Annotated in this window: 193 protein-coding genes (2 of these 193 running past the window's edge); 90 read left to right on the forward strand and 103 right to left on the reverse strand. The window is 34.2% G+C overall.

Annotated elements, in window-relative coordinates:
* Positions 1–262 carry the 5' portion of a GNAT family N-acetyltransferase gene (locus tag EYY60_RS20990; protein WP_132991230.1) on the reverse strand. It extends 230 nt beyond the left edge of the window, so the window shows 262 of its 492 coding nt (coding positions 1–262); its start codon is at positions 260–262; its stop codon lies beyond the left edge, outside the window.
* A 371-nt stretch (positions 263–633) separates the two neighbouring features.
* On the opposite strand from EYY60_RS20990, the gene EYY60_RS20995 reads away from it, so the two are divergent.
* A complete protein-coding gene (locus EYY60_RS20995) occupies positions 634–981 on the forward strand; it encodes a winged helix-turn-helix transcriptional regulator (protein WP_132991231.1) in 348 nt (115 codons plus the stop codon).
* Between the two features lie 4 nt (positions 982–985).
* Here the strand turns inward: EYY60_RS20995 and EYY60_RS21000 are convergent, their stop codons facing one another.
* On the reverse strand, positions 986–1,579 hold the full coding sequence (locus EYY60_RS21000) for a Crp/Fnr family transcriptional regulator (protein ID WP_132991232.1): 594 nt from the start codon (positions 1,577–1,579) through the stop codon (positions 986–988).
* Positions 1,580–1,783: 204 nt separating this feature from the next.
* Between EYY60_RS21000 and EYY60_RS21005 the strand changes: the two genes are divergently transcribed.
* From EYY60_RS21005 to EYY60_RS21045, 9 genes are all read left to right on the forward strand, one after another.
* A complete protein-coding gene (locus EYY60_RS21005; RefSeq protein WP_132991233.1) occupies positions 1,784–2,209 on the forward strand; it encodes a GlcG/HbpS family heme-binding protein in 426 nt (141 codons plus the stop codon).
* 82 nt (positions 2,210–2,291) lie between these two features.
* Entirely contained in the window at positions 2,292–3,287 is a 996-nt protein-coding gene (mgrA, locus tag EYY60_RS21010) for an L-glyceraldehyde 3-phosphate reductase (RefSeq protein ID WP_132991234.1), read from the forward strand.
* A 24-nt stretch (positions 3,288–3,311) separates the two neighbouring features.
* On the forward strand, positions 3,312–4,775 hold the full coding sequence (locus EYY60_RS21015) for a glycoside hydrolase family 30 protein (protein WP_132991235.1): 1,464 nt from the start codon (positions 3,312–3,314) through the stop codon (positions 4,773–4,775).
* 214 nt (positions 4,776–4,989) lie between these two features.
* The gene (locus tag EYY60_RS21020) at positions 4,990–5,625 is read left to right on the forward strand and encodes a carbohydrate-binding protein (protein ID WP_132991236.1); all 636 of its coding nucleotides are present in this window, start codon (positions 4,990–4,992) and stop codon (positions 5,623–5,625) included.
* 168 nt (positions 5,626–5,793) lie between these two features.
* Positions 5,794–6,384 (forward strand): TetR/AcrR family transcriptional regulator, encoded by a 591-nt coding sequence (locus tag EYY60_RS21025; RefSeq protein ID WP_132991237.1) that lies wholly within the window; start codon positions 5,794–5,796, stop codon positions 6,382–6,384.
* A gap of 185 nt (positions 6,385–6,569) precedes the next feature.
* Positions 6,570–7,013 (forward strand): PaaI family thioesterase, encoded by a 444-nt coding sequence (locus EYY60_RS21030; RefSeq protein ID WP_162847916.1) that lies wholly within the window; start codon positions 6,570–6,572, stop codon positions 7,011–7,013.
* Between the two features lie 55 nt (positions 7,014–7,068).
* Positions 7,069–8,619, forward strand: a complete 1,551-nt coding sequence (locus EYY60_RS21035; protein WP_132991238.1) for a DHA2 family efflux MFS transporter permease subunit — start codon at positions 7,069–7,071, stop codon at positions 8,617–8,619.
* A 68-nt stretch (positions 8,620–8,687) separates the two neighbouring features.
* Positions 8,688–9,275: a TetR/AcrR family transcriptional regulator gene (locus tag EYY60_RS21040; RefSeq protein WP_132991239.1), complete on the forward strand. Its 588-nt coding sequence runs from the start codon at positions 8,688–8,690 to the stop codon at positions 9,273–9,275.
* Between the two features lie 125 nt (positions 9,276–9,400).
* Positions 9,401–10,213 (forward strand): SDR family NAD(P)-dependent oxidoreductase, encoded by an 813-nt coding sequence (locus EYY60_RS21045; protein ID WP_132991240.1) that lies wholly within the window; start codon positions 9,401–9,403, stop codon positions 10,211–10,213.
* Positions 10,214–10,313: 100 nt separating this feature from the next.
* Here EYY60_RS21045 and EYY60_RS21050 read toward each other — a convergent pair whose 3' ends face one another.
* From EYY60_RS21050 to EYY60_RS21060, 3 genes are all read right to left on the reverse strand, one after another.
* Positions 10,314–10,958 carry a GNAT family protein gene (locus EYY60_RS21050; protein WP_132991241.1) on the reverse strand — a complete coding sequence of 215 codons (645 nt, stop codon included), beginning with the start codon at positions 10,956–10,958 and terminating at the stop codon, positions 10,314–10,316.
* A gap of 414 nt (positions 10,959–11,372) precedes the next feature.
* A complete protein-coding gene (locus EYY60_RS21055; protein ID WP_132991242.1) occupies positions 11,373–11,759 on the reverse strand; it encodes a DoxX family protein in 387 nt (128 codons plus the stop codon).
* Between the two features lie 214 nt (positions 11,760–11,973).
* Positions 11,974–12,987, reverse strand: a complete 1,014-nt coding sequence (locus EYY60_RS21060; protein ID WP_132991243.1) for a zinc-binding alcohol dehydrogenase family protein — start codon at positions 12,985–12,987, stop codon at positions 11,974–11,976.
* An 867-nt stretch (positions 12,988–13,854) separates the two neighbouring features.
* On the opposite strand from EYY60_RS21060, the gene EYY60_RS21070 reads away from it, so the two are divergent.
* From EYY60_RS21070 to EYY60_RS21095, 6 genes are all read left to right on the forward strand, one after another.
* On the forward strand, positions 13,855–14,427 hold the full coding sequence (locus EYY60_RS21070) for a GNAT family N-acetyltransferase (RefSeq protein ID WP_132991245.1): 573 nt from the start codon (positions 13,855–13,857) through the stop codon (positions 14,425–14,427).
* Positions 14,428–14,511: 84 nt separating this feature from the next.
* The gene (locus EYY60_RS21075; RefSeq protein WP_132991246.1) at positions 14,512–14,964 is read left to right on the forward strand and encodes a carboxymuconolactone decarboxylase family protein; all 453 of its coding nucleotides are present in this window, start codon (positions 14,512–14,514) and stop codon (positions 14,962–14,964) included.
* Positions 14,965–15,059: 95 nt separating this feature from the next.
* A complete protein-coding gene (locus EYY60_RS21080) occupies positions 15,060–15,398 on the forward strand; it encodes a YciI family protein (protein WP_132991247.1) in 339 nt (112 codons plus the stop codon).
* A gap of 124 nt (positions 15,399–15,522) precedes the next feature.
* Positions 15,523–16,776: an RNA polymerase sigma factor gene (locus EYY60_RS21085; protein ID WP_132991248.1), complete on the forward strand. Its 1,254-nt coding sequence runs from the start codon at positions 15,523–15,525 to the stop codon at positions 16,774–16,776.
* A 9-nt stretch (positions 16,777–16,785) separates the two neighbouring features.
* Entirely contained in the window at positions 16,786–17,658 is an 873-nt protein-coding gene (locus EYY60_RS21090; protein ID WP_132991249.1) for a helix-turn-helix domain-containing protein, read from the forward strand.
* Between the two features lie 79 nt (positions 17,659–17,737).
* Positions 17,738–18,787, forward strand: a complete 1,050-nt coding sequence (locus EYY60_RS21095; protein ID WP_208749499.1) for an alpha/beta hydrolase — start codon at positions 17,738–17,740, stop codon at positions 18,785–18,787.
* A gap of 226 nt (positions 18,788–19,013) precedes the next feature.
* On the opposite strand, the gene EYY60_RS21100 is transcribed toward EYY60_RS21095, so the two are convergent.
* Complete coding sequence (locus tag EYY60_RS21100) at positions 19,014–19,892, reverse strand: NAD(P)H-binding protein (RefSeq protein ID WP_132991250.1); 879 nt, start codon at positions 19,890–19,892, stop codon at positions 19,014–19,016.
* An 82-nt stretch (positions 19,893–19,974) separates the two neighbouring features.
* Between EYY60_RS21100 and EYY60_RS21105 the strand changes: the two genes are divergently transcribed.
* Positions 19,975–20,337, forward strand: coding sequence for a winged helix-turn-helix transcriptional regulator (locus EYY60_RS21105; RefSeq protein ID WP_132991251.1), 363 nt, complete (start codon positions 19,975–19,977; stop codon positions 20,335–20,337).
* 85 nt (positions 20,338–20,422) lie between these two features.
* Here EYY60_RS21105 and EYY60_RS21110 read toward each other — a convergent pair whose 3' ends face one another.
* The gene (locus EYY60_RS21110) at positions 20,423–20,896 is read right to left on the reverse strand and encodes a GNAT family N-acetyltransferase (RefSeq protein WP_162847917.1); all 474 of its coding nucleotides are present in this window, start codon (positions 20,894–20,896) and stop codon (positions 20,423–20,425) included.
* Positions 20,897–20,941: 45 nt separating this feature from the next.
* Entirely contained in the window at positions 20,942–22,408 is a 1,467-nt protein-coding gene (pdxR, locus tag EYY60_RS21115) for a MocR-like pyridoxine biosynthesis transcription factor PdxR (RefSeq protein ID WP_132991253.1), read from the reverse strand.
* A gap of 78 nt (positions 22,409–22,486) precedes the next feature.
* Between pdxR and EYY60_RS21120 the strand changes: the two genes are divergently transcribed.
* On the forward strand, positions 22,487–22,915 hold the full coding sequence (locus tag EYY60_RS21120) for a DoxX family membrane protein (RefSeq protein WP_132991254.1): 429 nt from the start codon (positions 22,487–22,489) through the stop codon (positions 22,913–22,915).
* A gap of 258 nt (positions 22,916–23,173) precedes the next feature.
* Here EYY60_RS21120 and EYY60_RS21125 read toward each other — a convergent pair whose 3' ends face one another.
* The 7 genes from EYY60_RS21125 to EYY60_RS21155 form a co-directional block, all read right to left on the reverse strand.
* Complete coding sequence (locus EYY60_RS21125) at positions 23,174–24,802, reverse strand: GH35 family beta-galactosidase (RefSeq protein ID WP_132991255.1); 1,629 nt, start codon at positions 24,800–24,802, stop codon at positions 23,174–23,176.
* A gap of 89 nt (positions 24,803–24,891) precedes the next feature.
* Positions 24,892–27,093 (reverse strand): endo-1,4-beta-xylanase, encoded by a 2,202-nt coding sequence (locus EYY60_RS21130; RefSeq protein ID WP_132991256.1) that lies wholly within the window; start codon positions 27,091–27,093, stop codon positions 24,892–24,894.
* Between the two features lie 13 nt (positions 27,094–27,106).
* Positions 27,107–28,471, reverse strand: coding sequence for a glycan-binding surface protein (locus tag EYY60_RS21135; protein WP_132991257.1), 1,365 nt, complete (start codon positions 28,469–28,471; stop codon positions 27,107–27,109).
* A gap of 36 nt (positions 28,472–28,507) precedes the next feature.
* Positions 28,508–30,139 (reverse strand): RagB/SusD family nutrient uptake outer membrane protein, encoded by a 1,632-nt coding sequence (locus EYY60_RS21140; RefSeq protein WP_132991258.1) that lies wholly within the window; start codon positions 30,137–30,139, stop codon positions 28,508–28,510.
* 13 nt (positions 30,140–30,152) lie between these two features.
* On the reverse strand, positions 30,153–33,320 hold the full coding sequence (locus tag EYY60_RS21145; RefSeq protein WP_132991259.1) for a SusC/RagA family TonB-linked outer membrane protein: 3,168 nt from the start codon (positions 33,318–33,320) through the stop codon (positions 30,153–30,155).
* A gap of 507 nt (positions 33,321–33,827) precedes the next feature.
* A complete protein-coding gene (locus tag EYY60_RS21150; RefSeq protein WP_132991260.1) occupies positions 33,828–34,859 on the reverse strand; it encodes a LacI family DNA-binding transcriptional regulator in 1,032 nt (343 codons plus the stop codon).
* A gap of 123 nt (positions 34,860–34,982) precedes the next feature.
* Positions 34,983–36,584, reverse strand: coding sequence for a Na+/H+ antiporter (locus EYY60_RS21155; protein ID WP_132991261.1), 1,602 nt, complete (start codon positions 36,582–36,584; stop codon positions 34,983–34,985).
* A gap of 332 nt (positions 36,585–36,916) precedes the next feature.
* Here EYY60_RS21155 and EYY60_RS21160 point away from each other — a divergent pair, with 332 nt between their 5' ends.
* From EYY60_RS21160 to EYY60_RS21175, 4 genes are all read left to right on the forward strand, one after another.
* A complete protein-coding gene (locus EYY60_RS21160; protein ID WP_132991262.1) occupies positions 36,917–38,395 on the forward strand; it encodes an ankyrin repeat domain-containing protein in 1,479 nt (492 codons plus the stop codon).
* Positions 38,396–38,519: 124 nt separating this feature from the next.
* The gene (locus EYY60_RS21165) at positions 38,520–39,002 is read left to right on the forward strand and encodes a DUF2271 domain-containing protein (RefSeq protein ID WP_132991263.1); all 483 of its coding nucleotides are present in this window, start codon (positions 38,520–38,522) and stop codon (positions 39,000–39,002) included.
* 50 nt (positions 39,003–39,052) lie between these two features.
* Positions 39,053–41,236 carry a PepSY domain-containing protein gene (locus EYY60_RS21170; protein ID WP_132991264.1) on the forward strand — a complete coding sequence of 728 codons (2,184 nt, stop codon included), beginning with the start codon at positions 39,053–39,055 and terminating at the stop codon, positions 41,234–41,236.
* Positions 41,237–41,249: 13 nt separating this feature from the next.
* Positions 41,250–42,260 (forward strand): FAD:protein FMN transferase, encoded by a 1,011-nt coding sequence (locus tag EYY60_RS21175; protein WP_132991265.1) that lies wholly within the window; start codon positions 41,250–41,252, stop codon positions 42,258–42,260.
* A gap of 45 nt (positions 42,261–42,305) precedes the next feature.
* Here EYY60_RS21175 and EYY60_RS21180 read toward each other — a convergent pair whose 3' ends face one another.
* A complete protein-coding gene (locus EYY60_RS21180) occupies positions 42,306–42,944 on the reverse strand; it encodes a Pr6Pr family membrane protein (protein ID WP_132991266.1) in 639 nt (212 codons plus the stop codon).
* Between the two features lie 185 nt (positions 42,945–43,129).
* Here EYY60_RS21180 and EYY60_RS21185 point away from each other — a divergent pair, with 185 nt between their 5' ends.
* Entirely contained in the window at positions 43,130–45,466 is a 2,337-nt protein-coding gene (locus tag EYY60_RS21185) for a mechanosensitive ion channel family protein (protein WP_132991267.1), read from the forward strand.
* Positions 45,467–45,544: 78 nt separating this feature from the next.
* Here EYY60_RS21185 and EYY60_RS21190 read toward each other — a convergent pair whose 3' ends face one another.
* The 4 genes from EYY60_RS21190 to EYY60_RS21205 all read right to left on the reverse strand — a co-directional run bounded on the left by EYY60_RS21190 (position 45,545) and on the right by EYY60_RS21205 (position 51,986).
* The gene (locus EYY60_RS21190; RefSeq protein WP_132991268.1) at positions 45,545–46,045 is read right to left on the reverse strand and encodes a hypothetical protein; all 501 of its coding nucleotides are present in this window, start codon (positions 46,043–46,045) and stop codon (positions 45,545–45,547) included.
* A gap of 181 nt (positions 46,046–46,226) precedes the next feature.
* Positions 46,227–47,633, reverse strand: coding sequence for an efflux transporter outer membrane subunit (locus EYY60_RS21195; RefSeq protein WP_132991269.1), 1,407 nt, complete (start codon positions 47,631–47,633; stop codon positions 46,227–46,229).
* Between the two features lie 17 nt (positions 47,634–47,650).
* Positions 47,651–50,818 carry an efflux RND transporter permease subunit gene (locus EYY60_RS21200; RefSeq protein ID WP_132991270.1) on the reverse strand — a complete coding sequence of 1,056 codons (3,168 nt, stop codon included), beginning with the start codon at positions 50,816–50,818 and terminating at the stop codon, positions 47,651–47,653.
* A gap of 7 nt (positions 50,819–50,825) precedes the next feature.
* Complete coding sequence (locus tag EYY60_RS21205; protein ID WP_132991271.1) at positions 50,826–51,986, reverse strand: efflux RND transporter periplasmic adaptor subunit; 1,161 nt, start codon at positions 51,984–51,986, stop codon at positions 50,826–50,828.
* 268 nt (positions 51,987–52,254) lie between these two features.
* Here EYY60_RS21205 and EYY60_RS21210 point away from each other — a divergent pair, with 268 nt between their 5' ends.
* Genes EYY60_RS21210 through EYY60_RS21220 form a run of 3 tightly spaced genes read left to right on the forward strand, consistent with a single transcriptional unit; the run spans position 52,255 to position 54,340 of the window.
* Complete coding sequence (locus tag EYY60_RS21210) at positions 52,255–53,298, forward strand: sensor histidine kinase (protein WP_132991272.1); 1,044 nt, start codon at positions 52,255–52,257, stop codon at positions 53,296–53,298.
* The gene (locus EYY60_RS21215) at positions 53,298–54,029 is read left to right on the forward strand and encodes a LytR/AlgR family response regulator transcription factor (RefSeq protein ID WP_132991273.1); all 732 of its coding nucleotides are present in this window, start codon (positions 53,298–53,300) and stop codon (positions 54,027–54,029) included. Before EYY60_RS21210 ends, EYY60_RS21215 begins: the two co-directional genes overlap by 1 nt.
* A gap of 17 nt (positions 54,030–54,046) precedes the next feature.
* Positions 54,047–54,340 (forward strand): DUF3861 domain-containing protein, encoded by a 294-nt coding sequence (locus EYY60_RS21220; protein ID WP_132991274.1) that lies wholly within the window; start codon positions 54,047–54,049, stop codon positions 54,338–54,340.
* An 84-nt stretch (positions 54,341–54,424) separates the two neighbouring features.
* On the opposite strand, the gene EYY60_RS21225 is transcribed toward EYY60_RS21220, so the two are convergent.
* From EYY60_RS21225 to EYY60_RS21240, 4 genes are all read right to left on the reverse strand, one after another.
* Positions 54,425–55,108: a hypothetical protein gene (locus tag EYY60_RS21225; protein WP_132991275.1), complete on the reverse strand. Its 684-nt coding sequence runs from the start codon at positions 55,106–55,108 to the stop codon at positions 54,425–54,427.
* 201 nt (positions 55,109–55,309) lie between these two features.
* Complete coding sequence (locus EYY60_RS21230; protein WP_132991276.1) at positions 55,310–55,921, reverse strand: thioredoxin family protein; 612 nt, start codon at positions 55,919–55,921, stop codon at positions 55,310–55,312.
* A gap of 3 nt (positions 55,922–55,924) precedes the next feature.
* Positions 55,925–56,401: a TlpA family protein disulfide reductase gene (locus EYY60_RS21235; protein ID WP_132991277.1), complete on the reverse strand. Its 477-nt coding sequence runs from the start codon at positions 56,399–56,401 to the stop codon at positions 55,925–55,927.
* Between the two features lie 168 nt (positions 56,402–56,569).
* The gene (locus EYY60_RS21240) at positions 56,570–56,887 is read right to left on the reverse strand and encodes a winged helix-turn-helix transcriptional regulator (protein WP_132991278.1); all 318 of its coding nucleotides are present in this window, start codon (positions 56,885–56,887) and stop codon (positions 56,570–56,572) included.
* Between the two features lie 168 nt (positions 56,888–57,055).
* Between EYY60_RS21240 and EYY60_RS21245 the strand changes: the two genes are divergently transcribed.
* From EYY60_RS21245 to EYY60_RS21260, 4 genes are all read left to right on the forward strand, one after another.
* Positions 57,056–57,970 carry a DsbA family protein gene (locus EYY60_RS21245; protein ID WP_132991279.1) on the forward strand — a complete coding sequence of 305 codons (915 nt, stop codon included), beginning with the start codon at positions 57,056–57,058 and terminating at the stop codon, positions 57,968–57,970.
* A 171-nt stretch (positions 57,971–58,141) separates the two neighbouring features.
* Positions 58,142–58,978 carry a sulfite exporter TauE/SafE family protein gene (locus tag EYY60_RS21250; RefSeq protein ID WP_132991280.1) on the forward strand — a complete coding sequence of 279 codons (837 nt, stop codon included), beginning with the start codon at positions 58,142–58,144 and terminating at the stop codon, positions 58,976–58,978.
* On the forward strand, positions 58,965–59,372 hold the full coding sequence (locus EYY60_RS21255; protein WP_132991281.1) for a DUF1634 domain-containing protein: 408 nt from the start codon (positions 58,965–58,967) through the stop codon (positions 59,370–59,372). The genes EYY60_RS21250 and EYY60_RS21255 overlap by 14 nt, the downstream gene beginning before the upstream one ends.
* A gap of 158 nt (positions 59,373–59,530) precedes the next feature.
* Entirely contained in the window at positions 59,531–60,553 is a 1,023-nt protein-coding gene (locus EYY60_RS21260; RefSeq protein WP_132991282.1) for an LLM class flavin-dependent oxidoreductase, read from the forward strand.
* Between the two features lie 664 nt (positions 60,554–61,217).
* Here the strand turns inward: EYY60_RS21260 and EYY60_RS21265 are convergent.
* The 9 genes from EYY60_RS21265 to EYY60_RS21305 form a co-directional block, all read right to left on the reverse strand.
* On the reverse strand, positions 61,218–63,659 hold the full coding sequence (locus EYY60_RS21265; RefSeq protein ID WP_132991283.1) for a TonB-dependent receptor: 2,442 nt from the start codon (positions 63,657–63,659) through the stop codon (positions 61,218–61,220).
* Between the two features lie 224 nt (positions 63,660–63,883).
* Entirely contained in the window at positions 63,884–64,861 is a 978-nt protein-coding gene (locus EYY60_RS21270; RefSeq protein WP_132991284.1) for a glycoside hydrolase family 43 protein, read from the reverse strand.
* Between the two features lie 129 nt (positions 64,862–64,990).
* A complete protein-coding gene (locus tag EYY60_RS21275) occupies positions 64,991–66,169 on the reverse strand; it encodes an aldose epimerase family protein (RefSeq protein ID WP_132991285.1) in 1,179 nt (392 codons plus the stop codon).
* A 33-nt stretch (positions 66,170–66,202) separates the two neighbouring features.
* Positions 66,203–67,225, reverse strand: a complete 1,023-nt coding sequence (locus EYY60_RS21280; RefSeq protein ID WP_132991286.1) for a glycoside hydrolase family 43 protein — start codon at positions 67,223–67,225, stop codon at positions 66,203–66,205.
* Between the two features lie 332 nt (positions 67,226–67,557).
* Entirely contained in the window at positions 67,558–69,369 is a 1,812-nt protein-coding gene (locus EYY60_RS21285) for a glycoside hydrolase family 2 protein (RefSeq protein WP_132991287.1), read from the reverse strand.
* A 202-nt stretch (positions 69,370–69,571) separates the two neighbouring features.
* On the reverse strand, positions 69,572–70,606 hold the full coding sequence (locus EYY60_RS21290; RefSeq protein ID WP_132991288.1) for a glycoside hydrolase family 43 protein: 1,035 nt from the start codon (positions 70,604–70,606) through the stop codon (positions 69,572–69,574).
* Between the two features lie 281 nt (positions 70,607–70,887).
* Positions 70,888–72,063, reverse strand: coding sequence for a glycoside hydrolase 5 family protein (locus tag EYY60_RS21295; protein WP_132991289.1), 1,176 nt, complete (start codon positions 72,061–72,063; stop codon positions 70,888–70,890).
* Between the two features lie 85 nt (positions 72,064–72,148).
* A complete protein-coding gene (locus tag EYY60_RS21300) occupies positions 72,149–73,672 on the reverse strand; it encodes a RagB/SusD family nutrient uptake outer membrane protein (RefSeq protein ID WP_132991290.1) in 1,524 nt (507 codons plus the stop codon).
* Between the two features lie 18 nt (positions 73,673–73,690).
* Positions 73,691–76,696 (reverse strand): SusC/RagA family TonB-linked outer membrane protein, encoded by a 3,006-nt coding sequence (locus EYY60_RS21305; RefSeq protein ID WP_132991291.1) that lies wholly within the window; start codon positions 76,694–76,696, stop codon positions 73,691–73,693.
* A gap of 389 nt (positions 76,697–77,085) precedes the next feature.
* Between EYY60_RS21305 and EYY60_RS21310 the strand changes: the two genes are divergently transcribed.
* From EYY60_RS21310 to EYY60_RS21320, 3 genes are all read left to right on the forward strand, one after another.
* On the forward strand, positions 77,086–81,015 hold the full coding sequence (locus tag EYY60_RS21310) for a hybrid sensor histidine kinase/response regulator transcription factor (RefSeq protein ID WP_132991292.1): 3,930 nt from the start codon (positions 77,086–77,088) through the stop codon (positions 81,013–81,015).
* Between the two features lie 302 nt (positions 81,016–81,317).
* A complete protein-coding gene (locus EYY60_RS21315; protein ID WP_132991293.1) occupies positions 81,318–82,238 on the forward strand; it encodes a bifunctional helix-turn-helix transcriptional regulator/GNAT family N-acetyltransferase in 921 nt (306 codons plus the stop codon).
* A gap of 84 nt (positions 82,239–82,322) precedes the next feature.
* Positions 82,323–83,603, forward strand: a complete 1,281-nt coding sequence (locus EYY60_RS21320; protein ID WP_132991294.1) for an acetyl-CoA C-acetyltransferase — start codon at positions 82,323–82,325, stop codon at positions 83,601–83,603.
* Positions 83,604–83,689: 86 nt separating this feature from the next.
* Here EYY60_RS21320 and EYY60_RS21325 read toward each other — a convergent pair whose 3' ends face one another.
* Positions 83,690–84,301, reverse strand: a complete 612-nt coding sequence (locus tag EYY60_RS21325; RefSeq protein ID WP_132991295.1) for an FMN-dependent NADH-azoreductase — start codon at positions 84,299–84,301, stop codon at positions 83,690–83,692.
* Between the two features lie 118 nt (positions 84,302–84,419).
* Here EYY60_RS21325 and EYY60_RS21330 point away from each other — a divergent pair, with 118 nt between their 5' ends.
* The 5 genes from EYY60_RS21330 to EYY60_RS21350 all read left to right on the forward strand — a co-directional run bounded on the left by EYY60_RS21330 (position 84,420) and on the right by EYY60_RS21350 (position 90,605).
* On the forward strand, positions 84,420–84,794 hold the full coding sequence (locus tag EYY60_RS21330; RefSeq protein WP_132991296.1) for a winged helix-turn-helix transcriptional regulator: 375 nt from the start codon (positions 84,420–84,422) through the stop codon (positions 84,792–84,794).
* Between the two features lie 125 nt (positions 84,795–84,919).
* Positions 84,920–86,020, forward strand: coding sequence for a hypothetical protein (locus EYY60_RS21335; RefSeq protein WP_132991297.1), 1,101 nt, complete (start codon positions 84,920–84,922; stop codon positions 86,018–86,020).
* 232 nt (positions 86,021–86,252) lie between these two features.
* The gene (locus EYY60_RS21340; RefSeq protein WP_132991298.1) at positions 86,253–88,163 is read left to right on the forward strand and encodes a fumarate reductase/succinate dehydrogenase flavoprotein subunit; all 1,911 of its coding nucleotides are present in this window, start codon (positions 86,253–86,255) and stop codon (positions 88,161–88,163) included.
* A 69-nt stretch (positions 88,164–88,232) separates the two neighbouring features.
* Entirely contained in the window at positions 88,233–88,979 is a 747-nt protein-coding gene (locus EYY60_RS21345) for a succinate dehydrogenase/fumarate reductase iron-sulfur subunit (RefSeq protein WP_132991299.1), read from the forward strand.
* 162 nt (positions 88,980–89,141) lie between these two features.
* Positions 89,142–90,605 carry a sulfatase family protein gene (locus tag EYY60_RS21350; RefSeq protein ID WP_132991300.1) on the forward strand — a complete coding sequence of 488 codons (1,464 nt, stop codon included), beginning with the start codon at positions 89,142–89,144 and terminating at the stop codon, positions 90,603–90,605.
* 237 nt (positions 90,606–90,842) lie between these two features.
* Here the strand turns inward: EYY60_RS21350 and EYY60_RS21355 are convergent, their stop codons facing one another.
* A complete protein-coding gene (locus EYY60_RS21355) occupies positions 90,843–91,592 on the reverse strand; it encodes a 4-hydroxy-tetrahydrodipicolinate reductase (RefSeq protein ID WP_132991301.1) in 750 nt (249 codons plus the stop codon).
* 403 nt (positions 91,593–91,995) lie between these two features.
* On the opposite strand from EYY60_RS21355, the gene EYY60_RS21360 reads away from it, so the two are divergent.
* Together EYY60_RS21360 and EYY60_RS21365 are read left to right on the forward strand one after the other, a co-directional pair.
* Positions 91,996–92,430, forward strand: coding sequence for a DUF1810 domain-containing protein (locus EYY60_RS21360; RefSeq protein ID WP_132991302.1), 435 nt, complete (start codon positions 91,996–91,998; stop codon positions 92,428–92,430).
* Positions 92,431–92,591: 161 nt separating this feature from the next.
* Complete coding sequence (locus tag EYY60_RS21365) at positions 92,592–92,990, forward strand: tautomerase family protein (RefSeq protein WP_132991303.1); 399 nt, start codon at positions 92,592–92,594, stop codon at positions 92,988–92,990.
* 65 nt (positions 92,991–93,055) lie between these two features.
* Here the strand turns inward: EYY60_RS21365 and EYY60_RS21370 are convergent, their stop codons facing one another.
* The 5 genes from EYY60_RS21370 to EYY60_RS21390 form a co-directional block, all read right to left on the reverse strand.
* Positions 93,056–95,056, reverse strand: a complete 2,001-nt coding sequence (locus EYY60_RS21370; RefSeq protein WP_208749500.1) for a heavy metal translocating P-type ATPase — start codon at positions 95,054–95,056, stop codon at positions 93,056–93,058.
* Positions 95,057–95,470: 414 nt separating this feature from the next.
* Positions 95,471–96,742 (reverse strand): efflux RND transporter periplasmic adaptor subunit, encoded by a 1,272-nt coding sequence (locus tag EYY60_RS21375; RefSeq protein ID WP_132991305.1) that lies wholly within the window; start codon positions 96,740–96,742, stop codon positions 95,471–95,473.
* A 2-nt stretch (positions 96,743–96,744) separates the two neighbouring features.
* A complete protein-coding gene (locus EYY60_RS21380) occupies positions 96,745–98,028 on the reverse strand; it encodes a TolC family protein (protein ID WP_132991306.1) in 1,284 nt (427 codons plus the stop codon).
* A gap of 136 nt (positions 98,029–98,164) precedes the next feature.
* Positions 98,165–101,296, reverse strand: coding sequence for an efflux RND transporter permease subunit (locus EYY60_RS21385; RefSeq protein WP_132991307.1), 3,132 nt, complete (start codon positions 101,294–101,296; stop codon positions 98,165–98,167).
* A gap of 108 nt (positions 101,297–101,404) precedes the next feature.
* Positions 101,405–101,728, reverse strand: a complete 324-nt coding sequence (locus tag EYY60_RS21390; protein ID WP_235832377.1) for a DUF6660 family protein — start codon at positions 101,726–101,728, stop codon at positions 101,405–101,407.
* 304 nt (positions 101,729–102,032) lie between these two features.
* On the opposite strand from EYY60_RS21390, the gene EYY60_RS21395 reads away from it, so the two are divergent.
* Together EYY60_RS21395 and EYY60_RS21400 are read left to right on the forward strand one after the other, a co-directional pair.
* Positions 102,033–103,154, forward strand: a complete 1,122-nt coding sequence (locus EYY60_RS21395; protein WP_132991308.1) for a hypothetical protein — start codon at positions 102,033–102,035, stop codon at positions 103,152–103,154.
* A 12-nt stretch (positions 103,155–103,166) separates the two neighbouring features.
* Positions 103,167–103,943 carry a porin family protein gene (locus EYY60_RS21400; RefSeq protein ID WP_132991309.1) on the forward strand — a complete coding sequence of 259 codons (777 nt, stop codon included), beginning with the start codon at positions 103,167–103,169 and terminating at the stop codon, positions 103,941–103,943.
* A gap of 328 nt (positions 103,944–104,271) precedes the next feature.
* Here EYY60_RS21400 and EYY60_RS21405 read toward each other — a convergent pair whose 3' ends face one another.
* Genes EYY60_RS21405 through EYY60_RS21425 form a run of 5 tightly spaced genes read right to left on the reverse strand, consistent with a single transcriptional unit; the run spans position 104,272 to position 110,859 of the window.
* The gene (locus EYY60_RS21405; protein ID WP_132991310.1) at positions 104,272–104,859 is read right to left on the reverse strand and encodes a chemotaxis protein CheB; all 588 of its coding nucleotides are present in this window, start codon (positions 104,857–104,859) and stop codon (positions 104,272–104,274) included.
* Entirely contained in the window at positions 104,841–105,650 is an 810-nt protein-coding gene (locus tag EYY60_RS21410; RefSeq protein WP_132991311.1) for a CheR family methyltransferase, read from the reverse strand. The genes EYY60_RS21405 and EYY60_RS21410 overlap by 19 nt, the downstream gene beginning before the upstream one ends.
* 8 nt (positions 105,651–105,658) lie before the next feature.
* The gene (locus EYY60_RS21415) at positions 105,659–106,024 is read right to left on the reverse strand and encodes a response regulator (protein WP_132991312.1); all 366 of its coding nucleotides are present in this window, start codon (positions 106,022–106,024) and stop codon (positions 105,659–105,661) included.
* A gap of 34 nt (positions 106,025–106,058) precedes the next feature.
* Positions 106,059–109,628, reverse strand: a complete 3,570-nt coding sequence (locus tag EYY60_RS21420; protein ID WP_132991313.1) for a response regulator — start codon at positions 109,626–109,628, stop codon at positions 106,059–106,061.
* 16 nt (positions 109,629–109,644) lie between these two features.
* Entirely contained in the window at positions 109,645–110,859 is a 1,215-nt protein-coding gene (locus EYY60_RS21425; protein ID WP_132991314.1) for a hybrid sensor histidine kinase/response regulator, read from the reverse strand.
* A gap of 278 nt (positions 110,860–111,137) precedes the next feature.
* Between EYY60_RS21425 and EYY60_RS21430 the strand changes: the two genes are divergently transcribed.
* Positions 111,138–111,983 carry an SDR family oxidoreductase gene (locus EYY60_RS21430; protein WP_132991315.1) on the forward strand — a complete coding sequence of 282 codons (846 nt, stop codon included), beginning with the start codon at positions 111,138–111,140 and terminating at the stop codon, positions 111,981–111,983.
* Between the two features lie 128 nt (positions 111,984–112,111).
* The gene (locus tag EYY60_RS21435) at positions 112,112–112,372 is read left to right on the forward strand and encodes a SemiSWEET family sugar transporter (RefSeq protein ID WP_132991316.1); all 261 of its coding nucleotides are present in this window, start codon (positions 112,112–112,114) and stop codon (positions 112,370–112,372) included.
* A gap of 131 nt (positions 112,373–112,503) precedes the next feature.
* Here the strand turns inward: EYY60_RS21435 and EYY60_RS21440 are convergent, their stop codons facing one another.
* The 3 genes from EYY60_RS21440 to EYY60_RS21450 form a co-directional block, all read right to left on the reverse strand.
* Positions 112,504–113,298 (reverse strand): hypothetical protein, encoded by a 795-nt coding sequence (locus EYY60_RS21440; RefSeq protein WP_132991317.1) that lies wholly within the window; start codon positions 113,296–113,298, stop codon positions 112,504–112,506.
* A 594-nt stretch (positions 113,299–113,892) separates the two neighbouring features.
* A complete protein-coding gene (locus EYY60_RS21445; protein ID WP_132991318.1) occupies positions 113,893–114,231 on the reverse strand; it encodes a hypothetical protein in 339 nt (112 codons plus the stop codon).
* 221 nt (positions 114,232–114,452) lie between these two features.
* Positions 114,453–114,884 (reverse strand): response regulator, encoded by a 432-nt coding sequence (locus tag EYY60_RS21450; RefSeq protein WP_132991319.1) that lies wholly within the window; start codon positions 114,882–114,884, stop codon positions 114,453–114,455.
* A 201-nt stretch (positions 114,885–115,085) separates the two neighbouring features.
* Here EYY60_RS21450 and EYY60_RS21455 point away from each other — a divergent pair, with 201 nt between their 5' ends.
* Entirely contained in the window at positions 115,086–115,586 is a 501-nt protein-coding gene (locus EYY60_RS21455) for a pyridoxamine 5'-phosphate oxidase family protein (RefSeq protein ID WP_132991320.1), read from the forward strand.
* Positions 115,587–115,746: 160 nt separating this feature from the next.
* Entirely contained in the window at positions 115,747–116,262 is a 516-nt protein-coding gene (locus tag EYY60_RS22345; RefSeq protein ID WP_162847918.1) for a hypothetical protein, read from the forward strand.
* Positions 116,263–116,363: 101 nt separating this feature from the next.
* Here the strand turns inward: EYY60_RS22345 and EYY60_RS21460 are convergent, their stop codons facing one another.
* The 7 genes from EYY60_RS21460 to EYY60_RS21490 all read right to left on the reverse strand — a co-directional run bounded on the left by EYY60_RS21460 (position 116,364) and on the right by EYY60_RS21490 (position 120,485).
* On the reverse strand, positions 116,364–117,011 hold the full coding sequence (locus tag EYY60_RS21460) for a DUF5661 family protein (RefSeq protein ID WP_132991321.1): 648 nt from the start codon (positions 117,009–117,011) through the stop codon (positions 116,364–116,366).
* Positions 117,012–117,099: 88 nt separating this feature from the next.
* On the reverse strand, positions 117,100–117,261 hold the full coding sequence (locus EYY60_RS21465) for a DUF1328 domain-containing protein (protein ID WP_073481941.1): 162 nt from the start codon (positions 117,259–117,261) through the stop codon (positions 117,100–117,102).
* A 108-nt stretch (positions 117,262–117,369) separates the two neighbouring features.
* Positions 117,370–118,455 carry a DNA topoisomerase IB gene (locus EYY60_RS21470; protein ID WP_132991322.1) on the reverse strand — a complete coding sequence of 362 codons (1,086 nt, stop codon included), beginning with the start codon at positions 118,453–118,455 and terminating at the stop codon, positions 117,370–117,372.
* Positions 118,456–118,465: 10 nt separating this feature from the next.
* The gene (locus tag EYY60_RS21475; RefSeq protein ID WP_132991323.1) at positions 118,466–118,705 is read right to left on the reverse strand and encodes a DUF7218 family protein; all 240 of its coding nucleotides are present in this window, start codon (positions 118,703–118,705) and stop codon (positions 118,466–118,468) included.
* Positions 118,706–118,910: 205 nt separating this feature from the next.
* On the reverse strand, positions 118,911–119,306 hold the full coding sequence (locus EYY60_RS21480; RefSeq protein ID WP_132991324.1) for a hypothetical protein: 396 nt from the start codon (positions 119,304–119,306) through the stop codon (positions 118,911–118,913).
* Positions 119,307–119,331: 25 nt separating this feature from the next.
* Complete coding sequence (locus tag EYY60_RS21485; RefSeq protein ID WP_132991325.1) at positions 119,332–120,204, reverse strand: XAC2610-related protein; 873 nt, start codon at positions 120,202–120,204, stop codon at positions 119,332–119,334.
* Between the two features lie 17 nt (positions 120,205–120,221).
* Entirely contained in the window at positions 120,222–120,485 is a 264-nt protein-coding gene (locus tag EYY60_RS21490; RefSeq protein WP_132991326.1) for a phage holin family protein, read from the reverse strand.
* Positions 120,486–120,649: 164 nt separating this feature from the next.
* Here EYY60_RS21490 and EYY60_RS21495 point away from each other — a divergent pair, with 164 nt between their 5' ends.
* Positions 120,650–121,237, forward strand: a complete 588-nt coding sequence (locus EYY60_RS21495; RefSeq protein ID WP_132991327.1) for a DUF4142 domain-containing protein — start codon at positions 120,650–120,652, stop codon at positions 121,235–121,237.
* A 278-nt stretch (positions 121,238–121,515) separates the two neighbouring features.
* On the opposite strand, the gene EYY60_RS21500 is transcribed toward EYY60_RS21495, so the two are convergent.
* From EYY60_RS21500 to galA, 5 genes are all read right to left on the reverse strand, one after another.
* Positions 121,516–122,499, reverse strand: coding sequence for an aldo/keto reductase (locus EYY60_RS21500; RefSeq protein WP_132991328.1), 984 nt, complete (start codon positions 122,497–122,499; stop codon positions 121,516–121,518).
* 211 nt (positions 122,500–122,710) lie between these two features.
* Positions 122,711–123,763 (reverse strand): NAD(P)-dependent alcohol dehydrogenase, encoded by a 1,053-nt coding sequence (locus tag EYY60_RS21505; protein ID WP_132991329.1) that lies wholly within the window; start codon positions 123,761–123,763, stop codon positions 122,711–122,713.
* Between the two features lie 230 nt (positions 123,764–123,993).
* Entirely contained in the window at positions 123,994–124,401 is a 408-nt protein-coding gene (locus tag EYY60_RS21510; RefSeq protein WP_132991330.1) for a cupin domain-containing protein, read from the reverse strand.
* A 304-nt stretch (positions 124,402–124,705) separates the two neighbouring features.
* Complete coding sequence (locus EYY60_RS21515; protein WP_132991331.1) at positions 124,706–125,578, reverse strand: helix-turn-helix domain-containing protein; 873 nt, start codon at positions 125,576–125,578, stop codon at positions 124,706–124,708.
* A 202-nt stretch (positions 125,579–125,780) separates the two neighbouring features.
* The gene (gene galA / locus EYY60_RS21520) at positions 125,781–128,597 is read right to left on the reverse strand and encodes a beta-galactosidase GalA (protein ID WP_132991332.1); all 2,817 of its coding nucleotides are present in this window, start codon (positions 128,595–128,597) and stop codon (positions 125,781–125,783) included.
* A 212-nt stretch (positions 128,598–128,809) separates the two neighbouring features.
* On the opposite strand from galA, the gene EYY60_RS21525 reads away from it, so the two are divergent.
* Positions 128,810–129,193, forward strand: coding sequence for a hypothetical protein (locus EYY60_RS21525; RefSeq protein ID WP_132991333.1), 384 nt, complete (start codon positions 128,810–128,812; stop codon positions 129,191–129,193).
* Positions 129,194–129,419: 226 nt separating this feature from the next.
* Here the strand turns inward: EYY60_RS21525 and EYY60_RS21530 are convergent, their stop codons facing one another.
* Together EYY60_RS21530 and EYY60_RS21535 are read right to left on the reverse strand one after the other, a co-directional pair.
* Positions 129,420–129,911, reverse strand: a complete 492-nt coding sequence (locus tag EYY60_RS21530; RefSeq protein WP_132991334.1) for a TlpA family protein disulfide reductase — start codon at positions 129,909–129,911, stop codon at positions 129,420–129,422.
* 115 nt (positions 129,912–130,026) lie between these two features.
* On the reverse strand, positions 130,027–130,710 hold the full coding sequence (locus EYY60_RS21535; RefSeq protein WP_235832378.1) for a S24 family peptidase: 684 nt from the start codon (positions 130,708–130,710) through the stop codon (positions 130,027–130,029).
* Positions 130,711–131,019: 309 nt separating this feature from the next.
* Here EYY60_RS21535 and EYY60_RS22350 point away from each other — a divergent pair, with 309 nt between their 5' ends.
* The 25 genes from EYY60_RS22350 to EYY60_RS21655 all read left to right on the forward strand — a co-directional run bounded on the left by EYY60_RS22350 (position 131,020) and on the right by EYY60_RS21655 (position 166,897).
* On the forward strand, positions 131,020–131,157 hold the full coding sequence (locus tag EYY60_RS22350) for a hypothetical protein (protein WP_162847919.1): 138 nt from the start codon (positions 131,020–131,022) through the stop codon (positions 131,155–131,157).
* A complete protein-coding gene (locus EYY60_RS21540; RefSeq protein WP_132991335.1) occupies positions 131,150–131,428 on the forward strand; it encodes a hypothetical protein in 279 nt (92 codons plus the stop codon). The genes EYY60_RS22350 and EYY60_RS21540 overlap by 8 nt, the downstream gene beginning before the upstream one ends.
* Before the next feature lie 10 nt (positions 131,429–131,438).
* A complete protein-coding gene (locus EYY60_RS21545) occupies positions 131,439–132,152 on the forward strand; it encodes a DUF3164 family protein (RefSeq protein ID WP_132991336.1) in 714 nt (237 codons plus the stop codon).
* 119 nt (positions 132,153–132,271) lie between these two features.
* The gene (locus EYY60_RS21550; protein WP_132991337.1) at positions 132,272–132,472 is read left to right on the forward strand and encodes a hypothetical protein; all 201 of its coding nucleotides are present in this window, start codon (positions 132,272–132,274) and stop codon (positions 132,470–132,472) included.
* Between the two features lie 407 nt (positions 132,473–132,879).
* Positions 132,880–133,125 (forward strand): hypothetical protein, encoded by a 246-nt coding sequence (locus EYY60_RS21555; protein WP_035644718.1) that lies wholly within the window; start codon positions 132,880–132,882, stop codon positions 133,123–133,125.
* 319 nt (positions 133,126–133,444) lie between these two features.
* The gene (locus EYY60_RS21560) at positions 133,445–133,732 is read left to right on the forward strand and encodes a methyl-accepting chemotaxis protein (protein WP_132991338.1); all 288 of its coding nucleotides are present in this window, start codon (positions 133,445–133,447) and stop codon (positions 133,730–133,732) included.
* Entirely contained in the window at positions 133,729–134,181 is a 453-nt protein-coding gene (locus EYY60_RS21565) for a CHAP domain-containing protein (RefSeq protein WP_035644722.1), read from the forward strand. Before EYY60_RS21560 ends, EYY60_RS21565 begins: the two co-directional genes overlap by 4 nt.
* 28 nt (positions 134,182–134,209) lie before the next feature.
* Positions 134,210–134,710, forward strand: coding sequence for a hypothetical protein (locus tag EYY60_RS21570; protein ID WP_132991339.1), 501 nt, complete (start codon positions 134,210–134,212; stop codon positions 134,708–134,710).
* Between the two features lie 220 nt (positions 134,711–134,930).
* Positions 134,931–137,105, forward strand: coding sequence for a hypothetical protein (locus EYY60_RS21575; RefSeq protein ID WP_132991340.1), 2,175 nt, complete (start codon positions 134,931–134,933; stop codon positions 137,103–137,105).
* A complete protein-coding gene (locus EYY60_RS21580; protein WP_132991341.1) occupies positions 137,105–140,059 on the forward strand; it encodes a hypothetical protein in 2,955 nt (984 codons plus the stop codon). Before EYY60_RS21575 ends, EYY60_RS21580 begins: the two co-directional genes overlap by 1 nt.
* A gap of 7 nt (positions 140,060–140,066) precedes the next feature.
* Positions 140,067–140,420: a hypothetical protein gene (locus tag EYY60_RS21585; protein ID WP_132991342.1), complete on the forward strand. Its 354-nt coding sequence runs from the start codon at positions 140,067–140,069 to the stop codon at positions 140,418–140,420.
* A 35-nt stretch (positions 140,421–140,455) separates the two neighbouring features.
* On the forward strand, positions 140,456–140,986 hold the full coding sequence (locus tag EYY60_RS21590; RefSeq protein WP_132991343.1) for a hypothetical protein: 531 nt from the start codon (positions 140,456–140,458) through the stop codon (positions 140,984–140,986).
* Positions 140,987–141,250: 264 nt separating this feature from the next.
* Positions 141,251–143,218 carry a hypothetical protein gene (locus EYY60_RS21595; protein WP_132991344.1) on the forward strand — a complete coding sequence of 656 codons (1,968 nt, stop codon included), beginning with the start codon at positions 141,251–141,253 and terminating at the stop codon, positions 143,216–143,218.
* A gap of 438 nt (positions 143,219–143,656) precedes the next feature.
* Entirely contained in the window at positions 143,657–143,896 is a 240-nt protein-coding gene (locus EYY60_RS21600) for a hypothetical protein (RefSeq protein WP_132991345.1), read from the forward strand.
* Positions 143,897–144,288: 392 nt separating this feature from the next.
* Positions 144,289–151,719, forward strand: a complete 7,431-nt coding sequence (locus tag EYY60_RS21605; protein ID WP_132991346.1) for a hypothetical protein — start codon at positions 144,289–144,291, stop codon at positions 151,717–151,719.
* Positions 151,720–151,734: 15 nt separating this feature from the next.
* The gene (locus EYY60_RS21610; RefSeq protein WP_132991347.1) at positions 151,735–157,566 is read left to right on the forward strand and encodes a vWA domain-containing protein; all 5,832 of its coding nucleotides are present in this window, start codon (positions 151,735–151,737) and stop codon (positions 157,564–157,566) included.
* An 87-nt stretch (positions 157,567–157,653) separates the two neighbouring features.
* Positions 157,654–158,808, forward strand: coding sequence for a gp53-like domain-containing protein (locus EYY60_RS21615; RefSeq protein WP_132991348.1), 1,155 nt, complete (start codon positions 157,654–157,656; stop codon positions 158,806–158,808).
* A 27-nt stretch (positions 158,809–158,835) separates the two neighbouring features.
* Positions 158,836–159,204, forward strand: a complete 369-nt coding sequence (locus EYY60_RS21620) for a tail fiber assembly protein (RefSeq protein WP_132991349.1) — start codon at positions 158,836–158,838, stop codon at positions 159,202–159,204.
* A 65-nt stretch (positions 159,205–159,269) separates the two neighbouring features.
* A complete protein-coding gene (locus EYY60_RS21625) occupies positions 159,270–160,130 on the forward strand; it encodes a DUF5977 domain-containing protein (RefSeq protein WP_132991350.1) in 861 nt (286 codons plus the stop codon).
* 4 nt (positions 160,131–160,134) lie between these two features.
* Positions 160,135–160,770 (forward strand): DUF5977 domain-containing protein, encoded by a 636-nt coding sequence (locus EYY60_RS21630; RefSeq protein WP_132991351.1) that lies wholly within the window; start codon positions 160,135–160,137, stop codon positions 160,768–160,770.
* 85 nt (positions 160,771–160,855) lie between these two features.
* On the forward strand, positions 160,856–161,317 hold the full coding sequence (locus EYY60_RS21635) for a hypothetical protein (protein WP_132991352.1): 462 nt from the start codon (positions 160,856–160,858) through the stop codon (positions 161,315–161,317).
* A complete protein-coding gene (locus EYY60_RS21640; RefSeq protein ID WP_132991353.1) occupies positions 161,317–163,545 on the forward strand; it encodes a BspA family leucine-rich repeat surface protein in 2,229 nt (742 codons plus the stop codon). Before EYY60_RS21635 ends, EYY60_RS21640 begins: the two co-directional genes overlap by 1 nt.
* A gap of 38 nt (positions 163,546–163,583) precedes the next feature.
* The gene (locus tag EYY60_RS21645) at positions 163,584–165,182 is read left to right on the forward strand and encodes a hypothetical protein (RefSeq protein ID WP_132991354.1); all 1,599 of its coding nucleotides are present in this window, start codon (positions 163,584–163,586) and stop codon (positions 165,180–165,182) included.
* 298 nt (positions 165,183–165,480) lie between these two features.
* A complete protein-coding gene (locus EYY60_RS21650) occupies positions 165,481–165,783 on the forward strand; it encodes an ArsR/SmtB family transcription factor (protein WP_073414322.1) in 303 nt (100 codons plus the stop codon).
* A gap of 7 nt (positions 165,784–165,790) precedes the next feature.
* Entirely contained in the window at positions 165,791–166,897 is a 1,107-nt protein-coding gene (locus EYY60_RS21655) for an NADH:flavin oxidoreductase (RefSeq protein WP_132991355.1), read from the forward strand.
* Between the two features lie 202 nt (positions 166,898–167,099).
* Here EYY60_RS21655 and EYY60_RS21660 read toward each other — a convergent pair whose 3' ends face one another.
* The 6 genes from EYY60_RS21660 to EYY60_RS21685 form a co-directional block, all read right to left on the reverse strand.
* A complete protein-coding gene (locus tag EYY60_RS21660; RefSeq protein ID WP_132991356.1) occupies positions 167,100–168,242 on the reverse strand; it encodes an acyltransferase family protein in 1,143 nt (380 codons plus the stop codon).
* 71 nt (positions 168,243–168,313) lie between these two features.
* Complete coding sequence (locus tag EYY60_RS21665; RefSeq protein ID WP_132991357.1) at positions 168,314–168,958, reverse strand: DUF1349 domain-containing protein; 645 nt, start codon at positions 168,956–168,958, stop codon at positions 168,314–168,316.
* 140 nt (positions 168,959–169,098) lie between these two features.
* Positions 169,099–171,315: a glycoside hydrolase family 3 C-terminal domain-containing protein gene (locus tag EYY60_RS21670; protein ID WP_132991358.1), complete on the reverse strand. Its 2,217-nt coding sequence runs from the start codon at positions 171,313–171,315 to the stop codon at positions 169,099–169,101.
* A gap of 208 nt (positions 171,316–171,523) precedes the next feature.
* On the reverse strand, positions 171,524–173,164 hold the full coding sequence (locus EYY60_RS21675; protein WP_132991359.1) for a DUF6377 domain-containing protein: 1,641 nt from the start codon (positions 173,162–173,164) through the stop codon (positions 171,524–171,526).
* 169 nt (positions 173,165–173,333) lie between these two features.
* On the reverse strand, positions 173,334–175,595 hold the full coding sequence (locus EYY60_RS21680) for an acyl-CoA dehydrogenase family protein (RefSeq protein ID WP_132991360.1): 2,262 nt from the start codon (positions 175,593–175,595) through the stop codon (positions 173,334–173,336).
* 320 nt (positions 175,596–175,915) lie between these two features.
* Complete coding sequence (locus EYY60_RS21685) at positions 175,916–176,833, reverse strand: EamA family transporter (RefSeq protein ID WP_132991361.1); 918 nt, start codon at positions 176,831–176,833, stop codon at positions 175,916–175,918.
* A gap of 186 nt (positions 176,834–177,019) precedes the next feature.
* On the opposite strand from EYY60_RS21685, the gene EYY60_RS21690 reads away from it, so the two are divergent.
* Positions 177,020–178,441 carry an aminotransferase-like domain-containing protein gene (locus tag EYY60_RS21690; protein WP_132991362.1) on the forward strand — a complete coding sequence of 474 codons (1,422 nt, stop codon included), beginning with the start codon at positions 177,020–177,022 and terminating at the stop codon, positions 178,439–178,441.
* Positions 178,442–178,647: 206 nt separating this feature from the next.
* Here the strand turns inward: EYY60_RS21690 and EYY60_RS21695 are convergent, their stop codons facing one another.
* From EYY60_RS21695 to aspA, 6 genes are all read right to left on the reverse strand, one after another.
* On the reverse strand, positions 178,648–179,595 hold the full coding sequence (locus tag EYY60_RS21695; RefSeq protein ID WP_132991363.1) for a bestrophin family protein: 948 nt from the start codon (positions 179,593–179,595) through the stop codon (positions 178,648–178,650).
* A gap of 139 nt (positions 179,596–179,734) precedes the next feature.
* Entirely contained in the window at positions 179,735–180,457 is a 723-nt protein-coding gene (locus EYY60_RS21700; RefSeq protein WP_132991364.1) for an adenine nucleotide alpha hydrolase family protein, read from the reverse strand.
* Positions 180,458–180,534: 77 nt separating this feature from the next.
* Positions 180,535–181,938, reverse strand: coding sequence for a sensor histidine kinase (locus EYY60_RS21705; protein ID WP_132991365.1), 1,404 nt, complete (start codon positions 181,936–181,938; stop codon positions 180,535–180,537).
* Position 181,939: 1 nt separating this feature from the next.
* Entirely contained in the window at positions 181,940–182,614 is a 675-nt protein-coding gene (locus EYY60_RS21710; protein WP_132991366.1) for a response regulator transcription factor, read from the reverse strand.
* Positions 182,615–182,858: 244 nt separating this feature from the next.
* Positions 182,859–184,130 carry a BamA/TamA family outer membrane protein gene (locus tag EYY60_RS21715; RefSeq protein ID WP_132991367.1) on the reverse strand — a complete coding sequence of 424 codons (1,272 nt, stop codon included), beginning with the start codon at positions 184,128–184,130 and terminating at the stop codon, positions 182,859–182,861.
* Between the two features lie 150 nt (positions 184,131–184,280).
* On the reverse strand, positions 184,281–185,690 hold the full coding sequence (gene aspA, locus EYY60_RS21720) for an aspartate ammonia-lyase (RefSeq protein ID WP_132991368.1): 1,410 nt from the start codon (positions 185,688–185,690) through the stop codon (positions 184,281–184,283).
* A gap of 159 nt (positions 185,691–185,849) precedes the next feature.
* Between aspA and EYY60_RS21725 the strand changes: the two genes are divergently transcribed.
* Positions 185,850–186,428, forward strand: coding sequence for a pentapeptide repeat-containing protein (locus tag EYY60_RS21725; RefSeq protein WP_132991369.1), 579 nt, complete (start codon positions 185,850–185,852; stop codon positions 186,426–186,428).
* A 157-nt stretch (positions 186,429–186,585) separates the two neighbouring features.
* Here EYY60_RS21725 and EYY60_RS21730 read toward each other — a convergent pair whose 3' ends face one another.
* The 5 genes from EYY60_RS21730 to glyA form a co-directional block, all read right to left on the reverse strand.
* Complete coding sequence (locus tag EYY60_RS21730; RefSeq protein ID WP_132991370.1) at positions 186,586–187,107, reverse strand: hypothetical protein; 522 nt, start codon at positions 187,105–187,107, stop codon at positions 186,586–186,588.
* A 60-nt stretch (positions 187,108–187,167) separates the two neighbouring features.
* A complete protein-coding gene (locus EYY60_RS21735) occupies positions 187,168–187,665 on the reverse strand; it encodes a GNAT family N-acetyltransferase (protein WP_132991371.1) in 498 nt (165 codons plus the stop codon).
* Between the two features lie 2 nt (positions 187,666–187,667).
* Positions 187,668–188,708: a GMP reductase gene (locus EYY60_RS21740; RefSeq protein WP_132991372.1), complete on the reverse strand. Its 1,041-nt coding sequence runs from the start codon at positions 188,706–188,708 to the stop codon at positions 187,668–187,670.
* 150 nt (positions 188,709–188,858) lie between these two features.
* Complete coding sequence (miaE, locus tag EYY60_RS21745; RefSeq protein WP_026729503.1) at positions 188,859–189,452, reverse strand: tRNA-(ms[2]io[6]A)-hydroxylase; 594 nt, start codon at positions 189,450–189,452, stop codon at positions 188,859–188,861.
* A gap of 147 nt (positions 189,453–189,599) precedes the next feature.
* On the reverse strand, positions 189,600–190,874 hold the full coding sequence (gene glyA / locus EYY60_RS21750) for a serine hydroxymethyltransferase (protein ID WP_132991450.1): 1,275 nt from the start codon (positions 190,872–190,874) through the stop codon (positions 189,600–189,602).
* Between the two features lie 109 nt (positions 190,875–190,983).
* Here glyA and fahA point away from each other — a divergent pair, with 109 nt between their 5' ends.
* Positions 190,984–192,267, forward strand: a complete 1,284-nt coding sequence (fahA, locus tag EYY60_RS21755; protein WP_132991373.1) for a fumarylacetoacetase — start codon at positions 190,984–190,986, stop codon at positions 192,265–192,267.
* Between the two features lie 103 nt (positions 192,268–192,370).
* Here the strand turns inward: fahA and EYY60_RS21760 are convergent, their stop codons facing one another.
* Entirely contained in the window at positions 192,371–192,847 is a 477-nt protein-coding gene (locus EYY60_RS21760; RefSeq protein ID WP_132991374.1) for a hypothetical protein, read from the reverse strand.
* Between the two features lie 40 nt (positions 192,848–192,887).
* Positions 192,888–193,928 (reverse strand): agmatine deiminase family protein, encoded by a 1,041-nt coding sequence (locus EYY60_RS21765; protein ID WP_132991375.1) that lies wholly within the window; start codon positions 193,926–193,928, stop codon positions 192,888–192,890.
* A gap of 188 nt (positions 193,929–194,116) precedes the next feature.
* Here EYY60_RS21765 and EYY60_RS21770 point away from each other — a divergent pair, with 188 nt between their 5' ends.
* Positions 194,117–195,634 carry a choice-of-anchor I family protein gene (locus EYY60_RS21770; RefSeq protein ID WP_132991376.1) on the forward strand — a complete coding sequence of 506 codons (1,518 nt, stop codon included), beginning with the start codon at positions 194,117–194,119 and terminating at the stop codon, positions 195,632–195,634.
* Between the two features lie 201 nt (positions 195,635–195,835).
* The gene (locus tag EYY60_RS21775; RefSeq protein ID WP_132991377.1) at positions 195,836–197,101 is read left to right on the forward strand and encodes an OmpA family protein; all 1,266 of its coding nucleotides are present in this window, start codon (positions 195,836–195,838) and stop codon (positions 197,099–197,101) included.
* Positions 197,102–197,338: 237 nt separating this feature from the next.
* Here the strand turns inward: EYY60_RS21775 and EYY60_RS21780 are convergent, their stop codons facing one another.
* From EYY60_RS21780 to clpB, 6 genes are all read right to left on the reverse strand, one after another.
* The gene (locus EYY60_RS21780) at positions 197,339–198,229 is read right to left on the reverse strand and encodes a carbon-nitrogen hydrolase (protein ID WP_035644835.1); all 891 of its coding nucleotides are present in this window, start codon (positions 198,227–198,229) and stop codon (positions 197,339–197,341) included.
* A 98-nt stretch (positions 198,230–198,327) separates the two neighbouring features.
* Entirely contained in the window at positions 198,328–198,564 is a 237-nt protein-coding gene (locus EYY60_RS22580; RefSeq protein WP_132991451.1) for a type II toxin-antitoxin system RelE/ParE family toxin, read from the reverse strand.
* A gap of 82 nt (positions 198,565–198,646) precedes the next feature.
* Positions 198,647–198,892: a hypothetical protein gene (locus EYY60_RS21790; RefSeq protein ID WP_132991378.1), complete on the reverse strand. Its 246-nt coding sequence runs from the start codon at positions 198,890–198,892 to the stop codon at positions 198,647–198,649.
* A gap of 143 nt (positions 198,893–199,035) precedes the next feature.
* The gene (locus EYY60_RS21795) at positions 199,036–199,446 is read right to left on the reverse strand and encodes a hypothetical protein (protein ID WP_132991379.1); all 411 of its coding nucleotides are present in this window, start codon (positions 199,444–199,446) and stop codon (positions 199,036–199,038) included.
* Between the two features lie 335 nt (positions 199,447–199,781).
* Positions 199,782–200,672 carry a DUF808 domain-containing protein gene (locus EYY60_RS21800; RefSeq protein WP_132991380.1) on the reverse strand — a complete coding sequence of 297 codons (891 nt, stop codon included), beginning with the start codon at positions 200,670–200,672 and terminating at the stop codon, positions 199,782–199,784.
* Between the two features lie 405 nt (positions 200,673–201,077).
* Positions 201,078–203,675 (reverse strand): ATP-dependent chaperone ClpB, encoded by a 2,598-nt coding sequence (gene clpB / locus EYY60_RS21805; protein ID WP_132991381.1) that lies wholly within the window; start codon positions 203,673–203,675, stop codon positions 201,078–201,080.
* Positions 203,676–203,878: 203 nt separating this feature from the next.
* On the opposite strand from clpB, the gene ytxJ reads away from it, so the two are divergent.
* Positions 203,879–204,268 (forward strand): bacillithiol system redox-active protein YtxJ, encoded by a 390-nt coding sequence (gene ytxJ / locus EYY60_RS21810; RefSeq protein WP_132991382.1) that lies wholly within the window; start codon positions 203,879–203,881, stop codon positions 204,266–204,268.
* Positions 204,269–204,428: 160 nt separating this feature from the next.
* Here ytxJ and EYY60_RS21815 read toward each other — a convergent pair whose 3' ends face one another.
* A complete protein-coding gene (locus EYY60_RS21815; RefSeq protein ID WP_132991383.1) occupies positions 204,429–205,595 on the reverse strand; it encodes a hypothetical protein in 1,167 nt (388 codons plus the stop codon).
* Positions 205,592–206,590 carry a DUF2157 domain-containing protein gene (locus EYY60_RS21820; protein ID WP_132991384.1) on the reverse strand — a complete coding sequence of 333 codons (999 nt, stop codon included), beginning with the start codon at positions 206,588–206,590 and terminating at the stop codon, positions 205,592–205,594. Before EYY60_RS21820 ends, EYY60_RS21815 begins: the two co-directional genes overlap by 4 nt.
* Positions 206,591–206,843: 253 nt before the next feature.
* On the opposite strand from EYY60_RS21820, the gene EYY60_RS21825 reads away from it, so the two are divergent.
* A complete protein-coding gene (locus EYY60_RS21825; RefSeq protein ID WP_132991385.1) occupies positions 206,844–208,163 on the forward strand; it encodes a T9SS type A sorting domain-containing protein in 1,320 nt (439 codons plus the stop codon).
* A gap of 82 nt (positions 208,164–208,245) precedes the next feature.
* Here EYY60_RS21825 and argH read toward each other — a convergent pair whose 3' ends face one another.
* From argH to EYY60_RS21875, 10 genes are all read right to left on the reverse strand, one after another.
* Positions 208,246–209,526: an argininosuccinate lyase gene (gene argH, locus EYY60_RS21830; protein ID WP_132991386.1), complete on the reverse strand. Its 1,281-nt coding sequence runs from the start codon at positions 209,524–209,526 to the stop codon at positions 208,246–208,248.
* Positions 209,527–209,587: 61 nt separating this feature from the next.
* Positions 209,588–210,658, reverse strand: coding sequence for a M20 family metallo-hydrolase (locus EYY60_RS21835; RefSeq protein ID WP_132991387.1), 1,071 nt, complete (start codon positions 210,656–210,658; stop codon positions 209,588–209,590).
* Positions 210,659–210,905: 247 nt separating this feature from the next.
* Positions 210,906–211,679: an acetylglutamate kinase gene (argB, locus tag EYY60_RS21840; RefSeq protein ID WP_132991388.1), complete on the reverse strand. Its 774-nt coding sequence runs from the start codon at positions 211,677–211,679 to the stop codon at positions 210,906–210,908.
* A gap of 97 nt (positions 211,680–211,776) precedes the next feature.
* On the reverse strand, positions 211,777–212,724 hold the full coding sequence (locus tag EYY60_RS21845) for an N-acetylornithine carbamoyltransferase (protein WP_132991389.1): 948 nt from the start codon (positions 212,722–212,724) through the stop codon (positions 211,777–211,779).
* A 72-nt stretch (positions 212,725–212,796) separates the two neighbouring features.
* Entirely contained in the window at positions 212,797–213,558 is a 762-nt protein-coding gene (proB, locus tag EYY60_RS21850) for a glutamate 5-kinase (protein WP_132991390.1), read from the reverse strand.
* 163 nt (positions 213,559–213,721) lie between these two features.
* Positions 213,722–214,915: a glutamate-5-semialdehyde dehydrogenase gene (locus EYY60_RS21855; RefSeq protein ID WP_132991391.1), complete on the reverse strand. Its 1,194-nt coding sequence runs from the start codon at positions 214,913–214,915 to the stop codon at positions 213,722–213,724.
* A gap of 82 nt (positions 214,916–214,997) precedes the next feature.
* Positions 214,998–216,131 (reverse strand): aspartate aminotransferase family protein, encoded by a 1,134-nt coding sequence (locus EYY60_RS21860; RefSeq protein ID WP_132991392.1) that lies wholly within the window; start codon positions 216,129–216,131, stop codon positions 214,998–215,000.
* Positions 216,132–216,221: 90 nt separating this feature from the next.
* The gene (gene argC, locus EYY60_RS21865; RefSeq protein WP_132991393.1) at positions 216,222–217,199 is read right to left on the reverse strand and encodes an N-acetyl-gamma-glutamyl-phosphate reductase; all 978 of its coding nucleotides are present in this window, start codon (positions 217,197–217,199) and stop codon (positions 216,222–216,224) included.
* Entirely contained in the window at positions 217,192–218,385 is a 1,194-nt protein-coding gene (locus EYY60_RS21870; protein ID WP_132991394.1) for an argininosuccinate synthase, read from the reverse strand. The genes argC and EYY60_RS21870 overlap by 8 nt, the downstream gene beginning before the upstream one ends.
* Before the next feature lie 63 nt (positions 218,386–218,448).
* Entirely contained in the window at positions 218,449–219,084 is a 636-nt protein-coding gene (locus EYY60_RS21875; protein WP_132991395.1) for a GNAT family N-acetyltransferase, read from the reverse strand.
* Positions 219,085–219,286: 202 nt separating this feature from the next.
* Here EYY60_RS21875 and EYY60_RS22355 point away from each other — a divergent pair, with 202 nt between their 5' ends.
* The gene (locus tag EYY60_RS22355) at positions 219,287–219,454 is read left to right on the forward strand and encodes a hypothetical protein (RefSeq protein WP_162847920.1); all 168 of its coding nucleotides are present in this window, start codon (positions 219,287–219,289) and stop codon (positions 219,452–219,454) included.
* Positions 219,455–219,556: 102 nt separating this feature from the next.
* Here EYY60_RS22355 and EYY60_RS21880 read toward each other — a convergent pair whose 3' ends face one another.
* On the reverse strand, positions 219,557–221,824 hold the full coding sequence (locus EYY60_RS21880) for a M1 family metallopeptidase (protein ID WP_132991396.1): 2,268 nt from the start codon (positions 221,822–221,824) through the stop codon (positions 219,557–219,559).
* Positions 221,825–222,010: 186 nt separating this feature from the next.
* Between EYY60_RS21880 and EYY60_RS21885 the strand changes: the two genes are divergently transcribed.
* The 3 genes from EYY60_RS21885 (at position 222,011) to EYY60_RS21895 (ending at position 224,103) form a co-directional block, all read left to right on the forward strand.
* Positions 222,011–222,862, forward strand: coding sequence for an aldose 1-epimerase family protein (locus EYY60_RS21885; protein WP_132991397.1), 852 nt, complete (start codon positions 222,011–222,013; stop codon positions 222,860–222,862).
* Between the two features lies 1 nt (position 222,863).
* The gene (locus EYY60_RS21890; protein ID WP_132991398.1) at positions 222,864–223,412 is read left to right on the forward strand and encodes a GNAT family N-acetyltransferase; all 549 of its coding nucleotides are present in this window, start codon (positions 222,864–222,866) and stop codon (positions 223,410–223,412) included.
* A gap of 130 nt (positions 223,413–223,542) precedes the next feature.
* Positions 223,543–224,103: a DUF3575 domain-containing protein gene (locus tag EYY60_RS21895; protein WP_132991399.1), complete on the forward strand. Its 561-nt coding sequence runs from the start codon at positions 223,543–223,545 to the stop codon at positions 224,101–224,103.
* Between the two features lies 1 nt (position 224,104).
* Here the strand turns inward: EYY60_RS21895 and EYY60_RS21900 are convergent, their stop codons facing one another.
* Both EYY60_RS21900 and EYY60_RS21905 read right to left on the reverse strand, forming a co-directional pair.
* A complete protein-coding gene (locus EYY60_RS21900) occupies positions 224,105–224,335 on the reverse strand; it encodes a VF530 family protein (protein WP_132991400.1) in 231 nt (76 codons plus the stop codon).
* 110 nt (positions 224,336–224,445) lie between these two features.
* Positions 224,446–225,102, reverse strand: coding sequence for an outer membrane beta-barrel protein (locus tag EYY60_RS21905; RefSeq protein ID WP_132991401.1), 657 nt, complete (start codon positions 225,100–225,102; stop codon positions 224,446–224,448).
* A gap of 139 nt (positions 225,103–225,241) precedes the next feature.
* Between EYY60_RS21905 and smpB the strand changes: the two genes are divergently transcribed.
* From smpB to EYY60_RS21920, 3 genes are all read left to right on the forward strand, one after another.
* The gene (gene smpB, locus EYY60_RS21910; protein WP_026729458.1) at positions 225,242–225,697 is read left to right on the forward strand and encodes an SsrA-binding protein SmpB; all 456 of its coding nucleotides are present in this window, start codon (positions 225,242–225,244) and stop codon (positions 225,695–225,697) included.
* A gap of 80 nt (positions 225,698–225,777) precedes the next feature.
* Positions 225,778–226,416 carry a hypothetical protein gene (locus tag EYY60_RS21915; protein ID WP_132991402.1) on the forward strand — a complete coding sequence of 213 codons (639 nt, stop codon included), beginning with the start codon at positions 225,778–225,780 and terminating at the stop codon, positions 226,414–226,416.
* An 85-nt stretch (positions 226,417–226,501) separates the two neighbouring features.
* On the forward strand, positions 226,502–227,551 hold the full coding sequence (locus tag EYY60_RS21920; RefSeq protein WP_132991403.1) for a Fic family protein: 1,050 nt from the start codon (positions 226,502–226,504) through the stop codon (positions 227,549–227,551).
* A 28-nt stretch (positions 227,552–227,579) separates the two neighbouring features.
* Here EYY60_RS21920 and EYY60_RS21925 read toward each other — a convergent pair whose 3' ends face one another.
* Entirely contained in the window at positions 227,580–228,221 is a 642-nt protein-coding gene (locus EYY60_RS21925; protein WP_132991404.1) for a protein-L-isoaspartate(D-aspartate) O-methyltransferase, read from the reverse strand.
* 211 nt (positions 228,222–228,432) lie between these two features.
* On the opposite strand from EYY60_RS21925, the gene EYY60_RS21930 reads away from it, so the two are divergent.
* From EYY60_RS21930 to EYY60_RS21940, 3 genes are all read left to right on the forward strand, one after another.
* Positions 228,433–229,398: a Gfo/Idh/MocA family protein gene (locus EYY60_RS21930; RefSeq protein WP_132991405.1), complete on the forward strand. Its 966-nt coding sequence runs from the start codon at positions 228,433–228,435 to the stop codon at positions 229,396–229,398.
* Between the two features lie 89 nt (positions 229,399–229,487).
* Positions 229,488–230,375, forward strand: a complete 888-nt coding sequence (locus tag EYY60_RS21935) for a 3-hydroxyacyl-CoA dehydrogenase family protein (protein WP_132991406.1) — start codon at positions 229,488–229,490, stop codon at positions 230,373–230,375.
* Positions 230,376–230,388: 13 nt separating this feature from the next.
* Positions 230,389–230,686, forward strand: the 5' portion of a protein-coding gene (locus tag EYY60_RS21940; protein ID WP_132991407.1) for a hypothetical protein. Its footprint extends 221 nt past the window's final position; only the first 298 of its 519 coding nucleotides appear in the window; the start codon lies at positions 230,389–230,391; the stop codon falls past the right edge of the window.

Raw genomic sequence — 230,686 nt, forward strand, 5'->3', positions numbered from 1 at the left:
ATTCTTTCTTTACAAACATCTTTCGAATTGCTCCAGCTTTTTCATCAAATTTAACCAAAGCTATCGTTCCAACTAATTCATCATTAATAAAAGCGCCCCAAAAGCCTCCACCTCCAGCATAATAAAAATTCTGGATATTGAATAAATCGGGCTGATCTTCTTTTGTAATCGGAACATTGAATTCGTTTATCTGAATGTTTAATATTAAGTCGGCAATTGCATTTTCGAACTTGTTTTCTACTGGAATTATTACAGGTTTCATTTGTTTTAAAATTTTATTAGACAAAACTACGTAGTTAAATACATAAATAAAAATATTTCTTCATTTTTATGATTTCTTTTATACTTTTGTTGATGCTTCTAAGGCACAAAGACACAAAATTTTGTTTGTTTCCCGCAGATTTTTTTATTTGCACTTTTTCGTACAGTTTGTCATCCCGAGGAACGAGGGATCTCCACGAGTAGCTCTACAAAGATTGGGAATTTTGCTTGAGGAGTTTCTTGCGAAGATCCCTCGTTCCTCGGGATGACAAAAATGAGAGGAAAATTGCAGAGAAAACAAAAAAACGTATAGAAATTCTCGGTACTTAAAAACTAAAATTATCTTATATAACTTATATGGTTTAAAAAATTATGGCAAGAAATCAAAAAGAAGAATTTCAGGCGCTTCAAGATACTTTGTATGTTTTGGGTGGAAAATGGAAACTTCCCATCATCAATTCCATTTGCAATGGAAACAACCGTTTCAAAGACATCAAAGAAAGTATCCCTGGAATTACAGCCCGAATGTTGTCTAAGGAATTAAAAGATATGGAACTTAATAATTTGGTCAAAAGAACTGAAGATCCAGATGCCCTAATTCCGATTCTATATGAATCTACCCCGTATTGCAAATCTTTTGGCCCGATAATTTCTGAAATGATCGAATGGGGAATTTCACATCGAAATCATATTAAGAATAGAGAAGCTTCAAAAAACTAAGTCACTATTCCTGCGCCTTTCCGCTTTTTAGATGTTTGGTACGCAATCGGCTTAAAAATTCAGGCGTAATTCCGAGATACGAAGCGATATATTGTTGCGAAACGCGCTGTGAAATAGACGGATAGCGCGTTATAAACTCAACATATTGTTCCATTGCTGTCGAGGAAACCGTTTTAAAAAGTCGTTTTTGCAGTTTTGATAAGTGCCTCTGAATCATCAAACGAAACATTCTTTCTAAATGTGGCACTTCGTTGATTAAGTTTTCTTTCGATTGTCGGGTTAAAACCAAAAGTTCACAATCTTCCAAAGTTTCGATATACATATCGCTCGGCACTTGATCTTCAAAACTTGTAATATCACTCACCCACCAATCTTCAACGGCAAACTGGAGTGTTAATTCTTGTCCGTTTCGGTCAATAAAATATTCGCGGATGCATCCTTTATTGATATAGGCTTCAAAATTACAGATTTCACCAGCTTTAAGCAGAATGGTTTTCTTCGGAATCATTCTGAATTCAAGACTTTTTTCAAAGATTTTTACTTCTTCTTTAGAAAGACGCGCAGATCTGGAAAGGTAATCATGAATTTTCTGAAACATTTTATCTCTTTTAGCAATTGGGCAATAACTTCATTTACAAACAAAAAGTAAATATAAGAGGTTTTATTTATTATTATTTCTTGATCTAGTTTAAGAAATGAAATAATTTAATTTTGAAACTTTGTTTCCGCTTTAAGCTGTAGGCTTTAGGCTTTGCGCTAAAAAAAATTAACCATTAACAATTCATAATTTACAATTATTAAAATGGATTCTCAAATTGCTTTGGCTTTCGCCGAAATTGAAAAACTAATACCACAATATCTTCAAATAAAAGAAGATCAGCAGATTTCAAACGGAAATGTTGCGGTTTGCATCATTGATGAAGAAGGAAATGTTTACGGCAAAATGTACGGAAATGACAAACCACGCCAAAGACAATCCTATAAAATTGCTTGGACAAAAGCAAGTCAGGTTTGGCTTACTGGAGTAAAAACAGGAGAATATGAAAAAATGGTTTTCAACGGAATTTTCGACGAAAACGCAAATGGAATAGAAGCTCCCGATCTAATTGGTTGGCAAGGTGGACAACCGATAACATTAAGCAACGGAACAAAACTATCTGTTGGTTTCAGTGGCTTCAGAGGCACAACCGATTTAGAAATTGCTGAGAAAGCTTTTAAAAAGCTTTAAGCTATAGGCTTTAGGCAATAAGCTTTAAAATAATTCATAATTCATAATTCATAATTCATAATTCATAATTAACAATTAAATAATGACTTATATACCAAATTTAAACCGTTATCAAAAAATGCAATATCGTCGTTGTGGCAACAGCGGATTACTTTTGCCAGCTCTTTCTTTGGGATTATGGCACAACTTTGGCGGAATTGACAATATTGAAAATGCACGCGAAATTCTGCATACAGCTTTTAACAATGGCATTACACACTTTGATCTTGCCAATAATTACGGTCCGCCTCCTGGTTCAGCAGAAATTACTTTTGGCGAAATATTCAAGCAGGATTTTAAAGAATATCGAGACGAACTTTTGATTTCGACTAAAGCCGGATGGCCAATGTGGGACGGTCCTTACGGCGATTTTGGATCAAAAAAACATTTGATTGCCAGTTTAGATCAAAGCTTAAAACGAATGGGACTTGATTATGTTGATATATTTTATCATCATAGACCCGATCCAAATACCCCAATGGAAGAAACTATGGCTGCGCTTGATTTAATTGTTCGTCAAGGAAAAGCTTTATACGTTGGAGTTTCGAGTTATAGTCCGGCGGAAACTGAAAAAGCTTATGCTATACTAAAAAACTTAGGAACACCTTGTGTCATTCATCAGCCTAAATATTCTATGTTTGAACGTTCTGTTGAAGATGGGCTTTTGGACGTTTTGGAAATTAATGGAATTGGTGGAATCGCTTTTTCTCCTCTTGCACAAGGGCTTCTGACTAATAAATATTTAAACGGAATTCCAGAAAATTCAAGAGCAAACGCCAATCGTGGAAACGGTGCAATGGAAAAAGATGCTATTACCGAAGAAAATATTGCCAAAGTTCACCGACTAAATAAAATGGCCGAAGAACGCGGTCAGAGCTTGGCGCAAATGGCATTGGCGTGGGTTTTGAAAGACAAACGAATTTCATCTGTAATCATTGGCGCAAGCAAGTCAGAACAAGTAATGGATTCTTTAGGCTGTCTTCAAAATACTTCTTTTTCAGAATATGAATTGCAGACTATCGATCAGATTTTAAGCTAATATCTCAACCAAAAAACCTCAATTATGATTATTAATACAAACAAAACATGCCTGACCATCATGTTATCCGGATTACTATCTGTCGGTTTGCTGGCACAACAAAAAACCAGCAAAACAACAGATTATAAAAGCGTTACCGTCTATGTTACCGCTAAAAATACGGACAAAAAACTAACCAAAACCGAAACGCTTTCTTTTACATCCAAACCTCAGACAACAGAAAAAGAAATTGCTGTTTTTGTTGATCCTGCCAAAACTTATCAAACGCTTTTAGGAATTGGAGGTGCTTTGACAGATGCTTCTGCAGAAGTTTTTTATCAGCTTCCAAAAGAAAAACAGCAGGAAATCCTGACGGCTTATTATGATAAAGAAAAAGGTATTGGATATACTTTAGCACGAACAAACATGCAAAGCTGTGATTTTTCGAGCGATATTTACAGTTATATTAAAGAAGGCGATAAAGACTTGAAAACCTTTGATATCAGCCATGACAGAAAATACAGAATTCCGTTTATTAAAGAAGTAATTGCAAAAGCGGGAGGCAAAATCACTTTGTATGCTTCGCCTTGGAGTCCGCCGGCGTGGATGAAAACCAATAATAATGTTTTGCAGGGCGGTACTTTAAAACCTGAATATCATCAAAGTTGGGCTAACTTTTTTGTAAAATTTGTAAACGAATACGAAAAAGAAGGCATCCCGATTTGGGGTTACACGGTTCAAAACGAACCAATGGCAGTGCAACGTTGGGAATCGTGTATTTTCACTGCCGAAGAAGAGCGTGATTTTATTAAAAACTTTCTTGGCCCAACCATGCAAAAAGCTGGACTTTCAAAAAAGAAATTGATTATGTGGGATCATAATCGTGATTTGATGTATCAGCGCGTGAGTACGGTTTTGGAAGATAAAGATGCGGCCAAATATGTTTGGGGCGTTGGGTATCACTGGTACGAAGACTGGATGAAAAACGGAATGAATTTCGAGGCTGAACGCCGGGTTGCTGAGGCTTTTCCTGACAAACCCTTGATTTTAACGGAAGGCTGTGCCGCCGATTTTGATCAAAAATTATTAACCGATTGGAGTTTTGGAGAAAAATACGGAATGTCGATGATTAATGATTTCAATATTGGAACCGTTGCTTGGACCGACTGGAATGTTTTATTGGATGAAAATGGCGGACCAAATCACGTTCAAAATTTCTGCATGGCTCCTATTCATGCCGACTTGAAAACCGGAAATTTAATTTACACCAATGGCTATTATTATTTAGGACATTTTTCTAAATTTATCCGTCCGGGTGCAAAACGTATTGCTTGTTCTTCAAGTAGTAATAAGCTTTTATCTACCGCTTTTGTAAATGAAAACAACAAACTGGAAGTTGTGGTAATGAATTCAGGCGAAACGGATGTTGACTATTTTCTTTGGATAAAAGGAAAAGCGGCAAAAGTAACGAGTGTGGCGCATTCAATTGCAACTTTAGAAGTTCAATAATAAACAACCCGTTGGGTATAATTCATATTTTTCTATTAAACACATAGAAACATAGAATCTATTTTTAGCGAAGAGCTTAAAAAGAAACTAGTTTCTAACACATAGCAAACTATGTTTTTTTTTAAACAAGTGAAGCGCCTTTTTTTAGCATTCTAAATCTATGTTTCTATGTGTTTAAATAAATTGCACCCAACGAGTTAATAAATATAATTCTATGAAGACATTTATACTATTAAATATCATTTTACTGAATTGTTTTGCTTCTAATGCACAAACTTCAAAAGCATTGAAACCACAACAGATTCCGGGTAAAATTGAATGCGAATTGTACGATCAAGGTGGCGAAGGAATTGCTTATCACGACACTGATGAAATTAACAACGGAAGCGGAAAATTGAATCCGGTAAACGGAAATCCGCTGAATGAATTCCGAATAAAAGAAGGCGTCGATATTTCATATTCCAAAGACGGTGATATTGATAATAATCCGTATAATAAAGTTCCCAGAAGTATTGGTGACCTTTATATAGGCTGGACAATGCCAGGAGAATGGATAAATTATACGGTTGAAGTAACCAAATCTGGAACTTATAAAATAGGCGCTCTTTATACCGCAAACGGAGATGGCGAAATCAGTATCGAAGTTGACGGAAAAGATGCTACGGGAAAAATGAAAATTGCCTCAACACATGATGACAAAGACCCAATCGACTGGAGACAATGGCATCATTGGAACAGTTCAGATTCCATTGGAACAATTAAATTGAAGAAAGGCAAACAAACACTCCGACTTCATATTGTTTCAAATGGCAACATGAATTTTGATTATCTGACTTTTACTGCCCAATAATTTATAATGCCCCCAAAAGCTCCCAGTACTAACCAAATGGGAGCTTTTATTTTTTCTGAAAATTATCTTTTAATCCTCAATTTCAACCTTCTTTATAAAATAACTCAGAAAAAATATTAAAAATAATACCGATTGGTATATATTTGCAGTATCAAAATGATTCTTATCATGAGTAAAGCAGAAAAAACCAAGCAATTTATTATCGAAAAGACGGCTCCTATCTTTAATATGAAAGGCTATAGCGGTACTTCAATAAGTGATATCACAGATATAACCGGACTCACAAAAGGAAGTATTTACGGCAATTTTGAGAGCAAAGACGAAGTAGCAATTGCAGTTTTCAAATACAATGTCAAAAAACTGCACGATGCTTTTTCAAGAGAAATTGACAAACAAACTACTTTCAAAGGCAAATTATTAGTGTATCCAAAGCTTTATTCTGAATATTCTGATTTACAAGTAACAAAAGGCGGTTGTCCAATTTTAAACACCGCAACGGAATCAGATGATACACATCCTGTTTTGAAGAAATATGCCGAGAGAACGCTTAACTATTGGAAAGAAAAAATAATGTATTTCATCGATCAGGGAATTTTGGCAGGAGAATTTAAAGCACAATCTATTGATACCGAAAAAACTGCACTGACTATAATCGCTTTGATTGAAGGCGCCATAATGATCAGCAAACTGACTAACAGTTTAGATAATTTGTCAACTATTATGACTTCAGTTTACAGAGTAATTGATGATTTAGAATAAAGCAATTTCAAAAGTTGCTTTTTTTAGCAAATAAAATATACCAATCAGTATTATTTAATTATGAATTATGAATTATAAATTATGCGCTTGTCAGGCTGAGCAAAGCCGAAGCCAACCTGAAACAACAAACAACAAACAACAAACAACAAACAATAAACAATAAACAATAAACAACAAACAACAAAATGAAAACAAGATTACAAGTACTTCAAGATCATTTAGACAGAGAATTTACAGCTTCGCCCTCACCTTTCATGCTTTGGATGCAACCAATTGTTTTGGTTGCCGAGCCTGGTACTGTCACTTTTAAATATGTTGTAAGAGAAGAAATGTCAAATCCGATTAAATCTTTGCATGGAGGCGTTACTGCTGCAATTGCAGACGATTGTATTGGTGCAACTTTATTTTCTTTAGATGAAGAACATTTTTACACGACCATCAACCTCAACATTGATTATTTTGCTCCGGCGCATGTTGGCGATACGATTTTAGCAAAAACTGCCATCATTAAAAAAGGAAAACAATTTGTAAATGCACAATGCGAAATCTGGAACGAAGCTGAAACCCGACTAATTGCTAGAGCTTATTCTAATCTATTCAAAACCAATGTAGTCAAAAAAGTGCTTTAATTTTTCAAAGCCTTTTTTTTAACCAAAAATATACCAATTGGTATAAAACATAACTATGACACCATTACAACGAAAACTTCTGATTTTAACCGTAATCCTAGCTGCGATTATGGAACTTATTGATATTTCAATTGTCAACGTGGCACTTTCGCACATGAGTGGAAATCTTGGAGCAACTCTAGAAGATACTTCATGGGTCATAACCGCTTATGCCATTGCCAATGTAATTATAATCCCGATTACGAGTTTTTTGAGCGCCAATCTCGGACGTCGAAATTATTATATTGGTTCGGTAATACTATTTACTTTCTGTTCTTTTATGTGCGGGCATTCCTCAAATATCTGGATGCTCGTCTTTTTCAGATTCTTTCAGGGAATTGGCGGAGGCGCATTATTGTCCATATCGCAGGTTGTTGTATTTGAACTTTTTCCAAAAGATAAACAATCCACTGCGGGCGCTTTGTTTGGAGCAGGAATTTTCATCGGACCTACAATCGGACCAACGCTAGGCGGTTATATTACTGAAAATTATGATTGGCCTTGGATTTTCCTGATCAATATTCCAATCGGAATTCTAGTTACAATTTCATGCATTTTCTTGTTGAAAGAACCGCCCGTAAAACCAGAAATCGCGAAAGTCGACTGGATCGGAATTGCTTTATTGGCAATTGGAGTCGGTGCGCTTCAAACTGTTTTAGAAAGAGGCGAAGTCGAAGATTGGTTCGAAACTCGTTACATTGTGGTTCTTGCTGTTATAGCTTCAATTGCCCTGCTGACTTTCATTTATTGGGAATTAACGATTGATAAACCTGTAGTTAATCTTCGGGTTCTTAAAAGCAAATCTTTGAGCATTGCCGCAATTCTGACTTTCGTAACCGGATTCGGAATGTTTATTTCTATTTACATTAGTCCAGTTGTGGCGCAACGACTTTTGAGTTTTTCACCTTATCAAACTGGTTTGCTTTTATTGCCAGGCGCTTTATTTGCTTTAGTCGCCTTAAAACTATGCGGGACATTACTTCAAAAAGGTGTTTCTCCGGTTCTTATTATTGCTGCGGGATTTTTACTGTTTATTTATTTCAATTGGAGAATGTCGGAAATCACTTTAGAAACCAGTGCTTTTGAAGTATCAACTGCTCTGATTTTCCGTGCCCTAGGAATGGCTTTATTGACTGTTCCATTAACGATGTTGGCTGTTTCTTCCCTCGATGATAAAGATGTTGGGCAAGGCGCTGCGCTGAATAATATGATGCGTCAATTAGGAGGATCTTTTGGCGTTTCTATTATCAATACCTATATCGCGCATCGTTTTGCTGAACATAGAAACGTTTTGGTTTCGAATGTAAGTTTAGATAATCTAAAAGCAATGAATCGTCTTAACGGCTATATTGCTTACTTTCAGCATCATGGTTTTGCTTATAACGAAGCAAGATCAAAAGCACTTAAATTAATGGAAAACATCATAATGAGACAATCTTCTTTATTGAGTTATAGAGATGCATTTCTTTTTGTCGGCTTATTTTTTGTCATCACGCTACCCCTGTTATTACTGGTAATGAACAAATCTAAAAAGGCAAAAACAAATATAATTTTGTCCGATCATTAAAAAAAACATCAAAAAATTTGTTTTTATGACCAATCGGTCATATATTTGTACCGTAAAATTTAGCTATCATGGCAAAGGGAGAAGAAACCAGACAATTTATCATAGAAAAAGCCGCGCCAATCTTTAACACAAAAGGGATTGCAGCAACATCTATGAGCGATATTATGGAGGCAACCAAATTGTCAAAAGGAAGCATGTACGTTCATTTTGAAAACAAAGAAGTTCTTGCCTGTGCCGCTGTTGATCACAATATGAAAAAATTAGGCGATAAACTGGTTTCTGAAATCAGCAAAAGCAAAACAGCAAAAGAGGAATTATTTACTTATATCGATTTTTTTAGTAATGCCGTAAATCCGCCTTTAACTGGAGGTTGCCCATTATTAAACTTTGGAACCGAAGCTGACGACACCAACCCTATTGTAAAAGAGAAAATCAATAAAGGTTGTAATGCCAATCAGCAATTATTAGCCAGCAGCGTCAACAAAGGAATTGCCAACGGAGAATTCAAACCAAACTGGAATGCCGAAGAATTTGCTGTCATCATGTTCGCCATGATGGAAGGTGGCCATTTAATTTCAAGAATGTCAGGCAACAACGACAAAATGAAAATTATCGCTAAAACCCTCAAAAATATAATAGAGGAAAACAGCCTCTAATTTTTTTTATCAAAAAAATGACCGATTGGTCATTTTGCAAAAATTCAATAACAATAACAATAACAAAAATCAATTTCAATAAAAACAAATATCAATTTACATTTCACAATTAACAACTAGAAAACATGTCAAAAACAATTTTAATTTCAGGAGCGTCAAAAGGATTCGGAAAAGCCTGGACAGAAGCATTTTTAGCAAAAGGATACAAGGTAGCTGCAACAGCCAGAAATATTGATACCCTAGCCGATTTAAAAGCACAATACGGAGACGCCATTTTGCCTCTTAAACTAGATGTAAACAACCGCTCAGAGTCGTTTGCGGTAGTAGAAAAAGTGCATCAACATTTTGGGACTATAGACATCCTGATCAACAATGCCGGTTATGCTTTAAATGGAGCTGTGGAAGAAGCTACGGAAAGCGAAGCAAGAGCACAATTTGAAACTAATTTCTTTGGTACACTTTGGTTAACACAAGCGGTATTGCCAATTATGAGAAAACAACAAAGCGGCCATATTATACAGGTTTCTTCTATTTTAGGAATCGCTACTTTGCCAATAATTGGTTTGTATAATGCTTCTAAATTTGCTGTTGAAGGTCTTACTGAAACATTGGCTTCAGAAGTAAAACAATTCGGAATCAACGTTACTTTGGTTGAACCAAACGGTTATGTAACAGATATCTGGGGCAACGGAATCATCAGCGAAAGCATCCCTGCTTATGACGGAATCAAAAAAGCCATTGCAGATGGACATGATCCTGATACTTTCGGAAAAACAAGCGCTACAGTTCCGGCAATCATTAAATTAGTAGAAGCTGAAAATCCTCCTTTACGCTTATTTTTAGGAAAAGTAGCTTTACCATTTGCTAAACAAACCTACGAACAAAAACTAAAAACCTGGGAAGAATGGGCAGATGTTTCTGTCGCAGCTCACGGTTAATTTGATTTCTGATTTTAATTGAAAAAGCGAGACCAATTCTATATAGAAAGTCTCGCTTTTTTTTGTTCAATTGCATCAACCTTATTTCAAATCCATTTGCTCAAGAATTGATTTCTTTTCCTTCAAGACCTGAAACATTATCTCTATTTTTTTCGGGATCAAATAACATTGCAGTACACAAACAATTTTTTCTTTCTTTGCTTAATAAAATCGGACAATTGATACAGCTTTTGCAGTTTTCCCAAAAATGCTCGTCTTTTGTTAGTTCAGTATACGTCACCGGTTCAAAACCAAGTTCATGATTCATTTTCATAACTGCGAGGCCTGTAGTCAAGCTAAATATCATTGCATTGGGGTACTTTGTACGACTGAGTTCAAAAATCTTTTTTTTGATTTTTTTTGCCAACCCTGTATTTCTGAACTCAGGAGCGACAATTAATCCAGAATTTGAAACATAACGGCCGTTTTCCCATGAAGATATAAAAGCAAAACCTGCCCATTTTCCAGCTTTTGTAAATGCAATGACAGCTTCACCTTTTTTTATTTTTTCCGAAAGCAATTCAGGTGGTCGGCCAGAGATTCCAGTACCGCGAGCTTTTGCTGATAAAAGTGTTTCTTTGCAGATTTCATCTAAATAAAGAATATGTTCGGCTTTTGATTCTTCAATAAAAAAATCATTAGTTTCACCAACTTTTCCTGTTGAAGAAAAAACAGACGCGTTTATCCTCTGTTGCGTGGCTTCCATAATAAACTAAACTATCTTAGTAATTAGCAAAACAGTAATAAAAAGAACTACGGTAAACACCATCAAGTTGACTAATCGATCTTTATTTCGTCTAGATTTATTTGAAAAATATGCTTTTGTGATTTCTTTACTTCTATTTTTATTCGTTTTCATCATTTTATTTTTTAGAATTAAAAAGCGGTTTTTATAAAAACAATCCTGCTATTAACTCATAAAAAACAAAAGGCGTGCCACAGCAACTAAAAATATCGTAAACATTTAACTGTAAACCACATACACAAAAACATCCAAAATAATTCTTTAGAAATTTATCAAAATGATACTATAGCATTTTCAAAATGGAAGGGATTAAACATAAAAAAAGCTCTAAATTTTTGATTTAGAGCTTTTCTGTTGGTATATTTTAAAAAGGAATTAATCCCAATGATTTGTTTTTGAAACTGCAAATTTTCCTGCACCCGTAAAAAACAAAGCGACAGATCCCAAAAGATAAAGCATTAATAATTCATTTGCGTAACCTCCATGATCACTAATTGAAAACATATCTTGTGAATGAGCCACTGCCAATGCTACAATGCAATTTATAGCAAAAACAACTGATGCAATTCTGGTTCTCCATCCTAATAAAATCAGCAAAGGAGCCAAAACCTCACCAATATAAACGGCATAGGCAAATGTTCCCATATTTTCTACCAGAAAAGAAATGCCGTGAAGCAATTTTGCTACTCCATGAAAAAGCATTAAACCTCCAACGTTGATTCGCAATACTAATAATCCAAGATCCGTGTTTTTTGAAATCATAATAATTTTCTTTTGGTTTTAAAGTTTCGTTACAATTAAATTTTACAAGAAAACTAAAATACAACATTTTGTTATATCACAAACATTAATTATTAAAAGTAGTTTCTGCATAAAAACTAATTTCTAAATAAACTTGCGTGAAAAAAATTTTTTCAAATGATTATCAGAAAAGCCAAAATCTCCGATTCAGTACAAACTACCTCGCCTTTTTTATTTAAAACTTAATCGCAATTTTCCCAATCGTTCTACCCGATTCCAAAAGTTGATGCGCTTTCTTTAAATTTTCGACTGTAAGTCCGTTTAAGATTTGGTTTAAAGTCGTTTTTAAAATTCCTTGATCAAGCAAATCGGCAACTTTGTTTAAAATATGATGTTGTTCAATCATGTCTTCTGTCTGAAACATCGAGCGTGTGTACATTAATTCCCAAGAAAAAGAAACGCTTTTGCTTTTCAAACTATTTAATGCAATAGGGTTGCTGCTTCCTGTAATTGAAGCAATATGACCTTGAGGTTTAATCAGTTCAGTCATAATGTCCCAATAAGCATTAGTATCTACAAAATCCAAAATAAAGTCAACATGTTCAAAACCAGCTTCTCGAACTGTCGAAATCAGGTTTTTATGATCCACAACATAATCAGCACCTTGCTTTTTGCACCAATCTATTGTTTCAGGACGCGACGCTGTTGCAATAACCGTTAATCCGGCTATTTTCTTGGCCAATTGAATGGCAATTGAACCAACTCCACCAGCTCCGCCAATAATTAAAATTGATTTTCCTTTGTCTTTTTCGGCACTAATTCTGATTCTGTCAAACAAAATTTCCCAAGCAGTCAATGTAGTCAATGGAATTACAGCCGCTTCTTCAATACTTAATGATTTTGGTTTTCTGCCTACAATTCTTTCATCTATAAGCTGAAATTCGGCGTTACTTCCTTGTTTTGTAATATCTCCAGCGTAATAAACTGGATCTCCAACCTCAAATAAAGTTACTTTTTCTCCAACAGCCTGCACAATTCCAACGGCATCCCAGCCAATGATTTTTGGCGTTTCAAGAACCGTATCTTTTGCACTGTTTTGGCGAATTTTAAAATCGACCGGATTCACTGAAATCGCATCAATTTTTACTAATAAATCATGTGCGCCTGGCACTGGTTTTACTGTTTCAAATTCTATAAAACTTTCCTTTTCTTCTATGGGTAGTGATGTTTTAAATCCTATTGCTTTCATTTTTTAAATTTTTATATTAAAATATACTAACAAAGATAGTGGTGCTTTAAATTATTGAAGTTGTATATTTTTATCCAATATCGGTAGAAATTTAGCAATTGTTAATTGGTCTCTCGCAACTTACAGATCCAAATCCTCTTTAAACACAAACAACTGAATTCCAGACACTTTGATTCAAACTGTTTTTTAAATTAAAAATATTTCGAACTTTTTCAAATAATTCAAAATCCAAGTTTCAACTTTTATCGTAGTTAAGAGTAAAAAAGCTAGGAATGCAGTAAACTCAAATGACAATATTTTTTTGGTCATTTTGAAATTTGCCACATTTCTGACTATCGGTTGTTTTATTAAATTTTAAGAAGTTACAATTTGGACAAATTAGAGATTGAAAGATTAAAAAAATCTTTGCATTATTTAAAGAGTAAACAAAGGGAATTGAAAAGGCATGATGAGAATGAAATCCGAAGTTTTGAATCGATTATTAAATATCAAAAAAACTTTATGGTGGAACAATATAAATTGTTGCATTACGAACCATTAATCAAACAAGAAATCAAAAACACCGAAATTTTCATCGGCAACGTACAGAAAATTATAGACCGATACTCCTAACCTCTTTACTAGAATTTAATTCGGTTTATTGTTTATCAGCGCTTCTAGTTTTTTTTTCGATTCTTTATAGACAAAGAAAAATAATACAGTTTGTCATCTCTCCTCCGTCGAGATGACAAGATTGCGGATTTTTTTTGCGGTTAAGTGCGTCATTTCGATCCCGAGGCTTCGGAATCGAAATGACAAGATTGTGGAAAACTATGTTTCTATGTGTTTAAATAAAAGCCTTAAATTTGTTTAATCAAACTTCTCAGAATGAATATCCGAAAAGCCCAAATATCAGATTCAGCACAAATTGCTCCAATATTATTGCTGGCAATGGAAGATATCATTTATAAGTTTCTTAAAAAAGAAGATTACGCTTCCGCGAAAGATTTCCTGCTGCATTTCATTGGGAAAGAAAACAACCAATACTCCTATCAAAATTGTTTTGTGGCCGAAGCTGATAATGAAATAATTGGTGCCGTGAATATTTATAATGGCGCAGATTTAGAAATTTTGCGAAATCCAATTATAGAATACGTAAGAAGCAATTTCAATCCCGACTTTGATCCTGAATGCGAAACAAAGGCTGGCGAATTTTATATTGATTCATTAGGCGTAAATCCAAAATATCAAGGAAAAGGAATTGGTTCAAAAATCCTTCGATTTCTGATTGAAGAATACGTCACTCAAAAACATCACACTTTAGGATTATTAGTTGAAGAAGATAATCCGAATGCCAAAAAATTGTATTTAAACCTCGGATTTCAATCGGTTGGAGAAAAAACTTTGGTCGGAAAAAAGCTCGAACACCTTCAAATTAGCCCGAAAACATTGGTCTTTTAATTTTTTTTACTTTTTTTTTCAAAATTTTGTCCAATTCTGAAAGTTCAGTTGTCATTAGGGTATAACATTTAAAAATTATACATCATGGAAACTAGAATTAATGTATTCGAAAAAGGTCAAAAAGCTATCTCAACATTATTTGGAATTAGCGGTTATTTAAAAAAATCTGAACTTGAAAGATCGCTTTTCGAATTAGTCGAAATTAGAATTTCTCAAATCAACAATTGCGCTTATTGTCTTGATATGCATACTAAAGAAGCGATGGCGCACGGCGAAACCACACAACGTTTATTTGGTTTGAGCGCATGGAAAGAAACTCCTTATTTTACAAAACGTGAAAGAGTGGCGCTTGCTTACGCAGAAGCTGTAAATGCTTGTGAGGTGCCAGACGAAATCTACGAAATCGCGAGAGCTGAATTCTCTGAAGAAGAATTAATCGATCTTACACTTGCTATTGGAACAATCAACATGTGGAATCGTCTTAACATCGCTTTTGCGAATACTCCAGGAACTTACAGAGTGGGCCAATTTGGATAAATAAACCGGACTGTTTTTATATTTGGCAAAATCATTAAATTTATGTCATTATAAAAACAGTTTTCTTTTTTATAAAATCATTAAAACACATCAAAATGAACGAATTCATATTAATTTTCAGAAGGGATTTTTCAACAAAAGAACTTCAGCCATCGCCAGAAGAATATCAACAACATTTACAGCAATGGCAAAATTGGTTTGGAAGCCTTGCAGCGCAAGATAAATTAGCAAGACCTTTACAACGCTGGGACGGAAAAGGAAAACTGGTCAATTCAAATAAAGGCATCACCGATGGGCCTTTTGTAGAAATCAAAGAATCCATTGGCGGATTGATCGTTATTAAAGCCAAAGATTACGATGAAGCCGCAGCAATTGCACAAGATTGCCCCGTATTGAATTTTGGCGGAAATGTTGAAATCAGAATGGCGGTTTAAAATAATTATGAGTTTTGAGTTATGAATTATGAGTTGATAATTCTTAACGCAAAACTCATAACTCATAACTCATAATTCATAACTCATAATTCATAACTCATAATTCATAATTCAAAACTCATAATTGGAAAACAAAGAGCTTATACCCAATTTATTTCGAACAGAATACCAGAAAATTGTCTCGGTACTTTGCAATTTGTTCGGCATTCATCATATTGAAATTGCCGAAGATATTGTGAGCGATACTTTTTTGACTGCTTCTGAAACTTGGGCTATAAAAGGAATTCCAGAGAATCCGACGGCTTGGCTTTATACCGTTGCCAAAAACAAAACCAAAAATCATTTTAAGCGAAATGACATTTTTGAAAAGAAAATTGTTTCTGAAATAAAACATACTTCCCCATTAAATGGTGAGGAAATTGAAATTGATTTATCGGAACAAAATATTGTAGATAGCCAGCTTGCGATGATTTTTACGGTCTGTAATCCTTGCAATTCAGATGAAGCGCAGATTGCATTGGCACTGAATCTATTATGTGGTTTTGGAATAAACGAAATTGCGGATGCTTTTTTATCAAATAAAGAAGTGATTTACAAACGTATAAATCGTGCCAAAGAAAAACTCAAAGAAGAAAACATTAAAATTCAAAGTCCGAACTCAACTGAAATTACAGATAGAATTGATACCGTTTTAAAAACAATTTATCTGCTTTTTTCTGAGGGCTACTACTCTACTTCTCAAAATACCACACTGCGAAAAGATCTTTGTGCCGAAGCCATGCGCCTTACTTATTTATTGATTCAGAATTCGGCAACAAATTTGCCTTCAACAAATGCTTTAATGGCTTTGATGTGTTTCCATTCTTCCCGATTTGAAGCCAGAACTTCAGAAAACGGCGAAATTATTTTATATGAAGATCAAAATGAGACGCTTTGGAATCAGGAATTGATTGATCGTGGCGCTTATTTCTTAGGAAAATCATCTGTTGGAGATACACTTTCAAAATATCATATTGAAGCCGGAATCGCCTATTGGCATACATTAAAAAGCGATACTTTGGAAAAATGGAAAAACATACTGGAACTCTATAATCATTTGATTATTTTAGAATATTCGCCAATTGTGGCTTTGAACCGTACTTTTGCCTTATCAAAAGTTATGGGCAAACAAGAAGCTATAATTGAAGCAGAAAAACTAAATTTGACTGATAATCATTTTTATTATTCGTTGCTCGGGAATTTGTATAGTGATATTGATAACCAAAAAGCGAAAAATCATTTTGAAATGGCTCTTAAATTGGCCAAAACAGTTTCGGATAAAAATATTATCAATAAAAACATTTTGGAACTTCATTCTAAAATTGAAAATCAGAAATAAAAACTCAATATGCTGCACCACAATTTTTTTGAATCTAATTATAAAAAACTGGGCTTCTTTGCCTTGAATGAGGATTTTATTGAAGAAATTAATGGAGAAGCGTACAAACCTTATATTAAAGTCCTTTATCTTCCTGAAGGCTATTCGATTACAATCGATTTTAAGCATTATCAGACTTCTTGTCCTTCCCTATTTTTCATCAACAGCAATCAATATCTGCAAATTGATAAAGAAGGGCAAAAACAAGGTTATTTTATGTATTATAACCGAGATTTTTATTGTGTACAGATTCATGATGCCGAAGTTGCCTGTGACGGATTATTGTTCAATAATATTTTTGAAATGCCAATGACAGCAATTCCGGATAGAGAAGTTGTGTTTATAGACGGTATTTACAAACAACTGCAACAAGAATTTGATGCTCCCGATTCTTCGCAAGAAGAAATGATCAGAACTTATTTAAAACAGTTAATTATAAAAGCAACCCGAATCTGGAAAATACAGCAATTGGGCGTTTTGAATGATGAACCTTCAAAAGAAATGGATTTCTTTAGAGATTTCAGCCGATTGGTTGAAATTCATTTCAGAACCAAACATACCGTCGCTGATTATGCTGATATTCTAGGTGTTGCACCAAAAACACTTTCGAATAAATTCAATCGATTAGAACTTCAACAGCCAAATGATATTATTAAAGACCGAATTATTTTGGAAGCAAAACGGCTTTTGGGCTATTCTTCTTTAAGCGTCAAAGAGATTGCTTATCAGCTTGGTTACGAAGATCCAGCCTATTTTAACCGACTTTTTACCAATAAAGTTGGCGACACTCCGTCTAATTTCAAGAAAAAATACCTTCAAGGGAAAAATGTACAATTAGAATAGACTTTTATCTATTTTTAAGGCTTTATAACCGCCATATCTTTGTCCTATCAAATTATAAATAATTAAAAAGATAAAAGATATGAAAACTATTAAAGTATTACAACAGCGTTTATTTATTGCAGCATTGTTAATCGTAAGCACAATTGCTTCAGCACAAGAAAGACCTTATAAAGGACAAAATGATCCGGAAATTTTTATAGAAGTACGAGGCTTTTTAAATGCATTAAACTCAGGTAACGGAAAACCTTTGGAACAATTACCTGTCGCAGATGCACGAAATGTATTAGTTGGTGCACAAAAATCGGTTGAAGTTGATTATTCTGGAATTGAAGAATCTGAAAAAGTAATTTCTCAAAACGGTTTAAAAGTAAAAATTCACATTACAAAACCTAAAGGCGCAAAAGCAAACGCACCAGTCTTTGTTTTCATCCACGGCGGTGGCTGGGTTTTAGGCGATTATCCAACTCACAGAAGATTAGTGAGAGATTTGGTTGTTGAAAGCGGTGCAGTTGCAGTTTTTCCAGATTACACTCCTTCTCCAGAAGCAAAATATCCAGTGGCAATCAATGAAATTTATGCTGCAACTCAATGGGTTTCTGAAAACGGAAAAGAAATTGGTGTTGACGGTAAAAACCTTGCCGTTGTTGGAAACAGCGTTGGAGGAAATATGACTGCAGCCATTACTTTAATGGCAAAAGACAAAAAAGGTCCGCACATTAAATTACAAGTTTTATTATGGCCCGTAACTGATGCCAATTTTGAAACAGAATCTTATAATTTGTATGCAAACGGACGTTTCCTAACTAAAAATATGATGAAATGGTTTTGGGATAATTATTTGCCAGAAACTTCAAAAAGAACTGAAAAATATGCCTCTCCATTGCAAGCTAGCTTAGCTGAACTTAAAGATCTTCCTCCTGCATTAGTTCAAACTGCCGAAAATGATGTTTTAAGAGATGAAGGCGAAGCTTATGCAAGAAAATTAAACGAAGCCGGAGTTCCGGTAACCTTGACAAGATACAACGGTTTGATTCACGATTACGGACTTTTAAATCCAATTTCAAATGTTCCCGCTATTCAAACTGCTATTCAGCAAGCTGCAATCGTAATCAAAACAACTTTGAAATAAGAATCAAGTCAAAAAATAAAAAATGGGCAGAAACTAATCTGCCCATTTTTATTGCTCAAAAAAATTAAAATAGGCTTATAAAAAAATCTTTTTAAAAGCTTACTTTATTCTTAGGCTTACTACTTAAAATAAAAAAACAAAAAAATATCCAGTGGCGAAAGTAGTAAGTCGTTTAACCAAAAAAATCACTATAAATAGTGATTTTTTATTCTGAACCTAAATAAATTTAAAAGTTTAAAGCAAACTCTTTGGCAAAATCTTCCAATTTAATTTTTCCGTCAACTGAAATTTTGTTTTTCAGAAAATCCTCGGCTATTGCACCGCTTTTTAAACCAGTTCCCATTTCTGTATATAAACCTGCAATTTCTTCTGGCAATCCAGCCTGAGCCATTCCATTTAGCGCTTGCTCATCTGTAAACTCGATCCAAGGCAAATCTGGTTTACCAATTGCTTCTCCTAAAACTTTTGCAGCATCCCCAGGCTTGCGAACGTCACTAACAATATAACGAACATTTTTCCCAGAACCTGTTTTTTCTAATTCCTCGGCAACAGCTGTCGCAATGTCTTGTGGATGCACATATGGAATTACAGTTGACGCAGGGAAATTTGACCCGATAATTCCAGCACCTTTTATCATTGGAACATCATGATAGAAATTGGTGTAGAAAAATCCAGCTCGCAAAAATGTTATCGAAGTATTTTCTAGTGTTTCGTATATTTTTTCAATGTTGTAAAGTCCGGCGATTGGACCAGTTCCCTTTGGCAAATCAGCGCCAATACTGCTTAACATCACAACACGTTTTACATCAGAATTTTTAATTGCTTTAGCAAAAGCATTTCCCGCTTCCGTCATATTCGCCAAAATATTTGAACCGCCCATATTTGGAGGTGTCATCACATAAACCGCGTCAGCTCCAGCAAATGATTTTTCTAAAAATAAAACATCGCTCACAGAACCAATTGCTGGTTTTGCGCCTAATGCTTCAATTGCTTCGCTTCTGTCAGAACTGCTGCTGATAACGGTTACCTCATGTCCTGACGCTACAAGTTTTTGTACTAATGGTTTGCTCACGTTCCCTAAAGAACCAGATATTGTAATTTTCATAATGATATATTTTTTTATTATCTGGAACAAAGGTATATTTGTACTTACTTTTAGACAAGTACTTACCCTAAAGTATGCATAAATGACAGCAATAAAAGAATCTTCGACTATACAGGAAAATAAACAATATGCATTGGAAAAATGTCCCGTAACTTATGTTATGGAAAAAATTGGCGGTTATTGGAAACCTATTATTCTCTATCATCTTTCCAGCGGAAGTCAGCGTTACAGCGAATTAAAAAGAGCAATTCCAGCTGTAAGCGAAAAAATGCTGATTCAGCATCTCAAACAACTAGAGGCTGATAATCTCATTATCAGAGAAGCAAAACCTGTTGTCCCTCCTTTTGTAACCTATCGCTTAAGCCCTGCCGGAAATGGTTTAATGCCTGTGATTCAAGCCATGGCAGAATGGGCGTTTATTGATAAGGAAAAGGGATTTTTGTAAAGGTGCAAAGGGACAAAGGCGCAAAGTATCAAAGGTTTTTACTGTGCTTTTAGCTTTGTGCCTTTGCTACTTTGCACCTCTGTCCCTATTTAAGTTTATTAGATAAATGAACCGCTGTCAATGCAAATCCGTTTTTAAGATATACTTTTTGTGCGGTGTTGTTTGTGAAAGCAGTATCTAAAACCACATAATCTTTGTCGAGAGAAATTGCAATTTTTTCAACATGTTTCAATAATTGCGTTGCAAAGCCTTTTCCGCGATGCGTTTCTAAAGTGCAGAGATCATCGATATAAATAATATTTCCGCTGTGCAACGAAGTCATAATTCGGTAGCCGGCAAATGCAACAACTTTGTTTTGATCCATTATTCCGGCGATGCTGTATTTTTCGTTTTGCATCATTTCGGCAATTGTAGGTTTCCATTTTGTTTTATCCAAATGTGGTCTTAAAACAAAAGCAACATCCCAACATTGTTCAATTTCTAATTCAGTTTCAATTTTTTTGATTTGATAAATAGTCTCCATAATTCTGTTTTTATCCAAAATTATGACAGTCTTCAAAATTTAAAATAACCCAATTCTAAAATCAGTAGTGGTCCAGAAAAGCTACGAAAGCACTTTTTTCAATATCGTAAAAGCTTTCTCCGTTTCATTTTCATCTAAAGAGGCAAACCCCATTCTAATGGCATTTGTATTGAAAAAATCATTTTTGTAAAATCTTCCATTACTGATTGAAAGTCCATTTTCAGAAGCTACCTCAGCCATTTTAACCAAATTTATACGCTCATGAAAATTTGCCCAAACCGCAAGGCCGCCTTCCGGAATTTTAAAATCAATTTCATTTTTAAAATCCGATTGCAATAAATCGCAAAAATGATTTCGACGCTGTTTGTAAATTTTAAGTGATTTTCTGAAATGCCTTTCCATTTCTCCGTTTTCAAACATTATGGCAAATGCTTCTTCCAAAAGTGTATCGCCTTGCCTGTCAATCATTTTTCTTAAAGATGCAGCTGCTTCAATAAACGCAGCAGATGCAATCATAAAACCAATTCGCAATGCGGGAGCAAAAGTCTTCGAAATAGATCCTATATAAATCACATTTTGATTGTGGTCAATACTCGCCAAAGGCAAATACGGCTTGTTTTCGTAATGAAAATCAAAATCATAATCGTCTTCAATAATAGCAAAACGATATTCTTTCGCAAGATTGAGCAATTTCAAACGGCGTTCCATACTCATTGTAACGCCTGTTGGACAATGATGATGCGGAATTACATAAACTGCTTTTATCTTTTTATACTTTAAAATTTCTTCCAAATAAGCTGTATCCATTCCGTTCTCGTCAATCGGAATTCGCTCTAAATTTGCGCCAGAATATTGAAACGTTTCATCGGCTGTTGCAAAACTAGAAATGCCAACAGCAATTATATCATTAGAATTCAAAAGCAATTGCGAAGCTAAATAAATACCCATTTGACTGCCTTTTGTAATGATTATATTTTCAGGCGAAATCGACAAACCCCTCGTATTGGAAAGATAATTACAAATCGCTCTACGCAAATTTTCAGATCCTAATGTATTTCCATATTTCAAGAAATTTTTTCCATAGAATTTTCGAGACAAACTTCTATATTCTCGCATCAGCTGATCTATTGGCGCCAAGCGAACATCTGGAAAACCGTCATCAATGACGATTAAATTTTTGCTCGTTTTCCTTCCCAAAGTATTAATTTCTTTTTGAAATCTATTTTCCCAAATAAAGCCTTCTTGTGATTGCTTGTTACTGTTTTCAGGCAATTTTATCCTTGAAATTAAAGGAAGCTTAGAAAGCACAAAAACTCCTTTTCTGTCTATTGATTCGGCCCAACCTTGACTTATCAATTCTTCGTAAGCTAATTTTACTGTATTTCTGTTGATCCCAATTAATTCTGCCAATACACGAGAACTCGGCAAAATATCTGATGGTTTTAGAGTTCCATTGGTAATCAACGCAATAAAAGTATTGCAAACCTGAATGTAAAGCGAAACCGAAGATTCGCGATCAACTTGAATTAATGATTTATATGGCAACATCTGGGCTGTGGTTTTTATTAAAATTGGCTCGTAAATTTACCCAACATCTTTTTACTTTTACATAAAAAAATTATCTAAATGAAAAATATATCCTTATCGCATGCCGGTTTTATTTTACGAATCTTTTTAGGAATTACCATGCTTTCTGCTGTTGCAGATCGTTTTGGCTTTTGGGGCGCACCCGGAGCACCAGGCGTAGCTTGGGGGAATTGGGATAATTTCATCGCTTATACGCAGACGCTAAACTCTTTTGCAAGCAAATCTTTAGCAGAAATTTTGGGTGCTGTGGCTACATTTTTTGAAATTGCCTTTAGCTTGCTTTTAATCATCGGATTTAAAACGAAATATGCAGCACTCGGAACAGCAGGATTAATGTTGCTTTTTGCAGTTTCTATGTCGATTGCTATTTCTATAAAAGCACCTTTGGATTATTCTGTTTTTACCAGTTTTGCAGCGGCATTGACACTTTCTTCTATTGAAAAAACGGCTTTTTCTATTGAAAAATAGATTTTTCTTAGGTTCAAAGAGGCAAAGCGACAAAGGTCTTACTTTGAACATAGTAAACCGGACTAAAGTCCGGCCCTACAATACGGTTCGAGCCGAAGGCTCTTTTACAGTTCCGAAGGAACAATTCATATTGTAGAGCTGGACTTCAGTCCAGTTTTATTATAAAACAACCCGACAGGTTTTAAAAACCTGTCGGGTTTGCTTTATAAAACACAGTTTGAAAACCTTTGAATCTTTGTCACTCTGAACCTTTGAGCCTCATTCAAAAGAATACAATTTTATTTTTTGAATTTCATAATCATCTACGGCAATTCTTAAATGTCGACCTTGATGCGTTTGATCTCCGTTAAAATGACGAATGGTTTTCCATACTCCGTTTTCAAAAATTCCTTGATCCGTTTTTAGAATTCCTGCATTTAGATCTTTATTTTTCAAAGGTTTAAAAGTCACTACAATTCCAGAACCTGCAATATAAAATTCGTCTGGAGCAATTTCAATTATAATTGCACTTGTCATTGGCCAAACTGCTTCTTTGGCGCCATCTGACCAATTTAAAGTATAATCATGTTTAAAGGTAAATTCGTAATTCCCAAGCTGAATAATTTGCGACTGGTTTTCTTTATCTAATAAAACACCATTAATTTTTCCTTGCCCTTTATTAGCTTCAATAATTGGAGTTAATTGCTTAACCAATTCGTATATTTTTCCGAGTGGTTCTTTTTTTGCATCGGCAACAGATTCAATAGAAAAAGGCGAAAATCCAATGGCTTCATAATGACCAATTGTATATAAACCTTTAAATGGTGCAGTAGCATCAAAACGATGTTCTGGAATAAACAACGGATCACCCTGACGCGTAAACAAGTCATTCCACTGTTTAAAATTAGGATTGTAAAAATCTGGTGAGAGAAAATCAATTGAAGATCCGGCAGCTTTCCAAACATCCATTACATGAGGCAATGGGCCTGCACTTGGATATTCACCAGGTTTCTTTTCGGGCGCATTCAAAGCCGCATTTACAAACATCGGAATTGAATAGGCTTCTTTTCCCGCTTTGGCCACTTTATTGGTAAACTGAGAAAAATACCACGCCATAAAAATCTCGTCGGTTTGCAATCCTTTTCCAAAAACTTCTTCCCAAGTACCTTTGGTCTTAAAACCATTTTTTTTCCAGATTTCCAAAAATTCTGGAACTAGTTTATCTTTGTTTTGCTGCATGTATTTTAATAACTCCGCCGGTATTTGCTTTTGAAAAGCTTCATTGGCAAAAGGCGAATAATCTCTTGCTGTTGGCAACATTCCAATTTCATTTTCAACCTGAATCATGATTACGGTCTGCTCTTTTTGGTCAAAATCTTTGATGTGTTTCATCAGTTTTTGAAAAGCATTACTATCGGCCACCAAATTATTTTCGCTGAAGGGCGTCAGAATTTCATGACTTTTGTTTTTATCATCTTTGATTCTCGGATATTTCTTCTGATTTAATTTTACCCATGCCGGGGCGTGGCTTGACATACTATTTTTCCATGAACCAAACCAAAGAAATACTAATTTCAGATTTTCTTTTCGGGCCCTGAGAATTAAATCATCAACTAAAGAAAAATCGAACTTGCCTTCCTCCTTTTCAATTAATTCCCAATAAATTGGCGTTAATACCGTATTTAAATTCATATCGGTAAGTTTGGGCCAAATTGGCTCCATACTCTCCATTGTTGTTGCAGAAGAATTTCCTAATTCTCCTCCGCGAATTATAAATGGTTTTCCGTTGACAACTAACTGTGTTTTATTTCCTTTTTTTTGAAGATTCGGAATATTTTCCTGAGAAAAACCGAACTGCGTAAACAATACAAAAAGCAGAAAAAATCTCTTTTTTAGAAAATACAGCATTCTGATTATTTTAAAAATTATAAAAAACAAATAATCCATGCACAAATCCGAAACCGAATTTGTGTCATGGACTATTTCAAACTAAAAAATTATTTTTTTACTAATTCACCTGAGAATCCAGCACTTACATCCTTTCCTGCAAGACCATCAGCAGTTCCTTTGTAAGCATGTTTGCGTACATAATTTGCATCCCAAAGGTTTGGAGATTCATTTGGAAGCCAAAATTCGTGTTCTTTTACACTGTCTGAAACTCCCCAAATTGTAACTCCGTATTGCTGTGCCGCCGGAATGTATTTTTTGTACATGTCAATAACGTACTGATACATTGCTGCTTGAGAAGCCTGTTGCTCAACTGTTGGTGTGGCAGTACCTAATCTGATATCCAATTCAGAAATTTTGATCAATTTTCCTGAAGCGGCCAATTTTTGGAACATCTGAACAATTTTATCTTTATCAGTTGTCAACGAAATGTGCATTTGTGTTCCAATTCCGTCAACTTTAGCGCCTTTGCTTTCAATATATTTTACATATTCGATCAAGCCATCGCATTTATCTAATCTTGATTCAAGATTATAATCGTTAATGAAAAGCTTGTCTGTTGCATTTCCGTTTGCACGAGCTAATTTAAAAGCAGTTACAGCGTAATCTTTTCCTAAGTATTTCACCCATGAGAAATAATCGGTTGCTGTGTCGCCTTCATTTCCGCTTCTTAAAGTCCCGTCTTCTTTCATTGGCTCATTTACAACATCCCAAGAAAAAACACTTGTTTTGTAGTGTGCCATCATTTTAGTAATCCAATCTGCCATTGCATTGCCAATGATCGTTGTTTTCTCAGCATCGGTTTTATCAATATTCACCGGTGGTGTTGCTCCTCCAGTTGAAGTTCCGTCAGAAACTACTACGTTGTCAATATAATATGTTCCAGCCGCTCCTCCTAAGTCAAAGTTCAATCCCGTCTCTGTTCCGTTAGCCTTAAACTTCCATTCTACTAATTTCCAAGTTGGAGAAGTTGCCAAATCGCTTTGATAACGTGCTGTAGTTCCAGTTGTTGAACAACGTACAGAACCCGTTGCTTCTGAACGAATCATATATGAAATGGTGTAATCTTTGTCTAGAGTCAGCTTCGAAGTGAAGTCAGCATGAATTTGCGTTTTCCATTGATTTGCAGCGTCACTTGTAGCATTAACCACTTTCATAGCTCCGTTGCCTTCATAGGCATTTGCCGCACCAGCAAGACTTAATGCATCAGTCGCTCCGTTATATTTAGACCAGCCTGTCAAATCAGTATTAAACTTACCATTTGCAATTAAATTATTTACAGTTGGCGCTGCATCTAAATCAACTACAGCAAGTGTGTTAACGTCGATTAAGTACGTCACATTTGGCAAGTAACCTAAATCGATATTAAACTGAAAAGTGGTGCTTCCTGCTTTAAAATCGCCCGGAGCCAATTTGATTTTTACTTGCTGCCAAGATGATGTTGTAGCAAAAGCTTCTGTCCATGATCCTCCTGTTGCATACCAATCTTTGTATGGATATTGGTTTGTTAGTGAAGCATTAAAAGAAATACGCCCTTTTCCAGCAACATCAGATTTGATATAAAATGAAATTTCGTAATTATGATTCGCAAGAATAGGAACATTTGGTGATGTCAACTGCAAATTATAAGCTGCAGAAGATGTCGCACTTGATTGCAATTGCACTGCTTGCGAAGTACTTGTAAGCCCTGAATTTACCACAACCGAAATCCCTTTTCCTGGATTATTTCTGGCCCAGTTAGTAAACGCTCCACTTTTTAAGCCTGCGATATCTAAAATATTTGTTCCGCTTGAACCTGGAATTACCGTTGGAGCAATAATGCTGTTCAAATAACTTGCATTTTGATTGGAATGCCAAACTAAAGTATGACCAAAAACTTTTAATCCTGCTTTTTTAGTTTCGGCAATAAAAGCATCAATTGTAGCAAAGTTTATTTCTCCTTTTGAATTTACCATTGCGCCGTGTTTCATTGCGTAACCCGGCGTCACTTCGTCAAAATTTTCATTTACAATTTTGCGGTATGCCGCATCACTCATGTATAAATCGGCTCCAATTCCATTTCCAAGAACGAAATCAGTATAATTTTTTAATGGCTCATAACGGCTAATTTTCTCAACCAATTCTAGTGGAAGCTCTGCACCTGTTACGGCACCATGTTCCGGATCTTTTTCCCAGTCCATTAAATTATCATCACAAGATGATAGAAGTATTAATGACAAGGCAGCTATTGGAAGTATATTTTTATATTTCATTTTGATGCTTTTTTTAGTTAAAATCGTTGTAAACTGGTGTGTTTAAAGAAACTATTCTCCAATTGTCTGTATACACTTTTACTGAAGTTGCTTTTGCAGCAAATTCTACTTCGCTTGCAGTGCCTGTAACATCTTTAAGCTTCACATTAGAGTTTTCGAAATAAATCCCGAAATTCTGATACGTTGCCGCTTCGCGGAATGCCAAAACAGTTTCGAAAGTATAAGCTTCTTTAGACCAAGCGTAGAATTTATTCAACGGAATTGTTACGGTTCTCCAACCAGCAGTTTTAAACTCTGTTGATTTTCCATCTACAATCCACGGAACATAATTATAAACTGCGCCTGCCCATTCTCCTCCATTAAAGTTATTAATCATGCATATTTTTAAGAAACCAGAATCTTTCCATGCATCCGGAACAAAAACATCAAATTGAAATGCAACTTTGTCAAGAGGTGTATTTGCAGGAATATATGGTGTTAACTGAGATCTCCAGTTATCAACTCCGTTTCCTGCTGTCCAAACTTCTGAAAGACGATTTTTTCCAGCTTCAAAAGAAGCGATACGAGCAGGACGATGTGGCACATATTTTCCTTGCGAAACATTCCCTGTTCCAATTGTAGCCGATTCCAAATCTGCTGGCTGAATCATACTTGTACTCGTTCCCCAATATCCGTGCTGTCCTTGTCCGTCAAAATTAAGCAACAATCCTTTTTTGAAATTAAAATATGCCGGAGAGTAAACTCCACCGTTTGAGCCTTCAACAAATAATGATCCTCCATTATCTGAAACTCCATTTGGCATTGTAACCATAAAAAATTCACCATCAGGGTCTGAAACAATTCCGGTTGTTACCACCACATTTCCAGGGAAAGTTACTTTTTTAATTTCTGTCAAACCAGAGCCTGAAACTGTAATAATTTCGCCAGGATTAGGCATTGTATTCGAAATGTCAGTAATTGCTGGTTTACCTGAACGAATATCAAAATTGAAAGTCGTTTCGGTATTATCGTTTACAAAACGAATTGTATTTCTAACAGCAGGATCAGCTTCAATTGTAGGCGTATCAGATGAAACACTGACAATCATCGAATTATCAGAAACAAAAACCACATTAAAATATGTTGAATATCCATTGATAAATACTCTTCTCAATCCTGTAAACCCTGAGCCTTCAATTCGCAAGGTTTGGCCTAAACGAGCAAAATTCACTTCTCTATCAGGAACAGTTGAATTTACATCTTCTAGAAATACTTTGCTGATTACTATTTGTTTGCTTGCATTATCACTACTATCACAGGAAGTAAACAGCATACTAAAAACCATTATTCCAAGAAGCGCAATGGATGCCCAATACTTTTTATTTAAAATATATTTCATATTAATCTTTCTTTTAGATTTATTATTTTCAGATTATTAGAATAAGTCTTTGATTTTTTCTTCCTTAAACTCATAAGGAACTGGATTTTCTCTCAACAAAGGATTCTGAACCAATTCAGATTCTGGATAAGGCAAAAGGAAAATAGTCGCGTCAATTACACCGATTGAACGTGAACTGTTACTTCTTGTAGCATCAATTGAAACTGTATTTGTTGCAGAATCATATAAAATTGGTACAATTGTTCCTCTGTTTTGAGCTGTAACATAGTTTATTACTTCTTGTTGTTTGTAATAAGATCTTCGAACTAAATCATACCAATATTGGCCTTCCATACATAACTCTACTCTTCTTTCGTGAATAATATCAGCATAAGTCAAAGTTGCTTTTGGATCAAGTCCTGCACGAAGACGAAGTGCATTTACACCCGCAATTGCTAATGCATCTGCAGTTGAAGCATTATTTCCTAAAGCTGCTTCAGCATAATTCAAATAAACCTCTCCTAAACGCAACATATAAGTGTTTAAACCTGAATTCATACGAGTCGTTTTAGGATTGTCTTTTGTAGAACCTACAACGCCTTTTTTCACTGTCAAGAAATCTTTTCCGTGATCAACTGTATAACCTCCATTTGCTTTGTTTATTTCTGCGTAAAAATCATCGTCACCCATCCAAGTTGCTTTACGACGTGCATCCTTAGATTCATATTCTTTCAAAACATCATAAGAAGCTCTTGTCCAGTACCCCCAAGCCGCATCATCTCCGGTAATATCAGAACCTAATGCAAAATATGCCTGTTGTGTATTGTTTACTCCGTAATCGCCATTTGGAACCCATTGAAGCGCAAACATCGATTCTGGATTGTTGTTATTGTCAATTTTAAATAAATCAGCATAATTAGCCAATAATTTGTACGGACCAGAATTGATTACTTTTTCAGCTGATTTTTTAGCCAAATCAAGGTATTCTTGTTTACGAGTGCCACTGTTTGGATTATCGCTTACTCCTGAAAAAGATAAATAAACTCTAGAAAGCATTCCGTAAGCACTATATTTTGTCAAACGACCAGCTTGGCCAGCTTGTTCCGGAAGATATTTTGCAGCAAATTCCAAATCACGAATGGCAAATTCATAAACATCTTTCATCGGATTTTTGTTTACAACCGGATTTTTAACCAATTCTCTAGGATCTGTAGAAATAATAGCGTCACCCCAAAGCGATGCCAAATACCAATACGCAGTTCCTCTCATAAAACGAGCTTCAGCAATATATTTGTTTTTGATAGTCGCATTTACGTTACTATCTGAAATACCAATAATTACATTATTAGATTGTTGTACAACATTGTATAATGATCCCCAAGCCGAAACTAAAGGCCCAGTCAATCCTGTTTCAGACAAATCTGTAAAAGGATAAACATAATCTGAATAAGGTGCATACAAGTTATCAGAACGCCCATCTCCTAAACCATAATAAAATTTGTCATTAAAATCGAACCAAACTTTATTGTAAAGAGGTCCAGTCGCAGCCTGAAAATCGGCTTCTGACTGATAAAAGTTTTCTTTTGTAATTTGATCTTCAGGTTCAACATCTAAAAGATCACTGCAACTTGTCCAAACAAATGGTAATGCGATCAAAAGAACCGAGTATATTATTTTTTTTGTTTTCATTGTCAGCAAAATTTTAGAAATTAACATTTAATCCAAGTGTAGTAATCATTGGCGAAGGATAGCGTCCGTTGTCGATACCTGTTAAAAGAGCATCTTGATTTAACGAACCAACTTCTGGATCATACCCTTTGTATTTGGTGAATGTCAAAATATTTTGAGCATTTGAATACACTCTGATATTCGAAATTCCGTATTTAGAATATAATTTTTGAGGCAAATTATATCCGATCGAAATATTTTTGATTCTCACATAAGAACCATCTTCAATAAATCGGTTGCTGAAACGGTAATTTGATGATGAAGCCGCTGATGATGCCGCAATTCTTGGCATATAAGGATCTCCTCCAACGATATGAACGTTACGATAATCGTTTGGGCCCGTTGGATCAATTAATTCCAATTGTGCATATCCTAAGGCAGAAGTCAATAAGTTTGTGTTTTCACGAGGATTTTCTAACCAACGTCTTTGGTAGTTTGCAACATCATTTCCGTACGAACCTGTCACCAAAACACTCACATCAAAACCTAAGAAAGAGAATGAGTTATTGACACCAAATGTAAAATCAGGATTTGCATTACCAATATAATCGCGGTCTTTTTCGTTGATCACGCCATCTTTATTGATGTCTTCAAAAATATAATCGCCAATCCAAACACCATTTTCACCAATTTTCATTCCTTCAGGCAAAGCTGTTGGTTGCACTACACCGTTTTTGTCTTTATAATAAAAATCTGTAGCATTTTCAAAACGTCCTATAACTTTGTAACCGTAGAATTGCCCGATCGGTTCTCCAACCGCAGTACGTGTAACAACTGTCACATCAGAACCTTGTTGGATGCTTTTGTTTAAAATTCCTGTTTCTGTATTTAAAGCAAGAACTTTGCTTCTATTCATTGAAAAAGTAACATTAGTTTTCCAAGTGAAATCTTTTCTGTCCATGTTCAAAGTATTCAATGTAAACTCAATACCTTTATTTTCAAGCGAACCGACATTTACCCAAGGAGAAGATGTTGCTCCTTGCCCTGTAGTACCAACATATGCTGGCAAAGGCAATTGCAAAAGCAAATCGTTAGTCTTTTTATAGTAAACATCTGTAGTCAATTCGATTCTGTTGTTTAAAAATCCTAAATCAAGACCAACGTTTGTTTGAGAAGACGTTTCCCATTTCAAATCTTTATTTGCTGTATTTGCTGCAAGAAGTCCTGTTCCCCAATTTGTTGCAGAAGCATTATAAGTTGAAGTATAAGCAAAGTTTGGTACATTTTGGTTACCTACTTCTCCCCAACCCACACGCAATTTCATATTGTTGACCACTTTGCTGTCTTTTAAAAATTCTTCATTTGAAACTTTCCAAGCTACAGCGGCAGATGGGAACCAACCCCAACGATTTTCTTCAGCAAATTTTGAAGAACCGTCTCGACGAATAGTTGCTGTCAATAAATACTTGTCGTTATAAGAGTAAATCAATCTGGCAAAATAAGATTTTAAAGCACTTGTATTACTTGCATTTGAGTTTTTCGCTGTTGTCGCGTCACCAGCATTTAAGTCTGTTGCGCCATTAGTCAAATATCCTGAACGGTAACCGTAAAGATTTTCCCAATGCGACTCTTGCATCTCTTGAGAAACCATTGCATTAATATTATGCGAACCAAACGTTTTGTTATAATTCAATGAATTTGTCCAAAGCCAAAAATCACTATTTGATTTTGTTCTTGTTCCTTCACGAACATCGTTTACAAGAGCACCAAAAGTGTATGAGGGACTAAAAGTGTAATTATTTACAAAACTATAATCTACAGAGTATTGTGTTTTGAACTTCAAGTCTTTTGTAAAACTGATTTCAGCATACGTGCTGGCTCTCATATTATAGTTGATGTTATGATTGTCTTTGATTGAAGCAAGACCGATTGGATTGTTTTGCACAAATTCAGTTGTATCTGGACCGTCAAAAGTTCCATCTGCATTACGAACTGCAACGTTTGGAGTTTGCTTTAATGCTGTCAGAATCAAAGAATCATCAGTAACTGTCGTAGTTTGGTTTGTTTTGCTCATTGCAAAATTTACTCCTACTTTAAAATAGCTTTTTAGTTGAGAATCGATAACTCCTCTTAAATTGAAACGGTCAAAACCAGAACCTATAGCAATACCTTCCTGATCTAAATACCCAATTCCCATTGCATAAGTAGTTGCATCAGAACCTCCAGAAGCTGATAAGTTGTAACTCTGCATCAAGGCTGTTGTAAAAAGTTCTTTTTGCCAGTCTGTTCCTTCACCAAGCAAATCAGGTCTAATGAAATAATTATCACGCTGTACAATTCCCATGTCGGCACGTGTATTTTTAAGAGTTCCGTATTCCTTTAGATTAAGCAAATCCAAGTGTTTCGGAATTTCTTGCCAACCAACATAACTGTCAAAGTTAAGCGCCATTTCTCCTTTTTTCCCACGTTTTGTTGTAACGATAATTACTCCATTTGCAGCTCTAGATCCGTAGATTGCCGTTGCAGAAGCATCTTTTAAAACATCCATCGAAACAATATCTGAAGGGTTGATGAAAGACAATGGATTTGAAGTTGCTCCGCTTGCTGTACCATCAATAATAACCCCGTCAATAACGTAGATTGGTTCATTTGATCCGTTTAATGAACTTATACCACGAATACGAACCGAAGAACTCGCTCCCGGCGCACCACTGTTGGCTTGCATCTGAACCCCTGCAACTCTTCCTTGCAAAAGCTGGTCAACAGTCGTAGTTACCGACTCTGTCACTGCTTTGCTTGAAATAGACGAAATTGCTCCAGTCAAATCACCTCTTTTCATGGTACCATAACCTACTACGACTACCTCTTTTAAGTCATTTGAATCTTCTTCAAGCGTAACATTTATTTTAGTTTGATTAGCAACAGCTACTTCTTTGGTTTTATATCCGATGAAGCTGAAGACCAAAACGCCATTAGCTGGTAACGTGTGAATGGTATAAGCTCCATCAAAATTAGAAACAGTATTAATGTTAGTTCCTTTTACAATAATGTTAACTCCAGGAATTGGTCCATTTGCATCTGAAACTACACCAGATACAGTGGTTTGGGCATTTACTGCAGCAGAAAACACGAACATCAGGAACAGCATTCCAAGATTTTCAAAGCATTTCCATTTGCTTTTAGTAATTAAAAAGTTAGTCATAAATGGTTGATTTAATTAGTTAATAGTTATGGTTAGTTGTTTTTTATAGACTTATCTTAGTTTGAACAAATATATATAAAATACAACAACACACAACCGGTTGTGCAATTTTTTTATCCGAATAATTAAAAAAATAGCCATTTAAAAAATATATAATACATTTTTTGTATTAAAATTTTAAATATTTAATAAAACACGATTCCGTATCTACGAAAACGTTGTAGATAAAATAATGTTTTATAGAAAAAACTAAAAAAAATGTAAAAATTGAGATTGGATTTATTTTCAATTTCAGTTCGCAAAGCAAACTCGAATGAACCATAAGTAAACATTGAGTAATTCAACTGCAACGTAGGAAAAATGTCAAGATCTTAATTTTATTCAGAAAAATAAACTAAAAAGACAATCGGTTGCTCATAATAGTTAAAAAAACTCCCGCCAATTGAAATGACGGGAGTTCTATCGTATTGAAAAAAGCCTTCAATTTAAGAACAAAGACTTTGGCTATTATTTTCTATGGGAAGATTCTCGAACCAGGACTTCAGTATTTAAGAATGTTATTTCCTGGACTTCACTCTCTTTTAAGGATTTTAGGTTTTTTATAATGATTTCGGCAGCGGCTTTACCCATTTTTTCTGCCGGATGTGTAATCGTAGATAAATTTGGATCAATAATTTCAGAAATAGGGTCATTATTGAAGCCAATAACCGCTAAATCTTCTGGAACTTTAATTCCTCTTTTTTTGGCTGTCTGCACGGCACTTACGGCGATAATATCTCCAGAAGCAAAAAGTCCGTCGGGAATTGGTTTCAAATCAAACAATTTATTGCTGGCTTTTACTCCATCTTCATATGTAACCGATTTCAAATCAACAATCAACTCCTCAATTATAGGCAAATTATGATCTCTCAAGGCTTCCATATAACCTCTTTTTCTTTCGTTATAAAGATTCCCGAATTCGGCGCCAGCAGTTAAATGTGCAATTCGAAGACAACCTTGCTCAATTAAATGCTTTGTAGCTTTATAACCTGCCGAATAATTGTCGATTACAACTCTAAAAGTATTATAATCCTTCGGAACCCTATCCACAAATACAAGCGGAATATTATTATTTGAAAATTGCTCAAAATGCGCCGTATCTCTAGTTTCCATTGCAAGCGAACAAATCACGCCACTTACACGGTTACTGTACAATGATTTAGCCATATTTACTTCATCATGATAGGAGTCATGCGACTGCATAATGATAACTGAATAATCCGATTTTTGTGCCGTAATTTCAATACCACTAATAAGTGATGACAAAAAAGGCTGCGTAACCGTTGGAATCAAAACCCCAATTGTTTTTGTTTTATTGCCACGCAGTCCTGCCGCTAGAGTATTAGGAACAAATCCCATTTCTTTAGCTGCTTTTTTGACTTTTTTTATCGTTTTATCACTTATTGAATGATGATCTTTTAAAGCTCTTGAAATTGTGGAAGTCGCTAAATTCAGCTTCTCCGCAATATCATAGATCGTCACATGTTTATTCTCTTCCATAAAATAAATAATTATGAGATGTAAATATAAGTTATTTTACAACACTATATGGATTTCTAAAATTGAGTCAAAATCAATTATCCAATTATCTAATTTTCTAATTATCTAATTAACTAATTACTTTTATTCCTCATACATTTCCATCCAAAGGCGTGTTTCTTCAAGATCGAGTTCTTTTTCTATTTTTCTAAAAATCTCTTCATTTACAGAGCCATTTTTGTGCATTACTTCTAATTTTGCACGCTCTACATTGAGCAAATCGATTTGCAGTTTGGTGAAATCATTAAAAATCTCCCCTCCCATTACATTTCCTTTTCCGAAGAAATTTGCCGGAAGTTCTGTTTTCTGCAAACGATTAAATTTTACTTCATATTTACTTTTGATATTATGAAGCAAATCGTCATTCAGCAGTGAAAAATTATCTTCAATATGGGCGATCGTTTCAGAAACAATCATATTTCTGATTTCATATTCTTCAGCCAAAATAGAGTACGGCTGTAATTTTAATTTTCGAATGAGCCACGGAAGCGTTAATCCTTGAACTACCAAAGTCGAAAGTATAACACAGAAAACCAAATAAATAATAAGATTACGAAGCGGAAATCCCTCTTTTTCATTCAACATTAAAGGCAAAGCCAATGCGGCCGCCATAGAAACCACACCACGCATTCCGGACCAGCCAAAAATAATCATGTTTCTATAATCAAATTCTTCGTTTTGACGGATTTTTTTGCTGAGAAACCTCGGAACCAATGTCGCCGGAATAATCCATAAAAAACGAACCAAAATAACCACTATACTAATACTCGCTCCCCACAAAAATAAAGAGGTACCCGAGTAATTGCTAATTCCCGAAATAATATCGCGCAACTGCAAACCAATTAATATGAAAATCAATCCGTTTAAAATATTGGTCAAAATATTCCAAATCGTTCCGGCCATCATACGGCTTTCATGGGTAAAAATGCTTCCTGATCTCGCCGACAAAAAAAGTCCGGTGGTTACCACTGCAAGTACTCCTGAACATTCAAAATGTTCTGCCAGCAAATAGGATGCAAAAGGTGTTAACATTGTCAATGTCGCCTCAATAATATCATCACAGACAAATCTCTTGTGAATTATACTCATAACGTAACCAACTAAAAGACCAATTGCAATTCCTAAAGTCGACATGATAAAGAAATTCAACCCAGCTTCCCACAACACAAAATTACCGGCAACTATAGCAGTTAGGGCATATTTATAAGCTACAAGTCCGCTTGCATCATTCAGCAGACTTTCACCTTCTAAAATAGCAATCAATCGGGGGTGAAGTCCAAGTCCTTTTGTAATTGAAGTTGCAGAAACAGCATCTGGAGGCGAAACAATTGCGCCAAGCAAAAATGCTAACGGCCAAGAGATATCATCTATAAGCATATGCGCGGCAACCGCAACCGAAAATGTAGTAAACAAAACCAAACCAACTGCTGCAAGCGTTATCGGACGAATTGTTTTTTTAAACTCATACCAGCTCGTGTACCACGCAGCATGGTATAAAAGTGGCGGTAAAAAGATAATAAAAACGACTTCAGGGTTTAAAGCAATAACAGGAAGTCCCGGAACTACACTAATTGCAACACCACAAAGCACTAATACTATAGGGATCGGAAAATTATATCTTTTGCTAATCAAGCTCAAAAAAGCAACGCCAAACAGCAACATTATGATTACAGTAATATTTTCCATTTAGAAATGTTTTGGGTTTTTAAGGTTTAATTTTGGAAACGGCTACTAAATTAATATTTAATCAGAATTATACCTTTTTGCATCATAAAAAAGTTTTGATCTAGATTAAACTTTTGTTTCTCTCATAAGTCTTATAAAAGCTGAATCAAGAAAAAAAGCTTAAAATATGCTTAAAAGCAAAGTTTCTGTGCCAAATAAATTGATTTACTAAGATTAATTTTTACATTTGCGTTATTTTTATTTATTCTAAATAGAATAGTTTAATATGAAGATTTTCATCTTAAAAAAAAAACAACAACTTTAACTAATTGAAAAACAACAAATACCAAAATATGAAAAAGAATTTCTTTCTTTCTTTGGCATTAACTACCGCTTTATTTGTTAGTGCGCAACAAAAAAACACATTATTAGATGCTTCTTTTTGGAAAACAGCACCAGATGTGAACACAGTTAAAGCAGAAATAGCAAAAGGAAATAATCCTACTGAAGCTAATGCAAACGCTTTTGACGTAACTACTCTTGCCATTAACAATGATGCACCATTGGCAAGCATCAAATTTTTATTGGATCAACCAGGAAATCCTATTAATAAATCTACTCACGATAATCGTATTTACTTGCACTGGGCGGCTTACAGAGGTAATACCGAATTAGTTCAATATTTAATTTCAAAAGGCTCAGACATTAATTTTGAAGACAGCCACGGCACTACTCCACTTGTTTTTGCAGCATCAAACGGACAATTTGATCCAGCGCTTTACGAAGCTTTCTTTAAAGCAGGAATCAATCCGAAGAAAAAATATAAAGATGGAGAAAACTTGCTTCTTTTGGCTATTCCATCGGACAAGGAATTAAAACTGACTGACTTTTTAATCACAAAAGGCTTATCGCTAAAAGATGTTGACAATAACGGAAGTACTGCTTTTGATTATGCAGCAAGAACCGGAAATATTACTCTTTTGAAAAAGTTATTAGACCGAAAAGTAAAATATACTGACAACGCGCTTCTTATAGCGACTCAAGGAAACCGTAGAGAAACTACTTCTCTTGATGCTTATAAATTTTTGGTTGAAGAATTAAAATTAAAAGCAACTGTAACTGGAAAATCTGGCGAAAATGTATTGCATTTATTGGCAGGAAAACCAAATCAGAAAGAAATCATTTCTTATTTCCTTTCTAAAGATGTTGATGCAAACAAAGTAAACAATGATGGAAATACGCCGTTTATGATTGCTGCAGGAGCTAGAGAAAATGGTGCTTTAGAAGTTTTGTTGCCTGTGGCTAAAAACATCAATTTACAAAATGCAAAAGGAGAATCGGCTTTGACAATGGCTGTGAAATCTGGAACTCCAGATGCTGTGGCGCTTCTTTTAGGAAAAGGTGCAGATGTTAATGTAAAAGATAAAGACGGGAATAATCTAGGTTTTTACTTAGTGCAATCCTACAGACCGGATCCAAAACAAGATACTTTTGATACTAAAGCAAAACTGCTTCAAGAAAAAGGATTAAATCTTGCTGCTCCGCAAAAAGACGGAAGCACTTTATATCATTTTGCTGCAGCGAAAAACGATTTATCTTTGCTTAAAAAATTAGCGCCTTTAAACATTGATGTAAATGCAAAAAATAAAGACGGAATCACTGCACTTCATAAAGCTGCAATGGTTGCAAAAGATGATTCGGTTTTAAAATATTTACTTTCAATTGGCGCTAAAAAAGACATCACAACAGAATTTGACGAAAGCGCTTACGCTTTAGCAAAAGAAAACGAGTCGCTTACAAAACAAAACATATCAATCGAATTTTTAAAATAGTCTTAAAAGGTTATTAGTTATGTGTTGTGAGTTAAGAGTTTAACTTTCTTAAACATATCTCTTAACACATAACTCTTAACGTATAAAACTTATAACGAATAACCCATAACGAATAACTCACAGAATGAAATCAATATTCAAAATCGCACTTACTGCAACACTTATCTGCCTTATTTCTTTTCAATCAAACGCACAAACGAGCAAATACAAATGCATGCTTCAAATGGCAAATTATATGGGCGAAGGTGCATATATCGTGGTTTCGTTAATTAATCCAAAAGGCGAATATGAGAAAACGCTTTATGTAATGGGAGATGATAAAAAATGGTACAAATCATTAAAGGAATGGAACAAATTCCATACTGCAAAAAATGATGATGTTAGCGCTATTTCAGGAGCATCTGTTACTGGTGGAGACAGAAGTGTTACTACTTTTGAAATTGATGAAAGCAAACTTAATAAAGGATATAAATTGCGATTTGAATCAGCTGTTGAAGATCAGAAATATTATGTAAGCGACCTTGAAATTCCATTGACAACAGCTGGTTTAGCTGATAAGACCGAAGGAAAAGGCTACATCAGATATGTAAGATTAAACAAAATCTAACATCTTATATTTCATAATTTTACATTTGATTACTTTTTAGCTTACATTCAATGACTCTTTCTTTTTGGCGTTACACACACTTAGCTTTGGCTTTGTTTTCTTCTTTGTTTTTACTGCTAGCATCTGTAACAGGAATTATTCTTGCTGTTGATGCCGTTCAGGAAAAGGCGTTGCCATACAAAACAGAAAATTTTAACGCCTTAACTTTAGGAGAAACACTTCCAGTTTTAAAAAAGAAATATGCTGAAATCACTGAATTAAGCATCGATTACAATCAGTTTGTAACGCTTCAAGCTATTGATGAAGATGGAAATGACATTAAATCTTTTATTGATGCTAGAACAGGCAAAATACTAGGAACTCCTGCAAAAAAAAGCGAATTTATTCAGTGGATCACTAGTCTTCACCGCTCCTTGTTTCTTCATGAAACGGGGCGTTTTTTTGTTGGTATAATTTCGTTCTTATTATTCCTGATCGCTATTTCGGGTTTTATGCTTGTTTTAAGCCGACAAAGAGGAATAAGAAACTTTTTTGCAAAAGTAGTCAAAGAATATTTTGCCCAATATTATCATGTTGTTTTGGGAAGATTAGCTTTAATCCCCATTTTGATTATTGCACTTACAGGAACTTATCTTTCCCTTGAACGATTTAACTTTTTTATGGGAGATGAAAAACCAAAACCCATAAAAACAGAGCTTTCGGCGACAGCCAAAAAAACTTCAGTCTTTGAAAAAACACTTTTGAAAGATGTAAAGAAAATCGAATTTCCTTTTACAGATGATCCAGAAGAATATTATATCATTGAATTAAAAGACCGAGAAATTGAAGTGAATCAGGTTACCGGCGCTGTCATAACGGAGAAACTTTCGCCAATGACGATTCAGTTAGCCGCGTTGAGTCTTGATATTCATACAGGAAGAATAAATGCAATTTGGGCCGTTATTTTGGCAATTGCTTGTTTAAATATTCTGTTTTTCATTTACTCTGGTTTTGCAATAACTTTAAAACGAAGAGCGAGCCGAATCAAAAATAAATTCAAAGCCCATGAAAGCGACACTATTCTTTTAGTTGGATCTGAAAACGGAAGCACTTTGCGTTTTGCAAATGCTATTTTGAAACAATTGATTGACCACGGCAAAAAAGCACATATTGCAGAATTGAATAGTTTTACGGTTTTCCCAAAAGCCGAACATTTTATCGTTTTTTCTTCCACACACGGATTGGGTGACGCACCGTCAAACGGAGGTAAATTTGAAACCCTTTTAAAGAAACACAATCAACAGCAAAAAATCAATTTTTCGGTGGTTGGTTTTGGTTCCAAAGCGTACCCTGATTTTTGCGGTTTTGCTATTGAAATCGATCAACTTCTTGACAAGCAAGATTGGGCAGAACGATTTATTGATTTGCAAACTGTAAACGACAAATCGGCAACAGAATTTGTGGAATGGATTAAATTATGGAGTGCCAAAACCGGAATAGAATTATCTACTACTCCATCTGTTTACAATCATGTTCCAAAAGGACTTCAAAAATTAATGGTTTTAGACAAAACATTGGTTTCTGAGTCTGAACAAACTTTCTTGGTCACATTAAGGGCAAACGCAAGGACCAAATTTACATCTGGAGATTTATTAGCTATTTATCCGGCAAACGATACCAGAGAACGTCTTTATTCTATTGGAAATCATTCCGGAAATATTCAATTGGTTGTCAAACTACATCCGCATGGATTGGGTTCTGGTTTCTTGAATGAGTTAGCTCCTGGAAAAGTCATAAAAGCAAGAATTATCAATAATCATGCTTTTCATTTTCCTAAAAAAGCGTCAAAAGTAGCGTTGATTTCTAACGGAACTGGAATTGCACCGTTTCTGGGAATGATTGAACAAAACAAGAAAAAGACCGAAACCCATTTGTATTCTGGCTTTAGAATGGAAACTGAAACCGTTTCAGGCTACAAAAAGTTTGCTTCTGAAATGATCCAGAAAAAGCAACTTCATAAGCTGCATTTGGCTTTTTCACGAGAAGCGGAACATCATTATGTAATGGATTTGATCAAAAAAGATGCTGATTTCTTTATCAACTTATTGCAGAATAACGGCGTTATTATGATTTGCGGTTCACTTGCTATGCAGCAAGATGTTGAAACCATTTTGAATGATTTATGCTTAGCCAACGGAATGAAAACTCTTTTAAGCTATAAAAACAACAAACAACTACTAGCAGATTGTTATTAGAATTTTTATACCAATGACACCAAAATTACCTTTAAATAAGCTTTTGTTTTTGTTTGTACTTGCGTGCAGTTTCTCATTAAATGCTCAGGTTTTACGAAAAAGAACGACATTGCTTATGGGCGGACGTTTTGATATTAGTATTGTTGCAACTGACTCTTTAACAGCTGAGCAAAATATAGATTTGGTAATTGCCGAAATCACCCGAATTGAAAATTTAATTTCAGACTGGAAACCAACTTCACAAGTTTCTGAAGTGAATCAGAATGCAGGAGTCAAACCCATAAAAGTCGATCGAGAAGTTTTTGAACTTGCACAAAGAGCCATTAAATTATCTAAAATAACAAACGGTGGATTTGATGTAAGTTTCGCAGCAATGGATCGAATATGGAAATTTGACGGTTCAATGACCGAAATGCCTTCGACAGAAGCCATAAAAAAATCAGTAGAGAAAGTCGGCTATAAAAACATTATTTTAGATAGTGTTCAATCGACTATTTTCCTGAAATTAAAAGGCATGAAAATTGGTTTTGGCGCTTTAGGTGAAGGTTACGCTACAGATAAATGCCGAACGATGATGATTGCAAAAGGCATAAAAGCTGGAATTATAAACGGTTCTGGAGATATGAGCACTTGGGGAAAACAACCAAACGGAAATCCGTGGAAAATTGGCATTACAAATCCGTTTGATCCGGAAAAACTTTTAGCAGTTGTTCCGCTTGAAGAACAAGCCGTTACTACTTCTGGCAGTTATGAGAAATTTGTTGTTTTTAATGGAAAAAGATATTCACACATTATAAATCCAGCAACGGGTTATCCAGCAACTGGATTATGCAGTGTAACCGTTTTTGGCCCAAATGCAGAAAACGCAAACGGACTAAGTACTTCAATAATGGTTTTAGGCCACAAAGAAGGTTTGCTGTTGATTGAAAAATTCCCTGAATATTCTTGTTTGATGATTACCGATAAAGGAAAAGTAATTAAATCTAAAAACTTCAACATCAAACATTTTAAGGCTAAATTTTAATTTTTACATACTAGGACACTAAGTTTCTAAGCTACTGAGTTTTTTTCAGATAATTTTATTTCTTTTATTAGAAATGAAAATCAAAATACATGATAGAATCACAAACGCTACTAGTACAAAAAATCCATTTAAAATTGCTTTTTCAAAACCTATTTTTGTTATGTCTACAAAAGGATAAGGGTAAAAATCGGTTGAAATTCCGTGAAGTAAAGTATAAATTATATAAACAATTGGATAAATCAGCCACGGCAAAACGACCTTAAAAGAGATCTTTTCCGAAGGGACGACGAAAAGCCAATAAATAAAAAATAAAGTTGGTACAACGGAATGAAAAATTTCACTGACAATACGATGTTGCCCTTCTAAATGTGCAATAGAACGTAGAAGGACATTAAAAACAATTCCGACAATCATAATGTAAACTGTTATTGCCGTGATTGTCGTACATTTTGACAAAAAAGATTTAATATTAGATTTTCCTCCAAATAAAAACATTCCCGACCACAGGAAAACAATAGAATTGGTAAGAATTGTAAAAAAACTGAAAAAGCGTATTGTTGCACTTATAAAAGTAAATTCTGACCCATTTAACAATAAATAAAATTGCGTTGGCAAAGCGTACAATTCCAAGATAAAAATAATACTTGGCAAAATATTTCCTTTTGTGGTATTTTGTTTTTTCATAATTTACTTAAAGAGAGCTCACTAAAATATAAATTTTATTTCGAAATCTTATCCCTCCTTTTTATAAATTTCATTTTAAAAAAAACAGAAAACTTCATCCTAATTTTTCCTAATATTTACTTAATTAGAGCTTAGAAATAGGCAAAAAAATTTAAATTTGAAAACCCAAATTTCATTCTTAAATTATGATTTTAAAAAGAAGTTACCTCTATCTATTCGCCTTATTTTTTGTATCATTTGTTTACTCGCAAACAGCTCCGCAAAAAAAAGAAAACCGTCCAAAATTATTTGAAAAAACCACAACCGACAGTGATTATTTGATGGCAATTGAAAAAGCCAGCGAAGTCATGGAATCTGCCTACAACGATGCTGATTTTGATGGTGGAACACATCATTTATTTGGTGAAATCAAAAGAACACAAAGCAAGCTTGATCTTATTCTGACAAGTCTCAAAGGTGCAAATCCTAATGTGCGAAATCAACAAATGTATCGCATTGTTCTGAAAGAGATTCAGCAAGAACTAGAAGACCAAAATACGGCCATTAATTCTCGAAATGCGAATCTGGAAAAAATCAAAAACAGGTTTGTCGATTTGCACAAAGACAAAACTTTTATGGAGCTCATAAAAGATACTGTTCGTCGCAAACAATTCAAAAAAGAGTTCGCCAATCTTAAAAAAAGATACATGGCAACAGACAGTTTGATGACTAAAAATCAAGGCATTTTAAACAACAAAAAAAGACTGACTGTCGAAAGAAAAATTGCAGTATCAAACGCCTTAATTACCGTTGAAGGCAAACTGGAACAATCTGGAATTAGTATCCTAAGAAAAGAATATCCGTTTTTATGGAGCACAAACGATTCTGTACCTAAAAAACAAGTATCTCAAAATATAAGAGCAAAAGTAATTATAGAAAAAAGCGTTGCATCTTATTACCTCAGTTACCGTGCCGGCGGACTAATCACATTATTGTTCTTTATGGGAATTTTGTTTTGGTACATTTTCCGAAATATAAAATACCTAAAAGAAAATGGATACGCCGAAAACCTTACTCTTTTCAATTTTAACTACCTAAATCGAGGTATTTTAATTCCAGTTCTAGTTATCGGACTCAATATTGCTGTGGTAAGTAATTTGTATGCTCCTGCCTTGTTTCTGGAAATGCTTCAGCTTATTTTGCTTGGAGTTCTGACAGTGCTTTTCAAAAACAAATGGTCAATGCAATCCATGAAAAATTGGGCGTTGCTTTTAGGGCTTTTCTTTACACTTTGTTTTCTAGATTTGTTTATAGAAGTAGGTTTTATACAGCGTTGCGCTTTTATTGTAATTAATATTATGGGAATACGCTATGGCTTAGTGCAGATCAAAAGCATTAAAGATCAATTGTATATCAAAGGATTTTTTAAATGGGCAAGCATTATTTTTATTGGTTTTAATGGTTTATCGATACTTTATAACCTTTTCGGGAGAGTTTCACTTTCTAATATGCTGACACTTACCGCTTTTATTTCGCTTACGCAGATTATTGCGCTGAGTGTTTTATTAAAGATTATTCTTGAAATCATTCTGCTTCAAATTTATACAACCAGAATTAAGCGCGGTTTAGAGAAGATTTTTGATTACGAAAATTTATCTGACACCTTAAAAAAGCCATTTATTATTGTGATAAGCTATATGTGGCTTGTAGTAATTGCTTCAAATCTAAATATTTGGGAATCGCTTCGTACTTCTTTAGGAGATTTGCTAAGTCATCCAAACACTATCGGAAGCATTACTTTTACTTTAGGAAATATAGTGCTGTTTTTCATTATTATATGGATTGCTCACCTTCTTCAAAAATATGTTGCCTACTTTTTTGGAGAAATCGATGATGAAAACGAAGAAAACGTAAACAAAAGACAACATTCTAAGCTATTAATTACCAGACTTCTTGTTTTGATTGCCGGTTATCTTCTGGCCGTTGCCGCTTCAGGAATGCCGTTGGATAAATTGAGTATTTTATTGGGCGCACTTGGAGTTGGTGTTGGACTCGGGCTTCAAAATGTGGTAAATAATTTTGTATCGGGTGTCATTTTAATTTTTGATAAACCAATTCAGATTGGAGATGTCATCGAAATTAGTTCAGAATCTGGCCGAGTAAAATCAATGGGATTAAGAACAACAAAAATCAACGCTCCAAATGGCGCCGAAATTATTATCCCGAACGGAAATTTGCTATCTCAAAATATCACAAACTGGACATATACAGACAATTTTAAACTTGTGGAAGTTGCAATCGAAATCAATGGAGATACAACTCCAGATGCCATAAATGAAATTATAATGCAAGCGCTTGAAAGTCTGCCTTTAATTAATCTGGAAAAAGCGCCACAAATTTTCTACACCGCAATTTCAGACGGAAAATATAAGCTGTTGATTAAATTCTGGTGCAGTATTTACCGTACCGAAGAAACTATTAGTAGTGCACGTCAGGTTTTGTTCAGTAATTTTAAAGCAAAAGAATTGACTTTCTCTACTTGAAATTAAAAACAGCAACCTATCAAAATCAAAAAACGTCCCGAAATTCGGGACGTTTTTCTTTGTCATGTTTAAATTTTATTAATGGTGATCACCATGCGATCGATCGTGGTCTTTGTTTGAATATTCTTTATTAGAATATTCTTTGTTTGTGTATTCTTTATTTTCGTGTTTCTGTTTCCCTTTAGAATTATTGTTTTTTGCTGGTTTTTCTCCTCTATTTTTCTGAGGTTTTCCTTGATATCCTTTTGGATAATTCGCACGGTGTTTTGTATGATAATTATATGGAGCATCTCCCTTGTAATCATTTAAAACAACTTTATAACCAGAATACAAATCATATTGTCTGCATCTTGAAGGAAGTCTTTTATCACGTATCCATTTTCCGTTGTTATCGTAAATAAATACGCTCTGATTCACATCATAATATACATCAATATCTGGCAAATAATAATATCTGCTGTCATCATATCCTTGTGGACCCCAATTTGGAGGTGTTCCAATATTTACATTAATAGAAACTTGTGCCTGAGCAAAAAATACACTCATAAAAAGCACTGCGGCGAATACTAACTTTTTCATCTTTTTTGTTTTTAAATATTAATTTCAGTAGATAATAATCGAAAGTAATGCCAATATTTAGTGTATTTCGCATGCATTATACGGAAATGGAAAACCAATCGACGAAGAGCGTTTTTTAACCGATATACATTTCAAAAAACGTCCCAAAACTCGGGACGTTTTTATCATTATAAATTAATTACTATTTCCAGCCTCCGCCTAAGGCACGATACAAATCAACAACCGCCTGCAGTTTCTGTAAATTATCGTTGACACCGCTCAATTGAGCTGCTAAAAGGTTCTGTTCAGAAGTCAAAACATCAGTGTAGTTTGTTGCCGAACTATATTCTAAAAGTTGTTGCGTATAATCGACCGCTTTTACCAAAGCTTCAATTTGTTTTGTTCTCGAATCTTCTTTTTCAACTGCCATTTGATAAGAATACAAAGCATTTGAAACTTCCTGGCCAGCCGTCAAAAGACTTTGCTGAAAATTGTTATAAGCTTGTATTTGCTGTGACTGAGCATTTGTCAATCGCATTTTATTGATTCCGTGATTGAAAATTGGTTGGGTTAATCCGCCAATGATCGAGTAAAAAACAGAATTAGTAAAGAAGTCTGTCAACTGCAAATTCGAAAATCCGCCACTTGCTGTAAGTGTCAAACTTGGATAAAAATAGGTTTTTGCCAAATTTGTAGATTCAAAAGCCACTCTGAAATTAAACTCTGCCTGACGCACATCTGGACGATTCTCCAATAATTGTGATGGCAAACCCAAAGCAAGATTTTCAGGGACAATCTGCGAGTCCAGATTTCCTCTTTCAATTGCCCCCGGTGCTTGTCCTAACAAAATATTCAAAGCATTTTCTGTTTCACGAATATTTTGTTTCAAATCCGGAATCAAAACCTCAGCTGCATGCTGATTGGCTTCACTTTGCACAACTGCCGCGCCAGTAACAATAGCACCTTCTTTAAGTTCTTTTATTGTTGCAACATTTTTAATACGACTTTCTAGTGTTTCCTGCGTAATTTTCAGCGATTTATCATAAGCAAGAAGTCTGAAATAATTATTGGCAATATCTGAAATCAATTGTGTCTGAACAGCTTGTTTTGCCGCATCTGATGCTAAATAAGTTGCCAAAGCTGCTCTTTTGGAACTGCTTAATTTCCCCCAAATATCAGCTTCCCAACTTGTACTTAAACCTAATTTATAAGTCGTTGTCAAAGTATTGATATTGATTCCTGCAGGAAAATTTAGTCCCGCTTCAGATTGTTTGGTACGCGTTGCGTTTGCATCCAATTGCAATGTTGGATAATAAGCCAATTTGCTTTGGCGCAAAGAAGCACGAGCCTGTACAATATTCTCAATTGCATTTTTCAGGTTAAGATTATTATCTAATCCTTTCTGAATTAAAGCATTCAATTTTTCATCTTTAAAAACAGTCTGCCAAGGCATATCAGCAATCGTAGTCGTATCAGCAGAAGTCTGATCACGATACAATTTGTCTGTCGAAAGCGTTGTGGGACGTTCGTACTTTTTGGTAACGGAGCACGCACTCAAAAGTGCGGCCGTCATTACCAACAAAATATATTTATTTGAACTATTAGTCATTTCTTTTTAATTAAATTTTACTCTTTGTGAGCTTCTAATACGTGAATTTCTTCATCATCGTCTTCGTCATCATAACCATCTTTTGCCGGACCACTTACTTTTTCCTGTAAAGTCTGGAAAATGATAAACAGCACTGGAATTACAAAAACTCCCAAAATGGTTCCGATCAACATTCCTCCTACAGCTCCTGTACCAATTGATTTGTTTCCAACTGCTCCTGCGCCAGAGGCAAACATCAATGGAACAAGTCCGAGAATAAAGGCAAAAGATGTCATCAAAATTGGTCGCAAACGTGCCACCGCTCCTTCAATTGCTGCTTGAACGATTGGCAGACCTTTTCGTCTTCTGTCCAAAGCAAATTCGACAATCAAAATACCGTTCTTGGCAAGAAGTCCAATCAACATGATTAGAGAAATCTGTAAATAAATATTGCTATTCAGTTTGAAAATGATCGAGAACAAATAAGCTCCTGCCAATCCAAACGGAATTGACAATAATACCGCAAACGGAAGAATATAACTTTCGTACTGCGCACTCAACAAGAAATAAACGAACACTAAACACAATAAGAAAATAAATATCGTCTCACTTCCCGAAGCTAATTCCTCACGCGTTAAACCCGAAAATTCATATCCGTAACCTGCAGGAAGATTTTCTGCCGCCACTTCTTGAATCGCTTTAATAGCGTCTCCAGAACTATAACCCGGTTTTGGTGCTCCTGTAATCGAAATCGACGTAAATAAGTTGAATCTCGAAATTGATTCGGGACCAAAAACTCTCGTCATATTCACAAACTCTGTTATTGGCGCCATATTTCCTGCGCTGTTGCGAACAAATATTTTATTCAAACCTTCTTTATTTGTTCTGAATTCTGGAGAAGCCTGAATCATTACACGATATTGTTTCCCGAATTTATTGAAATTCGAAGCATACAATCCGCCATAATAACCTTGCATGGTTGACAAAATCGTATTTACAGAAACTCCTGCATCTTTGGCTTTCGCCAAATTAATATCCATCATATACTGAGGAAAACCAGGATTAAATGGCGTTGTTGCATATTGAATTTCTGGGCGTTCTGCTAATTTTGCTAAGAATTCATTATTTACTTTATAGAATTCGGCAGTAGTGTGACCACCTTTATCCTGCAATTGGAATTCAAATCCACCACTTTGTCCAAAACCTTGAATAGTTGGCGGTGAAATAAAGAAAATATTAGCTTCGCGAATACCGCTTGTTTTAGCAAATAACTGTCCGATTACATCATCAACACTCAGATCACGTTCATCCCATGGCTTCAATTTTACGATAACCATACTATAAGCACTTCCCGCTCCGGCTGTAAAGTTTTGTCCAACGATTCGAAGCGTGTTTTTCACTCCCGGAATTGTCTTCGCGATACTGTCTACTCTTTTAGCAATAATATCTGAACGCTCCATAGAAGAAGATGGTGGCAAACTGATATTCGCAAAAACAGTTCCCTGATCTTCAGAAGGAACGAAAGCAGATGGCGTAGTTTTCATCATATAAACTAATGCAACACCAGCAATCACAATTGAGGCTAATGCAATCCATTTTTTTACAGAAAGAAAACTAACAGAACGTTTATATCTTTCTGTTACATTATCGAATGCAACGTTGAATGAAGTATAAAAACGCTGTAAATAGCTTTTATGCTTATGATCATCTGCATGCGGTTTCAATAAAAGCGCACATAATGCCGGACTCAATGTCAAGGCATTTACTGCTGAAAGAATAATTGCAACAGCCAACGTAATACCAAATTGCTTGTAGAAAACCCCAGTCGATCCATTAATAAAAGTTACCGGAATAAATACGGCCGCCATTACTAATGTAATCGAAATAATCGCTCCCGAGATTTCGTCCATCGCATGAATAGTCGCTTTTTTTGCCGATTTGTATCCGTGATCGAGCTTGGCATGCACAGCCTCTACGACGACAATTGCATCATCTACCACAATACCAATGGCGAGAACCATTGCAAAAAGCGTCAATAAATTGATCGTAAATCCGAATAAATTCAGGAAGAAAAAAGTTCCCACAATCGCAACCGGAACCGCAATTGCCGGAATTAAAGTAGATCTGAAATCCTGAAGGAAAATAAACACTACGATGAAAACCAATATAAAAGCTTCAATCAAAGTATGAATTACTTTTTCGATCGAAGCATCCAAATTTTCATTGACGTCAACCATAATGGTATATTTCATTCCTTTTGGAAAACTCTTTGCCGCTTCTTCAATCAGTTTTTTAGAATTGATGATTACATCACGGGCATTTGATCCTGGAGTCTGGCTGATTGCCATTGCTGCCGATTCGACACCGTTTGTTTTAATTGTTGACGAATAACTTAAAGATCCCAACTCTACTTTGGCAATATCTTTTAAACGCAACATTTGTCCGTTTCCGACAGATTTTATAACAATATCTTCAAATTCTTTCGCACTCGTTAAACGCCCTTTGTATTTGATTACATATTGAAATGCCTGATTTCCGTTTTCACCAAATTTACCCGGCGCCGCTTCGATATTCTGCTCCGCCAATGCTGCCGAAATATCACTCGGAATCAACTTATATTGTTGCATTACATCTGGTTTCAGCCAAATTCTCATCGAATAATCTTTGGCACCAAAAACAGTTACATCTCCTACCCCAACAACACGCTGGATTTGAGGCACAAGATTGATTTTGGCATAATTCTGAAGAAACGTCTGATCGTAGGCTTTATCATCACTGTAAAGAGAAAAAATCAGCAAGTTACTGCTCTGGCTCTTAGTAACCGTTACACCTGCCTGAGTTACCTCAACAGGCAATAAACTTGTAGCTCTAGAAACCCTATTTTGAACGTTTACCGCTGCTAAATCAGGATTTGTTCCTACTTTAAAGAAAATTTTTATCGAAGCATTTCCGTCGTTTGTGGCAGTAGAAGTCATGTAAGTCATGTTTTCTACACCGTTAATTTGCTCTTCCAACGGAATTACGATACTTTTCAGTACCACATCGGCATTGGCACCTGTATAACTAGCTGAAACATTTACTGTTGGCGGCGCTATATCTGGATATTGAGAAATAGGAAGCTCAATCAATCCTAAAACACCCAAAATAACAATAATAACAGATATTACTGTTGAAAGTACAGGTCGTTGTATAAATCTTTTAAACATTTGATTTTTATTTTAAGTCTGCGTAAACTTTATCGGCTTGTTGATTTTGGCTCTTGATTTCTGTTCCGTCTTTTAATGTTGCCACTCCTTCCAGAACAATTTCATCTCCTGTGTTCAAACCGCTTGTAACGACATAATAATTTCCTGCGCTATTGTCTAAAATGGTAATGTTGGTACTTTTTGTTTTGCCGTCTTTACCAACAGTTACTGCAAATATTTTATCCTGAAGCTCATATGTTGCGCTTTGCGGAATAATCAATCCTTCTTTTACTTCATTCGGAATTCTGACAGTTGTACTGCTTCCGCTTCTGATAATACTTCTTGGGTTTGCAAAACGAGCTCTGAATGTAACCGAACCTGTTTCAGTATTAATCAAACCATTTACAGTTTCTACTCGGCCTTTTTCTGAATAAGGTGTTCCGTCAGAAAGCACTAATGAAACCGATGGCATATTTTGGATTTTTTGTGCCAATGTTGTACCCGGAGTTTTGCCCTCGGTAAAATCCAACAATTTTTTTTCGTTTATCGCAAAATAAGCATAGACATTTCCAATACTAGAAACTGTTGTTAAAGGATCAGCAGTATTTGAACTCACCAAACTTCCTAAACGAAACGGAATCGAACCAACAACTCCATCAACCGGACTTGTTACAGTTGTATATCCTAGATTGGTTTTAGCATTGACTAAAGCCGCATTTGCCTGAGCCAAAGTTGCCATAGCCGATTCATACGTATATTGCGCTGATTCTAAATCATATTTACTGATAATTCCTTTTTCAACCAATGGTCTAACTTTATTGACCGCAAGTTTAGCCGCACTTACTTCGGCTTGAGCACTTTTTATACTTGCAGTTGCTGTACGGACTTGCTGCTCATATTCTGGCGCACTAATTTTAAACAATGGCTGTCCTGCTTTTACAACAGCACCTTCATCTACAAAAATCTTATCAATATAACCTTCAACTCTCGGACGAATTTCTATATTTTGCTGTCCTTGAATACTAGCAGGATAATCGCTGTATAGTGTTGCAGATTCTGGCTGCAAGGTCAGCGTTTTATACTCCTTAACCTGTGGCGCAGCTCCGGCCTGAGCCGATTTATCATTTTTACCGCAAGAAGCGATAAGAACTGAAGCTGCGAAAATGCTTAAAAATGATTGCTTATTCATTGTCAAAAATGTGTAATTATCTATTTATTAATAAGCAAAAGAACTAAAATAGATCACGCGAAATTTTAAGAATAGACGAAGAGCAAAGGACAATCGATAGAGACAGCCTGACACCCGACGATTTTTTATACAGAATTAAACAAGCGTTTAATTTAAAACTCGTCGGCTAAAAAATGGTTTCTATTGGCTGTAATGCCATTTTAAGCGATTGGTTCCAGATTGTATTCAAATAAAATGTAATATTGTCTTTATAAATCAATAATTTGTAATGGCTTCAAATATCTACAGACCCTATTTATTTGCCGGATTGCATATTCTCGGCTGGTTATTATTAGGATTTATCATGCTGTTTTACATTCCTTTAACTTGGAATGTGATTCTTCCTGGCGTATTTTGGCTTTGGCAAATAATAGTATTGTTTCTGCTCATTATTATTTTTTATACGAATGCCAAAATCATAGTTCCAAAAACCATTATTAAAGACAATACATCACCCTTTTTATTTTGGGCTTTTTTCGCCATTTGTGCACTTCAGTTTATCGCTTATTTTTATAATCTCAAAACCGATGTACATACTAAAGTGAGCCTGGTTTTAGGCTTCAAAAAATACCGAAATCCTTATTTTGACAACTATGTTTTCATGCTCACTTTATTGGTTTTAGGAATCAGTACGAGCTGGGCTATGTTGCAACATTGGCAAAAAGCGGCGCAACACAAACAAAAACTAGAACAGGATAAAACCATGGCCGAATTAGCAATGCTGAAGGCACAAATTAATCCGCACTTTTTTTTCAATTCGTTAAACAGCATTTATTCGCTAACTTATACTGATATTGAAGATTCCAGAAATGCACTTCATACTTTAAGCCGAATGATGCGCTATCTTCTCTACACAACCGAAGAAAGGACAACTCTCCTTAAAGAAGCTGAATTTATGCGGGATTTTATCGCATTGATGAAGCTTCGCGCTAATAGCAAATTGACCATTACTACTGATATTCCTGAAAAATTGCATGATTATCCAATTGTTCCGATGTTGTTGCTTCCTTTGGTTGAAAATGCTTTTAAACACGGAATTCACGCAACAGACAAAAGCGAAATTTATATTAAGCTTCGCCAAAATGGAAGCGAACTTGAATTTGAAGTCGAAAATACGTATTTCGAAAAATCGGGAACGACAAACGAAGGTGGCATTGGCTTGACCAATACAAAACGCCGACTTCACTTAATTTATCCGCATAAACATAGTTTAAAAGCCGGAGTTGCTGAAAATGGAAAATATAATGTAAAACTGCAGCTAAATTTAGAATAATGATGATATTAAAATGTATAGCAGTTGACGACGAACCACTGGCACTAAAACTTGTAGAAACTTTTATTGAACAAACTCCATTTCTGGAATTAACAGCAAGCTGTGATAATGCTGTCGAAGCAATGGGACTAATTAGAGAAAAACAGCCCGATATTGTCTTTCTGGACATCAACATGCCAAATTTAACAGGTATGGAACTTGCCCGACTTTTGCAAGATACTCCTGGATTAATGCCAAAAATAGTTTTTACAACTGCCTATAATCATTATGCTATTGAAGGCTATAAAGTAAATGCAGTAGATTATCTTTTAAAACCCTTTAGCTATGAAGAATTTCTTCGAGCCGCTAATAAAGTGCTGCAAATAACTGAGGAAAACTCAAATAACTTTCAATCCATTTCTGCCGATGATGAATTTATTTTTCTGAAAGTAGAATATAATTGGGTCAGAATTTCACTGAAAGATATTTTATATATCGAAAGTTTGAAAGATTATGTAAAAGTGCATCTTGATGATTCGCAGAAAACGGTTCTTTCTTTAATTTCTTTAAAAGCTTTAGAAGAAAAACTGCCTTCATCGAAATTTATTAGAATTCATCGTTCGTTTATTGTATCGCTTGACAAAATAAGTGCCATCAGCAAGCATTCTGTTTTTATTGGAAAAACTGAAATTACGGTTGGAGAACAATACAAAGAACCATTCAAAACCATCGTTGACAAATGGTTAAAATAAAATAGATTTTAATTATCATGGAAAAAAGAGCAAACAAATACTATTTGACATTAAGCTTAAAAGAGTACGCAAACGGAGAAACTAAACCTGCAAAAGAACTCGGAATCGAATTTTCTAATCATGACGAGATTTTTGGCATCATTCAAAAAATGAAAGACAAAAACTTATTTGACGATCCATCTGAAGCCACGCAGTTTGCATTAGGATTGAAATTATTCAGCGAAATCAAACTCAAACACCGCAAAAACCCTTTATTTGATGAGTTAAACGAAGTTTTTCCCATTTTCATGAAAAAGCTCAAAAGTTTATAGAATAAAAAATGCATCGAAAATGATGCATTTTTTATTCTATCTGACTGCAAATTATAAATAGCTTAAGCTTATTTATTTTTTAACTTAAACTATTAAAGTTCCGTTTTTATCCTGAAAGACAATATAATCATCTATTTTTCCGGTTTTGTAAGCATTGCGGAATTTCCCCATTTTTCTTGGAATTTTTTCATCATTCCGCACAAATTTCACCTCGATTCTTTCTTTTCCTTTTTTTAATAATAGTTTTAGCTCATGATCCTCGAAAGTATAATCGGCAATTGTACTCCCAATCATATATTCCGTCAGTTCGTCCCATACTAAATTAGAAGAATCAGATATCCATGGTTTCATCTTTTCATAACAATCTTGAGAACACCCAACGATTCGATCGTTTACAAGGACATAATTATTTGCGTACCAAACAGAATAAACAAGATATTCTTCATTATCAAGCAGTAATCCAAAAAAGCAAGTACTGTCTAATCCATAAGTACCTAAGTGTGTATTTATTTCTGTAATTTTTCTACCAATAAATTTATTCCTTCGAACTTCTTTCAGTAAAATTGGTTTACTGAAAATCAGCGTTTCCATTCTGTTTTTCAATAAGCCAAAAAGCAGTTCTGAATTTTTATCTATTTTTTCTTGATTAATTTCTGAATATTCTTTCCAATTCAACCTCTTCCAATAATTTAAATCCTTTTTCTTAATTATCATTGAATATTGTTCAATATTCCCCATTTTCAGATTTAAATAATCGCTCTTTTCCATGACATCGTTCCCTCTTCTAATTAAAATAATGACGCAAAATTACAACGGTCCTTTAATTAGTAAAGGCCTAAAAAGTCATAAATATGCCAGAATAGGATAATTCAAGTTCTCAATAAAGACAGCAGTTAACGGCCTATTATAAAAAAATATGCAAAAAAAAGTCTCATTTTCATGAGACTTTTTTGCTTTTTATTTGATCGCTTAAGCTTTCGCTTTTCTTTTTACCGTACAGCCAATTTCTTTAGTTTGAGTAACGGCTGGTTTTTTGTTGCTTTGCAAAGCTGCAATTGCATCTTCGGCATATTTTGTTTTTTCGGTTTTTGTTCCTTCTGGATCATTGTCTATTGCTCCTACATACTCAATTACATTTCCTTTTGCAGTTTTAGATACAATAAAAATGTGAGGCGTTTTTTTTGCTCCATATTGATCTGTAGTTACTTGTCCTGCATCAAACAAATAAGGGAACGGGTATTTTTTTTCTTTAGCCAAATCTTGCATTTTACTGAATTCATCAGCTTTTGAAGCCTCAGGGTCATTTGGGTTAATTGCAATTACAGGATATCCTTGAGGTCTGAATTTTTTGTCCAGATCAATAATGCGCTGTTCATAAGCAATTGCGTATGGACAAGTGTTGCAGGTAAAAACTACTATAAAGCCTTTTGCTTTTGGATAACTTGCAAATGAAACTTCTTTATTGTCAACATTTTTAAGTTTAAAATCTGGTGCTGGATCGCCTGCTTTAAGCGTTGTGGTCTGTGCTTGAGAAAGCCAAGCCGTAAACGTCAATACTAATAAAATGATAATCTTTTTCATAATTTACAGTTTTTTATATTCAGTTAATAGTTGTTCGTATGTTAGTTCAGTCTCTACAAATTTTCGTTTATCGTCTTTTATAAAAAGAGTTGCTGGAATACTTCCTGACCATGAAGGATCAATTCTGTCAATATATTCCTGTGGACTGCTTTCGTTTAATAAAAACACTTGGTTCTGAAGATTTTTTCTTTTTACAAATGGAATTACAGCCGAACTCAATTTGGATTTAAAATCAACGCTAACTAATAAAACTGCCAATTTTTCCGATTTAAAATCGGCTTGAAGTTTTTCAAAATGAGGAAGTTCCTTAACGCACGGCGCGCACCAAGTTGCCCAAAAATTCACAACATACGTACTATCTTTGCCATTTTTCATTCGTTCCTGAAGCTGATCTACAGTGATTAATTTCACATTTTGACCAAATGAAACTGTCGATAAAGCGACCAATAAAAAAAGGCATAAAAACGACTTGGCTTTCATAAGAAACACATTTTAAGATTGATTTGTCTCTTACAAATATAAATGAATACAAACTTTCTTTTTGTTAATGAAAATTTAATGATTTACTTTTTAGATTCATAGGCACAAAGATGCAAAGATGCAAAGGTTACTTTCCTGCCTAATTTTGCAAATCTGGACTTTGAAACTTTATTTTTCAAAAAAAGACTCCAATTGTCTAAAAACTGGAATTAGAGATTTTCCTCTTTCTGATAAATTATACTCCACATGAAGCGGTTTTAGTTTAATGACACTTCTGTTTAAAAGTCCATGTTCCTCCAATTCGCGCAAAGCAACAGTAATTGACTGTTTATTTGAATCTTTAATGTCTCTCAAAAGTCCGTTGAAGCGTAATGGACCATCGACTGCTAATAAAAAGATTTGCGGTTTAAATTTTCCTGATAACAATTTTAAAAGTCCCGCTGCAGGACATTCAGTTTCTTTTGGAGTCTTATTTTCTGTAGTCATATTTTTTTGACTAATTGATTTTTGATTAAACACTAGCGAACTTTGTTATAAAAGTATAAAATTTTAAAAAACTGAATCCACTTTTTTTCAGCAGTTTTTATGAAAAATTGGCCGCTACTATTAATCCTGATCTGCAGTATATGCTGTAAATCGCAAACGAATTTAAAAATGACCGAAAACAATTCGAATCCGTTATTTTGTGATCCTGTAACTGGAACATGCGAAATGCCTTCTAACGCACAATCAAATAAAAATGCTGATATTAGAACAGAAAACAAACCCATCAAAATAGTTTATTATACAGATCCTATTTGTTCGTCCTGTTGGGGAATCGAACCACAACTCCGAAAACTAAAATTGGAATATGGCGACAATTTTGAGATTGAGTATCGAATGGGTGGCCTGCTTCCAGATTGGAGCTATAATAGTGGAGGCATAAGCAAACCGTCAGATGTGGCGCATCACTGGGATGAAGCCAGTTTACATTATGAAATGCCTATTGATGGAAATGTTTGGATTGAAGACCCGCTGGATTCCTCTTATCCTTCTTGTATTGCAATGAAAGGCGCTCAAATGCAAGACAAGGAAAAAGCAGTTCAGTTCATGCGCATACTTCGCGAAAAATTATATCTCGAAAAGAAAAATATTGCTAAATGGCAAAACATTGAGGAAGCTGCAAAATTAGCAAAACTTGACATTGAGAAACTAAAAGCAGATTATGATGATGCCGAGGAGCTTTTTCAGGAAGATTTGGATTATGCAAAAAAACTTGGCGTAAGAGGTTTTCCAACCTTATTTTTTGCCGATAAAAATGATACTCGTTTTGTGGTTTACGGCTCCAGACCTTATGCAGAGTATGAAAGTGCTTTGTTGGCCATTTTTCCAAACGCAAAAAAGAAAATGATTCCAAACGAAGATCCATTATCTCTTTTTGAAATTTTCCCAACATTGACGCCGAAAGAATATGCCGTTATTTTGAATAAATCCTATTTTGATGCTCGAATGATTCTTGGAAAATTACATGAAAAGGGCCTATTGAACAAGATATCAATAAAGAATGGTTCGCTGTATCATAAAAAATAACTTCTGTAAAGCCACAAAAAATTAATATTTGTGGCTTTATTATTTCAACAAAGTTTCAAAAAATCAGATTTCAATATAAAACGTTTTCGGATTTTTAAGGATTTTTTAAGCCCCTAAAAATTCTTCGGCCAAATATCAATTCGTAAATTAGCCAAAACAAAATTTATTCGAATGACAGTACTTACGTTTACCCTGATTATGATTCTTGGCGCTTTTTTAGCAGGTTTTATTGGTTCATTATCAGGTTTAGGAGGCGGTATCATTATTATTCCGCTTTTGACCGTCATTTTAGGAGTTGACATTCATTATGCAATTGGAGCAGCATTAGTTTCTGTAATTGCTACTTCATCTGGTTCTGCAGCTGCTTATGTAAAAGAAGGAATCACCAATATGCGATTGGGAATTTTTCTTGAAATCGCAACAACAATTGGTGCTGTTGGCGGTGCGTTGCTTTCTGCTATTGCTCCTACATCGTTTATAGCAGTTTTATTCGGACTTACTTTGATTTTCTCAGCAATCAATTCGCTTCGTAAAAAAGAAGAACATATTGTATTAGAATCTAGTCCATTGGCAAAAAAACTAAAATTAGAAGGAACTTACCCAACACACGACGGCGAAGTAGTAAGTTACGGCACTAAAAATGTAGTCGGCGGATTTGGAATGATGGGACTCGCCGGAATGATGTCAGGTTTGCTCGGAATTGGTTCTGGCGCTTTTAAAGTAATTGCAATGGATAATATTATGCGAATTCCGTTTAAAGTTTCAACTACAACCAGCAACTTTATGATGGGCGTTACAGCAATGGCAAGTTCTGTAATTTATATTCAAAAAGGATATATTGAGCCCGGAATTTGTATGCCGGTCGTAATTGGAGTTCTTTTTGGAGCTATGGCTGGAGCCAAAGTATTAGTGCGAACAAACCCTAAAAAATTGAGAATCTTTTTTGCCTGTTTAATTTTTGTACTTGCAATTAATATGATTTATAACGGACTAAATGGAAAAATCTAAAGCTATGCAACACGAAAAATTTGGAGAAAAAGACTTTCAGACTATTGTTGGAAACTTGTTGCGTTATGGTGTCTGGATTTCGCTATCAGTAGCTTTTATTGGCGGAATTATTTATTTGATGCATCACGGAAGTGACATTGAAGATTATTCTGTTTTTAAAGAAAATGATCGAAATATTTTTGAAGTAATTGCCGATGTGTATCGCGGCGTAATTCAGGGAAATGGCGAATTTTTAATCTTCTTCGGAATTATATTATTGTTTTTGACGCCGGTTTTCAGAGTTTTATTGTCGTTATTTTCTTTTCTTATCGAAAGAGATTATCTTTATGTTGTAATCACATTAATTGTTATTTTGATCATTATAACGAGTATTTCATTCGGCTTCTCACATTAGACGATTGTAGGCTTTAAGCTGTAGGCTATAGGCTTTCAAAAAAGCTTAAAGCTTATTGCCTAAGGTTTAAAGCATAAAAAATAATTACTTCACGCATAAGCCAAAGGCTTTCAAAAAAGCTTAAAGCTTATTGCCTAAAGCCTAAAGCTAAAAAAAATATGGAAATAGGAATTGACAGTTTTGCTTCGGCAATGTACGGTGACAACAACACTTTAAGCAGTGTTGATGCAATGGAACAATTACTCCAAAGAATTGAACTTGCTGATCAAGTTGGTCTTGATGTTTTCGGAATTGGAGAGCATCATAAAAAAGAGTTTTTAGATTCAGCTACCGCCGTGATTTTGAGTGCGGCGGCGGCAAGAACAAAAAACATACGTTTGTCAAGTGCGGTTTCTGTTTTAAGTGCTGCCGATCCGGTAAGAGTTTACCAAAGTTTTGCAACATTGGATTTAATTTCAAAAGGAAGAGCCGAAATAGTTGCCGGCCGAGGCTCTGCTATTGAAGCTTATCCCCTTTTCGGATTTGATTTGAATGATTATGATGCGCTATTTAAAGAGAAATTAAATTTATTGCTTCAAATAAGAGATAATGAATTTGTGACTTGGTCAGGAAAATTTCGTCCTGCCTTGAATAATCTTCCCGTTTATCCGAGAGCTTTGCAAGAAAAAATGCCTATTTGGCTTGGCGTTGGCGGAACTCCAGAATCATTCATCAGAGCTGGAAGTTTGGGATTGCCTTTGATGGTAGCTGTAATTGGCGGACAAACGCATCGTTTTCGTCCGTTGATTGATTTATATCGAGAAGCCGGAAAAGCCGCAGGATATAAACCCGAAGAATTGAAAGTAGGTTTACATTCGCCTGGTTATATTGGAACTACAACTGAAAAAGCAATCGAGGAATATTATCCTGGTTATGCCGAACTTTGGACAAAATTAGGATACGAACGTGGCTGGCCTCCTGTAACCAAAGGAAAATTTGACGGACTTATTGATGATTTAGGTGTTTTGATTGTCGGAAGTCCTGAACGTGCAGCAGAGAAAATTTTAAGACACAGCGAAGCACTTGGAGGTGTTGACCGATTTACTTTTCAAATGGATAATGCTGGATTGACTCATTCTCAGCTAATGAATTCCATCGAATTAATTGGGACAAAATTGATCCCATTAATTAAGAAAGGATAATTTTTTGGTTATATTGTGTAAAACCTGTTTCACGCAGATTTGACAGATTTAGCCGATTTTAAAATTGGTGAATAAATAATTCACTTGGTTTTTGTGTATTCTACCAATATTAAATCCCTACGGGATAAAATGATGAACTGAAAAAAAATCTTTTACTACCGATATTAAATCCCTACGGGATAAAATGATGAACTGAAAAAACATCTTTTACTACCGAGATAAAATCCCTATGGGATAAAATGATGAACTGAAAAAACATCTTTTACTACCGAGATAAAATCCCTATGGGATAAAATGATGAACTGAAAAAACATCTTTTACTACCGATATTAAATCCCTACGGGATAAAATGATGAACTGAAAAACATTTTTTACTACCGAGATAAAATCCCTACGGGATAAAACGAACTAAAAAAAATCTTTTTGCTACCATAATAAACTCCTACGGAATGATTTTTCTGCACAATATTTTTTCATCCCTTAGGAGAAAAAAATCCTGTAAGGATTTAATACTGGTAGAAAAAATAATTATCAACCGTAGCAAATTGTCCCGTCAGGGACTAAACCTGCTCCCGTAATAAATTTATCAATAAAACAAAACACCTGTCGTCAAAGACAGGTGTTTTTTAATGGGTTTGCAATTTTTCAACTAGAACAAACCTTTTTAGAATTTATACGTTACGCCAACTCTAAAATTTGTTGGTGCTTCCGTTTGCCAGTAATAAGCATTTAACCAGCTGTAGAAAGAACCGCTATATAAATATTTATTTAAGATATTAAATACGTTAGCTGTTACTTTAACTTTACCCGTTTCATAAGACAAACCTCCATCTAATTTAAAGTAAGAAGGCAGTCTTTGAAGACCTGCACTCCAAGTATCAGTTTGGCGTCCGTCAAGGAACGTTCCTCCTATAGAAGCTCCAAAACCTTTTAGTTTTCCACCCTGAACTGTGTAGTTTAACCAAGCATTTGCAGTATGTTTAGCATAACCTGGAACGATATCGCCTTCTTTAATTCCTGTTGCAGCAGAAACTAAAGGATCTACCTTATTTACAATGGATTCTGCAAAAGCATAATTTGCTATAAGATTCAAACCATCCAAAAGTTTTCCTCTAAGGTCAAACTCGAAACCTTGAGCTCTTTTTTCTCCAAGAACAATTTTATATTGCTCGTTTGGTGTATTTCTAGGGTCAGAAGTAAGCTCATTATTCTTCAAGATATTGTAAACAGATAAACTTGTATTCCACGAACCATCAAACCAGTCTTTTTTAATACCAAATTCAACATTATTTCCTGTAAGCGGTTTTACCTGGCCATCTCTAACAACTCCTGATTGAGGAGAAAAAGCTTGATCATATAATCCGTAAAAAGCTGTACTTTCGTTTAAAGAATAACTAACTCCTACTCGAGGCGTAATATGACTATCCTCTTGTGGGATATCATAACTACTCGTCTGGCTAATCCATGTATATCTTGCCGCAAGAGTCAATCTTAATTTGTTTTGAAAGAAACCAAGTTCATCCTGAATATAACCTGCAGCATATTCTGAACCGTAAAGTCCGCCAGCTCTTTGGCTTAATGGCGTGTCGTGGTCAAAAGCTGGGAAACCATTAGATGGAGTTCCATAATTTGGATTGTAAACATTAAAAGGATTGTCAACTGTATCAAGATCATGAGATTGTCCCCAATCTGCCATATAATCCTTGCTTCCTAAATCTACTCCACTTAAAATTTTGTGGCTTACAGATCCTGTATTGAATTTTCCGTTTACAAATATTTGACCCAAATACATATTGCTTTCTGCATCCCAAATACCAACGTTTCTGATAATTTCTCCTTTTGCCAATGTTCCTTCTGAAACTCCGTCAAAATTTCTATCAACATCACCAGGACCAACTACGCCCGGCCATGAGCTATATCCTTGCTGAATGTATTTGAAATAAGAAGTTTGTGCAGTCAATTTCCAGTTGTCATCAAATTTATGTTCAAACATCAAATAACCACTGTGATCCTGAATATTAGTATCTGGCAAACCTGGCTGTGTCATTGTAAATCCTACAGGCAAAGTTGCATATCCGTCAGATGCAGGTCCAAAAACGTAGTAAGAACCTACTTCTGTCATGTTTGCATACTGAAAATTATATTCCGCTGTAATTTTTGTTTTATCATCAACTTGATACGAAATTACCGGAGCAATTACGTAACGGTCATTGTGTTCAAAAGCACGGTGCGAACCTTTATTTTGAGCTGCTCCATTAAATCGGTAAAGCAATTTTCCTTTTTTATCTAATTTTCCGTCTAAATCAAGACTTACTCTGTAAAAATCGTAACTCCCTCCTAGTACTGAAACTTCGCCTTTTGTTACTCCAGTTGGTTTTTTAGTTACCACATTATAAAGTCCGCTTGGATCACCGCTTGAAAGCATAAATCCAGCTGGCCCTTTTACAAATTCGATGTGATCTACAAAACTCATATCTTCAGTCAATGGACCCCAAAAAGAAGAAACTACATTAAATCCGTTACGAAAAGCCTGAATTTGAGATCCACGCATTGTAATGTTTGTATATAAATCCCCCCAGTGCTCTAAACGCACTGCTCCACTCACGTTACGAATAACGCCATCACTCATACTTGTAATTTGTTGATCTTTTAAAGTCTGACCGCTTACAATCTGAACGTTTTGTGGAATCTCCAAAACTGGAGTCTGTAAACGCAATGACAATGAAGGTTTGTCTTGCTTGTATTTGTTTTTTGTAATAACAACCTCATCAAGATCTTCTTGACTTTCAGAAAGTGCAAAGTTTTTTGTTGTAGTTTGTTTTGCCGTTACAACAATGGCATCTTCCTTACCGTGAATACCAACGGAATGAATATTGATAGTGTAAGATCCCGGTTTAACATTTCTAATTTCGTACTGACCATTTTCATTGGTTACAGCACTATATTTTGTTCCTTTAAGCGCAACAGATACACCTTCAGCCGGAACATTTCCGCTCAAAGATATTTTTCCTGCTACCCTACCTGTATTTTGGTTTTGCGCCATCATAGTTAATGATGTTACAAAAAGTACAAAAAAACAGATTTTTTTAATGGTTAAGCTATTCATTTTGTCTGGTTTTAAATTTCGTTGGCAAAAGTAGTTTCTAAAACTTGTTTTTCCAAATTATTTTTAACCATTCTAAATAAATATAACGAATAGATGTTAAAACAACACTTTTAAATTACTGAAAAACAATAAAAAAGCCTGTTCTATAAATAAAAACAGGCTTTAAAAAAATCTTTAATTCGAAATATGAGTAAAATGTTTATTTCAAAATCTTTTTTAGAAATTTATTTTTGGTCTAAAAAGATAAAACTTTCTGGTTTTGCAACGATTTTATTTCCTGAAAACTCAATAGAAATAATTCCTGCTTTTCTTGGAGAAACGGCACTTTCATTAAAATGTGTATGCAATACATAATGCATTTTGTTGTCTTTATCCCAAAATACATCGCCGTGGCCAATTCCGTTTTGCTTCGTATTCTTTCTGCTGATAATTGGGCTGTCAGTAGCTTTTTCCCAAGGTCCAAGGGGGCTTTTGCTTGTAGCATAACCTACTGCATAATCAATATTTCTAAAATCATTAGCCGAATAAATCATGTAATATAAGCCGTTATGTTTCAAAACCGTCGGACCTTCTGTAACGGGCCAGCTTACATTTTGAGTGTTTTCCCACGGCAAAGTTCCTGAAATACATTCGGTTAAAGTTTCTGGTTTTATACTTTGAAGATCATCGTTTATTTCTGCTACAAAAATTCGGTTTCCATTTGTCAAGCGAACATGATAAAGGTATTTTTTTCCATCTTCATCAAAAAAAATAAACGGATCAATTTGGTTTCCAGTTTTGATAATTGGTTCTTTTGATTCGTTTTTGAAGGGACCAAGTGGACTGTCGCTGGTTGCAACTGCGATATTTTCATTGGCGGTATAAATCATATAAAATTTGTTTTTATAGGACAGAATTTGCGGTGCCCAAAAACCTTTGTCACCAAAAGAATCTCCTTTTTTCAAGGCCAAACCATTCTGCGCCCCAACCGGACCTTTCCAATCTTTTAAATCAGAAGACGTGTAAACCTGAAATCCTTCGCCATTTGGAATATCTCCAGTTGTGGTTCCGTATAAATAATAGGTTCCTTTGTCGTAAAATATAGTTGGGTCTGCCAGTAAAATGGCCTTTGCTTTTACTTCTTTAGGTTTGTCTGTGCTTTTTTCCTGCGAACAGGCTGTAAAAACACTGAATAATGTTATTATGGATAGTATTTTTTTCATGTTTAATGGATTGCTTTTTTTTAACCGCAAAGAGCGCAAGGAATTACGCAAAGGGCTCAAAACATTTAATCTTCGGCGTGCTTTGCGTAAACCTTAGCGATCTTAGCAGTTAAATTCTTTAAACTAATGCTACTTTTTTATAGAAAACTGATAATAAGAAACCGTATGATACTTCTGCCCTACTTTCAAAACAATCGGAGCAAATTTTGGCTGATTTGGTGCATCTGGAAAATGTTGTGTTTCTAATGCAAAAGCAGTTCTGAAATCATCTTTTGAACCTGATTTAAACGTGTTTTTTGACTGCATGAAATTGCCGCTGTAAAATTGCAATCCCGGCTCTTCGGTAAAAATATCAAGCGTGATTCCTGATTTATCTCCAGAAATTGTTGCAGCGTGATTCAAACCGTTTTTCTTGGTTCCGTTTAAAACATAATTATGATCGTAACCTTTTCCGAATTTCAATTGTTCGTCTTTGGTTTCGATTCGTTCACCAATGGTATGTTTTGAAGTAAAATCAAAAACTGTATTTTTTACCGATTTCAATTCTCCAGATGGAATTAAACCTTCATCAACTGGCGTAAATTCATTCGCATAAATTTGCAATTCATGGTTTAAAATTGTCCCGCTTCCTTCTCCATTCAAATTGAAAAAAGCATGATTTGTTAAGTTTACAAGCGTCGTTTTATCTGTAGTTGCTTCGTACTCCATTTTAACCGAATTATCATCGGTAATAGTATAGGTTACTTTTACATTTAAATTCCCAGGAAAACCTTGTTCTCCATCTGGCGAAACATAAGAGAAAACCAATGTTTTTTCATCTGTTTTTTCAGCATTCCAAACTACATCTTGAAAACCTTTTACACCACCATGCAAAGCATTTTTTCCATTGTTTAGTGGCACTTGATATTGTTTTCCTTCCAAAGTAAATTTCCCTTTACCAATTCTGTTTCCAACTCTTCCAATTGTTGCTCCAAAATAAGGTTCTGTAGATGTTTTAAAGCCTTTTGCGCTGTTCATTCCGACTACAACATCGGTTGGTTTTCCGTTTTTATCGTTTACCCAAAGTCCGATTAATCTTCCGCCATAATTCGTAAAAGCGGCTTTGATTCCTTTGTTTTCTATCCAATATAAATTGACTTTTTTGCCGTCAATTATCGTATCGAAATTTTTAGTTTCTAAAACCGTTTTTACTGAATCTGTTTTGATTTCAGTACTTTCCTTCGAAACCGAATCTTCCTTTTTATTGTCTTTGCAATTAAATTGAAAAAGCGCCAGCAAAACAACTGCAGCAATTTGAATGTTTTTCATTTTTATATACTTTATAAGATGATTTTCAATGTTTTATTTTGATGGAATTGCCAAAATCGTTTCTTCGCTAACTGGTTCTCCTAAAACCGGAAATCCGTTTGCATCCCAATCGATTTTCTGCATTCTTGGAGATCTTTTATTGCCGCATCCTTCGCCAGGATTTGAATTGGCGTGGTACAAAATCCAGTCTTCTTTTCCGTCTGGAGATTTAAAAAAGGAATTATGTCCAGGTGCGTAAACTTTATTTTTATCCGATTGTTTGAAGATTGCTTCCGGCGATTTTTTCCAAGCCGAAGCATCTAGTAAATTATCACTTCCATTAAAAGCTAACAATCCTAAAGAATAAAAATCAGTCCAACATCCACTTGCAGAAAACACAATGAAAATTTTTCCATTTCTTTCTAAAAATTGCGGACCTTCGTTTACATTTACCTGTGGCGGATTTACATCGTCATGCAAAGCGCCGTGTGTTTCCCAATCGTTTGTTGGCGCAGAAATCATAACGCGATCGCCATCAATTTCAAGCGGATTTTTCATTTTAGCGATATAGATATTTTGCTGTCCATTAGTATCGCCTTGCCATCCAGCCCAAATCATATAAAGCTGTTTTTTATGTTCAAAAACGTTTCCGTCAATTGCCCATTTATCTGTTTTGGCAGCAATTTTTCCTTTGAATTCAAAATTGCCTTTAAACGGATCTGATGATTTGTTTTCTAAAACATACATTCTGTGATTGTTGTTATTACCGTTATCTGCAGCAAAATAACAATACCATTTTCCGTTGATAATATGAAATTCTGGTGCCCAGATTTCTGCCGAATAATTGGTGTTTTTAGGCGGTGTCCAAATCACTTTGCTTTCAGCATTTTTTATGTCTGATAAGTCTTTTGTTTTCCATAAAACCAATTTATTTCCTAGCGTATTTGTATAATAGTAATAGCCTTTATAATACGTGCTATAAGGGTCTGCACCCGACGGAAGAATAGGATTTTTGAATGTTTTTTGCTGTGCAAAACTTATTGTTGTGAGCAGAAAAAGTATTAGGTATTTTTTCATTTTTATTGGTTTTAGGCTTTTTAGCTTAGATTTTTTTTTTACGCAAAGACACGAAGGTTTTTCGCAAAGTTCACAAAGGTTTTTTCTCCGCTTTGTCACTTCAAAAGAAGCCGAAGGGCACAAAGCTGTTCGCTATTTTATGTCATTTCGACGGAGGAGAAATCGCACACGGAATTCGTCAAAGATTGGCGACATACTGTGTGGAGTTTCTAGTGTGATCCTTCGTTCCTCAGGATAACAAACTGTGAAAGCTATGTGTGGAAACTAGTTTCTTCTACTTCCTTTTTCAACACAAAAAAATCTATGTTTCTATGCGTTTAAGAAAATCACTATTATTTATTCAAAGCATTAATAACTTCTGTATTGATTTTATTCACAGCTTTGAAATCCATTTTGTCTACTTTTCTGTCGTAGGTCATGAAACCGTTTACTTCACCTTCAACATCAGTTGTTTGTGTGTAAACTGCTGCAGAAAATCCCGTTTTAACATAGTTTTTCAAAATTTGAGCATACTTGATATATTCGGCTGTAACTTCAGCTTCGTTTTTAAATTTAATGTAACCCCAGTTGTCATTTGCTCTCCATAAATGTCCTTCCAACGGAAGACCAATTCCCCCATATTCTCCTAAAACAGTAACTCTTCTTGCATCGAACAAATACATTTCTGGTCCAGGATAATTATGTAAATCCAAAATATCTCCTGTTTGAAAATGATTTCCACCGCTGGCAGAATTAATCAAACGACTTGGATCGTATTTTTTTGTCCATTCTGTAATTTCTACTGTTTTAAATTGTCCCCAAGCTTCGTTAAACGGAACCCAAACGACAATACTTGGATATGAATACAAATGATCCATTATTTCTTTCCATTCTTTTCTGTAGATTTCTTCTGATTTTGCCGAACGCTGTAATTCTGTTCCTTCAAAATATTTTCTGTTTTGCCAAACCGGCTGATCGTCTCCACTCGGCATATCTTGCCATACCAAAATCCCTAATTGATCGCAATGTGTGTACCAACGTTCTGGTTCTACTTTTACGTGTTTGCGAATCATATTAAAACCTAATTCTTTTGTTTTAATAATATCGTATTTTAGAGCTTCGTCAGTTGGTGCCGTGTATAATCCGTCTGGCCACCAACCTTGGTCTAAAGGTCCGTATTGAAAATAATCTTTGTTGTTTAATTGCATTCTCAAAATACCGTTTTCATCCCTTTTTGATGAAATTTTTCGCATGGCGAAATAACTTTTCACCTCGTCAACCACTTTATTTTTGCTGATTAAGCGAATTTTTGTCTGATACAAAAACGGACTTTCAGGCGACCATAATTTTGGAGCATTTAGAACAATATCATTGCTTTCGCCAACAACGGCTTTTTCTTTCGCAATTTCTTTTCCTCCATCAAAAACAGAAATTTCTACCAAATCTCCTTTTTCAGCTCCATTTACATCGGCTTTAATACTGATGGTATTTTGATCAATATTTGGCGTTGTTTTTAATTCTGAAATGTTTTTAGCATTTACCGGTTCAATCCAAACGGTTTGCCAAATTCCGGTTACCGGTGTGTACCAAATACCTTCTGGATTTTTGACTTGTTTTCCTCTCGGCTGTGGTCCGTCGTTTGAAGGATCCCAAACTTTCACAACTAATTTTTGACTTTTCCCTTTTTGGATAAATGGAGTAATATCAAATGAAAACGGCGTATAACCTCCTGTATGTGAGCCTACTTTTACATCATTTATAAAAACTTCTGTTTTCCAATCGACAGCTCCAAAATGTAAAAGGATATTTTTTCCGTTCCAATTTGATTCAATCGAAAAATTTGTTTCGTACCAAAGTTCATTTTTGGCTCCAACATTTTTCATAACACCAGACAAACTCGACTCAGCCGCAAACGGAACCAAAATTTGCCCATCATATTTTGAAGGCGCTGTTTTTCCAAATTCTTGAATACTGTAATTCCACAAACCATTCAGATTTTTCCATTGGCCACGCTCCATAATCGGACGGGGATATTCAGCTAAAGGTTTCTTTGGGTCAACTTGTTCAGCCCATTTTGTTTTTATTTTATCTCCTTGAGGTTTCCATTGTGCATTTGCTGTCAATATTGAAAACAACGCCAAAAAAAGGATGCTTTTTCTTTTCATACTTATATTTATTAGGCATTTAATTAATAAATGCCATGATGTTTCTTCTAAATCAAAATGAATTACCAGACTTATTCCACACAAGCCTGGTAAATTCTCAAACTAACTTAACTAACCAAGTTTTTAGTAGTATTAAGATTTTTGTATTAAGTATTAAGATTCTTTTACTCCTCACATATTCTTAATACTTAATACTCCTATCTTAATTCTTCTTTCCAAATTTCTTCACTAAACTGTCGTATTCTTTTTTAGATATTGTAATCATACAGCCGTGGCGCACTTTTTCTGGAAGACTGTATTTGTCCCAATCAGAGAAAAAAGTGTAGCCTGAGGCTTGGTACCAAGGTCCGTTTAGGTTATCTGCGATTGATAATCCGTAAGAGACACCTGGATATTGTTCGTAATACATGTACCATATTTTGTCATCAGGAGAAGGAATCAACATTGGCGCTTCTCTGAAGTTTGGACTGATAGATTGCTGGGGCAAAGAATAAGGTCCTAAAAGGGATTTTGATTTGGCAATTCGGATGGTTTTTCCGGTTGTCCAATACAAAGTTGGGTACGTTTCGTCTTTAATCACGGCGTAGTAGGAATCGCCGACTTTACGAATAAAAACATCTATTGTTCCCATATCCCAATCAAATAAACGGTTTGGCGGTCCTTCAAAAGTTTTTAAATCTTTTGACAAAACATACAATGTACGCTGACTTGCCCAATAACGCTCGCCATCTTCTTTTGTTCCTTCTAAATGTGGCGTATGCCAAGTCATAATGAACTTTTCAGAATCTTTGTCGTAATATAATTTTGGAGCTCCAATTCGCTGTAAAGCATTTGAATAATCGGGTGTGCTTTTTAAATCTGGTGTATAATCAGAGTGTTTTTTCCAAGTAATCAAATCATCTGAAACCCATATATTGATCGCCTTTGCATCATCACCAGTATTTCCGGCAATATAATATTTTCCATCTGGACCTTTACAAATGTCCGGATGTCCTTTATATTCTTCAAAAACTCTTTTTCCTCCATTTAAATTTTCCCAATGCAAACCGTCCAAACTAACCGAATAATACAATCTGCCGTAATCGTTATGCGTCATATGCGCAAAAAGATAGGCTTCGTTTTTTGGTTTTTCATTTCCCTTGACTTGTCCCGGCGGATCTGGTTGTTGCGCTTTCGCAGAAAATCCAGCCAAAATTACCGCCAACAAAAGGAATTGCTTTATTTTATTTTTTCTCATGTTGCTAAAAATTAAAATGTTTTTGCCACTCCCGATAGCTATCGGGATCACAGATTAAAATGATTTTTTAAACACATAGAAACATAGCTTTACTTTGTCTATAAAAGGCATTTCATTTATTAAAATACACATAGCTATGTGTGAAAGCGAGCTTTTTCTATACTCTCAAAAAAGAAATAATAAAATCTATGTTTCTATGTGTTTAATTTTTCCGCCACAGATGTTAATTCGTTTAACCTATGGCCAAAAGCAATTATCTAATTATCAAATTGACACATTTTCTAATTTTTCTTATTCGCCTCAGAAGTCATTTTTTTAATCAAATCTGTTTCAGCTTGAATATATGGCGTTCCGTCTGTGTGTAATACTTCGTGAAACCAAACTTTTGGTTCTGCAGTGTATGTTTTTGTCCAGCTGTCCCAAGCATATTTCGTTTGTGTTTTTCCATCAACAAATCCCCAATTGATCATACCAATATTATATTTTCTGGCAATTGGCAAAAATCCTTCAAAAGTACTTCCGTTTGGTCTTGCCATATATTCTGTACACAATAAAGGTTTTCCGTAGCGTTGTAATTGTTTGATCACTTTTTCGAAATCTTGTGGTGTGTTGTAATTGTGGAAAGAAACAATATCGGACTGTTCAATCTGCATTTTGTGCATGGGTTGCATTTTAGCTTCATCGCTCCAATCTCCAACCCAAACTCCAGAAGTCAATGGCTGAGACGGATTGCTTGATCTTGCCCAAACAAAAACATCTTTTAAAAGAGGCAAAATCAAATCGACTTTGTTTTTTATTTCCACTTTTTCGTAAGATGGTCCTGTCATATTATCTGGTTCGTTCCAAACATCCCAACCTAAAATACGTTTGTCATCCTTGAAATGAGCAACCGTTTCTTTTACATATTTCTCTAAACGAGGATATTGCGTTTTATCTTGAAGCGCTTTTTGTCCCGGAGCCTGAACCCAACCTGAGTTATGCGTATGCGGTTTTGGCGCGCGTTGTTTTCCTAAAGCAGGAAACGGATCCCAACAAGAATCAAACAAAACGAAAAGTATTTTAATATGATGTTTATCAGCAATTCCTAAAAAAGTATCCATGCGTTTATAAAGACCTTGAGCATCTTGCTGGTGCAATAAGTCGTGCAAATAAACACGCATTACATTCATACCAAGACCTTCTGCCCAGCCCAATTCTTGATCAATTCTTTTTGGGTCAAAAGTATCTTCCTGCCACATCTCTAACTGGTTTATAGCTGTGCTAGGAGAATAATTTGCGCCTACTAACCAAGGTTGTTCTGCGTACCATTTATTGGCCTGATCTTTTGTCCAGATTTCTCTTTTTTCTACTGAAGTGGTTTCGGTTTTATTTTCTTCAGAATTACTTTTTTTATTGTTGCAGCTAAGCAATACTAACCCTGCCAACACTAATGTCAGACACAATTTTACTTTCTTCATTTTCAATATTGTTATTATGAACAATTGTTCTTTATGATAAGGGAATCAGATTTGAAGCATCTGATTCCCTCAAAAAATTTAATTTTTAATATCCTGAGTTTTGATCTAGATTTGGATTATTATCAACATCTGTTTGTGGAATTGGCATTCTATGATTTTTACCCACTTTGAAGTTTTTAAAATCTGGATCACGAAGTGAAATTTTATCAACAGAAGCTTGAGTATTTAAATCTCCCCAACGTTTTAGATCTTCCCAACGAACACTTTCTCCAGCTAGTTCTAAAACTCTTTCCATTTTTAATCTTTCCAAGAACAAATCATGATTATTTCCAATTTCAGGATGAGCAACCGCTAACGTCTTCATATTAGCACGTGCTCTTACCATATCAACATATTGATACGCCTGAGCTGTGTTTCCTAATTCGTTCAAAACTTCAGCATAGCGCAACAAAATATCACCATAACGAACTAATCTGTAGTTTACTTGAGAATAATAATCTTCATTATCTCTGTAGTAATCACGGCTTCCTTTTCTGAACCAAGCTTCGTTATTGTTCCATTCCCAGTTTCTGTTGTATGTTTTGTCTCCAAAATCAGCCAATAAATCAGGATAGTATAAGGTCCATCTTAAACGGATATCAAGATTTCCATCTTTATTTTTCTCTTCTTTAAAAGCATTTACTAACCAGAAACGTGCTTGTCCATCAGACCATCCAATTCCTCTTGGTGCAAAAAACTGACAACGGTTGCTAGAAACTGCAGCATTTTGATCTTCACCAGTTCCTCCTTTTCTTTGGTCTCCAAATTGGATTTCAAAAACTGACTCGCTGTTATTTTCGTGTAAATCAGTAAAGTTGTCTCTGTAATTAGCTTGTAAGCTATATTTTGCTCCAGCGCCAGAAATCAAATAATCCAAAGCTGTTTTTGCTTCAGCCCATTTGTGTTGCTGCATATACACTTTTGCAAGAAAAGCTTTTGCAGCACCTTTGTCAGGTCTTCCAATATCTGCACCTGTCCAATCTCTTGGTAAATCTGCGTAAGCATCATTCAAATCTTTTTCAACTTGAGCAAAAATTTCAGTCACTTTTACTTGCTTTGGCAAATCTGCTGGCGTAGATGGGTCTAAAACCAACGGAATATCTTCCCAAATTACTGCTGCATAATAGTAATGCAAGGCTCTTAAAAACTTAGCCTGCGCTATAATTCTCTTTTTTGCATCTTCATTTTGGAATGTAATATTTGGAACATTTGCCAAAACTTGGTTACATCTAAAAATCGCTTTGTAAGTATCTCTCCATGTTACAGCATTTCCTTCCCAGAAATTATAATTGATGTAATTGAATCTTGTCCAATCTGCCAATTCTGTCCACGGACTTACGCTATATCCTTCATCAGAAGTTAAATCTAAACGGAAATAAATCCATCTCGCCCATAAACCATCTTTATAAAACATGGCATAAATCGAATTTACTCCGGCTTGTGCATCACTTTCAGTTTTCCAATATTGGTCTACTGTAATATCATTTGGACTATTTAGGTCAAGTTCTTTTTCACATGAAGCAAAAATGAGACCTAGAAGAGCTACGGTTATTATTATTGATTTTTTCATTATGCTATTTTTTTTAAATTAAAAGCTAAACTCTACACCAAAAGAATATGTCTTAAGATTTGGGAAAGCCCCATTGTCAACACCTCTTTCAAAAATATTACCGTTTGTAAACTCAGGATCTAAACCTTGATATTTTGTAATGGTAATAATATTTTGTGCAGAAAGCGTTAATCTTGCTCTTGTAATACCAGAATTCTTCAAAATAGTGCTTGGCAAACTGTATCCAAATCCTATGTATTTCAATCTGATAAAATCACCGCTTTCTAAGAAACGGTCACTGTCTCCTCTTGAGTTTAAAGTAGAACCTTTTGTAATTCTAGGAAAATCAGTATTTGGATTTTCTGGTGTCCAAGGCTGAATACCTGTTCTGTAGTTACTGTTATCGTCAAAACGATCAACAACACTTCTAAATCCGTCATAAACAGTCGCTCCATGTGAAGCAATCCAGTTCATAGAAAAATCAAAACCTTTATAATCTGCTCCAGCATTGAATCCCATTTCAAATTCTGGCCAAGGACTTCCAACAACAGCTTTGTCTTCATTTGTAATTTGTCCGTCGCCGTTATTGTCTTTAAAACGAATATCTCCAGGAACAGCATTTGGCATAATTACTTTTCCGCCTGCCGTTTTATAATTGTCGATTTCTTGTTGATTTTGGAACAAACCATCTGTTTCCAAAACATACCACATTCCTACTGGCATACCCGCTCTTGTAACTGTATTTCCAGAGAAGTTTTCGTTTTGTCCGTTACCCAATGAAACCAATTTGTTGTTTACTTTTGTGAAATTCACAGAAGCGTTAAACGAGAATTCATTGATTTTTTTGCTGTACGCTAATTCTAATTCAAAACCTTTATTTTCTACAGTTGCAGCATTAGAAATTGGATTTCCACCATCATTTCCTGTAGTCAACAAAATTGGGAAACCGAATAATACATCTTCTGTGCGAGCAATAAAATAATCGGCTGTAAGACGCAAATCATTATTTAAAACACCAAGATCTACTCCAAAATTTGTTTGTTTTAATTTTTCCCAACGCAATTCAGAATTTGATAATTTTACTTGAGTCGCAGATGGATACAATTTTTGTTCGTTACCCATTACGATTTGTCCAAAATTGTTCACGAAGCTTTTGTATTCGTAATTTCCAATGTTTCCAGAACCTAATTCTCCATAACTTGCTCTTAATTTCAAATCTTTAATAAATTCTGATTTAAAGAAGGATTCGTTGCTTACTCTCCATCCTGCAGAAAGTGAAGGGAAATTACCCCATTTGTTTGCATCGCTGAATCTTGAAGATCCGTCACGTCTTAAAACCGCATTAAATAAATAGCGATTATCATAGTTATATTCTAATCTTCCTAAATAAGACGCCAAAGCTGCTTCGTTAATAAAACCACCCACAACTGGCGAATCTCCTTGGTTTAAAACCTCATAATACTCACCCGTTCCAGAATTCATTGGAAGATTTCTCTTTGTTCCATAAATTTGGTTGTAGTTGTCTTTTTGGTACGTTTGACCAACTAAGAATGTAATATCATGTTTGCCGAATGTTTTTTTGAAAGTCAACGTATTTTCAAACAACAACGTTTCTGACCTTCCTTTGTTTTGATCGGTATAAGATTGGTCAATTGGCTGATTTAAAGACCAGTTTCCAACTTTTCTCATGAATTTATAAGAATCGAAACTAGTTTCATACCCAAAATTGAAACGGTATTTCAACCAAGGAGCCAATTTTAATTCCGACCAAATATTTCCTCTGATTCTGAAATTTTCATTTGTTGTGTTTGCAAAATCAGCAATTGCTAAAGGATTTGTTCCAAAAGTATCAGCAACACCTTGTTTTCCGTAACCGTAACCACCTGGATTTGCAGGATCATACAATGGAATTGTTGGCGTCATTCTGTACACATCAATAATTGGATTTCCAGACATTTCATCTGTTTTTGAATTACTGATCGCTAAGTTTTCTCCGATACTGAAAATTCCTTTTGTACCGCTTGAATTTACACGGAAAGAGATTCTGTCGAAGTCAGTTCCAACAACAGTTCCTTCATTTCCGAAATAATTTCCAGACATAAAGAATGTTGAGTTCTCATTTCCTCCAGAAAAACTTGCATTATAATCCTGCATCATTCCCGTTTTGAAAACAGCATCCTGCCAATCTGTATTTACAGCCATGTTTAGATTTTGTCTTTGGAAACCAGCATTGTCATACGCCATGTTGTTGTATTTTGCAAACTCCTCAGTTCCCATTAAATCATAACGAGGCATAACTTGGAAGCTGGTTTTTGCTGAAACTTCAACCTGAAGTGGTCCTTTTTTACCTTTTTTGGTAGTGATGATGATTACACCATTTGCAGCTCTTGAGCCGTAGATTGCCGCTGCCGATGCATCTTTTAAAACCTGAATGCTTTCAATGTCATTTGGGTTGAAATCTCTGTTTGCAGAAGTTACTAAACCATCAATAACATAAAGTGGATTTGTATTTTGAAGATTCTTTAAACCACGAATCTCAACGCTAGCTTCTTGTCCTGGACGTCCGCCACCGCGAACTTTTACACCGGTAACTAAACCTTGAAGTCCGTCAGCAACTGTTGTAATTTGTCTTTTCTGAATTTCATCTGGTTTTACTAAAGAAACTGCTCCGGTAAGATCTTTTTTCTGTTGTGATCCATAACCCACAACAACTATCTCATCGAGTTTCATGGCATCTTCTTCCAGCTTTACATCTACAGAAGTTCTATTGTTAATCGCTACTTCTGTCGTTTTATAACCTTGGGAACTAAAAATTAATGTCTGATTACCGTTTGCACTAATTTTATATGTTCCATCAAAATCGGTAACGGCACCATTTGTCGTGCCTTTAATTAATACGTTTGCAAACGGAACAGGCTCTCCCGTTGCCGCTAAAACTTTACCACTTATTGTGATTTGTTGCGCATACGTTTGCTGTAATAATAAACTAAAGAAAAACAAGAGGTAATATCTCTGCTTTAAAATTTGAGTGAACTTTGTTTTCATTGATTTTTCATTTTAGATAGTTTTCATTTTTTGGTTGGTTTTACAATAAATAATTAAATTTCTAATCATCTCTGATTCGAGCAAAACAATATTTAATTTTACTCGCTGATAATAATTCGTTCATTTGGTTTCAAAATTGTGATTGGTTTTATTTTTCAAATATTTTTTTATTGATACTCTATTTTTTCAGCCTAAAAATTATCAATATGGTTTATTTGAAAATTCAAAGTAGATGATTTTAATTCAAAATAAAATGCTTCATTTGTGTCAATATCTCTCTCAAATGATTCAAATTGTATAAAAAAGGTCAGAAAATACGAGGCTTGCAACATTTGGTAGAATATTGACACGATTTGAAGAAATTTATTTTTTTATAAAAAAACATAACAATGCGTAAATTCTTTCTTTTTACATTTTTATTACTTTTTTCTATAAATTTTATTCACGCGCAGGAATATTATTTTAAACATTTTCAAGTTGAAGAAGGATTGTCTAACAACACCGTTATCACTTCAACTCAAGATGAAGATGGTTTTATGTGGTTTGGAACAAAAGATGGATTAAATAGATTTGACGGTTATCGTTTTAAAACCTACAGAAGCCAGTCTGGTCCAATTAACAGCCTCGGAAGCAATTATATACAATCTATTCATGCTTTTAATGGAATTATTTGGATAGGAACTGATAAAGGTTTGTACCAATACAACAAAAAAACAGATCAGTTTAAGGTTTTGAACGAAGCCATAAACGATAGAATCAACGATATTAATCATGATAAAAAAGGCAATATTTGGTTTGTTTCGGGAAATATTCTGTACAAATATTCACCTTCAAAAAAAGAAACAAAAACTTTTAATCCGAATAAATATTTTATCACAACTTCTATTTCAAGAGACGAAAACGGAGAAATCTGGGCTTCTTCCTTAAATAAATTATATCATTATTCTGAAGAAAGCCTTTCGTTTGAAAGCATGAATATCAATCCGCCGGCAAATAAAGCCAATTTTAGGATTACGACCGTTTATGCTTTGAATAAAAACAACATTCTGATTGGCACACAGGATCACGGCGTTTTGGTTTATAATATAAAAGACAAAACAACATCGGTTTTGCAGTTTTCTGGAAAGGAACCCGTTTTTGTACGCCAATTTAAAAAGCGTGGCAATAACGAAATCTGGATTGCCAGTGAATCTGGTGTTTATGTTTACAATCTCAAAACAAAAACAAGCATTAATCTGAAAAAGAATTACAACGATCCGTATGCGATTTCAGATAATGCGGCCTACTCTATTACTATTGATAAAGAAAATGGAATCTGGATTGGAACTTATTTTGGAGGAATCAATTACCACCAGAAACAATACACGCAGTTCAAAAAATATTTTCCACAAAAAAACCAAAATTCCATCAGCGGAAGTGCCGTTCGAGAAATCCACAAAGATGATTACGGCGATTTGTGGATTGGGACTGAAGATGCTGGAGTAAATCGTTTCAATCCGAAAACACAGCAATTTACTTCTTATCCCGTTTCTTACTATAATATTCACGCTTTGATGCCTAGAAAAGATAAAATTTGGGTAGGAACTTTTGAGCATGGTTTAGATGTTTTAGATCGAAATTCTGGTGCTGTCATTAAACATTATAGCGCCAATAATCCTGCTTCTGGATTGCACAGTAATTTTATTTTTTCTTTTTATGAAACCAAAAATAAAGATCTGATTGTGATTACCACAATGGGATTATACCGTTATGACGAAGGAAAAGATGTTTTTGATATCTTAAAAACATTTCCAGAAACGACGCATTATACAACTTATAAAGAAGATCGCGACGGAAATTGCTGGGCTGGAAGTTATCGTGATGGTTTGTTTTACTACAACCCAAAAACCAGAAAAAAAGAAGTTTTTACCTATGATTATAAAAACCCAAACGGAATCAGCAATAATTCTATCAATTATATTTTTGAAGACAGTTCCCAAAATCTATGGTTCGCTACAGAAAACGGACTGAATTTATTTGATAAAAAAAGCAGAACGTTCAAGAAATTCACCACCAAAGATGGGTTCCCGAGCAATGTTGTTTATTCGATATTAGAAGACAAAAGCAAGAATTTATGGCTTACGACTTCAAAAGGTTTGGTGAAATTCGGCCCTGATCACAAAAGCATTAAAATTTACACCACTGCAAACGGATTATTGAGTGATCAATTCAACTACGCGTCTGCTTTTATGGACACAAATGGCGATATGTATTTTGGAAATCTGAACGGAATGATCAGCTTCAACCCGAAAAATTTCACTAAAAATAAATACACGCCATCAATTTTTATTACCAATCTGCAAATCAATAATAAAGATATTGATGCCAATGAAAATGATTCGCCAATAAAACAATCTATTTCGCATCTTGACGAATTAGAATTGAACAACGATCAATCGTCATTTAATCTGGAATTTGCGTCTTTAAATTACACTGCACCAGAACTTACAGAATATTGGTACAAGTTGGAAAATGTCAATAATGATTGGGTTTATTTGGGCAGAAACAATAAAGTTTTCTTTACTGAACTAGCACCTGGAGATTATGTTTTCAAAGTAAAATCGCTGAACAGTTTTGGTGTTTGGAGCAAAGAAGTAGAATTAAAAATTAGGATTTTGCCTCCATTTTGGGCGAGTTCTTATGCCTATTTTTTCTATTTTCTGCTGATTTGCGGTTCGTTTTATTATATCATTCGTTATTCTCAAAATCTTACTCAAATTAAGCATAACCGAAAAATAAAGCATCTGAACGACGAAAAAGAAAAAGAAATCTATCAGGCTAAAATTGATTTTTTTACCAATGTCGCACACGAAATCAGAACGCCTTTAACGCTTATTAAAGGACCTTTGGAAAAATTATTGGCAATGGAATATCAGTCGGCAGAAGTGCCTCAGAATCTTTCGATAATGAAGAAAAATACGTCGCGTTTATTAAAATTGGTAAACGAATTGCTCGATTTTAGAAAATCTGAAATTGGCGGATTGAAACTCACTTTCGTGGAAGCTAATATTTCGTCAATAATTAGAAATCAGCATTTGAGATTTACGCCATTGATTGAAGAGCGCGGTATTGATTTTGAATTGGAATTAGGAGAAAAAGACATTTTTGCATTTGTTGACAAAGAAGCTTTCAAGAAAATATTGAGCAACTTAATCAGCAATGCGATAAAATATTCAAAAGATAAAGTTTCGATTTCGCTTTTCAGAGATGATAAAAAACTGACCTTAATTGTCAAAAATGATGGGAATTTGATTCCGTTTCAGCTGAAAGACAAGATTTTTGAGCCGTTTTTCAGAGTTGATAATATGGATACGACTTCGGGAACCGGAATTGGACTTTCGTTGGCGCATTCGTTGGCACAACTTCATAACGGAAATTTGCAATTGATTGCTGATGCTAAATTAAATATCTTTGAACTTGCTGTTCCCTTGCATCAAGAGGAAGAATTTATGCTTTATACTGAAACTGAAAAAGAAACAAATGAATCGGAATTTGAGAAAACAGAACTAGAAACAAAACTGGAAAAACCTCAAATTTTAATTGTTGAAGATAATCTGGATCTTTTAAATTTCATTACTTCAGAACTTTCCTCTACTTACACTATTTTGAAAGCCGAAGATGGTGAAAAAGCACTAAAAATAATCCATAATCAAAATATTCAGCTTGTGATAAGTGATGTTTCGATGCCAAATATGGACGGAATTACAATGTGTAAAGAGATTAAAACGAATCTTGAAACGAGTCATATTCCGGTTATTTTATTGACAGCCAAAAACTCTTTAAAATCTCAGATTGATGGTCTAGAAGTTGGCGCAGATGCTTATGTGGCGAAACCTTTTTCTATGGATTATTTGAAGGTTCAAGCCAATAATCTAATCGAAAACAGAAAACAGATTATGAATTATTATGCGAGCTCACCCCTTTCGCATATCAAAAGTATTGCACACAATAAAACAGACGAAAAATTCCTTAAAAAGTTGGATGACGAAATTCTTAAAAATATCACGGATCCTGATTTAAGCGTTGAATCATTGGCCGAAATCATGAACATGAGTCGTTCTACTTTGTATCGAAAAATCAAAGATTTATCGAATTTGAGTCCGAATGAGTTGATCAATATTGTACGCTTAAAACGTGCCGCAGAATTGCTCTTAAACGAGAATTACAAAATGTATGAAATCGCCGAAATGGTGGGTTATAAATCGCAAACAAGCTTTGGAAGAAATTTCCAGAAACATTTTTCAATGTCGCCTTCGGATTATATTGCGATGAATAAATAGAATTAGATAATGTGGCAATTTGATAATTAGATAATTATTGGTTTGAGTAAATCCTTTTTCGAAATGCGCTCGTGCTCTACTTTGTGTAGACGCACTGCGGTGCGTCTCTACAGTATAAAATGAGGATAATTACATATCGACACAAAGCATATCGTAGAGACGCACTGCTGTGCGTCTAAGCCACGAATATCCATTACGTAAAACTTTCCTAAGATCGAACGCCTTTATATAGAAACAAAATAATAGTTGACAAAAGCAACTAATTTTATATATTTGCAATACACAATGCAATATTTAAAATTATGAATACTACAACTTCAAAAATCAGAAGTTTTAATCGCTTTTATACTTCCCATTTAGATATTTTAAGCCAACATTATCTTGATAGTGATTATTCATTGACCGAAGTCCGAATTCTTTATGAAATCAGTGAAAGCAAAATTATTACCGCACAAAAAATTACTGAAATTCTAAATCTGGATAAAGGATACGTAAGTCGCATTGTAAAACGTTTTTTAAAAGAAAACTTGATTTTAAAAGTTGCTTCATTAGATGACAAACGTGCTTTTAATATCGAACTCAGCAATTCGGGAAAGGAATTGCTTCAATCCTTAAATAAAAAAGTAGAACAACAGATTGAAAATAAAATCGAAAATCTAGATTTCTTCGAAAAAGAGAATCTGCTTAATTCGATGCATACTATAAAAAACCTCTTATCAGAAAATAAACCCCTTCGAAGCGATATCACCTATCGTCACGAAATTAATCCTGGTGATGTTGGCTATATCATTTATTTACATGGATTTATTTATGGCAACGAATCTAATTTTTCGAACGAATTTGAAAAATACGTTATAAAGACTTTTTACCACTTTCTAGAAAATTATTCTCCTGAATATGATCGCATTTGGATGGCTGAATACAACAATAAAATTGTAGGTTGTATTGCAATTCAACATCAAACAAATGAAGAGGCGCAGTTAAGATGGTTTTTATTGGATCCAACTTTTAGAGGATTGGGAATCGGTAAAAAACTTTTAACCGATGCAGTAGATTTTTGCAAAGAAAAGAAATTTAAAAATGTTTTTCTGCTTACCACAAGCATGCAAGATACCGCTTTGGAAATGTATAAAAAAGCAGGTTTTACACTCACGGAATCTGTAGAAGTTACTCAATGGGGAAAAACTTTTAGAGACGAACGTTATGATCTTAAACTAGAATAGTTTTCTTTTTTAAATTTTCTAATTAGCACATTATCTAAATTATCTAATTATCTTTAGTCTGGAAAATCGAAACAAAATCCAGATATGAACAATACCACAACGATCAGAAAAGTTGCCATTGTTGGCTATAACCGAATTCCGTTTGCACGCGCAAATACTGCCTATTCGAATGTTGGAAATCAAGAAATGATGACTGCCACACTAAACGGACTTATAGACAAATACAATCTAAAAGGAAAATTACTAGGCGAAGTCGCTGGTGGAGCGGTTATAAAACATTCTTACGATATGAATTTGATCAGAGAGTGTGTAATGAAAACATCTCTAGATCCTGCAACTCCTGCTTGCGATTTGCAACAGGCTTGCGATACCGGGATAGAAAGTGCTGTTTATATTGCCAATAAAATTGCTCTTGGCCAGATTGATTGCGGAATTGCTGGAGGTGTCGATTCAATCAGTGATATTCCGATGGCATTCAGCGAAAAACTTCGAAAAATTCTATTAGAAGCTCGACAAGCAAAATCTTTAGGCGGAAAAATTAAATCTTTCCTTAAAATTCGTCCGAAAGATTTAACGCCTTTAGTTCCTCGAAACGAAGAATCACAAACCGGACTTTCGATGGGCGGACATACTGAAATTACGGCAAAATATTATAAAATACCAAGAGAAGATCAAGATCAATTTGCATTGAATAGCCATTTGAAAATGGCGAAAGCTTATGACGAAGGCTTTTTTGATGATATGATCACTCCTTTCAACGGACTTGAAAAAGATAACAATTTAAGGAAAGACAGTACAATTGAAAAATTGAGAAGTCTAAAACCCGCATTTGACAAAATAAATGGAAGCTTAACCGCAGGAAATTCTACTCCGCTTACCGACGGTGCATCTTGTATTCTGTTGGCCAGCGAAGAATGGGCAAAAGAACAAGGTCTTCCGATTTTAGCTTATGTCACTTTTGCTGAAATTGCTGCAATCGAATATGTCAAAAAGCAACAAAATCTACTTTTAGCGCCTTTATTTGCTGCTTCGCGAATGCTAGAAAAAGCTGGATTAAATCTGCAGGATTTTGATTATTATGAAATTCATGAAGCTTTTGCTGCGCAGACTTTGGCAACATTAAAAATTTGGGAAAGTCCAGAATTAAGTGCCGAAATTGGCTTAAAGAAAGCACTTGGAGCAATTGATAGAGAAAAACTGAATGTAAAAGGAAGCAGTCTTGCAGCTGCGCATCCTTTTGCTGCAACCGGAGGCCGAATTATTGGCGTATTAGCTAAACTTCTGAATGAAAAAGGTTCAGGAAGAGGCTTTATATCCATTTGCGCTGCTGGCGGACAAGGCGTTACAATGATTATTGAGAAATAATATTGAGTTTCATTATAAAATCATATAAATCTGCTAAATCTGTGAGAGTATTTTTTTTCACGCAGATTTAGCAGATTTTTTTCTTCTTAAAAAGCAAATTCTTCAACAGCAGATAAAGCTTTTGGCAAAGCATTTTCGGCAAAATCTGGAATTGCAGTTCCTTCTACTCTAAAAGTTGTTACATCTGTCATTCCCAAAAAGCCAAATACAGTTCGTAAATACGATTCTGAGAAATCGTAGCTTTTCATTGGCCCTTCAGAAAAAACAGATCCAGATGCTATTGATAAATACACTTTTTTATTGGTTACTAATCCTTTTATTCCCTCGGCACTATAACTGAAAGTCTTACCTGCTCTTGCAATCTGGTCTATCCATCCTTTTAAAACAGCGGGAATTCCAAAATTGTATAAAGGAACTCCAATCACAATAATATCAGATTCCAGCAAGTTTTTTATTGCTTCATCAGAATGTTTGATTGCTGCAGCCTGCTCTGCTGTATGTGTCTCTGCTGGAGCGTAAATAGCGCTTATATGAGAATCTGTCAAGTACGGCAACGGCGTTTTGGTTAAATCTAACGTTTGTATTTGGTTATCAGGATTTAGCAATGCCAATTTTTCAATAACAGCATTAGATAATTTTGTACTAAATGAATTTTCTCCATTGGTACTTGTTATTATTTTTAGAATTTTCTGGCTCATAATTTTTTTTCAATTAATTTGTTTTCGATACAAACTTATTTACATTTGCTATACATTTTATAGTACTATCCTCAAGGATAGCGCTATCTTTCAGTATAGTAACATAAATTCGGTAAAAATGTTCAACAAAAACCCAGAGAATATAGAAGATTTAGAATGCTCAAAACAAGCTTGTATAAGCTCGTTATTGCCTGTAAGAGATGCTTTGGAAGTTTTAAACGGCAGATGGAAATTGCCCATTTTAATTGCTCTTGGAGATCGTCCAAAACGTTTCAAAGAAATTTCTAAAGATATTGACGGAATTACAGATAAAATGCTTTCTAAAGAACTAAAAGATTTGGAAATGAATAAGCTTGTCATTCGAACTGTTTATGATACATTCCCTCCTACTGTCGAATACAGAAGAACAGAACACAGCCGTTCTTTAGGAAATGTCATTATGGCCTTAAAAGAATGGGGAGAACTTCACAGAAAAGAAATTATCGGAAAGTAGATAAAAAAGAAACAATAAGTTAAAATCTATTTAAGTAAAACTGAAACTGTAACAAAATGTAAAAAATCGTCTCTATAGATAAAAGCCACTGTTAAATCAAACCTGATACACTTAATCTTTTTACTATGAGAACATTAAAATTTGCTACATTAATTATCTTCAGTTTCGTTTCATTTTCAAAAACAACTTCGCAGACCATTCAAAATGACAGCATAAAGTTGGATTATACTAAAATTTATTCGCTTGCATTAGATGGAAATCCTAAGCAGGCTTTGCCTTTATTAGCAATTGATCCTGCCAAAAAAATATCAAAAAAAGACTTAAAATTTAAAACCGATTTTGAAAACCGATTTAAATTTAAAGAAGATAAAAGCGATTTTCTTCAAACCCGAAAATCCAAAATAGATGAATTACTAAAAATCTACAGCGATTACTGGCGCTTATCGTTCTTAGATAAAGAAAAGAAAAACGATACGTTGATTATGAAAAATGTCTTCAATTTTCTTAAAGCAAAACTTCCTTCTTCACAAAAACTGACTTTCAATGAAGACAGTATCAATGTATATCAAAAAAAATACATTTCGAGTTTAGGATATCATAGCACTGGATTTGGCAAAACTGGCGGTTTATATGATTTATTAGTTTGGAAAACAGAAAAAGATACAGTTTATAAAGTCAATTATGACGGAAAAGAAACAGATATCAAAATCTATTTCATGGATGATTTTATAACTTTAGGATGGAGCGAATATGCCACTTTAGGACGCTATTATCCTGCAGGATGGGCAACTCAAGAAGCTCTGTTTTGTGTAAAGAAAGCCTATGATTTAAAATCTGAAACATTCAGAATTAGTTATATTGGCCACGAAGGTCGACATTTTGCTGATTACAAATTGTTTCCAAAATTAAAAGGAGTTGGTTCTGCAGATTTAGAATACAGAGCAAAATTAACCGAACTCGCCCTTTACTCAGAAGACGGATTGTATAAAAGAATACAGTTCTTTATCAATAATGGGAATTACGATAGTGAAAACGGACATTCAATTGCTGCTTACTGTGTTATAAGAGATTTATCTCGAGAATTATTTCAAAACGATTACGAAAAAAATCTAGAAAAATGGAAAGCAATTCCAGCCAAAAAAATAAATGAAGCTGCCACCAAAATTCTGGAAGAAAACACAAAATCATTGGAGAAAATTCCAAATGTAGAAAAGTTTATCAAGTAATAATCCTTATCGATCTCATTTGAAACAAACACAGCTTAAGAATTTAAGCTGTGTTTGCTTTTATACTTATATTCAACTAATTAACAACAATCAATACAAAAATCATAAATTTAAGACACCCTATTAATGTGCAAAAAAAATTACAAAAAATCGATTTTTTATAGTAAATTAGACTTTCTTATAATTCCGTTTCTAGTTTAAACTTTTGTATCATTCATTTTAAACCGTAAAAATGATGGAATCAAAAATACCCGAAGGACCTCTTGCCGATAAATGGAGCAACTACAAAGCTAAAGCTAAACTTGTAAACCCCGCCAACAGAAAAAAACTGACTGTTATTGTCGTAGGAACCGGACTCGCCGGCGCTTCTTGTGCAGCTTCATTGGCAGAACAAGGCTATAATATCAAATCTTTCTGTTTTCAGGATTCTGCTCGAAGAGCGCATTCCGTTGCAGCACAGGGCGGTGTAAATGCTGCAAAAAACTATAAAAATGATGGTGACAGCACATACCGAATGTTTTATGATACCATAAAAGGCGGTGATTTTAGATCCCGAGAAGCTAATGTTTATCGTTTAGCTGAATGTTCAGCCGCTTTAATCGATCATGCTGTAGCTCAAGGCGTGCCTTTTGCAAGAGAATATGCAGGTTATTTGAATAATCGATCTTTTGGTGGCGTTCAGGTTTCAAGAACTTTTTATGCACGCGGACAAACCGGACAACAACTTTTGCTAGGAGCTTATCAAGGTTTGCTTCGACAGGTTTCACTTGGAAAAGTGGATTTACACACGCGGCACGAAATGTTGGAATTAGTTGTAATTGATGGAAAAGCAAAAGGCATTATTGCAAGAAATCTCGAAACTGGACAATTAGAACGTCATGCCGCCGATGCCGTTGTTCTCGCCTCGGGTGGCTACGGAAAAGTATATTATCTCTCCACTTTGGCAATGGGGTGTAATAGCTCTGCTGTATGGAGAGCCCACAAAAAAGGTGCTTTTATGGCCGGTGTAAGCTGGATTCAATTTCACCCTACTTCTCTCCCACAACATGGCGAAAATCAGTCTAAATTGACTCTAATGTCGGAATCGCTTCGAAATGACGGGCGCATATGGGTTCCGAAAACTGCCAATGATGGCAGAAATGCCAATGCAATTCCCGAAGAAGAACGCGATTATTATTTAGAACGCAAATATCCGTCATTTGGAAATTTGGCACCAAGAGATATTTCGTCACGCGCTGCAAAAGAAAGAATTGATGCCGGACATGGCGTTGGACCAATGAAAAATGCTATTTATCTAGATTTTTCTGATGCGATAAAAGCGCAAGGAAAAGATAAAATTGAAGCCAAGTACAGCAATCTTTTTGCCATGTATGAGAAAATTACCGGAATCAATGCTTACAAAGAGCCAATGCTGATTTCACCTTCGGCACATTTTACAATGGGCGGACTTTGGGTTGATTATGAATTAATGACTACAATTCCAGGTTTATTTGCCTTAGGTGAAGCTAATTTTTCTGATCATGGTGCAAACCGTCTTGGCGCAAATTCATTGCTTCAAGCGTGCGTAGACGGCTATTTTATAGCACCTTATACAATTCCGAATTATCTTTCTGGAGAATTAAGCGCTCCAAGAACGGATATTTCGCATCCTGCTTTTGAAGAAGCCGAAAAAATAGCCAGAAGACAGCTAGATGGTTTTTTACATACCAATGGAACACTTTCAGCAGATTATTTCCATAAAAAAATTGGACGCCTTTTATATGAAAAATGTGGTCTTTCGCGAAGCAGAAAAAAACTGGAAGAAGCTTTAATCGAAATTCGCGAACTCAAAGCTTCATTTGAAAAAGATCTCAGAATTACTGGCGATAACACTTTAAACAGCGAACTGGAAAAAGCCGGCAGAATTGCCGATTATATAGAATTAGCCGAACTAATGTGTTATGACGCATTACAGCGCGAAGAATCCTGTGGAGCTCATTTCAGAGAAGAATACCAAACTCCCGATGGAGAAGCCGTTAGAAATGACAAAGAATTCTGCTATGTTTCAGCCTGGGAATGGAAAGGATTAAACAACAAACCCGAACTTCACAAAGAGCCATTAACATTTGAATCCGTTGAGCTTGCAGTGAGAAGCTATAAATAAATGGTGAATTGTTAATTGTAAATTATTAATTAACAACTCATAATTCAAAACTCATAACTCATAATTACTATGAAACTTTATCTAAAAATATGGCGGCAGTTTGATGCTTCATCTAAAGGAGAAATGACAGATTATGAAATTGATGGAGTATCAGAACATATGTCGTTTCTAGAGATGCTGGATCTTTTGAATGAATCTCTTATTCAACAAGGTGAACGCGTCATTGAGTTTGATCACGACTGCCGTGAAGGAATTTGCGGGCAATGTGGCGTAATGATTAACGGAAGAGCTCATGGGCCTTTAAAAAACACTACAACCTGCCAACTTCATATGCGAAGTTTTAAAGATGGCGACACAATTTATATTGAACCTTTTCGAGCAAAAGCTTTTCCCGTATTGCGCGACTTGAAGATTAACCGTTCTTCATTTGACTCTATAATTTCTTCTGGTGGCTATATTGGCGCGTCAACAGGTCAGGCGCCTGAAGCAAACAGTATTCCGATATCTTATGAAACTGCCGAAGCTTCTTTTGATGCTGCGGCCTGTATTGGTTGTGGTGCTTGCGTTGCTACCTGCAAAAATGCGAGTGCGGCTTTGTTTGTTGGTGCAAAAATCACGCACTTGGCTTTGCTTCCACAAGGGAAAATTGAAGCTTCTAAAAGAGTTTTATCGATGGTAAAACAAATGGATGAAGAAGGTTTTGGAGCTTGTTCTGATACGAGAGCCTGCGAAATAGAATGTCCACAAGGAATTTCGGTGCTTTCTATTGCAAAAATGAATTATGAATACACTAAAGCTCTGATACTTAAAAAATAATAGATAATAAACCCGACAGGTTTTAAAAACCTGTCGGGTTTCAACCTTTAATAAATAACAATTTTCTATTTATTTGCCAAAAAAGAGTTTTCTCAAGCACAAGATTTTCCGCTTTTGCGAATTATATTTGCATGTTGCTATCCAAAAATTACCACGCAAATTATGAGAAAAAGTCTGATCCTAATTTTAGTATTCTTATCCTTTTTTAATTGTAAAATTACTGCTCAAAACAAAAAACAAGATTCAAAACCAAATATCGTAATCATCAATATGGATGATATGGGTTATGGCGACACAGAACCTTATGGAATGACGGGAATTCCTACTCCGCATTTTAATCAGATTGCTCAGGAAGGAACTCGGTTTACAAATTTTAATGCCGGTCAGGCTATTTGTACTGCCTCAAGAGCTGCCTTGCTGACAGGCTGTTATCCTAACCGAATAGGAATGTCGGGCGTATTACTTCCGGGCGCAAAACATGCTCTTAATCCAAAGGAAGAAACCATTGCTTCAATGCTAAAAAAAGCGGGGTATAAAACCGCTAATTATGGCAAATGGCATTTAGGAAACGAAATGCCTTATTGGCCAACAAATTATGGTTTTGACGAGTTTTATGGAATTCCATATTCACATGATGTGTGGCCGATTGATTATGATGGTTATTCATTAGTTACAGATCCAAAAGATATGCGTTCGAGCTTTCCTCCTCTTCCTCTTATCAATAATACCAAAGTAATCGACACTATTCGAAACATCAAAGAAGCTTCAAAATTAACCACTCTTTTTACTGAAAAAGCTGTTGACTTTATCAAAAGGAACAAAAAAAATCCATTCTTTTTGTACTTGACGCATCCATTGCCACATGCTCCTTTAGCAGTTTCAGATAAGTTTAAAGGAAAAAGTGAACTAGGGCTTTTTGGCGATGTTATTATGGAAATTGATTGGTCTATTGGAGAAATTTTGAAAACATTAGAAAAGGAAGGAATTTCTAAAAATACAGTTCTAATTATTACAAGCGACAATGGTCCTTGGCTTGTTTTTGGCGACAATGCCGGTTCGTCAGGCGGTTTTAGAGAAGGAAAATCAACAACTAGGGAAGGTGGTACAAGAGTTCCGTTTTTGATTCGCTGGCCCGGAAAAATTGAAGCTGGAATGGTAAACAGTTCTCTTTTTACTAATATGGATCTTCTGCCAACAATTGCTTCAATTACAGGTGCTTCGTTGCCAGAAAATAAAATTGACGGCTTAAATTTTCTTCCGTTATTGACAGGAAAAGCTGATAAAGGACCGCGAGATACTTTTTACTATTATTTTGGAGTTGGAAGCAATAACCTTGAAGCTATTCGCTACAAACATTGGAAGCTAGTTTTTCCGCATAAGGGAACAACGTATAACAAAAATTTGCCTGGAAAAGATGGTTTTAGAGGCAAAGGCGCGACTGCAGAAGTTCCGATGGCTTTGTATGACTTGGCACACGATCCCGGCGAAATTCGCGATGTACAAGAATTATATCCTGAAATTGTTCAGCAGATTCAAAAAATAGCCGAAACTGCACGAGAAGATCTTGGCGATGATTTAACCAATCAAACGGGGAAAAATATTAGAAAGCCGGCAATTGTAAATTGATAAAGCTGTGAAATGTTAGATGCAAAAGCTTTTCACGAAGATTTTTTTATTAATAATGGTTCAAACGTATAGTTTGTCATTTCGAGGAACGAGAAATCGCACGCGAAACTCGACAAAGATTGATGATCATCTTTGCGAAATTACTAGTGCGATTTCTCGTTCCTCGAAATGAAAAACTATATCTATTTTCTAAAAAAATAGTGCCTTAACACCTTTGTAGTAAAAACAAAACCACTATTAAACGGCAAAATAAGGTGATAAAATGTCCTCAAAATTATAAAGGCCTCTTTTCTTGTCTTTTAAATTCTCGGCGACAAAAACGACTCCATTTCCAAAAGCTTCTCTTGAAATTGATTCGTGAATTAAGCGAACAGTTTGATACGGGAATCCAAAGATAACTTCATGTTTGCCAACTATTCCACCTGCTCTTACAGAATTTATATTCTCTTTTTCAACATCCAAAGCTTCTGCAATTTTCACTGCTGTTCCTGAAGTTCCCATTTTCTTTTTAAAATGTTCTTCATTGACTTCAATATCAACCCAAGGTGCAATTTTCTTTAAAAACTTCGCCGCAAACAATAAATAATTTACTCCTAAAGTGATATTTGGTGACCAAAAAACGGTTGTTTTGTTAGATAATTTTTTAAGTAGCGTTAATTCTTTTTCCTCATAATGTGAGATAGCAGAAATGATTTTTACATTTTTCTGAGCTGCAAATTCGCCATAAGCATAAATTCCTTCATTTGAAGAAAAATCGATAATAGCATCAACCGGGTGCTTTTCTAATAATTCTTCAACTTTTGTATTTGTACTAGAATAAATTAATCCAGGTTCTTCTGATTCGATTCCTAAAAATTCAGGAACTGACCTGTGTTCTAAAACATTGCTTTGTCTTAAAACCCATTCAAGTGAGAATTTTTTGTTTTCTAGCAATACTGATGCAACTGATTTTCCAGTTTTCCCGAATCCGATTAGTCCTATTTTCATATATTTTTTAATTTTTGGACGAAATGCCCGTTAGCAGAAATTGGCATTTTATTGCCGAATAAAAATGATAATTAATAAAACTGTTAATTATCGTCTTTTGCTAAAATAAAAAAAATAGTACAGGAATGCCATCAAAAGTTTCCTTATTAAACAACAAAAGAAGTACTTAATAAGAATAATAGTGCTAAATTTATTTTTTGCTCTAAATTCATTTTTAAATTATTGTTTTCTAAAAGTTATCTTTTTTAACAATCTCTAAATCGTAGACAGGATAAGCCTTACATAATTATATTTCTGTTATTTCTTTAAAAATTAAGAGTAAAAAAAGTGATTTTCAAGTGTACCACTAAACATATTTTCAGTAGTTTTATCTCGTGATTGTCCCAAACAAAATCAGCATATAATGGCCTACAATAAGAATGAATTAATGCGTTTTCTAGACGCCCAAAATAAGCTTTACCTATCGGCGCTGGCTGAAATTAAAAATGGTAAAAAAGAATCTCCTTGGATGTGGTTTGTTTTTCCACAAATTAAAGGATTGGGTTCCTGCGATACTTCAAAATTCTATGAAATAAAGAATGCCGATGAGGCTATTGCTTTTTTAGAACATCCAATTCTTGGAAAACATCTTATTGAAATCACTTCGGAATTGATAAAAAATGAAGAAAAAACGGCAGAAGAAATCTTTGGAAATCCAGATGATGAAAAACTTCAGTCTTGTCTGACACTATTTGCTAGTATTCAAAACAGTGAACCTGTATTTCAGGAAGCGCTCCATAAATATTTCGATGGCTCATCTGACTTTCATACACTGCAATTGCTGTACAGTAATTTATAGACTTTCGCGTTAATTCCTTAAAAATTTATAGATTATTTGGCCTGTTTCATTTTTGTGAAACAGGCTTTTTTTGTTTTATTTTTAAAATCGAACCTTAAATATTTCTTATTTTTATAGAAACTTGACATCATTAAACAAATAATTTAAAAAAAGTATCCAAAATGCCATTTGTCCGAATTAGTCTTCCGAAAAAACTTTCATTGGAAACAAAAAATAATATTTCAGAATCCATTCATCAATCTTTAATCCAGGAATTTAATATTCCAGTTGCCGATTATTTTCATGTAATTGAAGAATTAGAATCGCATCAAATAAAATATCCTAAAAGCTACCTCGGAATTTCACATTCTGATGAAATAATCTATGTTCAAATAACTGTTGGACAAGGCAGAACGCTGGAACAAAAGAAGAAATTGTACCATCAAATCGCCACACAAATTGCCTCAAGTACTTCAATTTTGATCAATAATGTTATTATAGTCCTGTTGGAAAATAATGGTCAGGAAAATTGGTCCTTTGGAAATGGAGAAATTCAAGAACAAAAGCATTTGAAAAAATAAACAATGTTAGAAACAAAAAAAGCCCAATTCATTTATTTTGAACTGGACTTTGTATTTTCATTCAACTAAAACCTCATCTTCTGAATTCTGACTGCATTTAAAATTGCCAACAACGCCACTCCAACATCTGCAAAAACAGCTTCCCACATGGTTGCGAGTCCGCCGGCGCCCAGAATCAATACAAAAGCTTTCACGGCAAAAGCCAAAGTTATATTTTGCCAAACAATCTTTTTGGTTTGTTTTCCAATGTTTATTGCCATTGCAATTTTACTTGGTTTATCATCCTGAATCACGACATCGGCGGTTTCGATAGCTGCATCGCTTCCTAAACCTCCCATTGCAATTCCGACTGTACTTAAAGCAATTACCGGCGCATCGTTTACCCCATCACCTACAAAAGCGATAGTCTCATTTTTGGCTTTTATTTCGGTGACTTTATTCACTTTGTCTTCGGGAAGTAAATCTCCAAAAGCTTTAGCAATTCCGAGTTTATCTGCTACAAACTGAACAACATTGGTTTTGTCTCCGCTCAGCATGGTTAGTTTTACTCCCAACGATTTTAGTTTAGAAACTGTTTCTTTGGCGTCTTCTTTAATTTCATCGGCAATTGTAAGATATCCAGCATATTTTCCTTCAAAAGCTATAGCAATTGTGGTATAAACAATCGAAGATGGATCGATATCATACGGAATCGAATATTTATCCAAGAGTTTAAAATTCCCAACAAACAACTCTTTTTCATTATATACTGCTTTTAATCCGTGTCCAGAAATTTCTTCGATTTCTTTCAATTCTACCGAAGAATCAATTGGTCCAACATGATTATGAATGGCTGTTGCAACAGGATGAGAACTTTTATTTTCTAAAACATTCACCAATTTTAAAATTTCATCTTTATTAAATTCAGGTTTTATGATGACTTCTTGAACTTTAAAAACACCTTCAGTCATAGTCCCTGTTTTATCAACAACAACATTTTGAATCGTCGAAATACTGTCTAAAAAATTACTGCCTTTAAACAAGATTCCGTTTCTGCTTGCGGCGCCAATTCCGCCAAAATATCCCAACGGAATACTGATTACTAAAGCACAAGGACACGAAATAACCAAGAAAACCAAAGCGCGGTACAACCAGTCGCTAAAAACATAATTATCGACAAAAAGCATCGGAATGATACAAATTCCAATTGCAAGAAATACCACAATTGGCGTATAAATTTTAGCAAACTTTCTGATAAACAATTCGGCTGGTGCTTTTTTGGTTGTAGCATTTTGTACCAACTCCAAAATTTTAGACAATTTACTGTCGCTGTAAGCCGTTGTAACTTTCACTTCAACAATAGTGTTTCCGTTTATCATTCCGGCCAAAACAGTATCTCCTTTCTTTTTTGTATCTGGTTTGCTTTCTCCCGTTAAAGCCGCCGTATTGAATGAAGCAGAATCTGATAACAATTCGCCATCCAATCCTAATTTTTCCCCAGCTTTAAGCTGAATAATAGCTCCAATCTGAACGTCTTTGGCTTTGACTTTTAGAGCAACATTATTTTCTAAAACATGCACCTCATCGGGGCGCTGATCCAGCAGGCTTTTGATACTCGATTTTGCTCTATTAACTGCCATTCCTTGAAAAGTTTCTCCAATCGTATAAAACAGCATAACAGCAACGCCTTCGGGATATTCACCAATGGCAAATGCTCCAATTGTCGCAATGCACATGAGCAAAAATTCAGAGAAAATGTCACCTTTGACAATGCTTTCATAAGCTTCTCGAAGAACCGGAAGTCCAACCGGAAGATACGCAATTGCATACCAAGCAATTCTGACATATCCTGTAAACCAATCTTGCGGAAAATAGTTGTCAAAACCAATTCCGATAATCAGTAAAACAAAAGATATAATTGACGGCAGAAACAGTTTAAACCAGCTCCCCTCGATATTGTGTTCATGATCATGACCTCCATGATCGTGTCCGTCATTATCAGAATGCTCGGGTTCGTCATGTGAACAGCAACAGGAAGGTTTCGCTTTATTTTTTGTGTTTTTTACTTCTTTATCTTGATGTATCATTTTTAGAGTTTCAAGTTTCAGGATTCACGTTTTGAATGCCTGAAGTTTTTTGTTTAAATAATGTCCTAAATTTAAGCAATTTGTAGTAAAGTTTATTACGAGAAAGACACTAAGTTTTTATTTAACTGTGGCGAAATAATCTCGCAAAGACGCAAAGACGCAAAGTTTTTTGCCACAGATTAAAAGGATTAAAAAGATTAAAAAAATCCACTAAATCTTTGCTAAATAAAAATCATGTTAATCCTCTTAATCTGTGGCAAAATTTATTCTTCAATTGCCTCCAGCTTTAGCTGAAGGTTGAGTAGATTCTATATTAATCTTATAAAATCTGTCTTGCGACTCCGCGTCTTTGCGAGATTCTTCTAACAAAACTTAGAACCTTAGTAGCTTAGCATCTTAGCATCTTTAAAAAAATCAATGCGTATGCTCTCCTCCGCCCTTCATCGCTGAAAGCAGATAAAATGCTCCTTTCGTTACAACTTTAGCATTTGCAGGAATATCGTTTACAAACTTAACTTCGGTAAAACCTAAGTCGGTTGTTCCTGGAATCACTTCAATCGCTTTAAAATGAACTTCCTCTTCATGAGCTTCTTCTTTTTCTCCTTCTGCATGATCGTGTTTTTCTGCTGCTTGACCATCTTCTTGGACAAACACAAAATATTTATCTGCATTTTTGACAACGGCATCTTTTGGAAGCGCTGGAACAGTTGTATTCGTAATATTGATATTTGCCGAAACATACATTCCCGGAATCAAGCCTTTGGCGTCAGCAGGGTCAATTTTAGCGTGAACGGCAACAGTCTTGCTTTCATTAGAAAAAGATTTATTGATTCCGAAAATCTTTCCTTTAATCGATTTATTTGACTGATTCGTTAATACAAAATCAATTACTTGACCAATAGAAATTGAACCTAAATCTTTTTCATATACATTCAAATCCAAATGCATCTGGCTATTATCTGTTACTTCAAAAAGTGAAACTCCTGTATTGGCAAAAGCTCCTTTTGCAATATTGATTTTTCCCACATAACCATTTATTGGAGAAACAATTGGCACAACCGATGTCGTTCCTTTTGTATTGACATGCAAAGCATCAAGTTTGTTTTTTGCCGCCTGCGCGCGTGCTCTTTCGGCTGCTAATTTGGCTTTTACTTCCTGAAAAGTTTTTCTCGGATTTACATTTTCATCACTCAATGTTTTTTGGCGATTGTATTCTAACTGCAGATATTCCACATTTGCAACAGCTGATTGGTAATCTTCCTGCATTCCAATTACTTCCAGATTTTGAATAGTCGCCAAAACTTTTCCTTTGTTTACAAATGTTCCTTCCAAAACAAAAATGTCTTTTACGGTTCCGCCAATCAAAGTCGAAACCTCAGCAGAATTTTGTGGAGGAACTGTTGTATAACCATTTGCTTTAATGACTTTATTCAGATTTCGATCTTCTACAATTCCTGTTTCAATTCCGATTGTTTTATATTGAGAGACAGTTAGAGCAACTTCTGTAGTTGATTTTTCTTCTTCCTGTGGTTCTTCTGCTTTCTTTTCATTGCAGCTTAAATTAACCGCAAAGAGCGCAAAGACTCCGCAAAGGACACAAAGTTTTATTCCCTTGCGAACATTGCGTTTTATCTTTGCGTGCTTTGCGGTTAAATCTTCAGTTAAATTCATAAATATATTTTTCATTTTTAATTGTTTTTGATGGTTGGAAATTGAAGTTCTATAGCACTTTGATTGTAGCTGTGCGTTGCTTCTGCAAATTGTTTTTTGATATCAATTGCCTGATTTAAAAAGCTGATATACGACCAGTAACTCATATCGCCGTTTGCATAACTTTTCTGCGCGGTTTCAATAATTTGATTAGCATATTGCGATCCTTCATTCTGGAAATAAGCTAAATTTTTCTGCTGTTTTTCGAAGTTGTTTTTCAATTCTTCTCTTTGCAAATTCAACATCATTTTGTTTTTATCTAAAGCCAATTGGGACTGCGAAATGCTAATTTCAGCCGCTTTTGCTTTGGTGGTATTTACGCCTCCAAACAACGGAATCTGCAAACCTGCCGTAAAACCCTGAAACAAAGATTCCGTATTGATGGTTTGTGCAAAATACCCCAAACCAACCTTGGGCGTGCGCAACGCTTTAAAAGTCCCCGCTTCTTTCTGATAAACCGAAATCTGTTGCTGATAAAAATCAGTCATTAAAGTCTCTGCATTTGCATTTTCTTGACTTTCTGCAAAAGTATATTGCAAAGAAGTATTTGAATCAGGAATTACATTTTCATCTGTTTGTATGAAAAATTGCAATTGCTTCTGATAAATTGCCAAATCATATTCTAACTGTGCTTTCTGCGTTTCAATTTCTTTTACTTTCGCTTTGGCGCTAATTACTTCAATGTTTCCGCTTTCTCCGGTTTTAAAACGCAGTTCGGCATTCTTTAAAAATTTGGTATAAATATCATTCAATTCTGAATTGAGTTTCTGGATCGAAACGCCATACAAATATTGATAATACGCCAACGTCACGGCTTTTTCAACTTCATAAGAAGACAAAGCTTTTCGTTTTTCGGCCAATTTTGCCAATTCTTCTTGCAATTGCCTATTAGCCTTTGTAATGTTTCCTAACGGAAAAAACTGCTGTACCGAAACATTATGGTCAAAATCGGCACTATTGAACTGACCGCCTTGGTATTGCACCTGAAGCGGATCTGGCTGAAAAGCCGCTTTCTTGAGAACGGTTTGTTTTTCGATTTCTTTATCCGCGATTTTTAGGTCGATATTGTTTGATTTGGCGAGTTCTATTGCTTTTTCTAAGGAAATTTTAGTTTGTGCTTGTGAAATGATTGTTGTCAATAGAAATGCACTTAACCACAAAACTTTATTTGCCAATAGGAACTCATTTAACCGCAAAGTTCGCAAAGGAAGCGCGAAGTTCGCAAAGGTTATTTTTCTTAAACTGTATGGTAACTTTTTCATTTTCTTTTTAATTTTTCTCTCGCAGATTTTGCTGATTTAGGAGATTTTTTTCTCATTATCAGATCTGCCTAATCTGCTAAATCTGCGGGAGAATTATTCTACATCTGGTAAATAATTATCTAATTATCAAATTCTCTCATTTTCTAATTAAATCTTTACGGTTAAATCCACGCTCCAGCAGTAAATACAAAATCGGCAAAACGATTAAGGTTAATAAGGTTGCTGAGATTAATCCACCGATTACTACCGTTGCTAAAGGCTTCTGTACTTCTGCTCCTCCGCTTGTGGATAATGCCATTGGAAGAAATCCTAATGAAGCTACAGCAGCTGTCATTAAAACAGGACGTAAACGAGTTTTGGTTCCGATAAGGATTCTTTGAAATGGATCTGAAATACCTTCCGATTTTAATTGATTGAAATATGAGATCAGAACAATTCCGTTTAGAACGGCAATTCCGAATAAAGCAATAAAACCAATTCCGGCAGAAATACTAAAAGGCATTCCTCTCAGCGAAAGCGCAAAAACGCCACCAATAGCCGATAACGGAATCGCTGTGAAAATCAGGAACGCCTGTTTTACACTTTTAAAAGTAAAATACAATAAGATCAAAATCAGTCCCAAAGCAATTGGCAGAGCGACAGAAAGTCTTTTTGAAGCTTCTATTAAATTCTCAAACTGTCCGCCGTACGTCACGTAATAACCGGCTGGAAGCTTAAAGTTCTTATCTAGTTTTTCTTGAATTTCTTCAACGACACTTTTGATATCTCTTCCACGGACATTTAAACCGACGGTAATTCTTCTTTTTCCGTCTTCGCGGATAACTTGCACCGGACCTTGTTCGTACTCCACAGAAGCGACCTGAGAAAGCGGTACTTGCTGGCCATTTGGAAGCGGAATAAATAAATTGCTGACATCAGTAATATCTCCACGATTGTTTTCATCCATTCTTACTACCACATCAAACCTTTTGCTTTCATCATAAATCTTTCCGGCAACTTCACCTGCGAAAGACGAACGGATTATTTGATTGATATCAGAAATATTCAGTCCGTAAAGCGCAATTTTATCATAATCGTATTTGATGGTAATCTGAGGCAATCCCGTGACTTTATCGGCTTTTAAATCACCGATTCCTTCGATTCCTTTTATTTTCGAAATCAATTCTGTCGCTTTTGCATCCAGAACTTCCAAATCATCACCAAAAATCTTGATTGCAATATCAGATCGGCTTCCTGTCATTAATTCATTAAAACGCATTTGAATTGGCTGTGAAATCTCAATATTAACCCCAGGAATTACTTCCATCTTTTCTTTCATAGCATTTGCGATTTCCTCCCAATTATGGTATCTGCCTTTCCATTCTTTTTTGTCTTTTAAAACAATAATCAAATCCCCGCTTTCAATCGGCATTGGATCGGTTGGAATTTCACCGCTCCCTATTTTTGTCACAATTGTCTTTATTTCTGGAAATTCAGCTTTTAAAATCCGTTCAAGTTTTGTCGATGTTTCAACCATCTGCGTAAGCGAACTTCCTGTCATAATTGTGGCATTGATAGCCAAATCGCCTTCTTCGATTGTCGGGATAAATTCGCCTCCCATATTTTGAAAAATAATAAAAGCGAAAGCGAATAATCCGACTGCAATAGAAAGAACAACTTTTTTAAAGGCCAAAGCTTTTTTCAATAGAGGCATATAACGGCTTTCCAGCCATGCAATCATGCGGTCGCTAAAGTTTTCTTTATGCTCTGTTTTTTTTGAAAGAAACAAAGCACTCATCATCGGAATATAGGTCAGCGAAAGAATAAACGCTCCAATAATCGCAAAACCAACTGTCATAGCCATTGGCTTAAACATTTTTCCTTCGGTTCCTATCAAGGCCAAAATTGGCAGATATACTATTAGAATGATGATTTCTCCAAAAGCGGCGCTATTTCTGATTTTTGAAGCCGAATTGTAAACCTCAGCATCCATTTCTTCCTGCGTCAATTCTTTTTTGTTTTTGAATTTCTGCAGATGATGCATCGTGGCTTCCACAATAATTACAGCACCATCGACGATAATTCCAAAATCTATCGCACCGAGACTCATCAGATTTCCGCTTACGCCAAAGGCATTCATTAAAATAACGGCAAACAGCATTGCCAACGGAATAACAGAAGCCACAATCAATCCTGCACGAAGATTTCCTAAAAATATAATCAGTACAAAAATTACGATTAACGCTCCTTCTAATAAATTCTTTGTGATTGTTTTAATAGAATTATCTACAAGTTTTCCTCTGTCAATAAAGGCTTCGGCAACAACTCCTTCGGGAAGGCTTTTGTTTATCTGAGCCATTTTTTCGTGAACACGATTTACAACGGCGCTAGAGTTTTCTCCTTTAAGCATCAAAACCATTCCTGAGACAATTTCTCCTTTTCCGTCTTTTGTTGATGCTCCGTAACGTAAAGCGATTCCTTCGCGAACCTGCGCAACATTGCGCACCAAAACAGGCGATCCGTTTCGGTTTTTCACGACTACATTTTCAAGGTCTTTTATGCCTTTTGCCATTCCGACACCGCGGATGAAATAGGTATATTGATCTTTTTCGATGTAAGCTCCTCCTGTGTTTTGATTGTTTTTTTCTAAAGCATCAAAAATTTCGGTAATTGTAACACCCAAACTATTGAGCATATTAGGATTTACGGCTATCTCATATTGTTTTAATTTACCGCCCCATGCACTCACCTCAGCAACACCGCGAACTCCTTGCAATTGCGGAATAATAATCCAATCTTGAATGGTGCGCAATTCGACCGCAGTATATTTGTTTTCATAGCCTTTTTTAGCGTACACATCATATTGGTAAATTTCTCCTAAACCTGTAGAAATTGGCGCTAATTCGGGAGAATTCACATAATCTGGAATATTTTCTTCAGCTTCTTTCAAGCGTTGAAATATCTGTTCACGAGCCCAATAAATATCGACATCGTCTTCAAAAACAACAGTTACAACTGATAAACCAAAACGAGAAATACTACGAAGTTCTATCACATCTGGAACTGTTTTTACAGCTCTTTCTAATGGATAAGTAATTAATTGTTCGACTTCCTGACTCGCCAATGTTGGCGCGGTAGTAATAATTTGAACTTGATTATTGGTTACATCGGGCAATGCATCCAATGGCAATTTTTTAAGCGAATAGCTTCCCCAAGCCATGAGCGCAAGGGTAAATAATAGTACGACGAATTTGTTTCGTATACTAAACTGAATGATTTTATCTAACATTTGAATATATAATGACGTGAGAAATTAGACAATTAAATTGTCTGTAAACGTGTGGAAAGTCCACAACTCTCTCGCCCGTTTCCGATTTTTATCGAACAGGCATAATCATTATGCTATCTGAGGGGGTTGCCAAATACTTCCGTAGAAATCGGAAATAAAAACAGAATTATAACTCGGTAAAGGAATTGAAATTTGATTGTACGTTTTTGGGAATTCAAAAACTACGGCAGATTGGTAGCTTAAAACTTGCGCACCACAGCAGTTACAGGCACAAAATGGTGAACACAAATCGTTATCCTTATCATGAGAATGATTTGCTTCAGATGAAAACTGAGCAGTCTTATGCATAGCACTATTCACTTCCATATCTGCACAAGGCATATTTGAAAGTGCCATCAAGTAAATTGACAATAGTACTGCAATCCATTTCATGTTGTAAAAATACTATTTATTTTCAAAAAACATAAATTACTGATACTGAAAAATGTAAAAAAAGAGAACGATTCTTTATATCACTAAAATTATTTTTAGTTTAATTAACACTTTCTAAAAAAATATTACTTGTGGTAAGAAAATTTCGTTAACTTTAACATAAATTAACATCTGTAAAAGCCTAAATTTTAATCACATAAAACGACATTATATAAGCAGATTTCAATAAAAAGATTACCACACCCCATTAGTTTATATTTATTTTTTCGCAGTTCAATTAATTAATTTTAAAACACTCTAATCAATGAAATGTAATACACTAATATCAGCCTTTTTATTATTATGCAGCATGCAAATTTTCGGGCAAGTTTATACCGATAAAATTGTAGGAAAAAAAAATGAAGAATTAAAAGACAGCCTTAAAGTCGAAAAATATCCATACGCTCTGCCAATTTGGGGAGAAAAAGTAGCCCAAAAAGGATATAAACTTCCCTATTCTGCCGGTGTATCTGTAAACTGGTTTTGGCAAGAATCTGAAATTGTTATCAACGATTTAAATATTGGTTTTAATCATGGCCCTCAATATAATTTAGATGAAATCGTACGATTCGATAAATCTACTGTCGAGGCAAGTGCGTTGACAATTCGTCCTGATATCTGGTTGCTTCCTTTTTTAAATATTTATGGAATTTTTGGAAAAGCCAATACTTCTACTAAAATTAATGCTGGGATTTGGGTTCCGGATGCCGATAACAACTGGTCTGAAGTTGCTAATTTCAGTACTCAAGCAAATTTTAATGCTACCACTTTTGGTCTTGGTATGACCCCAACAATTGGTATTGGCGGTGGCTGGCTAGCTCTTGATATGAATATGGCCTGGACTGATATTAGTTCACTTGATAAACCTGCATTTTCTTATGTTTTCGGACCGAGATTAGGAAAAACATTTAAATTCAATAAACCAGAACAAAATATAGCAGTCTGGGTTGGAGGCTTCAGGGTTCATATTTCTGGAGACACTAATGGAGATTTGCCTTTGTCTGATTTTATTGATCTAAGCACTGCTCAAGCAAAAGTAGACAGTGGCCTTCAAAAAGTATCAGATAACCAAACAAAAGTAGATAACTGGTGGGACAGCTTAAGCCCTGCAGAACAAAAAAATCCGGTTAATATAGCCAAACATAATACGGCTGACAGAGCCTTAGAAAGAGCAGGAACTTTCCTGGCAACTCTAGACGGAGCATTAAGCACAGCTGAAAATTCTTCGGTACAATATTCATTGCAAAAGAGACCGAAAGACATGTGGAATTTTATTATCGGATCTCAGTACCAATTCAACAAGCATTTTATGTTTCGCGCAGAATGTGGTTTTCTAGGAACCCGTACACAAGTTCTGGGAAGTCTTCAATATCGTTTTGGACTGTAATTCATTCCTTATATGAAAAAAAGCATATTCATCGTCATCACTTTCTTTTGTATTTCATCGGCGCAGTCACAAGTATTGATTTCTTTGATTTTTGGAGACAAGCTTAACTCGGAGTTTTTGGAATTTGGTCTAGAAGGCGGCGTTAATTTTTCTACCATTTCAAATATGAATTCTTCCGGAACTAATCCTGGATTTAATCTCGGATTTTATTTTGATATCAGATCAAAGAAAAATCCGGCTTGGATGATCAATACAGGCGTAATCGTGAAATCTCCCATGGGTGCGCAAGGAATTCCAGTTTATCCAACTGGTGACACAAATCTAGACAATACTTTTGCCGGAGGAAGTGTGAACCGCGAAATTCGATATTTTAATGTTCCTATTTTGATTAAATATCAGTTCAAAAACAGAATTTATGTAAAAGCTGGGCCGCAGTTTGGTTTATTGGCGAAAGCGTTTGATGAATTCAAAACTGAATATGAAAAAGATGATGTGATCTACAAAAGAAATATACGCGATCAAATTCATGTTATTGATGCTGGACTTGCGGCAGGTCTTGGCTATCATTTAAATGTTGGAAACGGACTTAATTTTACGGTGCAATATTATTATGGACTCGTTACGGTAATGAAAGGCGACGGCCCAAATAATCAATTCAATAGATCATGGTATATTACGGCCGGAATTCCTATTGGAAAAGGAAAAGCAGCCCAAAAAAGAGCTGAAAAAGAAGCAGAGCTAAACAAAATTATTCTTCCTGAAGACGAAAAACCGCAACCTAAAAATTAACATTTAATTCCTGCAAGGTTTTGAAAACCTTGTAGGTATCTGTAATTACGGAAATAATAGCTACACACTGGGATATCAGATTCGATTAAATTTGTAAAAATTCATTAGGGCTGCTTTTTTATTCCGCTAGGGATTTAATATTGGTAGAAATTAGTTTTACCGAACGCTCATTTGTCCCGTAGGGACTACATTTTGTATAAATCCAAATAAAAATGGTATTAAACATATAGTCCCTACGGGACAAAATAAAACTGGGATATTTTTTTTCTACCAATATTAAATCCCTAGCGGGATAAAAAAAGCAAAATAATCGAACTCAAATTCTGGTCTATTTCGAATTTATTGATGCAATAAAATAAAGGATTTCCTGTGTATGCAAAATGAAATCAGGATTTGTGTATAAAATCGCATTATTAGGCATGAAAGGCATTTCGGCTGAAAGCGGATTTTGAACTGCAATTACGCCACCCGATGCTTTTATGGCTTTCAAACCTTCTGTTCCATCAGCATTTGAACCTGATAACAAAATACCAACTAAGGAAGTTCCATAAATTTCTGCCGCCGATTCAAAAGAAACATCTATACTTGGACGGCTATAATTTATTTTTTCTGAAGTATCTAGAGCCAGAATCCCTTCTTTTTCAAACAGCAAATGATAATTAGAAGGTGCAATATAAATAAAACCAGGCAGTATTGGTACTTTATCTTCTACAGGTTTTACTTTTATATTTGATTTCAGACTTATTAAATCTTCTAAAGTCTGATCATCAGTGCTTTTTCGATGAAGAACAATTACAAGCGCAAAATCATTGAGTTTTATCAACTCAGGCAAAATCTGCATCAAAGCGTTTAGACTTCCTGCTGATCCGCCAATAATAACGACTTTACAATTTGATATTATTTTAATTTCCTCCATATTTTATCTTTATCCAATTGTTTGTATTTGTTTGGAGCTATAGAATATTTTATGGTTTCTTTTGTGCCTAAAGCCAAAAATCCGAGAACGGCCAGACTTTCATCAAATAAATTGATTACACGCTTTTGCAAATCAGCATCAAAATAGATCAAAACATTTCGGCATAAAATCATGTCAAATTCATTAAAAGAAGTATCTGAAACGAGATTATGTTGTGAAAAAACCATTTTTTGAGCCAGCTCTTCATTAAACTTTGCAATACCGTAATTGGCTGTATAATAATTTGAAAAATCTTCCTGACCGCCCGCATCTCGATAGTTTTGAGAGTATTCTTTCATCATTCTGAGCGGGAAAATTCCTTTTTTTGCAGTTTCTAAAACTGTTGCATTAATATCTGTCGCATAAATTAAGGATTTATGCAACAGTCCGGCTTCTTTGAGCATGATCGCCATAGAATACACTTCTTCTCCTGTTGAACAGCCAGCATGCCATAAACGAATAAAAGGTTTTGTACCCAATAATGGCAGAATTTCTTTTCTGAGCACCATATAAAATGCTGGATCACGAAACATTTCGGTTACATTCACCGTAATTTCATTCACCATTCTCTTATAATATTCTGCATCCGAACGAACTTTAGAAAGAAATTCGGTAAAATTGGCAAAACCATCCAACTGAAAAATTCGGTTTACTCTCCTTTTGAGCGATGCTCTTGAATAGCTTCCAAAATCAAATCCATAATATTCGTAAACCTCATTGATAAGTGTTTCTAGCTCAATATCCTCAATCATATTTTTGTTCAAATTTTGCTCAAAACAAGCAGTAACTTATCAACATCAACTGGTTTTGAAATATAATCATCTGCCCCAGCCTCTAAACATTTTTCTTTATCCCCCGTCATTGCCTGAGCTGTAACCGCAACCACAAAAGTAGATTTTCGTGACGGAATAGCTTTTATTAACGGAATCGCATCATAGCCATCCATTTCCGGCATCATCATATCCAATAAAACGGCGTCAATCTTTTCATCAGATTCTAAAATTTTTAATGCATCTTCGGCACTTAAGCAAGACAAACAATCAAAAGATTTGGCTCGTAAAGTGTTTTCTAATGCAAAAATATTTCTAGAATCATCATCTATAATCAAAAGTCTTTTTTTACTCATAAACACATCTTAATTTATTCTTGTGTCGTTCTTTTTAAACCTTATCATAAAGCCAAACACGTAATAATGATAATAATTGATCCACATCTACAGGCTTTGTGATATAATCTGAAGCACCCGCCTTGATGCATTTTTCACGATCTCCCGTCATTGCTTTTGCCGTGACAGCAATCAGAGGCAAATTCAAGAATTTCGGGTTTGCTCTTATCTTTTCGGCTGTTTCGTATCCGTCCATATTTGGCATCATCATATCCAACAAAACAACATCAGTATCTGGATTTTCATTCAAAATTTTGATAGCTTCATTTCCATCAAAAGCCGTAATAATATTCATTTTAAAAACTTCTAAAGCTTTTGTCAGCGAATAAATATTGCGTACGTCATCATCAACAATCAGCACTTTTTTCTCATGCAGAATATTGTTTAGTAAATTTAGCTTTTTATGCCCATCATTCTTGTTTTTTCCATCTTTTTTATCTTCGACCAAATGCAAGAAAAGCGAAACCTCATCAAGCATTCTTTGATATGAATGGGCCGTTTTTACGATAATAGAATCGGCATACTTTTTAATTTTCACTTCTTCTTTTAGCGACAAGCTTTTTCCTGTAAACACAATTACGGGCAATTTTTCCAAACCTGGGTTTTTCTTTACACCATCCAAGATTTGATATGCTTGTTTGTCTGGAATTCCCATATCGAGAATTACGCAATCTACTTCTTTTTTATTGAGTGCTTGAATTCCTTCAGAAACCTCACTTTTTATTTCTGAATTGATATTATACGTTTCCAAGAAAAAAGCTAATGCTTTTGCATGTTTTGGATTGTCTTCAATGATCAACACTTTTTGCGCTTCTTTGTTGATGATGTGCTCGATTCTCAAAAACACTTCCGGAATCTTGTCAAAAGCGACTGGCTTGTCTAAAAAGTCAACCGCGCCTTTCAACAAACTTTCCTGTTTTAATTTATGCGAAGACATGATATGCACTGGAATGTGTTTTGTTTCCAAATTGTTTTTCATCTCTTCCAAAACTTCCCAGCCGCTCTTTACCGGAAGTTCAATATCCAGCAGAATTCCGACCGGTTTATACAATAATGCAAAATTCAAAGCATGATCTCCGCGAACTGCAACTACCGCCTTATATCCTTTTTTATTAGCAAAAGCCAATAGTGATTTGGCAAAATTGACATCATCTTCAATAATCAAAATTACTTTGTCACCTTCTTTAACAGCATTTCTGTCATCATCAATTTCGTCAGGAATTATTGGGCTTATGTATTTTTTTGCAACCGCGGGCTCTTGTTCAGGTTCAATTTCAGCAAAATCAGTTGGAGGTATTTTCTCTACATTCACTTTGTTATAAGCCGAACCAAACACTGGAAGGCATAATGTAAACGAGCTTCCTTCATTGACTTTGCTATGAAGAATGATTTCTCCTTTTAATAATTTGGCCAATTCTCTGCTGATTGACAATCCTAAACCAGTTCCGCCGTATTTACGTTTTGTTGATCCGTCAGCCTGTTGAAAGGCTTCAAAAACAAGTGGTTGTTTCTCTACGGGAATACCAATCCCTGTATCTTTTACAATAAAACAAATGATTTTTTCATCATCAGTATCGACTTTTATTTCAAGGCTGACTTTTCCTTTCTCTGTAAATTTAATGGCATTCGAAATCAGATTTTTCAGAATTTGTTCCAAACGCATTTTATCTGTTTTGATAACAATTGGCGCTTCTTTAGAGATAATCTCAAAATCGATTCCTTTTTCTTTGGCAACCAAATTGAATAAATTCCAAAGCGTATCTGTAATTTCTTTAGTGGAAACATCCAAGAATTCTAATTCCATTTTTCCAGCTTCGATTTTTGACAAATCCAGAATCTCATCAATCAGGCCCAACAAACTGTTTCCTGAACTTTGAATCACTTTTGCAAACTCAATTTCCTCATTGTTCATGCTTTTGTTATTATTTTCAGATAACAATCGGCTTAAAAGAAGTATTGAATTTAAAGGCGTTCTTAATTCGTGCGACATATTGGCTAAAAACTCCGATTTATAACGCGTTGTAAGTTCTAAAGCTTCAGATTTTTTCTGAATTTCGTTGTTTTTTTCTTCCAACAAAACGCTTCTTTCAGACAATTCTTCATTGGTTTGTTCCAATTCTTCTTGTTGCACTCGCAATTCTTCTTCAGAAGCTTGAAGTTTTTCTGTCTGCGCTTCTAACTCTGCATTAATTGCTTCTAGTTCGGTATGTTGCTGTTGTAATTCTTCCGATTGTGATTTTGTTTCTTCAAGCAACTCCATTACTCGTCTTCTATTTTGAGTCGATCTGATCGCAATTCCGATATTTCCTGCAACTGTTTTTAAAAACTCCAAGTGCAGATCTGAAAACCCATAAATACTTGCCAATTCAAGCGCGCCTTCCACTTTATTATCTAGCAAAGGCAGAGCGACAATATGCGTCGGTTTGATTTGCCCTAAAGCATAATTAATTTGTATATTATCTGAAGTTAAGGTCTTTAATTCCAACATCGTACGAGATGAAATTGCTTGCCCAATAAGGCCATCTCCTTTTTTAATACGTTCCCTATTTTTGCTTGGTATGTAGCTATAACCGCCAGCAGCTACAAGCTCATCTCCATCAATCACATATAAAACTCCAGCACTGCTGTTGGTATAATTACACAAAAATTCTATGATGTCTTTAGATAGTTTTTCTAATGCTTTATCACCAAGCATGGTATTATTCAATTCGGCGATGCCGGTTTGAAGCCATTCTTTTTGTGACAACAAATCAAAAGAATTTTTAAGGCTAACGCTCATTGTATTTAATGACTCTCCAACACTTCCGAGTGCGTCAGCTTTTTTATCATCTACTCGAATATCATAATTTCCGTTTGAAATATTATTTGCAATTGTACTAATCGCTTCGATTCTTTGAGCCGTTTCGATATCTTTTTTCTCTAATTCATTTTGCAATGCTGCACGCTCATTATAATCTTTCAAAATTCGAGTCAAGAAAACTACCGAAATTAGAAAAGCAATAAAAAATGCTACCACAATTAAAATCAAACTATAAGTTCCATATCGTTCAGAATTGGCATTTCGCTCTGCTAAAAGTCCTTGTTCTGTACTTTCTGTTTTTTTAATCGAAGTACGAATTTCAGTCATCATATTTCGTCCTTCATTCAAATCAAAAACCAATGTTTCTTTATTCAAACGCTTCTTAACAATCTGATTGTTCAAGTATTTAAAGAAATTTTCGCGAAGCACTTTTAATTCGGCCAATTGTTTTTGCTGCGAAGGATTATCGACAGTAAGTTCTTCTACTTTTTCAAAATAACCATTAGATTTTGCTTCAGCATCTCTAAATCGCTCAACAAATTGTTCATCGCCCGTAATCAAGTAACCGCGCATGCTAGTTTGTGCTTCAATAATTACCGAAGATCCTTCGTTTAAATTATAAATCACTTCCTGTGTATGGTTGACCCAAAAATTACTATTCAGCAAACTTTTAATGCTGATAAACGAAGCAACAGAACTTATTGTAAGCACCAATAATGACACTAAAGAGCTGATTAGCAAATTTCTTTTAAAGTTATTCTTCATAGATCTAATTTATATTTTACTCGTATTTTAAAGGAAGCACAATAATAAAGCTTGCGCCCTTGCCTACTTGACTTTTAGCCGTGATTAATCCGTTATGTTTCTCGATGATTTTTTTTGCAATTGCCAGTCCAATTCCTGTTCCTTCGTAAGTTTGGCGGTCATTGAGACTTTGAAAAATAATGAATATTCTGTCCAGATAAATTTCATCAAACCCAATTCCGTTATCTTTTACCGTGATGCGGCAAAATTTTCCATCGGGAGAAGTTGGACTATCAAAAGACTTTTCGACTATTAATTCTGAAGTGATTTCAATTAATGGCGGTTCATTTGCACCCGAAAACTTAATGGCATTCCCAATAAGATTTTGAAAAACCTGACGCAATTGACTCGGAATACTATCAATTGTAGGAAGTTCAGAAGTTTTTACCGTTGCATTTTTTCGGTCAATCAAATAATCAAAATCGGAGAGCACTTCCTGCAGTACTACATTTAGATCGGTTGTTTCCGGTTTTACTTGTGCCGACAATCGAGAATATGCCAAAAGATCCGTGATCAAAGTCTGCATTCTTTCAGCAGATTTTATCGTGCGATCTACATAATCAATTGCTTTTGCATCGGTAGTTAGATAAAGATCTTTTATGATTTTAATAAAAATTTGAATTTTACGTATTGGCTCATTCAAATCATGTGAAACCACCCATGCAAATTGCTGCAATTCATGGTTTTTCAGCTCCAATTCTTCATTTTTCAAAACCAATTCCTTAGTTCTTTCAGCAATTTTGATTTCGAGATTGTCCTGCGCTTCTTTTCTGATTTTTATTTCTTTTGAGAGAAGATCTTTGATTCCTTTTAGTTCGTTTTGCTGTTCGTAAATTTTGATGAAGGTTTTTACTTTAAGCATCAGCAAATCAGTATCAACAGGTTTTGTGATATATTCCACGGCACCGGTTTCGTAGCCTTTAAAAATATATTTTTTTTCGATATTTAAAGCCGAAAGAAAGATAACCGGTATATCTTTTGTCCGTTTATTTCCCGAAAGGATTTTCACAACTTCAAAGCCATCAAGACCTGGCATCTGGACATCCATAATAATGAGGCAATAATTTGTCTTTAAAATTTTCCTCAGTGCTTCTTCCCCAGATTCGGCAGAATCGACATCAATATTATGCAGCTCCAAAGTTTTCTTTAAGGCAATAATATTTGCCTTTATATCGTCTACAATTAATACCATTCTTTGCGGGGGAATAAAAAGTTATGAATTAAATGCTTTTTGTTTGAAATGTTTTACGCCAGATATTCAAAGCATCTGATCCTACTTTGAAAAACAGCTTTAGCGCAACTTTCAAATTTATAAAGAAAAGTTAAAAATGACTTTCATTGAAAATCTAATTCGTTATATAATTCCCATGTTTTAACATAAAAAAATACATTTTTTTTGAGGCAATCTTATAATTCTTTCAGTCAAAAAAGCTCCTAAAAACTTGATAAATTGCTTTAAATTAAATTATTATGGAAAAGAAAAAGACATTTCCTGAACAAAAACAGGAACTTCCCGGAAATGAATATTTAATGCATCCTGAACCCCAAATTATCAGGGAAAATTATGTCGGAAGCGGGAAACTTTTCAAAAAAGTTGCCTTTATAACTGGCGGAGACAGCGGTATTGGACGAAGTGTGGCGGTTCATTTTGCCCGAGAAGGTGCCAATATTGCAATTGTTTATTTAAAAGAAGATAAAGATGCCTTAAAAACGAAGGAATTAATTGAGAAAGAAGGGCAAGAATGTTTGCTAATAAGTGGCGATTTGAAGGATGAGAAATTCTGTAAAAATGCCGTAAAAAAATGTGTCGACACCTTTAAAAAAATCAATGTTTTAGTCAATAATGCAGCTGTCCAATTTCCGCAAAGCGAATTAGAAAAAATTACAGCAACTCAACTTAAGAAAACTTTTGAAACCAATATTTATCCTTATTTCTACATCACAAAAGCTGTTTTGCCTTTTTTAAATGAAAATGACACTATCGTAAACACAAGTTCTGTCACAGCATATCGTGGCAGTGAACATTTAGCCGATTATGCAAGTACGAAAGGTGCTATTGTAAGTTTTACAAAATCGTTATCAACAATGCTCGCTAAAAGAAAAATTAGAGTTAATGGTGTTGCTCCTGGCCCAATATGGACCCCATTAATCGTGGCCAGTTTTGATAAACTTTCAAATTTTGGAAAAAACAATCCGATGGGAAGAGCCGGACAGCCCTCAGAAGTTGCTCCTGCCTATGTATTTCTGGCTAGTGAAGACAGCAGTTACATTACGGGACAATTTATACATATCAATGGCGGGGAAATGGTAAGTTAAAAAAAGGTTCTAAAATGTTAAGATTCTAAGTTTTTTGTAATCTACTTAATAAACCTAATTGCAGAACCGACCAACACCTTAGAACCTTAGCATCTTAGTAGCTCAGAACCTTTAAAAAATAAAAAAAAATGAACTACATTGACATCATAGGATTATTTGCTGGAGCGTGTATAACGTTATCTACAATTCCCCAGATTTTGAAAGTTTGGAAAACCAAGAAAGTAAAAGACATTTCACTTCGCACTTTCAGCATTCTTACTTTCGGGATATTCATTTGGATTATTTACGGAATTATAAAAAATGACCTTCCAATTATAATTACAAACAGCATTTCTTTTTGCCTTAATCTCATTATGATTTATTTTATTGTTTATTATGAGAAAGAATAAGATTTTAAGTTGCTAAGTAAATTTTCTTTTCAAAACTTCAAAAAAAAAAATTCTGAGATAACTTAGTTTAAAAACTTAGTATCTCAGAATCTTAGTACTTAGAATCTCTTCTAATTATATATAATGCTTGGCTAGCTAGCTAATTTCTGGTTGTATAATTTAAATGACCAATGATGTTTTGCTCTGAAAAGTTTAAGAGCGGTGATTGCTTCAGAAAAACTCATTGAGGAAATTCTTCTGATTTCACTCAATTGTTTTACTGCGATGTCAATTAGAGGCTCAAATGTTTTTAAATAATTGTACGCATGTTGCTCAATTTCCATTTCTACAATATGATTCAAAATACTTTTTTTCAGAATCGTTCCAACGATACCTTTTTCAGGCATTGTCTTGAATTGATGAATCTTTTTTGAAATCCTCGAATTTTCTTTTCCAATATAAATATAGTTTCCAGAATCATTCGTAAAATGCTGCTTAACTTGTGAAACTAAAGGCTCGTTTTTGCTTTCGATTGTTGGCATTCCTAATAAAGTAAACTGAATGCGTTTGTGGCTTTCAAAGTATAAAACACTATTTATCACAGATGAATTGCTTAAAACTGCCGATTGATTTTTGTGCAAAATCTTTTTTTCACCATTTGAACCAAAACTATGGCACACATTTCCGTTTTCGCAATAAACAAAAAACACTGGAGCCGACTGAAAGGCTTCGATACTTAAACTCACATCCTGATGAAAAACCAAATCAAAATGCATAAACAAAATCTTATCGTCAAAACGAGTTCCTTTGATAGATCCTTTTGTCCATTTTGATTGGATGTCAAGATTATAATCATTGTCTTTTGCACTCAATGTGCCATGAAAACTATCTTTAAGATCATTAAAAACAGTATCAAATTCGCCATTGTTTAAGTATAGTTTTTTCATTTTGGTTTAATTTTTTAGAATGTGGTCAGTACACGATTTAATATATAATAACGAGTTTGGTAATTTCGTCATTTTCTATAATTCAAATTTCGTACATATTGCAAATCAAACTCTTACAGAATTTCAGTCAGATATTTCATAATTTTTATTTGGAAGGGACAAAGTAACAAAGTGACATAGGTCCAAAGGTTTATTAAGCAACTTTGTTACTTTGCATCTTTGTCCCTCTGTCACTTAAAAAAACAGCCACCTCAGAAGCAACAAAGGGGCATAAGTTCAAAATTCTATAAAGCAACTTTGTTACTTTGCGCCTCTGTCCCTCTGTCCCTTAAAAAAAACAGCCACCTCAAAAGTAACAAAGGGACATCGGTTCAAAGTTCTATAAAGCAACTTTGTTACTTTGCGCCTTTGTGCCTCTGTCACTTAAAAAAACAGCCGCCTCAGAAGCAACAAAGGGACATCGGTTCAAAGTTCTATAAAGCAACTTTGTTACTTTGCGCCTTTGTCCCTCTGTCACTTAAAAAAAAACAGCCGCCTCAGAATTCTCTGAAACGACTGCTCCTCAGCAAAATAAAAATACCTATTTATTTTATCTTATGTAAGTTCACTGATATCAGCATTTTTCGAATAATTTTTCTTCGGAATATCCTTGAAAAACTCAGCTTCATCTAAGTCGGCTGTTGGGCCATATCCTAACAAATGTGTTCCTTTAATGTGGTCTTTTGTTTCGATTACGTATAAAATTGACATATCATCTGGATTGCTCATGCCTTCATAACGATGATGCGCTACAATATAAATTTCATCTGGCTGATACGCATATTTTGTATCAGAATCTATCAAGGTGCCTTCGTCAAATAAAAAATTTGCAGTATAACCTTCGTCTTGATATTTCTGAATATAATCGGTTTCGTGTTTTTGTTCTTTTTTCATGATTTAAAATTTGAATTACAGTATTTGCAATCTTAGTTTCATCAAATTTCATCATACCATTCAAATAAAATTAACTCAATAGATTTTAAAATTATCTCATTAAAAGAAGACCATATTAAATGCTGCTTTTTCATAAAATAAAAGGGACTGTTATAAAAGAAACACCCGATTCATTTTTAAAAAATGAATCGGGTGTTTCTTTTTAATTATAAATGCTGAGATTATAATTTGTAAACAAAAGTCTTTTGATCGGGAACAAATTCTTTCCAATTTATGGTTAAAGAATGTTCAATAGATTTTATGATGTCTTTCATCAAAACCGGTTTTGTAATAAAATAATTTGCTCCTAAAGTGAGGCATTTTTCAATAATGCTTGGTTCATTTGAAGTCGAAAAAATGACAACCGGAATATCGCTGTTTTCTTCAGATCCTTTGAGTTCATTTAAAACATCAAACCCGTTTTTTCCAGGCATATTAAGATCTAAAAAAATAACATTGGGTTTTGGAGGTGAATGCGCAATGGCATTAAGCAGTTTTTCTCCGCCAGAATAAGTCTGCAGCACTATATCTTTTGACAATGATTCGACCGCATCGGCAAAAAGACTTAAATCGTCCTCATCATCATCAGTGTAGAATATTAGTAATTCATCCATACAGAAAGGGCTAAAACTGTTTTTGTAAAGATACTATAAATTAATTTACATACAATATTTTGTTAAATAATTCTGACAAAAGTCCAAATTGAAATCTAATAATTTTAAAATACAATTCTATAATTTTTTCAGATTCAAAAATCCCAACTTTGTTTAAAACTATAACAATATCAATAATTTACAACATTAAATACAGAAATCATGGGAGATCATAAAAACCTTACCGAGGAATTTGCGGTAAACAAAATAAAAGACTTGGCCGAAAATATAAAAATCTGCATGTTTTGCACTTATAATGCAGACCGTTTACAATCGAGACCAATGTCTGTCCAAAAAATTGATGATTTAGGCAATCTTTGGTTTTTATCTGACCGAAACAGCAGTCAAAATGCTGAAATTACGCTTAACCCTACAGTCGAAATATTTTTTGTCGAACCACAAGATAAATTTTTGACCCTTCACGGATCAGCAACTATTTCATATGACAGAGAAACAATAGAAAAATTATATGATCCTATTGTAAAAATCTGGATGCCTGGCGGTATAGACGACCCTAATTTAAGTGTCATAAAAGTAGTGCCTGAAGATGGTTATTACTGGAACAACAAACACGGAAAAATGGTCGCAATCGCAAAAATGACCGCTGCTTTTATAACCGGAAAAACAATGGATGACGGAATCGAAGGGAATTTGAAATTATAGTCAAATTAACAGCTTGAATTTGCAAGAGATTATAGGATTTTCCAATTAACTTTCATCCTAAACATCTGTTAATTATACAATTGAACCAAACAATTCTATAAAGAATAAGGTTTGTTTGATGAGTAGATTTGTACTATTAGAAACTATAAAATTTGATATTATGAATACTATAAATAAAGACAATAATATTCTCAACAGATTTCCTAATGCTTCAGATCGAAATAGGGTCATGAATGAAGAACTGTATAATTTTGAAGATCAAAAAGACACTGACAACACTATCGAAGAAATTGCAGATCGCGGCTATACTGTAAGAAATGGCCATAATCCTGACAAGCCAAATCCTGATCAGGACGCGATTGGGTATGATGATGATTTAGACGATTTTCACAACGATCGAGATTTAGAAGACAACAATGATGATATCTATGAAGTCGAACTGGAAAATGATGAAGATTATGTTGACAAAGATCTTGACGATGAAGTAGAAAACGACGAATTTGATAATCCGGCAGATACTTTTGAAAATGATTTTAATGAAGACGAAGATGATTTAGAAGATCTTGATGATGACGACGACGAAATTGAAGATGATGAAAATGATTATGTCGAAGATGACGTACAAGAAGATGATGAAGAAGACAATTATCCCGACAATGATCCTCGTAAATTTTAAATTAGAAAGGAGACAAAATTCAAAAACCGTTAAATTGCTTTAACGGTTTTTTTGTGATCAAAACGATGGGAATTTCCCAAATCAACGTGTAAGTAAATGTTTTAATCACCAATTTTTTCAAGTGTAGGAATATCGTCCATTTTTTGCAGACGTTCTGCTAATTCATTTCTGGCTTCTCTTAATTCAATTTCGGCTTTGCCTAATTCTTTATACCATTCTTCATTTCCGGTTTTCGAATTTTCGATTTTGCGCAAGATTTCAAAAATTTCTCCTTCGGCTTCCATTACTTTCAAACGTTTGTAATAGGTCAAACTTTCGGTCATGTGCGCAAGTGCAATCATCGCTGTCAAAAACGGATGATTATTTGTCACATTCACATCTCTGACGCGTCCGTGCTCCAATTCGACTTTTAACGCAAAGGCAAATTCTTCCATATTAAACCTTTCGTGTTTGCTTTTTGGATTTAAATAAGCTTTAATTGCTTCAACATTATCCATTGTCGAGAGATCTACTTCTGTTTGTTTGCCGTCTATTAAATCTTTATAAACTACATTCGCAACAGCTCTCGCTTCATCTATAGTTGGATCGTTTTCAGGATTTTCAAAATCTCGAATTCCCCAATCCCAATTTTTAGGATGCACAGGTTTGATGTATTTTTCACAAAAATCTGTTACATCATTTTTCAAGCTTACCATTTCGTCGTCTCTTTTGATGTAAACATCTTGATAAGCACCACTTTTTGTTCCCATGATATTTTCTTTTTTAAAAGGCAAACGACACATTTATCGAAATAGATGTGTCGCTTTAATTTGTTCTAATTCACTGAGTCAATAAGTATTAAACACTTCTTCTTCCGCTGATTAGCGATATGATAAATAATACCAAGAAAATGAAAAATAAAATTTTTGCTATACTAGCGGCTCCAGCGGCAATGCCACCAAAACCAAATATTCCTGCAACAATTGCGAGAATAATAAATATGACTGTCCAACGTAACATAATAATTGATTTTTAGTTAATAACGATTTGTTTGTTACTCAAATTTCATGCTTTTAAAAGAGATGCATTAACTCTAAATATTTTATTTCTAACGCTATAAATCACTGATTACAGCAAGTTTACCTTATATTTTTCTATCAATTCAGCAAAAGCAATTTCAGTTGGTGAAAAATACTTTTTAGTACTTCTGCTCTTTTTTACTTTGTCAAAATAGTGCTGAATTGAGCCGTTTTCATAGGTTGAAACCAACAGCGGATGCACATAATAATTTTTGCAGACGTTTCTTGTATTCCCGAGTGCCTCTGCCGTCGCATCATACGCTGTCAGGATGTTTTTTTTGACTTCTTTTTCGTCTGTTGTTGTTCCAATTTCCATAAGGTTTTCGAAAAAAATAATCGAGGCCGCCCAGGTTCTAAAATCTTTTGCACTGAAATATTCACCTGAGATCTCATGCAAATATTCATTTACCATGTGGCTGTCCAAAACCTTTTTTTCCCCATTATTGTCATAATATTTAAAAACTTCCCAACCCGGAATTTCTTCGCAACGACCAACGAGTTTTATCAATTGCTTATTTCGGGTTGTAATGGTGTGTTGTTTTCCTTTTTTTCCAATAAATTCAAACCGAAGCGTGTTTTTATTGATATTGATATGCCGTTTGCGCAATGTCGAAAGTCCGTACGATTTATTGTCTTTTGCATACTTTTCATTTCCAATTCGGATATGTGTTTCCTCCATTAACCGAATCACAAGCGCTATAACCTTGTTTTTAGACCACTCCTTCTCTTCTAAATCTTGATCCACCCTTTTTCTTATCGAAGGCAGTTTTTGTCCAAATTCGGCTATTTTATAAAACTTCGTTTGATTCCGAATTGAATTCCATTTTGGATGATAGCGATATTGTTTTCTGTTTTTCACATCCAAACCAACAGCCTGCAAATGTCCATTTGCTAAATCAGAAATTCTCACATTAACCCATGCCGGTGGCAAAACCAAACTGTTAAAGCGCTTTAATTCACTTTTTTGCTTGATATAGCGCCCATTTTTTTTATAAACGAACCCTTCCTTTTCCTGAAATCTCTCAATTGGCAATTTTTGATTGTTTACATAAACCAAGTCTAATTTCTCAAGAACCAAATGTGGTGTCTTGATCAATTTTTCAATAAGTTTTTGCTGAGTGATTTTTGCAGACATGGTTTCAACTTTAATTATTTCTTAAAGAATTAATAAGAGCTTTTTTATTCATATAGGAACGTCCTTTTATTCCAACTCTGACTGCTTGTTTCAGCAATTCATCTTTTGTCCATTCTTCATACGGCTTTGCTTTTCCTCCTTTTACTCCAGCATCTGGCGTATTGGCAATTCGGGCCGATTTTTCTTTGCTGTATCCTTTTTCTACTAAAGCCTGATACTGCTTTTCATTTTTAATTCTTGGATTTGGCATGATTTTAAATTTTAGGTTAATGATTTGAGATGTATGGTATTTCAAAGTTCTCGAAAAAGTAAGGCAATTCTGTTATAGAATTTTGGCAATAACTTTCATAATTTATAAGTCGAAAGTCATAAGGTCTTAAAGTCGAAAGTTTTGAGCAAAAAAAATCCCAACTCTTTTGGAATTGGGAATTTTTAAGTTTAGAAGCTAATTATTTTCAACTCCAACTCATATTTATTAAAACTTTATTTTGCTTCACTTCAACTTTTCCACCATAAGCATCACCATCTTTTGGGTGAATTTCATATACTTTGATTCCTTCTTTTATTTTAAACTGACTTTTTCTAAATCCTTTACTTTTTAAAATCCATTTTTTAATTTCGGTATCAGAACTAGTGAACTCAATTATAAATTGTCTGGTAAACATAGAACCTCTTTTTTCTAAATGAATAATTTCTGCATCTTCAGGAAGTTTTTCTAATTGTCCCCAACTTAATGCAACTTCAATTGCTTCTTCTTTTTGCCATGGCATTACAAAAGAAGAAAAACAGTTTATATAGAGAACAAATATTCCTAAAAACAGTACTACAGCAATTGTCTTAATTATTTTCATTTGAAATTAAATTTATACTAAACATCTAATCACATTTCCTTTCAACAAAATCATCTACTTTTTCATCATACTCCAGACAAGTTTTCTTTATTAAAACCATTTTATTATTCACCACTTTATATTCGGCGTTCATGTGGCTGCTGCCGGCACAACATTGATTGTGTTCGTAAATTCGTTTGTTTTGTCCGTCAAATTCTAAAGAAGTTCCGCTGAAACTGCTCTGAAAATATTTTCGTGTTTTTGGATTATAAAGAAAATATAAACTAGAAGTATTTGGTCCGGCATAACTACTTTCAAAAACTGAGAAGTCTGGAATACCGTCAAAATTATAGTCGTCGATACCTATGTTGTTCAATCCCCAAAGCTGACAATCTAAATCTATTTTCTGAATCAATTTATCTGTCTTTTTTTCTATAATTTTTACGCCCGATACGTTTGCATAAAAACTTCCTTTTTCTTTCGAAACAATCAACTTGAAATATTTGTCTTTAAAAGATTCCGGCTGCAGGATTTCTCTATCCGTCCATTGAACATTATCGCCATAATCGATATTAAATTCTTTCGATAACGTAATTTTGAGCTCCTTTCCTGAACTTAAATCTTTCCATATCCCATTTAGCTGTTGGCTTTTTTCATTATAATTCTGAAAAGTCAATTTTGCCGTTTCCTTATTTGTTTTGTCTTTTTCAGTAAACACCAAAGTTTTACCGGTAAGTTTAGCGCTTAAAACAATTGGAGTATCAAAATTTGAATAAGCGTAAATCGCCGATCCTACGCCATCAGAATAAAGATAGGTAACAAATTCAATTGGATATTTATCAATAAATCCCTTGTAGCTTATTTGGGCAGATAAAAATGTTGTTGCAAGAAGAAATAGTAAGGTAATTTTTTGTGTCATTTAATAGCAATTTTGGATTAAATCTTTCCGATATCCTCGATAGAATCTTCTGGTAAAGCTTTCGGTTTTAGTAACTTCAAACCAAATCTAATCATATAAATTATTGGGATAGTAAGAAAAACAACTATAACAGCAAAAATTATTAAATACCACAAGTCTTTATTGCTTGATGCTTTTATAAAGTTTATCAGTGCTTGTATCAAAGTTCCGTATGATACAAATAGCAATAATGCTCCAACAAGAAGCAAAAACAAACCAATAATTTTTTTGAGCGCATTCATTATACTAAAGTATTTTATCAGCTAATATAAAACTATTTCTATTACAAAATAACTTACAATTTTTGCATCATATCCAAATCATATAACAATCTTTTAAAATCCTGTAAAGAGATTCCTGCATCTTCTAAATAATTTTACATCATAACATTCAAACTATTAAAATCATGAAAAAGATACTATTAGCCGGTAAAGCAATTTTAGGAGCAGGACTTATTATTATTTTCCTTCAATCTTGTAAAAACGAAACCAAACAAGAAGATCCGAAAGAAGTGGCAGAAGATGCCAATGAAGCCAAATTTGATTCTATTGACAGCAAAGAAGATGATTCTGAATTTTTGGTAGATCAAGCCGAAATTAATTTGGCTGAAATTGAAATTGGAAAACTAGCACAGCAGAAAAGTACAAATGCGGAAGTGAAAAAATTTGGAAAAATGCTTGTGGATGAACATACAAAATCGGCTTCTGAAGTTAGTGCATTGGCGAAAGCCAAAAACTTTACACTCCCAACTTCATTAACAGAAGAAGGTCAAGATGAATACAATAAACTAAACGAAAAATCAGGTATCGATTTTGACAAAAAATTCGCCGATATGATGATTGACGGTCACGAAAAAGCAATTGAAAAACTTCAGAAAGCCTCAAAAGATGCCACAGATAATGACATCAAAATGTGGGCATCAAATAATATTGCAGGTTTAACAGCACATTTGGAACACGCTAAAATGCTGAAGCAAAATCTAGACAAAAAGTAATTTTTTAAGATGCTAAGATACTTAAGTACTAAGATACTAAGATGCTAAGGCTGAAAAGTAAAATAAATTTAATTGATCATTATTTATTTTAAACAAAGATTCTGCGATTCTAAGATACTAAGTAATTGAGCATCTAAGAACCCCAAATCTTTGCTAAAAACCCCTCAAGAGTTGAATTGCTTGAGGGGTTTGTTTTTTTTTTAAGATGCTAAGATCCTAAGTTGCTAAGATTCTAAGTTTTTATTCTCAGAAACTTAGTAGCTTAGAATCTTAGAAACTTATTTACCAGCTATCTTCTGCAAATGTTCAGGATATCTTGATCCTTCAATTGTTATTTTTGAAGCGGCTTCGTTGATTGCGGCAACATCTTTGGCAGAAAGTTCTAAGTTTATTGCGCCTAAATTTTCCTCTATACGATGCAATTTTGTGGTTCCTGGAATTGGAACAATCCAAGGTTTTTGAGCTAAATTCCACGCAAGGGCAATTTGAGCGTTTGTCACGCCTCTTTCTGTAGCCATTTTGGTCAATACTTCAACAAATTGTTGGTTTGTTTTTCTGGCTTCTGGAGCAAAACGAGGCAATGAATTTCTGAAATCAGTACTATCAAATTGTGTGTTTTCATCAATTTTTGCAGTAAGAAAACCTCTTCCTAGTGGACTGAAAGGCACAAAACCAATTCCAAGTTCTTCCAAGGTTGGGAAAATTTCTTCTTCGGGAGTTCTCCACCAAAGTGAATATTCGCTTTGAAGCGCCGTAACAGGCTGAACTGCATGTGCACGACGAATCGTCTCCGCTCCTGCTTCTGAAAGTCCAAAATGTTTTACTTTTCCTTCTTGAATCAAATCTTTTATTGTTCCAGCAACGTCTTCAATAGGCACATTCGGATCAACGCGATGCTGATAATACAAGTCAATTACATCTGTTTTCAATCTTTTCAATGAACCTTCTATGCTTTTTCTGATCCATTCTGGACGGCTGTCTAATCCTTTTTTAGAATCACCTTCCAAAAAACCAAATTTCGTAGCAATTACCACTTTATCGCGAAAAGGCGCTAAAGCTTCTCCTAAAAGTTCTTCGTTTAAATGAGGTCCATAACATTCGGCAGTATCAAAAAAAGTAATTCCTTTTTCATAAGCCGAACGAAGCAGACTTATCATTTCATTTTTGTCATGAGCAGGACCATATCCAAAACTCATCCCCATACAGCCAAGCCCCAATGCTGAGACTTCAAGACCGCTATTTCCTAGTTTGCGTGTTTGCATTTTTCTAAAGTTTCTAAGATGCTAAGGTTCTAAGATTCTAAGTTTCCTTTACTTTGTCTCTAAACCTTTTTATCTGTTTTTTTTAGTTTATTAAGATACTGAGATTCTAAGTTTCCTAGAATCTCAGCGCTCCTTCATATAATTTAAAAAAATTGCCAAAGTTTAAAGACTCAAGATTCTTAGCATCTTCGAACCTTAGCAACTTAGTATCTTATTTCAAAGAAGCCATATCAATCACAAAACGATATTTGATATCTCCTTTAAGTAATCTTTCATAAGCGTCATTTACTTCGTTTACACCAATGATTTCAATATCTGCAGTAATATTATGTTCTGCACAGAAATCAAGCATTTCTTGAGTTTCTGCGATTCCTCCGATAGCTGAGCCTGCAAAACTTCTTCTTCCTAATAAAAGACTGAATGATGTTACAGGAAGCGGTTCCATTGGTGCGCCAACAAGCGTTAAAGTTCCATCTACTTTTAATAAATTTAAGTAGGAATCAATATTGTGCTCTGCAGAAACACAGTCTAAAATAAAATTCAGACTTTTTGCATGTTTTGCCATTTGTTTCGGATCTGTAGATAAAACTACTTCATCAGCTCCAAGTTCTTTTGTCGCGTCAAATTTTGAAACAGATGTTGTAAAAACCACAACATGAGCGCCCATAGCTTTAGCCAATTTGATTCCCATATGCCCTAAACCGCCAATTCCAACGATTCCAACTTTTTGCCCTGGACCAACTTTCCAGTGTTTTAAAGGTGAATAAGTTGTAATTCCAGCACATAATAATGGTGCAACCCCAGCAAGATCTAATTTATCTGAAATATGAAGTACATAATTTTCATCAACAACAATACTTTGAGAATAACCTCCAAAAGTATGTCCGCCTAAATGTTTATCTGGTGAATTGAATGTCAATATGCTTCCTTCATCGCAATATTGCTCCAAATCGTTTTTGCAATGATCACATTCTCTGCAAGAATCTACCATACAGCCAACGCCCGCTAATTGCCCTACTTTGAAGTTTTTAACGTGGTCTCCGACTTTAGTCACGCGACCCACGATTTCGTGTCCCGGCACAATTGGGTACATCGTTCCGTGCCATTCATTTCTAGCCGAATGCAAATCAGAATGGCAAATACCACAATACAGAATTTCAATTTCTACGTCATGCGCTTGTACTGCTCTTCTTTTAATATCTAATGTTTTTAATGGTGCTTCGGCAGCTTCTGTACCAAAGGCTTTAATGTCTTTTGTTTCCATAATATGTTTTTTGTTGTTTTTTGAAGTTTCAAGTTTCAGGTTTCAAGTTTATTTGGAACGAAAAATTGCACGCAGATTTAGCAGATTTAAACAGATTTATTCCTGTAAAAAATTGATAACATGAAAGTTACAAAAATATTCTTTCATTACTATTAAAATAAATCATTCCAAAATCTGCATAAAAAAACTTAGCATCTTAGCCTCTTAGAACCTTAGTATCTTAAAAAAAATCAAGCTCTTTGAAAAGAAAAATATTCTTCATCTGAGACTTTTTCAAGCCAAGTTCCAAAACCTTTATCAATTTCTGTGATAATGGCGATGTATGAGAATTTATTAAACGGAGTTGCGCCATACCAGTGTTCTACGCCTGGCAAGATCGTAACTACCTCATCTTTTTGAAGCATTCTGATTTCGCTTCCTCTTTCTTGATAATAACCAATTCCGTTTGTTGCAATCAATAATTGCAAACTTGCATTGCTGTGCCAATTGCTTCTTGCGCTTGGCTCAAATGAAACTTCTTTAATAGTCGTATTTTCGGGATGAATTTCACTGGTTTGTTTTTTATATGACACTTCACCTGTCATATAAGTATTTGGAACTCTTCCTTCTTCGGTCACTGTGGTGTATTGTGTCGACATAATTTAATTGTTTTTAGGTTAATAATTATTTTAAAAGTTATCGTGAACTATCTTTCGATAGCAAAATCAAAGTGCCTAACCTCTTTAAGAGAGATTTCAGATTTATTTATTCTTTAAAATTTTATATTATTTTATATCAAGCATTTAAAACTAAACCGTAAAGCTGGGACCTCGCCTTTATGAAGTATTCTTTAGTCTTTAAAAACCGATAAATGATTTGTTTATTAATCTGGGACAAATGTAGAACAATACTTAGGTCCAGAAATAACAATATTCAAACAAAAAATTATGAAAATGAAACAATTTACATTCTTAACGATTTTGGAACCGTTCCTGTAAGCCTTTTAAAATAATTATTAAAATAGCTCGGATATTCAAATCCTAATGAGTACCCAATATCTGAAATACTCCAATCAGTATGTTGCAAAAGTGCTTTTGCTTCGTTGATAATTCTTTCTGTAATATGCGAAGTAGTTGGCTTTCCTGTAACTTCTTTAACCGAGCGATTTAAGTGATTTACGTGTACAGCAAGGCTTTGTGCATAATCTTGAGGCGTTTTTAATAAAAGAGGCTGATCTTTTGTCTCAATTGGAAATTGTCTTTCTAATAATTCCAAAAACAGCGAAGTAATTCTAGAAGAAGCATTTTTTGGTTTAAAGAAATTTTCCGACGGTTGCATCTTCATTGATTCGTGCAAAATCAAATTGATATAATTGCGCATCAAATCATCTTTAAACGCATAATCCGTTTCATATTCCTGAATCATTTTTTGAAATAATGAATCTATAAAACCCTTTTGATCAGCTGTTAAAGAAAAGATTGGCGTTCCTCCTATTTTAAACAACGGCGATTCGTGAAGTGCTTCTGAACGTTCTTTTGATTTTAAGAATTCTTCTGTAAAAACACAGGCATATCCCTCATACGCTCCTGAAATGGTTTCCCATGAATATGGAATAATTGGATTACCGAAAAACAAAATCGTACCGTCTGTTTCTATTCCGCGGTCAGCATATTGTATGATACTTTTACTCGTATTTATGCAAATTTTATAAAAATCCCTGCGACTATAAACAGGAATCTTGCTTTGATCTCCATTTATTTGATAAACCTTAAAACCCTTCAGTTGTAAATCTGAAGTAAAATCGCAATTATTAATATTTTCTGTCTGATTATTCATTTTGCAAAGTTATGAAAATCAAACATTATTATTATGTTATTTTTTTGTTTCTCCCGAGGCTTCGGGATCAGGTTTCGAATTTAACCGCAAAGAACGCAAAGTTTTTTTTCTTGGGATTGTGAATATAAACGCAAAGTTCGCAAAGCTATACGAAAACTTTGCGAACCTTTGCGTAAATCTTAGCGTGCCTTGCGGTTAAAAACTAATTCTTTAAAATCACAGTTCGTAATCCTTTCGCGGAAGCGGATAAAATAACTTCTTTGGCATTATCCTCTTTTTGAATGATAATTTGAGCATATCCATTAAATAATTTTCTTTTCCAAGGTCCAGCCGGCGTCATAACCTGAATAACTCCGGGATCAGTGTTCATTACATCCCAGTCTTTTATTTTTTGGAGAGGTTTTGCTGAAATATTAATGAAATTTTTTCCTTCCCTTAAAATGTCTGCACTTAGAATATACTTTTGATGATCTTCTAAACTCGGCTCTACAACTGTTCCATTAATATAGACAACAGGCTCAACACCTATTTTTTTATAATAAAAAGTTACTATACTTGTCTTTAGGTCATTTTTCATATCAAATTCTCCGCGATACAAATATGATTCTGCCTGATTTTTATAATCCCGATCTTTAAAAGCCTCTTTCCACTGGTATTCTTTATCATCTAAATTTCGTGGCTGATCAACATGAAGCCCAATTCTTTCTTGGAAATTAGTTATAGAAACTAAAGCCACATCATCTATAAACTGATCATTTTCTAATGATGTTGGATTTCCATTTCCGACTCCTAAAATTTTTCCGCCTTTTACAGAAAAAGCAATTTCATCATTAGAAGTCGGAACATGCAAGCCATTTTTATCCGTAGTTTCAACCGTTATAACCGAAACATTCCCTTTCAAAACATTTTCTTTATCCAAAGACAATTTGATGTTTTCTGCTTTTCCAGTTGTTTTCTGAATATCCGTCAACACTTTTTTGCCATTTTTATATCCAATAGCTTCCAACGTTCCTGGCACATAATTTACTTTCCATTCTAAATGACTGTTTTTATCCATTTTCTTTTTTCCCAAACTTTTTTTGTTCAGAAAAAGTTCAACTTCATCGCAGTTAGAATACGCCCAAACATCAATTTCTTTTCCATCTAATCCAGCCCAGTTCCAATGTGGCAATAAATGCAAAACCGGCTCTGTACCCCACCAAGATTTTAAATAAAAAACATTGTCTTTCGGAAAACCGCAAACATCCATCATACCAAAATACGAAATCACTGATGGCCAACCATAAGGCGTTGGTTCTCCGCGGTAATCAAAACCTGTCCAAATAAACATCCCGGCCAAATAAGGCCTTTCAGCATAAAACTTCCAACCTTCTTCAATGCTATAAAAAGTCGGTCTAGGTTTTTGATCGTAGGCACTTTTATAATGCTTAGCATCATCTGTAAAATACACCCCTCGCGTGGTGAAAGTTGAACCTTCCTCCGTTCCCATTCCCGGCTGTTGTTTGAACTCATTTCTGTGCGCGTCAATATCTCCGTTTCCGAGATAATTGTAGCCCATAATCTCAACTACAGATGAAATGCCGCTTCTAAATCCGCTACTGATTCCAACCGTTACAGGTCTTGTGCTATCAATGCTTTTTGCAAAATCCTGCATCACATTTGTAATGCGTTCGCCCACAATATTGCCTTCTATATTCCATTCTTCATTTCCAACTGACCAACAAATAATACTTGGATGATTTCGGTCGCGCTTCATCATTCGTTCCAAATCATTCAAATGATAATCGTTTATTCCCATCAAACGAGTTTCATCAATCACAAGCATTCCTAATTCATCACAAGCTTTCAGTAATTCGGGAGTTGGCGGGTGATGCGAGCAACGATAAGCGTTTGCCCCCATTTCTTTCAGTTTTTTAATTCTGTAATACTGAATTTCATCAGGCAAAGCAGTTCCAATTCCAGCGTGATCTTGATGATTATTGGTTCCTTTTAATTTCAGCGATTTTTCGTTCAGGAAAAAGCCTTTTTCAGCATCAAATTTTATGGTTCTGATTCCAAAAGTCGTTTCATAACTGTCAATTGTTTTCCCATTTTGCTTTAATTCGGTAACCAAACGGTATAAATTTGGCGCGTCAATATCCCATAAAATCGGATTTTTGACATCTAATTTCGAAGCAAAACGTGCTGTTTTGTAAAATTCGGGAGCCAAAACATTTTCAGAAACTGATGAAATTTGTTTATTTGAAGCATCAAAAATTGTTTGAACCACTTCGATAGACCCCTTGTAATTTCCTTTATTTTCAATTGAAACTTCAGCTGTAATTGCTGCATCATTATTTTTTAATTCGGACCTTGCATAAGTCCCATTCAAAACAACATGAATAGGATTTGCTTTCTGCAGATAAACATGCCTGTAAATCCCTGCACCTTCATAAAACCAACCTTCTTCCATAGAAGCATCGGCACGCACGACGATTGTGTTTTCTCCGCCATAATTTACATAAGCCGTCACATCATATTCAAATCCGTTATACCCGCTTTCCTCCGTTCCGAGATAATAACCGTTAAAAAACACTTTTGAATTCCTGAAAACGCCGTCAAATTTCAAAGAAATAATCTTTCCCTTATCAGCATCCGAAATGTTGATTTTTTTTCTGTACCAGCCAATGCTTTTATCTGGAAAACCTTTGCCGGCTGTTTTGAATCCATGGCTAAAACTACCGCTTTCGCCAAAAGCTTGTTCGACCGCCCAATCGTGTGGCAAATCAAGTTTTCGCCAGGCACGATCATCAAAATCTTTAGCCGCTGGACCATCTCCAAAACCTGTTTTAGCCAAATAAGAAAAATACCCCATCGCATGGCTAAAATCTTTCTCGGTGTCAAATAAATGTCCGAAAGAAAAACGCCAATCCTTATCAATCAAAATCAAATCTCTATCTGATTTGCTTTGGGCGAAAGCCAAAAATGAAATCAAAAAAACAAAAACTGAAAAGGCTTTTTTAAGACAAGAATTTCTCATGAAAATAGTTTGAGGATAGTTAGAAAATATAAAATTAGGTTTTTGAAGGTATATTTTTTAATAGTATTTTATCAAAAACATAAACTATTATCCTTTTATACCCCATTAAAAATGACTATTAAAATTTAGAATCATTCTATTGGCTATACTTTCTAAAATAATTTTCTTTTGGTGTAATTTTATACTAAAATAAAAAAAAAACGAAGACTATTATGAGTGTTATTAAAGATGAAAAAAAGCTTCTGAGCGCCATTAAACGTATCGATGAGAAGATCGATAAGAATAATGACCAAAAGATTCTTGCCTTTTTTGAATCTCTTGGATTAACTGAAAGAGAAGATGTTCCTAAGAATTTTCTAGACTGGGAAACGATTCTTATTGTCGTTCCCGATCGGCATATTTCACATGAACTGAAATACTATAAATTCTCTATATCAAGGCTTTTCTTTGTAACCAATCCGTATGCCGATAAAATCCATATTTATGATTTTAACGAATGGAAAAATGTTACACGAAACAAATCGCAATTTCAAATTAGGGAAATGATGAAAACAAGCTTTGGTGGCGTCAGAAAGGCAAATACAGAAAACGAATAATTAAAAAAGTCCCAAAATTGGGACTTTTTTTTGTTTCAGGTTTTCTTTGTTTCAAGTTTCAGGTTGATTTGCTTTGTGAAGTTAACCGCAAAGAGCGCAAAGATTTACGCAAAGGTTCGCTAAGTTTTTTTTTGCTGACGAAATAATCTCGCAAAGTCGCAGAGTCGCAAAGTTTAATTCTCTTTGCGCTCTTTGCGGTTAAATATGAAACTTGTGAAACAAAAAACTACTTTGCCAACAAACCGTTAACCATATCTTCTAACGCTTTTCCGTGAATGTTTTTAGCCAAAATGATTCCGTTTTTGTCAATCAAAAAATTTAACGGAACAGATTGCAACATATACGCACTTACAACTGGCGAACTCCAGTATTTTAAGTCGCTTACGTTTGTCCAAGGCAGTTTTCCTTTTGCGATTGCGCCTGTCCATAATGGCTTTTTTGTATCCATTGAAACACCATAAATAAATAATTTTTCTGGATAAGCGTTATGCAGTTTTAATAAAACAGGTTGCTCTTTGATGCAAGGTCCGCACCACGAAGCCCAAAAGTCAACTAACACCAAAGCGCCTCTAAATGACGAAAGCGAAACGACATTCCCTTTTGTATCTGGAAGTTCAATTTCTGGAGCAATATCGCCAACGTCGACACCTACAACCTGTGCTTTTGAACTGGTTATTACACAACATAAGAATCCTATAACTAGTAAAGTTTTTTTCATAATTGATTAAGTTTATTTTGTTTTTTTGGGGCTGTTTGTCTGTAACAAATATAAATTTCTTTCATGAAATTTATCACATTTCACAAAGTACTTTATGTTTTTATTTGAATCATTCTTACATCATCGTATTAATACGAATACTTGCTTTTATAAGCGCCAAAGCTGATATTTTCGAAACATGAATATCTTTTGGCTGATGATGCGAATTCTGACTTACCAATTTCACATATTCCACACCTTGATCTGATTTCTGAACATATTTTACTGTAATATACTCTTCCCAATCATTCAGTTTTACACTTAGAAGATACATTTCGCCAAAAAAGATATTTTCAAATTCGGTTTCCTTATATAAAATAATATCTCCAGATTTCAATAGCGGATACATACTATCTCCCGTCACAGAAATTGCTCCATCGCATTTTGGAAGATTCGGAATTTTTATCGTGTCTAGAATTCTTTGTGGTTCACCACTACTAAACAACTCTCTTAAACCCGCTACTGCTTCCAAATCATACAACGGAATTTCTTGAGTAGCATGTAGTGAATCGGCAGTTTTTCTATCATTATTCATAATTACAATACTAGTATTTTCTTCCTTAATCATTGGCCCATTTCCTGTTAACAGCCACTCTGAATTTAGATCGGGATAGTAGTGTAATATTTTACACGCCTTATCTGTTCCCATATTACTACTATTATCTAAAAACTTGTTAGAAAAACCCAAATCATTACAGAACTTATACTTAGTAATCCCTTTATAATCAAGATATTCACGCACTCTTTCAGTTGATCCCATAAAAAGATGTATTATTTTACGTTAAAAATTTGTTTTAATGTATTATTTTACATTATATTTGCAAAGTAAAGAAAAATAAAATTGAAAAACAAGGGATTAAGCCATAAAATATTGGATAAAGATAAAATTAAACAATTCAAAATACTTTACAATTAACTGATTTTCAAATAATAAAACAACCAATAACACAAAATGAAAAATACTACCCTAAAACACAAAAAAGATGGTAAATACTACGAATTTTAAAAATAACATTATAAAAAACATGAAAAACAGGAAATATCACTAAAACTTTTAATGTAAATCGAAATGAAAAAAAATCAAATCAAAGAAAAAATTCAGGAATTAGAAAATTGGCTCATTGAGAATCCAAACAGTTCCGAAAGAAGTTTAATCGAATCTGATATCAAAAAATTAAAAAATCAATTAGAAAAAAATCATGAGTAACACACAAATCGAAGAACGTATTGCAACATTATATCTGGCACTTCAATATTGTTCTGAAAAAAAGAAAACTTTTACTGCCGGAGAAAGAATCTGCATCAACCAAGAACGTTTTCAATGGATGCACATTCTGGATGATAAAACTGCCACTCCCCGCCCCGTTTCTGCAAGTATTGAAAACAAATTGAAAGAAGTTACAAAACTCGCGTTTCAAAATAATTTTAAACCCTATTACGGAGATCCATTTAAAGAAGAAATTTTATTAACCGCTTAAAAAACAATATATGAATACTTCAACAGCAAACAATTACAAAGCGATGGACTTATCTCAATTTTCTGCTCAACAATTAAAAGAAGCTTTAAATAAAATTGAAAACAAAAAATTGGAAGAAAGAGATGCTTATAAAAAATTAGTAGCCGAAACGATTCCGAAAGCGCTTTCAAGACTACACGAAACATCTGAAATGATGAGAAATGCCAAAACTGAAACTTTCCAGTTATTTGAAACCATTTTGGATTTAAAAAATCAAGTTTATGGTTTTAAAGAAAAACAAATGTCGCATACATTTTCAAATGACAAAGAAGAAATTACAATTGGATATCGCATTAACGAAGGTTGGGACGACACCGTAACAATTGGAATTGAAAAAGTACAGAATTATATTTCGTCGCTTTCTACAAGCAAAGAGACAGCTTCGTTAGTTAAAATTGTTTTCAATCTTTTAAAAAAGGATGCAAAAGGAAACCTAAAAGGTTCCAGAGTTTTAGAACTTCAAAAACTGACAAAGGAATTCAACAACGAAGAGTTTACAGATGGTGTTGAAATTATTGCTTCTTCGTTTAAACCTGTACGTTCGAGCTGGTTTATTGAAGCATGTAGAATTGATGAAAATGGCGTAAGAACCAATATTCCGTTGTCGATATCTTCTGTTGATTTTTTACAAGGATATGCTTTTAATTTCTTTAACCAACAAAACAAACAAAATCATGCAGCTTAGTACCATCCATTTATCGTTGCTTTTAGCTTTTCTATTGATTGCAACCAATTTGAAACCAATATTTTTATTTAGAGAATGGTTTTATTTCAAATTAAAAACAACTTTTAAACAATACCTAAATGAGCGTAAAAATAAAGCCAATTACAGATCATGAAAGCTATAAAGTAAACGAACATATTATCTTTAAAGACGGACTTGGAAACTGGAATTGCAGTAATGACTTATCCCAGAAAGAGCGTCTTGCTTTTAATCAGTACGAAAGCATTGTGATTAAAAATCCGAGATTCAAAAAACATACAACAGCCACTTACAAAGGCTAAAAGACCTTCTAACTTGTAGCCTTCAAAAATACAAGTAAAAAAAAATGGTTCCTGATTCTTCTTCTTTCTGAAGAGAACCAGGAACCGGCAAAACGGGCGATTTCTGCCCTAATAAAATAACAGCCAAAACGCATTCTTTCTATTGGAATCCAAGCCTTAAAAGGTTTTGGAAACAGGATTGTCATGCGGAGTTTGCAGACTTAAATTGCTAAATAAAATCTTTAACAATTACAACCTCAGAACGAGGCTCAATATAAAATGGCATTAAGGAGTAAAACCTTTTATTTAAAATGATTAAATGGTTTTGGCTGTCTTAAATATGATGTCCTTTTATTCAAATTATTAACTCTTTTAAACTTCGTTCTTAAAACTTTTCTTTTTTCTTATCATTCAAAATATTATCTCTCATGCCTATATCATCAAACAGAAGTCTCGGAATTCAAAAAAATAAATTAATGCGTTACAAACTCATTAAAGAACTGTATCAAAAGCACAAAACGGAAGACATTCCGACTACCGTTGTGTGGCGTAAATACGTCTATCCGGTTTACCCGATTTCGAGAACTACTTTGTATGAAATTCTCTGTACACCTATCACATCTGAACTAAAAAAAATCGAAGAACTTATGAGCAATCAACAAAGGCCTTCTTAATTCATATAAAAGAAAAAATCATTCTTTTTAAATCTTCAAAAACATCCTTTTTGTGATGCAAAGATGAAGCATTTACTTCATCTAAAACGACTTCTGTTCGCTTTCCTTACAACTCTGTAAAGCCCTAGAATACAAATGTTCGCAGACCTTGCATTCATTTTTTTTAGGGCTTTTTTCACCCAATATTTGCAATCTCAAAAGGAAACAACTATACCTCGAAACCGAAAAAAAACGGGTTTCACTTCCTTCAAAAAAACAACATTCAGGTTGTCTTTTCAAAAACAATTTTAAACCTAACATTCAACATTAAACACATTCAATGGAGCAGTTTTTATACCCCACTCTCACCGCATTCTTTGCCGGTTTTATCACTTGGTTTTTCTCAATGCGAAAATCACTTGCTGAAGACCGCGCGGCCGAACTTGACAATGCGGTAAGCGCCGTAAAATATTACCGTGATCTTCTGGACGACATTACCGCCAGACTTACTGCGGCAACAGAAACGATCAAAAAAATGGAAATACAGCATAAAGAACTCATGCTGATCAACCAGCAATTGGTTGACGAATTACAAAAATTTAAACAATTAAACGGAAAAAGCTCATGACACTAGCTCAAAAAACGATCGAAATCGCAACGGCACAAATTGGTGTCGAGGAAATTCCAAGAAACAGCAACTCAGGTCCCGAAGTTGAAATTTATTTAAGAAGTGTCGGACTTGGAAAAGGATATGCCTGGTGCATGGCTTTTGTTTACTGGTGCACACAGAATGCTTCACAGCAAATGAATGCTAAAAATCCTTTAAAGAAAACCGGCGGTGTTCTAGACCAATACAATTCAAGACCACTTTTGGCAAAGAAGACACCTCAACCCGGAGATGTTTTTATTCTGGACTTCAATAACGGTACAGGCCACGCCGGATTTGTGGAGAAAATTGCTGGAAATACGATTTATACTATTGAAGGAAACACCAATGATTCTGGCGGACGCGAAGGCTATAAAGTTGCCAGAAGAAAACGTGATATAAAAAGCGTGAAAAGCTTTTTACGACTGTAAAACAAAAACTTATAAACCAATTTTAATTATGACTAAAAAACTAAAATATCTTGTTTTTTCTCTTTTCATTATCCTGATCATGATTTCATGCCGAAGTCCGAAACCGGTGCAAAATGAAAACAAAATTCAGACCATAACTATTACCGAAACTTTACACGATACAATCTTTAAAATTGCAAAAGACAGCAGTTCCTACCATGCATTATTAGAATGTCTTAACGGAAAAGTAATTCTTAAAAATGTTATTCAGGCCGAACCAGGGCGTACATTAAAAAGCCCAAAGGTTCGACTTGATAACAATAAACTCCAAGTCGACTGCAACCTGAAAGAACAGGAACTCTACGCCCATTGGAAATCGAAACAGGTTAAAGATGTCCAAGAGAAAACGATCACGATTACCAAGTTTGTCAACTATCTTACTTTTTGGCAGAAAGTTCAGATTTGGCTGGGAAGATTGCTACTTCTTATTCTACTTTTTTTGATTGGAAGATTCCTCTACAAAATCTATAAACCGCTCTGGTTTAACTAAAAACTTCCATTTCTAATTCCGCACTGGAAATAAATTAAAAATTTTTAACACATAGAAACATAGTTTCTCTAAATAAATTAAAGAATACTAAAGAGAAATATATTCCTCCCACATAGCTAATGATTACTAAAGACAAGTGAAACGCCTTTTTAGATCACTCTGAATCTATGTGTCTATGTGTTGAACAAATTATACCCAACGAACAAATAATACTTAAAATATGTCCGCAAAATCCCATTTTTTTATAGAGTCGGGAGGTTTTCCCGCGCAGTTGTCAGACCAAGGTTTTGGACCTCAATCTGAAACTGTTTTCAACCTGACTTCTAGATTTTCTTTAGGCACTCCCAAAAAGGCCTATTCTATTTGCAAAGGAATTGTTTTGGTTCAACCTCAAACCGGTAATCCGGATAAAGTGAATCTAATTCTTCGTCCTTACAATCAGCCTTTTCCTGGATTAAATATCAAATATTTTGTTTACAGAGGTTTACAGAAAAGTGATTTTTTTACTAATGATTCAGATCCTTTAGTTATTAAGAATGAAGGATCGTATTCAGATTTCATCGACAAAATAAACATCGATTTTAAAGCTTTTCATGAAGGACGTGTAGAAAAAGACGGCGAAACTGTCACGCCTATTCCTGTTCCTGCTTTCACAGCTAAATTTATTGGTTATGATAAAGATCTAACTGATACAACAATCTCAATTTCTGACTTCTTTTTTAAGGAATCGAAATTTGTCGCGACTGGCGATACTTTCGATGAAAAAGACGATTTCGAATTGCCTCTAATCGATATTGGAAAATCATTAGGAAATTTTGCTGAAGGCGAATGCGGAATTGATGTTGTTCTAAATTACGGCGATTACAAACATGATTTTGACAATTCAGAGTTTGCTTTTGATTTAGAATATGCCCGCAAACCTTTTGCAGAAATTGCAGTAAATGGCGAAACTGATTTCATTAAGAAATTGCAGCGTGAGCAAAGCACCCAATTTATTGATATTGCTGCTTTTTATGGTTTGCATGTTGAAAATGGAGTTGTTACGGCAACTGCTTCTGGTGTGAAAACTGAGAAAAAAGGAAACGCAATTTTCAGTGATTTGCTAAATAATTTCTGGACCAAAAACAATTGGTACATCTACATTCAAAGCGACCGTACACGCAGTTATGATTTTTATGGAAACTATAAAATTGGTGAAGGAGCTGAAAACCTAAAAACAGGATTGTTGATAGATACGTCTACAAATGAAGTTCCCATGACTGCTGTTACGTACGGCACTTCTGGATGGCCAGTTTTGGTTAATACGCAAGAACAAGCCAATACAATTACTACCAATAACTTGTACCTACAATTTCCAACAGACAACAATAACAACACCGCTTTTTACGGACAACTTGCCAAAGTTGCCAATGCCCAAAAAGACAATTTTATTAATGCCGATGGCTTACGATTGCCTCCTGATGAAGAAGGAAATTACAGTACGTTGACCTCAACAGTGCAATTGACAACTCCAGCTGTGGCAGGCGAAAATATTGCTGCATTAAGTCTTTTAATTTATCAGGGGAAAATTAATACTTATGAAATTCGTGCCGAAGAAGACGAAAACGGAGATCCTATAGCCTTAAATGGTGTTGCAAACTTTTTTGATGATGTTTTTAATTTAATAAAAGCCAGTCCATTATTGAATTTAGGCAGTGATAACAGTTACTCCAGAATGACTTCTGAAAAACTGAATCTTATCAATGAGTTTTATGATAAAAAACAGCAGGGAATTTCAATTATTCAAACGCTTACAGTAAACGATGTTATTGAAACCGGAATTGAAGAAACACCAACTCTTGCCCGTGTGACTTATCTAACAGAAGCTGTTGATGTTATGAATAATGCCGTTTCTGCCACCGGAAGCACAACGTCAACAACTAATACATCTGCTTCAGCAAGTGGCGCAGTTGGCAATAGCAAAACGTACCAGTTACCTGATCCTTACTATTACAATTTAAAGATGTTTACGGACAGTACTGAAACTATTACTGGATTGGAACTTAAAACTTTAGATGGCTCTACTCCAAATAAAATTATTTTGGGATTGACTAAAGCTGAAAATGACTCTATACAAGGTTTGATTACGAATGAAACGAAAAATCCTCGATTGTTTTTGATTGATCTTTTTGAGGATGGGAATGAGTTAATTTCTCCTGAGGATATTAAATATCAGAAATTCAGAATTGGAGTTGTGATTGAAAATGCTGATGGCAATAATAAACTCAAAGAACCTGACAATCCTGTTTTTGTTTATTCACTTGATAAGAGATATCATTTTAGTAAAGGGTATAGTGATTATGTTAAAGAGGATTTGAGAAAAGAATTAATGTTAGATTTAGACCTATCAATATAATGGAACAGGCAGCAATATTAAAATCAGGGGAAGTTGTCAAATTAACTGGACTAATTAACCCAAAATATACTATATACGGTTTTTTAAATTCGTTTGAAGTAGTCATTAATGGAGTAACTAAAATATATAAAGAAACACTAAAAGAGGATTTTAGAGATGATGATCTTTTTGGACAAATAGATAAAGATGTAATTGGTGGATTTTATGAACAAGATTTTTTTCTAGAATATCTTACAGATAAAAATAAGCTTAACCAATTAAAAGATCATAAATATCCTTTTAAATCAGCATCTGTTAATGATGAAATAATTGTAAAAAAATTAAAAGTTTTAAGTCCATATACTGATTTCTGTAAAATTGAAACTTATAAGTGGACTTATCAACCAAATATTCCAATCGTAGATTACGGAACTTGGCAAATTAAAATCCCAAATGGAGTTTTTCCAAATCCTCCAGAAGGAGTAAATACTCAATTGAACCCAACAGCCATGCAGTTTTATAGTCACAAAATTGGATTATTTGTAACTCCACTTACAGATCAAAATGATAAACAAGCAAAAGCTTTTTTATTTGCTAAAATTGGTATTCTAATAAACTCAATAGAAAGAATATTTAATTTAATAGAATTAGATACTAATAGTGATTTTGGTCAATATATTAATAGCCAAAAATCTGAATGGAGCACACAACCCATTTTTACAAATCCAACTGTTGCTGTTTTAGAAGACTATATGAGAATTTTAACTAATTTCTACAACAGTTTCTATATTAATCAAATTCTAATTAAAAAAGCTCCCAATAAAGAAAAATTTTATTGGCTAGCACGATGTTTGTCAGCAGAAGCTTTGTCTATGGTTCCAACAAATGACAAAATTGAATTATTAAAAAATATAAGTGGCTTTAGTCATTATTTGACAGAAAGCAATAATGGAGAACAATTAGCTTTAAAGATTATAGAATCTTTTACTTTTAATTCTGTAACTGCGGCAGAGAGAAATGATTTGCTTTACGCATTAATGCAAATACAAGTTTATCAAGTACCAAATTCTTACAAAAAAACAAAAACATTTGATACTAAACAAACTCTTTTTGAAATATTATATTCAAAAATTGACGATGATAGAATCAGTAGATACACTGTTGGTCCACTAGAATATATTGCTGGTTTTCTAAAAACTAACGACAACAGGAAAAAATTTATCCTATTATTGTATAAAATATGGAAATCTTCAATGTACAATCCAAAATATGCTGATCCATCTTATTCATCACCAGCAAATATTTTCGGAATATACCCTGAGTCTTATTATATGAAATTAATTCCTGAAAATGATAATTCAAGTTCTTCATCTGCATTCTATAATCCAGAAACTTCTCCTGCAATATTAGTGTACAATGCCTCAACTAGTAGTTCTACAGATCATTATATGAGAACAACCGGTGTAGAATATATATTGGGTGATCTTGAAGGGAAAAAAATAAAAATACATCAAAAGCAAACGACTTCAATTATAGAAAATTCTTCAAAGGAAAATAATCAACACATTAGTACTTTTACTTCATTATATGGTACATATGACCTGTATCAGCCTATCTCCATTATAGGTTTTAGACCTGATTTAGATTTGGTAGAAACTTTTGAAGATCCAGAAACTGGTGTTAACCTAAATGATCCTTTCCCTAATATTCCTGTATTCTTCTTATACTATATGCAAGATTATAGCGACTTAAAGAAACTAGATTTTGGTATTGTTCTAGTAGCCGAAGTTGCTTTAAATTTAACCGGCGTTGGTGCATTAAATGATTTGAAATATCTTGGCTATCTATCTAAAGCAAGATCTGTTTGGACAGGAACTGCAACAGCATCAGAAACTGTATTATTTTGGAAAGCAGTAGAAGGAGTCAACGCAACCGTACAATTTACAGCCGATAATTTATCAGCCATTAATAATTATTCCAACAACACAACTACCGATCCTGATATAAAAGAATTCACTAATAAAGTAAGTGTCTTATTTGACATACTTACAATTGTATCTTTAGGTACTGATCCTATTATGAAAAAAAAACTTACCAATGCTGCAGCAGAAGTAGTTGCACAAGAGGCTAAGTTAATAACGCGAGGTAAGAGCCATGGATTAAGTACTGACACAATGAATGCAATTAAATCAATCTGTGATGTAGAAACTTTGACAGATTTAATGGATTTAAAAATAAACAACTTACCAACTTATGCAAATGACAACATTTTAGTAAAATATAGTACTTTTACAAAAGAAGAAAAATATGATTTTTTTACCAGTTTTTACAATATTAATAAAGAGGCTGACTGGACCAAAATGAATATTCAGCATACAAGAATATTAAATGGCGCTCCTAAGCAGTATACTCTGGTAGATATCTGGAGAAATGAAATTAAATACTTAAAAAATCAAAGGACTATTGAGGTTTTAGAAGGATTCCATATTATAATAAATAATAGTAAATTATTAGAACATATTCATAAAGGCCATGGAGGACTTAGTTCTGGAAAGCCTTGGGCAACTGGGGCGCACAACTTAGATTTACTAGATGGAGTTCGATGGAGGTGGGCAGATGAATCTCTAGTTTTAACTGATTCCAAAGGATACAAGTACGGTAAAATACAACGAAATATGTCAGATATGGGATGGACAGGTGGCAGACCTCCTACTCCTTGGAAAACTAAAACAGATGAAACAACATTTTGGAAAAAATACAGTAATGATCCTTCTGAAAATATTCAGCGTATAAATGAAGAAATGTCTTTAGCATTTGCAAATAAAAAGTTTACTCGATTTCAATATAATCGGGATGGTATAACTATTAAATCAGATATTTTTCATGGTTTTGCAAGTGATGGAAAAGAAATTGAAATAGTCTTAAAACATGGAACAAATCAAATAATTAGTATATATCCAACTTTTACAAAATAATATAATTATGAATGCATTAGAACAAAAAAAAATAAAATTTATAAATAGAATAGTTGATGATAAAGTTTATAAAATTGCTACTGGTGGTATTGGACATATCCAATCAATAACAAGCATTGATACATTAAACAATTTCATCAACATGACAAATGCAACAATTAATGGTAATTTCAGTTCTATTGATGATCCTGATGTAAGTAGCAACTATGAAGTTGCATTTATTACTCCAAATGGAGTTGAAATATTGGATGAAAATGTTGAAAATGTTATTGATATAATTCCTTTACAAGAATTTAAAGAAATATTAATTGGTTGGAGAGATTTTTTATTGACCCCTCCATTAAATGGAACTAAAGTTTAATATGTCCCACAAAAGATTATAAAAAAATGACAAGAATGGATAACGAAAAAATTATAGAAGTTATTATTGAAAAAATAAATGATGGTTATGATGATTATGAAATCGAAAAGTTTTTAGAGCGACAAGAAATCAATTTAGATAAATTTGATAAACAACTCGATGAGGCTAAAAATAAAATCTTAGATTATAAACTAAAAACTTATCCTAAACAAAATAAACTAGCATTCATCGCTTCATTATCTTTATTTGTAGCGTTCTTACTTTTTTTCCTGATTGGCATACCTTTACTAAATGTCACTAATGGAATAATTCCCCTTTCAATATTGGGAGCATTTGCTATCAGTTTATCTGGATTTTACTCTATAATATATTACAAAAGCTGGAAAATCGATTTTATAGAAAAGATAGGGAAACCTAAATTAAATCTACAAACCTATATTTTAGTTTCTAGCTTGCCAACTGTTTTTTTATTTTTCATAATCTCTTGGAACTTTTTAGAAGGTCCCGGGCATAATCTTTATAAATTAAGCATAACTTCTAAATTATTTAAATCACTCTTTCCATAAATATTTTCCTCCGCTGGCGCGAGCGTCCCGCTCGTGAACGCAAAGTTCTTCTAAAATAAGAAAAGCATAAAAAACAACTCAAAGACAAAAAATCATTGAGTTGTTTTAAATCTAAAATTTCTCCCAAGAGAAAGACATTCAATAAAACTCAAAAATCTTATCAAAAGCCCAATTTGGAAACTAAAACTTATAGTTTCCCTACTCTCTTATTGGCTTTTTTTTAAACTACACTTCTACCCTTTAAACCCAACAATCAATTAAAAAATGAGTACAGAACACAACAGAATAAAAGTGGCTGATTTAGAAATAAATCAGCGAGACAAAATTCTAATCACTAATGCAAATGGTGAATTAGAATTTCAAGATATAAAAAATATCAAATCAGAAAATTATAATGCGCTGGATTATACAACTGAAGGAAAAGCATTAGACGCCAGACAAGGAAAGGTTTTAAAAGACCTTATTGACACTAAAAGCGAAGACAAATCAAACAAAACAGATGATATTGAAGCCAATAAAGCATCTTCTGTAAAATATACTTCGGCTAAAAGTGTAGTTGACTGGTTTAAAAGTTTTTTGTTCCCAAATGTATCGTCAAAAACAACAACATTCATCGATACCGATTTAATTTTAACTGGCGACAGTGAAGATTCATTTAAAACCAAAACTGGAACTTTTGCACAATTAAAAGCGAATTTAAAATCATACTATGATGTCATTTACCAATCTTCTTTAGTCTCGGGATCAAATATTAAAACAGTAAATGGAACTTCTATACTAGGCAGCGGAAATATAGCAACGCCTGACATGAATACGACAACTGCTCAAACAGTTTCAGGTGTTAAAACTTTCTTGAACTTAATGTTAGGTTTACGAAACGCTGCAAATACTTTTACCTCATTTATTACAAACGCTGCAACAGCATCACGAACCTGGACTTTTCCTGATAAAAGCGGGACTGTTGCAATGACTTCGGATTTGCCAACAAATGTTCTTAATACAGGAACGACAAATAGAATAGTTAAATACCTTGACTCTACTCATGGTGCTAATAGTAGGATTGAAGATACTGGAAGATATTTAGGCATAGAAACGCTAAATAACCCTACAAAAGATATTACATTAGGTTATCAAGAAGATAGAGAAATAGGTGTTGAACAATCAAACTCAAGTGTTAAAGGACGAGATTTTACTTCTTCAGCAGGACGTACTGTCAACTTTGACTTAAGCTCAAATTTTGTTCCTTTAAATATTGGAGTACAATTATGGAGAGGTATGGCATCATCTCCTAATGGTGATGTTTATGCTTGTGTATATACAGGTGATATTTACAAGCAATCTGGAAGCCTTGGTAATTTTACAGCACAAGGAATAACTCAAAGATTGTATGTAAATATGGGAGGATATACTTCAAATATTTATGCTGCCGCCTTAAATAATGTTTATAAAAGAACTAATGGAGCAAGTGATTTTAATGCTTATGGGCCTGGAGCTGGCCAAGCATGGGGATGTACGCAGTCTAGTGCAAATAATGATGTTTATTATGCTGAAAAAGGAGGAGGTATCTATAAACAAACTGGAGGATCTGGATCTTTTGTATCAACCGGCGCTCCAAACTTAAATTGGCAAGGAATGTGTTCAAATATGGCAGGAGATATATACGCTTGCGCAAGTGGTGGTGATATTTATAAACAGGCTGGAGGAAGTGGTTCTTTTTTAGGATTAGGACAAACCTCAAGAAACTGGCACTCAATTGCAGTTTCCCCAATAAATGGAGATGTTTATGCTTGCGTAGATGGTGGTGACATCTACAGACAATTAGGAGGTAATGGCCCTTTTGTATCGTTGAATCAAGGAACTAGAGCGTGGCGAGGAATAACTGTAAATTCGATTGGAAATGTCTATGCTTGCGTTTATCAAGGTGACATTTGGATGCTAAACACTCAGAGCTTGGGTACTCCAAATCTAGATGGAGGAACTCATAAAACAAAATCAGGAACTGGAAAAGGCACAGGAAAAAGCCGAATAGAATTTTACACAGGACAAAAAACAATTTCAGGAACAGATATGCAAGTTGAAACAATGCGAGTTTATCTTGACGAAAATGGATCTTTCGTATACCTCACACCTCCAAGTTATGCAAATGATGCAGACGCAGATGCAGATGCAAACCTTCCTTCAAAAGCATTCTATAAAATAACTGGTAATCGTACGCTTTTTCAAAAGCCTTAGATATCTCAAAACAAAAGCTCCCAAATCAATTTGGCTTTTTCTAAAGTCATACCTACCTCTTACCCTTCATTCTACAAACTGTAAAATGAAACCCCTATTGTGACGCCACTAACACAATTTTTAAACAACAATTTTTTAGGTCATTTCTAATATCAACCTAAAATAATTACGGTTACCCCTTAAAATAACTGAATACAAGCCCGTAAATTTTATAAACCCGTAAATAATTAATTAAAAATGAGTACAAATCACAACAGAATCAGAGTAGCAGACTAAGAAACAAATGAGCCAAACAAAATTTTAAAAACGAATCAGAAAGGTGAATTAGAGTTTAGCGATCTTGAAAATCAGCAAACTAGTAGTGGTTATAAAATATTCACCGCAATACTAAATCAAACAGGAACTAAGCCTCCTATTGCTACTATATTAGAGAACACCATGGGCGACAATATTGTTTTCGAATATACTTCTAGAGGTACGTACACAGGTACATTAACTAATGCATTTCCAGAAGGAAAAACATTTTTCATCACCACTGCCCCAAATGCTCCAGGAAGCGGAAACATTTTTTATATAGGAAGAGTTGACAATAATACTATTGCCCTATCTTTTAGAAAAAGTATGACCGCTTTTGATGAAATCGCAAATGCAATGATGGAAATACGAGTATATCAATAACAAATCCTCAATAATCATTTTATAAGTTTTAATGGGAACTTAAAGTTTAAGTTCCCAAAACTTTTCATCCTTTTTACAAAATTCCTATTTCTTCTCATCCATTCTCTTTACAACCTTGTAAAGTCCCAGAACATCAATGTTAAACTGCTAAGCAGCTCTTTTTTAAGCTCCATTTTTAGACACATCTTTACACTGTCGAAAGAAAAAAAAGAGATTAAAATCTCTTAAAAAATACATCTTTTGAAAAAAAATATTATGCAGATAAATTACTAAAACTGCTTAGAAAATCTCTAAAAAACTATGCATTTATACCTCAAAGATTGGTTAGACCTAACTACAATTTAATCATTCAGAATACGAACAAAAATTAAAGTCAAAAACAAAATTAGAATATGCCAACTAATCCAATTCCTGCGGTTCCAATTCCTACCGCCAGATATTACCCTCGATTGTCTGAGGTGATTACTGTAGATGATTTGCCAGAGTTTTTATCGTTTGTCGAAAATGGCCTGAACTCCATTTTTGATAAAATTCATTATAAAAACCTGCAATATTCAAAAGGATATCGAGGCGATTCGGCTTTTTACAGCCTTGATATCGTAACAAGTAGTCCGCTTGCTCTTGAACTACCATTTGATCTCAAACTCGTCCTCAATCCAGATCTAAAAGATGGTGATCAGTCTATTTCATCATTTCCTATTACACTGGAATATCAATGGGAAATTTTAGCTTTCTTAAAAACATTCAGCTCCAGCAGTTTTTCTTTTTCTATAAAAGATTTTTATTCCGTGGGGTTACAGGTTTTCCGTATCAGCGAAGAACAGGTAATTGCTCACATGATGAATATTTTTGTTGAAGCCGAAGAAGGCAAAACAAAATACGAACAACTTTTAGCCGATATCAATACTTTTGAAGAAACTATTACTAATGATCCTCTTTATCAGGAATTAGAATTTCCTGAAAATATCGAGCAGTCAATTCAAAGTCTGATTGATATTATTAAAACTAATCCTCTTATTACAAAATCGATTCCGTTATTATTTTTTGGAGTTTATATAGCTAGAGAAGGTTATAGTTTAAACGAAATCAAACAAAAACTACAGGATTTCTACAATATTGTAGCTCCAGACGGAATTGAAGCTCACATCAAGAGAATCATTACTCCAAAAGCCAAAGCAACTTTAGAATTAAGTGCAGGTATTGAATTCCCTCAAAGCATTCTAAAACCTGTTAATCCAAATGGTTCTGCTTTTCCTAATCAAGCAACTAAGTCCACTTTCGTATTTGCGAAAGCACAATTATACGCTGATACAGAAGCTGGAATTGGATATCAGGCAGAATTAGGCGGTGCATTGACACCTCCAAATGCGATGATTGGTAATACAGGTTTAATGCTTGAATTAGATACCTTAAAAGTCGATTTAAGCAAGAAAACCAATATCCCAGAAGCTGATGCAGACGGGCGCCCGAATGATTTCGTTGGTGTTTATGCTCGCGCAGCTTCTGTTACATTGCCTTCAAAATGGTTTCATGAACCAAAAGAAGGTGAAGAAGAAATAAATAACAAGCCTACGCTAAAAATTGGTACTTCTAATTTATTAGTGGGTTCTGGCGGTCTTTCTGGAAATATCTATTTAGAAACTGTTCCTGAACCAAAAAATGGCTCGTTTACTTATTTTAATGACAAATTCGATTTCTACTACCCTATTACAATGTTTGAAAAAGACGAAGCAAATGGTGTCGTAAATGAAAAAGAAATTGCAGATTATCCTGCTTTACTTGTCTATTTACAAAAATTATATACGGCCAAGTTGCCTTATACATTTAAATTTCCATTAGCATTAAAAACAAAAGCTGAATTAAATTCTTCGACAATATATGCAGGCACAGATTACTCTTTTGATAATGCTTTAGATTATCAGACATTTTTATCTGAGCTGGAAGAAAACATGCTTTGGAAAACCATTGGTTCTGATACAAAAGGCTTCAAAGTCGGTTTTAATAAATTTGATATTACTTTCAAACAAAACAAAGTTGTCAATTCTAACATTAAAGGTGCTTTAGAAATTCCTAAACTTACAGAACAAAACGGTAATCCGTTGAAAGTTGGCATTGAAGGACATTTGTACGATGATGGTGATTTTAACCTTACGGCATCATTCTCTAAAGACAATAAACCAAAAGCCAATTTATTTAATCTGGTAAATCTTGATTTTCACACTTTAGAACTTGGGAAACAAGATGAAGATTATTATTTAGGAACCTCTTGTTATGTTTCTTTTCAAGATTCTTTAATGGGAAATCTATTAAAAGGAAAAGGTTTTGAAGTTGAAAAACTACGCGTTTATAGTGATGGAAATATTGAAGTTGATGGCGGATCAATTCCTATTCATGTCAGTCTTTCTGTCAATTTGGGTCCGGTTCAGATGGCAGTTACCAATATCAATTTTGGTTCAACCCAAATCAACGACCGTAAATTTAATTTCTGGGGATTTGATGGAGCAATCAGTATTAATCCGCTTGGAGTTGATGCCCGCGGAGAAGGTATAAAATACTATTATCCGGTTGATGGTGATTCTTCAGGTTCTTTCATCAGAATCCAAACTATCGAAGTCGATTTAATTATTCCAGGAACCGCTACAGAGGCTTCGGCGATGGCCATCATTAATGGTATGATTTCGCTTCCTGAACCTGGAAAATCCAAGGAATTTACCGGTGAGGTTTCATTAAAACTCCCAAAAGCAAAAATTTCAGGAAGTGTCGGCATGAGTTTTATGCCAAAATATCCAGCTTTCTTAATTGATGCAAGTATTGAGTTGCCTGTTCCAATTCCGCTTGGATTTCTGGCGATTAATGCCTTTAGAGGTCTATTAGGATTTAGATATGTCGCCACCAAAGAAGCTGTCGGACTAACAAAAGACGATTCTTGGTATGAGTATTATAAACATCCAAAACCAGGCATCAATCTTAAAAAATTCAGTGGGCCACCAGACTCTATGCAGTACAATTCTCCGTTTTCTATTGGGGCTGGAGCCACTTTTGGAACAGTTGCTGATGGCGGACATGTATTGTCATTGAGAGCCATGCTTTTATTGTCTCTCCCTACTCTATTTTATATTGAAGCTGGACTGAATGTTATTTCAGGAAGATTAGGTCTTATTGAAGACGATCCTAGTAATCCGCCATTCTTTGCTATGGTTGCCTTTGGTGATGATTCCTTAGAATTAGCGGCCGGAGCAGATTTCAGCATTCCTAAAGATGGTGGTCAGATATTTAAACTCACTGCATTATTAGAAGCTGGGTTTTTCTTTAAAAATCAGAAACCTTGGTATGTTAATTTCGGAACAAAAGACAAACCAATTGAAGCTGAAGTTTTAACCTTGTTTAAAGCAAAAGCTTTCATTATGCTTTCTGCTCAGGGAATTGAAGCCGGAGCTCGATTAGATTTCAAATTACAACAAAGTTTTGGTCCAGCCAAAGTCAAATTATGGGCTTATCTGGAAATGGGAGGAAAAATCTCATTCAAACGCCCTCAAATGGGTGGTTATATTATAGCAGGCGGAGGAATTCAAATCAAGCTTTTAATCATTAATGTTGAAATTGCTTTAAATACCATATTTTCTGTAGAATCATTTAAACCTTTCTTGATTTATGCCAAATTAGAATTGAGCGTTCGTATCAAAATTGCTTTGGTAAGAGTCAGTAAAAAATTCACCGTTGAATTACAATGGGATCTCAACCGAGTTATCGATCGTACGCCATACAGTCCGCTTCCAAAAGGAACTGTCGGAGATGGTGAAGATGACAGAACTTTAGAAAATGTCAAAGGAGTTCATATGCTGACCAATCAGGCTTTTGCTTTGGATTATTTCAAATCTGCTGGAGAAAAAAATTATGATGATGACAAGCTTTTCCCAGACGGTACGCCAAGACCAGAGTTTATTACCTCAGTAATTCCTTTAGATACTTATATCGATATTAAAATGGCTAAAGGATTAATACCTAATGCTGAATTATCTAAAAAAGTAGGTGGATATACTGGCGAAGCCAAAAACTACACCGATATGATGCCTCCTGAAGGAACATCTAAAGCGGGTAGAAAATTGCGTCAGGTTAAACACGAATACGGAATCAAATCAATCAATTTAAAATCATGGAATGGCTCTGAATGGGTAGATTATAATCCTTTTGAAGCCATTGTAAAAGACACTGAAAGAACCAAAGAATTAAAGGACTTACCTTGGGCACATTGGCAAAAAGCAATTGACCAATATGATTCTATTCGAGTATTGGCGACAAATCCGTTTTCGTTTTTAAGTGCTGCAGAACCTGGATGGCATGTTCCTGAACAATTGGGAATTACTTCTACAAAATTGTTCTGTGCTTCAACTGAAACCGAAAAACAGCATATGGATTTCCTTAACAAACAAATTGGAACTCGCTATTATGTGCCAATGCAGTACGAAGCTGACAAAATCAATGGATTGTTTTTCAAACTTATTGGAGAACTTCCTGTAATTGTTGACAACTATAAGCTTGAAGGTGGCGATTTCATGAGCATCACAACTGATGAAAATACTTTTGGTTATAACCGATCATTGTCTTTTAGAAATGATAACGAATTAGAAATTATTTTTCCTGAATCAGCGATTGATCCAGAATTAAATCTAACAACTCAGGCAAAAGAAATTAAAGTTACTGCTTATACAGCCTCTTTTAATGATGATGATAAATTAGTGTCATACGTGCCTGTAAGCTTTAGCAAAACTAAGATGGGAGTATTTTCTGAAGAACAAACTTATACCAAAGCAGAACTTTTAAATACGGTCACCTTATACACTGAAGAAATTGATAATCAGAAGAAAAAGATCGACAAAATTATAATTAGTCCACTTTCGGCAAAAGCAAAACGCATTAAAGAAATCAGAAACGAAATTGCTGCATTATTTGATGATACGTATAGCGATTTAACAGGCGAAACTGAAATTACATTGACAGATCCTGTAAAGATTGCAAAATACAATTCGCTTATGGCTGACTTGGCAATCCTGAAATTGGATGCTGGTAATGAAAATGCTAATACTGGAGGCAATCCAAATGCATTGACTTTTACGCATTATTATGGCTATAATGGAAGCACTTTGTATGATTTTGATCAGGTAATCAAATTCAATGATTCGTATGTGATTACATTCCATCCAAAAGAGGATGCTAAAACTACTATTCTATTACATGTCAATTCTGACGGTACTATTATTAGAGAACGTTTAATTAATGGAATTGTAACTTCTCTGCAGGTTGTAAATGGTAATTTGCTAATAACTCAAGCTTTAAATGCAGAACAATGCAAAGGAATTGGCGAAGCAACAATCGATCTTGATTTTATTGTAGGATGTATCTCTCCTATTGCTGCAACGGCGATTGTTGAAATGGATGAAGAGTTAAATCCGATTTTAGGAACTCAATATTTGAATACCTATTCTTTAAATTTTAACAAAATATTGCCATTAGCAAATAATGACCTTCTTTGGATTAATAATACGGCATCAAATGAAACGCAAATTAACTGGATTAAAGGAAGTGACCGAACTGTTATATATCGTTCTAAAATTAATTCAGAAGCAATTAAAGTTCTTGAGCTTAATGAGAATGAATTTAGTTTGATTACCAAGGATAAAAAAGTTATCCGTTTAAGTGTCAACAATGCATCAAAAGTAATTTCTGCGACAGATACAAAAGTAATTTCTTCAACTGAAGTAGTTGAAATTGTCGATGCCATAATTGCGAATAATAAAACATTGCTTTCGGTTAAATTATCAAATGGCAAATTTGCTTTGGCACAAATTGATGGAAACACTATTTCATTAGTAAAAAATGACAGCATTTTTGATTCGGCAGTTTATTTATCAAATCAAACATTAAATGATAATTCCGTTGTGGCTTACAATACGCATTATTTGTTTGTATTGAATGAGACTTTAACCCAAGCAAGATTAATTAAGAGAGAAACAAATGTTGCTGATGCTTCAATAATTCAGATTCAAAATGAACCATCTTTAAATGAAATTTTGATGCTTTCTAGTAAACCAAAAGAAAAAGGCGTTTATTTTTCATTGTTCAGTGATGCGTTTGACAACTGTTCTTTACATCCTGCCGAACAAGTTTCTGTAACTGGTTCGACAACTGCTTTAACAAGCGGAACTGTCAATTATACGACATTGGATTTAATAAATGGCTTTGATTTTAGAAGAAATCTTAAAGAATCTAAAATAATTGCAACTGATGCCATCATTTGTTCAAGCCTAGAAAAATCAGAAGATCCAGAACTTGATTACACTACTTACATTCAAAGTGTAGATTGGTTTAGCAAAGAAGAGTATTATCATAATCAAACGATTTTGGATATTCCTGCTGTAGATGAACAGTTTCAAGCAATGAAACATGCAGTTGAAACAATAGTACAGCCAATCTGGAGACCAAATACAACATATTGTTTAGATTTTACTTTAACAGATACGGTTGATGATAATAAAAAGAATCCTGTAGAATTTAAATATTATTATGGATTTAAAACGCTTGGGCCAATTGGACATTTCCCAGTTAAGGATCCTGAAAAAGATGCGCCAGTGAAAAACGAATTGACAGCATTGTCTAAATCTCCGCTGACTTCATTGAGAAATTATCTGGATTATAACCGTTCTTATCCAAATGCAGATGGAAGCTTGCTTCAGTCTAAACCTTCATTCTACGGCAATGAGCAATGTGACATTTCTTTATTCTTTACGAGTACGTATACTTCTCACATGTTTAAAAATTGGGCAGAATACGAAAGTGAAAGACCTGAGATTGAAGGAAAACTTAATCTTTTCATTAAAGATCCGTTGACTGATCTTCTTATTAAATATCCAATAGAACCATTGGAAGAAGGTGAACCAGAAGTGGTTTATCCAAAGCCAATAGAAAGTGATGAAGATTGGACTGATGATAATGATCCTAGAATTCCATTAGGTGTTAGAATGTTAAACAATTTTATTGGAGACCCTTCTACAATGCGATGCATTCTAGATTTAGGACAACCTTTAAAACCAAAATCATTAAAATACAAAACAACTTTAACCAATTTAAAACCTTCTAAGCTATACACTGTTTTAGTCAATAACTTTTTTGATGGCGCTCAAATAGGAATTTCAAGCGAAAGCAAAAATATCCTCGTTCATCAATTTGGATTCCAGACTTCGCGCTACAAAAATTTTGAAGAACAAGTTCAGAGTTATTTTGTGAATGAAGAAAAAACCAAAGGAGCTTTATATGATGTGAATGTTAATCTAGATCAGGAACGTATTGATGCACTGCATTATTTAATAGCTCCTAAAACTGATAATGCGACAAATGCATTGAGCGATTCAATGGCAACAAAATATCAGCATTTGTTTGATCGTGCGACTGAAGGAATCTTAAAACTTTCTCCTCTTGATCCTGCACAGGGTACTGAGGTTAATAGAATTATTGACACGAATACTGGAGCAACAATAGCACTTTTAATTCGAAACCCAGAGCCTTTTAATATTCCAAAAATGCCTTTGGAAGAAATTCAAGAAACGATTTCTGTTTTAGATGAATTAGAAAATTCAATATCTGGATATAGCGTACTGCATTCAAAAGATTACTCACAAGCTTTGATTATGCATAACAGCAAAATCATTTCTGGAATAGAAAACTTAAAAATCAGATTTAAATACAAAATGTGGAATAATGATGGAAATGGTCCTTTAACAAACATTATTGATACGCAGATACTGCCATTACAAAATACAAATCTTTAAAAAAATAAGAAAAAAATGAGTTCTATAAATCTTCAGGAAAGCCAGCTCTCGGGCTGTGCAACTTATGTAGCAATTGTAGTCGACGAATCTGGTTCGATCAATGGAAACGAAGCACAGCAAATTCGTGACGGACTATCTTCATTTATCAATTCTCAGGCACAAAGTAACATCACACTTTCATTAATCGGAATGTCTAACAGCGATACCGCTGTTAGACCTGATAACATTATTCAGAAAAAAATTTCAAGTAATAGTCAGGACTTTATTGATTGGATTAATTTATATGGTCTTGGAAATCAAAGCATACAATCAGATTATTGGGCTTCTGGTTTAAATGTTGCTAAAAATTTATCTATTACTCCAGATATCGTTTTTGTAGTTACTGACGGTCTGCAAGTCAATAATTCTGAGTATTTAAAAAATCTGTTTACTGAGTTAAATCTAACTTCGAAAGTTTTTGTGTACGGAGTAACAAGCTCGTTTGATACTATTGAAGAACTGACAACACCGCTGACAAACTTTTTAGACAGAACACCAGTTTTAAAAAATGACCAGACTTCTGCATTAGATTCAGATTATATCAGAGTTCCCGATTTCAGTACTTTGGGAATTGAATTAAACAGACTTGCAACTAACTTATCCGATTTACAAATTGGTTGTTTTCCTAACGTAAGTATTATTGAAGATAATTTAGTTTATCCTTCTTTACAAAAAGGAATTAGAATTAGTAAATCATGCGGGACTTTAATTCTAAAAAACACAAGTCGAGTTCCGTTGACTTTAAGCGGTGGAACAAAAATTCATAAAGAAAAAAATCTAAACGGGCTTATTTTTAAGCTTGAAAATTCTGCAACAATTCCAGGGAAATCTGAAGTTGAAGTTCCAATTCGAATTGAAGGAAAACCTTTGACCTTTCGTCATTCTTCAACAGATGTATTTTTAAACGATGTCTTTAATCCTTTAGGGATAAGCATTAATTTTAATATCGGCAGAGAACCATCAACCATTGAGATTACTCCAGACAAAACAAATCTGCAATCAACCTATTTACAAATTGCCACCGCAGGTTCAAAAGGAATTGACAGTACAAAAGGAATTCATCTTCGATGGATGCTAAATGGCAGATTAGGAGAGAATCACCTTCCGAAAGGCGATTTGTTCGATGGAGAAAATTCTAATTCTAGTTTTAATAAACCGGATGATTTTGTAAAAGTTTACAGAGCACCTTATACGAAAATCAGCCAAATTGTAAATTTAGCCAACAACCCAAATGTTGTTGACAACAAAAAAGCACTTTGGATTTATAAAACAGAAAATTCGCAAAGATCGGTTTATGTTAATTTTAAAGATGACAAAAAATACAAATCAATTAAACTCAGTATCGATCCATTAACAAATCCTGTAGCTTTTATGCAAGCTTATGGAAATGGTTTAGTAGAAATTGAAACCAAAACAGATTTATTCTTTGCAGCCGAATTAGATTTTTCATCTTCTAATACTTCAAAAAGTGTAAAACTAGAAACTTTATCAGTTGCTGAAAACAAAATCACAGCTTCTAAAAATGTTAGCATCCGTAAAACATATACTTCTGAGCAATTAAACAATAACATTCGTGTAGTTGCTGAAAATGGAAGAAGTATCCGATTTAAAGCCAATAATTGTCTTTTAAATGCTATTCAATTTGAGTTTTATTCTGATTTCATTACAAATGCTAATATCAACGGAGACTGGACTTTAAAAGGAAAATATGGTCTTGCTACAGATGATTTTAAAGTTTTCGAACAACTGGAGCCAAAGTTAAACGCTGTTCACGGAAAATGGTTAAAATTCAATGACGGCGAATACGTAAACATTAAAAATTACAAAGCAAAATGGAACAGACCAACTGTTGCAGATGATATTACTGATGAAAACATCAAAGATATTGTACTGGAATATATTGAGTTAAGTAAATCAGGCAATCCTAAAGCAGAAAAAGATATTCCTTTTGGTGATCGCGTACCAATCAATGATCCAAAAGATGGTGAAGTACAGCAATACGCTGAAAATTTAACCAACATATCTTATCTGGATCTTTTGAATATTGCTGCGAACGATTATCATGTTGCGCGTATGCTGGGTTTAGGATGTTTGGATATTGATGAGGAAGTTTATGATGGAGAATATGTTTATTTAACAGAATATACCACTTTTGGTAGTCTTGAAGATGAAATCGAAGGAAAAGAAATACAACATCTTTCGATGAGTATTCCAACTTCTATCAATACTGAGCGTATGCCTCTTCCAATTCAGTTAAACAAAATTGTTCCTGGATTAAATGTTGATTCGGATGAAAATCCAAATAACAGAATTACAGATCCTGAAGGTTATAGTTTTGATGGAAAGAAACGATTTGTGAGTTTATTTATGGATGATGTCATGGATTATGATATTGTCAATCCTAATTCAAAAAATGACTTTTTCAAATCTTCTTTAGAATATGAAGGAAGCAACTTTACCTTTCCTGTCTATTTAGGAATTGACCATAAAATTGATTCAGAAAAAATATGGAAAAGTCCAGAATTATCACATGATGTTGAGTACAAAAGTATCAATCAAAATTTAAAAGAATCAGAATTTGAAACTGTTCCGATCAATATTCCGGAATCTGGGAAATCAATTTTAAATGCTATTCAGGAACAAACAGGTAAAAATACATATATCTATCAAGGGTACGGAATTAATATTTTCTCAAGAGCTACATCTGGCCGTCAAATCAGCATTCTATCAGAAATCAAATCTGCCAATAATTTGATGCCTCCGAGCAATATGAATACCCTTTTGGTTACAGAAGAAAATCCGTTAATGTTTACTTCTCAATCAGAACAGCAACTATTAGGCAAAATTACCGGAACGGATAAAACATTGGTGAGAATCATGTTTGATTATTATTCTGCTCAGGAATTATTAAATTATCCTGTTCCAAAAGAAATGTCTGCTGATACCGCAAAGAATGATATTACAGCGATTTTTCCTGATAATAAAGAAATATTTGCTGACCATTTTAAACTGTATTATAAAGACGGACTTCCTGAAGTTGAATATGGTGAAATTGAAGATATTAAAAATGATAGTACAGATAACCTAACTGCAATTGTAAAAATAAGAGAGTATAGAATTATAAGCAGTGGCCAGCAAGTTAAAATTGGATTGGATAATACTAATAAAACCAGATTCGACGGAGGAGTTTTAACGATTGGAGAAGAAAATTATCTGATTCAAAATATTGAAGTTGAACTTATAAAAGATGAAAACTTTAATGATGTTTTTGATTATGCTTTGATCAAAGTATTGAAAAAAGAAGTGACAGACAAACTTCATGCTAATGGAGATGCAACAATCGATTCTGAACAAATTCAAAATATCAAGCTTCCTGAAAGTAGATTATGTACACTGGTGCAAAATATGCAGACAGCTTCTAACTGGCATCAGCCTCAAATTGATTTTACAATTCAATATCCTGAAAATTTAAATGCTATTCATCGTGAAGTTATTAATCACACCAATGAAAACGGAGAAAACTTGCAAGTCGAAAAAACAAGAGGGGTTTGGAATGATGTCGTAGTTGAAAGAGTTTTTGAAAATTCGTATGAAATGAATGAAAATGGAACGTACAAAGTAGATGACGAAGGCAATCCAATTCCATTATTATCTGGGAAGAAACATTTAGGATTGTATAAAATCATTTTCAAAAACTTCAATTTACCTCAGCATTCTCAATTTAAATCGGAGAAAGAAAACTCCGTAGAATGGTCGAATGGTATTGTGAGATTGTTTACAAAAGATGCTTTTGAAGAAGGAAATCCGATTCCTAAAAAATCAAGAAAAGAGTTCAAAGTTTATAAAACAGAAAACATTGGCACGACTGGAAATTTAGTCTTGTATATTGACGATCCTGATTTTAAACTTGGCAACTATGTCACACAAACAATGGCTGAGGGTTATGATGAAATTTTAGGTGCAAAAAATGGTCTTCATACAGAAAATGGGGTGTCAGATTATGAGAATGATTATATATCTCAATCTGCAAATTATTATCCTAGTTACAAAGTTTATTTGTACGCAGATCCTGTTTCGGGAATTACGCAGGAAAATATTTTACCAAGAAAAAATGAAAGTACGCATTATTCAGTTTTCGGAGTCAGTACACATTCAAAACCAGATGTTTGTTACAAATCAAAAATCAGTATTCCTTGTCCGATGTATGCTGTTAAAGTTGAGAAAACGGAGAAACCTGAAGAAATTATCGGTGGAAGTTTGTATGCAACGCGTCCAGATTTTTACAATCGTTCGACTTTTACTTTCACGACTAAGTATAAACAAGACCGAAAACCTTATGGATTATTGCATTACAGAGCCAATGACGAAGATTTATTGAATGTTTTATACAAACCGACAACTATAAGCACAATTCGCGAAGAATTGAACAAACTGGGCGGAAATGACGAAATCGATTTTAACAAACGATGGGCAGACTTTTTAGATTTTAATGGACTTGCAACAAGAGGTCAATATGACGTTTTTCCAAAAAATGAATCTGAAGAAAATTATCAGCTTCCATTACCTGACAACGAAGAATTCATAAAACTAATTAATGATTTTATTGAATGGCATAATCAAACACAAGGCACACAAGAGCCAACAATAACTTCGATTACAGCATTAAATCAGGTTTTAATTTCAGAAGCAGTTCAAGAACCAATGTTAACGGTTTATTTTATTGAACAAGCCATTTATAATGCCTTTGTTCCATTAACGGAAGTTCCAGTTATTTATGAGCACATTAAAGGTAATGACTATGTTCCTGTTAATAAAAAACAGACTATTAAGGATAAAAACGGAAATGCGTTAAAACCAACTGACGATGATTTTGACATTGCTCCAATGATGAAAGTTGTAAATGAAAGCCAAAACAGAGTACAATTTACCGATTTCAATCTGGATGGAAACTCGCAGAATATCTATTTCTACGCGGTTCGCGAAATGGACATCAAAATGAATTTTGGACCGTTCAGTAATCTTTTAGGACCTGTAAAATTAGTAGCTTCTACTCCACCTAAAACCCCTGAAATTAAAAGAATTATGCCAATTCTTGAGAATAAAGTATTAGGAATTAAGCCTGCTGTTCAGATTGAGTTAAATGCATATCAGCCAGAATATAAAATCAGAAAAATTAATATTTATCGTGCTCTAACAATGCTGGAAGCTCAGTCAATACGAACAATGAAACTCGCTAAAGAAATTGTAATTGATGAAAATACTTTATCAACTGGTTTTGACAATGCCTGGACCGTTTATGATGATTTTGAAGATTTAGAAGAAGTTCCATTTGGTGATGGCCTTTTTTACAGAATTGCGGTTTCTAAACAAATTGAATATGCAGATCCAGAATCAACAATAGAAAATCCAGTTATAAATATTGATTATGCTCCGTCACAGCCGTCAAAAATTACAGCGACAGTTATTGTTGATAGTGTTTCACCTGACTCTCCAGTTTTAGAAGCTTCTGGAACCGTATCGGGAACAAATGGAGAAATCTTAAAACCTGTAGTTTTCAATTGGAATAAAACAGTTTATAACGGTAAATATCATTTATACAAAATGAACAGTCAAGGAAATTGGGATAAAATTCATGAAGTTTCAACAAATCTTGAAAATATTGCCTTACCGCTTCAGCAGACAAAATTAAATACTGATGAATTGATTATTAAAAATGCTGACGGAGACCGAATCTACCATCATTTTAAAGTAATCTCAGAAAACGCATCAGGCATGTTAAGCAGTGACGAAAAAATCCTAACTCTTTAAAAAACTGACAATACCAATGATTTAATTTCATTGGTATTGATTTCAGGACTCATACAAACATTTAAGCAAGAAATAAAACTAAATAAAATGGCAACAAGTAGAAATGACTTTCACAACAAATTCAATAATGGGGACATTCCATCGCACCTTGACTTTGTTGAAATTTTTGACAATTTCGTTCACAGAGACGATGATAAGGCCGATTTTCAAATGGTCGAAACGGGAACAGATAATCAGCATTACATCACTCCAGCACTTTTAAAAGCAGCTTTTCAAAATGCGGGAATTATTGCTGGCAATTCTTATGTTCCTTATAAAGAATTTCAGGATAACTTTTCAGGATCATCTATTCAATTAGATCAAGCTCCTATTGCAGACAGCGTTAAAGTCTATAAAAATGGGCAATTATTAAAAGAAATTAACGACTATAATTTAAACTACGACAGTGGTGTGCTTACATTTTCATCTCCAATAAATGGTCGAAATATTGAAATAAATTACTGGTCTAAAAATCTTGATACTGAATCTGAAGGATCTGGTTCTAATCCGATTCTTGGAAGTTTATCTATTCCTTTTAAAGAAAATTTTGACGAAGATACTTTCATTAACGATAAAATCGCTTTAAAAGAAATTCCAGTAAAAGACAGTATCAGAATTTACAAAAACGGCCAGCTCCTTAGAGAAGGCCAAGGCAAAGACTATGCAGTAGATTACAACAATGGAATTATTACATTCTCAGCTGTAATAGAAGATCGTAATATCGAAGTTGATTATTGGTACAAAAGCACTGTCACTCTATCCGATTTGGAACTGAATACCAAATACGTCGATTTAACAACAGCGCAAACAATTGGAGGAAATAAGACTTTTACTGAAGCAGTTGAAGCTAAAAGCTTTATTAAAACCGGAGGAACTTCAAGTCAATTTTTAATGGCTGATGGTTCTGTATCAACTTCTCCTGGCTCTGATTATGATGCAGGACATTCTCCTTTAGGTCTTACCGCGGGTGGTTATCAAAAATTCAGCAATGGCCTAATATTACAATGGGCAGTTTTGACGAACAATGCCAACACTTACAGCTTTCCTTTAACGTGGCCACATGGTGCATTGAGCGTAATGGTCTCAACCATAAGAGACAGTTCGGGAAGTAGAGGGTACAATCATGTTTATAATGTTACGAACAGTACTTACTATGCGCTAATTGATGGGAACAATGGATACATGTTTGCACTTGGATGCTAATAATAAATATTAAAAAAAATAAAAATTATGTATAAAGGAACATATAACGAAAACGGAGATTACACAGGCTTTTATGTTGAGGGAATTCATGAAAGCATTCCTCAACCTAATATTGAACTAACTGAAGAAGAATGGCAACAAGCATTGTCCAAAAATTATAAAGTAATTGAAGGCAAACATACATTTTCTCCTTTTGTTCAAAATAAAGAAGAGCTTTTAGAAAATTTAAGAGCCAAAAGAAATTCATTATTAGTAGAAAGCGATTGGACACAAGTAGATGATGCTCCTCTTTCTGAAGAAAAAAAATCGGCTTGGAAGAATTACAGACAAGAACTAAGAGATTTAACTGATTTAGAAGATGTAGCAACGGTTGTTTGGCCAGTAAAACCTATTTAATAAATATTCATTTATAGATTTTAAATGAATATTCAATCAAATAACTATTCTTTATTAAAATAAATATGGAAGAAAACACAACATATAAACCTTTTGCTTATATAGATCAATATATTCCAGTAGAAGGAACATCGGTTTATTATAATACTGAAAAGACTTTAGCCGTAAAAAAGAATGATTGCTCCCGAGGAACAGCCGGAAATTTAATTACTTTGATTGCTCCTGCTAATAAATTTGTTTCTACCGAAAGTGTTGCAGATGCAGACCAACAAGCACAATCCTGGTTAGATGCAAATGCACAAGCTTATGCAAACAATACTGGAATTTGCACTACTAGACCTACTGCATGGCGAGGTGATAATCCTTCTTGCGTATTAGAACCTTCAACAACTCTTCTACCATTTGATTACATGACCGTTAAATACAAATGGGCATTTGGCGCAGGTGATGACTTGGATACTTTTACAGGTTTTGTAAATACCGGTATTAATATTTTAGACAATCAATGGGTTGGTTTTGGTCTTAAAAATGAAGTTCCAGCAAATGCTTCTGCTCAAGATTCTTATATAATTTGGGGTGGAGATGTACAACATTTAACTGGTGTTGAGACCTGTCTTATAAATTTCAAAAAAATAAAAGAAGATTATTCTAATTTAAACGATGTTCTAGTAAGGCTAGCCGGCGTTTGGTGGAGCTCAAAAGACACTGGAAACATTGATATAGAAATAACAACCTACCTTGGTGGAACTATGACGAAAGTAGAAAAAGACATTGTAAACCATAATGGAGAGCAAGTGCAGCAGTTAAACTTTTCAAAAAATGTTTCGGTACAAGGAAATCATTTAACTATAGATCAAGCTACTAACATTGGCTACATTAATTATTCTAGCAATCTCTCAACTGCAAATGTTGTAATAAATTATTAAAAACATGGGAAATACAGGATACAAATCTTTTGAAACATTAGAAAGATACTATACAGATGACAACACATCAACTGGAGAAACGAAACCAAATATAGTTACTGATCCAGATTATATTGCTCCTTTTTTAGATACTACGAATTGCCCCCCAGGTGCACGTTTCTACAATACAACACAAACTAAAACAATAACTCGAAACAATTGTGGACCGGGATATTCAGGAAGTGATGCCATTCTTACCGCTTATCCAAATCAGTTTGTTTCGAATGAAAGTTTATTGGATGCAAATAATCAAGCCCTTGCTTGGTTAGAAGCTAATGCACAAATTTACGCTAATAATGTAGGAACCTGTACAATTTCCGCTACTACAAATCCTACAGTTCCAACATTGCAACATGCATACTATGGAGGCGAAAACATGACGCTTCAGTGGCCCAATTATATTGATTCAGGGCCAATCATTTACGAATTATATCGCACTATAAATGGCGGTACTCCTATACTTTTACAAACATCAACGGATACTTTTTATTATGATAAATTATCAAATGGTGTAACATATTCATATCAAATTAGAATTAATTCTAATGGATACATCTCTCCTTACAGTAATACTGCAACTGTAACAGGCACATCTTCATAAAAAATATAATTAATAATCATTTGGCGGTTTTATACCCCAAATGATTATTAATCTCTTCAAAAAACTACTTATAAAATACTGCAAAATGAGCGCAAATCATAACAGAATAAAAGTAGCTGATTTAGAAACGAATCAGCAAAACAAAATTTTAATTACCAATGAAAATGGTGAATTAACTTTTGATGATATTCCAGAGAAAACTTTTAAAACAATAAATGGCGAATCAATTCTTGGTAATGGAAACATTGATTTGTCTAACAAACAAGATATTTCAAATCAATTAGAAGTTAATGCTAGTCAAACAATCTCTTCTAACTGGCATGGAAAAACAGTTCTCTTTACAGCAAACTGTACTATTACAGTTCCAGCTACACTAATTGACAATTTTATTTTTAATGGTGTTACTTTAGCGGGAATTACTGTGAATTGGGTAATTACAGCTCCCCATACTTGGTTGTTTGGAGTTCCTTCAGCAACATCTGAAAAACAAATTTTCACTTTTACGAAAAGAGGTTCTACAAATAGCATTTTATTATTAGGTGTATAATGGGAAGCTTATTACAAAATACCGTTTTCGGAAGAACTAAAAATTCTTTTGTATCTACTTGGAGAACAAGTAATACTTCATCCGGATCAACTACTGCCACACAGATAAAACTACCTTTAATTTCAGCAGGAAGCTATAACTTCATTGTGGATTGGGGCGATGGAACGTCTAGTATAATAACGACATGGAATCAAACACAAACAACACATAATTATTCAGTTGCTGGAGTTTACACAATAAAAATAAAAGGAAGATGCAAAGGATGGGTATTTAATAACGCTGGAGACAAATTAAAAATTTTATCGATACAAAGTTGGGGAAATCTTTCTTTAGGTACCACACAAAAAGGTTATTTCTGGGGATGTTCCAATCTTAATCTTACTGGTGTAACAGACCTTTTAAATTTATCTGAAACACAAAATTTATCTCAATGTTTTTATGCCTGTAATGCACTTACATTTATAAATAGAGCAAATGAATGGGATACTTCTGGAGTTACAAATATGAACTATATGTTTCTTCAGTCAAATTCATTTAATCAGGATTTAGGGAATTGGAATGTTTCGAATGTTTTGGATTTTACGAACATGTTTAATGCCGCTCCATCTGGAGCATTTAACAATGGAGGAAGTTCCAGCATAAATAATTGGAATATTAATACTTCTGGTGGTGTATTGATGACAAATATGTTCAATAATCAAACTTCATTTAACCAATCGTTAGGCAATTGGAATATGACGGGAGTTACTGCAATTGATGGAATGTTTAATGGTTGTAGTTCATTTAATCAAGATTTGTCAAATTGGGAAAGAGTGGACTCGACACTTGCTAATGTTACTACAATGGCAGCTACATTTCAAGGATGTTCTGTTTATAATAAAAGCATGAATAGTTGGAATGTCAGTGGGGTTTCTAGTTTCAGCGCATTTTTACGTAATGCATCTCTTTGGAATAATGGATTAGGAGCGGGAGTTTCAGGAATTATGACTTGGAATTTAAGCACATCTATTATTGTCAATTTGAATCAGATGTTTCAAAACTGTCAAAATTTCAATCAAATTGTTGGAGGATGGAATACCAATAAAGTTGCAAATATGACAGATTTATTTTCTGGTTGTACTAGATTCAATAATGGAATGACATCAGCAGCTGTTGGTCCAATGACATGGGATTTATCTAATTGTGCTTCTACTGCAAGAATGTTTCAGGCTGCGTCGGCATTTAATCAAGATATAACATCTTGGAACATGACAACAGTTAATAATACAAATGGTATGTTTACAACGGCAAAGGTTTTTAATCAAGCTATAAGTAATTGGGAAAGAGTTGGATCTACAATGGGAAATGTAACCAATATGACTGGCATGTTCCAAACAGCATTAGCTTTTAATAACGGCCTGCCACCAGGAGTTGCTGGAAATATGTTTTTAGATTTTAGTAATGCTACAACTCTAAGCAGTATGTTTATCCAAGCTTCAGCATTTAATCAAAATTTAGGTGCAGCTAATATGAGCAAAGTAACAAACTTTACTAACATGTTTTCAGAAGCAACCAAGTTTAATAACGGAGAAAGTACTGATATTAACAATTGGATTCTTAATACCTCAGTTGGAGCAAATGTAATCATGGATAGAATTTTTGCATCAGCTTCTAAATTCAATCAACCCTTAAATAATTGGAATGTCTCTGAGGTAACAAATATGACATCAGCATTCTCAGGAGCAAGTATTTTTAACAAACCATTGAATAATTGGAATACACAAAAAGTTACTAGTATGGCTGCAATGTTTGCAACTGCCTCATTTTTCAATCAAGATATTTCAAACTTTAATTTATCTAATGTAACAACAATTTCACAGATGTTTTATCAAGCCGGATCGTTTAACAATGGGGGAAGTAATGGTATAAATAATTGGGACACTTCAAAAGTTACAAATATGGGCCAAACTTTCCAATCCGCATCAGCATTTACTAGACCAATAAACAACTGGAATATTTCGAATGTGACATCGGCTTTTAATTTTATGGCTGGCAAAAACGCTGCTAATTACTCAACAGCAAATTTAGATGCAATTTACAATACAACAAATGGTTGGGCATCAAGACCTGTAAAAGCAAATGTATCTATTAGTTTTAGTACTATAAAATATACCGCAGCTGGAAGTGCAGGAAAGGCAATTTTAACTGGATCTCCCAACAACTGGACTATAACAGATGGCGGAATTTAATTATGAATCTATTCAAATATTTACTCAAAATATAAAAAATGAGCACAAACCACAACAGAATAAAAGTGGCTGATTTGGAAACAAATGAGCCAGACAAAATTTTAAGTACTAATTCACTTGGCGAATTAGAATTTACCAACATTAACGCTATAAAAGTTGACAGTTACAATGCCCTTGATTATACTGATGCGGGCAAAGCATTAGATGCAAGACAAGGTAAGATCTTAAAAGACTTTATCAACGACATTAATGCTTTATTAGTTTCAGATAATGTCAACTTAAATACAATCCAAAAATTAGTCGATGCAATTGAAGATGTAAAAGCTTCGTTAGACACAATTTTGGTTAATAACCTAAGTTCCGGTGGAACAACAAAGGCTTTGACTGCAGAAATGGGCAAAACATTGCAAAATACTAAAGTTGACAAAGCTCCTGGCGAAAGATTAATTAATGCTGAAGAAATTACCAAACTCTCTGGAATATCAAATGTTGTTACTACCGTAAAAACGATAGTATCAACTGCTTTAGCAACCCAAAACATTACAGGATTTGTAAATTATATTAATGCCTTAAATCCTGTGCTTATAGTTGGTCCTAATGAAATTGTGAAGTACACAACCAGCGATACAGGCCGAACATTTGAATTAAACTTAAGAGGTCGTTCTTTCGGTGTTGGACAACCAGCTATCACAGCTTCAAATGTTGTAGAAGTTACTGATTTCTTAAATAAGGACATCAAATTGAGTAATTATCTTTCTACACGTAACGATGGACAATCACCAACTAACAGAGTGTTAGGAACAGATGCTAATGGTAATTTAAAAATGTATAGTATTACATCTTTTCCAGCGCCTTTTTTAGAATCTTTAATTGCTGATAGTCCTTTACCCTCAAATACGGGTAACATAACAATTAAAGGAGCGTTTTTTACACCAACAATGACAGTATCAATTGTCGGTCAAACAGTAAACTATGTAACTTTTGTTAATGATAATTTAATTAAAGTAAATGTTACAACTGGATCTGCAGAAGGAAGTTTTTCGGTTACTTTAAACAATGGGATTTCAGCAACATTTAATAATGCTTTATTGATTGTTTTGGGGACTGTTTACACTCCAATATCATCTGAATGGTCAGAAATTACAGGATTAATTGATGTTTCTTCCGGAGATTACTTAAAAACAGTTGCACTGGGAACTATTGGTACAGCTAAATGGGGCCATATAGCTCTAGGTGTTAATTTTAGTCTTAGATTTGTTATTACAAAAACACCACTTGGAAATGCTGACAATGGTTATGATGCTTCAAGTTTTTCAGTTTCACTGTATGACAAAGTAACTAATGCTGATATCTTAAAGTATACGCGAAGAGTTGAATATGCAATATCTGGTGGAAGTCATTATGTATATAGAGAAAATGGTACAACCGAATATGCTATATCAGCTCCATTTAATGACATAGATCTCGGTAATACAGTTGTCATTGAATTTAGACGTGTAGCGGGAATATTTTCGTTTTTAATAAACAGCGTTGTAAAATCGGGATTAACTCAAACCTCTGTCAATGCACTTGGTGTAAAAATCCGCGTAAAAAATTTAGATGTTAAAAATATTAAATTTATAGCATTAGCAACTTAAAGGCATTAAATTTTAAAACTTTTGTTTCCTCATAAAAAAAGCTGTTTACAACATGAAAGGATATGTATTTTTACAATAGCATTTATTATTCAAATAGTTCTCGTTAATAAACAAGTCTTCAAATAATTGTAAATTATAGTAAAAGTTTGGAAAGGTTCATAAATTCTTGAAATAGTAAATTAATTGAGATTTTGAACTATTTTTTTATGTCTACAAGGTTTTTCTTTTCCAATCACAAAATTTTCCTAAATAATTCCATCATAATTGATATATCGGGAAAAGTCGATATATTTGCATCATGGAAAATATAGAACTTTTTAAAGCGCTTTCAAACAAATCCAGATTGCAAATGCTGGAATGGTTGAAAGAACCCGAAATCAACTTTCCAGGTCAGCTGGAACATGGCGGATTTGAACACGGTGTTTGCGTGGGACAAATTCAGGCTAAAGCCGGTTTGACACAATCTACAGTATCAGAATACTTGTCTATTTTGCAGCGTGCTGGTTTTATTGAAGCCAAACGCGTTGGACAATGGACTTATTATAAACGCAACGAAGGTGCCTTTGAAGCACTTAGTAAATTAATTCAATCTAATTTGTAAAATTACTATGAGTACAAACAACCTGTTTTCAGAATTTAACTTAAAATCGTTAAACCTGAAAAACCGAATCGTAATGGCGCCAATGACGCGCTCTTTTTCTCCAAACGGAGTTCCAACTGATGATGTAGCAGCTTACTACCAAAAAAGAGCTGAAGGCGAAGTTGGTTTAATATTATCAGAAGGAACTGTTATTGACAGACCTTCATCATCAAACGATGCAAATGTTCCTCATTTTTATGGAGAATCTTCTTTAAATGGCTGGAAAAAAGTTATTGACGAAGTTCATGCTGCTGGCGGAAAAATGGGCCCGCAGATCTGGCATATGGGAATTATGGATAATCATCATTCTGGCTGGGTTCCTCCTGTTCCTTTTGAAGGTCCATCTGGATTAAACCGTCCTGATTTTAGAAATGGAATTACGATGTCTGAAAAAGATATTGAAAATACAATTTTGGCTTTTGGCAAAGCTGCTGCTGATGCAAAAAGACTTGGTTTTGATACAATCGAAATTCACAGCGCGCACGGTTATTTAATTGATCAATTCTTTAGAGCGGAAACAAACTTACGTGAAGATATTTATGGTGGGAAAACGTTGCCAGAACGTAATCGTTTTGCTGTTGAAGTCGTAAAAGAAGTCAGAAAACAAGTTGGAAATGATTTCGCAGTAATCATGCGTTTTTCTCAATTCAAACCTTCTGATTACAATTATAAATTGGCTAAAAATCCACAAGAATTAGAGGCTTGGCTTGCGCCTCTTGTTGACGCTGGAGTTGATATTATACACGCTTCACAACGCAGATTCTGGGAACCTGAATTTGAAGGTTCTGATTTGAATTTTGCTGGATGGGCTAAAAAAGTGACTGGAGCTCCAACTATTACTGTAGGTTCTGTTGGGCTTTCTAGTGATTTCTTTGGCGCTTTTGCCGGAGAGAGTTCTGAACCAACTTCTTTAGAAGAATTAAACAGACGTTTCGACAGAGGTGATTTTGATTTAGTTGCTGTTGGAAGACCACTCCTATCTGATCCAAATTGGGTTGCGAAAATTAAAGCTGGAAAAACCGAGGAATTAAAAGGCTTCAGTAAAGAAGCTTTGGGGGCTTTGGTTTTAGAATAACTTTGAGACACTAAGCTACTAAGTTTCTAAGATTCTAAGCTTTCATTCTTATATCAAATTCTTAGAATGTCTTTAAATACAAAAGGGATAAACTTAATTGTTTATCCCTTTTGTGAATATCTATAACTAACAAAATTAGAAATTCAATATTTTTATTTAAAGGTACATAGTAACAAAGGTGCAAAAGAACAAAGTTTTAACCTTAAGCCTTTGCAACTTTGTCGCTTTGCCCCTTTGAACCTACTTTCTTCTGAAGCCAATTTCTAACTGGTTCGTCATATAATTTTAAACATACAAAAGCCAAAACAATACTTGCTACAAGAAGCGCAATTCCAGGAAGGAATCCATCTTCAAGGGAAACTTTATTATCTACTACCCATGCCGTGTACCAATAAATCAATGGATAATGCGTAATGTAAATTGGATATGAAATATCGCCTAAAAGCTTGCATATTTTAGCAGAAAAAGCACTTTTGATCTGTCCACCGGCTCCAATTGCAACAATCAACGGGAAAACTAAAATGATACAGAAAGACTCATACAAACCGTTCATCCATAATGAGTTTTCGTCTCCAAATCTTGGCAAAGCCAAAACAACAGTGATTAGAATACTACAAATCCAGAAAGCTCCTTTTAAATGAATTAATTTTCCTAAACGACACAATAGCATTCCAGCAAAAAATGGATACAACAAACGAGTAAATCCAATGTTCATTTGTTCTAAGTTTAAAGACCAGCCTCCTATCACATCGCCTTTGGGTCCGAAAACAAGGTAATTAATTAGCAGTCCGGCAAATAGCAGTACAAAAACTGACAGTACTTTTTTCGAAAATTTGCGAAATATTAGGGCGTACAAGATATTTGCAATATATTCAAAGAAAAGCGACCATGCCGGACCGTCTAAAGGATGCATTTCACCCCAACCTCTAATTTCTAATGAAGGCGGAATTGGCAATAATGTAAAACCAATAACCATTGTTACAATCACTTTCCAAACTTCCATATTTGCAATCATTGGAAATAATATATCTGAAGCTTGAAAATAATAAAATATAGCACCAATTATCATCCCCATGATTACCATGGGCTGTAAACGGATTAATCGGCGTTTGTAGAACTCCCATTGTGTCATTTTTGCCCAGCGATCGTCATAAGCATAGGCTACAACAAATCCAGATAATAGGAAAAAGAAATCTACAGCCAAATAGCCATGATTGATAATTTGCTTAAAACGGTTTCCGCCGCTAAAAGTTTCAAAAATGTGAAATGCAACAACTAAAATCGCAGCAACACCGCGCAAGCCATCTAAAATTTCGTAATGTTTTTTTGGTTTAATATCATTCATATAATGGTTAATTATAAATTGTTAATGGTGAATTTAATTAATAATTGATAATTTACAATTCACAATTATTATTAGTGATTTTTCAGCCATTCTAATCTTCTTTGATCTGGAAGATGTTTTACCGTGAAATTTTCAAATTTAGCTTCGAAACCATTTCCGTCTGGCGAAGCTGCCATTAAACCAACCATTACAGGCGTATTATCTTGTAACGGCGCATTTCTGGTCATAATGTAGTTTTTATCATCAAAAGAATAAAAGACTTCAACAGCATCTAATCGACGTACAGCTTTAATCCAGATAAACGGCGGCGCTTTTTCAAGTGTAGTTACGCTCCAATCACTTTTTTCATGCGTTACTACAGTACTGATGTTGAATTTTCCGTCAACAAATTCTACTCCGGTTTTAATGTAGTTTTTTTCATCAACTCGAATCATTAATCCCATTTGGTCAAAACGGGCAATATAATTTCCGGTAATTTTTACTTTGGCTTCAAACTCGCCACCATAAGTTGCATAGTAAAAAGGCGCGTCGTCAACCGTAAAACCGTAATGCGAAATTCGCCAATAATCACTGTTTGGAGTAACATTCATAATCAATGCGTTGTTTTTAATTTCCCATTTTTCAGGCTCATTAAACCATTGCATCTTACTAAGAGTTTGTGCCGAAAGGTTTTGAAACAAAACAAATCCAATCGCAAATAATAGTATTTTTTTCATTTTTTTTCGATTCTTAATTTTTCGAGAAGCCAAACTTCTAACATTTAACATTTTTACATCTAACTTTTCAGGACAAAAGCAAAGCTGTAAACTTTTACATTTACAGCTTTACAAACCAACCAATTTAGAAATAATAAAACTTATTGAAGTGAGAAGCCCACTTTAGATTTTATATCTGCAGATGATGCACCAATTAAAGCTTCAAAAGCTCCTGGTTCAGCAACCCAGTCGTGTTTTTTATCATCAAAGAAACTTAACGCTGTTTTGTCAACTGTAAAAGTTACCGTTTTTTCTTCTCCTGCTTTAAGAGAAACTTTTTCAAATCCTTTTAATTCCTTAATTGGACGTGGCAAAGAAGATTTTAAATCGCTGATATAAAGCTGTACAGTCTCTGATCCTTCGCGACTTCCCGTATTTTTTACAGTAACTGAAAATGTTATTTTATCACCAGAAGTCATTTGTTTTTTATCTGAAGTAACTTTTCCGTAAGCAAAAGTCGTATAGCTTAATCCGTGACCAAAAGGGAATAATGGTTTGATTTTTTGTTTGTCTGCCCAACGGTATCCAACATAAATTCCTTCGTTGTAAACAACTTCATCTCCACCTGGAAACTGACCTAAAGCGTGTGCTCCATTGTCAGATAATTTTACTGGGAAAGTGAAAGTCAATTTTCCTGATGGATTCACATCTCCAACCAAAACATTTGCCAAAGCAGTTCCAGCCTCAGTTCCTAAAAACCATCCTTGTACAACTCCTGGAACTTCTTTAATCCAAGGCATTGAAACAGCATTTCCAGAAATATTAACGAAAACAATGTTTTTATTTACTTTCGCTAATTGGCTGATTAATTCATTCTGTCCATAAGAAAGTTCCAATCCTTTACGATCGTGACCTTCATCATCTTGATTTGGACTTTTGTTCAATCCTCCAATAAAAAGAACGATATCAGCATCTTTAGCTACTTTTACAGCTTCAGCAGTCAATTCTGCCGGAGAACGTTTTTCTTCTAAACTTACTTTAGCCACAACTCCGTTGTAGTTGCTTGTTGGATCTCCAACATAACCACGAGCATAAACGATTTCTGCCTGATTTCCGATTTTTTTCTTCAATCCTTCAAGTGGAGTAATTTCGTATCTCGCTTTAAGAGAAGAACTTCCTCCTCCTACTGTCATCATTTTGATAGCATTTTCTCCAATAACCGCAATCTTCTTAGTTTTAGAAAGATTGATTGGCAAAATGTTGTTGTTGTTTTGCAACAAAACAATTCCTTCTTCAGCAATTTTACGACCTGCATCAGCGTGTTCTTGTGTTCCAAAAGAACCGAAAGGACGATTTTTATCCATTGTCGTCAAGAAAGCCAAACGCAAAATACGACGTACTTTTTCGTCTAATTCTTTAGTTCCAACTTCCCCTTTTTTAATCATTTCTGAATAAGGTTTTGCTAAATAATAATTATCATAAGCATTGCTTGTACCCCAAGAAAGTCCGTTTGTCCAAGAACCGAATTCCATATCTAAACCATTGTAAATAGCTTGTTTTGTATCATGAACACCGCCCCAGTCTGAAACTACAACGCCTTTGAATCCCCATTCTTTACGAAGAATATCGTTAAGCAAGAACTCATTATGGCAACATTGCTGTCCTTTGTATTTATTGTAAGATCCCATAATCGCCCATGCGTCTCCATCTTGTACAGCTGCTTTAAAAGCCGGAAGATAGATTTCATACAACGCTCTGTCGTCAACAACAACATTTACAGTATTACGATTTGTTTCTTGATTGTTTAATGCGAAGTGCTTCACACAAGCCGCAACGCCATTAGACTGAACTCCTTTGATATAAGGAACAACCATTTTTGAAGTCAAAAACGGATCTTCTCCCATATATTCAAAGTTTCTTCCATTTAATGGGCTTCTGTAAATATTTACTCCAGGCCCCAATAGTACATTTTTATTACGGTAACGTGCTTCTTCTCCAATAGATTTACCGTATAAAGAAGCCAATTCTTTGTTCCAAGTTGCAGAAAGTGCTGTAAGTGCAGGAAAAGCAATACATGAATCGTTTGTCCATCCGGCTTGATCCCATTCGTCCCATTTTACTTCCGTGCGAATTCCGTGTGGTCCATCGGTCATCCAGTTTTCTGGAATTCCAAGACGTTTTACACCTGGCGAACTAAATTTTGACTGCGCATGAATCATGGCAATTTTTTCGTCAGTTGTCATTCTTTTAAGCGCATCTTCTACACGCTCATCAATTGGCTTTTTATCATCAAGATAAACCGGAACTTTATTTTGTGCATTCAATCCGAATGAACTCAATAAAACTAAAACAACGATTGTTTTAACGTTTTTAAACATAACTATTATTATTTATTTAAGCATTCAACTTATATAAAAGGTCTAGTGGTCAGTTGTACCTTTTATTAATATTGTAAAACTAAAACGTTATCGTACAAGTTACATTTTTAAACGCAAAAAAGTAGTGAATTAAAAAATCAAATAATTGATTTTCAATTGAATAATAAAAAAAATACAGTAAAAAAAGTAGTGATTTTAAAATATTTCTTTATGATTTCAAGGCCAATGAACCAATTTTCATGACCATTTCTTCGAAATCATTTCTCGAAACTGCAGCCTTATTTCGAGCTCTGGTTCGGTAATTGTAAATTGTGCTTAAAGAATAACGAAGAAATGCAGCAATCTTAACACTATCTGTAATTCCTAATCGAATCAGTGCAAAAATTCGTAATTCGGTATTCAGCAATTCTCCTTGTTTCAAAACTATTTGTTCTTCGGAAATTAGCAATGCATTGAAATCCTTCACGAAAGTTGGATATAAATTCAAAAAGATAATATCGAAGTTTTTATACAATTCCTCCAATTCATTATCAACTAAAGTTGTAGATTTCAGAATTTTATAAATTTCATCAAACTGTTTGGCCGCCGCTTTTTTATTTAAAATAATACGATAGTTTTCTAATTTGTTAATGTACGTCGAACAAAGACTGAAAAAATGCGCGATATATTCTTCTTTAACATGATTAGACTCAGATAATTGTGAATTGGTTTCCTGCAATTGTTCATTGGTTTGGGTAATGTCTTTATTCAATTCCGCCAATTTCTGACTCGTTTCATAGAGTTCTGCACGAATTCTCGAAACCTTTTTCATTTGTTTGTAAACGTAAATAATCGCTACAATTAAAAATACCGATAACAAACTGATGCACAGTAAATAAACTTGTAATTCTGCTTTTCGTTTTGCTTCTTTTTCTAAATAAACCGTATTGATAATCGAGTAAACCTCTGACATTAAAAGCGTTCGAAATTGGACATTGCAATAAAGCGCATCTTCAATTGCCGATTGGGTGAGTTTATATGCCATATCAACATCGCCAATTTCATAAAAAACAGAAGCTAATTCTTGTAGAGAAGCATTGTCTTTATTGGCGTTTTTTAAATCTGAAGTAGCCGAAAGCGCATAATATTTTTTACGAAGTTCTAAATTATGGGTTGCTTCATTAATTTTCCCTAAAAGATATGTAATAATGGCATATTGCGGATTATCTTCAGTGATTGTTTTGAGCAAGTTTTCTAGCTTCTTTTGTGTATTCTCATATTTCCTTTGAAAAAGATCCTGCGTAAGTTTAGTGATTTGATAGTCTAAAGTATTAGGTTTTAAAACTTGTAAAAGCGAATCTCGGTATTTTACAATTTGCTGATGATATTCTTCATTATAACTGTTTGCCGCATAATGTTCAAAAAATTCGCGATATGAAATGTAATAAGTTGGCAATAAACTTGCAGAGAGATTTTTCTTGTTGATGCTTTTTATAATAGCTTCCGATTCGCGGTATTTTCCTGAAGACGAATAAAGTGTAACCAACTCTAATTTTGCCAAATTCAGAAGGTCTTTATTTTGAAGCTGCGTGCCAATTTTGATGTTCTTTTTTACATATCGAATAGCCGAATCTGAATTGAATTTCTGATATTCTAAATATAAAGTCTTATTGTAATTGTATTCCTGCTCAGGACTTAAACCTTCTGATTTTATTTTTTTGAAGTTTAAAATTCGTTCTTCTTTAAGCTTTACATAATGCTGTTTCTTATTTAACGCATCATTTAATTTATCCAATATAATATCTTCGCTATCCAAAGCAAATGTTGGAAAGCTGAGCAATAAAGCACAAAACAGTAAAAGATTTTTCAAGGTGGTGGTCGATAGTTTTTAGAAAAGCAAATATAGTGAAATTAGTTTCTGAGATACTGATATACTAAGATGCTAAGTTTTTTTTTACTCGCCACGAATTACACGAATTTTCACTAATTTCTACGCTATCTTAAATAATTATAATTCGTGTAATTTGTGGCAAAAAAAATTATAATGTTGCAATTGGTGCGGCTAAACAACTTTCTGGAATATCAAAAGCGTTGACCAAAGCCACAGCATCTGGGCGAATATCCCAACACAATTGATTGACGATTTTACGAATCGCTTTTGTTTTAACAGCTTCCATATAACCGTCTTCAAGATACCAGGCTTTGTTTTTTTCGATCTGCGAAAGCGCAAATAATTGATATAATTTGGTTAATATTTGTTTCGAATTTTCATCTTTAATTGTTTTTAAAGCTTCTTGAAATTGCTCTAAAACAATTCGTTCCAAATACGCCTGAGCCACATCGATCATTTGATGCTGTACGACATTAAAAGCATCATAAGCTTCTAAACCACCATCAACTAATTTTTTGATACGTCGCGCCGCCGATGCTAATATTGTTTTTTCTCTATGAACAAAAGCTTGATGATGGAATTCTGAATCCAACAAATGTTCATCTTCAGTTCTTCGCGTTGCAATTGGGTTTTTCTCGGATAAAGCAGTTTTGGCATTTTCATACACATAATTAATGATACCGAGTGAACCCATTTCACCAAAAGATTTTCTGAATTCAGATAAACGGTTTTTAGCAACCAATTGCATCAAAACGGTATTATCTCCTTCAAAAGTGGTATAAATTTCGGTATCATTTTTTAATGCATCTATTCGGTTTTCAGATAAATATCCTTTTCCACCACAGGCTTCACGACATTCTTGCAAAATATCTCGCGTACTCCAAGTCGAGTATGATTTTAATCCTGCGGCTAGAGCCTCAATTTCTTGCATTTCCGCCTCAGTTCTGTTCAAAAATCTATTCGTAAGATATTGAAGTGCAAAATGTACTGCGTATGTTTTAGCCAAACTCGGCAATAATCTTCGTTGATGCATTCTGTAATTCAAAATTGGGACTTCAGATCCGCCTTCTGGTCCGAATTGTCTTCTTTGATCGCTGTAGCGAATGGCAATGGTCAATCCTGATTTGGCTGCCGCCAAAGCCGAACGTGGAATTCCGATTCTTCCTCCCACTAAAGTTCCCAACATCGTAAAAAATCGTCGATTATCACTCGGAATCGGACTTTCGAATTCTCCGTTTTCATTTACAGAAGCAAAACGATCCAACATATTATCTTTCGGAATCACGACATTATTAAAACTGATTGTTCCGTTATCAACACCATTTAAACCCATTTTATGGCCACAATCGCCAATTGTAACTCCGTTTAAAACATTTCCATTTGGGTCGCGCAACGGAACCACAAATGCATTTACGCCATAATCGTGATCGTCGATAATTAATTTAGCAAAAACAGTTGCCATTTGTCCATGAACTGCCGCATTACCAATATATTCTTTTTGCGCGTCTTTATTGGGTGTATGAATCGTAAAAGTCTGATTACTGTAATTATAAGTTGCCGTAGTTTCTAATCCTTTTACATTTGATCCATGATGGGTTTCGGTCATGGCAAAACAGCCTGGAAGTTTCAGCGAACCAATATCATTTAAATATTTTGCATAATGTTTTTCGGTTCCAAGTGACTGAACGCTCATTCCCCAAAGTCCAAATTGAACACCGAATTTAATTACCAAACTTAAATCGTGATAACTCAACGTTTCCATTATTGCAAAATAATCTTCTACGTTTCCTCCTCCTCCATATTCCTTCGGATACGCCATATTTCCAAGATTTTCTTCGGCTAGAATTTTGCACCAATTGTAAACTGTTTGGCGAAAAACATTTATATCTGTAGAAGTTTCGTATGCAAATTCAGGTCGGGAAATAATTGATTTTACTCTTTTTATGATTGGAGCTTCTTTCCCGTCTAACAATTCTGTTATTTTCTTAATATCAAGATTGCTTGTCGTTTGAGAATTTGCCGTAAACGAATCTGCTTTTGTTTTGAAATTCTGAAGCGCTTCTTCGCCTAAAATTCCGAGATCATTCTCCAATTTTGTAAAATCTGATTCTATCGGTGTTAAATCCAAATCACTACCAGAAAGTGCTTTCGCTATATCAAAAATTGACTTGATAGACGATTTATCCTGAATACTTTTTTCAATATCCAATTTCCATTGTGTGAGTTCATTTCGCGAAGGCGGATTTGACACATCAACTTTTGAGAGCAAAAACGCTTTTTCTTCTTCTGATAAAACATTTAAGGAATTTATAAACTCTTTTAGTGTCGAAAATTCTTTCTGCGTCAGAAGATCATCAGACCACACTAAATAAAACAAAGGAAGAAAGGCTTGAAGCTTGGTATTTTTCATATAAATAGGATTCGGTTTTTAATAGTTTTCTGCAACAGATTAACACAGATTAAAGGGATTTTTTTAGCCACGAATTACACAAATTTTCACAAATTTCTTTTTTTATTAAGCATTAGCTCTAAATAAATCTAATTCGTGAAAATTCGCGTAATTCGTGGCTATCTAACTTTATACATAAAACAATTAATCCTATTAATCTATGGTTTATCTTAAATTTACTGCATAAAAAAACAGGAATGAAAAATAATCATTCCTGTTTTAAAACCCTGTTAAGATTCTCGTAATTTTACTTTCTAAACCAATAAAAAATGCAAAACCAACTATTGAGAATCTTTAGACGACAGGATATATTTTTGTCTTATCGCAAAAATATGATGTGAATTAAAAACTAACACCGCTATAAAAATTATGCTGTAAGCCGCAATCTGCAAAGTGCTGATCTTTTCATTAAAAACAAAAGCGGCTAACATAAAAGCAATCATTGGATTAATATTCAACAACATTCCCACAGTTGAAGAAGGAAGTCCTGAAAGCGCAAACAAATTCAGAAATAGCGGAATTATAGTAAACGCAATTGCAATGGTTTCAATGAAAAAATAAAATTTAAATTCTGTTGGCACTGGTCCGCTATATGCTGGATAAAAAGGCAATAAAACCAGCGCTGCCAAAGTAATATGAAATGTTAGCACAATGAATTTATCAAAACCTTTATTGATTCTTTGGCTTACCAAATATGAGGCATACGTCAATCCGATGATGATGCTGAAAAACATATCCATAATATCTGCGTAAGAAAGCAGCAAACAACCTAAAATACTTAATCCAACGGCAAGCCATTGTGTTTTAGCTAATTTTTCTTTCAGTAAAAAATAAGCCAATAAAGTCGTCAAAATCGGGCAAACCAAATAAGCCAGTGAAGTTGCTTTAACACTCACATGATTCATTACATAAATAAAAGTGAACCAATTTGCCATTAGAAAGAAGCTTCCGCCAATGTTAAGCAAAACTGCTTTCTTCTTTTCTAAAGAAGAAAGCGCAGCGAAACTCCCCACGGTTTCTTTTATTTTGCTTCTTTTGAAAAGAAAAGCAATCAACAGCATTAAAATACTGCAGCTGAAAACTCTAAAAAATAAAATATCCAAGGATTGATAATCATGAATTGGCCTCAAGACCAAACTGAAAAATCCCCAGACTGTATAAGCGGTAATCGCTGCTGTATAATATTTTGTTGTTTTCACGATTTCTATTTCTTCTTTTTTCTGAGACAAATTTCTTAAAAATAAAACAGCAATACAGATACAGTTTTTGTAAATTGCAGCGTAACAGTTTATTTTATGAAATGAGCATAACCGTAAAATAGTCGCAAACACCAATGAAAATATGCGAATTACATAATACCTATAAAAAACAATAAATATCACAATATGAAAAGTTCCAATTACTTGTATTTACAGTTTGCAGATGTTATTGAAAAACAAATCAAATCTGGTCTTTTGAATGTTGGCGACAAATTACCATCAATAAGGGAAGTCTGTGCCGAAACCGGTTACAGCATGAGCACCGTAAGCAAAGCCTATTATGAAGTCGAAAGCAGATCGTTGATTGAATCGCGTCCGCAATCGGGCTATTATGTGAGTAATATTTCGGCCAGAGTTATTGCGGAGCCTTCTGCAAGTAAGCCAGTTTTGAAAGTTGAAAATATTGACCGTGAAGATTTAGTCGATTTGGTTTATGGCGATATGCGACTTAAAGATATTACAATGCTTTCGCTCGGTTTTCCGTCAAATGAATTGTTGCCAATTGCAAAATTGAACAAAGGAATGGTTCAAGCTATGCGCCAATTGCCAAACAGCGGTACAAGTTATGAGGAAGTTCAAGGAAACAGCAACTTGAGAAAAGAAATTGCGCGCTGGTCTTTTACTTGGGGTGGTTCTTTGACCGAAGATGATATTATTACAACACCCGGCTGTATTTCTGCCATTTCGGATTGTTTACTGACTTTGACAAAACCTGGAGATACCATTATTACTGAAAGTCCGGTTTATTTTGGTATTCTGCAACTGGCAAGATCTTTAGGTTTGTATGTGATGGAACTTCCAACCAATATGACAACCGGAATAGAGCTTGAAGCCGTAAAAAAAACACTAAAAACCAACAAAGTAAAAGCTTGTGTTTTGATGAGCAATTTCAGCAATCCTTCTGGAAGTATGATGCCGATTGAACATAAAAAGGAAATTGTACGCTTAATGGATCTTTATAACGTTCCGCTGATTGAAGACGATATTCACGGTGATTTGTACTTTGGTGCAAGCCGACCATCAAATTGCAAAACTTATGATGAAAGCGGTATTGTACTTTGTTGCAGTTCGGTTTCTAAAACTTTGGCGCCCGGATATCGTGTTGGCTGGGTTTCTCCAGGGAAATTCAAAAAAGAAATTCTGCGAACAAAATTGTATCACACGATCTCCTCTCCTACAATTACACACGAAGTTGTTGGTGATTTCTTGAAAAACGGCCGTTACGAAAATCATCTTAGAAAAATCCGTCAAATCTTGAATAGAAACTGCAATAATTACATCAATACCGTTTTAGAATCATTTCCGGCAGGAACAAAAGTAAGCCAGCCTCAAGGCGGATTTTTTCTTTGGGTAGAATTGGACAAAAAAATTGATACTGCTGCGTTTTATCATTTGGCAATGAAACACAATATCAGCATTGCGCCGGGGAGAATTTTCTCTTTTCAGGATCAGTTTTCAAACTGTATGCGTCTAAGTTTTGGTCTTCCTTGGACAAGTGAATTGCGAACCGCTATTCAAACTTTGGGAAGATTGGCGAAGCAATTGTAAATATGCGTAAGGTTTGTCATTCCGAGGAACGAGGAATCTCCGCAAGAAACTCTACAAAGATTGGCGATTTACATTGTCGAGCTACTCGCGCAGATTCCTCGTTCCTCGGAATGACAAAACTGTACGTTTTTTTTAATAAAAAACCAGACAGCGCCACTAATTAAAACGCTGCCTGGAACAAATTGAGAAACCAAGTCAATTATTTTTTATAAAACATAATAAGCACCTTTTTCAGCTTTTTTAGGTTCTTCGTTCAACTCAAATTCTTTCAAAATATCAAATTCACTTTGATATTCGTTCAGCATTTGCTTGATATTTTTTTCAATTGTATTTGCAATTGCTGTTACTGGAGTATCTGTAGGTCTGTTTTCAAACGGATCCTGCAAATGAATCGCCATTCTTTCGATTAAAAAGAAAGCTGCTCCAATTGCTGTAATCAATGGAATTGCAAACCAGCTCAATACACTTGTCAAGCCAAAAGGCAACAGCAAAATAAACAAGCACAATGTCAATCTGATGTACATACTGTATGTCGTTGGAAAAATGGTGTTTTTAATTCGCTCGCATTTTCCCATATGATCACATAATCGCGATAAAGTATTGTCGATTTCAACTTGCTGATATTTGTTGAATCGTTTGTCGTTTTTGGCATTTCGCAAATCTCTTCCATGCAACATTAAAATCGCATTTGGGACATTCTGGTGATTTTTGATATATTTTATTTCCTCTTCACTCATCAAACCTTCAAGCGGTTTTATAGCATCTTTATTTCGTAGCGCCTGCCCTAAACTATAACACCATGCAATTTGTCTTTTTGCAAAGTTTTCTTTGAATTCGCTTGCCTCAACTGAAAAATCAGGGTCTTTGTAAAAGGTTAAAACCTGACGAATCAAACTTCTGGAATCGTTTACAATTGCACCCCATACAATTCGGGCTTCCCACCATCTGTCGTATGCCTGATTTGACTTAAAAGCTAATAAAAGCGATATAATGGTTCCAATCATTGTTGGAATTGCAATAGGAATATCTACAGGCAAATTGATGAAATAATAATGAAAAATCTCAAATAAAATCGTGTACGCTAACACAAGTACAATTTCTACTTTAATTTTCCCGAGAACGTACTTCATTGGTATTCTTTTCTTTAACAACATATTTTCGGTTTTAAATTAATGTTTTCTTCTTTTTAGTGATTGGTAATTAGTCCTTAGTGATTAGTATTTTAGGTTGAATAAACAATCTTAAAAGTCATGTTTTATCGCTATTCACTAATTACTAAGAACTAATCACTTTTTACGCCATTTCTTCGTACAATGAAAGAACCGGAAGTCCAAGTTTTTCATTGATGTTTTCTTTTTTCTTCTTTTTGAATTTGATTTTCTCGCCTTTTCGAGTTTCAACTAACAAATCGATTTCATATTTCGAAATTGCTTCAGACAAATAAGGAGCAAGATTTTCGTAATCATCATCAATTTTAGAAGTCTGGCTTACAATTTCGTATGAGAAATTCTCATTCAAAAATTGCTGTACATCTTTAACATGCATATTGGCGCTGCCATTTTCAATGTAAAGTGCTTTTGTGAAATCTTCTTTTAAATTCTCATTTCCTAAATGCAGAATTGGGCATTTTTGATTTCCGGCTAATTGAATCAAATATTGATGAATACGTTTTGTTTCTTGTTTATATGAATTCGTCAAAATGACCAATTTTACCGAGAAATGCTCAATAACACGTTTGAAAATTGGCGATGAAAGTCCGTATTGATTGTGGACTTTTATTTTGCAGTTTGGAGTATGCTCTACTATATATCTGCAAGTTTCCAGAACTTCTTCCTGACTGATGGTAAGCCCTGTTTTCATTTCGCGCAAATAAAATGAAGAAGAAAAAGAATCCGGAGTTTCGGCAACCATCAATAAAATGATTTCACAAGCCGAATCTTTGCTTTGATTTACGGCAGATTTTACTGCGCAAATGGTATCATTTTTTAAAGTAGTGGGTATAAGGATATTTTTCATAAGTATAATCGTTTAGTTTATACATACAAAATAACTCCCTGTAAATTAGAAGGGTATTAATCTTAAATTAGAATTTTCTAAGATTCAACATTAGAATTTTTAATGTTGTTTTTCTTGAGTTTTGATTTGTTGAAAATAATGGTAACTATTGTTCCTTTATTTTGCTCAGACTGTACTTGGATTTCTCCATCATGCATTCGAATGATTTTTGATGCCAAAGGAAGTCCCAAACCGTAACCTATATATTTAGTAGCAATTTTTCCTCTAAAGAAAGGCTCATACAAATGCGGAATATCTTCCGGTGGAATTCCAATTCCGATATCATTAATGGCAATTTTAATCGATTCCTTATTAGCAGAAAGCGTTACAAACACCTCATTATTATCAGAATATTTCACACCGTTTGTGATAATATTGTTGATTGCCAATTCTAAAAGCGGTTTGTTGCACGGAATTAAAAGCAAATTAGAATCTTTTGGTGCAAAATTGAGTTTGATGCTCACACGGTTGTCTGGATAAATTTTATCCAAATCAGATTTTACATCCAATAAGAGTTCATCGATTCTCGCAATATCCAAAACCTGTTTTTTTCCATCGTAGCCAGTTTGAGTCAGCTTCAGCAAACTTTCGGTCAAATTTCCTAATCTTGATGCCTGACTGTAAATATTCTGCAGCGATTCAATATATTCAGAAACCTGACGCTCTTTTAAAAGCATAATTTCCGACTCGGCAATAATCGTTGTAATTGGTGTTTTTAATTCGTGTGAAGCATTATTTATGAAATTGGCCTGAATTTCAAACGAAGTTTCCAATCGATCCAACATATCATTAAAAGTATGTGTCAGATCTGAAATTTCATCTGAATTTTTGACTTCTGGCAATCTATTATGAAGATTTGATGCACTAATTCGGTTCACCTCTTTTGTAATTCTTGCAACTGGATCAATGACTCTTTTTGCTAAAAAACGACCTAAAAAGAAAGCCAAAAGCACAAATCCAATACCGCCAAAAAGCAATATTTTTACAATATAAATACTCGTTGTTTTTCCTCTTCGATCTCTTGCGCCAACAATAACAATATATTTTTGGTTGCTTTCTGTAAAAACCTGACCTAAATAATACTTGCTGTTAACTTCAAAATAATCTTTTCCGGTATTTAGAATGTTCGTATAAAACTCGTTGGGTAAATTCAGCTTTGTATTATAATCAAAACTATTGGCGCTGTTTATTTTAAGAACATATTCTTCTTCTTCAATAAGTTCTTCCAGTCCATTTTTTTTTAGATTGCTGTAGTATTTTATTTTTTCGGGATCTTTTTGAAAATGAATCGAAGCTACAATTTTAGCACGATCTTCTAACCTTTTTAAAAAGTGATAACGGTTATTTTCTCTAAATAAAACAAAAACAATAATACATAACAATAACGTGCTAAAAGTCGATAAAGCTACATAATTGAACGTAATTTTTTTTCTTATATCCATTTTATAGCTGTATAACATAACCCAAACCTTTCATGGTATGAATTAGTTTGATTTTATAAGGTTTATCGATTTTCTTTCTCAAATAATTGATATAAACATCTACAACATTTGTGTTCATATCAAAATTAATATCCCAGACATTATCTAGAATTTGATCGCGGGAAACAATTCTGCCAGCATTTCTGGCTAAATAATACAATAATTTAAACTCTTTAGCGGTCAAAACAATTGCTTCTCCATCTCTTTTTACAGATTTGGCTTTTCCGTCTATCTCTAAATCACCAATTATGATTTTATCGATTCTTTCTGTATCCTGACTGGCTCTTCGATGTAAAGCATTTACTCTGGCATCGAGTTCTCCAAATTTAAAAGGCTTTACCAGATAATCATCAGCGCCGGCATTTAATCCTGTTACAATGTTTTCAGAAGTTCCTAAGGCAGTTAAAAGCAAAATTGGAACGAAGTTTTTGCTGGCGCGAAGTCTTCGGCAAATTTCAATTCCGTTGATATCCGGAAGCATAACATCTAAAACGACAACATCGAAATGGTAATTGTGAATCATTTCGAGAGCCGTTTTGCCATCGAGAGCCACACTTACTTCGTTGTTGTTTTCAGCAAATCCTTTTCTTAAGATCGACAAAAGATTTGGTTCGTCTTCGACTATTAGTAACTTCATTTAAATTTGGATATACAACAAAAATAAGGATTGAAGTCAAAAATGTAAATCAGAATAGTTAAAAATTATGATTTAATTATGAACAACTCGTTGGGTGCAATTAATTCAAATACATAGAAACATAGATTTAAGATACTTAAAAAAGGCGTTTCACTTGTTCAAAAAAACATAGTGCTATGTGTTAGAAAAAAGAATTACACGTAATGGGTTAATTTTTTGCTTTTATAAAAACAGCTTGAAATTGCTAGAAAGTTTCGCCTGCATTTAAATAAAATCCTTTTGAATTGTTTCCCCAAGCCAAATCAGCAATAAGATTGGTTCTTGTTGCTTTGTCAATTAAAATGCGGAGTCCAAAACCAAAAGCCGGCTGTACATATTCAAAAAGCTTGGTATTGGAATCTGAATTGCTTGTTGTCACGAAGTTTGTAAAAACAGTACCACTGAACATTTGATTGCAGGTAAGCGGAAATCTGAATTCGGTAGCCAAGTAAACCAAATTTGTTCCTCTAAACAATCCCTGAGTATATCCCTCCCCGCTTCGGCTTCGTTGGTCCCAGCCAATTGCCGGCAAATTCAAATAAGGAACTTTTCCTTTCGTAACAAATTGTCCGTAGGTCCAAAGTGCCAAAATATATCTTTTGTCTTTTTGCGAAACCGGAATAAAATTTCGGTATTCAGCATACAAAACGTTGCTTACTTCCTGATTATCAAACAAAACCGGATTAAAGCGATAATTGATATTGGCAAACCATCCGTGACTTGCATTTACTTGATTGTCTCTTGAATCATAAACCAAATTAAGGCTCATTCCATTTAAAAAATATTCTTTATCATCAAATCCGTATTGCTGGCTATAATTATAATGATAGGTCAAATCTCCGTTTGCAACATCAAGATTTTTGTCAACAATACTAGAATACCAATCGATATTGATACCGCCACCAACATAAAAGTTTGGACGAACTTGAAAAGAAATAGACTGATGAAATTTGAAATAATTATAATCCATTGGCTGTGCAATAGAATCAATACTGAAACCTGGCTCCTGATTTCGTCGAGGCGGAATAATATTTGTTCCTAAACCATAATTAGGTTGCGAAAATATGTATAATCGATAATCGCCACTCAAGAATATCTTGTTGTTTTTCAGCAAAATATTGTTCTTGACATTTACCAGCCATTGTTTTTTTGTAGTATAGGTTATTCCAACATTGGCAATGGAATATTTGTCTGCTTTTTCTTTTCCTTTAAATGTATATTGTGCCACAGCACCATAAAAAAATCCTGTTGCTGGCTGGGAACCAATTGCTGGAATAATCAAGAAAAAGCTATTTTTCACAGGTTTTACAACATAAACAGAATCCTTTTTTTTAAAGATTTCTAATATTGTTTTAGGAGGGCAAATCTTTGAACTGTCAATTTCAGTTTGGGCATTCAAATTAAATTGAATAAAAAAGAACAACCCTAAGATTTTAAATGTATTCTGAAAGTAATTATTTTTTAAAAATTTTACCATGCTAAGTTTTAATTTTTTGAAACAATAATCAATTCATATGTAAATATATAGCTTATTTTCAAGATTTTACATTACTAAATCAATAAATGTAAAATAAAAAAAAGCCGTCGATAAAATGACGGCTTGTTATTATTTTTGTAATATCAAATACTATTTTGTGATAAATTTTGGGTGGATCAAGTTTTCCAAAGAATAAATTTCATCCCATTTTTCTTGTGTTATTAGTTTACGTTCTAAAACTGCAATCTGATGTACACTTTTATTTGTTTTTAAAGCTTCTCCAGCAATACTTGCACTCTCTTCATAACCAATAATAGGGTTTAATTGTGTTACTATTCCAATGCTGTTCATTACCATATTATAGCAATGATCTACATTTGCAGTAATTCCGTTTATGCATTTATCGATTAAAGTCTGGATCGCATTTGAAAGATAATCCAAAGACGTAAACATTGCAAAAGCAATAACTGGTTCCATAACATTCAATTGCAATTGTCCTGCTTCTGCCGCCATTGTCACGGTTAAATCCTGACCAATTACATAAAAACATGTCTGATTTACAACTTCTGGAATCACCGGATTTACCTTTCCAGGCATAATCGAAGAACCTGGCTGGCGTGCAGGAAGATTAATTTCGTTTAAACCAGTTCTTGGCCCAGAACTCAACAATCGCAAATCGTTACAAATTTTTGAAATTTTAACCGCAGAACGCTTTAAAGTTCCCATAATTTGAACATAAGCACCTGTATCAACAGTCGCTTCAATCAAATCAGGTGAAAGTGTTAATGGAATTCCGACTTCTTCAGCAAGATATTTTACGCAAATTTCTGGATAACCTTCAGGTGCATTTACTTTTGTTCCAATGGCAGTTGCTCCCATATTGATTTCTAGCAACAATTCCTGAGCATTTTTCAAACGCTGAATATCTTCACCAATTGTCGTTGCATAAGCTTTAAATTCTTGCCCTAAAGTCATTGGCACAGCATCTTGAAGCTGCGTTCTTCCCATTTTCAAGACTTCTTTAAACTCCTCTCCTTTTTTAGCGAATGCAACTTCTAAACCAGCGAAAGTTTTAATAAAGCTTTCCATTTTTAAATACAAAGCAATTCTAAATGCTGATGGATACGCATCGTTTGTTGACTGTGAACAGTTTACATGGTTATTTGGATGAAGGAAATTGTATTCTCCTTTTTTATGACCTAAATATTCCAATCCGATGTTTGCAATTACTTCATTGGCATTCATATTCACCGAAGTTCCTGCTCCACCTTGAATCAAATCGCTCACAAATTCTTTGTCAAATTTACCAGCAATAACCTGATCGCTTCCGTAGCAAATCGCTTCCGCAATTTTAGGATCGATTGCATTGCAGTCTTTGTTTGCCAAAGCAGCAGCTTTTTTCACATACCCTAAAGCTTTAATAAATAAGGGTTCTTTTGAAATTGGAATTCCGGTAATATTGAAGTTTTCTACCGCTCTAAAAGTCTGAATTCCATAATATAAATGATTGGGAATTTCTAATTCTCCTAAAAAATCATGCTCTTTTCTTGTTGATTCCATATAATAAATTGATATGTTTTTGCTTAAAAAAATAAGTGTAAAGCTACATCAAATTATGGATTAAAAATGTGAACGAAATCAAAATCATTTATAATTTGTTCTGATTTTTCTATAGTAAATTAGTAACTTTTCAGCCTCAAAATAATTATCAAAAAAAACTTGAAAAAGGAAAGCGAATATTTTCTTGACAAAGAATACAATACTATTATTTACGACAAAGACGATCTCAATTTCAAGGATTTTGAATGCTGCGTTTTTAATAATTGTAATTTTTCTGCCTGTACTTTTCTTGCTGTTACTTTTATTGACTGCGTTTTTAATGATTGCATTTTTAATGAGGCAAAAATCAATTACGTTGCTTTTAGAACTGCCAAATTTAATAGATGCCAAATTAAAGATGTGAATTTTGCGATGTGCGATAAATTGATTTTCGAAATCGAATTTAATGACTGCATTTTGGATTTCTCCAAATTTTACACCTTAAAATTGAAAGGAACCTTTTTCACCAATTGCAGTTTGATAGCCGTAGATTTTATGGCAGCAGATCTTACAAATGTTGTATTCTACAATTGCGATTTATACCGCTCTGAATTTGACAAAGCCATCGCCAACAAAACCGATTTTAAAACGAGTTATAATTATACTATTGATCCATCGAAAACTAAATTGAAGAAAGCAGTTTTTTCTATGAAGGAAGTAAAAGGGTTATTATTTAAACATGATGTGATTGTGAGTTAATCAAATAAAAAAAGCCAGTTTAAAACTAGCTTTTATATGTTATATATATTTCGAATTTTATCCTACTATTACATCTCTTTTCATGATAACTAATTTTAAAATTACATACAATATTACAGATAAATAATACAATTTGCAATTTATTGATGTTAAAGTATTACACAACTCCCAAATCATCGCCTGATTTAAATTTCTTAGTTGTTATAGCATCTTTAGAATAAAAATCCTTCACAAAAATATTTGTAAAACCAGACAATGAATGCTTTGCAATAACAGTAAGTCTAATATAAGATGAAGCATCGCTCCAATTATTCTCAATATCTTCTACAGTCCTCACTCTCATTGCATGCAAACTGTTAGTATCATTTTTTTGTTTACATGGTATATAAGAAATAAAATTGTCTTTTAAAAGAATATCTTTTCCTTGAATATTCATTCCGCCGACACCTCCAACTTGCTTATAAAAAGTTGGTTCTACCCTAATATCAAATATTTCAGAATTTGTTTTATTTATAAACTTAAAAAAATAATTTGTCTGTCCTTCAAAAGTAACTTTACTTATATGGGAAGAAATTTCTATTTTAACTCTTTTCCTATTTAGGAAATACATTAAAAATAAATATGATGATATTACGCCTGTGAGAATGCTTATTACTATACTTAAAAGTACCTCTGTCATGTTTTAGTTAAATTAAAAAGACAAAACTAAAAATTTTTAACAAGATAAAAACTACTTTATTTAAATATTTTTTACCATCACATAATCCTCCATTAAATAACCATTTCCAATTTCTATATCAACCGTTTCTTTAATCTCAAAACCTAGTTTTTTATAGAAATTTAAAGCCGTATTGAAACGGTTTACGTTTAATAAAAGTGCCACCGAATTATTTTCTGAAGCCATTTTTCCGATTTCTTCAAAAACTATTTTACCATAACCTTTTCCTTGCGTTTCTGGCAGCAGATATATTTTATGGATTTTAGTTATAGCTTCGTTTTTATAATTATGTTCAATTCCAATAAAACCAATTACAGATTCTGAATCAGAAATCAAATAAAACAACTGTTCTTTATTCTGAATTTGTTTTGAGAGCGCTTCATCAGAATAAATGAGATTCAACATATAATCTAATTGTTTTGAAGTCAAAATTTCGCCATAAGTAATTGGCCAAGTTATGTGTGCGATTTCTTGAATTTTAGGAATATCTTCAACAAATGCTTCGGTAATTTGAATCATATTTATTTTTTAAAAACTTGATTTTCTTGTTCGCTTACGCGGATGAAAGTCGTTCGTTTAGTCAATTCTTTTAATCTTGAGGCTCCAACATAAGTGCAAGTGCTTCTTATTCCGCCTAATATATCTAAAACTGTATAAATCACGTCGCCTTTAAATGGAACTTGAACTGTTTTTCCTTCACTTGCTCTATATTCTGCAACACCGCCTGAATGTTTGTCCATTGCAGTTTTAGAGCTCATTCCGTAAAATTGTTTGAATTTTTCGCCTTTTACTTCGATTAATTCTCCACCGCTTTCAGTATGTCCTGCGAGCATTCCACCTAACATTACAAAATCGGCTCCGGCGCCAAAAGCTTTAGCAACGTCTCCAGGAGTTGTACAGCCGCCGTCGCTTATAATATGCCCGCCTAAACCATGAGCGGCATCGGCACATTCTATAATTGCAGATAATTGTGGATAACCTACGCCAGTTTTTACTCGTGTTGTACACACAGAACCCGGACCAATTCCGACTTTTACAATATCAGCGCCGGCTAATAGTAATTCTTCGGTCATTTCTCCTGTAACTACATTTCCGGCAATAATTATCTTATCAGGATATTGTTTTCGGGTTTTCTTTAGAAACTGAACAAAATGTTCTGAATAACCATTAGCAACATCAATACAAATAAATTTCAGTGATGGATTTGCAGTTATTATTTTTCCAATTTTATCAAAATCTTCTTTGCCCGTTCCTGTACTTACAGCGATATAATCGTAAATATCTGAAGTAACGTTTTGTAGAAATTTGTTCCATTCTTCGAGAGAATAATGCTTATGAATAGCTGTAAAAAGCTTTTCCTTTGCCAAAACCTTCGCCATTTCAAATGTTCCAACTGTGTCCATATTGGCACCCATAATTGGAATTCCCGTCCAAGATGCTGTACTGTGCAAAAACTTGAAATTCTGCTCCAATGAAACTTCCGATCTGCTTTTGAGCGTTGATCTTTTTGGTCTAAACATTACGTCTTTAAAGCCAAGCTTTAGGTCCATTTCTATTCTCATAATTCGAGATTTTGGTTACTCTCAAATGTAAGAATTTCTGATTTTAGATTTCAGATATTAGATTAACAAAAAGTTGAACTTTTGAACAATTAGATTAGTGATTTGCTTAACGTGACAAACCTGAAACTTAAAACAAAACAAACAAAAAACTTATCCGTGGATTGTTTCTCCTTTTCCGTAATTGGTAATGATTGATTCTTCAAAAGCTAGCCATTCTCTCCAGCGTTTTTCGACGTCAATTCCAACTCCGTATTTACGTGCATAAGTAATGAATGTAGTATAATGTCCCGCTTCGCTTTCCATTAATTCTCTATAAAAAACAGCTAATTCTTCATCTTGAATATTTTCCGAAAGCACTTTAAAACGTTCACAGCTTCTCGCTTCAATCATTGCAGAAAAAAGAAGCCTTTCAACAAGACCAGAAACACGGCTTCCGTCTCCGCTTCTTTTCATATATTGGTACAATTCATTTACATAATCATCTTTACGTTCACGACCTAATTTCAATCCGCGTTTGATGATAATATTATGAACTTGCTCAAAATGATCTACCTCTTCTTTTACCAAAGCCAATAAATCCTGAACCAAATCCTGATGTTCTGGATTGTTTGTAATAATTGTAATCGCATTTGTTGCAGCTTTCTGCTCGCACCAAGCGTGATCAGTCAAAATTTCTTCTATATTTTTCTCAACAATATTTACCCATCTTGGGTCGGTTGGCAATTGTAATCTTAGTACGCCCATTTTTTTAAGTCTTAAAGTTTGAAAGTCGAAAGTCATAAAGTCATTGGAAAACTTTAAAAGAAAAATCGAAGATCAAAAACTAAAGATAGAAATTTACATTCCATTTTTAGGCTTTCGACCTTCGACTTTATGACTTTTGACTAATTTTTAATATGCAAAAATCGGTCTTTCGCTCATTAATTCGTTTACTTCTTCAGCAACTTCTTCGATAAGATCTTCGTTTGTATGATCAGTAAGAACTTTATCGATTAAAGCTACGATAGTTTCCATATCTTTTTCAACTAAACCACGAGTTGTGATTGCAGCTGTTCCAACACGAATTCCAGACGTGATAAATGGTGATTTATCGTCAAATGGAACCATGTTTTTGTTTACTGTGATTTCAGCTTTTACTAATGCATTTTCAGCTTCTTTACCAGAAATATTTTTATTTCTTAAGTCAATAAGCATCATGTGGTTGTCAGTTCCGCCAGAGATAATGTTGTAACCTCTTTTTACAAAAGCATCAGCCATTGCATTTGCATTTTTTTGTAATTGCATTGCATAAGTAAAGAACTCATCTTTTAATGCTTCACCAAAAGCAACTGCTTTAGCAGCAATAATATGCATTAAAGGTCCACCTTGATTTCCAGGGAAAACAGCTAAGTCTAATAAAGAAGACATCATTCTGATTTCTCCTTTTGGAGTTGTTAATCCTTGCGGATTTGGGAAATCTTTCCCCATTAAAATCAAACCTCCACGTGGCCCACGTAATGTTTTGTGAGTCGTTGTAGAAACAATATGGCAATGTGGAATTGGATCACTTAATAATCCTTTTGCAATAAGACCTGCTGGGTGAGAAATATCAGCAAATAAAATAGCTCCAACACTGTCAGCAATTTGTCTGAAACGAGCAAAATCCATATCACGAGAATAAGCCGAAGCTCCAGCGATGATTAATTTTGGTTGTTCTTTAGTTGCAATTTCTTGAATTTTATCATAATCTAAACGGCCAGTTTCAGCATCTACACCGTAGAAAACTGGACGGTACAAACGACCTGAAAAGTTTACAGGAGAACCGTGAGTCAAGTGACCACCGTGAGATAAATCAAAACCTAAAATAGTATCTCCAGGATTCAAACAAGCATGATAAACAGCAGTGTTTGCTTGAGAACCTGAGTGAGGCTGTACGTTTGCATACTCAGCACCAAATAATTCTTTAGCTCTGTCAATTGCAATTTGCTCAATAACGTCAACTACTTCGCAGCCTCCGTAATATCTTTTGCCAGGATAACCTTCAGCATATTTATTCGTTAAAACAGAACCAGCTGCTGCCATTACTTCATCACTTACGAAGTTTTCAGAAGCGATAAGCTCTAATCCGTGAATTTGTCTTTCTTTTTCCTCTTGGATAAGATCAAAAATTTGTTCGTCGCGTTGCATTTTTTCGTTTTTCGTTAATTTGATGCAAAAATACAAAAAAACGTTTGTCATACAGTTAGATTATGATATATTTGACATGTAATTTTTCAACAAATAATTAACATCTAACATGCCAATAACCGCCAACGATACCAAAAGAAAATCATGGTTAGAAGTGCCAGAAAATAGCGACTTCCCTATTCAAAATATTCCTTTCGGTGTATTTCTTACTAAAGAAAATGTCGTTACTGTAGGAACACGAATTGGCGATTACGCTATAGATTTAGGGGCTTTACAACAGTTAAACTATTTTGAGGGAATAGATTTGACTGATGATATGTTTATGCAGGATACGCTGAATGATTTTATTTCCGACGGAAAAAAAACATGGCGTTTAGTTCGAAATCGTATCGCCGATATTTTCGACGAAACCAATCCACAACTTAGAGATTCAACAAAAGATCGCGATATTGTTATTTTTAATATTGACGATGTCGAGATGCAATTACCCGTTTTAATTGGCGATTATACCGATTTTTATTCAAGTAAAGAACACGCTACAAACGTAGGTAAAATGTTCCGTGATCCAGAAAATGCTTTATTGCCAAACTGGTTGCATATTCCAGTTGGATATCACGGAAGAAGTTCTACAATCGTTCCGTCTGGAATTCCGGTTCACAGACCAATGGGACAAACAATGCCTGCTGGCGGCGATTACCCAGTTTTTGGACCTTCTCGTTTAGTAGATTTTGAACTTGAAACCGCTTTTATTACTACTGACGTCAATATTATGGGAGAAAATATCCCAACATATGAAGCAGAAGATTATATTTTCGGAATGGTTTTATTGAATGACTGGAGCGCACGTGATATTCAAAAATGGGAGTATGTACCTCTTGGACCTTTCTTAGCTAAAAACTTTGCAACGTCAATTTCTCCATGGATTGTGACTATGGATGCTTTGGAGCCATTTAGAACAAAAGGACCGAAACAAGATCCATCTCCGCTTCCTTATTTACAAAGCAAAGGAAAAAAAGCTTTTGATATTCATTTGGAAGTTTCAATCAAACCTGAAGATCAGGAAGAAACTATAGTTTCTAAATCTAATTTCAAATACCTATATTGGAACATGAGCCAGCAATTGGCGCATCATACTTCAAACGGATGTCGTGTAAATTCTGGTGACATGATGGGTTCTGGAACAATTTCTGGTCCAACTCCAGACAGTTTTGGTTCTATGCTGGAATTGACTTGGGGAGGAAAAAATCCGATTCAATTGAATGGCGGTGGAGAACGTAAATTCATTGAAGATCATGATACTGTAATTATTCGAGGTTTCTGCGAAAATCATGACATAAGAATTGGTTTTGGAGAAGTCTCAAGTCAATTATTACCTCCATTCATCAGACAATGAAGAGAAGATAAATCTGAAGAGATATAAAAAATGAAAACCTTGTTAGAATCTAACAAGGTTTTTTTATTTGAAGAGGATTAATTTTAAATTCTTTAAAAATAAATTAATTATAAAAACAGATATAGCGGGCTTCCGTTATTTTAAGTTCGTGGTTGTTTTTATCAACGAACTTCATAGGTTCGCTTGGCTCAAATTGTACGTCTTGTACCAGTACAAATTGCTTTTCATCGACTTTATAGTGCACTGTTTTTTTCTGCATCTGATGCTCTAGTATGAGTTCATCGCTAGTACGTTTATAAAATCCCGTACCACCTAAAGAAGTAATATCTTTTTTATCATTGGTAATTCCTTCTGACATAAAAGTAAATTCATTACCATTTATGAATTTAATCTCTTTAAAAAGCAAACCGACATCTGAACCTGAATTAATTTTTTCAAATTTACCATCAATTTTAACCTCAATTTGATAACGCTTAAGCTTCCAAGTCTTACCAATCAAATTATTTGAATTACAAGAGATCAATAAAATTAATATGGAACTCAAAAGAAAAAAAGGGAATCTAAATTTGTTTTTTCTCATTACCGACTGTGCTTTAATGCATTTCTAAGTTTCTATTTTCTTAAGCAGGAATCTGCTGGCTCAAACAATGCAAAGTTCCGAATCCCCAGATGAAATCAATACAGCTAATCCCGATTACTTCTCTATTTGGAAAACATTCTGACAATATATTTAAAGCTACGCGATCGTTACTGTCGTTGAATGTTGGAACTAAAACACAATTATTTAAAATTAAGAAATTAGCATAACTCGCTGGTAAACGTAAATCTTCAAAATCTACACGTTTTGGCATTGGCAACGCTACAATTACTGGAGATTTTCCGTTTTCTAGTTTTGCATTTTGCAAACGCTTCAAATTGTCCTGCAAAGGTTTATAATTTGAATCGTTTTTATCAGTTTCTACAATGGTCACGATCGTGTCTTCGTTTACAAATCGGCATAAATCGTCGATGTGGCCGTGTGTATCATCGCCTTCGATTCCATCTCCAAGCCAAATTACGTTAGTAACTCCAAGATATTCTTTAAAAACAGCTTCGTAATCTTCTTTTGTAAAACCTTGATTTCGAACCTGAATGGTTGGATGCATTAAACATTCTTCAGAAGTCAATAAAGTTCCTTTTCCGTTTACATCAATTGCACCACCTTCAACAATTACTGGTTTTCCTTTATACATTACCTGAGTTAACGGAACATCAATAAAATCAGCTACTTTTCCTGGAACAAATTTATCTAACTGATAATTTTTATATTTTGCCCAACCGTTGAAGTTAAAATTCAATGCTTCTCTTTTCGAACCATTTTTCACAATAATTGGTCCCGAATCACGCATCCAACTTCTATTCGTTTTATGAATAATATAAGAAACGTTTTTAATATTAACGCGAGCTCTTTCAAGCATATCAGCAACTTTTTCTTTCAGTTTTTCATCGGCTACGACCAAAAAAACAGTTTCAAAAGTGGCTACTTTTTTAATGAATTCTACAAAAGCCCATTGAATAGCTTCATATTTTCCTGGCCAATCGTTGCCATTATGCGGAAAACACAATACAATTCCTTGCTGTTTTTCCCATTCTGCTGGAAATCTTCTATTATTTGTTGACATAAAAACGTTCTATATTTTGAAAGTGTACAAAGATAAGCATTCGTTAGGATTTTAAAACATCTGCTCAAAAATCATCTATTATTTCACAAAAAATATCTTCCAAAAATTAAGTTAAAGATTAAATAATAAAGGCTTAATACATAAAAAAAATCTCCTGTATACTTTTGGCGGAACTAAAAACTATTAAAATGAAAAAATTAACTATCTCATTATTAACAGCTTTACTTATTATGACGAGCTGTAATAACGATGAAAACTCAAACGGCGAACCTGAAGTTGTTGTAAACGAAAATCCTGGAACTTTTAAAGAAATTGGTTCCATCACAATTGGCGGTGAAGCTGCTGCGGAAATTTCGGCTTACTGCGAAAAAACAAAAAGACTTTTTACTGTAAACAACAGCGGAACTAATCAAATTGATGTTATCGATTTATCTGACCCAACGAAACCAACAAAAATCGGGAAAATTGATTTAGTTGCTTACGAAGGTGCTTCAAACAGCGTTTCTGTATTTGACGGAAAACTTGCTGTTGCATTAGAATCTACAGTAAACAAACAAGGAAATGGAAAAGTAGTTGTTTTCAATACTTCTGATTATAGCTTGATCAAACAAGTTACCGTTGGTGCTTTGCCTGACATGATTACTTTCTCTCCTGACGGAAAATATATCATGACTGCTAATGAAGGCGAGCCAAACACAGACTACACACAAGATCCGAACGGTACAATTTCTATCATTGAAACAAGTACTTATAATGTTACAACACTTGATTTTGCTTCATTTGCGAGCCAAGCAACAACATTAGCAAAAGATGGATTCAGAATTTCGAAATTTGCAAAAAGCTTCGCACAAGACATTGAACCAGAATACATCACAATTTCTGATGATTCTAAAACGGCTTGGGTAACTTTACAAGAAAACAACGGAGTTGCAAAAGTTGATTTGGCTTCAAAAACTATCACAGCTATTTATCCATTAGGTTTAAAAGATTACAATACTGCAGAAAATGCAATAGACATAAGCGACCTTGACGATAAAATTGCCTTTAATCCTTGGAAAGTGAAAGGAATGTATATGCCAGATGCTATCAGCCATTTTACGGCAAACAATGTTCCGTATTTTGTTACTGCCAATGAGGGTGATGCGAGAGAATACACAGCCTACACAGACATTAAGAGAATGAAAAGCTTAAAACTTGACGCAACAGTTTTTCCAGATGCAACAAATATGAAACTTGACGCTAATTATGGCAGATTAAACCTTGTTGCCGATATGGGAGATACTGACGGCGATGGAGATTTAGACGAAATGGTAAGTTTTGGAGCAAGATCTTTCTCTATTTGGAATGGAAATACAGGAAAAATTGTTTTTGACAGTAAAAATGATGTTGACAAAAAAACAAACGAATTAGGAACTTATGACGACAAACGAAGCGATGATAAAGGTTCTGAGCCTGAAGCTGTTATTGTTGCAAAAATGGGAAGCCAAAATATCATATTTGTTGGATTAGAAAGATCAGATGCTTTTATGGTTTATGATGCTACAAACCCAACATCTCCGCAATATTTACAAACCGTAAAAACAGGTGACGCTCCAGAAGGAATTCTTTTTATTCCAGCTTCAAAAAGTCCTACCAAAAGAAGTTTGCTGGTAGTAAGCAGTGAAGGTGACGGAAGTATAAAAATATATCAGCCAGACTTGAAATAAATCTTATCTTAAAAAGAAAAAAAAGGACAAAATATAAATTTTGTCCTTTTTTTATATCCTAAATTTTGATTTCATTAACGAATTTACATAATAAAAAGCCAAAACGTGGGAATTATGTAAGAGCAAATAGAACACATTCTAAAACCCACCACATAATTTTGTCATGAGTTTAAAATAAAAACCAACCTAAATTTGAATATCATGAAAAAGAAATTATGCTCTCTGTCCTTTTTAATAGTAGCGTTTTCAGCAAGCGCACAAAATATGACGACCACTACTACCCCTGCAGTTGATCAATCACAATACAATAAATGGTCTATAGAATTAAATGGCGGTGTCAATAAACCGACACGAACAATGACTCCGGGTTATTCTACTGCCACTTTAAATCCGTTTCACGCCGATTTAGGTGTAAGATATATGTTTAGCCCAAAGTTTGGGGTAAAATTAGACGTTGGATACGATCAGTTTACAGAACGTGATGACACACCCGATTTTGAAAGCAGATACGTAAGAGCGAGTATTCAAGGTGTTGTAAACATTGGGCGAGCTTTAAATTTTGAAACTTGGACAAATACTATTGGTGTTTTGGCACATGGAGGTTTTGGAGTTTCGCAAATTAGTACCGAAACTGGCCCAGGAGGTCAGGATTATATGGGACATGGAATTCTGGGTTTAACGGGTCAAATCAAATTGAGCAATAGAGTCGCTTTAACTGGCGACCTTACCGGAATTGTAAACGGAAAACAAAACTGGAACTTTGATGGAATGGGAACTACTGGAACAGGCGCATTTGATGGTGTTTTATTAAACGCTTCTGTTGGTTTGACATTCTACTTAGGTAAAAATGAAAAACATGCCGACTGGGTTGGCGAAGAAGACAGAATCAGCGAATTGGAAAAAAGAGTGGATTTAGTTGAAACTGGACTTTTAGATACTGATAAAGATGGTGTTGCCGATTTATACGATTTAGAACCAAATAGTATTGCAGGAGTCGCAGTAAACACAAAAGGTCAATCTATTGATACCAATCAAAACGGTGTGCCAGATGAGTTAGAAAGCTATTTAGACAAAACTTACGAAAAGAAAGGCGCTGGAAGTGGAAGTCTTACAAACAGTACTGTTGAAGAATTAATCAACGGTGGTTATGTAAATGTTTATTTCGATTTCAATTCGGCTAAACCAACAAACGCTTCATTATCTGGCGTTGATTTCTTAGTGAAATATTTGAAAAACAATCCTGGAAAATCAGCTGATATTATTGGTTATGCTGATGAAATTGGAAGCTCAAGCTACAACACTGAACTTTCTAGAAAAAGAGCTGAAGCTGTGAAAAAAGTAGCCGTAAATGCCGGAATTGATGCTTCAAGATTGAATGTGATTGCTAACGGAGAAGATACATCTGTTAACAAAAAATCTAAAGAAGCACGTCAAATCGTGAGAAGAGTTACTTTCCAAGTGAAGTAATCCATATAAAGCTAAAATAAAAATTATATTTCAAGCTCCAGAGGAGCAAAATATTTATAGAATTTCAATAAAATAAATGAGAAAGCTCCAGCGGAGCGACATATAAATTGTGAATATGTCGCTCCCCTGGAGCTTTTTACTGCAAATACATTTCTCTTCTATAAATATTTCGCTTCTCCGAAGCTTACAAAAAAAGCTGCCTTTTCAGACAGCTCTTTCCTATATAATTTTATCGAATTATTTATCAATTGCTCTTTTTGTAATATCACCAAAAGCATCAATTCTTCTGTCTCTGAAAAATGGCCAGTTTTGACGAACATTTTCTTGTAAATCTAAATCAACTTCAGCAATTAAGATTTCTTCTTTGTCGTGTGACGCTTGAGCTAAAATTTCTCCTTGCGGTCCAGCGATAAATGAAGCTCCCCAAAATTGAATTCCTTCAGTTCCTTCAAGATATTTTTCAAGACCAATTCGGTTTGCAGCTGCAACGAAAACACCATTTGCTACTGCGTGACCTTTCATTACGTTCATCCAAGCGCCATATTGATTTTCGCCGTATTGCTCTTTTTCTTTTGGATGCCATCCAATTGCTGTTGGATAGAATAAAACTTCTGCTCCTTTTAAAGCAGTAATTCTTGCCGCTTCTGGATACCATTGATCCCAGCAAATTAATGTTCCAACAGTTCCTTTTTTAGTTTCGATAGCTTGGAAACCTAAATCACCTGGAGTGAAGTAGAATTTTTCATAGAAATGCGGATCGTCTGGAATGTGCATTTTACGGTACAAACCAGCTTCTGTACCATCTGTATCGATGATATAAGCACTGTTATGATAGATTCCAGCCATTCTTTTTTCAAAGAAAGGAACAATGATTACAACTCCTAATTCTTTTGCCAATTCGCTAAAAGCAATAAATGAAGTACTATATAATGGTTCTGCTAATGCAAAATTATCTACATCTTCGCTTTGGCAAAAATAATGACTGCTATATAATTCAGGCAACAAGATTACTTCAGCGCCTTGGCTTGCAGCATCTCTCACCCAGCTGATACATTTTTTAAGATTATTTTCAGCAACATCATTCAAATTTAACTGAATTACTGATATTTTATATTTTCTTTTCGGCATGACATAAAATTTAGAGTGCAAAAATAACACTTTTTACAGGAATGGCAAAGTGGGTTTTACTTAACTTATTTATAAAAAAAAGAGCTTCACAGCTCCTCTTATAATTGTTTTATAAAATCTCGTTTTGTAGAAAATATTTTAGAAATATAAATTACATCATTCTCTTCAAAATACAAAATCTTATAATCCCTTACTATGATTCTTCGATATTCAGGCTCGATCTCATCTTTTTGATATTGCTCACTAAAGTGTATTTTCTTAGTAGCATCCAAAATCTCATTTTTAATATTGTTTGCACCTTGAAAAGATTTCTCTTTATAGTAATTATAAATTATCTTTAATTGATATAGTAATTATAAATTATCTTTAATTGATTTTTAGCTGTATGGGTCCAAACAACTTTAAAAAACTTATCCATTACCAATTTTCAGATTCTTTTTCTAAATCTTCTTGCGAAATATATTCTCCCCTTTCAATCTCTAATTTTGCATTAGCCAATTGAGTTTTATATTCATTTCGAGTAATTGGTTTCCCCTCTACAGAAAATGCAACTATCTCTTCCTCTTGATAACTTTCAATAACTGCTTTTACAACTTTTAAAAGACGTTCATCAGCAGCATTAATATATTCTAACACACTATCTCTTAATTCTAAGGCTCCCATAATTATTTCAATTTTAATCAATCAAAGATAGAAATTTTGATCCAATTTTTATACTTAAAAAAAGGCCACTTTACATCAGCTTAAAATAAAACTTCTGCAAAATGGCTTATCAACCTAAAAATATATCAACTAAGAAAAGCTGTTTATTCAATCACAACTTTCTGAGTCAAGAATTCAGTTTCTGATTTTTTGAATTTGATTTCAACAGTTCCTTTTGCAGTTGCTTTGAATTTGTAAACTGTCTTTTTTGGGTCTGGCACTTGTTGTGTACAAACTTCTGACGGATATTTTGCAATAACTTGTAATCCTTTTGCTTCACCGATTGTAGTTTCAGAAATCTTATCGAATTCTCCACAAGCATTGTCTACAACATAAGTTACATCATAACTCAATTCGTCATTTACTTTTCCAGTAGCTGGGCCTTCAATTTTTGTGACAAATGCTGTTTTTGTTTTAACTGTTGATTCAGCTTTATCATCGTCGTTGCTGCATGAAATCAATGCAGTTGATAAAAATAATACTACTAAAACCGATTTTAATCTAAACCTTTTCATATAAAATAATAATTAATTGTTAATTACTATGAAGATGCAGTGTAGTTGCAAAGGTTGCTTGGACAAAATGTTAAATAGTTTTTCCAGAAATCCAATCCACTATATATCAGAAACTTATTTTTTGATATTTTTTTCTAAAATGTCGATATTTCTTATAAAAATAAAAACTTCTCATCTAGCCCCGATCGAAGCGACATCCTTTTTCCTGCTTCTTTAGCAGGGAAAAGATACAGCGGAGAGCGGGACAGAACTTGAACCGAAGACGATATTTCTGCTTCAAAAAAAAAAAAAACACCAGCCTCTCGACTGGTGTTTCGAATATCTAAAAACAGAAATTAAACCGTTGTTTCTTTCTTTTTGAATATTTTTTTGAAAAGATTTACTATTCCTAGAGTTACAAAACCTAGAACAAGTCCCGCTGTAAACTCTTTGATAATTGATGGAATGTTAATTTCTTCTGCTAGATGATGAATGTACGGGATATAATGCACAAACAATCCTCCTGCGACCATAATCAAGGCAATTGTTCCAATTACGGTCAAAGCTTTAATTACTTTTGGAAGTGCTTGAACTAAAATATTTCCGATAAATTTTAAGACACTTTTTTCTTTTTTGCTATGCTGAATCATTTTGAAACCAACTTCGTCCATACGAACAATCAGCGCTACTATTCCGTAAACTCCCACTGTCGCTATAACTGCAATAATTGAAACAGTAATAATCTGCGACATTAATGGTTTTCCAATCACAGTCCCTAAAGCGATAATTACGATTTCTACAGAAAGAATAAAATCAGTAACAATTGCCGATTTTACTTTGTCTTTTTCGATTACCAAAATTTCTTCTTCGGTAAGAACTTCATCAGTTATTCCTTCTGATTCTTCATGTGCATGAGGAAAAAAGAACTCGTAGATTTTTTCGGCTCCTTCATACGCCAAAAACAATCCTCCCAAAACCAAAATTACCATTATCGCAATTGGAAAAAATGCGCTTAATAAAAATGCAATTGGAAGAATAATAATTTTATTCAATAACGAACCTTTACTGATTGCCCATAATACAGGAAGTTCTCGAGATGATGCAAATCCTGAAGCTTTTTCGGCATTTACAGCCAAATCATCTCCTAAAATTCCAGCTGTTTTTTTTGCTGCAACTTTACTCATTACTGCAACATCATCCATAATTGCTGCGATATCATCTAACAAGGCGAAAAAACCTGAACCCATTTTTTAAAATTTATTTTTAGTGATGCGAATCTAGACAATTTGCCTTAATCTGCCCAATAATCGAGCATCAAAATTTGTATTTTTATTCCTATTTTTCTGCTTTGTGGTTAAAACCAACTCTAACTGCATTGCCCTAAAAGAACCCATAGAATAATAAAAACAATGATTGTTCCGAAGCATCCGCCTCCTAATTTTTTAGCGCCATATCCCGCTAGCAATCCTCTAAAAATATTGTTCATGTTTTTAATTTTTAAATTAATAATTCACTGATTTTTAAAAACTTAAAATTGAATATTTCTTCAAAATTTGTTGTTATAAAAATTACTCAAAAAGTTTCAGAATTTGCGGATAAAAAAAAAGCACCAATCTTTCGACTGATGCTTTCCTAAGAGTGACATTAAAAATTTATTTAGCGGTTTGATTTCTAAAAACCAAATTGCCATCAAAAGCATCTAATAAAATGATGCTGTCTGTTGTTATATTCCCTGCCAAAATTTCTTTTGACAACTGATTTAAAACTTCTCTCTGAACCACACGTTTTACTGGTCTGGCTCCAAAATGAGGATCATAGCCTTTGTCGGCCAAATAAGCGATAGCTTCTGGAGTTGCATCCATTGTAATGCCTTGTAAAGCCAACATTTTTGTAACGCTCTTTAACTGAAGACTTACAATTCTTGAGATATTCTCTACTGTAAGCGGTGTAAACATTACAATTTCGTCGATACGGTTGATAAACTCAGGACGAACAGTTTGTTTTAACAATCCTAAAACTTCGTTTTTAGCCACTTCTGTTGCAGCTTCAACACTTCCTTTTAGGTTTTCAAATTTCTCCTGAATAATATTACTTCCCATATTTGAGGTCATAATAATAATCGTATTTCTGAAATCAGCCAAACGTCCTTTATTATCTGTTAAACGTCCTTCGTCCAGAACCTGCAACAAAATATTGAATGTATCCGGATGCGCTTTTTCGATCTCGTCTAAAAGCACAACAGAATAAGGTTTTCTACGAACCGCTTCCGTCAACTGACCTCCTTCATCGTAACCAACATATCCTGGAGGCGCACCCACCAAACGGCTCACACTGTGACGTTCTTGGTACTCGCTCATATCGATACGTGTCATAGCATTTTCGTCGTCAAAAAGATATTCGGCCAAAGCTTTTGCTAACTCTGTTTTTCCCACTCCGGTTGTTCCTAAGAATAAGAATGATCCAACAGGTTTTTTCATATCCTGCAAACCGGCACGGCTTCTGCGAACGGCATCACTCACGGCTTCTATTGCTTCTTCCTGGCCTACTACACGTTTGTGCAATTCGTCTTCCAGATGCAATAGTTTTTCTCTTTCTGTTTGAAGCATTTTAGTAACTGGAATTCCTGTCCATTTTGCTACAACTTCTGCGATATCTTCTCTGGTTACTTCTTCTTTGATCAAAGAATTTCCAGATTGAAATTCTAACAATTGTTTTTGCAAAGTTTCTTGGCGTTCCTGTGCTTCCTTTATTTTTCCGTAACGAATTTCGGCTACTTTTCCGTAATCGCCGTCACGTTCTGCACGTTCTGCTTCGTATTTAAAGTCTTCAATTTCGTGTTTCACAGCCTGGATTCCGTCAACGATATCTTTTTCCTGTTTCCATTTTGCATAGATTTCGTTTCGTTCTTCTTTTAGGTTGGCCAATTCCATTCCTAAAATTTTCAGCTTGCTTTCTTCTTTTTCACGCTTAATGGCTTCAATTTCGATTTCCAACTGCATGATTTTACGATCCAAAACATCTAATTCCTCAGGTTTTGAATTGATTTCCATACGCAATTTAGAAGCCGCTTCGTCCATCAAGTCGATCGCTTTATCTGGCAAGAAACGATTCGTAATATAACGTTGTGAAAGTTCAACCGCAGCAATAATCGCTTCGTCTTTAATTTGGACTTTATGATGCGTTTCATATTTTTCTTTAATTCCACGTAAAATCGAAATCGCGCTTTCAGTATCTGGCTCATCGATTAATACTTTTTGGAAACGTCTTTCAAGCGCTTTGTCTTTTTCAAAATATTTTTGGTATTCATCTAAAGTCGTTGCACCAATTGCTCTCAACTCACCACGAGCCAAAGCTGGTTTCAAGATATTAGCCGCATCCATTGCGCCTTCACCTCCACCCGCTCCTACAAGCGTATGAATCTCGTCAATAAAAAGAACAATATCTCCATCTGCTGCAGTAACTTCTTTTACCACCGATTTCAAACGTTCTTCAAATTCTCCTTTGTATTTCGCTCCGGCAATCAAAGCTCCCATATCTAGTGAGAATACGATCTTTTCTTTTAAGTTTTCTGGAACGTCTCCGTCTACAATTCTGTGCGCTAAACCTTCTGCAATTGCAGTTTTACCAACTCCTGGCTCACCAATAAGCATTGGATTGTTTTTAGTTCTACGAGTCAGAATCTGCAATACACGACGAATTTCTTCATCACGTCCGATAACTGGATCTAGTTTTCCTGTACGTGCTAATTCGTTTAAGTTTTTAGCGAATTTATTTAGTGAATTATACGTTTCTTCAGCTGAAGCCGATGTTACTCTTTCTCCTTTACGCAATTCCTCGATTGCTGCTTTCAAACCTTTCCCAGTTACCCCTTGATCTTTTAAGATTTGAGAAACTTTACTTTTTGAGTCGAAAATGGCTAAAATTAAATGCTCGATCGAAACGTATTCGTCGTTCATTTTTTGTGCAATGATTTCGGCTTCGTTCAAAGCTTTGTTTGCGTCTCGAGAAAGCATTACATCTCCTCCTGAAACTTTTGGAAAACTCTGAATTGTACTGTCTAAAATTTGAAGAAACAAAGGCACATTTACATTTAATTTTTTCAAAATAAATGGCGCTACGTTTTCGTCCACTTCAAAAATAGCTTTGAAAATGTGTTCATTTTCAATTTGTTGCTGGCCATTTCGCTGCGCTAATTGTTGCGACAACTGTATGGCTTCCTGCGATTTAATAGTAAATTTATTTATGTTCATATTTTTTTGATTTGATTGATTTTACTGTTTGAAATTTATAAGATTAAAGTTACGATTTATAGAGTTAGATTTTTAACTCAAATGATTTAACTTTGTATTCGAATAGACAAATTATATTCCACAACAAAAAAACAGACAAAATGACCGATAAAATCATGTTTTTACCATTTTAACACGTCAAAAAGTCATAAAACAAGCCAAATATGAGTTTTTTTAATTCAATCTTCGGAAGTTCAGAGAACTCAGAAGTCCCTAAAAGCAAAGTAAACTGGAACGAATTAACAGATACGCTTCAATTAATGGAAATTGAGACCATTTCAAATGAAAAACCAGTCGTTATTTTCAAACACAGCACAAGATGCAGTATTAGCCGAATGGCTTTAAAACAATTTGAAAGAGAATATGATCTTGAAAATGTTGTTGATGCTTATTTTTTAGATTTAATCGCACATAGAGATGTTTCAAACGAAATTGCTAGCAAATTTGACGTGTATCATGAATCTCCACAACTGATTTTAATTAAAAACGGAAAAGCGGTTTATGATGTTTCGCACAGCGATATTGATGCTGAAGTATTGAAAAGCAAGATCTAAGTTGCAAATTATGAGTTATGAGTTAATTACTCAACTTAGACTACAAATTAAAAAGCCTGAAATTGTCGAATACAATTTCAGGCTTTTTCTTTCTTTACTTTAACTCAAATTTGAATCCAATCTGAACGCTCAACTCATAACTCATAACCCATAATTAAACTTAAAAACTTTCTCCAGATCCACCGCCACTAAAACCCCCTCCACCAAATTCCATTGGAGAATCTTGCGGTTTTACTTCTGGTTTCATTCCGAAAGTTGAAGCTACAACTAAAGCTTCTGCGTTTAAAATTGCATCTGAATGATTTATTCTATCTGGTTTGAATGTTAAACCGCTTTCTTTTTCTTTTAATTTTTTAATTGAGAAATACGCTATTGCAAATAATACAACTCCGCCCAAAGTTAAAGCCACTTCGATAGGCAAAACAGCGTAATAAAATCGAATGGTATAGATTGAAAATCCTATTGCTAAAAAGCTTATCCATAACATAATTCTGTCTTTTGTTTTTAAAGCTCTAACCAAATACAAAACTGGGGCTATAAACGTAAAGGCGTAAAAGAAAAAAGCAAACGGAATATCGGTTCCTGGTTTTAACTCAGTTCCTAAAAGTTCAGCTGAAAGTTCTCTTACAACCAAGTAATTACAAGAAAGATAAAACAATACCAGACAAAAACTATTCGCTAATAAAAGTCCGTTGTAGTAATAACTTTTGCTCAAATTACCAATTAATTTCCTCGTCAAAAAATAACAAATCGCTGCAAAAATCATTGCCACAAATGGCAGAACAGCTTTGCCTATTTCGCCAAATTCAAACATTTGGAAGAATAAAAAAGCAGTAATTGCCAAACAAAAAAACAGCATTGAAATCAAATGCAGATATCGCACAAACATAAATAGCGCAACTGTTGCCATAAAAAAAGCTATCACAGATTTATTTGCTTCTGTAGAAATTCCAATAGCAAATGCAATATTTAAGATGGTACCTAAAATAAATGCATCATCTAAACCGTGATTACGATAATTTTGTTTCGCTAAAAATTCTGAACCTGCAAAACCAACGGCCGCAAAAATATAACAGCAAATATCGAAATAAGCATTCTCGGCATTCATGCCAACAACAGAAATGGCTCCGCAAATTGAACTATATAAAAAACTACCTAATAAGAAGAAACCTATTTGAACTAAAACATTCTCTTGACTTTTAAATACTGGTAATTCTTTCTTGATAAATTGCCTTTGTTCTTTACTTATAAAACCTCCATTGTATAAAGCTTTTGCCTCATCAACTAAAACTTCATTATCTAATATTTCTTTATTATACACTATCATTCTGCAATTTCTTTATGAAAGTTTTTAATCAATTTAACAAACATTACAATCGAACCGATAAAATAAATAGGTAGTAGAAAAACAAGCAATTCCCAGAAATCCAAGAAATCAAAATTATCTAAAAACCTAAACAACAACATATTCAGACCAACGTAACCATATACAATCATAAAAACATATAATGACATTGCTTTGAACTCGTAACTGAATTTATAAAAATAAAAAGTCGAACCCGCTAAAACACCAGCAAAAATCATCCATATTAAATCATAATCATGCAGTAAATTACTAAGCGCTGCGATACTAATAATATGCAAAGCAAAAGTTAGAAAAACTAAACTGAAATGCGTTTTTAATAAAATTCGGTTACTATAAATTGTCCACAGAATCAATAAAACTCCCAACATAACTGCAGAATAACTCAAACTTTCACTGGCGTAAAAATTATTGTGCTTTAATAAATCCTGCGGCGTAACTGACAGCCCAACATAAGCGGCCAAACCAGTAATAGCAATGGTAAGAACGCTTCGATTATCAAAATAATAAGCACAAAAGAAACTTATTATTGTTGGAATCAATGTCGCTAATCCATAATGTTCTCCAAATGGTTTGTACTGAAATTGCAGATAACCTACAAAGATGCAAGTCAAAATGTTAGCCAATAAAACCAAATACTCTAAAACGGGATGTTCAAATTGTGTTTCTGTTTTTTGAAAACCTTTTGAATTCTTAAAACAATAGAAAAAGCAAACTGCAATTACAACTAAAAGAATCGATAGGATTGCAATATGCCCTATTGAATCTATATTTTCGTAAATCAAGATTCCGATTCCTGAAGTAAACAACAAAACAGACAAATAGAGGAAAAGTTTTAATTCTACATTCACAGAAAAAATGTTTAAACTACGGTAGGCAGTTATTTCTTCATACTGTTTTTCAGTGATCAAATTCTTATCCAGAAGCTGTTTCGTATTCTGGCTGTCAAACTTATTCATAGGCTGTTATATTGAAAGTGCATTTCAAAAATAGTGTTTTTTTGATTCATTAAATTTATACTTGTAAAAATAATCTCGCTAAAAAAAACAATTCCTATCCAATAAAAAAATCAGATTCACTTCTTTTAAAAATTAGTATTCGCATTAAATCTCCTAAAAAAGAATCATTTAAATTTTAACTAATTACAAATATGTAATCGATTACATTTTGTTATATATTTGCATTACAAAACCACTTAATTTACCATAAAAAATGAAATCAAAATTAATTTTACTATTTCTAATAGTAAGTACGAATCTTATTTCGGCACAAAACTATTATATGACAGCGCCCGAAGGTTTTGGCGCTAATGCAACTGGAGGTGGAAACGCGACACCAGTAACCGTTTCAACTCTAGCAGATTTAACTGCAAAGCTGAAACTGACCACACCACAAGTTATTTTGATTTCTGGCACTATAAATTGTACTTACACTAGCCTATTGATTAATGACAAAACCATAATTGGTCTTCCGGGTGCACGATTAGTGAGTACTGACCAAACTGCAGCAGGATCTGGAATCTTAAACATAAAACCAGGATCAAATAATATCATCATCCGAAATTTAATTTTTGAAGGACCTGGTGCTTATGATGTTGACGGTCACGACAATCTTACTTCTGAAGCAACAAATCTTTGGGTTGATCATTGCGAATTTCAAGATGGAATGGATGGCAATTTTGATAATAAAGGAGCTGCTGATAATGTGACTATTTCATGGACAAAATTCACATATTTAAAAACTCCTAAAGCAGGAGGTTCCGGCGGAGCCGATGATCATAGATTCTCAGATTTAGTTGGTTCAAATAAAAGCGATGCTCCAGCTGACGGACATTATAGCATCACTTTTAAAAATTGTTATTGGGCCGAAGGATGTAAAGAAAGAATGCCGAGAGGAAGAAATACAGAACTTCATATTTTGAATTGCTATTACAACACTTCAGTTTCTGGCTCTTTGGCAATTGGTTTAGGAGGAGGTGATAAAAACTCTACTTGTTATGTTGAAGGAACTGATTTTGCAAAAATCGGAACTGCATTTAAAAACTATATCAGTACAGACGGCGGGACAGTTGGAATTAGCTTTGTAAACTCTTTAAAAGCTCCAGCAGATTATGGCGATGCTGTTGCAAAACCTACTTACGCCTATACTGCACTTCCTGCGTCAGATGTTGCGGGTTATGTTACTAATACTTCTTGCGGTGCCGGCGCGACGCTTCAAGTAGCCGCCGATGGCAAAATCGCATCAAGTTGTAACAACTTAGGAATGGGTGAAAAAAAAAGTCTAGACGTAAGTCTTGACTATTACCCAACGGTTGTGGACAGCATTTTGAACATCAAATTTTCAAGTTTGGAAAACGGAAAGGCTTCTATAAACCTATTTTCATCTAATGGTGCAAAAGTATTTACAAAATCAAAAAACATTACACCGGATGAAAAGGTAGAATTAAATCTTGGAAATCTTGCAAAAGGGGCATATGTCTGCAAAATTCAAATTGAAAACAGAACAAAAACTTTTAAGATCATTAAAAACTAAAGTTTTTTTTATAAAAAAAGGTCATTGAAATAAATCAATGACCTTTTTACTTTTTACAGCTTACTTTTCACATTTAACAAAACTAAAAAGCCGCTTTCATTTTATCTTTAATCGCATCTAAGCATAAATTATTGATACTTCCTTCATGCGTATGTTTGGTTTCTTTTGGAGATTTATACGTTCCTGCTTCCAATTGTTCTGCAACGGCTTTGTAAGCATCTCTAAACGGCATTCCCGCAACAACCATTTCGTTTAAAGTATCAACCGTAAACAAATAATCATATTTTTTATCTTCTAAAATATGATCTTTTACTGTAATATCTTTAATTGAGAAAATTGCAATATCTAAACAAGATTTTAAAGTCTGAATTGCTGGAAACAAACCTTCCTTCAAAAGCTGCAAATCTCTGTGATAACCGCTTGGAAGATTATTTGTAATTAATGTGATTTCGTAAGGAAGCGCCTGAATCTTATTGCATTTTCCTCTGATTAATTCGAAAACGTCTGGATTCTTTTTATGAGGCATAATACTTGAACCCGTTGTAAGATGCGCCGGAAGACCAATGAAATCGAAATTCTGACTCATATACAAACAAACGTCCATTGCAAATTTTGACAATGTTCCTGCAACACTTGTCATTCCAAAAGCAACTGTTTTCTCCGCTTTTCCACGGCTCATTTGTGCTGCAACAGCATTGTATTTTAAGGTTTCGAAACCTAATTCTTTTGTTGTAAATGTTCTGTTGATTGGAAATGAACTTCCGTAACCTGCAGCAGAACCTAACGGATTCTGGTCTACAATTTTTGACGCTGCGTTCAACATTGTAATATCATCAATCAAGCTTTCAGCATAAGCAGAAAACCACATTCCGAATGACGATGGCATGGCGATTTGTAAATGCGTGTAACCTGGCAATAATACATTTTGATGTTTTTCTGCCGATTCCATTAACAAGTCAAACAATGTTTTTACCTGCTCTTTTATGGCTTTTAATTCGTCTTTTAAATACAAATGAACATCTACTAAAACTTGATCGTTACGAGAACGTGCCGTGTGGATTTTCTTTCCTGCATCGCCAAGTTTTACGGTTAAAAGATATTCGATTTTAGAGTGAACATCTTCAAAACTATCTTCGATTTCGAAATTACCAACTACGATATCTGCAATAATTTCGTTTAATGCATCAACCAAAGAAGTCGTTTCTTCCTGAGTTAACAAACCAATCTGTCCCAGCATTTTGGCATGCGCGATTGAACCTAAAGCATCGTATTTTGCTAAAACTAAATCAAGTTCACGATCGTTTCCTACTGTGAATTGTTCAATTTGTTTATCGGTTGGTATTCCTTTTTCCCAAAGTTTCATAGGTACTATTTTTAGAAACCCGACAGGTTTTAAAAACCTGTCGGGTTTAATTTCGTTTCAATTATAATTTAAAGAAATCAGTTAGTATTTTGATATACAAGTCGACTCCTTCTTCAATTTCATTTACAAAAATAAATTCGTCTGCTGAATGCGAACGCAATGTTTCTCCCGGTCCTAATTTTAAAGACTGACAGCTCAAAACGGATTGATCTGAAAGTGTTGGCGAACCATAGGTTGTTCTTCCTAAAGCGATTCCCGCCTGAACTAGACCGTGTGCGATTGGAATAGACGAAGCGTTTAAGTGCATGGATCTTGGCGTTACTTCGGCATTTACATTTGCTTTTACAACTTCCAAAATTTCAGCGTTTGTATAACGGTCAGTCACACGAATGTCAACTACTAAATCACATTCTGATGGCACTACATTATGCTGTTTTCCGGCATTAATCTGTGTTACAGTCATTTTTACAGGACCCAAAACGTCTGAGATTTTGTCGAATTTATAGTTCTTAAACCATTCCATTACCGGAATTGATTTGTATAAAGCATTATCATCATTTTGATGTGCGGCATGGCTTGCAGTTCCTTTCACTTTAACATCTAAAACTAAAAGTCCTTTTTCGGCAACTGCCAATTGCATTAAAGTTGGTTCTCCTACAATCGCGCAATCTAATTCTGGTAAATGTTTTAAAACACTATTTAATCCATTTTTTCCACTGCTTTCTTCTTCGGCGGAAGCCACAATTACAATATTGTGAGAAAGGTTTTGATTTTCGTAGAAATGAACAAAGGTTGCTAGTAATGAAACTAAGCATCCGCCAGCATCATTACTTCCCAATCCGAATAATTTCCCATCTTTTTCGATCGCTTTAAAAGGATCGTTGGTATACGCCTGATTTGGTCTTACTGTATCGTGATGTGAGTTTAGTAAAAGTGTTGGTTTGTTTTCGTCGAAATATTTGTTGAAAGCCCACACATTGTTGTTTTCTCTCTTGAAAGGAATTTCATTCTGATTGAACCAATTTTCGATTAAAAGAGCCGTCTGATCTTCTTCACTTGAAAATGAAGGGGTTTCGATTAAGCTTTTTAATAAACTAATTGCTTCTTGGGTAAGCGTATCTATATTTTTCATTTTAATAAGGTTCAAAGGCTCAAAGGGACAAAGCAACAAAGTTTTTGAGCTTTCCTTTGACCATTTTTACTTGCGCAAATTTATTTAAAATACCTCGTGCACTCTATTTTTTTGCCACTAATTACACGGATTTTCAAACATTATTTTTTTATCACAGATTTAAAATCAAAATAAACTTTTTGATGTATATCTAAAATTATTTTCTCTTTTAACAGAGAAAATTAATGTCAATTCGTGGCAACATTTTTTACAATGTAATCGTTGTATGCGGAATATTTGAATTTTGAAGCATTCTGTGATGTCCAATTTTGATTTTCTGCACCCCTCTTGACAAACTATTAAAGCAGTTATCCAATTTTGGAATCATACCAGAATGGATTACTTTTTCTTCTTTTAGTTTATTGTATAATGTTTCGTTGATTTCTGTAATTACAGATGAATCGTCTTCTGAATCCATTAAAACACCTTGTTTTTCAAAACAATATGTCAATGTAACGTCAAAAACTTCAGATAAAGCAATTGATAATTCGCTTGCAATGGTATCCGCATTGGTGTTTAACAATTGTCCGTTTTTGTCGTGTGTAATCGCACAGAAAACAGGAACAACTCCAGCTTCTAATAAAGTTGCCAGTAATTTGGTATTCACTTGTTTTACATCGCCTACAAATCCGTAATCAATTGTTGGGTGATTTCTTTTTGTGGACTGAATTAAATTTCCGTCAGCTCCAGAAAAACCAATTGCGTTATTGTCTTTCGCCTGTAACTGCGCTACAATATGCTTGTTGATTTGTCCTGCGTAAATCATCACGACAACATCAAGCATTGGAGCATCTGTAATTCGGCGTCCGTCAATCATCTGCGGAACCAAACCAATACTCTGCGCCATTTTTGTAGCCGATTTTCCACCACCGTGAACTAAAACTTTATAACCTTCAATTTTAGAAAAATCGGTTAAAAATTGTTCTAATTCTGCAGGATTATCGATGATGTTTCCACCTATTTTTATTACTGATACTTTCATAAGATTCTAAGTTTCTGAGATTCTAAGTTACTAAGTTTTTTATGTGCAAAGTTTCTTAGCATCTTAGTAGCTTAGAATCTTAGCAACTTTAAAAAAATTATATTTTTTTAAGAATCTTTTGTAAAACTAATTGTGCCGAATACGTTCTGTTATTTGCCTGCTCGATTACGATTGAGTTTTCTCCGTCTAGGACTTCGTCGCTAACGATTACGTTACGACGAACTGGAAGACAGTGCATGAATTTTCCATTGTTGGTTAAAGCCATTTTTTCAGCTGTAACAGTCCAATTTGGATCGCTGTTGGTTACTTTTCCGTAATCGTTGAAATTACTCCAGTTTTTTACGTAAACGAAATCGGCATTTTCGAAAGCTTTGTTTTGATCATATTCGATTGTACAATCTTGTGTAATTTCTGGACTTAATTCATAACCTTCTGGATGTGTTATTACAAAATCCATATCTTTTTGCATTTGCATCATTTCTACGAAAGAATTGGCTACTGCCTGAGGTAACGCTTTTGGATGTGGTGCCCAAGAAAGAACCACTTTTGGTTTATGCTTTGTCTTGAATTCTTCCATCGTAATAGCATCTGCCAAAGACTGTAATGGGTGACGAACAGCACTTTCCATATTTACGATTGGCACTGTAGCATATTTCAAAAATCCTGAAATTACAGTTTCTTGATAATCTTTTTCCTTATCAACCAAACCTGCAAAAGCACGGATTGCAATAATATCACAATATTGAGAAACTACTTCTGCTGCTTCTTTGATATGTTCTGAAGCACCAGAATTCATCACAGCTCCATCTTCGAATTCTAATGTCCATCCTTCGTTGGTAAAGTTCATTACCATAACGTTCATTCCTAAGTTTAAAGCTGCTTTTTGAGTACTCAAACGTGTTCTTAAACTCGGATTGAAGAATAACATTCCCAAAGTTTTGTTCTTTCCTAAACTCTGATTTTTAAGCGGATTTTTTTTGATTTTAATCGCTTGTTTTACCCATTTTGATAATGAGTTGATATCTTTTATTGAAATATAGTTCATTTGTTTTCTTTTTAATTTAGATAATGTGATAATTAGAAAATTAGATAATTCTGTCATTATCTAATTGACTCATTAGATTATTTTAGTAAACGGAATTTCGTCGTTTAATGCCTTCAAAATAAAATTATCATTCAGCCCATTTACAATCCAGGTTTCGATGTTTGCCGCTTTTGAAATTGCCGCTGCTTCTATTTTAGATTGCATTCCTCCTGTTCCGTGTGATGATTTCGATTCGCCGATTTCTTTTTCGAGCGATTTTAAATCATTTACCAATTTTATCGTTTCCGGATTTTCATTGTGAATTGATTCTTTGGTGTAAATTCCGTTTGTATTAGTGGCAATTATCAGAATATCAACATTTAAAAGAACCGCTGTTAAAGCCGCTAATTTATCATTATCTCCAAACCGAATCTCATCTGTGGCAACGGTATCATTTTCATTGATAATCGGAATGTAATTGTTTTTAACTAATACATTAATGGTATTTACTATGTTCTTTTTGGTCTGCTCTTTTTCGAAATCAGAATAAGAAAGCAAACACTGAGAAGTATTTAATCCTAAATCCTTAAAATTTTCATTGTAAATCCGCATTAAATGAGGCTGTCCGATAGAAGCTAAAGCTTGCTTTACAAAAACATCTTTATCTTGATTATCCAACTTCACAAATTGTTTTGCTGCCGCAATTGCTCCTGAACTCACTATGATAAACTCATATTCGTCGTTTAAAGCTGCAATCTGAATTCCAAGGTCTTCAATCTTTCCCCGCGAAATATGATTGGTTTCTTTGGTTAAAGTATTACTTCCTATTTTTAATAAAATCCGTTTCTTACCCATTGTTGTTGTTTTGCTGCGATTTTTTTTAACCGCAAAGTGCGCAAGGTTTTTGATATACTTTGTGCTTACAAACGCTAAGTTCGCAAAGCTTTATCTATAATTAAATTCCAATAAATAAATTCCAAATTCCAATAATCTAAAATCTGAACTCTAAAATCTACAATTATCTAATCTGTCCTTCTCCGTAAACGTACCATTTGTTTGTTACCAAATGCTGTAAACCAATTGGGCCTCTTTGGTGTAATTTATCGGTACTGATTGCTAATTCTCCACCAAGACCAAATTGTCCGCCGTCTGTAAAACGGGTTGAGGCATTTTGATAAACTGCAGCAGCATCGATCGATTCCATAAACTGCTGTGCAACTTCATCATCTCTAGTTATAATTGCTGCAGAATGTCCTCCGCAGTATTTATTGATCATATTAATGGCATGCTCTTGAGAATCTATGGTTCCGATTACGATTTTGTAATCTAAGAACTCTTCATACCAAATATCTTCGTTTTCAATTGTTTTAGTATTTTCGAAATTCTCTAATGATTTATCTACAATAACTTCCACTTTTGCTTCCATTAAAGCTTCTATCAACATTGCAACAAAACCTTCAAAGTTTGGCAATTTCGAATCGATTAAAACTTTATCCAAAGCATTACAAGCCGAAATTTTAGATGTTTTAGCATTCAAAATCACTTTTAGAGCCAAATCAGTATCTGCTTTTTCATGAACGTAAACAAAATTATTTCCTCGTCCGCTTACGATTACGGGACAAGTTGCGTGTGCTTTTACAAACTCAATTAGCTTTTCTCCGCCTCTTGGAACTATTAAATCAACTTTTTGAGTTGGTTTTTCTAAGAAAGCTTGAGTTTCTGTTCGGTTGTAATTCAGATACTCTACCCAATCTTTTGAAACTTCGTTTTCTTCTAAAGCTTTATGCCAAAGACTTACGATTTTCAAGTTTGATTTTAAAGACTCTTTTCCTCCTTTTAATAAAATCTTATTTCCAGATTTAAAAGCGATTCCACCCGCTTCTATTGTAACATCTGGACGCGATTCGTAAATAATTAAAATCGTTCCGAAAGCAGCGGTTTTATTCACCACTTTTATTCCATTATCATGTGTAAAATGAAAACGCTCAACGCCAATGGGATCTTCCTGAGAAGCTAACTGATTTAACGATAAAATCATTTCGTCAACTTTTTTATCATCGACTTTTAAGCGTTCTTCCATCGCTAAATCTGAGCCATCGTAATCTGATAAATCTTCCTGATTAGTCAAGATTATCTCATTCCGCTCCTGCTCGACCAGCTTTGCCATAGTCCGCAAAACCGCATTGCGTGTTTCAATTGATAATGGTTTCATTTTTTTGGTTTAATTGGTTAGTTGGTTTAATCGTTAATTCGTTTAACCGGTTAATCGATTAAACGAATTAACGATTAAACGATTAAAGTTCTTCCAAACTTTCTTTTAAAGCTTTTACAAACGTATCGATATCAGCTTTTTTGACAGTTAAAGGCGGTAAAATTCTTAACAGATTTTTATTGTTCGCGCTACCTGTAAAAATGTGTTTTTCGATGATTAATTTCTTTCTTAAAGCTGCTACATCAAAATCAAATTCCACTCCAAGCATTAAGCCTTTTCCTTTTACTTGTTTGATTCCGTCAACTTCTTTGATTTTTTCTAAGAAATATTCGTAAACTTCATTTACATTCTTTTGTAAATCTAGTTTTTCAATTACATCTAAAACTGCAATTCCTGCTGCACAAGATAAATGGCTTCCGCCGAAAGTAGTTCCTAATAATCCGAAACTAGCTTCGAATTTTGGAGAAATCAAAATCGCTCCAACTGGGAAACCGTTCCCCATTCCTTTTGCAACTGAAATAATATCAGCATTGATTCCGTGGTGTTGGAAAGCGAAGAATTTCCCGCTTCTTCCGTATCCAGATTGCACTTCGTCTAAAATCAAAACAACATCATGTTTTTTACATACTTTTTCTAAAGCCTGGAAAAATTCAGTTGTTCCTTGATCTAAACCTCCAACTCCTTGAATTCCTTCGATAATTACTGCTGTAACATCACCTTTAGCCAGTTCAGCTTCAACCAATTCGATTTGGTTTAAAGGTAAAAAAGTAACTACTTGTTGCGCATTTATTGGAGCAACAATCTTTTTATTATCTGTAACCGCAACTGCCGCAGAAGTTCTTCCGTGGAAAGAATTGTGAAAAGCTACGACTCTTGATTTTCCGTTATGGAAAGAAGCTAATTTTAAAGCATTTTCGTTTGCTTCAGCTCCAGAACTGCATAAAAATAATTCGTAATCCTCAAGACCAGAAAGTTTTCCTAATTTCTGAGCCAGTTCCACCTGTAAAGGGTTTTGAATAGCATTAGAATAGAAACCTAAATTATCTATCTGATTTTTAAGTTTAGCTACATAATCCGGCTGTGTGTGTCCGATAGAAATCACACCGTGTCCGCTGTATAAATCTAAATATTCTACTCCTTTGTCATCAATAATTGTACAATCTACTGCTTTTACTGGAGTTATGTCGTATAATGGGTAAACGTTGAATAAGTTCATCTTTTCTTTTTAGTTGTTGGTTGATTGTTGTTGGTTGATGGTCTTATCTGATGTTTCCATCAACTGTAAACCAACAACTATCAACTATTATTAAAATCCGCTTGGTTTCAAATGTAAACCTGTGGTTTCTTCTAAACCGAACATTAAATTCATGTTTTGAATTGCTTGTCCTGAAGCACCTTTAGTTAAATTATCGATAATTGATGTTATGAGAACCCGGTTTCCTTTTTTCAATAAACTAATAATACATTTATTCGTCTGCACCACTTGTTTCATGTTTATGTTTGTTGTGGTAACGGTTACGAAAGGCTCATTTTTATAGAACTCTTCATATTTTGCAACCAATTGCTCCAAACTATCATCGCATAATGTATAAAGCGTTGCAAAAATTCCTCTTGGAAAATCTCCCCTATTCGGAATAAAAAGCAATTCGCTGTCAAAATCATCTTGCAACTGAACTAAGCTTTCTCCAATTTCGCCTAAATGCTGGTGTTCAAAAGCTTTATAATGCGACATATTATTGTTTCTCCAACTGAAATGAGAAGTTTCTGAAAGACTTACTCCTGCCCCAGTACTTCCGGTTGTTGCATTAATATGTACATCATTATTCAGCATATTATGTTCTGCTAATGGCAATAAAGCCAATTGAATAGCGGTTGCAAAACAACCAGGATTTGCGATATAATTTGCTTTTTTGATTTCGGCTTTATTGATTTCAGGCAATCCGTAAATAAAATCTTTTCCTTCGAAATGCGCATCTTTATTCAATCTGAAATCATTTCCTAAATCGATGATTTTAGTATGACTTGCAAACTGATTTTCTTTCAAAAATGAAATCGATTTTCCGTGACCTAAACATAAGAAAACAACATTCACATTTGGATTGATTTCATCTGTAAAATTCATTTCAATATCACCCATCAAATCTTGGTGCGCTACAGAAAGAGGTTTTCCAGCGTTTGTTGTACTGTAAACAAAATCGATGTTTACTTTGGGGTGATACATTAAAATTCTGATGAGTTCTCCGGCCGTGTAGCCCGAACCACCAATAATTCCGACATTAATCATGATCTAATTTGTTTACAGATGAGAATATGTTTTGTGCATTTCCTAAAATCTTGATAAATCCTTTTGCATCGTCAGATGTCCAAGCATTGTTCATTTCTCCGTATTGGCCGAAACCTGTGTTCATTAAATCATTTTCAGATTCGATTCCGTCCAATGAGAAATGATATGGTTTTAAAGAAACTGTTACCGTTCCGTTTACTGTTTTTTGTGTGTCTTGCAAGAAAGTTTCAATATTTCTCATAACTGGATCCAAGAACTGACCTTCATGAAATAACATTCCATACCAGTTTCCTAATTGCTCTTTCCAGTATTGTTGCCATTTTCCAAGAGTGTGTTTCTCTAATAAATGGTGCGCTTTGATAATAATTAAAGGAGCAGCAGCTTCAAAACCAACTCTTCCTTTAATTCCGATAATAGTATCTCCAACGTGAATATCTCTACCAATTGCGTAAGCACTTGCTAGTTTTTCAAGAGCTACAATATTATTTGAAGGTTTATCTGTTTTTCCGTTTAAACCAACTAATTCTCCTTGTTCAAAATGAAGCGTTACTTTTTCTTCTCCTTCTTTTTGTAATTGCGAAGGATAAGCTTCACTTGGCAATGGTTGTCCTGAAGTCAAAGTTTCTTTTCCTCCAACACTTGTTCCCCAAAGTCCTTTATTGATAGAATATTGTGCTTTTTCCCAAGAATAATGAACTCCGTTTTGAGCTAAATAATCAACTTCTTCTTGTCTTGATAATTTTAAATCTCTAATTGGAGTAATAATTTCGATTTCTGGAGCAATAGTTTGGAAAATCAAATCGAAACGAATTTGGTCATTTCCTGCACCTGTACTTCCGTGAGCGATTGCAGTAGCTCCTACTTTTTTCGCATATTTTATAGCTTCAATTGCTTGAAAAACACGCTCAGCACTTACTGATAATGGATAAGTATTGTTTTTTAATACATTTCCGAAAATCAAATATTTTATAGCTTTATCGTAATATTTATCTAAAATTGTTAAGTTGGCGTGTTGTGCACTTCCTAACTCATAAGCTCTTTTTTCAATAGCTGTTAATTCTTCAGCAAAAAATCCTCCTGTGTCAACAAGAACAGTGTGAACTTCGTATCCTTTTTCATTTTTTAAATATTTCAAACAATACGAGGTATCTAATCCTCCGCTATAAGCTAATACTACTTTTTTCATTTTTTATAATTTAGGCTAATACTTTCGTATGTAGCAGTTTGAGATTTTTTCTATTTTAATGGGTTAAACAAAAAATGCTATTATTTTATTTAAGAATAAAGCTTGTTTAATTTTTTTAAGTCTGCTTAAAACAGCCTCGTTAAAAGGATGTCTTGGCGGTGTTTTTTGTTTTTCTTTTGGGTCATATAACATTCCTGTACAAAGACACATTTTGTTTTCCTTGCTTTGTAAAATTGGGAAGTTAGTACAAGTTTTACAACCTGCCCAGAAACTTGGATCGGTTGTTAATTCTGAGAACGGAACTGGTTTATAGCCTAATTCAGAGTTAATTTTCATTACCGCCAAACCAGTTGTAATTCCAAATATTTTAGCATCTGGGAATCTTTTCAAAGAATATTCAAAAACTTTTGATTTTATCTTTTTTGCCAATCCTAAACTTCTATAGTCAGGATGCACAATTAATCCCGAATGCGCCACGAATTTTCCGTGTTGCCAGCTTTCGATATAACAAAAACCTGCAAATTTCCCGTCTGCCAGAGCAATCATCGCATCACCATTCGACATTTTTTTCTGAATGTACTCAGGAGTTCTTTTAGCAATCCCCGTACCTCTTAACAAGGCAGATGATTCTATCGTATCGCAAATTTCTTGTGCGAATTTGAAGTGTTCTTCCTGGGTAACAACAATAGAGATCTTCATTTTCAATAATTGAAGTTAGAGTTAAAAATTAAAGCATATTGATTCGTTTGAAATCCAGAATTGAATCCAATAAAATTAAGCAAAATAGAAGTAACATTCTCAAAATCAAAAACTTGATCAAGAAAATTTACAAAATAATAAATACTTTTAGGATATGTTTGTCCAATGGACAAATTATGTGATTTCAAAATGAAAAATGGATATGAATAAATATACGGCTATAAAACTCAGTGAACACTATAGAGATAGCGTCCGTACTTCGGGAGAAGTAATCGGTGAGTTTGTCCGTGACAAAGAAGTTATATGTAAACTTATTTTATTCATCGGTGCAAAATTACATTATTTTTTAATTCACAAAACAAAAAATTAAAATTCTAACATTTTTTTTACGTTTTGTGAATATACAGAAAAACAAAACCCGATAATTGCTGACAACTATCGGGTTATAAATGATTTAAAAATATCTTAAACTTTAATTCTTAGTAAATGGAATTGATTTACCATCAGACAAAATCATATCAACAGCAGTTTTAGCTTCGTTGAATTTGAACTTCACTCCTGCTCTTTTTGATTCAAACGTATCTTTTTCTCCAGGTACTGGTTTTACTGAGAACTTAGGATAATCTGTCAATTCAGCATACAAAGCACTGTTTTTCTCTGTGAATTCAATTTTAACAGGCGCTTTAGAAGTTGAATAATTTCCTAAATAACCATCTAAAATCACATCTTGCTCCACTTTGCCTTTTCCTGCTGTCCAAACGTTATTTGATTCATTGAAATCAGGAAATGCATGATCAGGATCCAAGGTAATGCTTTCTATTTCTTCGGTAGAATTATGCTTGAAAGACCAATCATTATTACGTTGCCAAATTTCTACTGGCAAATTAACTCGAGTAACTTTTCCGCTTTTTGTTTTAACATCCAAAACAATCGGCATTGGCATTTTTTCAAAATTTTCAACTGTAATAATTACACCTTTTGCAGGATCATTTTTCACGTATTTAATTGAATTAACACCTTGGTCAAAACGCCAGTTGTTTACGTACCAGCTTCTCCAGAACCAGCTTAAATCTTCTCCAGCAACATTTTCCATCGATCTAAAAAAATCATCTGGTTGTGGATGTTTGTAAGCCCAACGCTGAATATAAATTCTAAAAGCGTTATCAAAACGTTCTTTTCCTAAAATTTGCTCTCTCAAAATCACCAACCCAGCGCTTGGCTTAAAATAACAAAGCATACCAATATTGGCTTCCTTCATATTATCAGGAGAACTCATAATAGTTTCTAAATCAGGTCTAGTAAATGGTTCTGCCTGTTCGTGCAAATCTGTTGGTTTTTCTTTGTATTCACCATTATTGAAAGCGGCAGTACTTAATGAATTGATAAAAGTATTGAATCCTTCATCCATCCATGCAAATAATCTTTCATTTGACCCCACAATCATTGGAAACCAAATATGCCCAAATTCATGGTCTGTAACTCCCCAAAGATCCTCTTTCTGAGACTTCCATCCACAGAAAACAATTCCAGGATATTCCATTCCACCTTCATTTCCTGCAACATTAGTTGCAACTGGATAAGGATATTCGAACCATTGTTTTGAATAATGCTCGATTGCTCCTTTTACATATTCACTTGAGCGTCCGTATGCGTCATTTCCATTACTTTCAACTGGATAAGCTGATAATGCCAAAGCTTTTTTACCGCTTGGCAAGTTGATTTTTGCTCCATCTAAAATAAAAGCTGAAGACGATGCCCAAGAAAAATCACGTGCATTTTTGATTTTATAGTGCCAAGTTTTTTCAGTTCCTACATTTGCGTTTGCTGTAGCGTTAACTTCGTCAGCGGTACGAATCATAACAGTTTTGTCACTGTTCGAAGCGTCTTTGTATCGTTTTAATTGTTCTGCCGAAAGAACTTCAGCACCATTGATTAATTCTCCAGAAGCTACAACGTATTGATTTCCTGGAACCGTCAATTTTACGTCAAAATCTCCGTACTCTAAGTAAAACTCAGAAGCTCCTAAATACGGTGCCGTATTCCATCCTCGCACATCATCATACACACACATACGTGGATACCATTGTGCAATTGTAAAGATTTTTCCATTCTTAGTTTCCAAAACCCCCATTCTGTCAGATCCTTCAAAAGGAGCAATAAACGAGAATTCGATTTTGATTTTTACAGAAGCTCCTTTTGCTGCTAATTCTTGCGGAAGAAAAATCTGCATTCTAGTATCTGTAATAATATATTTCGCTTCAACTTCTGTTTTAGTTTTTCCTCCTGAAATTATTTTTACAGATTTAATCTTGTTTCCTCCATCAAAAACCTGACCTTGAGCCCCGTTGCGACTTCCTGTCAAAGGCACAACTGCGTTTCCTCTAGAATCATCTTTAAATAAATTTTGATCTAAATTCAGCCAAAGAAAACCTAATTTGTCGGGACTATTATTGGTATAAGTTATTTCATCTGTACCTGTAATTTCGTTGGTAAGTGCATTCAATTTTGCCGAAATCTGATAATCGGCTCTATTTTGCCAATATTCCGGACCAGGTTGACCACTTGCAGTACGTGTCGAAGTTCCGTTTTTAGTATAAAAATGCGGAGCAAAGGCATCATGATAATTGTAATTGTTTGCCGGATTTGTTGTGGTCGCCTGCGTAGATTGCTGCGCCCATACAGAAGAAATCCCAAAAAATAAAGCCGCGGTTAAAATGGCTTTTGCAGATTGCTTTTTCATATTTTTTAGCTGTTTATGTAGCAAATTAATGAAAAAAAATACTATTTACGGAGAAATACCCAAGGTTAAATTTAATTTTAGCAAAATTTTATTAATTAAATAAATTAAGCGATTTTCCTAAAAAAATAAAATTTATTCAAATACCTTTACAACTGCAATAAAATTAACAATCACAATTCTATTATTTTGAATACAACTATATCAAATTCCGTATTAACAGCTTCAATAAAACATGCTGGAGCCGAATTATTTTCATTAAAAGACAATCAAAACAAAGAATATATTTGGGAAGGGAATCCTGATTTCTGGGGAAAACATTCTCCTGTTCTTTTCCCGATTGTTGGCACGCTAAAAAACAATTCTTATTCTATTAATGGAAAAGAATATCAATTGCTAAGACATGGTTTTGCAAGAGATATGGAATTTAAGTTAATTGAAAAAACAGGAAACAGCGCGGTTTTTTCTTTAGAATCAAATGAAGAAACTCTAAAAAAATATCCTTTTGAATTTGAGTTGCAACTCATTTACACTTTAGAAAATACTTCTTTAAAAATAGAATATATCGTTATTAATAAAGGAGAAACTAAAATGCCTTTTTCTATTGGTGCACATCCTGCAATAGCACTTCCAGAGAATTTTGAAAATTATGCTTTCAAATTCGAAAAAGAAGAAACTCTGAAATTTAATCTTTTAGAGAATGATTTGATTTCTAATAAAACCGAAATTTTAAAAACCACGAACAATCTAGTTCCTTTAAATTATAAACTTTTCGAAAATGACGCTCTTGTTTTTAAAGCATTGGAATCAAAATCATTAACAATACTTGAAAATTCAAAACCATATGTTCAAGTTGATTTTGAAGATTTTCCAAGTTTAGGAATTTGGACTAAAAACCAAGCGCCATTTGTTTGCATCGAACCTTGGTTTGGCTATTCAGATACAGCGAGCAATTCCGGAAATTTATTTGAAAAAGAAGGCATTATTACTTTAGAAATAGACCAGACTTTTCACTCTCAGTTCAGTATAAAAACTTTATAAAATGCTAGATTTTAACTTTCATCCATTTCCAATAATAGAAACAGAACGTTTACTTTTAAGAAGAATCACGAATGATGACGTCAATGAAGTTTTTGAATTACGTTCAAATCCTGAAACAATGAAATATATTCCACGTCCGTTAGTAAAAACCAACGACGATGCTTTGGAGCATATTGCAATGATTGATGAGAAAATCGAAACTAATGTTGGAATCAATTGGGGAATTACATTAAAAGGCAACTCAAGACTTTTAGGTATTATTGGCTATTACAGAATGCAACCCGAAAATTACCGCGCCGAAATAGGCTACATACTTTTGCCCGAATTTCATGGAAAAGGAATCATCCCTGAAGCTGTAAATCGATTAATAGCTTTTGGTTTTAATGATATGAAACTGCATTCAATTGAGGCCGTTATAGATCCTGAAAATCTAGCTTCAGAAAAAGTATTGCAAAAATGTGGTTTCGTAAAAGAAGCGCATTTCAAAGAATCTGATTTTTATGAAGGACGCTTTTTAGATAAGGTAATATACTCATTATTAAAAAAATAGATATTTGTTAATTACTGACAAAAAATCAACATTTGTTAAAACAAATATTATTTGAGCAAAAAGTACGTTTATATGTTATATTTGCACGCGAAATAAGACATTTACCACTATTTCGTTCAAAAACATCTTTATGAAAAAAATATTTTTATTAGCCATTATCTTTATTTCAGTTCAATCACAAAGTCAAACTTTTATTAAATTCAATGGAGCTACAGCACTTTTAGCAGTTCCAAATGTTGGTATTGAAACTAGCATCGGAGAAAAAACAACTTTTAGTTTTGATGTTTTGGCTTCGTTCTGGAAGTCATTCAACGGTCACAGTCCTATGGAACTTTATACTTTTACCCCTGAAGTTCGCTATCATTTTAAAGAAAAATACAATGGATTTTATGTTGGAGGTCATGCAGGACCAGATATTTACAGAATTCAAAAATGGAATTATTGGGATACTAATCAATACGAAAAAGGTTTTGGTTACCGTCTGGGAGTTACTGTAGGATATAATATTAAATTAAATGACAAATTTTTATTAGATATTTTTGCTGGAGGTGGATGGCATCAAGGTTTTTACAAAGGATTATACAACGATGGAACTCCAGGAAGATATCCCAGAGACACAGCTAAAGACTATAACAAAAGTGGTGAATGGTTACCATACCGTGGCGGAGTTATGATTTCTTACAAATTATAGATTATCTGTTTCCAAACTTAGACAACGATTTCAAATATAGATCTTCCACTTTTTTGCGAGCCCAATCTGTTTTTCTTAAAAAAGTAAGCGATGATTTTATACTCGGATTTGAATTAAAACATTTGATAGGTATTAATTCCCCGAGAGTATCAAAACCATAATAATCGACCAAAGTTTCGACAATTTTTTGAAGCGTAATTCCGTGTAAAGGATCTTTTGATTTATTTTCCATTTTATGCTTTTTTTTTAAAATTATATCAAAAAGACCGTACTCTAAGAAAGTACGGTCTTTTTTTTGTAAAATTACTAAAAGAATTTCACGATATTCAAACAAAGAATAAATTAGAATATAAATTTGAATCCTACAGAAATTGGGGTTGTTAAGTTAGGAGCGCTTCCGCCTAATGCTGTATTGTAATAAGAATCAACATTAGCTACATGAGCTAATCCAAAATTTGTAACTGTTGTTTTTTCTCCATTCTCTGGCTTTAGAGTTGTAGAAGTAAAGTTTGCTAAATCATAAGAGAACTCTACAGAGAAATTCTTTGTTACAAAATAATCAAAGCCACCAGAGACAGACAAGCCAACTTGATTTACTTTTAAGTTGCTTTCTTTTTCCTTTCCCGTAATAACTGGTATTGCCGCTTGTCCAAAGAAATATAAAGAACCAGCTACATTCCAATATTTTCTTGCCAATGGCTGAATAACAATTAAATCTGTGTTTCCTAATGTTTTAAGATCTGGACTAACTTTATCATAACCTTCTGATTTAATGTTAATATAGCCTATTCCCGCACCTACTGCTACAGAAGGTGTAATAAATGTTCCCACAATTGGAAGCACCGAAAGATTAGTAGCTTTTACTTCTCCAGTCTTAGACTGCTGATAACCGAATTGAGAAGTTGCGAACCAAGCCCCTTTTAATCCTTGACCAGAATCTTGAGCTTGAACAACAAAACCAATAAATACAATACCGACTAGTGTAAAAATCTTTTTCATTTTGAGTTTGTTTTAAATTATTGAACAAACTTAACCGTAAGCTTTTTCCTTAATACTGACTAAAATCATAGATTAAAAAAAATCTTTAATTATCTTATAGCGCATCAAAATTTTTGAATTTTGTTTTACATTTGCAGTTATGATAAAATCAGTTAACATACTAAACAAAAGAGCCCGATTTGATTATGAAATAATCGATACCTATACCGCCGGAATTGTTTTGGCTGGTACAGAAATCAAATCAATACGTTTAGGCAAAGCAAATATTACAGAAAGTTTTTGCGAATTCAGCGGCATGGAACTTTTTGCGATCAATACTTATATTGAAGAATATTCTTTTGGAAATCAATTCAATCACAAATCAAGAAGTGAGCGAAAATTACTTCTCAATAAAAAAGAATTAAAAACGCTTCATAAAAGTGTTCAGGCAAAAGGACTTACTATTGTACCATTAAAATTGTTTACCAACGAAAAAGGATTGGCAAAATTGCAAATAGGTCTTTGCAAAGGGAAGAAAAATTACGACAAACGTGAATCTCTAAAAGAACAAGACACAAAACGCGATTTAGACAGAATCAAAAAAGCATACAACTAACGCTTCTTTAATTTTCTCAAAATGATGCTTTTATAAATATTTTATCGTTATTTTTACTACAAACAATATAACCGTAAAATATGAAAAAGTATCTACTTATGTTAACCGCCGTGCTGTCTCTCTCAGGTTGTGGCAGCAATACTTCGATCGTAAATAGCTGGAGAGACCCAGATGTAACCGTTGCACAGGAGCAATTTAAGAAAGTTTTAGTCGTTGCTTTGGTCAAAGATGAAGCTTCCAGAAGAATTACTGAAAACAGAATTGCATCAACAAATCCTGTTTTTAAAACTTCATATCAATATTTAAATGCAACTTCAGAATTAACAAAGGAGCAAAAATTAAAAATATTGCAAGATGAAAATTTTGATGGAGTCGTTACAATGCGTCTAGTCAGCAAAGAAAAAGAAGTTAATTATGTCCCTGGAACTTACACAGGAATGTATTATGGAGGATTTGACGGAATGTACACCGGAGTTTACGGATATGGCTTTGGTAATTGGTACGGAATGTATTCACCAAATTTCTACGATCCAGGATATTATCAAGAAACTACCTCTTACATGGTTGAAACCAATATTTTCTCATTAAAACAGAATAAATTAATTTGGACTGGAACTACTGAATCACAATATGCAACAGATTTAGGTCAAACGATAGATGCTATTATGCAGGCTGTTGTAAAAGAAATGAGAAAGGATGGCTCTCTGCCTCCAAAATAATATATCAAAAAGCAGCATATTAAAATGCTGCTTTTATTTTATTCGGAAAATTGACTAAATTTGTCAAGACTAAATTTTTCATAAAATGAAATCTCTTTTAAAAAATGCTAGAGAAAAGAAAGGCTTAAAAACACGCGAATTAGCGCAGCTTGCTGGAATTGACCAAGCCTTAATAAGTAAATTTGAATCGGGGACAAGAAAACCTACCAAAGATCAAATAATTAAGCTTTCTCAGCTTTTAGAAATTGATTATGAAACTTTAATGATTGCCTGGCTTAAAGAAAAGATTCTTTATGAAATTGGTGATGATGATCTTGCTCTAAAGGCGCTAAAAGTTGCTGAAGATGAAATTAAATACAATAAAACAGTTTCGAATCTTAAACTATCAACTTCACTAGAAAAAATTCTCAAAGAAATTGATGCTTTAAAAGAAAAACTAGATTCTTATCGCCAGTACGACAGTTTTAAAATAAAACAGGCTCTGGAATTAGAATATACCTTTGAAAGCAACAGAATTGAAGGAAATACCATGACGCTTCGTGAAACGGATATGGTTATCAACGAAGGTCTGACAATTTCTGGAAAAAGTATGCGCGAACATCTTGAAGCCATTAATCATCAGGAAGCTATTGGCTTTATAAAAGAGTTAATGAGCAAAAGCAATTCTTTAAACGAACGTGATCTTTTATCCATACATAATTTAATCTTACGTGGCATAATTCCGGAAGATGCTGGACGTTACAGAAAAGTTCAAGTTATGATTCAAGGAAACAGTCACATGCCCCCTCAACCTTTAATGGTTCCACAAGAAATGGAAGAATATTTTACTTGGTATGAAATCAATAAAAATAAATTACATCCCATTATTCTTGCTGCTGAAATGCATGAAAAATTAGTTACAATTCATCCATTTATTGACGGAAACGGAAGAACTTCACGATTGATAATGAACTTAATACTAATGCAAAAAGGTTATCCAATAGCCAATATTAAAGGGGATTACGAAACTCGAATGCAATATTACCAATCTTTAGAAATTGCTCAAACCAAAAAAGACAAAGAAGACTTTTTTCTCTTTATAGCCCAAAAAGAGAAAGAAAGCTTAGAAAGATATATTTCAATTCTTACGCAATAAAAAAGCCCGTTCAAACGGGCTTTTCTTTTTAATTTTTATCTTCTAATAGAGGAACAAATCTAAATTCTCCAAACTCATGTTTTTCAAATTGAGTTTCGTTTTTCCTAATTAATAAAGTCATAATCTGAACATCTTCTCCTAACGGAATAACCAATCTTCCTCCTATTTTAAGCTGAGCCATTAAAGGCTGTGGAATAAACGGTGCACCTGCAGTAACTATAATACTGTCAAATGGCGCAAAATTTGGTAATCCTTTATATCCATCTCCAAAAGTAACATGTTTTGGACGAATATTTAACTTCGGAAATAAATTAGATGTCGTTTTAAACAACTCACTTTGTCTCTCTACTGTATATACTTTAGCTCCGAGCATAAACAAAACAGCAGTCTGGTAACCAGAACCAGTTCCGATTTCAAGAATTTTGTGATCTCTCTTTACTTCTAATAACTGTGACTGAAAAGCAACTGTGTATGGTTGCGAAATAGTCTGCCCAGCTCCAATAGGAAAAGCCTTATCTTGATAAGCATAATCTTCAAAACTTGAATTCAAAAAAAGGTGTCTCGGGATTTTTTTTATCGCATCCAAAACCGCTCTATCAGTAATTCCTTTTTGCTCTAAAGTGCTTACTAATTGATTGCGAAGTCCTTGATGTTTGGCAGTATCTTTCAAAATTGGTAGGTTTTATTTTCGCAAAAATAAGAAACAAAACAGGATTTCAAATATTGATTTTTAAATAATAAATTAATACGGTCGAAAGTCAAAAGTCGAAAGTCAAAAGTGACAGCAAATAATTTACAATTCACAATTCATAACTCACAATTAGATGAATTCATTTTCACGTTAAACAAATAAATTATATTTTTGTTTAAAATACATTCTCATGTTAAAAGTAGGAGTTTTAGGTGCTGGTCATCTTGGTAAAATACATTTACGCTTATTACAACAATCTGACAAATACGAATTAGTTGGATTTTACGACGAAAATCAAGAAAATGCCGAAAGAATCTCAAAAGAGTTTGGCTATAAAAATTTCAGCACAATTGCAAAACTTATTCACGCTGTCGACGTGATTGACATTGTCACTCCTACGCTTTCGCACTACAAATGCGCTAAAGTTGCCATCAAATCAGGAAAACATATCTTTATTGAAAAACCAATTGCCAATACAGTTGAAGAAGCTGAAGAAATTATTGCTTTAGCAAAAGAATACAATGTAAAAGGACAAGTTGGTCACGTAGAGCGTTTTAATCCCGCTTTTATTGCTACAAAAAACATGATCGAAAATCCGATGTTTATAGAAACGCATCGTTTGGCAGAGTTTAATCCGCGTGGTACAGACGTTCCTGTCGTTTTAGATTTAATGATTCATGATATTGATGCTATTTTAAGTGTTGTTAATTCAAAAGTAAAAGATATTCACGCCAGCGGTGTATCGGTAATTAGTGATACACCAGATATTGCCAATGCTAGAATCGAATTCGAAAATGGCTGTGTAGCAAACTTAACAGCAAGCCGAATTTCAATGAAGAACATGCGTAAATCACGTTTCTTTCAAAAAGATGCTTACATTTCTGTTGACTTTTTAGAGAAAAAATGTGAAGTGGTTCGTATGAAAGACGCTCCAGAAGTTCCTGGAGATTTTGATATGATTCTTCAAAATGCCGAAGGAGTTAAAAAACAAATTTATTTCACAAATCCTGATGTAGAGCACAACAATGCAATTTTAGACGAGTTAAATTCATTTGCAGATGCCATTAACAATGATACAACTCCAGTTGTAACACTTGAACAGGCAACTGACGCATTACGCGTGGCTTATCAAATTATTGATTGTTTCAATAAATAGTTAAAAAAGTAAATCAAAATAAATAGCCACGAGTTCACGAATTATTTGGTGAATTCGTGGCTAAATCATAAAAAAATATCTAGCATAAAATGAAAACAATAGCTGTAATTGGAGCAGGAACAATGGGTAACGGAATTGCTCATACTTTTGCGCAAAGCGGATTTACCGTAAAATTAATCGATGTTTCTGAAAAATCATTAGATAAAGGAATGGCAACTATTGCTGCCAACTTAGACCGTATGTTGTCTAAAGGAACAATCACTCAGGAAGACGTAGCTAAAACAATCACCAATATCATCACTTATACAGATATTAAAGACGGAGTTGTTGGAGCTGATTTAGTAGTTGAAGCAGCTACTGAAAACGTTGAATTAAAACTGAACATTTTCAAGCAATTAAACGAATATTGCTCTCACAATACGATTTTAGCAACCAATACTTCTTCAATTTCAATTACACAAATTGGAGCTGTTGTAGCACATCCAGAACGTGTAATCGGAATGCATTTTATGAATCCGGTGCCTATTATGAAATTGGTTGAAATCATTCGCGGATACAACACAAGCGATGAAGTAACTAAAATCATCATGACTTTATCTGAAAAATTAGGTAAAGTTCCTGTTGAAGTAAACGATTATCCAGGTTTTGTGGCAAACAGAATTTTAATGCCAATGCTAAACGAAGCAATTGAAACGTTGTACAATGGTGTTGCTGGAGTTTATGAAATTGACACTGTAATGAAATTAGGAATGGGACACCCAATGGGACCTCTTCAATTAGCTGATTTTATTGGCCTTGATGTTTGTCTTGCAATTCTAAATGTAATGTACGATGGGTTCAAAAACCCAAAATACGCTCCTTGCCCACTTTTAGTAAATATGGTTAGAGCCGGAAAACTGGGAGTTAAATCTGGAGAAGGTTTTTACGATTATAGCGAAAGCAAAAAAGCAGAGAAAATCTCTAAGCAGTTTGTTTAATTTTTATTGATTTATGACAGAATTCAGAGGCGAGTATAAAAATTTTTGGCAACGTTTTTTTACGCTAAGAAATTTAGACTTTTTTATAAACTGTTTTGTTGCTACGTCCTTAATTGTCATTTTTAACCTTGAGAAAATTTATACCATCATAATCGGATCGATACTTTTGGTAATTAGCGTATATTTTACTATTTACAAGAGCAGAAACAATATTCATTTAATAACCTTTGAAGAAAACACTATTGTTTTATTTGGTGAAACATTCAACACTCAATGGAAAAAAACATTAGATATAAAAAAAACAGATATAG

It is taken from the genome of Flavobacterium zhairuonense (genome assembly GCF_004352915.1).
GTDB lineage: Bacteria > Bacteroidota > Bacteroidia > Flavobacteriales > Flavobacteriaceae > Flavobacterium > Flavobacterium zhairuonense.

Coding starts and splice junctions, on each gene's coding strand:
- EYY60_RS20995 (WP_132991231.1), top strand. CDS start 634: ATGGCAAGAAATCAAAAAGAAGAATTTCAGGCGCTTCAAGATACTTTG.
- EYY60_RS21000 (WP_132991232.1), bottom strand. CDS start 1,579: ATGTTTCAGAAAATTCATGATTACCTTTCCAGATCTGCGCGTCTTTCT.
- EYY60_RS21005 (WP_132991233.1), top strand. CDS start 1,784: ATGGATTCTCAAATTGCTTTGGCTTTCGCCGAAATTGAAAAACTAATA.
- mgrA (WP_132991234.1), top strand. CDS start 2,292: ATGACTTATATACCAAATTTAAACCGTTATCAAAAAATGCAATATCGT.
- EYY60_RS21015 (WP_132991235.1), top strand. CDS start 3,312: ATGATTATTAATACAAACAAAACATGCCTGACCATCATGTTATCCGGA.
- EYY60_RS21020 (WP_132991236.1), top strand. CDS start 4,990: ATGAAGACATTTATACTATTAAATATCATTTTACTGAATTGTTTTGCT.
- EYY60_RS21025 (WP_132991237.1), top strand. CDS start 5,794: ATGAGTAAAGCAGAAAAAACCAAGCAATTTATTATCGAAAAGACGGCT.
- EYY60_RS21030 (WP_162847916.1), top strand. CDS start 6,570: ATGAAAACAAGATTACAAGTACTTCAAGATCATTTAGACAGAGAATTT.
- EYY60_RS21035 (WP_132991238.1), top strand. CDS start 7,069: ATGACACCATTACAACGAAAACTTCTGATTTTAACCGTAATCCTAGCT.
- EYY60_RS21040 (WP_132991239.1), top strand. CDS start 8,688: ATGGCAAAGGGAGAAGAAACCAGACAATTTATCATAGAAAAAGCCGCG.
- EYY60_RS21045 (WP_132991240.1), top strand. CDS start 9,401: ATGTCAAAAACAATTTTAATTTCAGGAGCGTCAAAAGGATTCGGAAAA.
- EYY60_RS21050 (WP_132991241.1), bottom strand. CDS start 10,958: ATGGAAGCCACGCAACAGAGGATAAACGCGTCTGTTTTTTCTTCAACA.
- EYY60_RS21055 (WP_132991242.1), bottom strand. CDS start 11,759: ATGATTTCAAAAAACACGGATCTTGGATTATTAGTATTGCGAATCAAC.
- EYY60_RS21060 (WP_132991243.1), bottom strand. CDS start 12,987: ATGAAAGCAATAGGATTTAAAACATCACTACCCATAGAAGAAAAGGAA.
- EYY60_RS21070 (WP_132991245.1), top strand. CDS start 13,855: ATGAATATCCGAAAAGCCCAAATATCAGATTCAGCACAAATTGCTCCA.
- EYY60_RS21075 (WP_132991246.1), top strand. CDS start 14,512: ATGGAAACTAGAATTAATGTATTCGAAAAAGGTCAAAAAGCTATCTCA.
- EYY60_RS21080 (WP_132991247.1), top strand. CDS start 15,060: ATGAACGAATTCATATTAATTTTCAGAAGGGATTTTTCAACAAAAGAA.
- EYY60_RS21090 (WP_132991249.1), top strand. CDS start 16,786: ATGCTGCACCACAATTTTTTTGAATCTAATTATAAAAAACTGGGCTTC.
- EYY60_RS21095 (WP_208749499.1), top strand. CDS start 17,738: ATGAAAACTATTAAAGTATTACAACAGCGTTTATTTATTGCAGCATTG.
- EYY60_RS21100 (WP_132991250.1), bottom strand. CDS start 19,892: ATGAAAATTACAATATCTGGTTCTTTAGGGAACGTGAGCAAACCATTA.
- EYY60_RS21105 (WP_132991251.1), top strand. CDS start 19,975: ATGACAGCAATAAAAGAATCTTCGACTATACAGGAAAATAAACAATAT.
- pdxR (WP_132991253.1), bottom strand. CDS start 22,408: ATGTTGCCATATAAATCATTAATTCAAGTTGATCGCGAATCTTCGGTT.
- EYY60_RS21120 (WP_132991254.1), top strand. CDS start 22,487: ATGAAAAATATATCCTTATCGCATGCCGGTTTTATTTTACGAATCTTT.
- EYY60_RS21125 (WP_132991255.1), bottom strand. CDS start 24,802: ATGCTGTATTTTCTAAAAAAGAGATTTTTTCTGCTTTTTGTATTGTTT.
- EYY60_RS21130 (WP_132991256.1), bottom strand. CDS start 27,093: ATGAAATATAAAAATATACTTCCAATAGCTGCCTTGTCATTAATACTT.
- EYY60_RS21135 (WP_132991257.1), bottom strand. CDS start 28,471: ATGAAATATATTTTAAATAAAAAGTATTGGGCATCCATTGCGCTTCTT.
- EYY60_RS21140 (WP_132991258.1), bottom strand. CDS start 30,139: ATGAAAACAAAAAAAATAATATACTCGGTTCTTTTGATCGCATTACCA.
- EYY60_RS21145 (WP_132991259.1), bottom strand. CDS start 33,320: ATGACTAACTTTTTAATTACTAAAAGCAAATGGAAATGCTTTGAAAAT.
- EYY60_RS21150 (WP_132991260.1), bottom strand. CDS start 34,859: ATGGAAGAGAATAAACATGTGACGATCTATGATATTGCGGAGAAGCTG.
- EYY60_RS21155 (WP_132991261.1), bottom strand. CDS start 36,584: ATGGAAAATATTACTGTAATCATAATGTTGCTGTTTGGCGTTGCTTTT.
- EYY60_RS21160 (WP_132991262.1), top strand. CDS start 36,917: ATGAAAAAGAATTTCTTTCTTTCTTTGGCATTAACTACCGCTTTATTT.
- EYY60_RS21165 (WP_132991263.1), top strand. CDS start 38,520: ATGAAATCAATATTCAAAATCGCACTTACTGCAACACTTATCTGCCTT.
- EYY60_RS21170 (WP_132991264.1), top strand. CDS start 39,053: ATGACTCTTTCTTTTTGGCGTTACACACACTTAGCTTTGGCTTTGTTT.
- EYY60_RS21175 (WP_132991265.1), top strand. CDS start 41,250: ATGACACCAAAATTACCTTTAAATAAGCTTTTGTTTTTGTTTGTACTT.
- EYY60_RS21180 (WP_132991266.1), bottom strand. CDS start 42,944: ATGAAAAAACAAAATACCACAAAAGGAAATATTTTGCCAAGTATTATT.
- EYY60_RS21185 (WP_132991267.1), top strand. CDS start 43,130: ATGATTTTAAAAAGAAGTTACCTCTATCTATTCGCCTTATTTTTTGTA.
- EYY60_RS21190 (WP_132991268.1), bottom strand. CDS start 46,045: ATGAAAAAGTTAGTATTCGCCGCAGTGCTTTTTATGAGTGTATTTTTT.
- EYY60_RS21195 (WP_132991269.1), bottom strand. CDS start 47,633: ATGACTAATAGTTCAAATAAATATATTTTGTTGGTAATGACGGCCGCA.
- EYY60_RS21200 (WP_132991270.1), bottom strand. CDS start 50,818: ATGTTTAAAAGATTTATACAACGACCTGTACTTTCAACAGTAATATCT.
- EYY60_RS21205 (WP_132991271.1), bottom strand. CDS start 51,986: ATGAATAAGCAATCATTTTTAAGCATTTTCGCAGCTTCAGTTCTTATC.
- EYY60_RS21210 (WP_132991272.1), top strand. CDS start 52,255: ATGGCTTCAAATATCTACAGACCCTATTTATTTGCCGGATTGCATATT.
- EYY60_RS21215 (WP_132991273.1), top strand. CDS start 53,298: ATGATGATATTAAAATGTATAGCAGTTGACGACGAACCACTGGCACTA.
- EYY60_RS21220 (WP_132991274.1), top strand. CDS start 54,047: ATGGAAAAAAGAGCAAACAAATACTATTTGACATTAAGCTTAAAAGAG.
- EYY60_RS21225 (WP_132991275.1), bottom strand. CDS start 55,108: ATGGAAAAGAGCGATTATTTAAATCTGAAAATGGGGAATATTGAACAA.
- EYY60_RS21230 (WP_132991276.1), bottom strand. CDS start 55,921: ATGAAAAAGATTATCATTTTATTAGTATTGACGTTTACGGCTTGGCTT.
- EYY60_RS21235 (WP_132991277.1), bottom strand. CDS start 56,401: ATGAAAGCCAAGTCGTTTTTATGCCTTTTTTTATTGGTCGCTTTATCG.
- EYY60_RS21240 (WP_132991278.1), bottom strand. CDS start 56,887: ATGACTACAGAAAATAAGACTCCAAAAGAAACTGAATGTCCTGCAGCG.
- EYY60_RS21245 (WP_132991279.1), top strand. CDS start 57,056: ATGACCGAAAACAATTCGAATCCGTTATTTTGTGATCCTGTAACTGGA.
- EYY60_RS21250 (WP_132991280.1), top strand. CDS start 58,142: ATGACAGTACTTACGTTTACCCTGATTATGATTCTTGGCGCTTTTTTA.
- EYY60_RS21255 (WP_132991281.1), top strand. CDS start 58,965: ATGGAAAAATCTAAAGCTATGCAACACGAAAAATTTGGAGAAAAAGAC.
- EYY60_RS21260 (WP_132991282.1), top strand. CDS start 59,531: ATGGAAATAGGAATTGACAGTTTTGCTTCGGCAATGTACGGTGACAAC.
- EYY60_RS21265 (WP_132991283.1), bottom strand. CDS start 63,659: ATGAATAGCTTAACCATTAAAAAAATCTGTTTTTTTGTACTTTTTGTA.
- EYY60_RS21270 (WP_132991284.1), bottom strand. CDS start 64,861: ATGAAAAAAATACTATCCATAATAACATTATTCAGTGTTTTTACAGCC.
- EYY60_RS21275 (WP_132991285.1), bottom strand. CDS start 66,169: ATGAAAAACATTCAAATTGCTGCAGTTGTTTTGCTGGCGCTTTTTCAA.
- EYY60_RS21280 (WP_132991286.1), bottom strand. CDS start 67,225: ATGAAAAAATACCTAATACTTTTTCTGCTCACAACAATAAGTTTTGCA.
- EYY60_RS21285 (WP_132991287.1), bottom strand. CDS start 69,369: ATGAAAAGAAAAAGCATCCTTTTTTTGGCGTTGTTTTCAATATTGACA.
- EYY60_RS21290 (WP_132991288.1), bottom strand. CDS start 70,606: ATGAGAAAAAATAAAATAAAGCAATTCCTTTTGTTGGCGGTAATTTTG.
- EYY60_RS21295 (WP_132991289.1), bottom strand. CDS start 72,063: ATGAAGAAAGTAAAATTGTGTCTGACATTAGTGTTGGCAGGGTTAGTA.
- EYY60_RS21300 (WP_132991290.1), bottom strand. CDS start 73,672: ATGAAAAAATCAATAATAATAACCGTAGCTCTTCTAGGTCTCATTTTT.
- EYY60_RS21305 (WP_132991291.1), bottom strand. CDS start 76,696: ATGAAAACAAAGTTCACTCAAATTTTAAAGCAGAGATATTACCTCTTG.
- EYY60_RS21310 (WP_132991292.1), top strand. CDS start 77,086: ATGCGTAAATTCTTTCTTTTTACATTTTTATTACTTTTTTCTATAAAT.
- EYY60_RS21315 (WP_132991293.1), top strand. CDS start 81,318: ATGAATACTACAACTTCAAAAATCAGAAGTTTTAATCGCTTTTATACT.
- EYY60_RS21320 (WP_132991294.1), top strand. CDS start 82,323: ATGAACAATACCACAACGATCAGAAAAGTTGCCATTGTTGGCTATAAC.
- EYY60_RS21325 (WP_132991295.1), bottom strand. CDS start 84,301: ATGAGCCAGAAAATTCTAAAAATAATAACAAGTACCAATGGAGAAAAT.
- EYY60_RS21330 (WP_132991296.1), top strand. CDS start 84,420: ATGTTCAACAAAAACCCAGAGAATATAGAAGATTTAGAATGCTCAAAA.
- EYY60_RS21335 (WP_132991297.1), top strand. CDS start 84,920: ATGAGAACATTAAAATTTGCTACATTAATTATCTTCAGTTTCGTTTCA.
- EYY60_RS21340 (WP_132991298.1), top strand. CDS start 86,253: ATGATGGAATCAAAAATACCCGAAGGACCTCTTGCCGATAAATGGAGC.
- EYY60_RS21345 (WP_132991299.1), top strand. CDS start 88,233: ATGAAACTTTATCTAAAAATATGGCGGCAGTTTGATGCTTCATCTAAA.
- EYY60_RS21350 (WP_132991300.1), top strand. CDS start 89,142: ATGAGAAAAAGTCTGATCCTAATTTTAGTATTCTTATCCTTTTTTAAT.
- EYY60_RS21355 (WP_132991301.1), bottom strand. CDS start 91,592: ATGAAAATAGGACTAATCGGATTCGGGAAAACTGGAAAATCAGTTGCA.
- EYY60_RS21360 (WP_132991302.1), top strand. CDS start 91,996: ATGGCCTACAATAAGAATGAATTAATGCGTTTTCTAGACGCCCAAAAT.
- EYY60_RS21365 (WP_132991303.1), top strand. CDS start 92,592: ATGCCATTTGTCCGAATTAGTCTTCCGAAAAAACTTTCATTGGAAACA.
- EYY60_RS21370 (WP_208749500.1), bottom strand. CDS start 95,056: ATGATACATCAAGATAAAGAAGTAAAAAACACAAAAAATAAAGCGAAA.
- EYY60_RS21375 (WP_132991305.1), bottom strand. CDS start 96,742: ATGAAAAATATATTTATGAATTTAACTGAAGATTTAACCGCAAAGCAC.
- EYY60_RS21380 (WP_132991306.1), bottom strand. CDS start 98,028: ATGAAAAAGTTACCATACAGTTTAAGAAAAATAACCTTTGCGAACTTC.
- EYY60_RS21385 (WP_132991307.1), bottom strand. CDS start 101,296: ATGTTAGATAAAATCATTCAGTTTAGTATACGAAACAAATTCGTCGTA.
- EYY60_RS21390 (WP_235832377.1), bottom strand. CDS start 101,728: ATGAAATGGATTGCAGTACTATTGTCAATTTACTTGATGGCACTTTCA.
- EYY60_RS21395 (WP_132991308.1), top strand. CDS start 102,033: ATGAAATGTAATACACTAATATCAGCCTTTTTATTATTATGCAGCATG.
- EYY60_RS21400 (WP_132991309.1), top strand. CDS start 103,167: ATGAAAAAAAGCATATTCATCGTCATCACTTTCTTTTGTATTTCATCG.
- EYY60_RS21405 (WP_132991310.1), bottom strand. CDS start 104,859: ATGGAGGAAATTAAAATAATATCAAATTGTAAAGTCGTTATTATTGGC.
- EYY60_RS21410 (WP_132991311.1), bottom strand. CDS start 105,650: ATGATTGAGGATATTGAGCTAGAAACACTTATCAATGAGGTTTACGAA.
- EYY60_RS21415 (WP_132991312.1), bottom strand. CDS start 106,024: ATGAGTAAAAAAAGACTTTTGATTATAGATGATGATTCTAGAAATATT.
- EYY60_RS21420 (WP_132991313.1), bottom strand. CDS start 109,628: ATGAAGAATAACTTTAAAAGAAATTTGCTAATCAGCTCTTTAGTGTCA.
- EYY60_RS21425 (WP_132991314.1), bottom strand. CDS start 110,859: ATGGTATTAATTGTAGACGATATAAAGGCAAATATTATTGCCTTAAAG.
- EYY60_RS21430 (WP_132991315.1), top strand. CDS start 111,138: ATGGAAAAGAAAAAGACATTTCCTGAACAAAAACAGGAACTTCCCGGA.
- EYY60_RS21435 (WP_132991316.1), top strand. CDS start 112,112: ATGAACTACATTGACATCATAGGATTATTTGCTGGAGCGTGTATAACG.
- EYY60_RS21440 (WP_132991317.1), bottom strand. CDS start 113,298: ATGAAAAAACTATACTTAAACAATGGCGAATTTGATACTGTTTTTAAT.
- EYY60_RS21445 (WP_132991318.1), bottom strand. CDS start 114,231: ATGAAAAAAGAACAAAAACACGAAACCGATTATATTCAGAAATATCAA.
- EYY60_RS21450 (WP_132991319.1), bottom strand. CDS start 114,884: ATGGATGAATTACTAATATTCTACACTGATGATGATGAGGACGATTTA.
- EYY60_RS21455 (WP_132991320.1), top strand. CDS start 115,086: ATGGGAGATCATAAAAACCTTACCGAGGAATTTGCGGTAAACAAAATA.
- EYY60_RS22345 (WP_162847918.1), top strand. CDS start 115,747: ATGAATACTATAAATAAAGACAATAATATTCTCAACAGATTTCCTAAT.
- EYY60_RS21460 (WP_132991321.1), bottom strand. CDS start 117,011: ATGGGAACAAAAAGTGGTGCTTATCAAGATGTTTACATCAAAAGAGAC.
- EYY60_RS21465 (WP_073481941.1), bottom strand. CDS start 117,261: ATGTTACGTTGGACAGTCATATTTATTATTCTCGCAATTGTTGCAGGA.
- EYY60_RS21470 (WP_132991322.1), bottom strand. CDS start 118,455: ATGTCTGCAAAAATCACTCAGCAAAAACTTATTGAAAAATTGATCAAG.
- EYY60_RS21475 (WP_132991323.1), bottom strand. CDS start 118,705: ATGCCAAATCCAAGAATTAAAAATGAAAAGCAGTATCAGGCTTTAGTA.
- EYY60_RS21480 (WP_132991324.1), bottom strand. CDS start 119,306: ATGAAAATAATTAAGACAATTGCTGTAGTACTGTTTTTAGGAATATTT.
- EYY60_RS21485 (WP_132991325.1), bottom strand. CDS start 120,204: ATGACACAAAAAATTACCTTACTATTTCTTCTTGCAACAACATTTTTA.
- EYY60_RS21490 (WP_132991326.1), bottom strand. CDS start 120,485: ATGAATGCGCTCAAAAAAATTATTGGTTTGTTTTTGCTTCTTGTTGGA.
- EYY60_RS21495 (WP_132991327.1), top strand. CDS start 120,650: ATGAAAAAGATACTATTAGCCGGTAAAGCAATTTTAGGAGCAGGACTT.
- EYY60_RS21500 (WP_132991328.1), bottom strand. CDS start 122,499: ATGCAAACACGCAAACTAGGAAATAGCGGTCTTGAAGTCTCAGCATTG.
- EYY60_RS21505 (WP_132991329.1), bottom strand. CDS start 123,763: ATGGAAACAAAAGACATTAAAGCCTTTGGTACAGAAGCTGCCGAAGCA.
- EYY60_RS21510 (WP_132991330.1), bottom strand. CDS start 124,401: ATGTCGACACAATACACCACAGTGACCGAAGAAGGAAGAGTTCCAAAT.
- EYY60_RS21515 (WP_132991331.1), bottom strand. CDS start 125,578: ATGAATAATCAGACAGAAAATATTAATAATTGCGATTTTACTTCAGAT.
- galA (WP_132991332.1), bottom strand. CDS start 128,597: ATGAGAAATTCTTGTCTTAAAAAAGCCTTTTCAGTTTTTGTTTTTTTG.
- EYY60_RS21525 (WP_132991333.1), top strand. CDS start 128,810: ATGAGTGTTATTAAAGATGAAAAAAAGCTTCTGAGCGCCATTAAACGT.
- EYY60_RS21530 (WP_132991334.1), bottom strand. CDS start 129,911: ATGAAAAAAACTTTACTAGTTATAGGATTCTTATGTTGTGTAATAACC.
- EYY60_RS21535 (WP_235832378.1), bottom strand. CDS start 130,710: ATGGGATCAACTGAAAGAGTGCGTGAATATCTTGATTATAAAGGGATT.
- EYY60_RS22350 (WP_162847919.1), top strand. CDS start 131,020: ATGAAAAAAAATCAAATCAAAGAAAAAATTCAGGAATTAGAAAATTGG.
- EYY60_RS21540 (WP_132991335.1), top strand. CDS start 131,150: ATGAGTAACACACAAATCGAAGAACGTATTGCAACATTATATCTGGCA.
- EYY60_RS21545 (WP_132991336.1), top strand. CDS start 131,439: ATGAATACTTCAACAGCAAACAATTACAAAGCGATGGACTTATCTCAA.
- EYY60_RS21550 (WP_132991337.1), top strand. CDS start 132,272: ATGAGCGTAAAAATAAAGCCAATTACAGATCATGAAAGCTATAAAGTA.
- EYY60_RS21555 (WP_035644718.1), top strand. CDS start 132,880: ATGCCTATATCATCAAACAGAAGTCTCGGAATTCAAAAAAATAAATTA.
- EYY60_RS21560 (WP_132991338.1), top strand. CDS start 133,445: ATGGAGCAGTTTTTATACCCCACTCTCACCGCATTCTTTGCCGGTTTT.
- EYY60_RS21565 (WP_035644722.1), top strand. CDS start 133,729: ATGACACTAGCTCAAAAAACGATCGAAATCGCAACGGCACAAATTGGT.
- EYY60_RS21570 (WP_132991339.1), top strand. CDS start 134,210: ATGACTAAAAAACTAAAATATCTTGTTTTTTCTCTTTTCATTATCCTG.
- EYY60_RS21575 (WP_132991340.1), top strand. CDS start 134,931: ATGTCCGCAAAATCCCATTTTTTTATAGAGTCGGGAGGTTTTCCCGCG.
- EYY60_RS21580 (WP_132991341.1), top strand. CDS start 137,105: ATGGAACAGGCAGCAATATTAAAATCAGGGGAAGTTGTCAAATTAACT.
- EYY60_RS21585 (WP_132991342.1), top strand. CDS start 140,067: ATGAATGCATTAGAACAAAAAAAAATAAAATTTATAAATAGAATAGTT.
- EYY60_RS21590 (WP_132991343.1), top strand. CDS start 140,456: ATGGATAACGAAAAAATTATAGAAGTTATTATTGAAAAAATAAATGAT.
- EYY60_RS21595 (WP_132991344.1), top strand. CDS start 141,251: ATGAGTACAGAACACAACAGAATAAAAGTGGCTGATTTAGAAATAAAT.
- EYY60_RS21600 (WP_132991345.1), top strand. CDS start 143,657: ATGGGCGACAATATTGTTTTCGAATATACTTCTAGAGGTACGTACACA.
- EYY60_RS21605 (WP_132991346.1), top strand. CDS start 144,289: ATGCCAACTAATCCAATTCCTGCGGTTCCAATTCCTACCGCCAGATAT.
- EYY60_RS21610 (WP_132991347.1), top strand. CDS start 151,735: ATGAGTTCTATAAATCTTCAGGAAAGCCAGCTCTCGGGCTGTGCAACT.
- EYY60_RS21615 (WP_132991348.1), top strand. CDS start 157,654: ATGGCAACAAGTAGAAATGACTTTCACAACAAATTCAATAATGGGGAC.
- EYY60_RS21620 (WP_132991349.1), top strand. CDS start 158,836: ATGTATAAAGGAACATATAACGAAAACGGAGATTACACAGGCTTTTAT.
- EYY60_RS21625 (WP_132991350.1), top strand. CDS start 159,270: ATGGAAGAAAACACAACATATAAACCTTTTGCTTATATAGATCAATAT.
- EYY60_RS21630 (WP_132991351.1), top strand. CDS start 160,135: ATGGGAAATACAGGATACAAATCTTTTGAAACATTAGAAAGATACTAT.
- EYY60_RS21635 (WP_132991352.1), top strand. CDS start 160,856: ATGAGCGCAAATCATAACAGAATAAAAGTAGCTGATTTAGAAACGAAT.
- EYY60_RS21640 (WP_132991353.1), top strand. CDS start 161,317: ATGGGAAGCTTATTACAAAATACCGTTTTCGGAAGAACTAAAAATTCT.
- EYY60_RS21645 (WP_132991354.1), top strand. CDS start 163,584: ATGAGCACAAACCACAACAGAATAAAAGTGGCTGATTTGGAAACAAAT.
- EYY60_RS21650 (WP_073414322.1), top strand. CDS start 165,481: ATGGAAAATATAGAACTTTTTAAAGCGCTTTCAAACAAATCCAGATTG.
- EYY60_RS21655 (WP_132991355.1), top strand. CDS start 165,791: ATGAGTACAAACAACCTGTTTTCAGAATTTAACTTAAAATCGTTAAAC.
- EYY60_RS21660 (WP_132991356.1), bottom strand. CDS start 168,242: ATGAATGATATTAAACCAAAAAAACATTACGAAATTTTAGATGGCTTG.
- EYY60_RS21665 (WP_132991357.1), bottom strand. CDS start 168,958: ATGAAAAAAATACTATTATTTGCGATTGGATTTGTTTTGTTTCAAAAC.
- EYY60_RS21670 (WP_132991358.1), bottom strand. CDS start 171,315: ATGTTTAAAAACGTTAAAACAATCGTTGTTTTAGTTTTATTGAGTTCA.
- EYY60_RS21680 (WP_132991360.1), bottom strand. CDS start 175,595: ATGAAAAATACCAAGCTTCAAGCCTTTCTTCCTTTGTTTTATTTAGTG.
- EYY60_RS21690 (WP_132991362.1), top strand. CDS start 177,020: ATGAAAAGTTCCAATTACTTGTATTTACAGTTTGCAGATGTTATTGAA.
- EYY60_RS21695 (WP_132991363.1), bottom strand. CDS start 179,595: ATGTTGTTAAAGAAAAGAATACCAATGAAGTACGTTCTCGGGAAAATT.
- EYY60_RS21700 (WP_132991364.1), bottom strand. CDS start 180,457: ATGAAAAATATCCTTATACCCACTACTTTAAAAAATGATACCATTTGC.
- EYY60_RS21705 (WP_132991365.1), bottom strand. CDS start 181,938: ATGGATATAAGAAAAAAAATTACGTTCAATTATGTAGCTTTATCGACT.
- EYY60_RS21710 (WP_132991366.1), bottom strand. CDS start 182,614: ATGAAGTTACTAATAGTCGAAGACGAACCAAATCTTTTGTCGATCTTA.
- EYY60_RS21715 (WP_132991367.1), bottom strand. CDS start 184,130: ATGGTAAAATTTTTAAAAAATAATTACTTTCAGAATACATTTAAAATC.
- aspA (WP_132991368.1), bottom strand. CDS start 185,690: ATGGAATCAACAAGAAAAGAGCATGATTTTTTAGGAGAATTAGAAATT.
- EYY60_RS21730 (WP_132991370.1), bottom strand. CDS start 187,107: ATGACAGAGGTACTTTTAAGTATAGTAATAAGCATTCTCACAGGCGTA.
- EYY60_RS21735 (WP_132991371.1), bottom strand. CDS start 187,665: ATGATTCAAATTACCGAAGCATTTGTTGAAGATATTCCTAAAATTCAA.
- EYY60_RS21740 (WP_132991372.1), bottom strand. CDS start 188,708: ATGAGAATAGAAATGGACCTAAAGCTTGGCTTTAAAGACGTAATGTTT.
- miaE (WP_026729503.1), bottom strand. CDS start 189,452: ATGGGCGTACTAAGATTACAATTGCCAACCGACCCAAGATGGGTAAAT.
- glyA (WP_132991450.1), bottom strand. CDS start 190,874: ATGCAACGCGACGAACAAATTTTTGATCTTATCCAAGAGGAAAAAGAA.
- fahA (WP_132991373.1), top strand. CDS start 190,984: ATGCCAATAACCGCCAACGATACCAAAAGAAAATCATGGTTAGAAGTG.
- EYY60_RS21760 (WP_132991374.1), bottom strand. CDS start 192,847: ATGAGAAAAAACAAATTTAGATTCCCTTTTTTTCTTTTGAGTTCCATA.
- EYY60_RS21765 (WP_132991375.1), bottom strand. CDS start 193,928: ATGTCAACAAATAATAGAAGATTTCCAGCAGAATGGGAAAAACAGCAA.
- EYY60_RS21770 (WP_132991376.1), top strand. CDS start 194,117: ATGAAAAAATTAACTATCTCATTATTAACAGCTTTACTTATTATGACG.
- EYY60_RS21775 (WP_132991377.1), top strand. CDS start 195,836: ATGAAAAAGAAATTATGCTCTCTGTCCTTTTTAATAGTAGCGTTTTCA.
- EYY60_RS21780 (WP_035644835.1), bottom strand. CDS start 198,229: ATGCCGAAAAGAAAATATAAAATATCAGTAATTCAGTTAAATTTGAAT.
- EYY60_RS21790 (WP_132991378.1), bottom strand. CDS start 198,892: ATGGGAGCCTTAGAATTAAGAGATAGTGTGTTAGAATATATTAATGCT.
- EYY60_RS21795 (WP_132991379.1), bottom strand. CDS start 199,446: ATGAAAAGGTTTAGATTAAAATCGGTTTTAGTAGTATTATTTTTATCA.
- EYY60_RS21800 (WP_132991380.1), bottom strand. CDS start 200,672: ATGGGTTCAGGTTTTTTCGCCTTGTTAGATGATATCGCAGCAATTATG.
- clpB (WP_132991381.1), bottom strand. CDS start 203,675: ATGAACATAAATAAATTTACTATTAAATCGCAGGAAGCCATACAGTTG.
- ytxJ (WP_132991382.1), top strand. CDS start 203,879: ATGAGTTTTTTTAATTCAATCTTCGGAAGTTCAGAGAACTCAGAAGTC.
- EYY60_RS21815 (WP_132991383.1), bottom strand. CDS start 205,595: ATGATAGTGTATAATAAAGAAATATTAGATAATGAAGTTTTAGTTGAT.
- EYY60_RS21820 (WP_132991384.1), bottom strand. CDS start 206,590: ATGAATAAGTTTGACAGCCAGAATACGAAACAGCTTCTGGATAAGAAT.
- EYY60_RS21825 (WP_132991385.1), top strand. CDS start 206,844: ATGAAATCAAAATTAATTTTACTATTTCTAATAGTAAGTACGAATCTT.
- argH (WP_132991386.1), bottom strand. CDS start 209,526: ATGAAACTTTGGGAAAAAGGAATACCAACCGATAAACAAATTGAACAA.
- EYY60_RS21835 (WP_132991387.1), bottom strand. CDS start 210,658: ATGAAAAATATAGATACGCTTACCCAAGAAGCAATTAGTTTATTAAAA.
- argB (WP_132991388.1), bottom strand. CDS start 211,679: ATGAAAGTATCAGTAATAAAAATAGGTGGAAACATCATCGATAATCCT.
- EYY60_RS21845 (WP_132991389.1), bottom strand. CDS start 212,724: ATGAACTATATTTCAATAAAAGATATCAACTCATTATCAAAATGGGTA.
- proB (WP_132991390.1), bottom strand. CDS start 213,558: ATGGGTAAGAAACGGATTTTATTAAAAATAGGAAGTAATACTTTAACC.
- EYY60_RS21855 (WP_132991391.1), bottom strand. CDS start 214,915: ATGAAACCATTATCAATTGAAACACGCAATGCGGTTTTGCGGACTATG.
- EYY60_RS21860 (WP_132991392.1), bottom strand. CDS start 216,131: ATGAACTTATTCAACGTTTACCCATTATACGACATAACTCCAGTAAAA.
- argC (WP_132991393.1), bottom strand. CDS start 217,199: ATGATTAATGTCGGAATTATTGGTGGTTCGGGCTACACGGCCGGAGAA.
- EYY60_RS21870 (WP_132991394.1), bottom strand. CDS start 218,385: ATGAAAAAAGTAGTATTAGCTTATAGCGGAGGATTAGATACCTCGTAT.
- EYY60_RS21875 (WP_132991395.1), bottom strand. CDS start 219,084: ATGAAGATCTCTATTGTTGTTACCCAGGAAGAACACTTCAAATTCGCA.
- EYY60_RS22355 (WP_162847920.1), top strand. CDS start 219,287: ATGAATAAATATACGGCTATAAAACTCAGTGAACACTATAGAGATAGC.
- EYY60_RS21880 (WP_132991396.1), bottom strand. CDS start 221,824: ATGAAAAAGCAATCTGCAAAAGCCATTTTAACCGCGGCTTTATTTTTT.
- EYY60_RS21890 (WP_132991398.1), top strand. CDS start 222,864: ATGCTAGATTTTAACTTTCATCCATTTCCAATAATAGAAACAGAACGT.
- EYY60_RS21895 (WP_132991399.1), top strand. CDS start 223,543: ATGAAAAAAATATTTTTATTAGCCATTATCTTTATTTCAGTTCAATCA.
- EYY60_RS21900 (WP_132991400.1), bottom strand. CDS start 224,335: ATGGAAAATAAATCAAAAGATCCTTTACACGGAATTACGCTTCAAAAA.
- EYY60_RS21905 (WP_132991401.1), bottom strand. CDS start 225,102: ATGAAAAAGATTTTTACACTAGTCGGTATTGTATTTATTGGTTTTGTT.
- smpB (WP_026729458.1), top strand. CDS start 225,242: ATGATAAAATCAGTTAACATACTAAACAAAAGAGCCCGATTTGATTAT.
- EYY60_RS21915 (WP_132991402.1), top strand. CDS start 225,778: ATGAAAAAGTATCTACTTATGTTAACCGCCGTGCTGTCTCTCTCAGGT.
- EYY60_RS21920 (WP_132991403.1), top strand. CDS start 226,502: ATGAAATCTCTTTTAAAAAATGCTAGAGAAAAGAAAGGCTTAAAAACA.
- EYY60_RS21930 (WP_132991405.1), top strand. CDS start 228,433: ATGTTAAAAGTAGGAGTTTTAGGTGCTGGTCATCTTGGTAAAATACAT.
- EYY60_RS21935 (WP_132991406.1), top strand. CDS start 229,488: ATGAAAACAATAGCTGTAATTGGAGCAGGAACAATGGGTAACGGAATT.